Source organism: Streptomyces sp. CNH189, from assembly GCF_000527195.1.
This window is the reverse complement of the sequence record NZ_AZUS01000002.1, coordinates 280,314-495,067: the sequence shown is the minus strand read 5'-3', so window position 1 is coordinate 495,067 and position 214,754 is coordinate 280,314. Positions and strand designations below refer to the sequence as shown.

At 72.7% G+C, this 214,754-nt stretch carries 195 protein-coding genes, 4 pseudogenes and 2 riboswitches; of the genes and pseudogenes, 65 read left to right on the top strand and 134 right to left on the bottom strand.

What is annotated here, in order from left to right; all coding sequences use genetic code 11:
- Positions 1-116 precede the first annotated feature (116 nt).
- Genes deoC through B100_RS0105190 form a run of 3 tightly spaced genes read left to right on the top strand, consistent with a single transcriptional unit; the run spans position 117 to position 3,437 of the window.
- Complete coding sequence (deoC, locus tag B100_RS0105200; RefSeq protein WP_024883381.1) at positions 117-1,070, top strand: deoxyribose-phosphate aldolase; 954 nt, start codon at positions 117-119, stop codon at positions 1,068-1,070.
- A gap of 5 nt (positions 1,071-1,075) precedes the next feature.
- Positions 1,076-2,512, top strand: coding sequence for an aldehyde dehydrogenase family protein (locus tag B100_RS0105195; protein WP_024883380.1), 1,437 nt, complete (start codon positions 1,076-1,078; stop codon positions 2,510-2,512).
- On the top strand, positions 2,505-3,437 hold the full coding sequence (locus B100_RS0105190) for an aldehyde dehydrogenase family protein (protein WP_024883379.1): 933 nt from the start codon (positions 2,505-2,507) through the stop codon (positions 3,435-3,437). Before B100_RS0105195 ends, B100_RS0105190 begins: the two co-directional genes overlap by 8 nt.
- A gap of 296 nt (positions 3,438-3,733) precedes the next feature.
- Here the strand turns inward: B100_RS0105190 and B100_RS0105185 are convergent, their stop codons facing one another.
- Together B100_RS0105185 and B100_RS0105180 are read right to left on the bottom strand one after the other, a co-directional pair.
- Positions 3,734-5,323 carry a hypothetical protein gene (locus B100_RS0105185; RefSeq protein WP_024883378.1) on the bottom strand — a complete coding sequence of 530 codons (1,590 nt, stop codon included), beginning with the start codon at positions 5,321-5,323 and terminating at the stop codon, positions 3,734-3,736.
- A gap of 93 nt (positions 5,324-5,416) precedes the next feature.
- On the bottom strand, positions 5,417-5,755 hold the full coding sequence (locus B100_RS0105180) for a hypothetical protein (protein ID WP_024883377.1): 339 nt from the start codon (positions 5,753-5,755) through the stop codon (positions 5,417-5,419).
- A gap of 59 nt (positions 5,756-5,814) precedes the next feature.
- Here B100_RS0105180 and B100_RS0105175 point away from each other — a divergent pair, with 59 nt between their 5' ends.
- Positions 5,815-6,519, top strand: a complete 705-nt coding sequence (locus B100_RS0105175) for a uridine kinase (protein WP_078540727.1) — start codon at positions 5,815-5,817, stop codon at positions 6,517-6,519.
- Between the two features lie 231 nt (positions 6,520-6,750).
- On the opposite strand, the gene B100_RS0105170 is transcribed toward B100_RS0105175, so the two are convergent.
- The gene (locus B100_RS0105170; RefSeq protein ID WP_024883375.1) at positions 6,751-7,488 is read right to left on the bottom strand and encodes a SigE family RNA polymerase sigma factor; all 738 of its coding nucleotides are present in this window, start codon (positions 7,486-7,488) and stop codon (positions 6,751-6,753) included.
- 242 nt (positions 7,489-7,730) lie between these two features.
- Here B100_RS0105170 and afsQ1 point away from each other — a divergent pair, with 242 nt between their 5' ends.
- The 5 genes from afsQ1 (at position 7,731) to B100_RS0105145 (ending at position 11,588) form a co-directional block, all read left to right on the top strand.
- A complete protein-coding gene (gene afsQ1 / locus B100_RS0105165; RefSeq protein ID WP_024883374.1) occupies positions 7,731-8,408 on the top strand; it encodes a two-component system response regulator AfsQ1 in 678 nt (225 codons plus the stop codon).
- Complete coding sequence (locus B100_RS0105160) at positions 8,405-10,024, top strand: sensor histidine kinase (protein WP_024883373.1); 1,620 nt, start codon at positions 8,405-8,407, stop codon at positions 10,022-10,024. The genes afsQ1 and B100_RS0105160 overlap by 4 nt, the downstream gene beginning before the upstream one ends.
- Positions 10,024-10,641, top strand: a complete 618-nt coding sequence (locus B100_RS0105155) for a hypothetical protein (protein ID WP_024883372.1) — start codon at positions 10,024-10,026, stop codon at positions 10,639-10,641. The genes B100_RS0105160 and B100_RS0105155 overlap by 1 nt, the downstream gene beginning before the upstream one ends.
- Positions 10,642-10,747: 106 nt before the next feature.
- Positions 10,748-11,329, top strand: a complete 582-nt coding sequence (locus B100_RS0105150; protein ID WP_024883371.1) for a VanZ family protein — start codon at positions 10,748-10,750, stop codon at positions 11,327-11,329.
- Between the two features lie 58 nt (positions 11,330-11,387).
- Positions 11,388-11,588, top strand: coding sequence for a PspC domain-containing protein (locus B100_RS0105145; RefSeq protein WP_006133381.1), 201 nt, complete (start codon positions 11,388-11,390; stop codon positions 11,586-11,588).
- A gap of 172 nt (positions 11,589-11,760) precedes the next feature.
- Here the strand turns inward: B100_RS0105145 and B100_RS0105140 are convergent, their stop codons facing one another.
- Both B100_RS0105140 and B100_RS0105135 read right to left on the bottom strand, forming a co-directional pair.
- Entirely contained in the window at positions 11,761-12,108 is a 348-nt protein-coding gene (locus B100_RS0105140) for a hypothetical protein (protein WP_024883370.1), read from the bottom strand.
- 137 nt (positions 12,109-12,245) lie between these two features.
- Positions 12,246-13,403, bottom strand: a complete 1,158-nt coding sequence (locus B100_RS0105135; RefSeq protein ID WP_024883369.1) for an adenosine deaminase — start codon at positions 13,401-13,403, stop codon at positions 12,246-12,248.
- A gap of 113 nt (positions 13,404-13,516) precedes the next feature.
- On the opposite strand from B100_RS0105135, the gene B100_RS0105130 reads away from it, so the two are divergent.
- The gene (locus tag B100_RS0105130; protein ID WP_024883368.1) at positions 13,517-14,278 is read left to right on the top strand and encodes an alpha/beta hydrolase; all 762 of its coding nucleotides are present in this window, start codon (positions 13,517-13,519) and stop codon (positions 14,276-14,278) included.
- A gap of 81 nt (positions 14,279-14,359) precedes the next feature.
- Here B100_RS0105130 and B100_RS0105125 read toward each other — a convergent pair whose 3' ends face one another.
- On the bottom strand, positions 14,360-15,322 hold the full coding sequence (locus B100_RS0105125; protein WP_037722426.1) for a LysR family transcriptional regulator: 963 nt from the start codon (positions 15,320-15,322) through the stop codon (positions 14,360-14,362).
- 63 nt (positions 15,323-15,385) lie between these two features.
- Here B100_RS0105125 and B100_RS0105120 point away from each other — a divergent pair, with 63 nt between their 5' ends.
- Together B100_RS0105120 and B100_RS0105115 are read left to right on the top strand one after the other, a co-directional pair.
- On the top strand, positions 15,386-16,669 hold the full coding sequence (locus tag B100_RS0105120; protein WP_024883366.1) for an MFS transporter: 1,284 nt from the start codon (positions 15,386-15,388) through the stop codon (positions 16,667-16,669).
- A gap of 152 nt (positions 16,670-16,821) precedes the next feature.
- Positions 16,822-17,835, top strand: a complete 1,014-nt coding sequence (locus B100_RS0105115) for a sigma-70 family RNA polymerase sigma factor (protein ID WP_024883365.1) — start codon at positions 16,822-16,824, stop codon at positions 17,833-17,835.
- Here B100_RS0105115 and B100_RS35285 read toward each other — a convergent pair.
- The gene (locus tag B100_RS35285) at positions 17,719-18,066 is read right to left on the bottom strand and encodes an STAS domain-containing protein (RefSeq protein ID WP_486585586.1); all 348 of its coding nucleotides are present in this window, start codon (positions 18,064-18,066) and stop codon (positions 17,719-17,721) included. The two genes, B100_RS0105115 and B100_RS35285, sit on opposite strands and share 117 nt — an antisense overlap.
- Positions 18,067-18,228: 162 nt before the next feature.
- Here B100_RS35285 and B100_RS0105105 point away from each other — a divergent pair, with 162 nt between their 5' ends.
- The gene (locus B100_RS0105105; RefSeq protein ID WP_024883363.1) at positions 18,229-19,149 is read left to right on the top strand and encodes an AEC family transporter; all 921 of its coding nucleotides are present in this window, start codon (positions 18,229-18,231) and stop codon (positions 19,147-19,149) included.
- Here B100_RS0105105 and B100_RS33675 read toward each other — a convergent pair.
- The 13 genes and pseudogenes from B100_RS33675 to B100_RS0105035 form a co-directional block, all read right to left on the bottom strand.
- Positions 19,150-19,732 (bottom strand): annotated as a pseudogene (locus B100_RS33675) (Uma2 family endonuclease).
- A 95-nt stretch (positions 19,733-19,827) separates the two neighbouring features.
- Positions 19,828-21,102, bottom strand: coding sequence for a thymidine phosphorylase (locus B100_RS0105090; RefSeq protein WP_024883362.1), 1,275 nt, complete (start codon positions 21,100-21,102; stop codon positions 19,828-19,830).
- 98 nt (positions 21,103-21,200) lie between these two features.
- Complete coding sequence (locus tag B100_RS0105085; protein ID WP_024883361.1) at positions 21,201-21,599, bottom strand: cytidine deaminase; 399 nt, start codon at positions 21,597-21,599, stop codon at positions 21,201-21,203.
- A complete protein-coding gene (locus B100_RS0105080) occupies positions 21,596-22,870 on the bottom strand; it encodes an ABC transporter permease (RefSeq protein ID WP_024883360.1) in 1,275 nt (424 codons plus the stop codon). The genes B100_RS0105085 and B100_RS0105080 overlap by 4 nt, the downstream gene beginning before the upstream one ends.
- Positions 22,867-23,991, bottom strand: a complete 1,125-nt coding sequence (locus tag B100_RS0105075) for an ABC transporter permease (RefSeq protein ID WP_024883359.1) — start codon at positions 23,989-23,991, stop codon at positions 22,867-22,869. Before B100_RS0105075 ends, B100_RS0105080 begins: the two co-directional genes overlap by 4 nt.
- Positions 23,991-25,568, bottom strand: coding sequence for an ABC transporter ATP-binding protein (locus tag B100_RS0105070; protein WP_024883358.1), 1,578 nt, complete (start codon positions 25,566-25,568; stop codon positions 23,991-23,993). The genes B100_RS0105075 and B100_RS0105070 overlap by 1 nt, the downstream gene beginning before the upstream one ends.
- Before the next feature lie 197 nt (positions 25,569-25,765).
- Positions 25,766-26,815, bottom strand: a complete 1,050-nt coding sequence (locus tag B100_RS0105065; RefSeq protein WP_024883357.1) for a BMP family ABC transporter substrate-binding protein — start codon at positions 26,813-26,815, stop codon at positions 25,766-25,768.
- A gap of 314 nt (positions 26,816-27,129) precedes the next feature.
- A complete protein-coding gene (locus B100_RS0105060; RefSeq protein ID WP_024883356.1) occupies positions 27,130-28,182 on the bottom strand; it encodes a BMP family ABC transporter substrate-binding protein in 1,053 nt (350 codons plus the stop codon).
- Between the two features lie 296 nt (positions 28,183-28,478).
- Entirely contained in the window at positions 28,479-29,708 is a 1,230-nt protein-coding gene (locus B100_RS0105055) for a M20 family metallopeptidase (protein ID WP_024883355.1), read from the bottom strand.
- Between the two features lie 304 nt (positions 29,709-30,012).
- Entirely contained in the window at positions 30,013-31,116 is a 1,104-nt protein-coding gene (locus tag B100_RS0105050) for a hypothetical protein (RefSeq protein WP_024883354.1), read from the bottom strand.
- A gap of 41 nt (positions 31,117-31,157) precedes the next feature.
- Complete coding sequence (locus tag B100_RS0105045) at positions 31,158-32,096, bottom strand: N-acetylneuraminate synthase family protein (protein ID WP_024883353.1); 939 nt, start codon at positions 32,094-32,096, stop codon at positions 31,158-31,160.
- A gap of 14 nt (positions 32,097-32,110) precedes the next feature.
- Positions 32,111-33,331 carry an N-acylneuraminate cytidylyltransferase gene (locus tag B100_RS0105040; RefSeq protein WP_024883352.1) on the bottom strand — a complete coding sequence of 407 codons (1,221 nt, stop codon included), beginning with the start codon at positions 33,329-33,331 and terminating at the stop codon, positions 32,111-32,113.
- A 32-nt stretch (positions 33,332-33,363) separates the two neighbouring features.
- Positions 33,364-34,671, bottom strand: coding sequence for a DUF6716 putative glycosyltransferase (locus B100_RS0105035; RefSeq protein WP_024883351.1), 1,308 nt, complete (start codon positions 34,669-34,671; stop codon positions 33,364-33,366).
- A 198-nt stretch (positions 34,672-34,869) separates the two neighbouring features.
- On the opposite strand from B100_RS0105035, the gene B100_RS0105030 reads away from it, so the two are divergent.
- The 4 genes from B100_RS0105030 (at position 34,870) to B100_RS0105015 (ending at position 39,867) form a co-directional block, all read left to right on the top strand.
- Complete coding sequence (locus B100_RS0105030; protein WP_024883350.1) at positions 34,870-35,859, top strand: glycosyltransferase family 2 protein; 990 nt, start codon at positions 34,870-34,872, stop codon at positions 35,857-35,859.
- Positions 35,859-37,298, top strand: a complete 1,440-nt coding sequence (locus tag B100_RS0105025; protein ID WP_037722424.1) for a polysialyltransferase family glycosyltransferase — start codon at positions 35,859-35,861, stop codon at positions 37,296-37,298. Before B100_RS0105030 ends, B100_RS0105025 begins: the two co-directional genes overlap by 1 nt.
- A gap of 253 nt (positions 37,299-37,551) precedes the next feature.
- Entirely contained in the window at positions 37,552-38,517 is a 966-nt protein-coding gene (locus B100_RS0105020; protein ID WP_024883348.1) for a glycosyltransferase family 2 protein, read from the top strand.
- A gap of 3 nt (positions 38,518-38,520) precedes the next feature.
- Positions 38,521-39,867: a polysialyltransferase family glycosyltransferase gene (locus B100_RS0105015; protein WP_024883347.1), complete on the top strand. Its 1,347-nt coding sequence runs from the start codon at positions 38,521-38,523 to the stop codon at positions 39,865-39,867.
- Positions 39,868-40,124: 257 nt separating this feature from the next.
- Here the strand turns inward: B100_RS0105015 and B100_RS0105010 are convergent, their stop codons facing one another.
- Complete coding sequence (locus B100_RS0105010) at positions 40,125-40,775, bottom strand: TetR/AcrR family transcriptional regulator C-terminal domain-containing protein (protein ID WP_024883346.1); 651 nt, start codon at positions 40,773-40,775, stop codon at positions 40,125-40,127.
- A gap of 71 nt (positions 40,776-40,846) precedes the next feature.
- On the opposite strand from B100_RS0105010, the gene B100_RS0105005 reads away from it, so the two are divergent.
- Complete coding sequence (locus B100_RS0105005; RefSeq protein WP_024883345.1) at positions 40,847-42,247, top strand: FAD-dependent oxidoreductase; 1,401 nt, start codon at positions 40,847-40,849, stop codon at positions 42,245-42,247.
- Between the two features lie 280 nt (positions 42,248-42,527).
- Here B100_RS0105005 and leuE read toward each other — a convergent pair whose 3' ends face one another.
- Together leuE and B100_RS0104995 are read right to left on the bottom strand one after the other, a co-directional pair.
- On the bottom strand, positions 42,528-43,178 hold the full coding sequence (gene leuE / locus B100_RS0105000) for a leucine efflux protein LeuE (protein WP_024883344.1): 651 nt from the start codon (positions 43,176-43,178) through the stop codon (positions 42,528-42,530).
- A gap of 64 nt (positions 43,179-43,242) precedes the next feature.
- Positions 43,243-44,823: a methylmalonyl-CoA mutase family protein gene (locus B100_RS0104995; protein ID WP_024883343.1), complete on the bottom strand. Its 1,581-nt coding sequence runs from the start codon at positions 44,821-44,823 to the stop codon at positions 43,243-43,245.
- A gap of 296 nt (positions 44,824-45,119) precedes the next feature.
- Between B100_RS0104995 and B100_RS0104990 the strand changes: the two genes are divergently transcribed.
- Positions 45,120-45,995: a L,D-transpeptidase family protein gene (locus B100_RS0104990; protein ID WP_486585585.1), complete on the top strand. Its 876-nt coding sequence runs from the start codon at positions 45,120-45,122 to the stop codon at positions 45,993-45,995.
- A gap of 187 nt (positions 45,996-46,182) precedes the next feature.
- Here B100_RS0104990 and B100_RS36320 read toward each other — a convergent pair whose 3' ends face one another.
- The 8 genes from B100_RS36320 to B100_RS0104950 all read right to left on the bottom strand — a co-directional run bounded on the left by B100_RS36320 (position 46,183) and on the right by B100_RS0104950 (position 53,796).
- Positions 46,183-47,397 carry a hypothetical protein gene (locus tag B100_RS36320; protein WP_024883341.1) on the bottom strand — a complete coding sequence of 405 codons (1,215 nt, stop codon included), beginning with the start codon at positions 47,395-47,397 and terminating at the stop codon, positions 46,183-46,185.
- A complete protein-coding gene (locus B100_RS0104980) occupies positions 47,397-48,068 on the bottom strand; it encodes an RNA polymerase sigma factor (RefSeq protein WP_024883340.1) in 672 nt (223 codons plus the stop codon). Before B100_RS0104980 ends, B100_RS36320 begins: the two co-directional genes overlap by 1 nt.
- Before the next feature lie 507 nt (positions 48,069-48,575).
- On the bottom strand, positions 48,576-49,415 hold the full coding sequence (locus tag B100_RS0104975; RefSeq protein ID WP_024883339.1) for a hypothetical protein: 840 nt from the start codon (positions 49,413-49,415) through the stop codon (positions 48,576-48,578).
- A 211-nt stretch (positions 49,416-49,626) separates the two neighbouring features.
- Complete coding sequence (locus B100_RS0104970) at positions 49,627-50,244, bottom strand: RNA polymerase sigma factor (RefSeq protein ID WP_024883338.1); 618 nt, start codon at positions 50,242-50,244, stop codon at positions 49,627-49,629.
- A 170-nt stretch (positions 50,245-50,414) separates the two neighbouring features.
- Complete coding sequence (locus tag B100_RS0104965) at positions 50,415-50,810, bottom strand: hypothetical protein (RefSeq protein ID WP_024883337.1); 396 nt, start codon at positions 50,808-50,810, stop codon at positions 50,415-50,417.
- A gap of 142 nt (positions 50,811-50,952) precedes the next feature.
- On the bottom strand, positions 50,953-51,516 hold the full coding sequence (locus tag B100_RS0104960; protein ID WP_024883336.1) for a hypothetical protein: 564 nt from the start codon (positions 51,514-51,516) through the stop codon (positions 50,953-50,955).
- 108 nt (positions 51,517-51,624) lie between these two features.
- A complete protein-coding gene (locus B100_RS0104955; RefSeq protein WP_024883335.1) occupies positions 51,625-52,131 on the bottom strand; it encodes a hypothetical protein in 507 nt (168 codons plus the stop codon).
- 111 nt (positions 52,132-52,242) lie between these two features.
- Positions 52,243-53,796, bottom strand: a complete 1,554-nt coding sequence (locus B100_RS0104950) for a beta-N-acetylhexosaminidase (RefSeq protein ID WP_024883334.1) — start codon at positions 53,794-53,796, stop codon at positions 52,243-52,245.
- Between the two features lie 197 nt (positions 53,797-53,993).
- Between B100_RS0104950 and B100_RS0104945 the strand changes: the two genes are divergently transcribed.
- The 7 genes from B100_RS0104945 (at position 53,994) to B100_RS0104915 (ending at position 60,571) form a co-directional block, all read left to right on the top strand.
- Positions 53,994-54,599 (top strand): 2-oxo-4-hydroxy-4-carboxy-5-ureidoimidazoline decarboxylase, encoded by a 606-nt coding sequence (locus B100_RS0104945; RefSeq protein ID WP_024883333.1) that lies wholly within the window; start codon positions 53,994-53,996, stop codon positions 54,597-54,599.
- 263 nt (positions 54,600-54,862) lie between these two features.
- Positions 54,863-55,243 carry a succinate dehydrogenase, cytochrome b556 subunit gene (gene sdhC, locus B100_RS0104940; RefSeq protein ID WP_078540725.1) on the top strand — a complete coding sequence of 127 codons (381 nt, stop codon included), beginning with the start codon at positions 54,863-54,865 and terminating at the stop codon, positions 55,241-55,243.
- 5 nt (positions 55,244-55,248) lie between these two features.
- Positions 55,249-55,731 (top strand): succinate dehydrogenase hydrophobic membrane anchor subunit, encoded by a 483-nt coding sequence (locus B100_RS0104935; protein ID WP_024883331.1) that lies wholly within the window; start codon positions 55,249-55,251, stop codon positions 55,729-55,731.
- Between the two features lie 19 nt (positions 55,732-55,750).
- Positions 55,751-57,505, top strand: a complete 1,755-nt coding sequence (gene sdhA, locus B100_RS0104930; protein WP_024883330.1) for a succinate dehydrogenase flavoprotein subunit — start codon at positions 55,751-55,753, stop codon at positions 57,503-57,505.
- The gene (locus tag B100_RS0104925) at positions 57,505-58,284 is read left to right on the top strand and encodes a succinate dehydrogenase iron-sulfur subunit (protein WP_019527838.1); all 780 of its coding nucleotides are present in this window, start codon (positions 57,505-57,507) and stop codon (positions 58,282-58,284) included. The genes sdhA and B100_RS0104925 overlap by 1 nt, the downstream gene beginning before the upstream one ends.
- A gap of 356 nt (positions 58,285-58,640) precedes the next feature.
- On the top strand, positions 58,641-59,882 hold the full coding sequence (locus B100_RS0104920) for a histidine kinase (protein ID WP_024883329.1): 1,242 nt from the start codon (positions 58,641-58,643) through the stop codon (positions 59,880-59,882).
- Positions 59,879-60,571 carry a response regulator transcription factor gene (locus B100_RS0104915; RefSeq protein WP_024883328.1) on the top strand — a complete coding sequence of 231 codons (693 nt, stop codon included), beginning with the start codon at positions 59,879-59,881 and terminating at the stop codon, positions 60,569-60,571. Before B100_RS0104920 ends, B100_RS0104915 begins: the two co-directional genes overlap by 4 nt.
- Here B100_RS0104915 and B100_RS0104910 read toward each other — a convergent pair.
- A complete protein-coding gene (locus B100_RS0104910; protein WP_024883327.1) occupies positions 60,514-61,737 on the bottom strand; it encodes an FAD-dependent monooxygenase in 1,224 nt (407 codons plus the stop codon). The two genes, B100_RS0104915 and B100_RS0104910, sit on opposite strands and share 58 nt — an antisense overlap.
- Positions 61,734-63,176, bottom strand: coding sequence for an MFS transporter (locus B100_RS0104905; protein ID WP_024883326.1), 1,443 nt, complete (start codon positions 63,174-63,176; stop codon positions 61,734-61,736). The genes B100_RS0104910 and B100_RS0104905 overlap by 4 nt, the downstream gene beginning before the upstream one ends.
- Before the next feature lie 234 nt (positions 63,177-63,410).
- On the opposite strand from B100_RS0104905, the gene B100_RS0104900 reads away from it, so the two are divergent.
- From B100_RS0104900 to B100_RS0104890, 3 genes and pseudogenes are all read left to right on the top strand, one after another.
- Complete coding sequence (locus B100_RS0104900; protein WP_024883325.1) at positions 63,411-63,818, top strand: hypothetical protein; 408 nt, start codon at positions 63,411-63,413, stop codon at positions 63,816-63,818.
- 185 nt (positions 63,819-64,003) lie between these two features.
- A pseudogene (locus B100_RS33665) lies at positions 64,004-64,440 on the top strand (thiol-disulfide oxidoreductase DCC family protein).
- Positions 64,441-64,472: 32 nt separating this feature from the next.
- Positions 64,473-65,312 (top strand): TetR family transcriptional regulator, encoded by an 840-nt coding sequence (locus tag B100_RS0104890; RefSeq protein WP_024883324.1) that lies wholly within the window; start codon positions 64,473-64,475, stop codon positions 65,310-65,312.
- Here B100_RS0104890 and B100_RS0104885 read toward each other — a convergent pair.
- Positions 65,305-67,725: an MMPL family transporter gene (locus tag B100_RS0104885; RefSeq protein ID WP_024883323.1), complete on the bottom strand. Its 2,421-nt coding sequence runs from the start codon at positions 67,723-67,725 to the stop codon at positions 65,305-65,307. The genes B100_RS0104890 and B100_RS0104885 overlap by 8 nt on opposite strands.
- Positions 67,726-67,888: 163 nt before the next feature.
- On the opposite strand from B100_RS0104885, the gene B100_RS0104880 reads away from it, so the two are divergent.
- Together B100_RS0104880 and B100_RS0104875 are read left to right on the top strand one after the other, a co-directional pair.
- Positions 67,889-68,578, top strand: a complete 690-nt coding sequence (locus B100_RS0104880; protein ID WP_037722421.1) for a response regulator transcription factor — start codon at positions 67,889-67,891, stop codon at positions 68,576-68,578.
- Positions 68,575-70,074 carry a sensor histidine kinase gene (locus B100_RS0104875; RefSeq protein ID WP_024883321.1) on the top strand — a complete coding sequence of 500 codons (1,500 nt, stop codon included), beginning with the start codon at positions 68,575-68,577 and terminating at the stop codon, positions 70,072-70,074. The genes B100_RS0104880 and B100_RS0104875 overlap by 4 nt, the downstream gene beginning before the upstream one ends.
- A gap of 136 nt (positions 70,075-70,210) precedes the next feature.
- Here the strand turns inward: B100_RS0104875 and B100_RS0104870 are convergent, their stop codons facing one another.
- Positions 70,211-71,593 (bottom strand): metallophosphoesterase, encoded by a 1,383-nt coding sequence (locus B100_RS0104870; protein ID WP_024883320.1) that lies wholly within the window; start codon positions 71,591-71,593, stop codon positions 70,211-70,213.
- 32 nt (positions 71,594-71,625) lie between these two features.
- On the bottom strand, positions 71,626-71,874 hold the full coding sequence (locus tag B100_RS0104865) for an SCO4848 family membrane protein (RefSeq protein WP_024883319.1): 249 nt from the start codon (positions 71,872-71,874) through the stop codon (positions 71,626-71,628).
- A 91-nt stretch (positions 71,875-71,965) separates the two neighbouring features.
- Between B100_RS0104865 and B100_RS0104860 the strand changes: the two genes are divergently transcribed.
- Complete coding sequence (locus B100_RS0104860; protein ID WP_024883318.1) at positions 71,966-73,240, top strand: D-alanyl-D-alanine carboxypeptidase family protein; 1,275 nt, start codon at positions 71,966-71,968, stop codon at positions 73,238-73,240.
- On the opposite strand, the gene B100_RS0104855 is transcribed toward B100_RS0104860, so the two are convergent.
- The 4 genes from B100_RS0104855 to B100_RS0104840 are packed head-to-tail and all read right to left on the bottom strand — an operon-like array spanning position 73,188 to position 75,992.
- Positions 73,188-74,105, bottom strand: coding sequence for a YihY/virulence factor BrkB family protein (locus B100_RS0104855; protein ID WP_024883317.1), 918 nt, complete (start codon positions 74,103-74,105; stop codon positions 73,188-73,190). The genes B100_RS0104860 and B100_RS0104855 overlap by 53 nt on opposite strands.
- On the bottom strand, positions 74,093-74,530 hold the full coding sequence (locus B100_RS0104850; RefSeq protein WP_024883316.1) for a GtrA family protein: 438 nt from the start codon (positions 74,528-74,530) through the stop codon (positions 74,093-74,095). Before B100_RS0104850 ends, B100_RS0104855 begins: the two co-directional genes overlap by 13 nt.
- Positions 74,527-75,462 (bottom strand): decaprenyl-phosphate phosphoribosyltransferase, encoded by a 936-nt coding sequence (locus B100_RS0104845; protein WP_024883315.1) that lies wholly within the window; start codon positions 75,460-75,462, stop codon positions 74,527-74,529. Before B100_RS0104845 ends, B100_RS0104850 begins: the two co-directional genes overlap by 4 nt.
- Positions 75,459-75,992: a phosphatase PAP2 family protein gene (locus B100_RS0104840; protein WP_024883314.1), complete on the bottom strand. Its 534-nt coding sequence runs from the start codon at positions 75,990-75,992 to the stop codon at positions 75,459-75,461. The genes B100_RS0104845 and B100_RS0104840 overlap by 4 nt, the downstream gene beginning before the upstream one ends.
- A gap of 132 nt (positions 75,993-76,124) precedes the next feature.
- On the opposite strand from B100_RS0104840, the gene dprE1 reads away from it, so the two are divergent.
- Both dprE1 and dprE2 read left to right on the top strand, forming a co-directional pair.
- On the top strand, positions 76,125-77,480 hold the full coding sequence (gene dprE1, locus B100_RS0104835; protein WP_024883313.1) for a decaprenylphosphoryl-beta-D-ribose oxidase: 1,356 nt from the start codon (positions 76,125-76,127) through the stop codon (positions 77,478-77,480).
- A 35-nt stretch (positions 77,481-77,515) separates the two neighbouring features.
- Positions 77,516-78,271 carry a decaprenylphospho-beta-D-erythro-pentofuranosid-2-ulose 2-reductase gene (gene dprE2 / locus B100_RS0104830; protein ID WP_024883312.1) on the top strand — a complete coding sequence of 252 codons (756 nt, stop codon included), beginning with the start codon at positions 77,516-77,518 and terminating at the stop codon, positions 78,269-78,271.
- Positions 78,272-78,311: 40 nt separating this feature from the next.
- Here dprE2 and B100_RS0104825 read toward each other — a convergent pair whose 3' ends face one another.
- Positions 78,312-78,890, bottom strand: coding sequence for a 2'-5' RNA ligase family protein (locus B100_RS0104825; protein ID WP_024883311.1), 579 nt, complete (start codon positions 78,888-78,890; stop codon positions 78,312-78,314).
- 189 nt (positions 78,891-79,079) lie between these two features.
- The gene (gene trpS, locus B100_RS0104820; protein WP_024883310.1) at positions 79,080-80,093 is read right to left on the bottom strand and encodes a tryptophan--tRNA ligase; all 1,014 of its coding nucleotides are present in this window, start codon (positions 80,091-80,093) and stop codon (positions 79,080-79,082) included.
- A 131-nt stretch (positions 80,094-80,224) separates the two neighbouring features.
- Between trpS and B100_RS0104815 the strand changes: the two genes are divergently transcribed.
- Positions 80,225-80,791 carry an RNA polymerase sigma factor gene (locus B100_RS0104815; RefSeq protein ID WP_024883309.1) on the top strand — a complete coding sequence of 189 codons (567 nt, stop codon included), beginning with the start codon at positions 80,225-80,227 and terminating at the stop codon, positions 80,789-80,791.
- Positions 80,788-81,606 (top strand): hypothetical protein, encoded by an 819-nt coding sequence (locus tag B100_RS0104810; RefSeq protein ID WP_024883308.1) that lies wholly within the window; start codon positions 80,788-80,790, stop codon positions 81,604-81,606. The genes B100_RS0104815 and B100_RS0104810 overlap by 4 nt, the downstream gene beginning before the upstream one ends.
- An 82-nt stretch (positions 81,607-81,688) precedes the next feature.
- Here B100_RS0104810 and B100_RS37485 read toward each other — a convergent pair.
- Positions 81,689-81,856 (bottom strand): annotated as a pseudogene (locus B100_RS37485) (cobyrinate a,c-diamide synthase); the annotation flags it as partial.
- Between the two features lie 35 nt (positions 81,857-81,891).
- Between B100_RS37485 and B100_RS0104805 the strand changes: the two are divergent.
- A complete protein-coding gene (locus B100_RS0104805) occupies positions 81,892-82,620 on the top strand; it encodes a hypothetical protein (RefSeq protein WP_024883307.1) in 729 nt (242 codons plus the stop codon).
- Positions 82,621-82,691: 71 nt separating this feature from the next.
- Here the strand turns inward: B100_RS0104805 and B100_RS0104800 are convergent, their stop codons facing one another.
- The 4 genes from B100_RS0104800 to pdxR form a co-directional block, all read right to left on the bottom strand.
- Positions 82,692-84,143, bottom strand: a complete 1,452-nt coding sequence (locus B100_RS0104800; RefSeq protein WP_024883306.1) for a glycine hydroxymethyltransferase — start codon at positions 84,141-84,143, stop codon at positions 82,692-82,694.
- 35 nt (positions 84,144-84,178) lie between these two features.
- Positions 84,179-84,265: riboswitch (ZMP/ZTP riboswitch) on the bottom strand.
- 86 nt (positions 84,266-84,351) lie between these two features.
- The gene (locus B100_RS0104795) at positions 84,352-85,536 is read right to left on the bottom strand and encodes a glutathionylspermidine synthase family protein (protein WP_024883305.1); all 1,185 of its coding nucleotides are present in this window, start codon (positions 85,534-85,536) and stop codon (positions 84,352-84,354) included.
- A 6-nt stretch (positions 85,537-85,542) separates the two neighbouring features.
- A complete protein-coding gene (locus B100_RS0104790) occupies positions 85,543-85,875 on the bottom strand; it encodes a hypothetical protein (RefSeq protein WP_024883304.1) in 333 nt (110 codons plus the stop codon).
- A 188-nt stretch (positions 85,876-86,063) separates the two neighbouring features.
- Positions 86,064-87,449, bottom strand: a complete 1,386-nt coding sequence (pdxR, locus tag B100_RS0104785) for a MocR-like pyridoxine biosynthesis transcription factor PdxR (protein WP_024883303.1) — start codon at positions 87,447-87,449, stop codon at positions 86,064-86,066.
- Between the two features lie 47 nt (positions 87,450-87,496).
- On the opposite strand from pdxR, the gene B100_RS0104780 reads away from it, so the two are divergent.
- Positions 87,497-88,003, top strand: a complete 507-nt coding sequence (locus tag B100_RS0104780; protein WP_024883302.1) for a carboxymuconolactone decarboxylase family protein — start codon at positions 87,497-87,499, stop codon at positions 88,001-88,003.
- 7 nt (positions 88,004-88,010) lie between these two features.
- On the opposite strand, the gene B100_RS0104775 is transcribed toward B100_RS0104780, so the two are convergent.
- The 12 genes from B100_RS0104775 to B100_RS0104715 form a co-directional block, all read right to left on the bottom strand.
- The gene (locus B100_RS0104775; RefSeq protein ID WP_024883301.1) at positions 88,011-88,967 is read right to left on the bottom strand and encodes an ABC transporter substrate-binding protein; all 957 of its coding nucleotides are present in this window, start codon (positions 88,965-88,967) and stop codon (positions 88,011-88,013) included.
- 1 nt (position 88,968) lies between these two features.
- Positions 88,969-90,918, bottom strand: a complete 1,950-nt coding sequence (locus B100_RS0104770) for an ABC transporter permease subunit (RefSeq protein ID WP_024883300.1) — start codon at positions 90,916-90,918, stop codon at positions 88,969-88,971.
- Positions 90,918-92,162, bottom strand: coding sequence for a glycine betaine/L-proline ABC transporter ATP-binding protein (locus B100_RS0104765; protein ID WP_024883299.1), 1,245 nt, complete (start codon positions 92,160-92,162; stop codon positions 90,918-90,920). Before B100_RS0104765 ends, B100_RS0104770 begins: the two co-directional genes overlap by 1 nt.
- Complete coding sequence (locus tag B100_RS0104760; RefSeq protein WP_024883298.1) at positions 92,159-93,691, bottom strand: GMC oxidoreductase; 1,533 nt, start codon at positions 93,689-93,691, stop codon at positions 92,159-92,161. Before B100_RS0104760 ends, B100_RS0104765 begins: the two co-directional genes overlap by 4 nt.
- Before the next feature lie 160 nt (positions 93,692-93,851).
- Positions 93,852-95,372 carry an aldehyde dehydrogenase family protein gene (locus B100_RS0104755; protein WP_024883297.1) on the bottom strand — a complete coding sequence of 507 codons (1,521 nt, stop codon included), beginning with the start codon at positions 95,370-95,372 and terminating at the stop codon, positions 93,852-93,854.
- Positions 95,373-95,595: 223 nt separating this feature from the next.
- Positions 95,596-96,567: a hypothetical protein gene (locus B100_RS0104745; protein ID WP_024883295.1), complete on the bottom strand. Its 972-nt coding sequence runs from the start codon at positions 96,565-96,567 to the stop codon at positions 95,596-95,598.
- Positions 96,568-96,577: 10 nt separating this feature from the next.
- Entirely contained in the window at positions 96,578-96,931 is a 354-nt protein-coding gene (locus tag B100_RS0104740) for a hypothetical protein (protein WP_024883294.1), read from the bottom strand.
- Complete coding sequence (locus B100_RS0104735; RefSeq protein ID WP_024883293.1) at positions 96,931-98,616, bottom strand: hypothetical protein; 1,686 nt, start codon at positions 98,614-98,616, stop codon at positions 96,931-96,933. Before B100_RS0104735 ends, B100_RS0104740 begins: the two co-directional genes overlap by 1 nt.
- Before the next feature lie 181 nt (positions 98,617-98,797).
- Entirely contained in the window at positions 98,798-99,787 is a 990-nt protein-coding gene (locus B100_RS0104730; protein WP_024883292.1) for a malate dehydrogenase, read from the bottom strand.
- A 458-nt stretch (positions 99,788-100,245) separates the two neighbouring features.
- On the bottom strand, positions 100,246-101,358 hold the full coding sequence (locus B100_RS0104725) for a helix-turn-helix domain-containing protein (RefSeq protein ID WP_078540717.1): 1,113 nt from the start codon (positions 101,356-101,358) through the stop codon (positions 100,246-100,248).
- A gap of 395 nt (positions 101,359-101,753) precedes the next feature.
- Complete coding sequence (locus B100_RS0104720) at positions 101,754-102,260, bottom strand: DUF3017 domain-containing protein (protein ID WP_024883290.1); 507 nt, start codon at positions 102,258-102,260, stop codon at positions 101,754-101,756.
- On the bottom strand, positions 102,250-103,104 hold the full coding sequence (locus tag B100_RS0104715) for a bifunctional methylenetetrahydrofolate dehydrogenase/methenyltetrahydrofolate cyclohydrolase (RefSeq protein ID WP_024883289.1): 855 nt from the start codon (positions 103,102-103,104) through the stop codon (positions 102,250-102,252). The genes B100_RS0104720 and B100_RS0104715 overlap by 11 nt, the downstream gene beginning before the upstream one ends.
- 293 nt (positions 103,105-103,397) lie before the next feature.
- Here B100_RS0104715 and B100_RS0104710 point away from each other — a divergent pair, with 293 nt between their 5' ends.
- The gene (locus B100_RS0104710; protein WP_024883288.1) at positions 103,398-103,982 is read left to right on the top strand and encodes a hypothetical protein; all 585 of its coding nucleotides are present in this window, start codon (positions 103,398-103,400) and stop codon (positions 103,980-103,982) included.
- A 230-nt stretch (positions 103,983-104,212) separates the two neighbouring features.
- Positions 104,213-104,807 (top strand): annotated as a pseudogene (locus B100_RS33660) (FHA domain-containing protein); the annotation flags it as partial.
- A 141-nt stretch (positions 104,808-104,948) separates the two neighbouring features.
- Here the strand turns inward: B100_RS33660 and purH are convergent.
- Together purH and purN are read right to left on the bottom strand one after the other, a co-directional pair.
- Positions 104,949-106,511, bottom strand: a complete 1,563-nt coding sequence (purH, locus tag B100_RS0104700; protein WP_024883287.1) for a bifunctional phosphoribosylaminoimidazolecarboxamide formyltransferase/IMP cyclohydrolase — start codon at positions 106,509-106,511, stop codon at positions 104,949-104,951.
- Positions 106,508-107,146, bottom strand: coding sequence for a phosphoribosylglycinamide formyltransferase (gene purN, locus B100_RS0104695; protein WP_024883286.1), 639 nt, complete (start codon positions 107,144-107,146; stop codon positions 106,508-106,510). Before purN ends, purH begins: the two co-directional genes overlap by 4 nt.
- 387 nt (positions 107,147-107,533) lie before the next feature.
- Here purN and B100_RS0104690 point away from each other — a divergent pair, with 387 nt between their 5' ends.
- Positions 107,534-108,328: a hypothetical protein gene (locus B100_RS0104690; protein WP_024883285.1), complete on the top strand. Its 795-nt coding sequence runs from the start codon at positions 107,534-107,536 to the stop codon at positions 108,326-108,328.
- 42 nt (positions 108,329-108,370) lie between these two features.
- Here B100_RS0104690 and B100_RS33655 read toward each other — a convergent pair whose 3' ends face one another.
- On the bottom strand, positions 108,371-110,074 hold the full coding sequence (locus B100_RS33655) for a cell division protein PerM (protein ID WP_024883284.1): 1,704 nt from the start codon (positions 110,072-110,074) through the stop codon (positions 108,371-108,373).
- A 104-nt stretch (positions 110,075-110,178) separates the two neighbouring features.
- On the opposite strand from B100_RS33655, the gene B100_RS0104680 reads away from it, so the two are divergent.
- Positions 110,179-111,429 carry a helix-turn-helix domain-containing protein gene (locus B100_RS0104680; protein WP_024883283.1) on the top strand — a complete coding sequence of 417 codons (1,251 nt, stop codon included), beginning with the start codon at positions 110,179-110,181 and terminating at the stop codon, positions 111,427-111,429.
- Positions 111,430-111,519: 90 nt separating this feature from the next.
- Here B100_RS0104680 and sucD read toward each other — a convergent pair whose 3' ends face one another.
- The 3 genes from sucD to B100_RS36905 all read right to left on the bottom strand — a co-directional run bounded on the left by sucD (position 111,520) and on the right by B100_RS36905 (position 114,785).
- Positions 111,520-112,404 carry a succinate--CoA ligase subunit alpha gene (gene sucD, locus B100_RS0104675; RefSeq protein WP_024883282.1) on the bottom strand — a complete coding sequence of 295 codons (885 nt, stop codon included), beginning with the start codon at positions 112,402-112,404 and terminating at the stop codon, positions 111,520-111,522.
- Positions 112,405-112,431: 27 nt separating this feature from the next.
- On the bottom strand, positions 112,432-113,613 hold the full coding sequence (gene sucC, locus B100_RS0104670; protein WP_024883281.1) for an ADP-forming succinate--CoA ligase subunit beta: 1,182 nt from the start codon (positions 113,611-113,613) through the stop codon (positions 112,432-112,434).
- 563 nt (positions 113,614-114,176) lie between these two features.
- Positions 114,177-114,785: a hypothetical protein gene (locus B100_RS36905; protein WP_158686703.1), complete on the bottom strand. Its 609-nt coding sequence runs from the start codon at positions 114,783-114,785 to the stop codon at positions 114,177-114,179.
- A 597-nt stretch (positions 114,786-115,382) separates the two neighbouring features.
- Here B100_RS36905 and B100_RS36900 point away from each other — a divergent pair.
- A complete protein-coding gene (locus B100_RS36900) occupies positions 115,383-115,535 on the top strand; it encodes a hypothetical protein (RefSeq protein WP_158686702.1) in 153 nt (50 codons plus the stop codon).
- 141 nt (positions 115,536-115,676) lie between these two features.
- On the opposite strand, the gene B100_RS0104650 is transcribed toward B100_RS36900, so the two are convergent.
- The 3 genes from B100_RS0104650 to B100_RS0104640 are packed head-to-tail and all read right to left on the bottom strand — an operon-like array spanning position 115,677 to position 120,417.
- On the bottom strand, positions 115,677-116,891 hold the full coding sequence (locus B100_RS0104650) for a VWA domain-containing protein (protein WP_199785211.1): 1,215 nt from the start codon (positions 116,889-116,891) through the stop codon (positions 115,677-115,679).
- Positions 116,888-119,269: a DUF5682 family protein gene (locus tag B100_RS0104645; protein WP_024883278.1), complete on the bottom strand. Its 2,382-nt coding sequence runs from the start codon at positions 119,267-119,269 to the stop codon at positions 116,888-116,890. Before B100_RS0104645 ends, B100_RS0104650 begins: the two co-directional genes overlap by 4 nt.
- Entirely contained in the window at positions 119,266-120,417 is a 1,152-nt protein-coding gene (locus tag B100_RS0104640; protein ID WP_024883277.1) for an AAA family ATPase, read from the bottom strand. Before B100_RS0104640 ends, B100_RS0104645 begins: the two co-directional genes overlap by 4 nt.
- Positions 120,418-120,549: 132 nt before the next feature.
- Here B100_RS0104640 and B100_RS0104635 point away from each other — a divergent pair, with 132 nt between their 5' ends.
- Both B100_RS0104635 and B100_RS0104630 read left to right on the top strand, forming a co-directional pair.
- Positions 120,550-121,641: a hypothetical protein gene (locus B100_RS0104635; protein WP_486585584.1), complete on the top strand. Its 1,092-nt coding sequence runs from the start codon at positions 120,550-120,552 to the stop codon at positions 121,639-121,641.
- Positions 121,642-121,765: 124 nt separating this feature from the next.
- Complete coding sequence (locus tag B100_RS0104630; protein ID WP_024883275.1) at positions 121,766-123,403, top strand: DUF5691 domain-containing protein; 1,638 nt, start codon at positions 121,766-121,768, stop codon at positions 123,401-123,403.
- A 314-nt stretch (positions 123,404-123,717) separates the two neighbouring features.
- Here the strand turns inward: B100_RS0104630 and icmB are convergent, their stop codons facing one another.
- A complete protein-coding gene (icmB, locus tag B100_RS0104625; RefSeq protein WP_024883274.1) occupies positions 123,718-124,134 on the bottom strand; it encodes a coenzyme B12-dependent isobutyryl CoA mutase small subunit in 417 nt (138 codons plus the stop codon).
- Positions 124,135-124,526: 392 nt separating this feature from the next.
- On the opposite strand from icmB, the gene B100_RS0104620 reads away from it, so the two are divergent.
- Entirely contained in the window at positions 124,527-125,396 is an 870-nt protein-coding gene (locus B100_RS0104620) for an alpha/beta fold hydrolase (RefSeq protein ID WP_024883273.1), read from the top strand.
- A gap of 321 nt (positions 125,397-125,717) precedes the next feature.
- Entirely contained in the window at positions 125,718-127,265 is a 1,548-nt protein-coding gene (locus tag B100_RS0104615) for a M23 family metallopeptidase (protein WP_037722419.1), read from the top strand.
- Positions 127,266-127,319: 54 nt separating this feature from the next.
- Here the strand turns inward: B100_RS0104615 and pcrA are convergent, their stop codons facing one another.
- Positions 127,320-129,803, bottom strand: a complete 2,484-nt coding sequence (gene pcrA / locus B100_RS0104610; protein WP_024883271.1) for a DNA helicase PcrA — start codon at positions 129,801-129,803, stop codon at positions 127,320-127,322.
- A gap of 259 nt (positions 129,804-130,062) precedes the next feature.
- Positions 130,063-130,207, top strand: a riboswitch (cyclic di-AMP (ydaO/yuaA leader).
- A gap of 8 nt (positions 130,208-130,215) precedes the next feature.
- Here pcrA and B100_RS0104605 point away from each other — a divergent pair.
- Positions 130,216-131,400 (top strand): C40 family peptidase, encoded by a 1,185-nt coding sequence (locus tag B100_RS0104605; protein WP_024883270.1) that lies wholly within the window; start codon positions 130,216-130,218, stop codon positions 131,398-131,400.
- A gap of 149 nt (positions 131,401-131,549) precedes the next feature.
- On the opposite strand, the gene B100_RS0104600 is transcribed toward B100_RS0104605, so the two are convergent.
- Positions 131,550-131,903, bottom strand: a complete 354-nt coding sequence (locus B100_RS0104600; RefSeq protein ID WP_024883269.1) for a hypothetical protein — start codon at positions 131,901-131,903, stop codon at positions 131,550-131,552.
- A 363-nt stretch (positions 131,904-132,266) separates the two neighbouring features.
- Between B100_RS0104600 and B100_RS0104595 the strand changes: the two genes are divergently transcribed.
- Entirely contained in the window at positions 132,267-133,304 is a 1,038-nt protein-coding gene (locus B100_RS0104595) for a C40 family peptidase (RefSeq protein WP_024883268.1), read from the top strand.
- Between the two features lie 37 nt (positions 133,305-133,341).
- Here the strand turns inward: B100_RS0104595 and B100_RS0104590 are convergent, their stop codons facing one another.
- Together B100_RS0104590 and B100_RS0104585 are read right to left on the bottom strand one after the other, a co-directional pair.
- The gene (locus B100_RS0104590) at positions 133,342-134,085 is read right to left on the bottom strand and encodes a LuxR C-terminal-related transcriptional regulator (protein ID WP_024883267.1); all 744 of its coding nucleotides are present in this window, start codon (positions 134,083-134,085) and stop codon (positions 133,342-133,344) included.
- On the bottom strand, positions 134,082-135,374 hold the full coding sequence (locus tag B100_RS0104585) for an ATP-binding protein (protein ID WP_024883266.1): 1,293 nt from the start codon (positions 135,372-135,374) through the stop codon (positions 134,082-134,084). Before B100_RS0104585 ends, B100_RS0104590 begins: the two co-directional genes overlap by 4 nt.
- A 179-nt stretch (positions 135,375-135,553) precedes the next feature.
- On the opposite strand from B100_RS0104585, the gene B100_RS0104580 reads away from it, so the two are divergent.
- Both B100_RS0104580 and B100_RS0104575 read left to right on the top strand, forming a co-directional pair.
- Positions 135,554-137,008 (top strand): PspC domain-containing protein, encoded by a 1,455-nt coding sequence (locus B100_RS0104580; RefSeq protein WP_024883265.1) that lies wholly within the window; start codon positions 135,554-135,556, stop codon positions 137,006-137,008.
- Complete coding sequence (locus B100_RS0104575; protein ID WP_024883264.1) at positions 136,995-137,231, top strand: hypothetical protein; 237 nt, start codon at positions 136,995-136,997, stop codon at positions 137,229-137,231. Before B100_RS0104580 ends, B100_RS0104575 begins: the two co-directional genes overlap by 14 nt.
- 70 nt (positions 137,232-137,301) lie before the next feature.
- On the opposite strand, the gene B100_RS0104570 is transcribed toward B100_RS0104575, so the two are convergent.
- The 3 genes from B100_RS0104570 to B100_RS0104560 form a co-directional block, all read right to left on the bottom strand.
- Positions 137,302-137,823, bottom strand: a complete 522-nt coding sequence (locus B100_RS0104570) for a DoxX family protein (RefSeq protein WP_024883263.1) — start codon at positions 137,821-137,823, stop codon at positions 137,302-137,304.
- A gap of 248 nt (positions 137,824-138,071) precedes the next feature.
- On the bottom strand, positions 138,072-139,352 hold the full coding sequence (locus B100_RS0104565; protein WP_024883262.1) for a hypothetical protein: 1,281 nt from the start codon (positions 139,350-139,352) through the stop codon (positions 138,072-138,074).
- Positions 139,353-139,563: 211 nt separating this feature from the next.
- A complete protein-coding gene (locus B100_RS0104560) occupies positions 139,564-140,358 on the bottom strand; it encodes a class II aldolase/adducin family protein (RefSeq protein WP_024883261.1) in 795 nt (264 codons plus the stop codon).
- 136 nt (positions 140,359-140,494) lie between these two features.
- On the opposite strand from B100_RS0104560, the gene B100_RS0104555 reads away from it, so the two are divergent.
- Complete coding sequence (locus B100_RS0104555) at positions 140,495-141,088, top strand: pyridoxamine 5'-phosphate oxidase family protein (protein WP_078540715.1); 594 nt, start codon at positions 140,495-140,497, stop codon at positions 141,086-141,088.
- 9 nt (positions 141,089-141,097) lie between these two features.
- On the opposite strand, the gene guaA is transcribed toward B100_RS0104555, so the two are convergent.
- Positions 141,098-142,678 (bottom strand): glutamine-hydrolyzing GMP synthase, encoded by a 1,581-nt coding sequence (gene guaA, locus B100_RS0104550; RefSeq protein WP_024883259.1) that lies wholly within the window; start codon positions 142,676-142,678, stop codon positions 141,098-141,100.
- 349 nt (positions 142,679-143,027) lie between these two features.
- Here guaA and B100_RS0104545 point away from each other — a divergent pair, with 349 nt between their 5' ends.
- Together B100_RS0104545 and B100_RS0104540 are read left to right on the top strand one after the other, a co-directional pair.
- Positions 143,028-143,324: a chorismate mutase gene (locus B100_RS0104545; protein ID WP_024883258.1), complete on the top strand. Its 297-nt coding sequence runs from the start codon at positions 143,028-143,030 to the stop codon at positions 143,322-143,324.
- Positions 143,325-143,902: 578 nt separating this feature from the next.
- Complete coding sequence (locus B100_RS0104540) at positions 143,903-144,943, top strand: LAETG motif-containing sortase-dependent surface protein (RefSeq protein ID WP_024883257.1); 1,041 nt, start codon at positions 143,903-143,905, stop codon at positions 144,941-144,943.
- A gap of 122 nt (positions 144,944-145,065) precedes the next feature.
- On the opposite strand, the gene B100_RS0104535 is transcribed toward B100_RS0104540, so the two are convergent.
- From B100_RS0104535 to B100_RS0104500, 8 genes are all read right to left on the bottom strand, one after another.
- On the bottom strand, positions 145,066-146,883 hold the full coding sequence (locus B100_RS0104535) for a GMC family oxidoreductase (protein WP_024883256.1): 1,818 nt from the start codon (positions 146,881-146,883) through the stop codon (positions 145,066-145,068).
- A gap of 86 nt (positions 146,884-146,969) precedes the next feature.
- Positions 146,970-148,583: a succinic semialdehyde dehydrogenase gene (locus B100_RS0104530; RefSeq protein WP_024883255.1), complete on the bottom strand. Its 1,614-nt coding sequence runs from the start codon at positions 148,581-148,583 to the stop codon at positions 146,970-146,972.
- Between the two features lie 603 nt (positions 148,584-149,186).
- Positions 149,187-150,989 carry a serine/threonine-protein kinase gene (locus B100_RS0104525; RefSeq protein ID WP_024883254.1) on the bottom strand — a complete coding sequence of 601 codons (1,803 nt, stop codon included), beginning with the start codon at positions 150,987-150,989 and terminating at the stop codon, positions 149,187-149,189.
- A 100-nt stretch (positions 150,990-151,089) separates the two neighbouring features.
- Complete coding sequence (locus tag B100_RS0104520) at positions 151,090-152,382, bottom strand: serine/threonine-protein kinase (protein WP_024883253.1); 1,293 nt, start codon at positions 152,380-152,382, stop codon at positions 151,090-151,092.
- Positions 152,383-152,464: 82 nt separating this feature from the next.
- Positions 152,465-154,120: a serine/threonine protein kinase gene (locus B100_RS0104515; protein WP_024883252.1), complete on the bottom strand. Its 1,656-nt coding sequence runs from the start codon at positions 154,118-154,120 to the stop codon at positions 152,465-152,467.
- A 198-nt stretch (positions 154,121-154,318) separates the two neighbouring features.
- Positions 154,319-156,769 carry a protein kinase domain-containing protein gene (locus B100_RS0104510; RefSeq protein ID WP_024883251.1) on the bottom strand — a complete coding sequence of 817 codons (2,451 nt, stop codon included), beginning with the start codon at positions 156,767-156,769 and terminating at the stop codon, positions 154,319-154,321.
- A gap of 153 nt (positions 156,770-156,922) precedes the next feature.
- A complete protein-coding gene (locus B100_RS0104505) occupies positions 156,923-158,944 on the bottom strand; it encodes a serine/threonine-protein kinase (protein WP_024883250.1) in 2,022 nt (673 codons plus the stop codon).
- A 374-nt stretch (positions 158,945-159,318) separates the two neighbouring features.
- Positions 159,319-161,025, bottom strand: coding sequence for a glycerol-3-phosphate dehydrogenase/oxidase (locus B100_RS0104500; RefSeq protein ID WP_024883249.1), 1,707 nt, complete (start codon positions 161,023-161,025; stop codon positions 159,319-159,321).
- A gap of 297 nt (positions 161,026-161,322) precedes the next feature.
- Between B100_RS0104500 and B100_RS0104495 the strand changes: the two genes are divergently transcribed.
- Positions 161,323-162,531, top strand: coding sequence for a nucleotide sugar dehydrogenase (locus B100_RS0104495; protein WP_024883248.1), 1,209 nt, complete (start codon positions 161,323-161,325; stop codon positions 162,529-162,531).
- Positions 162,532-162,702: 171 nt separating this feature from the next.
- Here the strand turns inward: B100_RS0104495 and B100_RS0104490 are convergent, their stop codons facing one another.
- The 4 genes from B100_RS0104490 to B100_RS0104475 form a co-directional block, all read right to left on the bottom strand.
- Complete coding sequence (locus tag B100_RS0104490; RefSeq protein ID WP_024883247.1) at positions 162,703-163,827, bottom strand: GuaB3 family IMP dehydrogenase-related protein; 1,125 nt, start codon at positions 163,825-163,827, stop codon at positions 162,703-162,705.
- Between the two features lie 126 nt (positions 163,828-163,953).
- Positions 163,954-165,456 carry an IMP dehydrogenase gene (guaB, locus tag B100_RS0104485; RefSeq protein WP_024883246.1) on the bottom strand — a complete coding sequence of 501 codons (1,503 nt, stop codon included), beginning with the start codon at positions 165,454-165,456 and terminating at the stop codon, positions 163,954-163,956.
- Between the two features lie 174 nt (positions 165,457-165,630).
- On the bottom strand, positions 165,631-166,218 hold the full coding sequence (locus B100_RS0104480; protein WP_024883245.1) for a sigma-70 family RNA polymerase sigma factor: 588 nt from the start codon (positions 166,216-166,218) through the stop codon (positions 165,631-165,633).
- A gap of 948 nt (positions 166,219-167,166) precedes the next feature.
- On the bottom strand, positions 167,167-167,778 hold the full coding sequence (locus B100_RS0104475; protein ID WP_003948568.1) for a response regulator transcription factor: 612 nt from the start codon (positions 167,776-167,778) through the stop codon (positions 167,167-167,169).
- 381 nt (positions 167,779-168,159) lie between these two features.
- Here B100_RS0104475 and B100_RS0104470 point away from each other — a divergent pair, with 381 nt between their 5' ends.
- Positions 168,160-168,492: a WhiB family transcriptional regulator gene (locus B100_RS0104470; protein ID WP_024883244.1), complete on the top strand. Its 333-nt coding sequence runs from the start codon at positions 168,160-168,162 to the stop codon at positions 168,490-168,492.
- Between the two features lie 65 nt (positions 168,493-168,557).
- Here B100_RS0104470 and B100_RS0104465 read toward each other — a convergent pair whose 3' ends face one another.
- Positions 168,558-169,454, bottom strand: a complete 897-nt coding sequence (locus B100_RS0104465) for a LysR family transcriptional regulator (protein ID WP_024883243.1) — start codon at positions 169,452-169,454, stop codon at positions 168,558-168,560.
- Between the two features lie 92 nt (positions 169,455-169,546).
- Between B100_RS0104465 and B100_RS0104460 the strand changes: the two genes are divergently transcribed.
- The 5 genes from B100_RS0104460 to B100_RS0104440 all read left to right on the top strand — a co-directional run bounded on the left by B100_RS0104460 (position 169,547) and on the right by B100_RS0104440 (position 173,554).
- Entirely contained in the window at positions 169,547-170,227 is a 681-nt protein-coding gene (locus tag B100_RS0104460; protein ID WP_024883242.1) for an MOSC domain-containing protein, read from the top strand.
- A 152-nt stretch (positions 170,228-170,379) separates the two neighbouring features.
- Positions 170,380-171,153 carry an SDR family NAD(P)-dependent oxidoreductase gene (locus B100_RS0104455; RefSeq protein WP_024883241.1) on the top strand — a complete coding sequence of 258 codons (774 nt, stop codon included), beginning with the start codon at positions 170,380-170,382 and terminating at the stop codon, positions 171,151-171,153.
- Positions 171,154-171,241: 88 nt separating this feature from the next.
- A complete protein-coding gene (locus B100_RS0104450; RefSeq protein WP_024883240.1) occupies positions 171,242-171,949 on the top strand; it encodes an ester cyclase in 708 nt (235 codons plus the stop codon).
- A 120-nt stretch (positions 171,950-172,069) separates the two neighbouring features.
- Positions 172,070-172,606 (top strand): DUF3293 domain-containing protein, encoded by a 537-nt coding sequence (locus B100_RS0104445; protein ID WP_024883239.1) that lies wholly within the window; start codon positions 172,070-172,072, stop codon positions 172,604-172,606.
- A 60-nt stretch (positions 172,607-172,666) separates the two neighbouring features.
- Positions 172,667-173,554: a septum formation family protein gene (locus tag B100_RS0104440; protein ID WP_024883238.1), complete on the top strand. Its 888-nt coding sequence runs from the start codon at positions 172,667-172,669 to the stop codon at positions 173,552-173,554.
- A gap of 299 nt (positions 173,555-173,853) precedes the next feature.
- On the opposite strand, the gene groL is transcribed toward B100_RS0104440, so the two are convergent.
- From groL to B100_RS0104420, 4 genes are all read right to left on the bottom strand, one after another.
- Complete coding sequence (groL, locus tag B100_RS0104435; protein WP_024883237.1) at positions 173,854-175,479, bottom strand: chaperonin GroEL; 1,626 nt, start codon at positions 175,477-175,479, stop codon at positions 173,854-173,856.
- A 150-nt stretch (positions 175,480-175,629) separates the two neighbouring features.
- Positions 175,630-175,938, bottom strand: a complete 309-nt coding sequence (groES, locus tag B100_RS0104430; protein WP_024883236.1) for a co-chaperone GroES — start codon at positions 175,936-175,938, stop codon at positions 175,630-175,632.
- Positions 175,939-176,236: 298 nt separating this feature from the next.
- On the bottom strand, positions 176,237-177,016 hold the full coding sequence (locus B100_RS33650) for a polysaccharide deacetylase family protein (RefSeq protein ID WP_037722417.1): 780 nt from the start codon (positions 177,014-177,016) through the stop codon (positions 176,237-176,239).
- Positions 177,013-177,933 (bottom strand): polysaccharide deacetylase family protein, encoded by a 921-nt coding sequence (locus tag B100_RS0104420; protein ID WP_024883235.1) that lies wholly within the window; start codon positions 177,931-177,933, stop codon positions 177,013-177,015. The genes B100_RS33650 and B100_RS0104420 overlap by 4 nt, the downstream gene beginning before the upstream one ends.
- A gap of 90 nt (positions 177,934-178,023) precedes the next feature.
- Between B100_RS0104420 and B100_RS0104415 the strand changes: the two genes are divergently transcribed.
- Positions 178,024-179,211, top strand: a complete 1,188-nt coding sequence (locus tag B100_RS0104415; RefSeq protein WP_024883234.1) for a THUMP-like domain-containing protein — start codon at positions 178,024-178,026, stop codon at positions 179,209-179,211.
- A gap of 338 nt (positions 179,212-179,549) precedes the next feature.
- On the opposite strand, the gene B100_RS0104410 is transcribed toward B100_RS0104415, so the two are convergent.
- The 7 genes from B100_RS0104410 to tsaB form a co-directional block, all read right to left on the bottom strand.
- Positions 179,550-180,860 (bottom strand): sigma-70 family RNA polymerase sigma factor, encoded by a 1,311-nt coding sequence (locus B100_RS0104410; RefSeq protein ID WP_024883233.1) that lies wholly within the window; start codon positions 180,858-180,860, stop codon positions 179,550-179,552.
- Positions 180,861-180,919: 59 nt separating this feature from the next.
- The gene (locus B100_RS0104405) at positions 180,920-181,276 is read right to left on the bottom strand and encodes a YciI family protein (protein ID WP_024883232.1); all 357 of its coding nucleotides are present in this window, start codon (positions 181,274-181,276) and stop codon (positions 180,920-180,922) included.
- A 431-nt stretch (positions 181,277-181,707) separates the two neighbouring features.
- Positions 181,708-182,760, bottom strand: coding sequence for a LacI family DNA-binding transcriptional regulator (locus B100_RS0104400; protein ID WP_024883231.1), 1,053 nt, complete (start codon positions 182,758-182,760; stop codon positions 181,708-181,710).
- 140 nt (positions 182,761-182,900) lie between these two features.
- Complete coding sequence (locus tag B100_RS0104395; protein ID WP_024883230.1) at positions 182,901-183,164, bottom strand: hypothetical protein; 264 nt, start codon at positions 183,162-183,164, stop codon at positions 182,901-182,903.
- Positions 183,161-184,258 carry a tRNA (adenosine(37)-N6)-threonylcarbamoyltransferase complex transferase subunit TsaD gene (gene tsaD / locus B100_RS0104390; RefSeq protein ID WP_024883229.1) on the bottom strand — a complete coding sequence of 366 codons (1,098 nt, stop codon included), beginning with the start codon at positions 184,256-184,258 and terminating at the stop codon, positions 183,161-183,163. Before tsaD ends, B100_RS0104395 begins: the two co-directional genes overlap by 4 nt.
- Positions 184,251-184,808, bottom strand: coding sequence for a ribosomal protein S18-alanine N-acetyltransferase (rimI, locus tag B100_RS0104385; protein WP_024883228.1), 558 nt, complete (start codon positions 184,806-184,808; stop codon positions 184,251-184,253). The genes tsaD and rimI overlap by 8 nt, the downstream gene beginning before the upstream one ends.
- Positions 184,805-185,458 carry a tRNA (adenosine(37)-N6)-threonylcarbamoyltransferase complex dimerization subunit type 1 TsaB gene (gene tsaB, locus B100_RS0104380; protein ID WP_024883227.1) on the bottom strand — a complete coding sequence of 218 codons (654 nt, stop codon included), beginning with the start codon at positions 185,456-185,458 and terminating at the stop codon, positions 184,805-184,807. Before tsaB ends, rimI begins: the two co-directional genes overlap by 4 nt.
- A gap of 128 nt (positions 185,459-185,586) precedes the next feature.
- Between tsaB and B100_RS0104375 the strand changes: the two genes are divergently transcribed.
- On the top strand, positions 185,587-186,135 hold the full coding sequence (locus B100_RS0104375) for a hypothetical protein (protein WP_024883226.1): 549 nt from the start codon (positions 185,587-185,589) through the stop codon (positions 186,133-186,135).
- 4 nt (positions 186,136-186,139) lie between these two features.
- On the opposite strand, the gene B100_RS37190 is transcribed toward B100_RS0104375, so the two are convergent.
- The 9 genes from B100_RS37190 to B100_RS0104330 all read right to left on the bottom strand — a co-directional run bounded on the left by B100_RS37190 (position 186,140) and on the right by B100_RS0104330 (position 195,749).
- A complete protein-coding gene (locus tag B100_RS37190) occupies positions 186,140-186,313 on the bottom strand; it encodes a hypothetical protein (RefSeq protein ID WP_199785209.1) in 174 nt (57 codons plus the stop codon).
- Between the two features lie 155 nt (positions 186,314-186,468).
- Positions 186,469-186,972 (bottom strand): tRNA (adenosine(37)-N6)-threonylcarbamoyltransferase complex ATPase subunit type 1 TsaE, encoded by a 504-nt coding sequence (gene tsaE, locus B100_RS0104365; RefSeq protein WP_024883225.1) that lies wholly within the window; start codon positions 186,970-186,972, stop codon positions 186,469-186,471.
- On the bottom strand, positions 186,941-188,155 hold the full coding sequence (locus B100_RS0104360) for an alpha/beta fold hydrolase (RefSeq protein WP_024883224.1): 1,215 nt from the start codon (positions 188,153-188,155) through the stop codon (positions 186,941-186,943). The genes tsaE and B100_RS0104360 overlap by 32 nt, the downstream gene beginning before the upstream one ends.
- Positions 188,156-188,191: 36 nt before the next feature.
- Positions 188,192-189,370, bottom strand: a complete 1,179-nt coding sequence (gene alr / locus B100_RS0104355) for an alanine racemase (RefSeq protein WP_024883223.1) — start codon at positions 189,368-189,370, stop codon at positions 188,192-188,194.
- A gap of 623 nt (positions 189,371-189,993) precedes the next feature.
- Positions 189,994-191,484 (bottom strand): bifunctional ADP-dependent NAD(P)H-hydrate dehydratase/NAD(P)H-hydrate epimerase, encoded by a 1,491-nt coding sequence (locus B100_RS0104350; protein WP_024883222.1) that lies wholly within the window; start codon positions 191,482-191,484, stop codon positions 189,994-189,996.
- A gap of 164 nt (positions 191,485-191,648) precedes the next feature.
- Entirely contained in the window at positions 191,649-192,485 is an 837-nt protein-coding gene (locus tag B100_RS0104345; protein WP_037722414.1) for an RNA polymerase sigma factor SigF, read from the bottom strand.
- 106 nt (positions 192,486-192,591) lie between these two features.
- Positions 192,592-192,963: a holo-ACP synthase gene (locus tag B100_RS0104340; protein WP_024883220.1), complete on the bottom strand. Its 372-nt coding sequence runs from the start codon at positions 192,961-192,963 to the stop codon at positions 192,592-192,594.
- 47 nt (positions 192,964-193,010) lie between these two features.
- Entirely contained in the window at positions 193,011-194,858 is a 1,848-nt protein-coding gene (gene glmS / locus B100_RS0104335; RefSeq protein WP_024883219.1) for a glutamine--fructose-6-phosphate transaminase (isomerizing), read from the bottom strand.
- 102 nt (positions 194,859-194,960) lie between these two features.
- A complete protein-coding gene (locus B100_RS0104330; RefSeq protein ID WP_024883218.1) occupies positions 194,961-195,749 on the bottom strand; it encodes a hypothetical protein in 789 nt (262 codons plus the stop codon).
- A 177-nt stretch (positions 195,750-195,926) separates the two neighbouring features.
- Here B100_RS0104330 and coaA point away from each other — a divergent pair, with 177 nt between their 5' ends.
- Complete coding sequence (coaA, locus tag B100_RS0104325; RefSeq protein ID WP_037722413.1) at positions 195,927-196,895, top strand: type I pantothenate kinase; 969 nt, start codon at positions 195,927-195,929, stop codon at positions 196,893-196,895.
- Between the two features lie 570 nt (positions 196,896-197,465).
- Here coaA and glmM read toward each other — a convergent pair.
- From glmM to B100_RS0104305, 4 genes are all read right to left on the bottom strand, one after another.
- Positions 197,466-198,824, bottom strand: coding sequence for a phosphoglucosamine mutase (gene glmM / locus B100_RS0104320; RefSeq protein WP_024883216.1), 1,359 nt, complete (start codon positions 198,822-198,824; stop codon positions 197,466-197,468).
- A gap of 358 nt (positions 198,825-199,182) precedes the next feature.
- Positions 199,183-199,695 carry a 30S ribosomal protein S9 gene (gene rpsI, locus B100_RS0104315; RefSeq protein WP_024883215.1) on the bottom strand — a complete coding sequence of 171 codons (513 nt, stop codon included), beginning with the start codon at positions 199,693-199,695 and terminating at the stop codon, positions 199,183-199,185.
- Positions 199,696-199,737: 42 nt separating this feature from the next.
- Positions 199,738-200,181 carry a 50S ribosomal protein L13 gene (rplM, locus tag B100_RS0104310; RefSeq protein WP_019526965.1) on the bottom strand — a complete coding sequence of 148 codons (444 nt, stop codon included), beginning with the start codon at positions 200,179-200,181 and terminating at the stop codon, positions 199,738-199,740.
- A gap of 244 nt (positions 200,182-200,425) precedes the next feature.
- Positions 200,426-201,631: a glycosyltransferase family 87 protein gene (locus B100_RS0104305; RefSeq protein WP_051489923.1), complete on the bottom strand. Its 1,206-nt coding sequence runs from the start codon at positions 201,629-201,631 to the stop codon at positions 200,426-200,428.
- Positions 201,632-201,705: 74 nt separating this feature from the next.
- On the opposite strand from B100_RS0104305, the gene B100_RS0104300 reads away from it, so the two are divergent.
- A complete protein-coding gene (locus B100_RS0104300; RefSeq protein ID WP_024883213.1) occupies positions 201,706-202,587 on the top strand; it encodes a hypothetical protein in 882 nt (293 codons plus the stop codon).
- 16 nt (positions 202,588-202,603) lie between these two features.
- On the opposite strand, the gene truA is transcribed toward B100_RS0104300, so the two are convergent.
- From truA to rplN, 20 genes are all read right to left on the bottom strand, one after another.
- Positions 202,604-203,443, bottom strand: coding sequence for a tRNA pseudouridine(38-40) synthase TruA (gene truA, locus B100_RS0104295; RefSeq protein WP_037722412.1), 840 nt, complete (start codon positions 203,441-203,443; stop codon positions 202,604-202,606).
- Positions 203,444-203,590: 147 nt separating this feature from the next.
- Positions 203,591-204,094 carry a 50S ribosomal protein L17 gene (gene rplQ, locus B100_RS0104290; RefSeq protein WP_024883211.1) on the bottom strand — a complete coding sequence of 168 codons (504 nt, stop codon included), beginning with the start codon at positions 204,092-204,094 and terminating at the stop codon, positions 203,591-203,593.
- A gap of 191 nt (positions 204,095-204,285) precedes the next feature.
- Complete coding sequence (locus tag B100_RS0104285) at positions 204,286-205,308, bottom strand: DNA-directed RNA polymerase subunit alpha (protein ID WP_003966937.1); 1,023 nt, start codon at positions 205,306-205,308, stop codon at positions 204,286-204,288.
- A 145-nt stretch (positions 205,309-205,453) separates the two neighbouring features.
- On the bottom strand, positions 205,454-205,858 hold the full coding sequence (rpsK, locus tag B100_RS0104280; protein WP_003956432.1) for a 30S ribosomal protein S11: 405 nt from the start codon (positions 205,856-205,858) through the stop codon (positions 205,454-205,456).
- Positions 205,859-205,922: 64 nt separating this feature from the next.
- Positions 205,923-206,303, bottom strand: coding sequence for a 30S ribosomal protein S13 (rpsM, locus tag B100_RS0104275; protein ID WP_024883210.1), 381 nt, complete (start codon positions 206,301-206,303; stop codon positions 205,923-205,925).
- A 192-nt stretch (positions 206,304-206,495) separates the two neighbouring features.
- Positions 206,496-206,609, bottom strand: a complete 114-nt coding sequence (rpmJ, locus tag B100_RS0104270; protein ID WP_003974245.1) for a 50S ribosomal protein L36 — start codon at positions 206,607-206,609, stop codon at positions 206,496-206,498.
- 59 nt (positions 206,610-206,668) lie between these two features.
- Positions 206,669-206,890 (bottom strand): translation initiation factor IF-1, encoded by a 222-nt coding sequence (infA, locus tag B100_RS0104265; protein ID WP_004927214.1) that lies wholly within the window; start codon positions 206,888-206,890, stop codon positions 206,669-206,671.
- 337 nt (positions 206,891-207,227) lie between these two features.
- The gene (gene map, locus B100_RS0104260; protein ID WP_024883209.1) at positions 207,228-208,064 is read right to left on the bottom strand and encodes a type I methionyl aminopeptidase; all 837 of its coding nucleotides are present in this window, start codon (positions 208,062-208,064) and stop codon (positions 207,228-207,230) included.
- A 162-nt stretch (positions 208,065-208,226) separates the two neighbouring features.
- The gene (locus tag B100_RS0104255; RefSeq protein ID WP_024883208.1) at positions 208,227-208,880 is read right to left on the bottom strand and encodes an adenylate kinase; all 654 of its coding nucleotides are present in this window, start codon (positions 208,878-208,880) and stop codon (positions 208,227-208,229) included.
- Positions 208,880-210,193 (bottom strand): preprotein translocase subunit SecY, encoded by a 1,314-nt coding sequence (gene secY / locus B100_RS0104250; protein ID WP_024883207.1) that lies wholly within the window; start codon positions 210,191-210,193, stop codon positions 208,880-208,882. The genes B100_RS0104255 and secY overlap by 1 nt, the downstream gene beginning before the upstream one ends.
- 242 nt (positions 210,194-210,435) lie before the next feature.
- Positions 210,436-210,891 (bottom strand): 50S ribosomal protein L15, encoded by a 456-nt coding sequence (gene rplO / locus B100_RS0104245; protein ID WP_024883206.1) that lies wholly within the window; start codon positions 210,889-210,891, stop codon positions 210,436-210,438.
- 2 nt (positions 210,892-210,893) lie between these two features.
- Complete coding sequence (gene rpmD, locus B100_RS0104240; protein WP_003974250.1) at positions 210,894-211,076, bottom strand: 50S ribosomal protein L30; 183 nt, start codon at positions 211,074-211,076, stop codon at positions 210,894-210,896.
- Positions 211,077-211,078: 2 nt separating this feature from the next.
- A complete protein-coding gene (rpsE, locus tag B100_RS0104235; RefSeq protein WP_004927232.1) occupies positions 211,079-211,684 on the bottom strand; it encodes a 30S ribosomal protein S5 in 606 nt (201 codons plus the stop codon).
- 41 nt (positions 211,685-211,725) lie between these two features.
- A complete protein-coding gene (rplR, locus tag B100_RS0104230; RefSeq protein ID WP_004927235.1) occupies positions 211,726-212,109 on the bottom strand; it encodes a 50S ribosomal protein L18 in 384 nt (127 codons plus the stop codon).
- A gap of 3 nt (positions 212,110-212,112) precedes the next feature.
- Positions 212,113-212,652, bottom strand: coding sequence for a 50S ribosomal protein L6 (gene rplF, locus B100_RS0104225; RefSeq protein WP_024883205.1), 540 nt, complete (start codon positions 212,650-212,652; stop codon positions 212,113-212,115).
- 24 nt (positions 212,653-212,676) lie between these two features.
- Positions 212,677-213,075 carry a 30S ribosomal protein S8 gene (gene rpsH / locus B100_RS0104220; RefSeq protein ID WP_024883204.1) on the bottom strand — a complete coding sequence of 133 codons (399 nt, stop codon included), beginning with the start codon at positions 213,073-213,075 and terminating at the stop codon, positions 212,677-212,679.
- A 211-nt stretch (positions 213,076-213,286) separates the two neighbouring features.
- On the bottom strand, positions 213,287-213,472 hold the full coding sequence (locus B100_RS0104215) for a type Z 30S ribosomal protein S14 (protein WP_003948630.1): 186 nt from the start codon (positions 213,470-213,472) through the stop codon (positions 213,287-213,289).
- 5 nt (positions 213,473-213,477) lie between these two features.
- Positions 213,478-214,035 (bottom strand): 50S ribosomal protein L5, encoded by a 558-nt coding sequence (rplE, locus tag B100_RS0104210; RefSeq protein WP_024883203.1) that lies wholly within the window; start codon positions 214,033-214,035, stop codon positions 213,478-213,480.
- Positions 214,035-214,358 carry a 50S ribosomal protein L24 gene (gene rplX / locus B100_RS0104205; protein WP_024883202.1) on the bottom strand — a complete coding sequence of 108 codons (324 nt, stop codon included), beginning with the start codon at positions 214,356-214,358 and terminating at the stop codon, positions 214,035-214,037. The genes rplE and rplX overlap by 1 nt, the downstream gene beginning before the upstream one ends.
- Before the next feature lie 2 nt (positions 214,359-214,360).
- On the bottom strand, positions 214,361-214,729 hold the full coding sequence (rplN, locus tag B100_RS0104200) for a 50S ribosomal protein L14 (protein WP_003998823.1): 369 nt from the start codon (positions 214,727-214,729) through the stop codon (positions 214,361-214,363).
- Between the last annotated feature and the right edge of the window lie 25 nt (positions 214,730-214,754).

The following is a 214,754-nucleotide window of genomic DNA, read 5'->3' as shown; positions in this document are numbered from 1 at the left end:
CCCCCGCCTCGCCACACCCCAGCCGACCACCCGCCCTCCCTGAACCCCCCGCGGCCCCGGATCCCACTCCGGGGCTGTACAGCCGCTACGCGCGTAGATATGCTCGTCTGGTGACCATGCCCACCACTGCACCCCACGCTCTGAGCGACGTCACCGCGTCCGACAGCACGCTGCGCCGGTTCCTCCACGGGCTGCCCGGCGTCGACGCGGTCGGTCTGGAGGCGCGTGCCGCCTCCCTCGGCACCCGCTCGATCAAGACGACCGCGAAGGCGTACGCCATCGACCTCGCCATCTCGATGGTCGACCTGACGACGCTGGAAGGCGCGGACACCCCGGGCAAGGTCCGGGCGCTCGGCGCGAAGGCGGTCCACCCCGACCCGACCGACCGCACCACGCCCGCCACGGCCGCGGTCTGCGTCTATCCCGACATGGTGGCCACGGCGAAGAAGGCCGTCGCCGGCTCCACCGTCAAGGTCGCCTCGGTCGCCACCGCGTTCCCGGCCGGCCGCGCCCCGATCGCCGTCAAGCTGGCGGACGTCCGCGAGGCCGTCGCGGCCGGCGCGGACGAGATCGACATGGTCATCGACCGCGGCGCGTTCCTCGCGGGCAACTACATGAAGGTGTACGACGAGATCATCGCCGTGAAGGAGGCCTGCGGGACGAGCGCCCGCCTGAAGGTCATCTTCGAGACCGGCGAGCTGTCGACGTACGACAACATCCGCCGCGCGAGCTGGCTCGGCATGCTGGCCGGGGCGGACTTCATCAAGACCTCGACCGGCAAGGTCGCGGTCAACGCGACCCCCGCGAACACCCTCCTGATGCTGGAGGCGGTCCGCGACTTCCGCGCCCAGACCGGCGTCCAGGTCGGTGTGAAGCCGGCCGGCGGCATCCGCACCAGCAAGGACGCGATCAAGTTCCTGGTCCTGGTCAACGAGACCGCGGGCGAGGACTGGCTGGACAACCACTGGTTCCGCTTCGGCGCCTCCTCGCTGCTGAACGACCTGCTGCTGCAGCGGCAGAAGCTGGCCACCGGCCGCTACTCCGGCCCCGACTACGTGACGGTGGACTGATCACCATGGCACCTGTATTCGACTACGCCCCGGCGCCCGAGTCCCGCTCGGTCGTCGACATCGCCCCGTCCTACGGCCTGTTCATCGACGGCGAGTTCACCGAGGCGGCCGACGGCAAGGTCTTCAAAACCGTCTCCCCCTCCTCCGAGGAGGTGCTCTCCGAGGTCGCCGAGGCCGGTGAGGCCGACGTGGACCGCGCGGTGCGCGCGGCCCGCAAGGCGTTCGAGAAGTGGTCCGCGCTGCCCGGCTCGGAGCGCGCGAAGTACCTCTTCCGCATCGCCCGCATCATCCAGGAGCGCAGCCGCGAGCTGGCCGTCCTGGAGACCATGGACAACGGCAAGCCGATCAAGGAGACCCGCGACGCGGACCTCCCCCTGGTCGCCGCGCACTTCTTCTACTACGCGGGCTGGGCCGACAAGCTGGAGCACGCCGGCTACGGCGCGAACCCGAAGCCGCTGGGCGTCGCGGGCCAGGTCATCCCCTGGAACTTCCCGCTCCTGATGCTGGCGTGGAAGATCGCCCCGGCGCTCGCGACCGGCAACACGGTCGTCCTGAAGCCCGCCGAGACCACGCCCCTCTCCGCCCTCTTCTTCGCGGACATCTGCCGCCAGGCGGGCCTGCCCAAGGGCGTCGTCAACATCATCACCGGTGACGGCCGCGCCGGAGCCGCGCTGATCGCCCACCCCGACGTGAACAAGGTCGCCTTCACCGGCTCGACCGCCGTCGGCAAGGAGATCGCGCGCACGGTCGCGGGCACCCGCAAGAAGCTCACCCTCGAACTGGGCGGCAAGGGCGCGAACATCGTCTTCGACGACGCCCCGATCGACCAGGCCGTCGAGGGCATCGTCAACGGCATCTTCTTCAACCAGGGCCAGGTCTGCTGCGCGGGCTCGCGCCTGCTGGTCCAGGAGTCGATCCACGACGAGCTCCTTGACTCCCTCAAGCGCCGGCTGTCCACGCTGCGCCTCGGCGACCCGCTGGACAAGAACACCGACATCGGCGCGATCAACTCCGCGGAGCAGCTGGCCCGGATCACCGCGCTGGCCGAGCAGGGCGAGGCGGAGGGCGCCGAGCGCTGGTCCCCGGCCTGCGAACTCCCGGAGAACGGCTACTGGTTCGCCCCGACGCTGTTCACCGGCGTCACCCAGGCGCACACCATCGCCCGGGACGAGATCTTCGGCCCGGTGCTGTCGGTGCTGACCTTCCGCACGCCCGACGAGGCGGTCGCCAAGGCCAACAACACGCCGTACGGCCTGTCGGCGGGCATCTGGACCGAGAAGGGCTCGCGGATCCTGGCGGTGGCGAACAAGCTGCGCGCGGGCGTGATCTGGTCCAACACGTTCAACAAGTTCGACCCGACCTCGCCGTTCGGCGGTTACAAGGAGTCGGGCTTCGGCCGCGAGGGCGGCCGCCACGGCCTGGAGGCGTACCTCGATGTCTGACAAGCCCGAGAAGACCGAGAAGATCGACAAGTCCGGGAGGACCGAGCGCCTCTCCGTCTTCAAGACCTACAAGCTGTACGTCGGCGGGAAGTTCCCGCGTTCCGAGAGCGGCCGGGTGTACGAGGTGACTGACGCCAAGGGCAAGTGGCTGGCCAACGCACCGCAGTCGTCCCGCAAGGACGCCCGTGACGCGGTGGTCGCGGCCCGCAAGGCGTTCGGTGCCTGGTCCGGCGCGACGGCGTACAACCGCGGCCAGATCCTCTACCGGATCGCCGAGATGCTGGAGGGCCGCCGCGACCAGTACGTCGCGGAGGTCGCCGACGCCGAGGGTCTGTCGAGGTCCAGGGCGGCGGCGCAGGTGGACGCGGCGATCGACCGCTGGGTCTGGTACGCGGGCTGGACCGACAAGATCGCCCAGGTGGTCGGCGGCGGCAACCCGGTCGCGGGCCCGTTCTTCAACCTCTCCTCCCCGGAGCCGACCGGGGTCGTGACCGTCCTGGCCCCGCAGGAGTCGTCGTTCCTCGGCCTGGTCTCGGTCGTGGCACCCGTCATCGCCACCGGCAACACGGCCGTGGTGATCGCGAGCGAGCGGTCTCCGCTCCCCGCCCTCTCCCTCGGTGAGGTGCTGGCCACGTCCGACCTGCCGGGCGGTGTGGTCAACATCCTCTCCGGCCGTACGGCGGAGATCGCCGCGCCGCTCGCCGCGCACCAGGACGTCAACGCGATCGACCTCGCGGGCGCCGACGAGGTGCTGGCGAAGGAGCTGGAGATCGCGGCGGCGGACAACCTGAAGCGCGTTCTCCGTCCACAGCCTGTGGACGACTGGTCGGCGACGCCCGGCACGGACCGTATGACGGCCTTCCTGGAGACCAAGACGGTCTGGCACCCGACGGGCTCCCTGGGCGCGTCGGGCTCCGCCTACTGACCGGCCACCCCGCGCTGCCGGTCCTTGGCCCCCTTGAAGACGGCCGCGGCTCATCCGTCCGGAGGAGCCGCGGCCGTCTTCGAGCACCGCCGACCGGGTGCGGCACGGCGTCCGTCACGGCGATCAACCGGTGCGGCACGGCGTCCGTCACCGGCGATCAACCCGTTCGAAAGGCCCGCGTCACGGCGCTCGGCGTCCCGTGGGGCCGTAGCCGAGCTCGGTGGCCTCGGTGATCGGGCCGGCCTCGGTGACACACGACAGCCACCCGCGCGGGGGACCCGCTTCCTGCCTCCCCGTCACCCCGAGGCCAGCTGCTCCGCTATCTCACTGATCCAGCCCGCGGTCTTCGCCGGGTCGTCCAGGGTCTGCGCCCACGCCTCAGGATCCAGCTTGTGGTCGGTGGGGCCCGCCTTGAGAGCGATGAGGAGGGCCCTCGCGGATTCCCGCATTTCGAGCGTCGTGTCGCCGCTGCCGGGGATGCCGGGGCCCGCCGCCAGAGCATAGATCTCGCGCGCCATGGCTTGGCGTTCGCCCTTCGACACCTTCTTCCAGAACGTCAGGGCGTGTTTCAGCGAGTCACCGCGGGATGCGGCCTTCTCCGGGGTCTCGCCCTCCGGCGCCCAGCGTTCGGGGTGGCGTTTCTCCTCGTAGCGCTTCGTGGCCGCGCGGAGCGCCTTGTACAGGGTGACGCCGAGAACGAGGCCGGCGCCGGCCCCGGCGAGGCCCCACCCGACCGGGTTGCTCGCCAGCCCGGCCGTTCCCGCCGCGACCGCCGTCACGACGCCGGCCGCGGCCTTGGTGGATTCGCCCACCGCGCCGCCGACCGTCTCCTTGCCGATCTTGGTGAGCTGCTTCCTCTTCGCGTACTCCTGCGCCCTGCTCAGCCTCTCCGCTTCCCTGTCTCTCTTCCGCTCCGCGTGCTGGATGCTCTCGGCGGCGTCACGGACCTCACTCATTGCCTCCCAGGCGGCGTCGATGGCCTCGGCAACGAGCTCCAGCCGTTCCTCACCCTCGTGGTCCCAGTAGGCGTCCAGCGCGACGTACGCCTCCGCCGCGGCCCACTCGGCCTGTTCCCGCGACTCGTTCAGCCGGGCCAATGACGCCACCTGGACGAGGCGGGGGTCTCCGAGCTCCTTCACCTGCTTGTACTTGCGGGCCGCTCCCCCGACACGGAAGGCCGCCCGTACGCCCTTGACCGCGCCGACGGAAGCGCTGGCGATACCGCTCGCTTCGGACGACATCGCGGCGTCCGCCGCTTTCCGGACCTTGGTCACCTCTTTGGCGATGGCGGCGCTGTAGCTTCCCGAACCGGCGGCGCCGATGACCGCGTCGGTCCCCTTGGTCCTGGCCTTCTTCCGCGCCGTGTGGTGCGCGGCCCCGGTCCGGTGCGTCTTGGCGGCCTTCAGGTTCTTGTACGCGTCCATGCCGCTGACCAGGGTGCCGGTGGCCTCCGTGAGGAGGTTCCCCGACGCGGCGGAGACCCCCGAGGCGGCGGCGGAGTGCTTCAGGCCCTCGTTGGCCGTGGCCGCGGCCTGCTGGGTGAAGCCCGCGTTGACGGGGGTCTGGGCTCCCTTGACGAAGGTGTCGATGGGCTCGAGATTCTTCTTGAACCTGTCCAGGAGGGCGGCGATCCGGTCGCGATAGTTCTTCTTCGCCCCGGCGGACGCGTCACCGTTGCCCGGCGCCTTCCCCTTGTCCGCGTTCCTGGCGCGCTGCACCGCCGCTGTCGTGGCCCGGTTGCCGGCGCTGGACTGCAGCCGGAGGAGGGCGTGCCCCACCGGGTCCCGGGGCGGGCTCCCGGCCCGGAACCCGTCCTGACGCTGCCGAACCGGTGTCAGGACGGCCGCGGACTGCCGTGCCGAAGTGCGGTGGGCCGGGGTGCTCATGGACGTACCTTTCCTGCGGCCGGGCGGGGCGAGGCAAAGCTAGCCGGGCGCGGCCAACGGAACGGGTACCGCGGGAGAACTCCAGGGGGATGCTCAGCCCCTCAGCGCGTCCGTCACCCGCCCCGCCGCCGGGATGCTGCCGACCGACTCCGCCTGGGCGACCGGGCCGGTCAGCTCGCGCGAGTCCAGCCCGCGGAAGTCGGCGACCTGCGTGGCGACGCCGTTGTCGAGCGGGTCCACGCCCGTGCCGGCGAGCGGGTTGGGCTTGAGGTCCGCGACCGTCCCCACGACCTGCCCGGGGTCGTCGGGCAGCACGTTCGCCTCCGCGGCGGACGCGGCCGCCGCCCCGACGCCGAGCGCCACGCCCGCCGTCGCGAGAACGGCCATGCCGCGCCGGACGGCCGGCGTCCTCGGTGCCTTGTGTCGGGCCATCGCTGTGCCACCTCATGACTTCGCAGGGTCAACGGTCCGACGCGCAGCGTAGTTGAGATGTGAGCCGTGCTTCAAAGTGGCCCCCACGGGTCGTACGCCACCCGAACGATGCGTCACACTGGTGTCCCGTGAGTTCCCAGTCGCCCATATCCGCGCGAGTCGTGCTGCTCTGCGGCCCCTCCGGCTCCGGCAAGTCCCTCGTCTCGGCCCGCTCCGGCCTTCCGGTGCTGCGCCTGGACGACTTCTACAAGGAGGGCGACGACCCGACGCTGCCGCTGGTGGCGGGCACCTCCGACATCGACTGGGACGACCCGGCCTCCTGGGACGCGGACACCGCCGTCGCCGCGATCGAACGGCTGTGCAGGACCCGGAGCACCGAGGTGCCGGTCTACGACATCTCCCTGAGCGCCCGTACGGGTGAGACGACCGTCGACATCGGCGGGACGCCCCTGTTCATCGCCGAGGGCATCTTCGCCGCGGAGATCGTCGACCGCTGCCGTGAGCGGGGGCTGCTGGCCGACGCGCTGTGCCTGAGCCGCGGTCCGGTGCGCACGTTCCGGCGCCGGTTCCTGCGGGATCTGAAGGAGGGCCGTAAGTCGGTGCCGTTCCTGCTGCGCCGCGGCTGGCGGCTGATGCGGCTGGAGCGGTCGATCATCGCCCGTCAGACGGCGCTGGGCGCGTACGCCTGCGACCGCGAGGAAGCGCTGACCCGCATGGCCGCGGCGGCGGTGGCCGGACGACCGGCGCCCACGCGCACGCCGTGACGGCACGAAAAAGCGGGACCGCTTGACGGGCCCCCCGGCCCCGCAGTCCCGCTGTTTCCGCACCCCCCGTGGTGCTCCCCCTCCTGTCCCCCCGCGGATCCCCCGATCCCCGTTTCCCGCGGTGACGCCCCCCGGCGTCCTCGCGGTTCCCCCGTGCCGTACTCCCGGGCCCCCCGGCCCGGGAGTCCCCCGATCCCCCGATCCCCCGGTTCCCCGTTGTTCCCCCGAACCTCAGGCGACGAGCTCGCCGAAGGCGTTCTCCTCGTCACGGCCGAAGCTGAGGACCTCGTCCTCGCGCAGCCGGCGGAGCGACCGCCAGATGCTCGACTTCACCGTGCCGACACTGATGTTGAGGATGTCCGCGATCTCCGGGTCCGTGCGGCCCTCGTAGTAGCGCAGGACCAGCATGGTGCGCTGGAGCTCGGGCAGCCGGGCCAGCGCCTGCCACAGCACGGCACGCAGCTCGGTGCCGCGCATCGCGTCCGTGTCACCGGCCGTCTCCGGCAGTTCCTCGGTCGGGTACTCGTTCAGCTTGCGGCGGCGCCACGCGCTGATGTGCAGGTTGGTCATGGTGCGGCGGAGGTACCCGCCGACCGCCGCCTTGTCGCTGATCCGGTCCCACGCCCGGTAGGTCGAGAACAGCGCACTCTGCAGCAGGTCCTCGGCCTCGAAACGGTCACCGGTCAGGTGGTAGGCGGTGGCGTACAGGGAGGCGCGGCGCTCCTGGACGTAGGCGGTGAACTCCACCTCGCTCAGCGAACGGCGCTCCCCCGAGCCCTCCCCGTACGCGGTTCCCCCGTTGTCGTCCCCCGTGGACGCGTCAACCACCGTCATGATCGCGGTGTGCTGACGCCCGGTGCCGCGAGCGCACCCCCGCATGCCCGCGGCACCGGACTTCTCGGAACCCCGGTGCACGTCGTGCAGACGCGTGACCACTGCGCTGGTGCTGGTGCCGTGCAGCGTGTTCATCTCGCGCCCCCCGTCGTGGAGTTCCGGTGTTCTGCCGTGCGTTGTGCTGTGCCGAAAAGCTTGCCGCGCCACTTTCATGGCCGTGTCCGCCGACTGTCACAGACGTGTCACAGGGGTCGGTCACCGTGACGGCACGGTTCCTTCACACCTCTCCGCGTACGAAAGCGGCACGTATCCGGCCCCAAGGGGCACGAGCCGCCCACGGGTCGTACTGGGAGCCCTCCATGGGCCAGAATGAGCCCGTGCCTTCCCTGTTGCTGATCGAGGACGACGACGCCATCCGCACGGCCCTGGAGCTCTCACTGACGCGCCAGGGTCATCGCGTGGCGACCGCTGCCAGTGGTGAGGACGGTCTGAAGCTGTTGCGTGAGCAGCGGCCCGATCTGATCGTGCTGGACGTGATGCTGCCGGGCATCGACGGCTTCGAGGTGTGCCGTCGCATCCGGCGCACCGACCAGCTGCCGATCATCCTGCTGACCGCGCGCAACGACGACATCGACGTCGTGGTCGGCCTGGAGTCCGGCGCCGACGACTACGTCGTCAAGCCCGTGCAGGGCCGGGTGCTCGACGCCCGGATCCGCGCGGTGCTGCGGCGCGGGGAGCGGGAGTCCAGCGACTCGGCGACCTTCGGCAGCCTCGTCATCGACCGTTCGGCGATGACGGTGACGAAGAACGGCGAGGACCTCCAGCTGACGCCGACCGAACTGCGGCTGCTCCTCGAGCTGAGCCGGCGGCCCGGACAGGCGCTGTCCCGCCAGCAGTTGCTGCGGCTGGTGTGGGAGCACGACTACCTGGGCGACTCGCGTCTGGTGGACGCCTGCGTCCAGCGGCTGCGGGCCAAGGTCGAGGACGTGCCGTCGTCCCCGACGCTCATCCGTACCGTCCGTGGTGTCGGCTACCGGCTGGACCCGCCTCAGTGACACGGGAGCACCAAGGGGACAGCCGCGGTTGGTTCGCGGCACGCAAGGGAGTCTGGTCACGGCTGCGCTTCACCAGCCTGCGGCTGCGTCTGGTCGTGGTGTTCGGCCTGGTCGCGCTGACGGCGGCGGTGTCCGCGTCGGGAATCGCGTACTGGCTGAACCGTGAGTCGGTGCTGACCCGCACGCAGGACGCGGTGCTGCGCGACTTCGAGAAGGAGATGCAGAACCGCGCGGGCGCGCTGCCCGAGCACCCCGCGCACGACGAACTGCAGCGCACGGCCGGGCAGATGGCGAACAGCAGCCAGCGCTTCACGGTGCTGCTGGTCGCCGAGAACCCCGAGGGCCAGACCGTGTACGGCAGTTCGGGCGGGCTGAACGGCTTCTCGCTGGGGGACGTGCCGGAGGCGCTGCGTGAGGCGGTGACCGAGCAGCAGCAGATCACCGACGGCAACAAGTACCCGCACCACCTGTACTGGCAGCGGATCGTGGAGGACGACACCCCGTACCTGGTGGCGGGGACCCGGCTGATCGGCGGCGGCACCACCGGCTACATGCTGAAGTCCCTCGCGCCGGAGGCCAAGGACCTCGGCTCGCTGGCCTGGTCGCTGGGGATCGCCACCGGGCTGGCGCTGATAGGCAGCGCGCTGCTCGCGCACGCCGCCGCGACCACCGTGCTCAAGCCGGTACAGCGGCTGGGGACGGCCGCCCGCCGACTCGGCGAGGGCAAGCTGGACACCCGCCTGAGGGTGTCCGGCACCGACGAACTGGCCGATCTGTCCCGGACGTTCAACAAGGCCGCCGAGGCGCTGGAGAAACGGGTGGCCGACATGGCGGCGCGGGACGAGGCGTCCCGCAGGTTCGTCGCGGACATGAGCCACGAGCTGCGCACACCGCTGACCGCGATCACCGCGGTGACGGAGGTCCTGGAGGAGGAGCTGGAGTTCGAGGGCGGCGGTATCGACCCGATGATCCAGCCCGCGGTCCGGCTGGTGGTGAGCGAGACCCGGCGGCTGAACGACCTGGTGGAGAACCTGATGGAGGTCACCCGCTTCGACGCGGGCACCGCCCGGCTGGTCCTCGACGACGTCGACGTCGCCGACCAGATCACCGCCTGCATCGACGCGCGCGCCTGGCTGGACGCGGTGGACCTGGACGCCGAGCGCGGCATCCACGCCCGGATCGACCCGCGCCGCCTCGACGTCATCCTCGCCAACCTCATCGGCAACGCCCTCAAGCACGGCGGTTCGCCGGTGCGGGTGTCGGTGCGGGAGGTCCCCGCGACGGGCACGGCGGACGCGGACGGCACGGACCATGTGAGCGGCACCGTGGTGATCGAGGTGCGGGACCACGGTCCCGGTATCCCCGAGGAGGTCCTGCCGCACGTCTTCGACCGTTTCTACAAGGCCAGCGCCTCCCGGCCGCGGTCCGAGGGCAGCGGTCTGGGGCTGTCCATCGCGCTGGAGAACGCCCACATCCACGGCGGTGGGATCACGGCGGCGAACTCGCCCGAGGGCGGTGCCGTCTTCACCCTGCGGCTGCCCCGGGACGTGTCCGCGACGGACTCCGAGGGGGAGGCCGGCGACGCCGGTGACGAGGGCGCCGAGGGGGACGCCTGATGAACGGACGACGGAGGACGGCCCTGCGGGCCGCCGTGGGGCTCGCGGCGCTGGGCGCGCTGCTGTCCGGCTGCGGCATCCGGGCCACCGAGGTGCCGACCGACTTCGGCCCGGCGCCGTCACGGGTGGGCTGCTCGCTGGGCGAGCCGGAGGGGGCGGGACGGGCCGCGCGGGGACTGCCGGTGCAGGTGTTCCTGGTGTGCGGGTCGTCGCTGGTGGCCGTGGACCGCGAGGTGCGGGTGACGGACGGGGCGGCGGACGCGCGCCGCGTGCTGGTCGCCCAGGGGCTGCTGGACGAGCTGACGCGGGAGCCGACGGCCGCCGAGCGGGAGGCCGGGTACACCACACGGGTGCGGGCGGGGACGACCGTGACCGGACCGCGCGCCGGTGACCCGGAGGACACGCTGCGGCTGAGCCTGCCGCCGGCCGCCCTGTCGTCCACCGCGCTGGCACAGGTCGTGTGCACCTTCTCCGACTCGGCGGCGGCCGAGGGCAACGGCTCGGTGATCCTGGGCGGCCCCGACGACAGCCGGCCGCGCCGCTACCGGTGCACGGACGAGGTGCGGTCCCGTCCTGCGGCCGGACGGCCACCCTCGGCCGAGGCCACCGGAAGCTGACCGGCGCGCGCCGGGCGGGGGCGGCGCCGCAGTGTGGCGCATGCCTCAGCGGTTGAACGGGTGACTTCCCGGAACCGCTCGCGGCGCACGTCGCGTCTTGGGTGGCGTGCAGCGTCAAGGCGTCATCGGCGGCACCGCCGCGTCCCGTATCCGTGCGACCGGAGGCTTTCTCCTGGCCGCACACCTCGCGTTCGTCGCCTGGTACACGCTGCGCCCCCTGGACGTTCCCTGGGTGATGCCCGCCAATCTGACGCCGTTCGACGGGATCCGCGCCGACTTCGCGCTGGGCTGGACCACGGGACTGCGCCGCACCGGCGAGGCGATGGCGCTGCTGGCGCCGCTGGGCGTGCTGCTGCCGATGGCCGGGGGCCGGCCGGCCGTGTCCCGGCTGGGCTCGCTGATCCGCACCATGGCGGCGACGGCCCTGGTGTCGCTGGCCGTGGAGCTCGCGCAGACGGCGGTGCCTGGCCAGGTGGTGGATGTCGATTCGCTGCTGCTGAACACGGCGGGCGCGGCGCTCGCCCACGCCGCCGTGGTGCCCGCGGGACGTGCCTGGCTACGCCGCGGGGCGGACCGGACTCCGGGGGCGGCCGTCCTCCGGGAGGAGCCCCCTCAGGGGAGGACCCCGACGATTCCCAGGGTCGGGATCGCCCCATGGAGCGACGCTTTGCCCCCTTCGTCTCCGTAGTGTGGAGGTACGGAGGCAGCCGGACGGGATGCCTCGCACCGTTCACGAAGGAGTCGCGATGAGCAGCCTCGCCCGCCCCACCGACGACCGCATGATCGGCGGTGTCTGCGCCGGGCTGGCCCGGCGGTTCGGCACCTCCGCGAAGACGATGCGTGTCGTGTTCCTGGTCTCGTGCCTGCTCCCGGGCCCGCAGTTCCTGCTGTACCTGGCGCTGTGGATCCTGTTGCCCTCGGAGGACAAGGCCCGCGCGGCCTGGTAGGGCGGCCCGCGCGGCGCCCTCACCCCCGAGGCGCCGTACGACGCCGGCCTCCCCGTCCCTGCGCGGCATCATCTCCCTGAGGCCTCGCGCGGGGCCGTGCACCTCCGAGCACGCCGATGGGGCGCGACCCGTTACCGGGTGCGCCCCATCGGCCCGTCGCCGGCCGGGAAGGTCAGCGGCTGCCCAGCGGGATGCCGTTGACGTTGACGCCCTGGCCCGGCACCGCCTCCAGCGGCAGACCGCCGAGGAGACCGGCGCCCGGCACCTTGGAGCCCAGCTCGTCGACGACCGGCTTGGCGGTCCCGAGGCCCTTGCCGGCCGCGTCCTGGCCCACCGACAGCGCCTGGGCCGGACCCGCCAGCGGGGCGGACGCCTGATCGGCCGGCAGGGCCTGGGTGACGGTGTCCAGGGCCGGGGCGTCCGGCAGCGCCGGGGCCGCCTGGGCGGCACCCGCGCCGACGGCGGCGAAGGCGGCACCGAGAGCGGCGACACCGAGGGTCTTGACAGCAGACTGCTTCATGAAAGGCGTCCTCGAAATGGGATACGGGGATGTGAGCGGTGCTGTGACCGTAATCAGGCGTCCCCTCCGCCGCAAACATCGAAATGCGGACGGTTGGTGAAAGCGTTGCGCGTTCACCTTTCCCAGCGACGCCCTATTCAGCCCTCCGTCAGGGAAGAACCGCTGGTGGAAGCGGTCTGACGGAACAGCCATTCGGATTTCAGCTCGGCGTATCCGGGCTTGATGACGTCATTGATCATGGCCAGGCGTTCATCGAAAGGAATGAAAGCCGACTTCATCGCATTGACGGTGAACCACTGCATGTCGTCGAGCGTGTATCCGAATGCGTCGACCAGGTGCTCGAACTCCCGGCTCATGCTGGTGTGGGACATCAAGCGGTTGTCCGTGTTGACGGTGGCCCGGAAGTGCAGCCGCCGCAGCAGCCCGATGGGGTGCTCGGCGTACGAGGCGGCGGCGCCGGTCTGCAGGTTGGAACTGGGGCACAGCTCCAGCGGGACGCGCTTGTCCCGGACGTAGGCGGCGAGCCGGCCGAGCTCCACGGTGCCGTCGTCGCGGACCTGGACGTCGTCGATGATCCGCACCCCGTGCCCGAGCCGGTCGGCGCCGCACCACTGCAGCGCCTGCCAGATGGACGGCAGCCCGAACGCCTCCCCGGCGTGGATCGTGAAGTGGTTGTTCTCCCGCTTCAGGTACTCGAAGGCGTCGAGGTGCCGGGTGGGCGGGTAGCCGGCCTCGGCGCCCGCGATGTCGAAGCCGACGACGCCGAGGTCCCGGTGGCGGTTGGCGAGTTCGGCGATCTCCAGCGCGCGGGCGGCGTGCCGCATGGCGGTGAGCAGGGCGCCGACGCGGATGCGGTGGCCGTTCTCCCTGGCCCGCCGTTCGCCCTGGCGGAAGCCCTCGTTGACGGCCTCGACGACCTCCTCCAGGGTGAGCCCGCGGTCGAGATGCTGTTCGGGCGCGTACCGCACCTCGGCGTAGACGACGCCGTCCTCGGCGAGGTCCTCGGCACACTCGGCGGCCACCCGGACCAGGGCGTCACGGGTCTGCATGACCCCCACGGTGTGCGAGAACGTCTCCAAATACCGCTCCAGGGAACCGGAGTCGGCGGCCTGGTGGAACCACAGGGCGAGCTTGTCGGGATCGGTGTGCGGAAGGTCGGTGTAGCCCGTCTCCCGGGCCAGGTCGACGACGGTGCCGGGGCGCAGTCCGCCGTCGAGGTGGTCGTGCAGCAGAACCTTGGGCGCCCGGCGGATCTGGTCCGTGGTCGGGGCGTTCGCGATGGTCTGGCTCGTCATTTCCGCACCATAACTCCTACGCGCGTAGATCACCCGGTGCGCGCGGGCGCCGATACGGAACGGTGACCGCACGGAGGGGTCGCGTTCGCCGCCCCTTCTGAGAATGTTCTGTCATGGCACAGCAAGCGACGCCGGTCCGCACGGCCCGGCTGGGGAGGGCGCTCGGCGCGGAGCCGACGACGGTGAGCGGAGTGCTGCTGCTGCTCCCGAACGGCGAGGAGGCATCCGCCCGCAGACCGTCGCCGATGAGGGCGGCCGTCTCGGTACGCGGCCTGGGGCGCCGGCTGGCCCGCGCGGGACGGGAGCAGCACCTGGCCACCCATGTCGTCCACTACCGCTACCGCGGCTGGAACGGCGACGAGGCGCATCTCGCGCACGACGCCGCCTGGGCCGCCGACGAGGCCGTACGGCGCTACGGGGACGTCCCCGTCTGTCTGGCCGGCCTCGGCATGGGCGGCAGGGCGGCCCTGCGCGCGGCCGGCCACGAGGCCGTCAACTCCGTGGTGGCGCTGGCCCCCTGGCTGCCCGAGGAGGACGGGACGGCACCACCCGAACCGGTGAAACAACTGGCCGGGCGGCGCGTGCTGATCGTGCACGGCACGAACGACGCGCGCACCGACCCCGAGCTGTCGTTCCGGCTGGCGGCGCGGGCGAAGAAGGCGAACCGGGAGGTGTGCCGGTTCGAGGTGCACGCCGACGGCCACGGGTTGAGCCAGTACCGGGAGGAAGTGCTGGCGCTGGCCGAGGACTTCGTCATGGGTGTGCTGTTCGGGCGGGCGTTCTCCCGTCCCGTGCAGGACGCCCTGGCGGCGCCGCCTCCGCTGGGCCTGCGGATGCCGCTGGCGGCCGGCTTCGGCAAGTCGCTGCGGCGGTAGGGGCGGACGCGCACGGCTCCGCTCCCTCACGGGGCCCGCGGTCATGTGCGCGGGTCCGCGGCCGCGTGCACGGGGCCGTACTCATCCCGGCAGCAGACTGCCCCGCCTCGACAGCAGGAACCTCTTGAACGCCGCCACCGGGGGCGTGTCCGGGCGGCCCGCCGGCCAGGCCACGCCGATCTCGCGGGCGGCCCGGGGGGCCGTCACCGTCAGCTCCACCACTCCGGGGCGGGGGAACGGGGGCGGGGGCAGCAGGGCGACGCCCAGGCCGGCCGCGACCAGGCCGCGCAGGGTCTCGGCCTCCTCGCCCTCGAAGGCGATGCGCGGGGCGAAACCCGCCCGCGCGCACAGGTCGTCGGTGATGCGGCGCAGCCCGTAACCGGGTTCCAGGGTCACGAACGTCTCGTCGGCGGCCTCCGCGAGACGGACCCGGCGGCGGCCCGCGAGGCGGTGGTCGGCGGGGACGACCAGGCGCAGCTTCTGCTCGTCGAGGCGGCGGGCGACGAGGTCGGGGGCGTCCGGCACCGGCGAGGTCAGGCACAGGTCCAGCTCGCCCGCGCGCAGGCCCTCCAGCATGGCCTCGCCGTGGTTCTGGACCAGGCTGAAGCGGATGCGCGGATGGTCGGCGCGGAAGGCGTGCAGCAGCCCCGGCACGGTCTCGGCGCCCATGGTGTGCAGGAAGCCGAAGGCGACCTTGCCGGTGGCCGGGTCGGCGTCGGCGCGGACCTCCTCGGCGGCGCGTCCGATCTCGTCCAGGGCGCGGTCGACGGAGGCGAAGAAGGTACGGCCCGCGGGGGTGAGGGAGACGGTGCGGCCGTGCCGGGCGAACAGGTCGACACCCAGGTCCTCCTCCAGGCGGACCAGCGCGCGGGAGAGGGTGGACTGCGGCACCTGCATCTCCTGGGCGGCCCGGGTGACGTGCTCGGTGCGGGCCACCCCGGCGAAGTGGGCGAGGCGGGGCGCGAGCAGCCGGGCCATCTCTTCTCTGTCTCGTATGTCACCGGACTGTGACAGGCGACCGTGCGACCTCTGCTGATGCTCCATGGGAACGATTATGGCGATTCCATGCATTGGACGGATGATCGGAGACCTCCGTACGTTCGAGGCATGACTCCCGCCAGTACCGGGGCGTCCACCCGTGTGGACGCCGTCGCTCCCGTTCCCGCCGCCCAGCCGTCCGCCGAGGACACCCGGATGTCCCCGGGCGGTCCCGGTTACCGCCGGATGAGTCTCGCCCTGTTCCTCGCGGGCGTCGCGACCTTCGCGCTCCTCTACTCCACCCAGGCCCTGCTGCCGCTGGTCTCCGGCGACTTCGCGGTCAGCGCGAGCGACGCGAGCTGGACGGTGTCGGCGGCGACCGGCGGTCTGGCGCTGTTCGTGCTGCCGATGAGCGCCCTGTCCGAGCGGTTCGGGCGGCGCACGGTCATGACGGCGTCGCTGGCCGTCGCGGTGACCCTCGGGCTGCTGGTGCCGTTCGCCCCGTCGCTCGGGGCGCTGGTGGCGCTGCGGGCGCTGCAGGGCGCGGCGCTGGCCGGGCTGCCCGCCTCGGCGACGGCGTACCTCGCGGAGGAGGTCACGCCGAAGGCGCTGGTGACGGCGATCGGGCTGTTCGTGGCCGGCAACAGCGTCGGCGGGATGAGCGGCCGGGTGATCACCGGCTGGGTGGCGCAGGAGTGGGGCTGGCGCGTCGCCGTGGCGGTGATCGGGCTGGTCGCGGTGGCCTGCGCGGTGGCCTTCCGGCTGCTGCTGCCGGTGCCGCGGCACTTCACGCCGGGGTCGCTCGCGCCGCGTGTGCTGGCCGGCACGGTCCGCCGCCACCTGGCGAACCCGCTGCTGCGGCGGCTGTTCGCGATCGGCGCACTGTTCATGACGGTGTTCGGCGGCGTGTACACGGTCATCGGGTACCGGCTGACCGAGGCGCCGTTCTCGCTGCCGCAGGGCGTCGCCGGGTCGGTGTTCCTGGTGTACCTCGTGGGCACGGTGTCGGCCTCCGCGGCCGGACGGCTGGTGGGCCGGCTGGGCCGCCGGGGCGCCCTCTACGCGGGCGGCGGGACCACCGCGGCCGGGCTGCTGCTGTCGCTGGCCGGGTCGCTGCCGCTGGTGCTGCTGGGTCTGGTGCTGATCACGGCCGGCTTCTTCGCGGGGCACGCGGTGGCGTCGTCGGCGGTGGGCAGGACCGCGACGGAGGGCCGGGCGCAGGCGGCCGCGCTGTACCAGTCCGCGTACTACATCGGGTCGAGCGCCGGCAGCACGGTGGGGGCGCTGGCCTTCCACGCGGGCGGCTGGGCCGGGACGGTGGCGGTCGGGCTGGTCGCGGTGGCGGGCGTCGCGGCGATCACCCTGGCCGGGACCCGGGCGGCGGCGCGGGCCGGGGAGGCCGCTCCCGCCTGACGGCCGGGCCGGGGCGCGCGCCCGGCCGGTCCGCACCACCCTTCACCTGCGGATTCGTCCACTCGGGGGGCCGTTGTCAGTGGGCTGCGGTAGCTTCCGAGGTGGTGGGCGCGACGGCGCGCCGCCATGAGGCCGCTTGGGGTGGGTGGACGATGACGAACGGCACGGCGACGACGGACCTGGACGCCACGCTGGAGCAGTACCGGGTCGAGCTGACCGGGTACTGCTACCGGATGCTCGGCTCGTCCTTCGAGGCCGAGGACGCGGTGCAGGACACGATGATCCGTGCCTGGCGCAGCCTCGACAAGTTCGAGGGCCGTTCCAGCCTCCGCTCCTGGCTCTACCGCATCGCGACGAACGTCTGCCTGGACATGCTGTCCGCGGGCAACAAGCGCGCCCGCCCGATGGACCTCACGGAGTCGACGCCGCTCGCGCGGGCCGCCCTCTCGCCCCGCCCCGACCACACCTGGCTGGAGCCGATGCCGGACGACCGGGTGCTGCCCACGCCCGCCGACCCCGCGGAGGCCGCGGTCGCCAAGGAGTCCGTGCGGCTCGCGTTCATGGCGGCACTCCAGCAACTGCCCGCCAAGCAGCGGGCGGTGCTGATCCTGCGCGAGGTGCTGGCCTGGAAGGCGAGCGAGGTCGCCGAGCTGCTCGGCACGTCGGTCGCGTCGGTCAACAGCGCCCTGCAGCGCGCCCGGGCCACGCTGGCCGAGCGCAGGCAGCCGGGCGAGGACGCGGCGGTCTCCGACCCGCTGGACGAGGACCAGAAGAAACTGCTCGACCGCTATGTCGCCGCCTTCGAGGGGTACGACATGTCGGCGCTGACCGAGCTGCTGCACGAGGACGCCATCATGACGATGCCGCCGTTCGACCTGTGGCTGACCGGCGCCGACGACATCACGGGCTTCATCACGACGCTGGGCGCCCCGTGCGCCGGCTCCCGGCTGGTGCCGGTGCGGGTCAACGGCCTGCCCGGGTTCGCGCAGTACAAGCCCGACCCGGAGAACGGCGGTTTCGTCCCGTGGGCGATCCAGGCGCTGGAGATCTCAGACGGCCGGATCACCGGGTTCCACTGCTTCCTGGACACCCAGCGGTGGTTCCCGCTGTTCGGGCTGCCCCTCCGTCTCGAAGCGGAGACCGACGAGGTCGAGCAGGGCGCATAGCGCGGGGGAAGGGTCCCGCAGCCGTATCCGCCCGCCGGCCCGGCGGGCGGTGAGCTGCAGCCGGGCCAGCAGGTTCACGGCGGCCAGGCCCGGCGGCCCCAGCCCGGCCACGTCGCACACCACCACGGCGCCGCGTCCCCCGCCGTCCAGCAGGGTGCGCAGCGCCTCGCACGGCCCGCTCACCTCGTCCGTGGTGAGAGGGCCGCTGAGCACGAGCACGGGCGGTGTCATGGCGTCCACGAGCGGTAGACCGGCGGGGCGCCGGTAACTCATCGCGTGGCGCCGAGGATCACATTGACCTGGGCACGGCCCTCCCCGGAGGGTTGGCTGTATGCGCCACAGATCATCGCCGCCCCTGGTGTCCGGTGCCCTTCACCACCAGGGGGAGGCGCCGTGCAGGGGGTGCTGAGCGGGTTCCTGGTGATCGCCGTCGTCATCGGCGTCGGCTACCTCATCGGCCGCCGGGGGGATCTGGGCGCCCAGGGACGTGAGGTCCTGACCAGGCTGGCGTTCCATGTGGCGTCCCCGGCGCTGCTGTTCACCACGCTCGCCCGCGCCGACCTGTCCGTGGTGTTCTCCGGCCGCCTGCTGGTCACCGCGCTGAGCACGGCGGCCGTGGCGGGCGTCTTCGTCGCGGTGGGCGTGGCGCGCGGCTGGGGCGTGGGCCGCACCACCATCGGTGCCCTGTGCTCCAGCTACGTCAACTCCGGCAACCTGGGCATCCCCATCGCGGTGTACGTGCTGGGGGACGCCTCGCTGGTGGCGCCGGTGCTGCTGTTCCAGCTGGTCGGGGTCACGCCGATCGCGCTGACGATCCTGGACCTGTCGACGGCGGGCGGGAAGCTGCCCCTGTGGCGCCGGCTGCTGACCCCACTGCGCAATCCGATCGCGCTGGGGTCGCTGGCGGGGGTGGCGGTGTCGGCGGCTGGGGTGGAGATACCCGGGCCGGTCTGGGACCCGGTGCAGCTGATCGGCAACATGGCCGTGCCCGCCGTGCTCCTCGCCTTCGGCATCTCGCTGCGGGGCAGCACCCTGCCGCTGCGCGGCGGCGACCGGGGGGCCGTGCTGCTGGCCGTGGGGCTGAAGGCGGTGGGCCAGCCGCTGGCCGCCTGGGCGCTGGCGGTGGGCGTGTTCGGCCTGCGCGGGGCGCATCTGCTGGACGTGGTGGTGACCTCGGCCCTCCCGGCCGCCCAGAACCTCTACACGTACGCGAGCAGCTACAACGTCGGCGAGCGCCTGGCCCGCGAGACGATCCTCGTCTCGACGGCGCTCTCGGTCCCGGTCCTGGTGGCGGTGGCGGCGGTGCTGGGGTGATCAGGCCCTGGGGAACTCTGCGGTGTCGATGACGAGGTCGAAGGGGGCCGGGAGCTCGATCGGCTCGCCGAACTTCACACTCTTCAGCGGCCGGTAGACGTCGTCCTTCGGTTCCCCGCAGAACGTCACGGTCGGGCGTCGGGGGCCCAGGCGTCGACCAGCAGGTAGAGGGAATCCCGGCGGCCGCGTAAGCGGCAGGCTTGCTGACGCGGTCGTGGCGGGCGTTCGACTTCGAGGTGACCTCAACGACCAGCTCGGCCAAGGCGGCGGGGATGTGGGTCTCGGACTCGGTGTGGTCCCGCCTGGGAGCGACTACAAGATCCGGGATGAGCATGCCCATGCGTGACGGTACGGCGAACGCCAGCGTCTGAAAGATCCCCCAGTCCGGCGGGATCACTGAGTAAAGGCGCCGCTGAATACTTTCAGCGATCAGGTTGTGGCGATACGCGGGAGCGGGTGACACGGTGACGATCCCCTCGATGATCTCCACCTTGCTGCCCTCGGGCCACTCCATCTCCTCCCAGAACCGGACGAGGTCGTCCCAGCTCTGCTCGGGGGCCTGGCTCACGGTGAGTGCGCTCACGGCGGTCGCCTATCGGTACGTCGCCGAGTACAGCATGACGAACGGGACCGGCAGGGGTCCACCGGTCCCGTTCACCCGAAAGGAGAAAGCGCAGGTCAGGCGATACGCTCCAGGACCACCGGCGTGGCGGTGAAGTCCGCGCCGGAGCCGATGTCGAAGGAACCCTCCAGGGACTGGAGCGCGTAGTCGAAGCGGTCCGGGGTGTCGGTGTGGAGGGTGAGGAGGGGCTGGCCCTCCGTCACGCGGTCGCCGGGCTTGGCGTGCATCTCCACGCCCGCGCCCGCCTGCACCGGGTCCTCCTTGCGGGCGCGGCCCGCGCCGAGGCGCCAGGCGGCGACGCCGACGTCGTAGGCGTCCAGGCGGGTCAGGACGCCGGAGGACGGGGCCTTGACGACGTGCTGCTCGCGGGCCACCGGGAGCTCCGCGTCCGGGTCGCCGCCCTGGGCGCTGATCATGCGGCGCCAGACGTCCATCGCGGAGCCGTCGGCGAGGGCCTTCACCGGGTCGGCGTCACGGATGCCGGCCGCCTCCAGCATCTCGCGGGCCAGCGCAATGGTCAGCTCGACGACGTCCGCCGGGCCGCCGCCCGCGAGGACCTCGACGGACTCGCGGACCTCCAGCGCGTTGCCGGCGGTCAGGCCGAGCGGGGTGGACATGTCGGTGAGCAGGGCGACCGTCCGCACGCCGGAGTCGGTGCCGAGGCCCACCATGGTCGAGGCCAGCTCGCGGGCGTCCTCGACCGTCTTCATGAAGGCGCCGGAGCCGACCTTGACGTCCAGGACCAGGGAGCCGGTGCCCTCGGCGATCTTCTTCGACATGATCGAGGAGGCGATCAGCGGGATCGCCTCGACGGTGCCGGTGACGTCGCGCAGGGCGTAGAGCTTCTTGTCGGCGGGGGCGAGACCGTCACCGGCCGCGCAGATCACCGCGCCGACGCCGTCCAGCACGGACAGCATCTCCTCGTTGGAGAGCAGGGCACGCCAGCCGGGGATCGACTCCAGCTTGTCGAGGGTGCCGCCGGTGTGGCCGAGGCCGCGGCCGGAGAGCTGCGGGACGGCGGCGCCGCAGGCGGCGACGAGGGGCGCCAGCGGGAGGGTGATCTTGTCGCCGACGCCGCCGGTGGAGTGCTTGTCCGCGGTGGGGCGGGACAGGGACGAGAAGTCCATGCGCTCGCCGGAGGCGATCATCGCGGCGGTCCAGCGGGCGATCTCGCGCCGGTCCATGCCGTTGAGCAGGATCGCCATGGCGAGGGCCGACATCTGCTCGTCGGCCACCTCCCCGCGGGTGTACGCGTCGATGACCCAGTCGATCTGCTCGTCGGTGAGTTCGCCGCGGTCCCGCTTGGTGCGGATGACGGAGATGGCGTCCATGGCCATGGCTGGCGTTCCTTCCGGGGTGCGAAGAGCACGGCCCCTCCGTTCGACGCCGCCCGGTGTGCCGGGCGCCGCCCGGAGGGGCCGCACGGGAGTTACTTGGTGAGGTGCTGGGGGCCGAAGGCCTGGGGCAGCATCTCCGACAGGGGCAGGATGCCCGCGGGCGTCTCCAGCAGCAGTCCGGGTCCGCCGAACTCGTACAGCAGCTGCCGGCAGCGGCCGCACGGGACGAGGACCTCGCCGCCGCCGTCCACGCACGTGAAGTGCGTGAGCCGGCCGCCCCCGGTGCGCTGCAGCTCCGAGACCAGCCCGCACTCGGCGCACAGTCCGATGCCGTACGAGGCGTTCTCGACGTTGCAGCCGGAGACCGTGCGTCCGTCGTCGACCAGGGCCGCCACGCCGACCGGGTAGCCCGAGTAGGGGGCGTAGGCGTGGGACATGGCGTCCCGTGCCACGGCTCGCAACGCGTCCCAGTCGACGTCCGCCCCGGTCACTTGCCCTGTCCCTTCCGGTACGGCATGCCGTCCGCCTTCGGCATGCGCAGCCGCTGGGCGGAGAGGGCGAGGACGACCAGGGTGATGACGTACGGCGTGGCGGCGACGACCTGGCTCGGGACCTCGTTGGTGCCGGCGTACCAGGCGAAGACGAGGGCGCCGACGATCAGGGTGATCACCGCGCTGACGTACTTCTTGCGGACGGCCAGCCAGATGGCGCCGATCACCAGGAGCAGCGCGCCGAGCAGCAGCAGGGCGTGCACGTTGGTGGAGCCGCCGCGCAGGTTGAGGCTGTCGGTGTAGCCGAACAGGCCGGCGCCGATGGCGAGACCGCCCGGCATCCAGTTGCCGAAGATCATCGCGGCGAGGCCGATGTAGCCGCGTCCGCTGGTCTGGCCCTCCAGGTAGAAGGGGTTGGCCACGATGGACAGGAAGACACCGCCGAGGCCGGCCAGTCCACCGGAGATGATCACGGCGAGGTACTTGTACTTGTAGACGTTGACGCCGAGGGACTCGGCGGCCACCGGGTTCTCGCCGCAGGAGCGCAGCCGCAGGCCGAACGCGGTGCGCCAGAGGATCCACCAGGTGGCGGGGATGAGCGCGACGGCGATCAGGGTCAGCCAGGAGACGTTGGTGACCAGGCCACCCAGCAGGCCGGCGATGTCGGAGAGGAAGAACCAGCCCTTGGCGTTGAGGTCGGTCAGCCAGTCGGACAGTCCCGGCACGGTGAAGTGGCCGAGGGACTCGACCGCCGGGGACTGCTTGGCGGAGCCGCCCTGGTGGCCCTCGAAGGCGAGCGGGGCCAGGTAGCGGGTGGCGCCGAGGGCGAGGATGTTGATCGCCACACCGGAGACGATGTGGTTGACGTTGAAGGTGACGGTCACGATGGCGTGCAGCAGGCCGCCGAGGCAGCCGCCGATGATGCCGACGAGGACGCCGGTCCACGGACCCCACTGGAATCCGGCCCAGGCGCCGAACCAGGTGCCCAGGATCAGCATGCCTTCGAGGCCGATGTTCACCACGCCCGCGCGTTCGGCCCACAGGCCGCCGAGGCCGGCGAGGCCGATGGGCACGGCGAGCTGGAGCGCGGTGGACATCTGGCTGACGTTGGTGATGCCGTCGGCGCCGGTGATCAGGCGCACGATCGAGGTCAGGGCCAGGGCTCCGGCGATGACCAGCATCAGGACGGGCAGCGACATGCGGCGGCCGGTCTGCGGTGCGTGCTCCAGCGACGGCTGGTTGACGTCGGTCGCTGTGGTCGGAGCGGTCATCGGCCGGCCACCTCCTTCGTGGTGTTGTTGTCGGCGCCCAGGACGTGTCCCGCGGCGAGTTCGGCGCCGACCCGGCGCTGCTGGCGGCGCAGGCCCCATTCACGGACGGCCTCGTAGGAGACGACCACCGACAGGACGATCAGGCCCTGCATGATGACCGCGATCTCCTTGTCGTAGCCGTGGAAGTCCAGCTCGGGCGAGGCCTTGTCGAGCCAGGCCCACAGCAGGGCGGCGAAGACGATGCCGACCGGGCTGTTGCGGCCGAGCAGGGCGATGCCGATGCCGAGGAAGCCGATGCCGGTGGGGAAGTTGAGGTTGTAGGTGTGCGAGTCGCCGAGCAGGATCGGCAGGCCCGCGAGGCCGGCGATGGCGCCGGAGAGCAGCATGGCGGTGAGGACCATGCGCTTGGGGTCGACGCCGCTGGCGGCCGCGGCGGAGGTGGAGGAGCCGGAGGCGCGCAGGTCGAAGCCGAAGCGGGTGCGGTTGAGGACGACCCAGTAGCCGATGCCGAGGAGGACGGCCAGGATCACCAGGCCGTAGATCTCGCCGGAGTCGCCGAGGTCGATGCCCGGGATCCAGCCGGACTCGTGCATCTCGCCGGTGGTGCTGTTGTTGCCGATCTTGACGCCGAAGACGTCCGGCTTCCACATGTAGACGATCAGCGAGGTGGCGATCGCGTTGAGCATGATCGTGGCGACGACCTCGCTGACGCCGCGGGTGACCTTGAGGACACCGGCGATGCCGGCCCAGAAGGCGCCGGTGCACACGGCGGTCAGCAGCAGCAGCGGGACCTGGAGGAACGCCGGCAGGTTGGCGTGCGCGCCGACGATGGCGGCCATCATCGCGCCGAGCTGGTACTGGCCGTCGACGCCGATGTTGAACAGGTTCATGCGGAAGCCGATGGCCACCGCGAGGGCCGCGATGTAGTACATCGAGGCCTGGTTGATGATCAGGACCTGGACGTCCGAGAACCCGGCCTGTTCGAACATGAGGGCGAACGGCTCGACGGGGTTCTTGCCGGAGGCGATCAGCACGATCGCGCTCAGCACGAAGGCCACGGCGAGCGCGATGACCGGTCCGGCCACCGCGAGGAGCACGCGCTCCTTGTCGAACTTCTTCATCAGCGGGCCTCGTCTTCCGGAGACTCGGGCGACTTGGACAGGTCGGCCTGGGTCTCGGGGGTCTCTTCGTGTTCGAGGTGGCCCTCGGCGGCGCCCGTCATGGCGGTACCGAGTTCCTCCGGGGTGATGGTGGCCGGGTCGGCGTCGGCGACCAGCTTGCCGTCGTAGATCACGCGGAGGGTGTCGGACAGGCCGATCAGCTCGTCGAGGTCGGCGGAGATCAGCAGCACGGCCAGGCCCTCGCGGCGGGCCTCGCGGATGTGGTCCCAGATGGCGGCCTGCGCGCCGACGTCCACACCGCGGGTGGGGTGCGCGGCGATCAGGAAGCGGGGCTTGTGGCTCATCTCGCGGCCGACGATCAGCTTCTGCTGGTTGCCGCCGGACAGGGAGGCCGCGGTGACGTCGATGCCGGGCGTGCGGACGTCGTACTCCGTCACGATCCGGCGGGTGTCCTCCTGGGCCGCCTTCGGGTCCAGCCACACGCCCTTGGCGTTGGGCTTCTCGGTGACGTGGCCGAGGATGCGGTTCTCCCAGAGGGGGGCCTCCAGGAGCAGGCCGTGGCGGTGGCGGTCCTCGGGGATGTAGCCGATGCCCTGCTCGCGGCGCTTGCGGGTGGGCCAGGCGGTGATCTCCTCGTCGGCCAGCCGGATGACGCCGGAGTCGCCCTGACGCAGACCGATCAGGGCGTCGACCAGTTCGGTCTGGCCGTTGCCCTCCACTCCGGCGATGCCCAGGACCTCGCCCTCGTGGATGGTGAAGGTGATGTCGTCCAGCAGCGGCTTGCCGCCGGGGGCGACCATGCGCAGCTTGTCGACGACGATCACGGGCCGGTCGGTGACCGTGGACTCGGCCGTCTCCGGCGTCGGCAGTTCGCTGCCGACCATCAGCTCGGCGAGCTGGCGCGGCGTGGTCTCGGAGGGGACGGCGGTGCCGACCGTGGTGCCGCGGCGGATGACGGTGATGTCGTCGGCGACGGAGAGGACCTCGCCCAGCTTGTGGGAGATGAAGATGACCGACAGGCCCTCGGCCTTGAGCTCGCGCAGGTTGTCGAAGAGCGCGTCGACCTCCTGCGGGACGAGGACCGCGGTGGGCTCGTCGAGGATCAGGGTGGTGGCGCCGCGGTAGAGGACCTTGAGGATCTCCACGCGCTGGCGGGCGGCGACGCCGAGCTCCTCGACCAGGACGTCGGGGCGGACCTCCAGGCCGTAGCGCTCGCCGAGCTCCTTGATGCGGCGGCGGGCCTTGCCGCCGATGCCGTGGAGCTTCTCGCTGCCGAGGACGACGTTCTCGAGGACGGTGAGGTTGTCGGCCAGCATGAAGTGCTGGTGCACCATGCCGATGCCGCGGGCGATGGCGTCGGCGGGCGAGGAGAAGCTGACCTGTTCGCCGTGGATCGTGATGGTGCCCTCGTCCGGCTTCTGCATGCCGTAGAGGATCTTCATCAGGGTCGACTTGCCGGCGCCGTTCTCGCCGACGAGGGCGTGGACGGTGCCCTTGCGGACGGTCAGGTGGATGTCGTGGTTGGCGACGACACCGGGGAAGCGCTTGGTGATCCCGGCGAGCTCCACGGCGGTCACCGTTTTGTTGACCGCCGCTCCGGCCGGAGGGCTGCTGGACGCGTTGATGACGCACTCTCCTGGGGACGGGGGCCGTCTACGCGCGTAGCGCCCCTACGGCATACAAAGGGGTGGCACACCTGACCGACGGGGTGCGAGGAGCCCGGCTCCTCGCACCCCGTCGAGCGGTCGCGACCCCGCGTGGTTCAGGGTGTGACTCAGCTCGACTTGACCTTGATCTCGCCGCTGATGATCTTCTCCTTGGCCGTCTCGATGGCTTTCTGGAGCTCGGCGTCGTCCGCGAACTTCGGGTTTGAGTTCGACAGGCTCACCTCACCCGTCTTGAGATCGCCCTTGACGATACCGGTCGCGGGCTTGCCGTCCTCGACCGACTTCGCCAGGTTGTACACCGCCTTGGCGACGTCCTTCATCGCCGAGGTGAGGATCGAGTCCTTGTACTTGGCGAGGGCTTCCTGCTTGTACTGGTCGGAGTCGACACCGATCGCCCACACCTTGTTGGCGGCGGCGGCCTCGATGACACCCTGACCGGACAGACCGGCGGCCGCGTAGACGACGTCGGCCTTCTTCTCGATCTGGCCCTCCGCGGCGCTCTTGCCCTTGTCGGGGCTGGAGAAGCCGCCCTCCTCCGCGGTCTGCGTGAGGAACTGGGAGATGACCTTGACCTTGGGGTCGGTGTCCTTGACGCCCTGCTCGTAGCCGGCGCGGAACTTGTGGATCAGCGGGATGTCCACACCGCCCACGAAGCCGACGACGTCGGTCTTGGTGGTCTTGGCGGCGGCGACACCGGCCAGGTAGGAGGCCTGCTCCTCGGAGAACACCAGGTCGGCGACGTTCTTCGACTCGACGGTGGCGTCGTCGACGATGCCGAAGGTGGTGTCGGGGAACTTCTCCGCGGCGGCCTTCACGGCGGACGCGTAGGCGTAGCCGACGCCGACGATCGGGTTGTAGCCCTGCTTCGCCAGGGAGACCAGGCGCTGCTCCTTGTCGGCGTCCGTCTCACCGTCGGTGGGCTCGACGTCGGCCGTCTCGTAGCCGAACTCCGACTTGGCCTTCTCCAGGCCGGCGAAGGCGGCGTCGTTGAAGGACTGGTCGCCCTTGCCGCCGACGTCGTACGCGATGGCGAGGCCCTTGTCACCCTTCGACTCCGAGGAGCCCGAGGAGGTCGAGGTGCCGCCGCAGGCGGAGAGGGCGAGGGCCAGGGAGGCGGTCGCTGCGCCTGCGACCGTGATCCGGGAAATCCGGCGCATGTGGGGTGCTCCTAGTCTTACAAGCGCCGGGAACGGTACGGGGTACGGCGCTGGCTTCGCCGCAGATTAACGCGCGTAGACCTGCCTGAAAACCCCTTCTGTCCACCTTGTTATGCGCCCGTGAGCAACCCGGTTCCGCTTACCGGGACGGCGCGTCGCTGTGCGCAGACGCGGGGTGGCTTTGGGTGAGCGGCGGGCCCCTTCAGGTGTGTCCCGGGACACCCTGCGGGCGGTACGACGGAGCGGGCGGGCACCCGGGGCGCCCGCCCGCTCCGTACGGGAGGTCCGTGCCGGGCGGGACCCGGCACGGGGGATCACTCGGTGTTGACCTTGATGGTGCCGTCGGTGATGCCCTTCTTGGCCTCGTCCACGGCCTCCTTCAGGCCCGGGATCTCGGCCATCTTGGGGTTGCTGTCGGACAGGCCGACGCCGTTCACCTTGAGGTCGAAGACCTGGGTGCCGGTGAGCGGCTTGCCGTCGTGCACGGACTTGGTCAGCGTGTAGACCGCGCCGCCGACGTCCTTCAGGGCGGAGGTGAGGATGAAGTCCTTGTAGCCGGCGAGGGCTTCCTGGTTGTACTGGTCGGAGTCGACACCGATCGCCCAGACCTTCGCCCTGGCCGCGGCCTCGATGACGCCCTGCCCGGACAGGCCCGCGGCCTGGTAGATGACGTCGGCGCCCTTCTCGATCTGACCCTCGGCGGCGGCCTTGCCCTTGTCGGGGCTGGAGAAGCCGCCCTCCTCCGCGGTCTGCGTCAGGTACTGCGAGACGACCTTGACCTTGGCGTTGGTCGCCTTCACGCCCTGCTCGTAACCGGCCTGGAACTTGTGGATCAGAGGGATGTCCACACCGCCCACGAAGCCCACGGTGTTGCTCTTGGTGGCCTTGGCGGCGGCCACACCGGCGAGGTAGGAGGCCTGCTCCTCGGCGAAGACCAGGGAGGCGACGTTGTCGCCCTCGACGACGGAGTCGACGATGCCGAAGGTGGTGTCGGGGTACTTGGCGGCGACGGCCTCCATGGCGGGGCCGTAGGCGAAACCGACGCCGATGACCGGGTTGTAGCCCTGGCGGGCCAGCGAGGCCAGGCGCTGCTCCTTGTCCGCGTCGGTCTCGCCCTCGGTGGGCTCGACGTCGGCGGTCTTGAAGCCGAATTCCTTCTTGGCCTTCTCCAGGCCCGCGAAGGCGGCGTCGTTGAAGGACTGGTCGCCCTTGCCGCCGATGTCGTAGGCGATGGCGAGACCGAGGTCGTCCTTGGAGGAGCCCCCGCTGTCACCGTTGTCACTGCTGGTTCCACCGCAGGCGGTGGCGGCGAGCGCGAGCGAAGCGACCCCCACCGCTACGCGGGTCAGTTTGGATATCCGACGCATCTGAAGTTCCCCATTCTCCAAAGCCCCGCAGTGGGTGCTCGGTTCGGCGCACATTAACGCGCGTAGACACTCCTGGGAACGGGATCGTGCGGGGCCGTTACCCATTCGTGCCGATGGCCGGTTACGCCCTTGTGAACCAGGGGGTCGCAGGGGAGCGAAACGGGCATGCGCGTGTGCACGGGGCCCACGCTGCACCCCGCCGGACCGCGCCGCAACCGGGGTGCGCGGGGCAGGTGACACAGGTGAGGGCGGCCGCGTCCACCGGGGACTCGGCCGCCCTCACCACGCGTACGCCTTTACCGCAGGGCGTCCAGGAAGGCCGCGGCGGTGAAGAGCTCCACGCCCACCGTGATCGCGTGCTCGTCCACGTCGAAGTCGCCCTGGTGCAGGTCGCGCACGGTGCGCTCGCCGGGGGTGCGGACGCCGAGGCGGGCCATGGCGCCGGGGACGCGCTCCAGGTACCAGGAGAAGTCCTCGCCGCCCAGGCTCTGTTCGGTGCCCTCGACGGACTCCACCCCGCGCCGCGCGATCATCGCGTCGCGCAGCAGCTCGGTGGCCCCGGACTCGTTGACGACGGGCGGGACGCCGCGCACGTAGGTGATCTCCGACTTGGCGCGGTGCAGGTTGGCCACCTCGTCGATGGCCGCGACCACCAGGTCGGGCGCCTGCCGCCAGGTCTCCAGGTCCAGGCAGCGCACGGTGCCGGAGAGTTCGGCGTGCTGCGGGATGACGTTGGGCGCGTGGCCGGACTCGACCCGGCCCCAGGTGACGGCGAGCCCGCTGCGGCTGTCGACCCGGCGGTTGACCAGCGCGGGCACGTCGGTGACGACCCGGGCGGCGGCGGTGACCAGGTCGGTGGTCAGGTGCGGGCGGGCGGTGTGCCCGCCGGGGCCGTCGAGGGCGATCTCCAGCCGGTCGCACGCGGAGGTGATGGGCCCCTGGCGCAGCCCGATCTTCCCCGCGTCGACCCGTGGGTCGCAGTGCACGGCGAGGATCCGGCCGACGCCCTCCAGCGCGCCGTCGGCGATGACGTCGGCGGCGCCGCCGGGCAGCACCTCCTCGGCGGGCTGGAAGATCAGCCGGACCGGGCGGGGCAGCAGGCCCTGGCGGTGCAGTTCGGCCAGCACCAGGCCGGTGCCGAGGACCACGGTGGTGTGCACGTCGTGACCGCAGGCGTGGGCGCGGTCGGGCACGGTGGACCGGTAGGCGCAGCCGGTCTTCATGTCGGGGATGGGCAGGGCGTCGATGTCGGCGCGCAGGGCGAGCGCCGCCGAGTCGGTGCCGGCCTCGTCGTCGGTACCGATGTCACAGACCAGGCCGGTCCCGCCGGAGAGCACCCGGGGGCGCAGTCCCGCTCGCTGGAGGCGTTCCTTGATCGCGGCGGTGGTACGGAACTCCTGGTTGCCCAGCTCCGGGTGCATGTGGAGGTCTCGCCGGAACGCCACGAGTTCGGCGCGCAGGGCCTCGGGCAGCGCGCCGGGGAGCACCGCTCCCCCGGGGAGATCGATCTCGGACTCCAGTGACATCAGTGGCTTCACCCTTTGAAGAGTAGGGCGCCGGAGCCGTCCACTGACCCCTGATCAAGAAAAATCAGCCCGTTGGAGGGAGAAAATCCGGCTGCCCTACGCATAGCCGTTCGGCGATATGGGTACACTCACCGCCCTTTTGGGAGGGTAGGAGCTCTCGGCCTGCCGGGCCATGAGGTCGGTCACAGCCGCGGCGCCGGCGTCGGCACCTTTCGTTCTTCCACGGTTACCACGCTCGGCCCAACCCACGCCGAGCGGTTCATCTGGCGGACACCGGGGCGCCGTCCGGGTGTGTCCGCGCGGTTCAGCTCGTGCGGAGGCGGGCCGCCGTCGGGCCGGCGGGGCGGGGCGCCGGGACGGAGCGCAGCCGGTGGACGTCCTTCGCGGTGCTCGTGACGTCGGCGAGGAAGCCGCGGGCGCGCGGGGAGGCGTGCGCGGTGAGCCAGGCGGGGTCGATGTCGCACACCGCCACCTGCACGCCGGTCCCGGCCAGCGCGAGGGGCAGGGTGTGGACGACGGTGGAGGGGAAGCTGACGACCGTGCGGCCCACGGGACCTCGCCGGGCGACCAGTTCCAGGGGCAGCTCGGGGCGGACGATCTCCAGGCCGGTCTCCACCGCCAGCCGGTGGAGCTTCGCGGTGGTCTCGCGGCGGTGCGCGAAGTAGCGCCGGGCGCCGTGCGTCCGGGCCAGGGAGCGGACGGCGGCCACGTAGGCGTCGGCGTCCACCACGCCGGTCTCCACCAGGGAGGTGCCCACCAGGTCGGCGCCCCGGGTGACGCGTGGCGGTCCGAAGCGGTCCCGGGTCCAGCCGAAGGTGTGGGTGCGCACGGTGACGCCGGGCGGGACGTCCGCCATCGGCATGGAGGTGAAGACCTCCACCGTGCGCCCCGAGCCCGGGGTGAGCCGGCGCCGGGCGGCGGCGGACACGGGGGCGAGGAGCAGGTCGCGGGGGCCGGGGCGGCCCCCCTTGCGGTGCCAGCGCACCAGGCGCTCGCCCCGGGCCAGCTGGCCGGCGAACTCCATGGTGGCCGTGCCGTCGTCGACGACCACCGTCTCGGGGGCGCGGGTGATGGTCAGCAGCAGCTGCACGTACCGGGAGAACGGGTCGCCGAGGACGACCCGCTCCGCCCGGCGCAGCGGCACGGCCAGTCCGCCGATGGTGCGCAGCGGGGCGCCCGCTCCCCCGCGCGCCTCCTCCCAGCGGATCTCGTGGCCCTCCTCGCGGGCCAGCTCCGCCATCCGGCGCAGCTGGCCGCGGGTCATCGGGTCGACCGGGGACAGCACCACGAGGTCGAGTCCCGCGCCGGGCGCGTGCGCGTGCGCCCACTCCAGCACGTTGAGCAGCTGCACCGGGCTCTCCACGAAGGCGAGGGTGCGGGGGCCGGTGCGGCCGGCACGGGGGCTCATCGACGTACGACCGTCCCGTCGTAGGGGTGGGTGGGGGCGGGTCAGACGGACACGGGCTCGCCGGCGGCCGTGGCGATCTCCGCCTCGGCGACGGCACCGGCCACGCGGCGCAGCTTCTTCATCGGGCCGAGCTCGGAGTCGTAGACCTTCTTCACGCCGTCGCCGAGGGACGCCTCGATGGTGCGGATGTCGCGCACCAGGCGGGCCAGGCCCTGCGGTTCGACGGAGGCGGCCTGGTCGGAGCCCCACATGGCGCGGTCGAGGGTGATGTGCCGCTCGACGAAGACGGCGCCGAGGGCGACGGCCGCGAGGGTGGTCTGCAGGCCCGTCTCGTGGCCGGAGTAGCCGATCGGGACGTTCGGGTACTCCTGCTGGAGGGTGTTGATGACGCGGAGGTTGAGCTCCTCGGCCTGCGCCGGGTACGTCGACGTGGCGTGGCACATGAGGATGTTGTCGCTGCCCAGGACCTCGACCGCGTGGCGGATCTGCTTCGGGGTGGACATGCCGGTGGAGAGGATGACCGTGCGGCCGGTGGCGCGCAGTTCGCGCAGCAGCTCGTCGTCGGTGAGGGAGGCGGAGGCCACCTTGTGGGCGGGGACGTCGAACTTCTCCAGGAAGGCGACGGCCTCGGTGTCCCACGGGGAGGCGAACCAGTCGATGCCCCTCTTCTTGCAGTAGGCGTCGATCTGGCGGTACTCCTCCTCGCCGAACTCCACGCGGTGGCGGTAGTCGATGTACGTCATCCGGCCCCAGGGGGTGTCCCGTTCGATGTCCCACTGGTCGCGCGGGGTGCAGATCTCCGGGGTGCGCTTCTGGAACTTGACGGCGTCGCAGCCGGCGTCGGCGGCGGCGTCGATCAGCTTGAACGCGTTCTCGATGTCGCCGTTGTGGTTGATGCCGATCTCGCCGGTGACGTAGACGGGACGGCCGGGTCCGGCTTCGCGGGAACCGAGGACGCGGATACGGGAGTTGACGCTCATGACCTGGGGTTTCCTTACTGGGGGAGGGAATCGAGGGAGGGGCCGAGGAGCCAGCCGGCGATCTCCCGGACAGCGCCGTCACCACCGGGGAGGGTGGTGACCGCGCGGGCGGCGCCGCGTACGGCGTCGTGGGCGCTCGCGACCGCCACGGGCCAGCCGACGAGGGCGAAGCACGGGAGGTCGTTGACGTCGTTGCCGACGTAGAGCACGCGCTCGGGCGCGATGCCCTGTTCCTCGCACCACTGCTTGAGGGCGAGGTCCTTGCGGTCGATGCCGTGCAGCACGGGGAGCTTCAGCTTCCGTGCGCGGGCGGCGACGACCGGGTTCTGCTCGGTGGACAGGATCAGCAGCTTCAGGCCGCTGCGGCGCAGGGCGGCGATGCCGAGGCCGTCGCCGCGGTGCACGGAGACGAACTCCCGTCCGTCCGCGTCGATCAGCACCCGGTCGTCGGTCTGGGTGCCGTCGAAGTCGAGGACGACCGCGTCGATGTCGCCGGCGGCCGGCAGGCCGGTCCGGCCCGTGTCGAGGAGGGGCGCGAGGGCGCGGGCCCGGGCGAGGTCGTGCGGGTCGTCGATCTCCAGGACGCGTGCCGGGTCGGTGCGGACCAGTTCGGTGCGGCCGAAGAAGCGGTGGTTGTGCGTGCGGAAACCCGCGGCGTCCATGGCGTAGGCGGCGCCGGTCTCCAGGAAGTCCTGGGGGCGGTCCTGGCGGCGGGGGCGGACGGCCTTGTCGTGGTTGACGCCGTGACCGTGGCCTTCCCCGGCCGTCCCGGCACCGGTGTCGCGCCAGACGAAGCCGTGGAACGGGGCGACCGTCACCGCCGTGTCGGCGCCGCCGTGCGCGACCGCGGCGGCCACCCCGTCGACGTCCTCGCGGGTGAGGAAGGGGCTGGTGCACTGCACGAGCAGGACGACGTCGGTCCGGGCGCCGTGCAGGGCCTCGTGGGCGTCCAGGGCGTGCAGCACGGCCGCCTCGGAGGTGGCGGTGTCCCCGGCGAGGTCGGCGGGCCGCAGCACCACCTCGGCGCCCGCCTGCCGCGCGGCCTGCGCGACGGCCGGGTCGTCGGTGGAGACGACCACGTCCGTGACGTGGCACGCGGCGCGGCACTCGCGCACGGCGCGGGCCACCAGGGGCACGCCGCCGACGGGGGCGAGGTTCTTCGCGGGCACTCCCTTGGAGCCGCCGCGGGCGGGTATCACGGCGAGCACCCGGCGTACGGCCGGAGAGTCGGACATGGGGTCAGCTCCTCGATGAAGGGCGGGCGCGGTCACAGCTCGCCCATGCGGCGGATCACGGGGGCCACGCGCTGCACGCCGTGGCGGTAGGCACCGCGTGCCGTGCGGCGCACGATCCGGCGGACCGGACCGGGCTCCCGGCCGGCGGCGGGCGCGCCGGGCAGCGGCGTCCCGTCGGGCGCCAGGTGGTGGCGGGCGAGGACGCCGGGCAGATAGCCGGGCGCGGTGACGGGTGTGTAGTACGGGGCGAGCGGCGGAAGTCCGCCGGGCGCGTCGAGCAGGCCGGCGATGCGGGTGCGGGCGGCGTCGAAGGCGGTCGCGTACGAACCGTCGGCCGCGACGCCCTGCCGGGTCAGCCAGCGCGGGTCGGGCACCGGGCGGTGTCCGGCGTCGAGCTGGTCCCACGAGGCGAGGCAGCCGGAGCCCGTGAAGTGGTGGTTGCCCAGCGCCTCGCGGACACCGAGGTCGGTGAGGACGGCGGTCGGGACGCGCCGGTGCAGCGCCTCCAGGGCGGCCGTCGAGCTCACGGTGACGAGAAGGTCGGTGCGGTCCAGGACCTCGCCCATGTGCCCGTACACCAGGCGGAGGTTGGCGGGCAGGTCGAGGCCGCGGGCCAGCTTCTGGTAGGGCAGCTCCTCGATGTGCGTGGTGTGTTCGCCGGGGCGGGAGCGCAGCTTCAGCAGCACCTCGCGCTCCGGGTGCCGACGGGCGTGCTGGACCAGGCGGTTCAGCAGGTACGTACGGTCCGTGCGGGTCTGCGGCACGGAGGGCTGGGCGGCGAAGACGACCGTGCGAGGCTCGTGCTCGCCGGTGTGGGGCTCGCCCCCGAGGAACGGCAGCGCGACCTCCGTGACCGCGCCCGCGTCGGCGCCCACCCCCTCGTACACGGCGCGGAAACGCTCCGCGTCCTGGCGGGAGTTGGCCAGCACCAGGTCGGCGCCGTGCCGCAGCAGCAGGCCGTCGGTGAGCTTCTCGTAGACGACGCCGACGTAACCGGTGACCACCACGGGCCGGTGGGGCCGGTCCTCCCACACGCGTCCCAGCCCGTGCAGCATCGCCTGCACCCCGCCGCCGACCAGCGCGAGCACGAGCACGTCGTACGGCTCCTCGCGCATCGCACGCAGGAAACCGGCCGCGGTGACCTCCCGCAGGGAGTCCGCGTGGACGCCGACCTCGCCGAGCTGGCGGGGGGTGGGGGTCGCGCGGCCCCGCAGCAGATATCCGTCCAGGCGGATGTCGCGCGGCGCGACGCGTTTCGCGGTGAGCGTGCCCCATTTCCACCGGGTGTCGGAATCCGCGAGGACCGCCACCCTGAGGGGCTTCTTTGCACTTGCTGGCACACCGAAGACGTTAGGAAGCGAATTCCGCCAACGGCCCAACCGTGCCTCAACGAAAAGTTAACAGCACCCCACGGTGAACCGAACCGGCCCGCGGGAACTCCCGAGGCAGGCGCGATCCACCGGACCGACACACGGAGTTCACGCTCCGTACGGCCGGCGGAAAGAAGGCCCGCCGGGCGGTCTCCTAATGTTTTACGGGTGCCGAAGCTTTCCGTGATCGTCCCCTTTCACAATGTCCAGCAATACGCGCCGGACGCGCTCAGAAGTCTGCGCGAGAATGCCCGGAGCGATTTCGAGTTCGTCCTGGTCGACGACGGCTCGCGGGACGACACCCCGGTGATCGTCGAACGGGCGGCCGGGGAGCTGGCCCGTGTGGCGCGGGTGCGTCACATCCGCCGTGACCGCAACGGCGGGATCGCCTCCGCCCGCAACACCGGCCTGAACGCGGCGCGGGGCCAGTACCTGGCCTTCCTGGACGGCGACGACTGGTTCGCCCCGGGGTATCTGCCCCGACTGGTCGCGGCGGCCGAGGAGTCGGGGTGCGACTTCCTGCGCACCGACCACGTACGGGTCACCGGCCGCGCCCGGACCGTGCACCGGGTGCCCGTGGGGCTGCGGGACGAGGTGCTGGACCCGCGCGAGGCGATCCTGCCCGCCGACCGGACGACCGCGGTGGACTACCCGCAGGCGTGGGCGGGCGTGTACCACCGGCGGCTGCTGGAGCGGGGGCTGCTGCACTTCCCTGAGGGGCTGCGCACCGCCGAGGACCGACCGTGGATCTGGCGGCTGCACCGGGAGGCGGAGTCGTTCGCCGTGGTGGGGCTGCTCGGGGTGTTCTACCGCAAGGGCGTCGCCTCCTCCCTCACCCGGATCGGGGACGAACGGCAACTGGACTTCGTGCGCGCCTTCGACCGGGTGGTCGCGGAGACGGCGGCGGACCGGGACGCGGCCCGGTTGCTGCCCAAGGCGGTGCGGACGTACTGCGCGGTGATCGCCCACCACCTGGCCGAGCAGGACAAGTTCGAGCCGGCCGTGGCCGCACGGCTGCGGACGACGTGCGCGGCGGCGCTGCGGCGGCTGCCGCGGGACGTGCTGGACGGGGTGCTGGACTCGATGGACCCGCGACGGGCGGCGCGGCTGCGGAGGCTGCGGCGGGCGCCGCTCCGCGTGGGGAAGGAGGCCGCGTGATGGCGGCGAGGACGCAGATCTTCTGTGCCTCCGGTCCGTCGGCGGTGGTCACCATGGTGGCCGCGGTCGAGGCCGGACGGCTCCCGGACGCGGAACGCCGGGTGCTGCTGGTGTGCGACGACTCCCCGGTGCCGGAGGCGGCACCGGCGTGGGACGAGATCCCCGGCTTCGGCCGGCTGCGCGCCCGCTTCGACGCGGTGGAGTCCTGGAACGCGACCGTCCGGCCGTTCCACCCGGCGGCCTGGACACCTCGCGCGGAGGACGTGCCGCTCCTGGAACGGCACGTCCGGCGGCTGTGGGGGCTCGGCGACGACCGGGTGGAGCTGGTGCTCGGTCCCCCGGACGTCCCGCCCGCCCTGGCGGTGGCGCGGGTGTTCACCGGGGCGCCGCTGCACGTCTGCGCGGGCGGCCCCGCGGACTACGGGCCCACCCGGGGCAAGCTCGACCCGCTGATCGGCACGCGCGTACGGCAGGTGCTGCACCTGGACCTGGTGCCGGGGCTGGCGCCCCTGCTGCTGGGCGAGTTCGGGGTGCCGGCGCGTGTGGTGCCGGCGGACGCCTACCGGGTGGTGGCCGATGAGGTGGCCTCGGCGGTGGCGGGGGTGCCGGAGGGGGCGGCGCTGGTCGTCGGGGAGAGCATGGCCGCGCTCGGGGTCGGCGCGGAGGGCGGGGAGGACGGGGAGGACGTCCTGCACGGGGAAATGCTGCGGGCGGCGGCCGGGCGCGGTCACCGCCGGGTGGTGTTCGTGCCGCATCCGGCGGCCGGGGCGGGACCCGGCGGCGCGCCGCGGGCGGAGGCGGAGCGGCTGGGGGTGGACCTCATCGTCCTGGACTCCCCCGTCCCCGCCGAGCTGCTGCTTCAGGCGTCCCGCCCGGCCCTGGTCGTGGGCTGCTCGTCGGCCGCGCTGTTCACTGCGTCGGCGCTGTACGGCCTTCCGGTGGCCCGGGTCGGCACGGACCGCCTGTCGGCCCGGCTCACGCCGTACGACCACCCGCACCGCGTGGCGCTGGTGCTGGCGGAGGCGGTACTGCCGGGGGCGGGGCCCGAGGACCGCACGACGGTGCCCGGGGCCGGCGCGGGGGACACGTCGGCCGGCGGGAAGGCGCCGACGGGCGTGGAGCGGAACGCTGGGGGCGCGCCGTCCGCCACGGAAAGGGTGGGCGGCGACGGGCACGTACCGGTGAGTGACGAGTTGGGTGATCTGCTGGCCGCGCTCTCCTTCACCATGCGGCCGCGGGTGCACCCCGCGCTGAGGGGCGTCGCCGAGCGGTATCTCGGGGCGCGGGCGCGGGACCGGCGGTGGTTCCCCCGCGGACGGCTCACGGCGCTGGGACTGCCCGGGGGTGTGCCGAAGGGGCTGGCTTTCCTGCCGCGCACCCGGACCGCGCGGCGGGTGGTGCGCAGAGTGCGGGCGGTGCGGAAGGCCGTACGGGGCTGACGCGCACTGCGCGGCGGAGTCCGTGAAGGGCTCGCCGCCCGGCCGGCGGGCGAGGACCACAGGGTGGCCCGTTGGCAGGGGACTGTTCACCGGGTGTCCATCCGGGCGCCACCGGCGGACCGCCATGCTGGGGCACATTCGGCCTCCGGGGCCGCGTGCGCCCGCCGCGTCCCGGCCGTCGGACCGGCCCGACGGCCCCGCCGTGCCGGACAGCAGAGGCGCCGCGCCCCCTACCCGCGAGAAAGAGGTCCACGTGCCCAAGCTGTCCGTCGTCGTCGCCCTGCACAACGTGGAGGCGTTCGCGGAGACCACGCTGCGCAGTCTCGCCCGCAACGCGGGCCCGGACGTCGAGTTCCTGCTCGTCGACGACTGCTCCACGGACGCGACCGCCGAGATGGTCGACCGGTGGGCGGAGCGGCTCCCGGGCGCGCGGGTGATCCGGCACGACACCAACCGGGGGATAGCGCAGGCCCGCAACTCCGGCATCGACGCGGCCGGCGGCGAGTACGTCACGTTCCTCGACGGGGACGACTGGTACGGGCCGGACCATCTCGCCGGGCTGACGCGGGCCATGGACGAGCTGGGCTGCGACTTCGCCCGCACCGACCATGTGCAGGCCACCGGCACCGAGCGGGTGGTGAAGCGGCCCCCGGCCCGGGTGCGCCACGCGGTGATGGACCCGCGCGACGGGATCGCCCCCGCCGACACCGAGACGATGGTGGACTACCCGTTCGTCTGGGCGGGGGTCTACCGCCGGCACCTGTTCGAGGACGGCGGCCTGCGCTTCGCGACAGAACTGCGCACCGCCGAGGACCGGTTGTGGATCTGGCGGCTGCACCTGCGGGCCCGGACGTACGCCTCGCTGGGTCTGCACGGCGTGTTCTACCGGCGCGGGGTGGCCACCTCCCTCACCCAGGTCAGGGACGAGCGGCAGCTGGACTTCATCCCGGCCTACGACGCCCTGCTGCGGGAGGTCCGTGACGACCCGGAGGCGGACCGCTTCCTGCTCAAGGCGGTCCGCACCTACTGCGCCATGATCGCGTTCCACGTCGGCAAGGCGCACGACTACGAGCCCGCGGCGGCCCGGCGGCTGCGGCAGGAGGCGCGGGCCGCGCTGCACCGCATGCCCGAGCGGGAGCTCGACCGGACCCTCGCCACCATCGACAGCACCCGGGGCAGGCTGCTCGGCCGCCTGCGCGACGGGCGGAAGGCTGCCTGACCCATGCACACCCAGATCTTCCAGGTCTCCACGCTGTACGGAGCGGCCACGCTGGCCGCCGCGCTGGACGCGGGCCTGTTCGGACCGCGCGCGGAGTCCCGGCGCCTGCTGCTGGTCTCGCAGAACGCCGCCGTGCCGGAGACGGCGCTGCGCCTGGACGAGATGCGCGGCCACGACCCGCTCGCCGGGCGGTTCGACGAGGTGGTGAGCTGGAACGAGGCGATCAGCCCGTACCACCCGAGCGCCTGGGGGCCGCGCGGGAACGACACGGTGCTGTGGCAGCGGGCGTTCCGGCTGCTGTGGGGCATCGGGGAGCGGGAGACGGTCGAACTGGCCGTCGAGTCGGTCCAGGCCAACCCGGCGCGCGCGCTGACGGCGATCTTCTCCGAGAGCGCCGTCGACGTGTACGCGGACGGCCTGATGAGCTACGGCCCGACCCGGGAGAGGCTGCCGCTGACCGTCGCGAGCCGGGTACGGCGGCTGCTCCACCTGGACCTGGTCCCCGGCCTGCGGCCGCTGCTGCTGTCCGAGTACGGCGTGGAGCCGGTGATCGTGCCGGACGAGGCATTCCGCGCGGTGCTGGACGAGGTCGCCCGGGACGCGGCGGACGACCCGCTCCTCGCACCCGTGCGGGCGGACGCGCCGACGGCCGTGCTGCTCGGCCAGTACCTCGCGGCGCTCGGCATCCTGACCCCCGCCGAGGAGGAGGACCTGCACGTCCGCATGCTCACCGGGGCGGTGCGCGCCGGGCACCGGTCGGTGCTGTTCAAGCCCCATCCGACGGCTCCGGCCGGCTACTCGGCGGCGCTGGCGAAGGCGGCGGCGGACGCGGGGGTGCGGTTCGCGGTGCTGGACGCGCCGCTGCTCGCGGAGACGCTGTACCACCACGCCCGCCCCGAGCTCGTCGTCGGCTGCTTCTCCACGGCGATGGTCACCGCGTCCGCCTACTACGGCGTGCCCGTGGCGCGGGTGGGGACGGGGCTGGTGCTGGACCGGCTGCGGCCGTACCAGAACAGCAACCGGATCCCGCTGGTGCTGGTCGACCATCTGGTGCCCGACCTGGAGCGGGACGAGGCGCCTGCCGTGCTGGGCGCGGCGCCGGAGACCCTGGCGCCGCTGGTGCGGACGACGGGCTTCTGCATGCAGCCCCGCACGTATCCGGCGCTGCGCGAACCGGCCGAGGAATGGCTGCGCGAACGTCTCGCCGACAGCCCCGCCGCCTACTTCCCCGCCCTGCGCCTGGCCGAGCTGGGCCTGCCCGGCAGCAGCCCCGGCACCCGGGCCCGGGTCCGCGCGGGGCGCGCGAAGCGGAAAGTGGGGCGCGCGGTCCGCCGGGGCGGGAGGCGGTAGGCACGCGGCCGAGGCTCGGGGAGCGACTTCGGCCACCGGCCGGTGGGGGTTGTCGCGCAGTTCCCCGCGCCCCTTGAGGATGCCGGTCCAGCGGCCCTCCGGGAGGCGCGGTCGGTGGCCGCTCGGCCAAGCCTCAGCGAGCGACTTCGGCCACCGGCCGGTGGGGGCTTGGCGCGCAGTTCCCCGTAGCCCACCCAGGGGGCGCGGGGAACTGCGCGAACGGCCCCCACCAGCCGGCACCGGCGCTGAGGCCCCGCTCAGTTCATCCCGTAGCGGGCCTCGATCCCCGCGACGATCAGGGCAAGGCCCTCCTCGAAGTGCTCCTCGAAGTCGCCGAAGAGGGCCGCTCCGGCCTCGGCGGCGAGGGGGTGGTCGGCCATCAGCCGGGCGCGGGCCTCGACGTCGAACCCCTCGCGGCGCTCCCCCGGGCGCGGTTCCACGCCCTGCTCCTCGGCCACGAAGCCGAGCGTGTAGAGGAACGTCGTCTGGAGCGCCCGTGCCGCCTGGGTGAGAGTGAGGCCGGCGGCCGTGAGCAGGCGCAGGTTGGCCTCCTGCTGCTCGGCGTGCTCGAGCCCCGTGAAGCGGGTGCCGCTGAACACCTTGGCACCGTCGCGGTAGGCGAGCAGTGTCCGGCGCAGCGCCCGGTTGCTCCTGAGCAGCCGCTCCTGCCAGCTGTCGTCCGGGTCGAGTTCGATCCCGTCGGTCATGCGGCGGAACATCTCGGTCGCCATCTCGTCGAGCAGCGCCTGCTTGTCCTTGAAGTGCCAGTACAGGGCGGGTGCCTTGACGTCCAGTTCCCTGGCGATGGCGCGCAGCGTCAGGCCGTCGAGACCGGCCTCGTTCAGCAGGGTCAGTGCCGTGTCGGCGACCCGCCGGCGGTCCAGCGGGGCGCGTCGTTCCGTACTCACGCTTGACAACTTAACACCGTTAGGGAGACGCTCGGGCGGCAGGTTACTTAACGGCGTTAAGGAGAGAGCCCATGAGCGACACCCATGTCCTGATCGCGGGCGCGGGGCCGACAGGCCTGGCGCTCGGCATCGACCTGGCCCGGCGCGGTGTGCCGGCGCTGATCGTGGAGCGGGCGGACGACCTGTTCCCCGGCTCGCGCGGCAAGGGGCTCCAGCCGCGCACCATGGAGGTCTTCGACGACCTCGGCGTGCTGGACCGGATCCGGGCGGGCGGCGGCCGCTACCCGCGCCAGATGGCCTGGCGCGACGGCAGGCAGCTGGGTGAGCACCGCCTGATGGAGCCGGTGGAGCCCACCGAGGAGGCGCCGTACGAGGGCTGGATGGTGCCGCAATGGCGCACCCAGCGGATCCTGCGCGACCGGCTGGAGGAGCTCGGCGGCAAGATCGCCTTCGGCCGCGAGGTCACCGGCGTCACCCAGGACGAGGACGGCGTGACCGCCCACTTCGCCGCCGGTCCGCCGCTGCGCGCCCGCTACCTGGTCGCCGCGGACGGGGGACGGTCGGCGGTGCGCCGGACGGTCGGCACCACCATGACCGGCGAGGCGGTCGACCCGCTGCCGATGCTGGTGGCGGACGTGCGGATCAGCGGCCTGGACCGGGACTGGTGGCACCTGTTCCCGCCGCGCGAGGGCGACGACGAGTTCCTCACCCTCTGCCCGCTCGCCGGGACGGACGACTTCCAGCTGGTCGCCCGGTTCACCGAGGGCACCCGGGTGGACCTCTCCCACGACGCCGTACGGCGGGTCGTGGCCGCCCGCACGCACCTCGCCGCCGAGGACGTGACCGAGGTGCTGTGGGCCTCCGACTTCCGGCCGCGTGCCGCGCTCGCCGACCGGTTCCGCGTGGGCCGGGTGTTCCTCGCGGGCGACGCGGCGCACGTGCACTCCCCGGCCGGCGGCCAGGGCCTCAACACCAGCGTCCAGGACGCCTACAACCTGGGCTGGAAGCTCGACGCGGTGCTGTCCGGCGGGGCCGACGCCTCCCTGCTCGACAGCTACGAGGAGGAGCGGCGGGCGGTCGCCGCGGCGATGCTCGGCCTGTCCACCCGCATCCACCGGGGCGAGGCGAAGCGCGGCGGCGCCACCCTGCAACTGGACCTGGAGTACCGGGGGTCCTCGCTCAGCGCGGAGACCCGCGTGGAGCCCGGGCCGGTACGCGCGGGCGACCGGGCGCCGGACGGCAGGGTGGACGGCGTGCGGCTCTTCGACGCCTTCCGGGGGCCGCACTGGACCCTGCTGGCGCTGGGCACGGACGCCCCGGAACCGCCCACGGGCGTCCGGCTGGTGCGCGGTCCGTCCCACCGCACGTACGGCACGGGCCTGTTCCTGGTCCGCCCGGACGGCTACGTGGGCTGGGCCGGGGACACCCCGGACGGGCTCGGCGCCTACCTCGCCCGGCTCGGGCGGCGCTGACGGACCGCCCACGGGTGTGCCCGGGACGTCCCAGGCCCGTCCGGCGGATCAAGCCGGAAGAACCCGACAGCGCTTCGCGCGCCGGTGAGCAGGGTTCGGGGCGTCCGGCCGCGAGGGCGCGGAGGGAGCCGACACGTCGGGGGTTACCCGCCCGAGCGCGGCCGGGAGTGGGCGTCGGCGACCGACGGCGACGCCGTTGGGGGTGTTCCCCCGCCCGTTCAGGGCAGTCGGGGAGGGCGTGCCCCACCCCGCGTCGCCGGCATGATCCGCCGGACGGGCCTTACGCGCTCGCCGTCGACAGCTTCGCCGCGAAGCCCAGGAACAGGGCACCCGCCGCCGAGGTGGCGCCCGCCGAAAGCCGGCGCCGGCGGCGGAAGACGGCGGCCAGCCGGGTACCGCTGAAGATCAGCGCGCTGAGGTAGAGCACGCTGGCGATCTGGGCGAACGCGCCCAGGACCACGAACGACAACGCCGGGTAGGCGTAGGCGGGGTCGACGAACTGCACGAAGAAGGCGATGAAGAACAGGATCGCCTTCGGGTTGAGCAGGCTGACGACCAGCGCCCGGCGGAACGGACGTTCACCGGCCGCCTCGGCGGCGGGAGCCTCCTGCGCGCTCTCCTCCCCGCGGGTGCGCCACATGCCCCACGCGGCCCGCAGCATCCCGACGGCCAGCCAGGCCAGATAGCCGGCGCCGGCGTATTTCACGATGCCGAACAGCACGGCGTTGGCCTGGAGCAGGGAGGCGACCCCGGCGGCCGACAGCGTCATCAGGACGGCGTCCCCGCACCAGACGCCGGCGGCGGCCGTGTAGCCGGAGCGCACCCCGCGGCGGGCGGCGACGGACAGGACGTACAGCGAGTTGGGTCCCGGCAGCAGGATGATCAGGGCCAGGCCCGCCAGGTAGGTGGGAAGGTCGACGACACCGAACATGGCAAGGAGTGTCGCACGGGGGTGCGACACTCCTCGGCCCTGTCTCGGCCTGCGAGAACGACGGTCAGAAGGCGTCGCTCGGCACGTACGTGCCCCATACCTCGCGCAGGGCGTTGCAGACTTCGCCGACGGTGGCGCGGGCCTTGAGGGCGTCCTTCATGGGGTAGAGGACGTTGTCCTCGCCTTCTGCGGCCTTCTTCAGCGCGTTGAGTGCGGTGTCGACGGCCTGCTGGTCGCGCTCCGCACGCAGCTTGGCGAGGCGTTCGGCCTGCTGGGCCTCGATGGCGGGGTCGACGCGGAGCGGCTCGTAGGGTTCTTCCTCGTCGAGCTGGAAGCGGTTGACTCCGACCACGACCCGCTCGGCGGAGTCGGTCTCCTGGGCGATGCGGTAGGCGGAGCGTTCGATCTCGTTCTTCTGGAAGCCGTGCTCGATGGCGTTGACGGCGCCGCCGAGGTCCTCGACCTTGCGCATCAGTTCCAGGGCGGCGGTCTCGACGTCGTCGGTCATCTTCTCGATGACGTAGGAGCCGGCGAAGGGGTCGACGGTGGCGGTGACGTCGGTCTCGTAGGCGAGGACCTGCTGGGTGCGCAGCGCCAGGCGGGCGGACTTGTCGGTGGGAAGGGCGATGGCCTCGTCGAAGGAGTTGGTGTGCAGGGACTGGGTGCCGCCGAGCACGGCGGCGAGGCCCTGCACGGCGACGCGGACCAGGTTCACCTCGGGCTGCTGGGCGGTCAGCTGCACCCCGGCCGTCTGCGTGTGGAAACGCAGCATGAGCGACTTGGGGTTCTTCGCGCCGAACTCCTCGCGCATCACCCGCGCCCAGATCCGGCGCGCGGCGCGGAACTTGGCGACCTCTTCCAGGATCGTGGTGCGGGCCACGAAGAAGAACGACAGGCGGGGGGCGAAGTCGTCGACGTCCATGCCGGCCGCGACCGCGGTGCGCACGTACTCGATGCCGTCGGCGAGGGTGAACGCGATCTCCTGCGCGGGCGAGGCGCCGGCCTCGGCCATGTGGTAGCCGGAGATGGAGATGGTGTTCCACTTCGGGATCTCGGCCCGGCAGTACTTGAAGATGTCCGCGATCAGGCGAAGGGACGGCTTGGGCGGGAAGATGTAGGTGCCGCGGGCGATGTACTCCTTCAGCACGTCGTTCTGGATCGTGCCGGTGAGCTTGTCCGCGGACACGCCCTGCTCCTCGGCGACCAGTTGGTACAGGAGCAGCAGCAGGGAGGCGGGCGCGTTGATCGTCATCGACGTGGACACCTTGTCCAGCGGGATCCCGCCGAACAGCACCCGCATGTCGTCGATCGAGTCGATCGCGACACCGACCTTGCCGACCTCGCCCGAGGCGATCGGCGCGTCGGAGTCGTGGCCCATCTGGGTGGGCAGGTCGAAGGCGACCGACAGACCCATCGTGCCGTTGGCGATCAGCTGCTTGTAGCGGGCGTTGGACTCCGTCGCCGTACCGAAACCGGCGTACTGGCGCATCGTCCACGGACGCCCCGTGTACATCGTCGGGTACACGCCCCGGGTGAACGGGTACACGCCCGGCTCACCCAGCTTCTCGGCCGGGTCCCAGCCCTCGAGGGACTCCGGCCCGTAGACCGGTTCGATGGGCAGTCCGGACTCCGACTCGCGCGCCATGATGTGCATGCCTCCCGCTGAGCAGCGTTGCTCGATCCGATCGCCGGTCACTCGCCAGTTACTCACCAGTACAGGCCGACCCTTCGACGGACTGTAGCGGTGCGCGTGCGGCCCGGTGGAGGGGCACACGCTGGGACCTTCCTCACAGCCTCGGTGGGACCCCGCTCACAGGCCGCCGTCGGGACGCCGTCCGGTCACTTCCCACCATGCCTCCTTGTTCCGCCCCGGTCACGTCCGGGGTAGAACTCAGGTGACGACCGGGCGGGTCCGGTGGGGCGGGACGAACGGGGGCAGGGGTGCGCGGGAAGAGCACGAGCAGGCGGGGGATCGCCGTCCTGGCGGCGCTGGCGGCCGGTGCCGTGGGTGCGGCCGGGTGCACGGTGCAGCCGGCCGGTACGGACGGGCAGGGCAGGTCGCCGGTGCGGATCGAGGTGCCGGACGGGACGCCGGACGCGACGCGGTCCGCGCCGCCGGCACGGTCGCCGGACGCCCCGGCCAAGCCGTCGCCGTCGGACCCGCCGTCGGCCCGGCCGGCACCCGCGCGGGTGCTGTGGTCGCCCGGGGACAAGGGGCGGGACATACGTGAGCTCCAGGCGCGGCTGCGGCAGATCGCCTGGGTCTTCCACGGGCCCACCGGGACCTACGACGACCTGACGGCGGAAGCGGTCCGGGGCTTCCAGGGCAAGCGCGGACTGCCGAGGACGGGCGTGACCGACACGGTCACCTGGCAGCGGCTGCGCGCGATGACGCGTGAACCGGGCCGCTGGGAGCTGTATCTGATGGGCGGCCAGCCCGCCGACGCACCGGATCCGCGCTGCATGACCGGCCGGGTGATGTGCATCAGCAAGTCGAGCCGCACCCTGCGCTGGATGATCGACGGCCGCACGGTGTCGACGATGCCGGTCCGCTTCGGCTCGGAGTACACCCCGACCCGCGAGGGCGTCTTCCAGGTCTTCTGGAAGTCCCGGCACCACGTGTCCACGCTCTACGACTCCCCGATGCCGTACGCGATGTTCTTCAGCGGCGGCCAGGCGGTGCACTTCTCGTCGGACTTCGCCGCCCGGGGCTACGCGGGGGCCTCGCACGGCTGCGTCAACGTGCGCGACGAGGCGGCGATCGCGGAGCTGTACGAGCAGGTGCGCGACGGCGACAAGGTCGTCGTCCACTGGTGAAAGGGGCGCGGGCGGGACCGGGGGAACGTGTCCCGCCCGCGCCAGGTGCACGAGCCGCGGGTACGGGGGGAACCCAGGCTCCGTGCGACGGCCGATGACCAGTCGGCTCACTCAGTACTGCGTCACGAGCGCCGGAAGTGTCACACCTGGCGGTACGCGATCACGTCACGGAGAGCGTCACCGCAGGTCAGGAGGGTTTTCCGGGCTCTTTGTCGCCCGCCTTCCCCTTGTTGCCCTTGCCCTTGCCCGGGCTCTGATTGCCGTCCGGGCCCTGGTCCTGACCCGTGCCGTTGCCGTTGCCCTTGCCCTTGCCGGGCTGGTTTTTCTCCTCGGCCGCCGAGCCACCGCGTCCGCCGTTGCCCCGGCCGGCGCCCTTGCCGTTGCCGCCGTCGTTGCCCTTACCGTTGCCGCCGCCGTTGCCCTTGCCCTTGTCCTGGCCCGTGCCCTCGCCGTCGTTCCCGCCGTTCCCGGCGCCGTCGCCCGGGTCCTGGTTGCCCTTGCCCTGGCCCGGGTTCGCGGCGTGGTCCCCGGCGTCGCCCGGGTCGAGCCGGGTCTCCGCGTCGTGCGTGTCGCCCCGGCCCTCGGAGTCCCGGTCGCCGGTCTTCTCGCCGGCCGTGACACCGCGGCAGTACCCGGGCACGCGGGAGGCGCCACCCGCCGCCTCGTGCAGCACCCGGCGGCGTTCGCCGTTCACCGGCCGGCCCTCGTGCCACGCGCGGCACGCCGACACGACCAGCTGCCGGCGGGCGGCGAGGGACGCCGGACCGTCGTCGGGGTCGGCCGGCGCGCTGGTGCGGCCGGTGTCCCCGTCGGCCCCGGCGCCCGCCCGGCCCCCGTCGGCGTCCCCGTCCGCCTTCCGGTCGTCGGGGGAGACGGAACCGCCCGTCGACGGAGGGGAGACCAGGGGGCGCTCGGGGTGGGTGGCCGTGGCGGAGCCCGCGGGGCCGGACCGGGAGTCGTCGGAGGGCGTGCGCAGCAGTCCGGTCCCGGCCAGCACCGCGGCGCCGCCGACCATGCCCACGACCAGCGCGGCGGCCAGCAGCTGCCGCGCGGGACGCGGCCGGCGGGGTCCGTCCGGGGTTCCGTTACGTTCGGCGCGCGGGGCGCCGAGGCGGATCAGGCCGACGTCGGCGCCCGCCGGTCCGGTGCCCTGACCGGCGGGCGGGGCCGAGTCGGCCTGTCCCGCCCGCTCGTCCCTGGACTTGCGGAAGGCGGCCAGCACGGCCGCCTCACCTGGGAGTTCCTCGCCCGCCGAGGGCGGCGGCGCGGACAGCGCGCGGAGCGTGCCGGCGAGCCGTTCGGCCCGGTCACGGTCGGGTGGGCCGGCAGCCTCGGGGGGCTCACCGCTCAGCAGGCGCTCCGCCGCCTCGGGGTCCAGCCACCTGTACTGCTCATCGGCCATCACATGTCCTTCTGCGTCCGCGTTCGCAACTGCGTCACACTCGCGGACGTCACCGTACGACGGCGTGGTTCTCTCTGGGGCGGTAGGGCGTCGAGCACCCCGGCGGATTCCGGATGGCCTTCCGGATCGTCGAGCAGCTCGGCCAGCCGGCGCAGACCGCGGTGGGCCGCCGTCCGGACGGCGCCGGGCCGCTTGCCCAGGGTCTGCGCGGCCGTCTTGGCGTCCAGCCCGACGACGACGCGCAGGACGACGGCCTCGGCCTGGTCCTGCGGCAGCCGGGAGATGAGGGAGAACGCGCCGTCGGTGGCCAGCGCCTCCATCGCCTCGCCGGCCGTGTCGGACTCGGCGGGCCGGCCGGTCAGCTCGGTCTCGTCGCCGCCTATCGCCGGGCGGCGCCCGCGCATGCGTATGTGGTCCAGCGCGCGGTTGCGGGCGATACGGGCGGCCCAGCCGCGGAAGCGGTCCGCGTCGCCGCTGAAGCGGTCCAGGTCACGGGCGATCTGCAGCCACGCCTCGGACGTCACGTCCTCGGCGTCGGGCTCGCCGACGAGTGTCCTTACGTACCCGAGCAGCCGTGGGTGCACGGCGCGGTACACGGTCCGGAACGCGGTCTCGTCCCCGTCCTGTGCCGCACGCACCGCGGCAGTCAGCTCCGCGTCGTCCCCCAGCACGCGTGCGCCCTTCTGCGCCTAAGCCGGCGCCGCTCTCGCGGACCGGGTTGCTCGCCGTCGTCATTGCTCAGTCGGTCGTTGCGGTCTCAAGGCCGCGCACGGAGGTTGTGGTCGTTTGTCTCCCGCGGCCTGGCGCGAAAGGCACGTTACGACCTGAAACCACTCCCCGTCCATGACCGTACAAGATGCAACTAACCCGTGACACCGGACGTGTGACAGAAAACGCATGCCCGGCGCTGTAGAAGGTACGGGTCGCCGCGCGGCCCGTACCGCGCGACGGCCGGGGCCTCTCCTGTGGGGGGTGGCGGCCCCGGCCGTCTCCGCGCCCACCCCGCCGTCCAGTTGAGGGGCCATCAGGTCCCGCCCCGGCCGCGGGCAGTCGTGCCGCTGGGGCGATGGGGAGTCCCCCCGCTCGAGCGAAGCCGAGAGTGGGGGGGGTGGGCGCGGCGGCACCCCGTCCACGCCGGGCCGCGCGAACACCCCCCGTTCCGGTGAGGAACGCAACCCCTAAGGCTTCCCCGCAGGAGGCACGCGCCCCTCCCCCTGGCCACCGTTCCCCTTGCCGGCACCGTTCCCCTCGCCCCGTGGCTCGGTACCGACCGCCTCCCTCGCGGTGCGACCACCCTCAGGCGCCGCAGGCGTACTCGGCCGCACCGGCGCCGTAGCCCCGGAGCGTCCGGCGCAGTACGCCCCCACCCGCTCCTCACCCCCCGCCGCCGCGACCAACCGCTCCCAGCCCGGCGCGTCCAGTGCCCGGCCCCGCCCCGCGACCTCCTCGTAGGCCCGGCAGTGGGCCTCGATGTCCCGGGCGGTGTCCGGGCGTTCGCCGTCGGACCGCCCGCCGGCAGCCCCCGGAGCGGAGGCGGGGCCCGGTGTCTCCCCGGGGGCCGCCGCTGCCTCCGGAGCCGCCGGAGCGGACGTGGCGGACGGCGACCCCGTGGGCCGGGGCTCCTCGGACGGCCCGTCGGTCGAGGAGCCCGCGGCCCCGATCCCGGCCACCGCCACCCCGCTCAGTGCGCAGCCCGCGACCAGCGCGGTGAGGGCGGCCCGGAGCGAACGCCCGCCGAACCGCCGTCGAGGGGCCCGCCAGTCGTCCCGGCGGCGGGTGCGCGCGCCATGCGCCCCCGACTCCCGGGCGGCCACGAACGCGGCGACGGCCCGCTGTTCCGCCCCGGCGTCCACGCGGTCGTGGACCAGGACTGCGGCGAGCGCCGCCTCCAGGCGGGCCGTGTCACGGGCCGGCCCCTCGACGGAGACGGGAGCGGGACGGCCGAGCGCGGACGGTGTGCCCTCGGGGCGCGCACGCCGACGGCCGGCCCGCCCGCCGTCGCTCTGCCGTTCACCCATGTCCGTTCCGCCCCTGCTCGATCGTGTGTTCGGACGCGCCCGGTTCCGGTCCGCCGTGCGGCCGCCGGGCCCGTGCGTGTGCGGCTGTCGCACCCTGTCCCACCAGGCGGAAGACCAGTGACTCGGACAAACGGATACGGTCCGTCCGCCCCGGCCGTTCAGCCGCGGGCCCGGCCGTGCCGTGCGACACGACCGCCGTCCTGTCCCGCGGTCACGTCGTCTCACCCAGCGTCCGCGGTGCGTCATCCGTCACACCGTCGTCGCCGAGCTGCCGTGCCAGGCGCCGCAGGCCCCGGTGCGCGGCGGTCCGTACGGCGCCCGGGCGCTTGCCCAGCACCCGGGCGGCGGAGGGTCCGTCGAGGCCGACGACCACACGCAGCAGCACGGCCTCGGCCTGGTCCCGGGGCAGTCCGCCGACGAGGGCGAGGGCCTGCTCGGTGGACATGGCCTCCATGGCCTGGTCGTGGGTGCTGTGTGGCGCGGGCAGTTCCAGTACGTCCTGTTCCAGGGCGGACGGCCGGGGTCGTACCCGCTGCCGGCGCAGGTGGTCCAGCGCCCGGTGCCGGGCGATGGTCGCCGTCCAGCCGCGGAACCCGGCGCCGTCGCCCTCGAACCGGCCCAGGTCGCGGGCGATCTCCAGCCAGGCGTCCGACATCACGTCCTCGGCGTCGCCGCCGACCAGTCCGCGCACGTAGGCGAGCAGTCCGGGCTGCACGAGCCGGTAGGCCACGGCGAACGCGGCCTCGTCGCCTTCCTGGGCGCGCGCGACGGCCGCGCCCAGCTCCCCGTCGTACGCCTGTGTGCGGCGGGATTCCCCTCCGTGGCCCAAGAACCGTCCTCGTCCGTACCGAGCGCGTAGCGCCTCGCTCCCGCATGACGTGTGCACGTCGGCCGTGTCACGCCCCCAGGGTCCTCAGCGCGCGCCGCCGGCAAAGTGTCACAGGTCAACCCACGTCCCCGACGCCCCACCGGCCCCGCGCGGCCCGTGCCGGCCGCTCCTCACCCGCGGCGGGTGCCGCTCGTCGCGTCCCTGCACAGCAGGCGCAGGGAGCCGTCGTGGGTGTAGCAGCGACGGGCCTCGTCGACGGGGTCCCAGAGGCGGCCGTCGGGGGTGCGCACCCAGTGGTCGCCGCCGGAGGCCCACCACTCGCCCCCCGTCTGACGCACGATCACCTCGCCGGCGTAGGCCCCGAAGCCGCGCAGCACCAGCTCCACGGCGGCGTACGGGGCCGACTCCCGGCGGATGTCCTCGATCATGCGGTCGACGCTCCACAGACTGCGCGCCGAGTAGTCGAGGCGCAACCGTGCCCCCTCACGCATCGCCGCCACCGCGTCCGCCGCCCAGCGGACCGGCTTCGTCGCCGCCGAGGGCCTGGTCTCCTGCTGTGTCGTCACAGTCGTCGCAGTCGTCACACTCTGGAGAGCGCTGCGGCGAACCGTTTCGTCACCCCGATTCGGCGACTTCCCACAACGGGCGCACGACCGCCCCAGGACACGCACACGACCGTTGCCGCACGCCCCCGCCGGGCACGGGGCCTCATCCGTCCCGGCGGCTGCGGCGGGAGACCGCGGCGCGCAGCACCCGGCGCCCCTCCGTGGACGCCTTCAGCGCGCCGCGCAGCCCGGCCGTGCCGTGGGCGGCGACGAGCTCCAGGACGGCGGTCTGACGGCGCAGTTCCGCGGCGAGCAGCGGCGACAGACCGTCCGCGCGGTCCTCGCGGCGCGCGGCGGCCAGATCGGTGTCGCCGGCGCCGTCGAGCAGCAGGTGGATGCGCAGCGCGTCGACGGAGCAGCGGTCGGCCCACTCCCGCAGCGCCGGCGCGGACCGCGCGGCGGGGGCGGCGGCGAGCATTCCGCGCGCCAGTACCGCCGCCTCGTCCGTACCGCACGCCGGGCCGGCCGCCGCGTCCAGCTTCCCGCGCGTCTGCTCCAGCAGTTCGCCCCAGTCGCCGTCGGCGGGACCCTCCGCGAGGCTCCCCCACAGCGGCCGCAGCACCTCGTCGTCACCGCCCAGCAGCGGCGCGCACCGATCCAAACAAGCCAACCCGCTCACGGCAAGTCCGCGCTCGTCGGCCCGCGCGATCAGTTCCTCAAGGCTCATCCACGCCTCCCTCGGCGGCTCTCCGCAGGCCCCCTGAGGAGGCCTCGACGGGCCTCGTCCCTCACGGAGCCCGCATTTCCCCTTACTGCGTGCGACAAGCCGGGAGTGTCACTCGGGCACCACACACAACCGGTCGAGCAGCCGGAAGAAGAGGTTTTCGGCCAGCGGTCCGGGGTCCGCGGTCAGCACCTCCAGGACGTCCTCGACGGCCACCGTGCGCCCGGCCTCCTCGGCCCAGAAGACGGCCCGTTCGGCGGCGTCGGCGGGTTCCAGGAAGTAGTCGTCGACGGTGAGCCCCTCCTGCCGGCCGTCGAGGTACCCGGCCATCGCCTCCCGGGCGAGGCAGGCCGTCCACACCCCGCTCTCGGGGGACGCCGCCTCCACGGCCACGCAGTCGCTGTCCATCACGTACCCGAAGAGCGCGGGCGCCCCGGTCTCCCGGGCCAGGTCGGCCATGCCGCCCACCTCGCCCTCGCGTCCCGGGTACTCCCACATCTGCCACCCGTCCGGGGCCGAGGTGCGCAGGGTCAGTCCCCCGGCCGCGCCGGCCAGCGCGCCCAGTCCGGCGAGCGGCCGCTCCCCGCGGCCCACGACGAAATAGCCCCAATAACCCATGTGCCGGTGTCCCCCCGTATGTCGGTTCTCGGCCCGGCGCGCCGAGCCGTCGGCTCGCCGAGAACACCACCACAGCCGCCCGGGGGTTCGCAGGCGTTCGCGGCAATCCGCTCAGTCCAGCCGGTCCGCCAGCTCGCGGAACTCGTTCCAGGACAGCTCGGGCTCGCCCGGGTCCCACAGCTTCTGGACCAGCGCCCGCAGCGGCATCCGGATACCCGCCGCGACCTGCTCCTGGGTCTGGGAGCGCGGCAGGTCGCCCCAGACGGCGAAGGACCCGCCGAGGATCTGCCGGTCGTACTTCGCGGGGACGGCGGTGGTGCCGCGCAGCACCCGCGGCGTCCACTGCTCGTAGATCCGCTCGCCGGTCGGGTAGACGAAGGTGAGCGGCTCGCCGAGCACGTAGTAGAGGAACTCGTCGTTGTAGTTGATCACGTCGCGGCCCTCGGCGAGGTACTCGGCGGGCTTACGGGCGCCGATCTCCTTGCCGGTCCAGTAGGCGACCCGGATGTCCTCGTCGGCCTGGACGGACCCGCCGGAGAAGAAGCCGTCGTTCCATGCGCGGGGGACGCGGTCGTTCGCGCGGACGGTGGCGGCCCGGTCGTTGAGCCAGCCCGTGGTGAGGTCCTCGACGGTGGCACCGGAGCCGTACTTGTCGCGGGCCGCGGCGGCGAGGCCGGGGAAGGTCGCCTCGGGGTCGGAGACCACCAGGGCCTGGTACTCGTCGCCGCCGAGGTGCCACTGGTCGCCGGGGAAGAGCCCGGCGTACTCGTCCAGCAGGTCGTCGACGATCTCGGCGGACTTCGGGTTCGCGATGTCGACGGCGCCGCGCACCGCCTCGCCGTTCGCCTTGCGCAGCTGGAGGTCGGGGTGGGCGTCGATGACGGCGCCGAGGTGTCCGGGCGAGTCGATCTCGGGGACGACGGTGATGTGCCGGCTCTCCGCGAGCTCGACGATCTTCCGGACCTGCGCCTTGGTGAGGTGGTCCTTCGAGACGATCTCCGGGTGCGAGTCGGACTCGATACGGAAGCCCTGGTCGTCGGAGAAGTGCAGACCGATCTCGTTGTACTTGAGGTCGCCCAGTTCGCGTATGCGGTCCTCTATCCAGCCGGCGTCGTAGTGCTTGCGCGCGATGTCCAGCATCAGCCCGCGCCGCGGCTTGGCGGGCTCGTCGCGCACCACGCCCTCGGGGGCGGTGCCGGCGCCGCGTATCTCCTGCTTGAGCGTGCGGGTGCCGTGGAAGACGCCCGCCTCGCCCGGCCCGCTCACGGTCACCCGCCCGCCGCGCACCGTCAGGGTGTACGACTCCGGGTTCGCCCCCTCGTCCCGGTTCAGCTCCAGGCGCACGTCACCGGCCCGCTCGTCGTCCCGTTCGCCCGCGTACGTCAGCCCCAACTCGCGGGCGGTCAGCCGGCCCTCGTCGGCCAGCGCCGGGTCGGACACGACCACCCGGTGGCCGGGCACCGGGCGCCAGCCGGGACCGCGTTCGGCCGTGTGCTCGCGGACGGCGGGTATGGTCCGCGGCGCCTCGGACAGCGGATAGCTGCGGGTCGGGCTCGGCGTCGGGGAGGAGGGGGAGGAGGGGGAGGCGGCCGCCCCGCCGTCCCCGCCGGAGGCCCACAGACCGAGGCCCACACCGGAGGCGACCACCACCGCGCCCGCGGCCACGGCCGCCGCCGTCACCCGCCGCCGTCGCGTCGCCCCCTCGACGGGGCGACGCCTGCGCTGACCGTGCTGCCTGTGCCGACTCACTCTGCCAACGTACGACCCGTTCGGGTGAGAGGCGTCCACAAGCCGTCCCCAAACTCTGCCGTCCGGGTGAAATGGGGGTACCGATCGGACACGTCTCGGACTCACTCGATAACGTGACGTCACAACTCTCACAGCATCTGCCACCGACACACACGAGACGCCCACGAGGACCCACGCTGCCTGCGCACCGTCTCCCAGACCTCCCCGGCCGAGTCGCCATACCCGGACAGTCCCGCGGCGCGCCCGGCTCGCCGTCCCCGCTCGAGTGGTTCAACACCGCCCCCGAGCCGGACGCCGAGCGCGCCCTCCTGGCCTGTCTGCGCAGCCGTCGCTGGGCGCTGCTGCTCACCGGCCACCGCCCCTACCCCGACGTGGCGTCCCTCCTGGCCGCCTCGGACGAGGCGACGTACGACCTCTCGCCGGAGGAGATCGCCGAGGCGCTGGCCGCCGAGCCGCTCCCCTCCCTCCCCGAGGACACCTACACGGCCGCCCACACCGCCCTGAACGCCGCGCACGCGGCCTACGAGGCCAAGTTCGGCCATGTGTTCGTCATCTGCCTGGACGGCGTCCCCGGGAACGAGATCCTGGACCGCGTCCTGGAGAACATCCGGTCACGATTGGCGAACGATCCCGAGGAGGAGCACGCGGTCACCCGGGACCAGCTCCGCCTCCTGGCCAGGGAACGTCTGCACGACGCCCTGAGGGGCGCGGGACCGTGACGATGTGCGGCTCCGCCGCGTGAGCGCGACAAGCCCCCACGGCGCCGCACCCGGCAATTAGCCGCACACCCCCCTCTTCCGGCGGCCGCCCGCACCAACCGGGCCCCCCTTTTGGTGCAAGTTTGATCACACCGGCAGGCCCCCCGTAAGCGCCACAGGCAACCGTCGCTACCATGCTGGGGGCCGGTGGACCGTACCCGGCCGGGCCCGACCGACAAGGAAAGCCGGCGCGGCCCCAATCACCGCTCCCGGAGGAAATTTCCGTGCCGGCTGGAACGCTGTACCGCGGCCGGGAAGGAATGTGGTCCTGGGTGGCTCATCGAGTCACCGGCGTCCTCATCTTCTTCTTCCTGTTCGTTCACGTGCTGGACACCGCCCTCGTGCGCGTGTCCCCCGAGGCCTACGACAACGTCGTGGCCACGTACAAGACGCCGATCGTCGCGCTGCTGGAGTACGGCCTCGTCGCCGCCATCCTCTTCCACGCGCTCAACGGCCTGCGTGTCATCGCCGTCGACTTCTGGATCAAGGGCGCCCGGTACCAGAAGCAGATGCTCTGGACCGTCGTCGCCGTGTGGATCGTGCTGATGCTCGGGGCGATCTACCCCGTCCTCGGCCACGCCGCTCGTGAACTGTTCGGGAGCTGACGCAGATGTCCACGACTGAAACCTCCGCCGCGGGCATCGGCCCCGTCGAGGGCGGGTCCCTCTACTCCGTCGACAACCCCGCGCCGGTCATCGAGCCCCCGCGCAAGCGCACCCGGAAGACCCCGAAGTCCACCCGCGGCAACTTCGAGCTGGCCGCGTGGCTCTTCATGCGACTGTCGGGTGTCGTGCTGGTCGTCCTGGTCATCGGGCACCTGCTGATCCAGCTCGTGCTGGACGGCGGCGTCTCGAAGATCGGCTTCGCCTTCGTGGCGGGCCGCTGGGCGAGCCCCTTCTGGCAGGTCTGGGACCTGGCGATGCTGTGGCTGGCCATGCTGCACGGCGCCAACGGCCTGCGCACGGTCATCAACGACTACGCCGAGCGGCCGAACACCCGCCTGTGGCTGAAGGGCCTGCTCTACACGGCCACGGTGTTCACCATCCTGCTGGGCACGCTGGTGATCTTCACCTTCGACCCGAACATCCGCTAGGCACGGGGCTGCGAGAATCATGAAGATCCACAAGTACGACACCGTCATCGTCGGCGCCGGTGGCGCCGGTATGCGCGCCGCCATCGAGTCGACGAAGCGCAGCCGCACCGCCGTGCTGACCAAGCTGTATCCCACCCGCTCCCACACGGGCGCCGCGCAGGGCGGCATGGCCGCCGCGCTCGCCAACGTGGAGGAGGACAACTGGGAGTGGCACACCTTCGACACGGTCAAGGGCGGTGACTACCTGGTCGACCAGGACGCCGCCGAGATCCTGGCGAAGGAGGCCATCGACTCCGTCCTCGACCTGGAGAAGATGGGCCTGCCGTTCAACCGCACCCCGAACGGCACCATCGACCAGCGCCGCTTCGGCGGTCACTCCCGCAACCACGGCGAGGCCCCGGTCCGCCGGTCCTGCTACGCCGCGGACCGCACCGGCCACATGATCCTCCAGACGCTGTACCAGAACTGCGTCAAGGAGGGCGTGGAGTTCTTCAACGAGTTCTACGTCCTGGACCAGCTGATCACCGAGGTCGACGGCGTCAAGAAGTCGTCCGGCGTCGTGGCGTACGAGCTGGCGACCGGCGAGATCCACGTCTTCCAGGCGAAGTCCGTGATCTACGCGTCCGGCGGCACCGGCAAGTTCTTCAAGGTGACGTCCAACGCGCACACCCTGACCGGTGACGGCCAGGCCGCCGTGTACCGCCGGGGTCTGCCGCTGGAGGACATGGAGTTCTTCCAGTTCCACCCGACCGGCATCTGGCGCATGGGCATCCTGCTGACGGAGGGCGCCCGCGGTGAGGGCGGCATCCTGCGCAACAAGGACGGCGAGCGCTTCATGGAGAAGTACGCGCCGGTCATGAAGGACCTCGCCTCGCGTGACGTCGTCTCGCGCTCCATCTACACGGAGATCCGCGAGGGCCGCGGCTGCGGTCCCGAGGGCGACCACGTCTACCTGGACCTCACGCACCTCCCGCCGGAGCAGCTGGACGCCAAGCTGCCCGACATCACCGAGTTCGCGCGGACCTACCTCGGCATCGAGCCCTACACGGACCCGATTCCGATCCAGCCCACCGCGCACTACGCGATGGGCGGCATCCCGACCAACGTCCAGGGCGAGGTGCTGGCGGACAACACCACCGTCGTCCCCGGCCTGTACGCGGCCGGCGAGGTGGCCTGCGTGTCCGTGCACGGTGCCAACCGGCTGGGCACCAACTCGCTGCTGGACATCAACGTGTTCGGCAAGCGGGCCGGCATCGCCGCCGCGGAGTACGCGCAGACCGCGGACTTCGTCGAGCTGCCGGAGGACCCCGAGTCCCTGGTCGTCGGGCAGATCGAGCGGCTGCGTTCCTCCACCGGCAACGAGCGGGTGGCCGAGCTGCGCCGCGAGCTGCAGGAGACCATGGACGCCAACGTGATGGTGTTCCGCACCGAGCAGACGATCAAGACGGCGGTCGAGAAGATCGCCGAACTGCGCGAGCGTTACAAGAACGTCGCGATCCAGGACAAGGGCAAGCGGTTCAACACCGACCTGCTGGAGGCCATCGAGCTGGGCAACCTGCTCGACCTGGCCGAGGTCATGGCCGTCTCCGCGCTGGCCCGCAAGGAGTCCCGCGGCGGTCACTACCGCGAGGACTACCCGAACCGCGACGACGTCAACTTCATGCGCCACACGATGGCGTACCGCGAGGTCGGCGCCGACGGCACCGAGACCGTCCGTCTGGACTACAAGCCGGTCGTCCAGACCCGCTACCAGCCGATGGAGCGTAAGTACTGATGGCTACCCCCGTACTGGACAAGGCGGACGCGGCCGGCTCCCCCGAGCCCGGCTTCGCCGACTCCCCCTACATCACCGTCACCCTGCGGATCCGCCGGTTCAACCCGGAGGTCTCCGCGGACGCGACCTGGGAAGACTTCCAGCTGGAGATCGACCCCAAGGAGCGTGTCCTCGACGCGCTGCACAAGATCAAGTGGGACCTGGACGGCACCCTGACCTTCCGCCGTTCCTGCGCCCACGGCATCTGCGGCTCCGACGCCATGCGGATCAACGGCAAGAACCGCCTGGCGTGCAAGACGCTGATCAAGGACATCAACCCCGAGAAGCCGATCACGGTCGAGGCCATCAAGGGCCTGACGGTCCTGAAGGACCTGGTCGTCGACATGGAGCCGTTCTTCCAGGCGTACCGGGACGTGATGCCCTTCCTGATCACGAAGGACACCAACGAGCCGACGCGTGAGCGGCTGCAGTCCGCCGAGGACCGCGAGCGCTTCGACGACACGACCAAGTGCATCCTGTGCGCCGCGTGCACCTCGTCGTGCCCGGTGTTCTGGAACGACGGCCAGTACTTCGGCCCGGCCGCGATCGTCAACGCGCACCGCTTCATCTTCGACTCGCGTGACGAGGCCGGCGAGCAGCGCCTGGAGATCCTCAACGACAAGGACGGCGTGTGGCGTTGCCGCACGACGTTCAACTGCACGGACGCCTGCCCGCGCGGTATCGAGGTCACCAAGGCGATCGCCGAGGTGAAGCGTGCGCTGATCACGCGCCGCTACTGAGGCACCGCGCCGTACCAGCCCGAGGGCCCGCCTCCGATCCGGAGACGGGCCCTCGGGCGTTCGCGGGTGCCCCGCCGCGGTGCCTGCGTGTAGTGCGTCCGCACCAGGCCGTGTGCCCGGCCGGTGCGTGCGCACCAGTGGGGACGGCACCACGGGACGATGCCCGGCCGGCGGCGGAACCGGAGGGTGGGAGTCATGCGATCCCGTCCGTGCGTGACACGCTCCCCCGCCCCCGGCGCCTTCGCTCTCCGGTGGCCGCCCCCTATCCTGGGCCGCGTGCTGCCAGGTCCGGACGTCGCGGGTGAGGCACCGGTCCGCGTCCCGGCGCGGTTCCCGGCGGGCCCGCGGTGACCCCGGTGGTGACGCGTACCGGCACCCGCCGGTGGCGGGAAGGGGCGGTCGTCGCGGCCGCCTTCGTGATCTGTCTGCTCGGCGGCACCGTGCGGGTCGACAACACCCTGACCCCGCCGACCGCCGCCGCGTACCTGGTCGCCGTGGTGTCCTGCGCCGTGCTCCCGCCGCGGCACCGAAAGCCCCTGGCCGTGCTGGCGGTGACCACCGCGGCCGGTCTGGTGGCGCAGCCCCTCGGACTGGTGCTGACCCCGCCCGTGATCGCCCCCGCCCTGGTCGCCGCGTACGCCTGCGCGCTCGGCGTGCCCGGCGAACGGCGCGCGGTGGGCGCGGTGTCCCTCTCCGCCGTGGTGCTGGCGGCGTCCGTGCCGCTGTCCGGGGACCTCTCGTGGCGGGATGCGGGCCGGATGGGGACGGTGGCGGCGGCGCCGCTGGTGGCGTGGCTGGTCGGGCAGGCGGTGCGGACCCGGCGGGCGTATCTGGCGGCCGTGGAGGAGCGGGCGCGGCGGGCCGAGGAGAGCAGGGAGCTGGAGGCGCGGCGGCGGGTCGCGGAGGAGCGGGTGCGGATCGCCCGGGAGCTGCACGACCTGGTGGCGCACCAGATCACCCTGGCCAACGCGCAGGCCACGGTCGCCGCCCACTTCTTCGACTCGCGTCCGGAGCAGACCCGCGCGAGCCTGCGGGAGCTCGTCGAGACCACCGGTCACGCCCTCGACGAACTGCGCGCCACGGTCGGCCTGCTGCGCCAGACCGGGGACACGGCCGCGCCCGACGGGCCCGCGCCCGGGCTGGACCGGCTGCCAGACCTGCTGCAGTCCTTCCGGCGGGCCGGGCTGGAGGTGTCGGTGCGTGAGGAGGGAGCGGCGCGGACGGTGCCGCCGGGCGTGGACCTCACCGCGTACCGGATCGTGCAGGAGGCGCTGACCAACGTGACCAAGCACGCGGCGGGCCGTGGCGCCCGGGTGGGGCTGGACTGGGGCGGCGGGCGGCTGACCGTCACCGTGTCCGACGACGGGGGCGCCCCGGGCGGGCCGCCCGCCCTGTCGGACCGGCCGCCCGGGTACGGGCTGATCGGCATGCGGGAGCGCGCCGCCGCGGTGGGCGGGGAGCTGACGGCGGGCCCGCGCCCGGAAGGGGGCTTCCTGGTGACCGCCCGGCTGCCCCTGCCGTCCGTGCGTGAGGGCGCGGCCGACGGTGAGGGGACGGGGTGGATGCCCGAAGCCACGGACGAGGGACGGACCGCATGACGCTGAGGGTGCTGCTCGCCGACGACCAGGCGCTGCTGCGCGGCGCGTTCCGGCTGCTGCTGGAGAGCACCGACGACATCACCGTGGTGGGCGAGGCCGGCGACGGCCGGGAAGCGGTGCGGCTGACCCGCGAACTGCGCCCGGACGTCGTGGTGATGGACATCCGCATGCCGGAGGCGGACGGCCTCGCCGCCACCACGGAGATCTGCGCCGACCCTGACCTGCGGGCCACCCGGGTGCTGATCCTCACCACGTACGAGACGGACGAGAACGTGGCGCGGGCCCTGCGCGCGGGGGCCGCCGGTTTCGTCGGCAAGGGCATCGGCGCGGAGGACCTGGCGGACGCCGTGCGGACGGTCGCGGAGGGCGAGACGCTGCTGTCCCCGGCCGCGACCCGCTCGCTGGTCGCCCGGTTCCTCGCCGCGCCGGCCGGCGCCCCTCCGCAGGACGCCGGCCGGCTGGACGTGCTCACCCCGCGCGAACGCGAGATGGTGGCGCTGGTGGCGACCGGCCTGTCCAACCAGGAGATCGCCGAGCGGATGGTCCTCAGCCCGTTCACCGTCCGCGCCCATGTGCAGCGCGCGATGACGAAGCTGGAGGCCCGCGACCGCGCGCAGCTCGTCGTCATCGCCTACCGGACCGGTCTGGCCCGGGTCACCCCGGAGGACGGGGCCGGACGCTCGTCGTAGTCCGGCAGGGTCAGGGCGGTGTGGGCCGGGCGGGGCCGCGCGGAGGGCAGCGCGTCGAGGGTGCGCAGGTGTGCGTCGCGCTGTTCCAGGGCCTGGGCGGTGACGGGGAAGAGCGTGGCACCGCCCTCGTCGACGAGGGCCTGGTTGGCGGTCACGTACGGGCGCATACGGTCCTCGTAGGCGGCGAAGGCGGCCGTGTGGTCGCGGTGGGCCGCCAGGGCGTGGGCGAGGACGTAGGCGCCGGACAGCGCGAGGCTGGTGCCCTGCCCGGTGAGGAAGGACGGGGCGTACGCGGCGTCGCCGACGAGGGCGGCGCGGCCGCGCGTCCAGCGGGGCATGCGGATCTGTCCCGCCGTGTCGAAGAACAGGTCGTCGGTGTCGCGCACGGCCGCCACCATGCGCGGGATCTCCCAGCCCTCGCCCGCGAACACCTCGGCCACCAGATCCCGTTGGGCGTCCAGGTCGCGCAGGGCTTCGCGCGAGGGTTGCGGGCGGTGGAAGGTGAGGAAGCCGTGCACCTCGGGGCCGTCGCCGGTGGCGTAGAGGGCGGCGGCCTTCCCCGGGGTGTTCCACAGCACCAGTTCACGGTCGAGGTGCGCGGGGTTCGGCAGGGTGAACAGGGCGAAGCAGTAGGCGAGATAGCGGTGGTGGCGGTCCTCGGGGCCGAAGAGGGCGGCCCGGGTGGCCGAGTGCATGCCGTCCGCGCCGATCACCAGGTCGTACGTGCCCTGCCGCCCGCTGCGGAAGGTGACGTCCACACCGTGCGCGGCCGGGTCGAAGCGGGCGACCGAGTCGCCGAAGAGGAACTCCACGTCGTCGCGGACCGACCCGTACAGGGCGTCGGCGAGGTCGCCCCGCCGTATCTCCAGGTCGCGGGGCTCGCCCTCGTCGGCGGGGGCTCGCAGGGAGGCGACGGTACGGCCGGCGGCGTCGAGGAAGGTGGCGCGGCGAGGGCCGACGTGCGCCTCGCGCAGCCGCGGCCACAGGCCCATCCGCCGGACCACCTCGGTCGCCGTGCCGCGGATGTCGACCGGGTAGCCGCCGCCGCGCAGGGCGCCGGCCTTCTCCACCACGGTGACCGCGAACCCGGCCCGGTGCAGCCAGTAGGCGAGGGCGGGTCCGGAGACGCTGGCTCCGGAAATGAGGACGGTGCGCGGGGTGGTCATGAACGGGTGCCTTCCTTCACGGGGGTGTGAGCGGGCTCGACGGGACGCGGGGAACGGGAGGCGCGCGTGGCGCGGACGAGGAGCAGGCCGAGCGCCGCGGTGGCGCCGGTGACGGCGAAGCCGGTGGTGAAGGCCGCCTCGGCGGGCAGTCCGGTGCCGGAATCGGTTCCGGCGGCCAGCAGCGCGCCCGCGATCTGGGCGCCCACGACGACACCGATCACCCGCGTGACCACGAGCAGGCTGGTGGCGATGCCGGTGTCCCCGGCGTCGACGGCGGTGGCGGTGCCGGCCAGCAGCGCGGTGGTGGCGATGCCCGCGGCGAACGCGGTGAGCGTCTTGGCCAGGGCGAGCTGCCAGGCGGAGTCGTGCTGGGCCGCGAGGCCGAACATGACGGCCGCGGTGGCGAGCGCGGCCACGGCGACCACGGCACGGGCGCCGAACCGCCGGGCGGCGACCCCGCCCACCGCGTCGCTCATGGCGCCGGCGATCGCGCCGGGCAGGAGGTAGAGGCCGATGTCCGTGGTGTCGGCGTCGAAGCCGTAGCCGTCGCCCGAGACGGCGAGGAGCTGCGGCAGCAGCAGGGTGACCATGCCGAGGGTGACGGTGACGAGCAGGGTGAGCAGGCACGCCTGCCACATCGCGGGCCGGGCGAGCATGCGCAGGTCGACCATCGGGGAGACGGCCCGCCGCTCGACGCGCACCCAGGCGGTGGCGAGCACGGCCACCAGCACGAGCAACGCGGCCGCGGCGAGCGGCGGAAGACCGCCGCCGGTCAGCAGGACGAGGCCCAGCATGAAGGCGAGCAGGGTGGCGCTCAGCAGGACCACGCCGGGCCAGTCGATCCGCTCGTCCTGCCGGACCGGTGCGTCGGACGGCATCAGCCGCGCCACGAAGACGGCCGCCACGACGACCACGAGGGTGGGCAGCACGAACATCCAGTGCCAGGAGAGATGTTCGGCGATCAGACCGGCGCCCAGCATGCCGAGCATGCCGCCGCCGGTGAACAGGGCGACGACCACACCGATCGCCGCCTGGGTGCGCCCGGCCGGCAGATGGACGCGGACCAGGATGAAGGACAGCGGCAGCACGCCGACCATGGCGCCCTGAAGGACCTGGCCGAGCAGCAGCATCGGCAGTCCGGGGGCCAGCCCGGCGAGCAGTCCGCCGGCCGCGACGACGGCCATCAGCCGGAGCAGGACGCGTTTGCCGCCGTAGCGGTCGCCGAGTTTGCCGGCGACGGGGGTGAGGACCGCGCCGGTGACGAGCAAGGTGTTGGCGACCAGCGCGCCTTCGGACGGGCCGAGCCCCAGCTCGCGCTGGAGCAGGGGGAGCGCGGGCTCCACCACGGACTGCAGGGCGCCGAGGGCGAGCGCCAGCACCCCGAGGGCGGCGATCGCGGGGCGCCGTAAACGCGGCGGCGGGAGCAGGGTGTCGGACATGGACGTCCCGTTCTCGTAGGGGTCGGTGAGCACGTCCCACGGTTCCGCTCGGCGCCCCTTCCGGGCATCGTCGCCCTTCACCGTCTTCGCCTGGTGCGTACGCACCAGTTGGGGCGCGGCCCTGGTGCCGGGACACGACACGGGCCGCCTCCGCAGGTGAGTTGAACATGTTCAAAAGAAGGCGCTACAGTCACCCCTGTCAGCGTTTTGAACGCGTTCAAGAAGGGGTGGGGCATGGACCGTACCGTCATCGCCTACGTCATCTACCTGGTCGTCAGCATCGGGCTGACCGTCTGGGTGGCCCGTACGCTCAGCAGGAACGGGCGGGTCTTCCTCGCCGACGTTCTGCACGGCAACGAGAAGCTCGCGGACGCCGTCAACCACCTCCTGGTCGTGGGCTTCTACCTGGTGAACCTCGGCTTCGTCGCCCTCTACCTGAGCGACGACGACACCGTCACCGACACCCGCGGGATCTTCGAGGCGCTCTCCGCCAAGCTGGGCGTGGTGCTGCTCGTCCTGGGCGTGATGCACCTGGCCAACGTGTACGTGCTGAACAGGATCCGGCGGCGCGGTGTGATGGAGCGGGAGCAGAACCCGCCGGTGCCCCCGCAGGGCTGGACCACCCCGGCGGCCCAGGCATGAACACGGTCTCCGGCGGACCAACACCCCCAGGGGAGCGGGGCACCGCGCCATCGACCCCCGGCGGGCCAACACCCCCAGGGGCGCGGGGAACTGCGCGACCGACCCCCGACGGGCCGCACCCGGCGTACAACACTGCGAGGCACCCCCTCGGCCGTGGGTACGGTGTCCCGGTCCGCCGTCTGACCGTGCTGTACGACGCGGACTGCCCCCTGTGCACGTACGTCCGCGACTGGCTCGTCAAGCGGCCCCAGCTCGTCCCCTGGAGTCCATCCCGGCGGGGTCACCCGCCGCACGGAACCGCTTCCCCGGCCTCGACCACGGGTCCACCCTGTCCGAGATCACCGTGGTCGGGGACGGCGGGCAGGTGTACCGGGGCGCGGCCGCCTGGATCGTCACCCTGTGGGCGCTGCGCGACCACCGGCGGCTCGCACACCGGCTGAGCACGCCCTCCGGGATGCCGTTCGCGAAGGGCGCGGTGCTGGCCGCCGCCACGTGGCGCGGGGTGACGGCCTCGCGGGGCGGCCGCGTCCACCGGTCCGGCGACGGGTGGACGTACGACCCGCGCGACGGCCGGCACCACACCCCGCCGGGCTGCGGCTCCGACTCCTGCGCCGCCCCGTAGGCCGCGTGCCGCGGACGTTAGGCTCTGTTCCCGTGCCCGCGAAGAACGACGGCCCCGACCCCGGCGCCCCCCTCAGCAAGTCCGAGCAGACCCGCGCCCTGATCCTCGAGACGGCCATGCGGCTGTTCCAGGAGCGCGGGTACGACAAGACGACCATGCGGGCCATCGCCCAGGAGGCCGGGGTCTCCGTCGGGAACGCGTACTACTACTTCGAGGGCAAGGAACACCTGATCCAGGGGTTCTACGACCGGATCGCCGGCGAGCACCAGGCCGCGGTCCGGGACATCCTGGCCCGGGAGACCGACCTGGAGGCCCGCCTCGCCGGGGTGCTGAAGGCGTGGCTGGACATCGCCACGCCGTACCACGAGTTCGCGGTGCAGTTCTTCAAGAACGCCGCCGACCCGGACAGCCCGCTGAGCCCCTTCTCGCCGGAGTCGGAGCACGCGCGCCAGGAGGCGATCAGCGTGCACCGTGCGGTGCTGGCCGGCACGAAGACCAAGGTCCCCGAGGAACTGCGGGACATCCTGCCCGAGTTGATGTGGTTGTCCCAGATGGGGCTGTGCCTGTACTGGATCTTCGACCGTACCGAGGGCCGTGAGCGCAGCTACCGGCTCGCCGAGCGGGGCGCCCGGCTCACCGCGCGGGGCGTGGCCCTGGCCCGGTTCCGGGTGCTGCGGCCGCTGGTGCGGGACGTGCATGAGCTGTTCACGGAGTTCCTGCCCGGCATGACCAGGGCGCTCCCCGACCCCGCCGGCCGCGAGGACACCGGCCGACGGGGTGCGCGGGGCGGGCACGAGGAGGAGGGGGCGGAGGGGGTGGAGGGAACCGAAGGGGCGCCCGCCGCCGACGGGCGCCCCGACGACGTCAGTTGACGACGTCCACTCCTCCGGGCGTGAGCTCCACGTCGTGCACGTACGGCCCGTCCGCCACGGTCACGTGCGCCGCCCGCGAGCCGTACGGGGAGGCCGTGACCGCCAGCAGGTAGGTGCCCGGCGCCGGCACGGCCACGATGTACGCCCCGTCGGCCAGGGACACCACCCGGTCCAGCTGACGGCCGCCGGGGGTGAGCAGCGTGACGGCCGCGCCCCGTACCGGCTCGCCCTCGGGGGTGCGGACGAAGCCGTGGACCGCCGAGGCGGCCCCGTCCGGGCTGCCCTCCGCCGGCGCCACGGCGGGCGTGCCCTCGTCCTCCTTCGGCTCGACCGCCAGGTGCGGCAGCCGCTTCTCCAGTCCGGCCGGCAGCCACCAGTTGGCACGGCCCAGCAGGTGCATCACGGCCGGGACCAGCGCGGTGCGCAGCACGAACGCGTCCAGCGCGACCGCGGCGGCCAGACCCACGCCTGCCATGGCGGCGCCGTAGTCGCCGCTGAGCACGAAGGCGAGGAAGACGCAGACCATGATCAGGGCGGCGGAGTTGATGACCCGGCTGGTCTCCGCGAGGCCGACCCGCACCGCGCGGGCGTTGTCCCGGGTGTGCACCCACTCCTCATGCATCCGGCTCACCAGGAACACCTGGTAGTCCATGGACAGGCCGAACAGCAGCGACAGCATGATGATCGGCAGGAAGGCCGCGATCGGGCCCTCCTGGCCGAGACCCAGCACGTCGAGTCCGACGCCCCACTGGAACACCACCACCAGCACGCCGAAGGAGGCCGCCGCCGCGAGCAGGTTCATCACGGCGGCCGTCAGCGGCACCACCAGCGAGCGGAACGCCAGCAGCAGGAGCAGGAAGCCGAGGCCGATGATCGTGCCGACGAACAGCGGCAGCCGGTCGCCCGTCACCGCTGCGAAGTCCTTCGACACCGCCGTCACACCGCCGACGTGGGCCTCGACGCCCGCGGCGGGGATGACGTCCTCGCGCAGCGTGTCGATCAGCCGGTCGGTCTCCACGTCCTGCGGGGAGGTGTCGGGGACGACCTGGATGACGGTGACCCCGCCGGCGGGCGGGGCGGCCGCCACCTGGGCGACGCCCTCGGTGTCCTCGACGGCGCGCACCAGACCGGCCGGGGCATCGCCGTCCACGACCACCTGGAGCGGCCCGTTGAAGCCGGGCCCGAAGCCCTCGGCGAGCAGGTCGTAGGCCTGCCGGGTGGTCGTCGAGGCGTCGTCGTTGCCCTGGTCCACGGTGCCCAGGCGCAGCGACAGCAGCGGCACGGCCAGCGCCGCCATCAGGACCACCGCCACCGCGGCCACGGCCCGCGGCCGGCGCTGCACGGTGGCCGACCAGCGGGCGGCGAGTCCGCCCACCGCCTCACCGTGCGGGCCCGCGGCCTCCAGCCGGCGGCGCTGACGGCGGCTGAGCACCCGGTGCCCGAGCAGGCCGAGCAGCGCGGGCAGCAGCGTGACGGCGGCGAGCACGCTGAGCACGACCGTCAGCGAGGTGCCGATGACCACGCCGTCCAGGAAGCGCAGGTTCGTCACCAGCATCCCGGCGAGCGCGATGCACACCGTGCCGCCCGCGAACAGCACCGCCCGGCCGGAGGTGTTGAGCGCGGTGACCGCCGCCTCCTCCGCGTCCATGCCGCGCAGGATGCCGCGCCGGTGCCGGGTGACGATGAACAGGGCGTAGTCGATGCCGACGCCCAGACCGATCAACGTCGCCAGCAGGGACGCCAGTTCCGGGACGTCGGTGACATGGCTGATCAGCTGGGTGCCGAACATCCCGGTGCCGACGCCGAACACGGCGACGACCAGGGGCAGCAGCATCGCGAACAGCGAGCCGAACGCGACGAACAGCACCACGGCGGCCGCGAGGATACCGACCAGCTCGGCCGTGCCCGTCGGCGGTTCCTGGACCCGGGTGACGGCCTGGCCGCCCAGCTCCACCTGGAGCCCGTCACCGGCCGCGTCCTGGGCCGTGTCGACGACGTCCTGGACCAGAGCCTTCGGCACGGCGTCCGCCTGTTCGGCGAATGTCACCTGCGCGTAGGCGATCCGTCCGTCCTCGCTGATCTGCGCCGCGCCCTGCTCGCCGTAGGGTCCGGCGACCGCGCCGACGCCCTCCATGCGCCCGATCTCCGCGAGCGCCGCCTCCATCCGGGAGCGCACCGACTCGTCGCGCACGGTGCCCTCGTCCACCTTCCACACCACGGTGTCGGTGTCCCCGGCGCGCTCCGGGAACGCCTTGCGCATCAGGTCGTACGCCTGCTTGGAGTCCGTGTTCGGCAGCGAGAAGACCTCGGCGTAGTTCGTGCCCGCACCGCTCGCCGTCACCCCCAGTCCGAACAGCGCCCCCACCCACAGCAGAAGGACCACCAGCCGCTGCCGATAGCACCAGCGTGCCAATACCGCCACGTGTCCGCTCCTTCGTCGCTCGGTCGGTCCCCCGGGTCCTGGCAGCAGAATCGGCGGCGGCACCCGCCCGGGGACACGGCTCGCCCGGGACTCTCAAGGAACTCCAAAGCGACAACCGGTACTTCGGCGGACGGTCACGCCGATACTGGGGAACATGACGACAGCTCCCGGCACCGTGCTCGTCGTGGAGGACGAGGAGAGCATCGCGGACGTCCTCGCGATCGCCCTGCGCTACCACCGCTTCGAGGTCATGACCGCGGGGTCGGTCCGTGAGGCGCTCGCGCTGACCGAGCACACACGGCCCGACTGCGCGCTGCTCGACGTGATGCTGCCGGACGGCGACGGCCGCGCCCTGGGCCGCGAACTGCGCGGACGCCGGCCGGAGACGGCCCTGGTGTTCCTCACCGCGCGGGACGCGCCCGCCGAGGTCGTCGGGGCGCTGGGCTTCGGCGACGACTACATCACCAAACCGTTCAACATCGACGAGGTGGTCGCCCGGATCACGGCCGTGCTGCGCCGCACGCGCCCCGCCGACGTGCTGCCGCAGCGGGCTCCCCTGCGCCACGGCGACCTGGAGCTGGACGAGACGACGTACTCCGTGCGCCGCGCCGGCCGCAGCGTCGAGCTGACCCCCACCGAGTACGCCCTGCTGCGCTTCCTGGTGCGCAACGCGGGCCGTATCGTGCCCAAGGAACAGCTGCTGCGGCACGTCTGGCAGTACGAGCACGTCCCGCAGGACTCCACCGTCGTGGAGACCTACATCAGCTATCTGCGCCGCAAGCTGGACCCCCTCGGCCCTCCGGTCATCGCCACCCGGCGCGGTGTCGGGTACGGGCTGACGTGACACGCCGGACACGCCCGCCGCGCCCCGGCCGCCCCCGGGTGCGGTCGCTGCGCGCGCAGCTCACGCTGGCGAACGTGGTGCTGCTGGCGCTGGGCATCGTCGCCGCGACCGCGGTGAGCGTGCTCGGCATGCGCTACTACCTGCTCGACCAGATCGACACGGAGCTGGTCCGTACCCGCGACTCGCTCGGCGGCTCGGAGCTGACGCTGCGGCAGATCGACTCGCTGAGCGCGCTGAGCTTCTTCCGTGACCGGGTGGAGCCGGAGTGGAACCAGGACGTCAGCGACCCCGACTCGGTCTTCGCCGCGGTGGACCGCGAAGGCGAGCCGGTCCCCGTGTTCGGCTTCGCACCCTCCCGGGCGCAGCGCGACCTGGCGGACGCTGTGGGCGATCCGGACGCGCTGATCCGGGACCCGGAGCCGCGGGACGTCACCGTGCGGGGCAGCACCTACCGCGTCACCGCCACCCGTCTCGCCGACGGCACCGGCGTCCTCATCGCCGGCTCCACCGAGCCGCTGCACGAGGGCGTGGCCAAGGCGGTCAGGTTCGACCTGGCCATCGGGACGCTGCTGCTGCTGGTGCTGGCCTGTCTGACCATGTTCGGGGTGCGGCGCCGGATGCGGCCGCTGGAGGACATGGTGGAGACCTCGTCGGCGATCGCCGAGGGCGACCTGACCCGGCGGGTGCCGTCCAGCTGCGATCCGACCCTGGAGGTGGAGCAGCTGCGGCTGGCGCTCAACTCGATGCTCCAGCAGGTGGAGTCGGCGTACCGGACCCGGGAGCGCAGCGCGGCGCAGCTGCGGCGGTTCGTGGCCGACGCCTCGCACGAGCTGCGCACCCCGCTGGCCGCGATCCGCGGCTACCTCCAGCTGTACGAGCGGGGGATGCTGCGCGACCCCGCGGAGCGCGAGCGGGCCTGGGACCGGATGATGACCGAGTCCGACCGGATGGGGCGGCTGGTCGACGAGCTGCTGGTGCTGGCCCGCCTCGACCAGCGTCCCGAACTGCGGCTGCGGAACGTGGACGTGTGCCGGCTGGTGCGGGACGCGGCGCAGGACCTGCGGGTGCAGCAGCCGGACCGGCCGGTGCGGGTGGACGCGGACGGCACGGTGCTGGTGCACGCCGACGAGGCCGGGCTGCGCCAGGTGCTGGGCAATCTGGCGGGCAACGCGCGCACGCACACCCCGGCGGACGTGCCGGTGCGGCTGGGCGCGGCCCGCTCGGACGGCGCCGTGCGGCTGTGGGTGGCGGACGAGGGGCCCGGGCTCGCGCCGGACGACGCGGCGCGGGTCTTCGACCGGTTCTTCCGCGCGGGCGGGGGCGCGGGCAGCGGGCTGGGCATGGCGATCGTGCAGGGCGTCGTACGGGCGCACGGCGGCGAGGTCACCGTGGACACGGCGAGGGGGGAGGGCCTGACCGTCACGGTGACGTTGCCCGCTCCCGGCCCACACGCCGTCCCGGCGCCAGACAAGGAAGAGACCGCCCGCACCGGGTGAGCCCCGGGGGCAGCGGGCGGCGGCTCGGGGCCCCCGGGGGGCAGCGGGCGGGCCTGGGTCGTCGGCCCGGGCAGCAGACGAGGGCTCCGGCCGACCCCGGGTGCAGCAGCCGGGCGCGCCGCTCCGGAGCGCCGGGTCAGGCCTGGAGGGAGGCCAGCTCGATCACCGTGATGTCCGAGGGGGCGCCCACCCGGGTGGGCGGGCCCCAGGCTCCGGCGCCCCGGCTGACGTAGAGCTGGGTGTCGCCGTAGCGGTCGAGGCCGGCCACGGTCGGGTTCGCGCCGCGCGCGATCAGGTTGCCGGGCCAGAGCTGGCCGCCGTGCGTGTGCCCGGACAGCTGGAGGTCCACGCCGTGGTCCACGGCGTCGTGGATCTGCACCGGCTGGTGGGCCAGCAGCACGCACGCCCGCGCGCGGTCCCGGTCGCCGAGCGCCCGCGCGAAGTCGGGGCCCTGGCCCTCGTCCTCGCCGGCCACGTCGTTGACGCCCGCGAGGTCGAAGTGCGGCAGCTCGGTGCGCGCGTTCTCCAGCGGGTTCAGGCCGAGCCGCCGGACCTCCTCGACCCACTGCTCGGCGCCGGAGAAGTACTCGTGGTTGCCGGTGACGAAGTACGCCCCGTGACGTGCCGTCAGCTGGGCGAGCGGGGCCGCCGCCGGACCGAGGTCCTTCACGCTGCCGTCCACCAGGTCACCGACCACGGCGATCAGGTCGGGCTGGGTCGAGTTGATCGTGTCGACGACCCTTTGCGCGAAGCCCCGCCCGAGCACCGGGCCCAGGTGGATGTCGCTGACCACGGCGATGCGGTAACCGTGCGCCGCGCGGGGCAGCTTGGCCAGCGGCACGGTGACCCGCTTGACCTTCGGTCCGCGCAGCACGCCGTAGGTGCCGTACCCGACGGTGCCGACCGCCGCCGCGGCGGCGGCCCCGCCGACGACGCGGGAGACGAACAGTCGGCGAGAGGGGGCCGCGGGGGCCACGGAGGCGCCGCTTCCGGTCGTACCGGCGGCCGTCGAGCCGCCTTCCGCCGGGTCGGCCGCCACCGATCCGCCCGTCGTGGGGCCGGCCTCCGCCGCCCCGGCCGCCGCGCTCCTCGCCGCCGCGCTGTCCGCGATGACGCCCCGCGCCGGTGCGTCCGCCGCCGCGCCGCTCTCCGCCGGGTCCGGCGCCGCCGTGGCGTCCCGGGACGGGCCGCTCGCCGCCCTCCGCTCCAGGACCCCGCGCAGCACCGGGCGGACGAGCTCGCCGACGAGCAGGGCCAGCAGCAGGTACAGGCTGAGGGCGAGCCACAGGTAGCCCGGCCAGGCCAGCACCCGCTGGAGGGCGAACGGCGCGTCGGTGCGGGAGGCGACCATGCCGCCGATGAACAGCAGCCACCCGCCGGCGATCACCGCCGCGCCCACGCGGCGCACGGCGCCGGGGCCCGCGGTGGTGTCCCGGAACAGGCGGCGCCACACGTACCAGTTGCCCGTCACCAGGACGGCGACGACCAGCAGCGCGACGAGTACGAAGACGATGGCCACGAGGCGGACTTCCCCTGCTTCCCGTTACGGCGTCACGTGGTCCGTGACGTCCGGCTCAATGCGCGCACACCGCGCAACCCGATGCCCCCTACGACCGTCCCCAGTACGAAAGAGACGACGGCGAGCGTCAGGTGAACGAAGAAGTAGGCCGTGGGGTGCCCGTCGTCGAACGCGAGTCCACTGCTGTCCTTGACCAGGTTCTTGACGAAAGTGATCCAGATGACCCAGCTCCACACCCCGAAGGCGAGCAGGAACCAGGAGACGGGGCGGCTGAGCTTCATGCGTCCAGTATCGCCGCGCCGTGTCCGGTTCCCTTCGCGGGGTGGGGGCCGGGCCGGGACGTCGACCGGGATGGCATGTACCTTGCGGACCGTGCCCGCTTCCCAGAAGACCGCCCGGCGCTCCCTGCTGGTCGCCTCCGCCGTCCTGCTGTCCACCGCGCTGACCGCGCCGGCCGCCCTGGCCGCTCCCAAACCGTCCACGACACCGTCGGCCACTCCCCCGGCGAACATGTCGATCGTGGGCGGCGAACGGCTGGCGAAGCCGGGGACCCAGGTGAACCTGGCCGCCGGGGTGCCGGTGCTGCCCAAGGAGCTGTCCGCCCGGTCCTGGATCGTCGCGGACGCCGAGAGCGGCGACGTGCTCGCCGCCCACAACGCGCACTGGCGGCTGGCCCCCGCCAGCACCCTGAAGATGCTGTTCGCCGACACCCTGCTGCCGAAGTGGCCGGCGACGGCCACGCACCGCGTGCAGACCTCGGACATGGCCGGTGTCGGGCCGAACTCCAGCATGGTCGGGATCAAGGAGAACGAGACCTACACGGTCCACGACCTGTGGCTGGGCGTCTTCCTGCGCTCCGGCAACGACGCGGTGCACGTGCTGTCGGCGATGAACGGCGGCGTGAAGAAGACCGTCGCGGAGATGAACGCGCACGCCAAGGAGCTCCAGGCCCTCGACACCACCGCCGTCAGCCCGGACGGCTACGACGCCCCGGGCCAGGTGTCCTCCGCGTACGACCTGACCCTGATCGCCCGCTCCGGGCTGCAGAAGAAGGACTTCCGGGAGTACTGCTCGACGGTGCGGGCGCAGTTCCCCGGGGAGACGAAGAAGAACAAGAAGGGCAAGCGGGTCCGCGGGTCCTTCGAGATCCAGAACACCAACCGGCTGCTGAGCGGTGACTACGACGTGCCCGTCTACCAGGGCATAGCCGGGGTGAAGAACGGCAACACCACCAACGCCGGCGCGACCTTCACCGGTGTCGCCGAGCGCGACGGCAAGGTGCTGCTGGTCACCGTGATGAACCCGCAGAAGAAGGAGTCCAACGAGGTCTACAAGGAGACCGCGCGGCTCTTCGACTGGGGCTTCGCCGCCGCCGGCAAGGTCGAACCGGTGGGTGAGCTGGTGCCGCCGCGCGGCGCCGCGCAGGCCGGTGCCGCGCCCGGCCCGTCCGCGTCGCCCGGTGAGGCGGGCGGCACCGTGGCCGGGTCCAGGCCGGTGGCGAGCGCCGACACGGGCGGCGGCGCCGACGGCATGGGCGTGGCTCTGGGCATCGCCGGAGGGGTGCTGGTGCTGCTCGCGGGCGGCGCGTTCCTGGTCAACCGGCGCTGGCCGCTGCCGGACCTGGTGCGCCGTCGTCCCCGTCCGTGACCGGCGGGGACTCGTCCTCCTTGCCGGGCGTGGCCGTCCAGGCGGCGCAGAACAGGACCAGTTTCGTGGTGAGGTTGATCCACAGCAGCAGCGCCACCGGGACGCCGAACGCGCCGTACATGCTCTTCGCGGCCACACCCTGCAGATAGCCGCTGAGCAGCAGCTTCAGCAGTTCGAAGCCGACGGCGCCGGTGAGCGCGGCGACGATCAGCCGGCGCCGGGACGGCTCGACGCCGGGCAGCAGGGTGAGGACGTACAGCAGGAGCAGGAAGTCGGTGGCGACGGCCACGGCGAACGCCACGCCCTGCAGGACGACGCCGCCCCAGCCGCCCTTCTCCAGTCCGGCGGCGTCACCGATCCGGCCGACCAGCGCGGAGGCGACCGCGGAGGCGGCCAGGGTGACCAGGACCGCCCCGCCGAGCCCGACGAGGATGCCCGCGTCCTTGCCCTTGCGCAGGACCGGGTTCTCCTCGTCGTCCGGCAGCTCCCACACCGCGCGCAGGCACTCGCGCATGGCGCCCGCCCAGCTGATGCCGGTGAACACCAGCACGGCGCCGGCGATCAGCCCGACGGTGCCCGCGTTGTCCACCAGCTCCCCGACGTCCAACTGGTCGGAGATGCCGGGCACCTGGTCGGTGATGGTGTCCTGGAGGGTGTCCTGCCGCTCCGTGCCGAGCGTGGCCGCGCCGATCGCCGCGGCCACGGTGAGCAGCGGGAACAGCGCGACGAAACTCCGGAACGTCATCGCGGCGGCCAGCCGCGTCCAGTGCACCCGGTCCAGCCGCTCGAACGACCGCCAGGCGTGCGTGAGCGACAGCCGGGTCACCCACGGACCTACCACCGGAAGCTTTTTCAGCCAGTCCACGAACCGACTCTGCCCGCGTCACGGAAGACCAATGTCCTGGTGCCCCAGAAACGGACGACGGTGGCGAGGGCCATGCCGACCACCGCGCCGGACACGGTGTCCGCCCGCTGCGAGGTGAGGCCCAGCCCGTAGTGGCTGACGGCCAGGCACAGCAGTTGTACGGCGGCGCCGGCCAGGTTGACGGCGAAGAACAGCGCGAAGGGGCGGGCGCCGCGCACCCGGGTCCCCCGGTAGGTGCCGTGGGCGTTGCCGGCATAGGCCACCGCGCAGCCGGCGACGAAGGAGAGCGCCTTCGCGGTGAGCGGGCCGAGTCCGCCGGGGCCGCGCAGGTAGGTGAAGAGGGCGAGGTCGACGGCGTAGGCGAGCAGGCCGGCGGTCGCGAAGCCGAGGAGTTCCCGCCGGTACCGGCGCAGACGGTCCCTCACCAGTCGACCACCGCCGCGGCGTACATGGCCGCCCACACCACGCCGATGAGGGCGAGGGCGCGGTCGCCCAGCACCACGTCCTCCGGTTCGCCGGCCGTGCCCCGGTCGGCGAAGACGGCGTAGCGCAGGACGGCGAGGACGAAGGCCACCACGGACAGCTGGCGCCAGGGCAGCACGCTGGTGTGCGGCACCCCGCCCTCCTCCAGCGCCCACAGGCAGTAGCCGAGGACGGCGACGCCGGCGGCGAGCTGCCAGACGAAGCGGAGGTAGCCGGTGGTGTACTCGGTGAGGAGCGCGCGGGTGGCTCCCCCGTTGCCCGCCAGCTGCACGGCCTCGGAGTAGCGCTTGGCGGCGACCATGAACAGGGCGCCGAAGCCGGTGGTGATCAGGAACCAGCGGGACAGCGGGATGCCGAGGGCGAGCCCGCCGGCCACCGCGCGCATCACGAACCCGGCGGTGACGACGGCGAGATCGACGACCAGCACATGCTTCAGGGCGACGCAGTACGCCAGTTGCATGACGAGGTAGGCGGTCAGCAGCGCGGCCAGCTCCGGCGGGCACAGCAGCGCGGCGGCGGCCGGCGCGAGCACACCGAGGGCGATCCCGGCGGCGTAGGCGACGGGCACCGGGACCTGTCCGGCGGCGACCGGGCGGCGGCACTTCACGGGGTGGGCACGGTCGGCCTCGGCGTCGCGCGCGTCGTTGACGAGGTAGACGGCGGCGGCGCAGGCGGTGAACAGCACGAACACCAGGGCGAGCCGGGACAGGGCGTGGCGGGTGAAGAGGTCGCCCGCGGCGGCCGGGGCGGCCGCCACCAGGACGTTCTTGACCCACTGCTTGGGCCGCGCGGTGCGCAGCAGGCCGGTGAGGACCCCGCCCCGGAGGGACGGCTCGGCCTGCCCGCGCTCGGAGCGCTCACTCAGCAGCGTCACGCCGTGCCCCCCTTCATCCAGCGGGCGCCGAGCCGGGCCGTGAGCGCGCCGAGGGCGGCACCGGCCGCCACGTCCGACGGGTAGTGGACGCCGGCCACCAGACGGGACACGCACACCGCGGCGGCCAGCGGGGGCACCGCGCGGGCGCCCAGCGCGCCGAAGGCGACGGCGGCGGCCGCCGCGGAGGTGGCGTGCGAACTGGGGAAGGAGTGCCGGCCGACGGTGCCGACCAGCGGCTCGACGTGCGCGGGCCGGGGGCGGCGCACGACCCGCTTCACGAGCGAACTGGCCGCGTGCGCGCCCGCGGTGAGCGCGGTGCCGCGCAGCCAGGCACCACGCCGCGGACGGTCCACGACCGCGCCCGCGAGGCCCGCCGCGACCCATACGGCCCCGTGCTCCCCCGCCCAGGACAGGGCGCGCGCGGCACCGGCCACGCGGGGGTCCGCGCCGCACGCTCTGAGCGCGGAGACGATCCGGTGGTCCACCCCGTGGAGACCGCGGGGCCGGAGGAGGTCGTGGTGGTCGTCCATGTGGCTCACTGTTCACCCCCGGCGCACCGGATTTCCATCGCTTCGGGACGACATCCCATTAATCACCCGTTTCGGGGACGGGATTGACGTTTCAAAACCAACGGCTCACACAGGGGCGATACGGTCGCCGTCATGCCTGCCGACACCGTTTCCGTCACGGGGTGGGGCCGCACCGCTCCGTCCGCCGCCCGGCTGATCCGCCCGCGGACGTTCGAGGAGGCCGCCCTGGCCGTCCGGGGCTGCGGGGCGCGCGGGGGCATCGCCCGGGGCCTGGGGCGGGCGTACGGGGACGCCGCGCAGAACGCGGGCGGTGAGGTCTTCGACATGACCGGCCTGGACCGGATCCACGCGATCGACGCCGACGGCGGCACCGTGCTGTGCGACGCGGGTGTGTCCCTGCACCGGCTGATGGAGGTGCTGCTGCCGCTCGGCTGGTTCGTGCCGGTGACGCCCGGCACCCGGTACGTGACGGTCGGCGGGGCGATCGGCGCAGACATCCACGGCAAGAACCACCATGTCTCCGGGTCGTTCTCGCGCCACGTGGAGTCCTTCGAACTGCTGACCGCCGACGGGCGGGTCCGCACCGTCGTCCCGGGCACGCCGCTGTTCGAGGCGACCGCGGGCGGCATGGGGCTGACCGGGGTGATCCTCACCGCGACGGTCCGGCTGCAGCCCGTCGAGACCTCCTGGATGTCCGTCGACACCGAACGCGCCTCCGACCTGGACGACCTGATGGCCCGGCTGGCCGACACCGACCACCGCTACCGCTACTCGGTCGCCTGGATCGACCTGCTGGCGCGCGGCCGGGCCACCGGCCGGGCCGTGCTGACGCGCGGCGACCACGCCCCGCTGGACGCGCTGCCGCGCTCCGCGCGCGCCCGACGCGAACCGCTGTCCTTCCGCACCTCCCGCCTCCCGGCCGCCCCCTCGTTCGTGCCGGAGGGCCTGCTCAGCCGGACGACCGTGGGGCTGTTCAACGAGCTGTGGTACCGCAAGGCCCCCCGCGCGCGCACCGGGGAACTGCAGCGGATCCCCGCCTTCTTCCACCCCCTGGACGGCGTGCCGCACTGGAACCGGATCTACGGGCGGGGCGGCTTCGTGCAGTACCAGTTCGTCGTCGGGCACGGGCGGGAGGACACCCTGCGCCGGATGGTGCGCCGGATCTCCGAGCGTCGCTGCCCGTCGTTCCTCGCCGTCCTCAAGCGCTTCGGGGACGCCGACCCGGGCTGGCTGTCGTTCCCGGTGCCGGGCTGGACGCTGGCCCTGGACATCCCTGCGTCCCTGCCGGGCCTCGGCGGCTTCCTCGACGAGCTCGACGAGGAGGTCGCCGGTGCGGACGGCCGCGTCTACCTCGCCAAGGACTCCCGGCTGCGCCCCGAACTGCTCGCCGCCATGTACCCCCGGCTGGACGACTTCCGCTCCCTGCGCGCCGAGCTGGACCCACGCGGCGTGTTCACCTCGGACCTGTCCCGCCGCCTCCGCCTGTGACCCCTCCCCCTCTCCCGGCCCCCTGAGGAGCTGTCGTGAAGGACGCCTTCGGCCTCCCCCAGTCCCTGCTCGTGCTCGGCGGTACCTCCGAGATCGCGCTCGCCGTCGCCCGGCGGCTCATCGCCCGCCGCACCCGCACGGTGTGGCTGGCCGGCCGCCCCTCCCCCGGCCTGGACGCGGCGGCCGACCAGCTGCGCGGCCTCGGCGCCGAGGTCCACACGGTCGCCTTCGACGCGCTCGACCCCGCCACCCACGAGGAGGCGCTCGGCAAGGTGTTCGCCGAGGACGACGTCGACATGGTGCTGCTCGCCTTCGGCACCCTGGGCGACCAGGCGCGCGACGAGCGCGACCCGGGGGCCGCGGTGCGGGTCGCGCAGACCAACTACACCGGCGCGGTCTCCGCGGGTCTGGTGTGCGCGGGCGCCCTCCAGGCGCAGGGCCACGGCTCCCTGGTGGTGCTGTCGTCCGTCGCGGGCGAGCGGGCCCGCCGCGCCAACTTCATCTACGGCTCCAGCAAGGCCGGCCTGGACGCCTTCGCGCAGGGCCTGGGCGACGCGCTGTACGGCACGGGTGTGCATGTGATGGTGGTGCGGCCCGGGTTCGTGCGCACCCGGATGACGGCGGGGCTGCCCGAGGCGCCGCTGGCCACCACCCCGGAGGCGGTGGCGTCGGCCGTCGAGCTGGGGCTGCGGCGCCGCTCGGAGACGGTGTGGGTGCCGGGCGCGCTGCGGCTCGTGATGTCGGCGCTGCGGCATCTGCCACGCGGGGTGTTCCGCCGGCTGCCGGTGTGAGGCCCTGGGTCTTCCGACCGGAAGGCCCACGGCACCCGGCTCAGCAGGCGGAGACGGAGCCCCGGTCGACGTGGCCGGCCTGCGGGGGCACCACGACGGTCCCGAAGGGGAACTCGCGCAGCTTGCGCCACACCGCGTCGGCGCCCTGCTCGTAGAGGGCGAAGCCGGTGCAGGGCCACGCGGCCTCGTAGCCGGCGAGGTCCTCGTAGGCGCGGTCCATGGCCGCCTCGTCGATGCCGTGGGCCACGGTGACGTGCGGGTGGTAGGGGAACTGCAGGTCACGGGCGACGGGCCCGGACGGGTCCCGTACCTGCTGCTGGAGCGTGGCGCATGCCTCGGCGCCCTCGACGACCCGGACGTACACCACCGGCGACAGCGGCCGGAAGGTGCCTGTGCCCGACAGCCTCATCGGGAACGGCCGGCCCACCGCGGCGACGTCGGCCAGGTGGGCCTCGACGGCGGGCAGGGTGCCGGCCGCGACCTCCGTCGGCGGCAGCAGGGTGACGTGCGTGGGGATGCCGTAGGCGGCGGCGTCGCCGAAGCCCGCGCGCAGCTGCTGAAGCCGGCTGCCGTGAGGCTCCGGGACCGCGATCGACACACCGATCGTTACGGTCCCCACGTCGTCTCCTGTCGTTGTGGTGGTGAAGCGCGGTGGTGGAACTGCGGTGCGCGTCCGGTGACCGCCGGAGCGGTCACCCGCTTATCGACTGTACGACCACGACCCGCGTGCGGGCAGGCGCAGTCGGAGTGATGTGCAGCGCTGTGCGGTGGTACGGACGGGGCCCCTGGGCCCGTTCACTACGCCGGTTCAGTGCTTGGCGGGCAGGAAGCCGACCCGCTCGTACGCCCGGGAGAGGGTCTCCGCGGCCACGGCGCGCGCCTTCTCGGCCCCCTTGGCGAGGATCGAGTCGAGCGTCTCGGGGTCGTCCAGGTACTGCTGGGTGCGCTCCTTGAACGGCGTCACGAAGTCGACCATGACCTCGGCGAGGTCCGTCTTGAGCGCGCCGTAGCCCTTGCCGGCGTACTTCTCCTCCAGCTCGGGGATGCCCGTGCCGGTGAGGACGGAGTAGATGGTGAGCAGGTTGCTGACGCCTGGCTTCTCCACCACGTCGTAGCGGATCACCGTGTCGGTGTCGGTGACCGCGCTCTTCACCTTCTTGGCGGTGGCCTTCGGCTCGTCGAGCAGGTTGATCAGACCCTTCGGCGTGGACGCCGACTTGCTCATCTTGACCGCCGGGTCCTGCAGGTCGTAGATCTTCGCCGTCTCCTTGAGGATGTACGGCTTCGGCAGGGTGAAGGTGTCGCCGAACCGGCCGTTGAAGCGCGTGGCGAGGTCACGGGTGAGCTCGATGTGCTGGCGCTGGTCCTCGCCCACCGGCACCTCGTGCGCCTGGTAGAGCAGGATGTCCGCGACCTGGAGGATCGGGTACGTGAACAGCCCGACGGAGGCGCGCTCGGTGCCCTGCTTCGCGGACTTGTCCTTGAACTGCGTCATGCGGGAGGCCTCGCCGAAGCCGGTGAGGCAGTTCATCACCCACGCGAGCTGGGCGTGCTCCGGCACGTGGCTCTGCACGAAGAGGGTGCAGCGGTCCGGGTCGAGTCCGGCGGCCAGCAGCTGGGCCGTGGCCAGACGCGTGTTGGCCCGCAGCTCCTCCGGGTCCTGCGGGACCGTGATCGCGTGCAGGTCGACGACCATGTAGAAGGCGTCGTGCGACTCCTGGAGCGCCACCCACTGGCGGACGGCACCGAGGTAGTTGCCGAGGTGGAAAGAACCGGCGGTGGGCTGGATTCCGGAGAGCACGCGGGGTCGATCAGTCGCCATGCTCACCATTCTCTCAGGTTCCGGGGGGCGGTCCGGAACGGACCGGGAACAGGTGGGAACCGATCCGTTCCGCGTGGTGTAACAAGAGTGTGAGGACGCGGGAGGGGGGCCGCATCGTCGATGAGGCCGCGGTGATCGCTCGCGTGCGCGCCGGACAGCCGGAGGCGTACGCGGAGCTGGTGCGGGCGCATACGGCCATCGCGCTCAGGGCGGCCGCCGCGCTCGGGGCGGGGGCGGACGCGGAGGACGTGGTGCAGCAGGCCTTCGTCAAGGCCTACTGCGCGCTGGCGCGGTTCCGGGACGGCGCGGCGTTCCGGCCGTGGCTGTTGTCGATCGTGGCCAATGAGACGAGGAACACAGTGCGCGCGGCGGCACGCAGGACGACCCTGGCCGGCCGGGAGGCGGCCCTCGTCGGGGCGGACCCGGTGATACCGGAGTCGGCCGACCCCGCCGCGGCCACGCTGGAGACCGAGCGCCGCGCCGCGCTGCTGGCCGCGCTGGAGAAGCTGAGCGAGGAGCACCGGCTGGTCGTCACCTACCGCTACCTGCTGGAGATGGACGAGCGGGAGACCGCCGAGGCCCTGGGCTGGCCCCGGGGGACGGTGAAGTCGCGCCTGAACCGCGCCCTGCGCAGACTGCAGCGGCTGCTGCCGGACGTCCGGCCCGGGGAGACCCGGGAAGGGGGTGCGCCGGCGTGAGCGGACGGCAGGAGGAGGAGCTGCGGCGGCTGCGCGAGGAGCTGCGCGCCTACGGCCGCTCCCTGGACGGCCCGGAGGGGGCGGCGGGCGGCGGGACGATGGCCGAGCGGGTGCTCGCCCGGATACTCGCCGAGCAGGTGCCCGTCCCGGCGGCCGTCCCCCGGTCCCGTCTGGGGGCGGTGCGGCGCTGGACGCGGACGCGTTGGCGCTCCCTGCTGGCGACGCTGTGCGGTCTGCTGACGGTGCTGGTGCTGACCCCTCCGGTGCGGGCGGCGGTGACCGACTGGTTCGGCTTCCACGGGGTGGAGGTACGGCACGACCCGTCGGCGGTGCCCACCCCGGGCGGCCGGGTGCCGGGCTGCGCCGCTCCGGTGCGGCTGGAGGAGGCGTCGCGGCAGGCCGGCTTCACCCCCGTGGTCCCGGAGACGCTGGGCCCGCCGGACGCGGTCTCCGTGGGTGCGCTGCCGCACGGGCGGTCCCTGGTCAGCCTGTGCTGGAGGGACGACGACGGCCGGACGATCCGCCTGGACCAGTTCCCGGGCCGCCTGGACTACTCGTTCACGAAGACGGTGCGGGAACAGCCGGAGTGGCTGGACGTGGGGGGTCAGGCGTTGTGGTTCCCACGGCCTCACGTCCTGACGTTCTGGATGATAGACGCGGAGGGGCGCCGCTTCACGCGGGAGGAACGTACGGCGGGGCCGACTCTCCTGTGGAGCCCCACGGGCACGGTGACGCTCCGCCTGGAGGGCGCGCGGTCCCGCACCCGGGCCCACGAGATCGCGACGTCCGCTACTTCCAGCCCGTCCGGCGTTTGAGGACGAGGTCCGCCAGGGCCGAAAGGGGGTCTGGGGCGCAGCCCCAGGGAGGGACGACCTCGAACGCCGGAGGGGTCGAGATCAGCCCGTCCGGCGCTTGAGGACGAGGCCCGCCAGGGCCGAGAGAGGGGTCCGGGGGCGCAGCCCCCGGGGACGGGACGGGAAGGGGCGGCGGGGGCGAAGAACCCGATCGGGAACCCGCCCGGTCCGGCCGGTGTACCAGAAGTGACAGGCGGCCCGCGCGGCGAGCCGCACGGGGTCCGTCCGACCGAGTGGGGGTCCGGGATGCGCGACTGGAAGCAACGCCTTCGACGACTGGCAGCAGGAGCCGCCGCCGCACTGACGGCACCGGCCCTCCTGCTGTGGGGCGCCGCCCCGGCCTCCGCAGGAGGCCCGACGAGCGTGCTGGTCGTATCGGTGTCGAGCACCGAGACCGCCTCGCTGTACTACACCGACAAGCAGTACACCGAGCTGGAGCGCCTCCTCGGCCCGATGAACACGGGCACCCGCGAGCGCCCGCCGACGCTCTCCCTCGCCTCGGGACGCCAGATCAACGTGACCTGGATGGTGCACGACGTGACGCCGTGGCGGGTGGACCAGATCTTCCTGCCGGACGGGGCCCGGGCCGCGTGGATCCACACGGCGTCCCGCATCGCCGACGGCGGCGACGGTGTCTGGCACGCCGCCAAGGACCCTTACGACCTGCGCAAGTTCCTGTACGAACTGGGCGTGATGGGCCCTGCCACCGGCCACGAGGCGTTCGGGGTGGACCCGGTGCCGCTGGACGGCGGGCAGGCCGCCCCGGACGACGGCGGCAGCGCGGCACCGGTGGTTTCCGCGGCCACGCCGACAGCGGGTGACGGCACCGATTGGTGGTGGGCGATACCGGGCCTGGCGACAGGAGCGGCCCTGGCCCTGTTCCTGCGGCCGTACGCGCTGCGGGGGCTGGCCTCCGTCCGCGCCCGCCGGGACAAGGACGGCCCAGGACCCCGGCAGCAGCTGCTGGATCTCTGACACGGGGCCCGCGACGGCCGGCCAGGACGGCCGGACCGCCGCGGGCAGGGCGAGGAAACCCGCGGCCCGCGTCAGCCGAGGTCGATCTCCGGGTACAGCGGGAAGCCGGCCACGAGGTCGGTGGCCCGGCGCGAGATCTCGTCGGCGACCTTCTCGTCGAGGACGTGGGACGCCTTGGACGGCGCACCGGACTTCGTGGTGCCGGACTCGGTCGTGGTGAGGACGCGGTCGATGAGGCCGGCGACCTCGTCCATCTCCGCCGTGCCGAGACCGCGCGTGGTCAGCGCCGGGGTGCCGATCCGGATGCCGGAGGTGTACCAGGCGCCGTTGGGGTCGGCGGGGATGGCGTTGCGGTTGGTGACGATGCCCGAGTCGAGCAGGGCCGCCTCGGCCTGCCGGCCGGTGAGGCCGTAGGAGGTGGCGACGTCGATCAGGTTGAGGTGGTTGTCGGTGCCGCCGGTGACCAGGGTGGCGCCGCGGCGCATCAGGCCCTCGGCGAGCGCACGGGAGTTGTCCACGATGCGCTGGGCGTAGTCCTGGAAGGCAGGCCGGCGGGCCTCGGCGAGGGCGACGGCCTTCGCGGCCATGACGTGCGGCAGCGGACCGCCGAGGACCATCGGGCAGCCGCGGTCGACCTGGTCCTTGAGCGAGTCGTCGCACAGGACCATGCCGCCGCGCGGCCCGCGCAGCGACTTGTGGGTGGTGGTGGTGACGATCTGGGCGTGCGGCACCGGGTCGAAGTCGTCGGTGAGGACCTTGCCGGCGACCAGGCCCGCGAAGTGCGCCATGTCGACCATCAGCGTGGCGCCCACCTCGTCGGCGATCTCCCGCATGATCCGGAAGTTCACCAGGCGGGGGTAGGCGGAGTAGCCGGCGACGATGATCAGCGGCTTGAACTCGCGGGCGGAGGCGCGCAGCGCGTCGTAGTCGATCAGTCCGGTGGCCGGGTCGGTGCCGTAGGAGCGCTGGTCGAACATCTTTCCGGAGATGTTGGGCCGGAAGCCGTGGGTGAGGTGGCCGCCGGCGTCCAGGGACATGCCGAGCATGCGCTGGTTGCCGAAGGCGCGGCGCAGTTCGGCCCAGTCCTCCTCGGAGAGGTCGTTGACCTGGCGGACGCCGGCCTTCTCCAGGGCGGGCAGCTCGACGCGCTGGGCGAGGACGGACCAGAAGGCGACCAGGTTGGCGTCGATGCCGGAGTGCGGCTGGACGTAGGCGTGGCGGGCGCCGAACAGCTCCTTGGCGTGCTCGGCGGCGAGCGACTCCACGGTGTCCACGTTGCGGCAGCCGGCGTAGAAGCGGCGGCCGACGGTGCCCTCGGCGTACTTGTCGCTGAACCAGTTGCCCATCGCCAGGAGGGTGGCCGGGGAGGCGTAGTTCTCGGAGGCGATCAGCTTGAGCATCTCGCGCTGGTCGGCGACCTCCTGCCCGATCGCGTCGGCGACCCGCGGCTCGACGGCGCGAATCACGTCGAGGGCGGAGCGGAAGGCGGTGGACTCGGGGGTGAGCGGCTGCTCGGCAGACATGGGGACCTCCGGACGTTGCGTTCAGCGTTCACGGTACGGATGGCCCAGGCGCACGGCACGTCGCTCCCGGGCCGCTCCCCGATGGTTGGTCCCATCCCAGCGCGCCAGTCACGGCCCGCGGGCCAGGTTACCGGGTGGGTTCCGGCGGCGCGGCCGGTGTCCGCGATGCGGGAGCACCCGGCGAGCCGCCGTGCCGCCGTGCCGCCGTCTAAAGGATCACGTGCGGCAGGAAGCGGGCGTACTCGTCCGTCACCAGACCGGAGGACTCGCGGATGCCGAGGCCCGCAGCCTCGTGGTCCACCACCCAGGTGCCGAGGACGACGCGGTTGCCGTCGAAGTCGGGCAGCGGGGCCAGTTCCTGGTAGCAGCAGGGTTCGTCGCGGACCACGGGGGCCGTGCCGGGCTCGTGGATCGTCACGCCCGCGCCCTCGCGGCCGAGCAGCGGCTTCGCGACCCAGCCCGCGGTGTCCGCGAGCTCGCGCGGGCCGTCCAGGTAGGCGGGGAGGAGGTTCGGGTGGCCGGGGTTCAGCTCCCAGAGGATGGCCAGCAGCGCCTTGTTGCTGAGCAGCATCTTCCAGGCGGGCTCGATCCACAGGGTGGAACCGCTGCCGCCGCCGTTGTCGAGGGTGTCGATCACATGACCGGCGAAGCGGTCGGTGGTCAGCCACTCCCACGGGTACAGCTTGAAGATGCTGCGGATGAACCGCAGCCGCTTGTCGACGAAGCGTCCGGAGAGGCGGTCCCAGCCGATCTCCTCCACGGAGAGCCAGTCGGTCTCGAGACCGGCCTGCTCGGCCGTCTCCTTGAGGTAGGCGACGGTCATCAGGTCCTCGCCGCACTCGTCGCCCGCGGAGTGCGCGAAGTACAGCGGGCTGCCCGGCGGGAGGAGGGCGGCCTGCTTCTTCCAGGCGTCGACGAGCCGTTCGTGCAGGGAGTTCCACTGGTCGGCGCCCGGGAAGCGCTCCTCCATCCAGAACCACTGGGGGGAGGCGGCCTCCACCAGGGAGGTGGGGGTGTCGGCGTTGTACTCCAGCAGCTTCGCCGGGCCGATGCCGTCGTAGCGGAGGTCGAAGCGGCCGTAGAGGGAGGGCAGTTCGGACCGCCGGTGCCAGGACTCGGTGACCGCGTGCACGATGCGGGGATCGGTGATGCCGAGGTCGGCGAAGCGCCCCGCGGTGACGATGTGCCGGGCCGCCGCCAGGCTCAGCGCGTGCAGTTCCTCGACGACCTCCTCCAGGGCCTCGACCTCGTCCAGGCCGAAGACGTAGTAGGCGCTCTCGTCCCAGTAGGGGCGCAGGGAGTCGTCGGGGTAGCGGGTCAGGGGATAGATGAGCCCCTGCTCCTCCACGGTCTGCTGCCAGCCGGGGCGGGGCTCGGTGGTGCGCCGTTCCACCGCGGCTCAGCCCCCGCCGCTGCCGGAGCAGCCGAAGCCGCCTCGGTCGACGGCCTCGCTGCGGCTGAAGGTGCCACGGTCGGCATAGCCGTTGCTGACGTCGGCGTCGTAGTACCAGTCGGCGTTCGTGGCGCGGGACCGGCTCTTGCCCGCCGACCCGGAGGAGGACGAGCAGTTCTTGTCGGCGACGACCTTGTAGCCGTCGGCGAAGTCGTAGCTGTTGCGGTCCACGCACCGCCGGTCCGGGTCCGACCCGCAGGCCGACAGTGCCGCCGCGAGCACTCCCATGCCGCCCAGCACCACCGTGCTGGACCGCAGTCGTCGCCGTGTCTGCGCCATGCCTTCCGCTCCCCCTCGTGTCGCGCCGGCCCGTCCCCGTGTGGTCGCCGGTTCGCGGCGGACAGCCTAGAGACCCCGCGGGCCGCGCGCACGCGAGCCCCTCCCCTCGCCCACCTGCCCGCTGACTGTTTGTCACCTCTTGGTCAGGAATGACCTCGGCGGTCACGGAACCATCACACAGACGCGGGTCACGGCAGGGCGCGGAGCAGGGCCTCCAGGGTGCCCGTCCAGGCGTGGTCGGGCGGGGTCGCGTAGCCGACCACCAGGGCGTCCCCGGCGGGGTCGGCCGCACCGGGATGCCGGAAGCGCTCCAGGCCCTTGACGGCGAGCCCCTGCCAGGTGGCCGCCTGTTCGACCGACCGCTCGGTGCCGGGCGGCAGCCGCAGGACCGCGTGCAGGCCGGCCGCGACTCCGGTGACGCGGATGTGCGGTGCCCGTTCGGCGAGGGCCCGGACCAGGGAGTCGCGGCGCCGCCGGTAGCGCAGGCGGGCGGCGCGGACCTGCCGGTCGTAGGCGCCGGAGGTGAGGAACTCGGCGAGGGTGAGCTGGTCCACCACGCCGACGGAGCGGCCGCCGCCGTGGGTGAGGACGTCCGGCAGCAGCCAGGGCGGCACCACCATCCAGCCCAGCCGCAGGCCGGGGGCGAGGGACTTGCTGGCGGTGCCGAGATACACCACCCGGCCGGGGTCCAGGTCCTGGAGGGCGCCGACGGGCTGGCGGTCGTAGCGGAACTCGCCGTCGTAGTCGTCCTCCAGGATCAGGCCGCCGGTGCGGCGCGCCCACTCGACCACGGCGGCCCGGCGCTCGGGGCGCAGCGCACCGCCGAGCGGGAACTGGTGCGCCGGGCTGAGCAGCACCGCGTCCGCGTCGCCGGGATCCTGGGCGCGGGTGCCGAGGGCGTCCCGGGCGAGCGGGACGGTCTCCAGGCCGGCGCGGGCGGCGAGGTCCCAGTGGATGTCCAGGCCGTAGGACTCCACGGCGAGGGTGCGGGCGCCGCGGGACCGCAGCACCTCGCTCAGGAGCTGCAGGCCGTGCGCGAACCCGGAGCAGACCACCACGTGCTCCGGGTCGGCGCGCACGCCCCGGACCCGGGCGAGGTAGCCGGCGAGGGCCTCGCGCAGTTCCGGACGGCCGCGCGGGTCGCCGTACCCGAAGGCGTCGTGGGGTGCGGCGGCGAGGGCGCGGCGGGTGGCCCTGACCCATTCGGCGCGGGGGAAGGAGGCGAGGTCGGGGACGCCGGGGGTGAGGCTGTACGGAAGCCGGCCGGGGGTGCGGCGGGGCGCGGGGGCCGGGGCCTGCGGGCCGGCGACGGGGCGCGCGGCGACCCGGGTGCCGGAGCCCTGGCGGGCGGTGAGCCAGCCCTCGGCGACCAGGTCGGCGTAGGCGTCGGCGACGGTGTTCCGGGCGATGCCCAGGTCGGCGGCGAGGGAGCGGGAGGACGGCAGCCGGGTGTCCGGGGCGAGCCGGCCGCTGCGGACCGCTTCGCGCAGGGCGTCGGTCAGGCCGCGCCGCAGTCCGGGCCCGGCCGGGTCGAGGTGCAGGTCGATGCCGAAAGTGGCCCAGCGTTCCGCCATGGAACTGGACCATACTCCTGGGCTTCCTCGCTCCTAGCGTCGACGGCATGACGAACACCGACACGACCGGGACGGCTCCGTACGCGGCCGAGGAGCCCGCCCGTCTGGAGTGGGCGAAGCACGCCCCCGAGGTCTACAAGGCGATGGTCCGGCTGGACGTCGCGGCCCGCAAGGGACTGGACCCGAAGCTGGCCGAGCTGGTCAAGGTCCGCGCCTCGCAGCTCAACCACTGCGCCTTCTGCCTGGACATGCACACCAAGGACGCCCTCGCGGCGGGCGAGAGCGTCGAGCGGATCATTCAGCTCACCGCGTGGGAGGAGTCGCGGCACTTCTACACGGAGAAGGAGATCGCCGCGATCGAGCTGACCGAGGCGGTCACCGTGCTGACCAACGGCTTCGTGCCGGACGAGGTGTACGAGCGGGCCGCGAAGCAGTTCGACGAGGCGGAGCTGTCCCAGCTGATCGCCGCCATCGCGGTGATCAACGCCTGGAACCGGTTCGGCGTGACCTGCCGGATGACTCCGGGCCACTACCAGCCGGGGCAGCACCGCTAGCGGCGTCTCAGGGCAGCCATTTCTCCCAGACGGAGCGGTGGCTGTCCACCCACTTCTCCGCCGCCTCCTGCGGCGACAGCTTCTGCTCGGCGATCATCAGGGAGACCTCGTTCTGGTCCTCGGTCGTCCATGTGAAGTTCCTGAGCAGCTCGGCCGCCTTCCCGCCGCCGCGCGCGAAGTCCGCGTTGAGGTACTTCTGCAGCGGGGTGTGCGGGTAGGCGCAGGCGACCTCGTCCGGGTCCGCGTCGCAGCCCTCCTCGTACGGCGGCAGCTTCACCTCTGTCATCGGCACCTGCTCGGACAGCCACTGCGGGGTGTACCAGTAGGTGAGGAAGGGCTTCTTCTCCTTGGCGAACTGCTGGATCTGGGTGATCTGCGCGGCCTCGGAGCCGGCGAACACCACCCGGTAGTCCAGCTTCAGGTTCTTCACCAGCGCCTTGTCGTTGGTGACGTAGGAGGGGGAGCCGTCGAGGAGCTGGCCCTTGCCGCCGCTCTCCGGGGTGCGGAACTCACCGGCGTACTTGTTCAGGTTCTTCCAGTCGGTGACGTCCGGGTGCTCCTTCGCGAAGTAGGCCGGCACGAACCAGCCGATGTGGCCGGTGACGCCGAGGTCGCCGCCGGCCACGATGGTCTTCTTGTCCTCGACGTACCGCTGCTCCTGGTCGGGGTGGCCCCAGTCCTCCAGGATCGCGTCGACCCGGCCCTGGCTGAGGGCGTCCCAGGCGGGCACCTCGTCGACCTGGACGGTGTCGACGCGATAGCCGAGCTCGTGCTCCAGCAGGTACTGGGCGACGGCCACGTTGGCCTGGGCGCCGACCCAGGACTGCACCGACAGGGTGACCGTCCTCGCCCCCTGCGCGTTGGCGAACGGCGAGGCCTGCTTGGTCATGTCGGCGGCACCGCACCCGGTCAGCAGCAGGAGCGCGGAGCCCGCCGCCACCGCGGGAATCGTACGGAATCGCATGTCACGCTCCCTTCTTCGCGCGGCGTTCGGTGGGCTGGGTCACCCGGTCGAGCATCAGGCCGAGGCAGACGATCGCGGCGCCGGCCACCAGCCCGGTCGCCAGGTCGCCCTGGGCGAGACCGAAGACGACGTCGTAGCCGAGCGCGCCGCCGCCGACCAGGCCGCCGATGATGACCACGGCGAGGACCAGGACCACGCCCTGGTTGAGGGCGAGCAGCAGGGCCGGGCGGGCCAGCGGGAGCTGCACCTGGCGCAGTTGCTGGGCGCCGGTCGCGCCGAGCGAGCGCGCGGACTCCAGGGCGGCCGGGTCGACCTGGCGCAGGCCCTGGGCGGTGATGCGGACGACGGCGGGCAGCGCGTAGACGACCGCCGCGGCGACGGCCGGGGCGCGGCCCACCCCGAACAGGGCGACCACCGGGATCAGGTACACGAACTGTGGCATGGTCTGGAAGACGTCCAGCACCGGGCGCAGCAGCCGCTCGACGCGGTCGCTGCGGGCGGCGGCCACGCCCGCGGCGAAGCCGATGACGAGGGTCACGGCGACGGCGGCGAGGACCTGGGACAGCGTGTCCAGCGACGGCTGCCACACACCGAGCACCCCGATGGCGGCCATGGCGAGCACGGCGGTGAGCGTGGTGCGCCAGGTGCCGATCAGCCAGGCCAGGGCGGCCACGAGCAGCAGCACCCCCCACCAGGGCAGCCACTGCAGCCCGTCGCGGAGCGGGTCGAGCACCCAGGTGGTGAAGCGGCCGGCCCAGTCGGCGGTGCCGCCGACCACGGGCACGCCCGAGTACAGGTGCGCGGTCATCCAGCCGACGGCCCGGTTGACGGGTTCCGCGACGCCGACGACCCAGCTCTCCGGCCACTCCAGCCGGCCCGCGAGGCGTCCGGCGACCGCGACGACGACCGCGCCGGCCAGGGCGTACGCCCCGAGCACGCGGGCGTTCGGGGCGGGCGCGTCGCCCAGGCGGGCGCCGGCCGCGCCGGTGACCCGGTCGAGGACGACGGCCAGCAGCACGATCGGGATGCCGGCGGCGAGCGCGGCCCCCACGTCGACGGAGGCCAGCGCCTGGTAGACGCGGTCGCCGAGACCGCCTGCGCCGATCACCGAGGCGATCACGGCCATGGACAGCGCCATCATGATCGTCTGGTTGAGGCCGAGCAGCAGTTCCTTGCGGGCCAGCGGGACACGGGCGGTCAGCAGGCGCTGGCGGGCGGTCGTCCCGAGCGACTCGACCGCCTCCAGCACCTCCTTGTCCGCGCCGCGCAGCCCGAGCGCGGTGAGCCGGGCCATCGGCGGGGCGGCGTAGACGACCGTGGCCAGGACTGCCGCGGGGACGCCGATACCGAAGACCAGCACCACCGGGAGCAGGTAGGCGAAGGCCGGCAGGACCTGCATGGTGTCGAGGACCGGGCGCAGGCCCCGGTACATGCGGTCGGACAGCCCGGCGGCCAGCCCGAGCAGCGCCCCCACCAGGACGGATGCGGCGACCGCGACCACCATGAGGGCGAGGGTCTGCATGGTGGGCACCCACATGCCCAGCAGCCCGCAGGCGAGGAACGCGGCGGCGGTCCCGAGCGCCGACCGGATCCCCGCCACGCGCCAGGCGGTCAGCGCGGCCACGGCCGTCACTCCCGCCCAGCCGACGGCGAGGAGGGCGAGGTAGACGGCGCGAACGGCGATGACGACGACGTTGCTGACGTGTCCGAGGAAGTAGAGGAAGAGAGGGTGGGAGTCCCGGTTGTCGACGATCCAGTCGCTGGCACTGCCGAGCGGCCCGGAGAGGTCGACGGTGAGTGCGTCCGGCCAGGCCCCGCTCCCCCAGCGGCCCGCCGCGAGGGGGACCAGTACGGCCGCGACGACGGCGAGCGCGGCGAGCTTGCGGACGGCGGGGCGGCGGAGCACGCCCGGCGGTGCGGTGTTCGGCGTGGCCGCGGTGAGTGTCGCCATCACACGGGCTCCCCACCGGCGGCGGCAGCGGGCGGCGCGGCCGGCTCACCCCGCCGAGCGGGCACCTCACGGGAGTCCGGGGCCTCTGCGGCACCCGGCGCGTTCCCGGCATCCGGCTCTCCGGCACCCGGCGCGACGGAGGCGTGCGCCGCCTCGCGGGACGTGCGGCCGGGTCCGGCCACATCGCCGGCGACCACGTTCAGCAGGGCCTGCGCGTCGACCACGCCGACGCACCGGCCGGCGTCCAGGACGCGGGCGGAGGTGCCGGCCCGGGACACCGCTTCGATGGCCTCGGAGACCGTGGCGTCGGGGCGGACCGCCGGGCCGGTGTCCGCCTCCGTCGCCGAGGAGGCGGGGCGCATGGCCGTACGGACGGTCAGCACCTGCTCGCGCGGGACGTCCCGGACGAAGGCGCGCACGTAGTCGTCGGCGGGCGAGCCCACGATCTCCTCGGGCGTGCCCAGCTGGACCACGCGCCCGTCGCGCATCAGGGCGATGCGGTCACCCAGCTTCAGGGCCTCCTGGAGGTCGTGGGTGATGAAGACCATCGTGCGGCCCTCCTCGCGGTGCAGCCGCACCACCTCCTCCTGCATGTCGCGCCGGATCAGCGGGTCGAGCGCACTGAACGGCTCGTCGAACAGCAGGACCTCGGGGTCGACGGCGAGGGCGCGGGCCAGCCCCACCCGCTGGCGCTGGCCGCCGGAGAGCTGGGCGGGTCTGCGCTGCTCCATGCCCTCCAGGCCGACCTTGGCGACCACCTCGGCGGCCTTCGCGCGCCGCTCGGACCGGCCCATGCCCTGGATCTCCAGGCCGTAGGCGACGTTGTCGAGGACGGTGCGGTGCGGCAGCAGGCCGAAGTGCTGGAAGACCATGGCGGCACGGTGCCGGCGCAACGCGCGCAGCCTGGTCTTGTCCATGGCGCGGACGTCCTCGCCGTCGATGACGATGCGGCCCGCGGTCGGCTCGATCAGCCGGGTCAGGCAGCGGACCAGCGTGGACTTGCCGGACCCGGACAGGCCCATGACGACGAAGACCTCGCCCTTGCGGACGTCGAAGGAGACGTCGCGGACGGCGGCCGTGCAGCCGGTGCGGGCGCGCAGCCCGGCCGGGTCGAGGGCGGCGAGCTCCGGGTCGCCGGGGACCCGGTCGGCCTTGGGGCCGAACACCTTCCACAGCCCGTCGACGGAGAAGACGGGGGCGGCGGCGTCGGACGCGGGCGCGGCGGCGGGGGCTGTCGCGGTCATCGGGCGTCACCACCGATCAGCTCGACGGCGCGCTCGCCGACCATCAGCACACCGATCATCGGGTTGACTGCGGTCATGGTCGGGAAGACGGAGGCGTCCGCGATCCGGATGCCCTGCAGCCCCCTGATCCGCAGCTCGGGGTCGACCACGGCCAGGTCGTCGTCGGCGGCGCCCATCCTGCAGGTGCCGGCCGGGTGGTAGACGGTGTGCGCGACCTTGCGGGCGTACTCGCCGAGTTCCTCGTCGCCGGTGACGTCCGGGCCGGGGGCCACCTCGCGCTTGAGCCAGTGGGCGAGCGGCTCGGTCTTCGCGATCTCGCGGGCGATGCGGATGCCGTCCACCAGGGTGCCGCCGTCGTAGTCGTCCTCGTCGGTGAAGTAGCGGAAGTCCAGGGCCGGCTTGACCTCGGGGTCGGCGCTGGTGAGGTACAGCCGTCCGCGGCTCTTCGGCTTGGGGATGTTCGGGGTCATCGAGACGCCGAACTCCGGCCGCTCGTAGCCCAGTCGCTCCGGGTTGTCGGTGAACGGGATCTGGTAGAAGTGGAACATCAGGTCGGGGCCCGCGTGTTCGGGGTCGCGGCGCACGAACAGCCCGGCGTCGGAGTCCATCGCGGAGTTCTCCGGGATGGGTCCGTCCGTCTCCCAGACGATCACCGACTCGGGGTGGTCGAGCAGGTTCTCGCCGACACCGGGCAGAGGGTGCGCCACAGGTATGCCGAGCGCCTCCAGGTCGGCCCGGGGACCGATGCCGGAGTGCAGCAGCAGGCGCGGCGAGTCGACGGCGCCCGCGCACAGCACCACCTCGTTGCGGGCGCGCACCAGCACCTCCTCGCCGTCCTTGGTGCGCACGTGCACTCCCTCGGCGCGGGTGCCGTTCAGCTCCAGCCGGTACGCCCAGGTCTCCAGCCAGAGCGTCAGGTTGGGCCGCTCGTCCATCACCGGGTGCAGATACGCCACCGACGCCGAGGAGCGCTTGTTGTTCTCGGGGTGGTAGGCCAGGTCGAAGAAGCCGACGCCCTCGGTGAAGGGCTTCTTGTTGAAGCTCTCGATGCGGGGCACCTCGAGCGCCGTCCGCGCGGCGTCGACGAAGTCCCGGGCGATGGCGTTCCGGTCCTTCTCGTCGACCGGGACGATGTTGTTCTTCAGGCGCGCGTAGTACGCCTCCATCTGCACGGCGCCCCAGCCCTTGGCGCCGGCCCGCTCCCACTCGTCCCAGTCGGACGGCAGCGGCTTGAAGGCGATCAGGGTGTTGTGCGAGGAGCAGCCGCCGAGGACGCGGGCGCGGCTGTGCCGGATGTGCGAGTTGCCGCGTGGCTGCTCGGTGGTGGGGTAGTCGTAGTCGAGTTCGCCGCCGAGCAGGCCCATCCAGCGGCGCAGCGTCAGCACGTCGTCGCGGCCGACGTCGCTGGGGCCGCCCTCGATGACGGCGACGGTGACGTCCGGGTTCTCGGTGAGGCGGGAGGCGATGACGGAACCAGCGGTTCCGCCGCCTATGACCACGTAGTCGTAGACGGGTGGGCTCTGGGTCATGGAGCTGCTCCAAGGGCTCAGACGTGAGGGGCGCCCGGGAGGGCGCCCCTGAAGGGGCGCGGGGCTGTGCCGACATGCGGCTCCGCGTGGGAGCGATCAGCCCCCACGCGCCGCGGCCGCCACGCGACGTGCGACGTCACGGCACCGTCGAGTCGCGGCGTCAGCCGCGGAACCACCGAACCGGCGCCGGCGCCAGGTTCTGATACACGTGCTTCGTCTCGCGGTACTCGGCCAGCCCGGCCGGGCCGAGCTCGCGGCCCGTGCCGCTCTTGCCGAAGCCGCCCCACTCGGCCTGCGGGAGGTAGGGGTGGAAGTCGTTGATCCACACGGTGCCGTGGCGCAGCCGTCCGGCCACCCGGCAGGCGCGGCCCGGGTCGGCGGTCCACACGCCGCCGGCCAGCCCGTACTCGGTGTCGTTGGCGAGGGCGACAGCCTCGTCCTCGGTGCGGAAGGTCTCGACGGTGAGGACCGGCCCGAAGACCTCCTCGCGCACCACGCGCATCTCGCGGTGGCAGCGGTCGAGGACGGTCGGCTCGTAGAAGTACCCGGCGGCGGGGCGTTCGGGGGACGGCTCGGGACGCTTGCCGCCGCAGCGCAGCACCGCGCCCTCCTTGAGGGCGGACTCGACGTAGGCCTCGACCTTCTCGCGCTGCTGCGCGGAGACCAGCGGCCCGCACTCGACGCCGTCCTCGGTGCCCCGGCCGAGCCGGATCCGCTCGGCGCGGCGGGCGAGTTCGGCGACGAACCGGTCGCGCACGGACTCCTCGACGATGAGCCGCGCGCCGGCCGAGCACACCTGGCCGCTGTGGATGAAGGCCGCGTTGAGGGCCTGGTCGACGGCGGTGTCGAAGCCCTCCTCGGTGGCGCAGGCGTCGGCGAAGACCACGTTGGGGTTCTTGCCGCCGAGTTCCAGGGCCACCTTCTTCACGGAAGGGGCGGCGGCCTGGGCGACCTTGGTGCCGCTGACCAGGCCGCCGGTGAAGGAGACCAGGTCGACGTCCGGGTGCTCGGCCAGCCGGGCGCCGACGGTGTGGCCGGGACCGGTGACGATGTTGGCGACGCCCGCGGGCAGTCCCGCCTCGGCCAGCAGGCCGATGAGGGCGACGGTGGTCAGCGGGGTGATCTCGCTGGGCTTGACGACGAAGGTGTTGCCCGCCGCGAGGGCCGGGGCGATCTTCCAACTCGCCTGCAGAAGCGGGTAGTTCCACGGAGTGATCAGCGCGCAGACGCCGACCGGCTCGTGCACCACGACGCTGTGCACGTCGGGTGAACCGGCGTCGACCACCCGGCCGGGCGCCTCGGCGGCGACGAGGTCGGCGAAGTAACGGAAGGCGTCGGCCACGCAGTCGATGTCGACGCGCCCCTCCTCGACTGTCTTGCCCGCGTCCCGGCTCTCCAGCAGGCCCAGTTCCTCCCGGTCCCGAGCGAGGAGTCCGGCCACGCGGCGCAGCAGCGCGGCCCGGTCGGCGACGGGGGTGCGCGGCCACGGGCCCTCGTCGAAGGCGCGGCGCGCGGCGGCCACCGCGAGGTCGGTGTCCTTCTCGTCCCCCTCGGCGACCAGGGCGAACGGCCGGGCGTCCGCCGGGTCGAGGATCTCCCGGGTGGCCCCGGAGACGGCGGCCCGCCACTCGCCTCCCGCGTGGATGGTGTCGCGCGCTCGAAGTTCTGTGCTGTCCGCCATGATCGGTTACTGCCTTCCGTTCCTGTTCAGCACCCGGGGGGGTCACATGGGTGCTACCCGGGACCGGGTGCTCCTGCCCATGGGGCCCGGATGCATGCGGAATCCGTGGCCGGAAGTGCGCCTCGTCACGGGCGGGGCGGGTGGGGCGGAACGGGAGGAAGGGTGCAGGGAGGGCGATCACGGGCGCTGAGACGTACGCGGGACTGCCGGAGGGCGCGCCGGATCACTCCGGGGCGCAGGTCGTGGACGGCGGGCAGAAGTGCGCGAGGGCCGTCAGCACCAGATCCAGTTCGGGATCGATGCCGTCGGTGGCCGCCCCGTACGCGGCGATCGCGTACACCTTGCCGTCCCCGGGCGCCCGGAAACGCACGTCCTGGACGTGCCAGCTGCCCACCTCGGGTTCGCCGCGCAGGGAGTCGGCCCGGTACTCCAGCCGCATCCCGGACGTCTCCTCCGTCTCGACGGGCAGCAGGGCGACCTTCTCGAAGCCGTCCGCCTTCGGCGTGGCGTCCGACAGGAACACCTCGAAGGAGTCCTCCGGCGAGGGCTCCGCGACCTCGTACACCTGGAGCCGGCGGAACCCGTCGGGAGCGCGGTAGTTGACGACGTCCATGCCGTGCTGGGACGCCACGCCCTCCCGCTCCCAGCCCGTCGGGCGGGCGATGGTGAAGCCCTCGGGGTCCTCGTGGAGCTCGTAGCCCTCGGGAAGTTCCGGTGTTTCGCCGGACGGGGACGAGGGGGTGTCGGACGACAGTTCGGCGCCGTTGGTGCCCACGTCCGTCGGACCGGGCACCTCCTCGTCGGCCGACGGCGGTACCTGTGTGTCCACCGCGCCGCCGGCCCGGTCGTCCGGGCGGCCGTCCGTGCCGTCGTCCCCGAGGACCGACGTCAGGACCAGAGCCACGGCGACACCGGCCGCGGCGGCCCCGCCCAGCACGCCCCACACCAGCCGGCGGCCGGCGAGCGGCCGGGCGGCGGGTCGCGGCGGCTCCGGCAGGGACCAGTTTCCGACGGGAGGCGGGGGCAGTACGCCCGTCGGCGCGTCCGGGTCCGGCACATCACGCGGGCCCGCGTCGGAGGCCGCCGGGAGGAACTCCGGGCGGGGCGGGGGCGGCGGCGTGGCCGGGGCGGTGGCGCCGGCGCCGTCCTCCCAGCGCTGGGTGTCCTCGTTCCAGTACCGCGGTCCCCCGGTCATGGCGTCCCTCTCACATTCCCAGCAGCCCGGCGACGGTCCCGGCCGACGCGAACAGGGTGAGGATGCTCTGGGCGTCCGCGAGACCCTCCCGCAGCCGCCGCATACGGCCCTCGCCGGCCGTACCGGTGCGGGTGATCTCCTCCTCGGTCTCGGCGAGGGTCGCGTCCAGGCGCGCGGCCTGCTCGTTCTCCCTCAGCCGGGCGAGGTCGCCGCGCAGTTCACGCACGGCCGCCAGGAGTTGCTCGGCGGTCTCGTCGCGTGCCGGGGCGGTGGTGTTGCGGGTCTCCGCGCGGGCGTTCGCGCCGAACGCGAAAGCTGAGTTGTCGGCGCGGCCGATGCTGACGTTGGGCTCGTCGGATGCCATCACTGGTCGGATCCCCTCTGCGGCGCGGAGCCGCCCCTCGTCTCGGCGCGCGCGTGGTCTCCAAAGGCGAACGAGGAGTGGTCGGCCCGCCCGATGTGCACCGCGCCGTTGCTGATGTTGACGATCTTCTGGACGAACTCGCCGGTCTCGTAGCCCGCTTCGCCCAGGGCCAGCCGCACCCCGCGGCTGATGCGGTCCTGGACGCTGCGCAGATACCGGGCGACGTCCATCTGCTGGAAGGTGGAGCCTGCGCCGACTGCGGCGAGTTCCCGCACCGACAGGGCGGGCCCTTCGGGCAGCGCCTGCGCGTGGCCGCCGGTCAGCAGCCGCCACGCGTAGGGCACGCCCCGGCCGAGGGTGAGCAGCGCGTCGCCGACCGAGCGGAGCACCCGGACGGCCGCGCCGGCAATCCGGCCCGTCCGGTTCTCGTGGAACCCCTGCCAGGTGCGGTCGGCGTCCTTGAAGTCCATGCGGACCGGGGTGAGTACGTGCGGGGCGATCTCCAGCATCAGCATCCTGCCCTGTGTGTGGAGGCGGACGAAGACGGTGACGACCAGTTCCTCCTCCCAGCCGCCGACGCGGATGCGCAGGAAGTGCCGGCGCTTCTCACCGCCCTCCTCGACGGCCCGGGCCCGGTGCTGCTCGAACTCCGCCTCTCCGTACGGCGCCTCGTCGCGGCGGAGCAGTCCCTCGACGGGCAGGAACACGCACTCGTCGATCTCCAGGCGGCGCAGCCGGTCCCGGACACCGGGGCCCGCGTGCTCGGAGGGCACCCGCAGCTGCTCCAGCAGGGGGCGGATCCGGTCGAGGATCGCCCGGTTGCTGAGCGGCTGCTGCTCCTTCTCCTCGTCCGGCCGCAGTTCGACGGCGAGCACCCAGGTGTCGTACGCCTTGCCCGCCCCGCAGAACGGCCGCGCCTCCTGGTACATGACGAGCGGGGCGTGCTGTTCCACCCGGATGCGGTGCGTCAGCCGCCGGAACCGCTGCCCGGGGGCCTGCTCGGCGAGGTCGCCGGTGGCGTCGGGGAAGCGGGCCGGGGAGAGTTCCACCGAGAGGACGCGGGCCAGCTGGTCGCGCCGGGCCGCGACGCACAGGCCGATGAGGACGAGCACGCCGATCCCGCACCAGGCCTGCCACTGCCGGACGCCCGCCGTGATGCCGTCGGCGACCGGACCCAGCACATCGGTGCCGCCGGAGTCGTACGAGGACGAGTACCCCACGTCGCCGTCCTGCCCGCCGCCGAACGCGGCGGAGCCCAGGATGAACAGGAACCACACGGTCGCGACGCGGCCGCACCAGCGGAGCACCGACGCGGCGGTCCCGCGCGCCAGGGACGCGGAGGCGAGCAGCAGGCCGGGGATCAGAAGCCAGGCGAGCAGGCCCCCGCTGACCGGTGTGCCCACCACCCACAGGCCGAGGATCGCCGCCGCCCACTGTGTCTCCAGGCGCCGGGCACGCAGCGCGTGGGCGAGGACCCGGGCGGCGTCGAAGCCGAGCGAGGGCGCCACGACCCGCTGTTCGTTGAGGTGGAGCTCCTCGATGACACGGTTGCGGTAGACGGGGTCCAGGTAGGTCCCCACGCACAGCAGCCTCGACGCCTCGCTGGCGTACGGGGGCACGGGCGGCAGGCCGGCCAGCGTCCCGTCCGTGCGCTGTGGCTGCTGCGGCACGTAGGCAGTGCTCACGCGGATCCCCCGATACGCGAATGATCGACACCGCCACGGGGAGTGACGGGGCATCAGCATAGGGGAAGGGCGGGCCCCGGCGAACCGCTTTGCCAAGGGTTGCGGTTGAGGCCTCAGCGGCGCGGGGCCCCGTACCGGGCGAGCTGGTACGGGGCCCCGAGAAGGGTGGGGGAGGCGGAAATCAGATGAGGCCGAGGCCGCGGACCGCCTCGCGCTCCTCCTCGAGCTCCTTGACGGAGGCGTCGATGCGGGTGCGGGAGAACTCGTTGATCTCCAGGCCCTGGACGATCTCGTACGTGCCGTCCTTGACGGTGACCGGGAAGGACGAGATGAGGCCCTCGGGGACGCCGTAGGAGCCGTCGGACGGGATGCCCATGGAGACCCAGTCACCCTCCGGGGTGCCGTTGACCCAGGTGTGGACGTGGTCGATGGCGGCGTTGGCGGCGGAGGCGGCCGACGAGGCGCCACGGGCCTCGATGATGGCGGCGCCGCGCTTGGCGACGGTCGGGATGAAGTCCTCGGCCAGCCACTTCTCGTCGCCCACGACCTCGGCGGCGTTCTTGCCGCCGACCGTGGCGTGGAAGATGTCGGGGTACTGGGTGGCGGAGTGGTTGCCCCAGATGGTGAGCCGCTTGATGTCGGCGACCGTCGAGCCCGTCTTCTTCGCGAGCTGGGTCAGCGCGCGGTTGTGGTCCAGGCGGGTCATCGCGGTGAAGCGCTCGGCCGGGACGTCCGGGGCGGCGGCCTGGGCGATCAGGGCGTTGGTGTTGGCCGGGTTGCCGACGACCAGGACGCGGACGTCGTCCGCGGCGTGGTCGTTGATGGCCTTGCCCTGCGGCTTGAAGATGCCGCCGTTGGCCTCGAGAAGGTCACCGCGCTCCATGCCCTTGGTGCGGGGGCGGGCGCCGACGAGCAGGCCGACGTTGGCGCCGTCGAAGGCCACGTTCGGGTCGTCCGTGATGTCGATGCCCTGAAGGAGCGGGAACGCGCAGTCGTCGAGCTCCATGGCGGTGCCCTCGGCGGCCTTGAGCGCCGGGGTGATCTCCAGCAGGCGCAGCTTGACCGGCACGTCCGCGCCGAGCAGCTGGCCGGAGGCGATGCGGAAGAGCAGGGCGTAACCGATCTGGCCGGCCGCGCCGGTGACGGTGACGTTCACGGGAGTGCGGGTCATGGCGTTCTCCGTATGACAGCTGGCGGTGGGGCGGTCCCTGCCCCCTGGTGCGGGATCCCGCTCCGGCTCGTGACCGGCGTCCGCCACGATGATCGATCACCGGTTCGAATGATCGATCTCTTGGCGTCAAGAGAGATCCAGCGGTCAGGCTATCGCGCATCCGAGGACGCGCACGGCCGGGCTCCCTGTGGCCCGTCCCACAGAGTGACCGTCCGGGCACCGGGTAACCGGCAGCGGCGAAGAGATGGGGAGAGAGGGGGGGGCGGCCGCTCCGTCCGGGAGAGGTGAGGACGGAGCGGCCGCCGTCCGGGACCGACCGTGCCGGGATCCCGTGGGGGTACTTTTCGCGTGCCCGTCCTCCGGCGCACCATTCGCATCACCACGGATCCCTCACATGAAAGGACCCTTACGGCCCCTGCGGATGACGGATCCGGCCACCGCGCCGACGGCCGCCCCCGCTACTCGGTGCAGCCCTTCTCGCCGGTCGCGGCCAGCACCGCGCAGGCCTTGGCCTCGGTGGCGCTGCCGGCCGGCACCATCGGGGTGTACGTGACGGTGTCACCGGCCGCGTCGACGGAGTCGGTCTGCTGGAAGGCACCCGCCGTGATGTCGACCGTGTCGCCCTGCGTGGCCTGGGTGATGCGCCCCCACGCGGCACCGCAGACCTTGCTGTAGCGGACCTCGACGGTGGTGGCGCCGACGGTCGCCGTGCTCGCCGTGGTGACCAGGTCGCCGCTGCATCCCATGACCTCGGCGTCCTTGCCGTCACAGCTCTCGCCGCTGCACTTCACGCCCGGGGGCAGCTTGGCCTCCTTGGTGACGGTGGGCGACGGGGACGCCTGCGCCTTCTTCTTGTCGTCCTCGGTCCCGGTGACGTACAGCGCGGCGGCGACCACCACCAGCGCCCCCAGCGCGCCGACGAGGAACGTCGCCGTACGCCGACGGCCCGCGGGCCTGCCGGAACCGCCGTCGCGACCGGACGGGTCCACGGGCGGCGGGCCGTAACCGCCGGCCGCGGACACCCCGGGGCCGTACGCCCCCGGATACACGGCGTCCGGGGTGGCGACCCCCCAGGAGTTGCCGCCGGGCGCCCCGGTGCCGCCGGCCGCGTCGCGCACGTCGGTGGCCGTGGGCTGCGGCGGCACGCTCGGTGACACACCGGCCGGGCCGGCGACCCCCGGACGCGCCGCGCCCCCGCGCGAACGTCCGCCCCCGCCCGACGGCGGTCCGGCCAGCTCGCTGAGCGCGGCCCGCGCCTGCGAGATCCGGATCGCCTCCATGGTCATGTCGTGCCGCATCTCCGAGCGGCTCCAGGCGCGCTCGGCGAGCTCCCACATGGTGGTGAGGTGCACCGGGTTGGTCCCGGTGACCTCGGCCAGGGCCACGATCGCGCCCTTCGGCGCGAGCAGCCGCCCGTTCAGATAGCGCTCCCAGGACGTCTTGCTGTAGCCCGTGCGGTCGGCGACGGACGCGACGCTCAGACCGCTGCGGTCCACCAGCCGCCTGAGCTGGCTGGTGAATTCCCTGATCTGCGGATCGAGTTCCTCCGGCAAAGCCTTCCAACGAGGCATTGCTCTCCCCCTCTTCCCCCCGGTTCGTGCTGGTGTTTCCCTCGCGCATGGTGCCCATGGCCACGTCCCGACTGGCTACCCACAGGGATGCCACCGGGCCGGGTCTCAGTTCCCGGGGTGGGGGCGCACGGGAGCAACAGGGCGCGTGCCGCGTTGCCCGCCCGGTTGCTTGCGCTCCAGTGTCCCACCGGTCGGCCCCCCGCCCGAACGGAACCCCGGAACCCACGGATGACTCATCGCAAGGCTGTACGGGGATTCCGGGGCGCGTACCGGAACGGTCACTTCCGTGCCACAGCGGCCGGGCAGCCGTTGAACAGGCCGTTCACCGTGCAGGAGTGTGGTGCGCGGCGGCGGCCCGTCCTCTCACGGGGGTGTGGACGGGCCGCCGTCCCAGCTCAGCTGTCGACCGTGAAGTGCAGCATGTCCTGCAGGAAGGGGATCCGCAGCAGCGGATCCGGCTGCACCATCAGCGCCAGCACCACGATCACCAGCCCCAGTCCGCCGTACGTGACGATGTCGGTGAAGCGGGAGCGCACGGCGAGCATCCCGACGTCGGGGACCACCCACCGCAGGACGGCCCCGGCCAGCAGTGCCGCTCCGATCAGCAGCAGCCCGACCCGGAACACGTCCAGCGCGGTCAGCAGCAGACCGAGGCCCACGGTGAGCAGCACGGCCAGGATCGGCCACTGCCGGGCGGGCGCGGGCGCGTCACCGGGGGCCGCCCGGCCGCCGCCCTCGGGGCGTGCGGTGTCCCGGGTGAACAGGGGGAACCGGCGGGTGACCCGGCGCGGTCTGCCCTCGGCGTCGGGTGCGCTGACGGGGTCACGGACGGTGAGGTCCTCGGCCTCCTCCGGCGCCGCGGGGGCGTCGGAGGTGCCCGGTGCGTTCCGCTCAGCCGACACTGCGCTCCGCCGCCTCGACCACGTTGACCAGCAGCTGGGCGCGGGTCATCGGGCCGACGCCGCCGGGGTTCGGCGCGACCCAGCCGGCCACCTCGGCGACGCCCGGGTGGACGTCGCCCACGATCTTGCCCTCGGCGCTGCGGGAGACACCGACGTCGAGGACGGCGGCGCCCGGCTTGACGTCCTCCGGCCGGATCAGGTGGGCGCTGCCCGCGGCGGCCACGATGATGTCCGCGCGGCGCAGGTGCGCCGCGAGGTCACGGGTGCCGGTGTGGCACTGGGTCACGGTGGCGTTCTCGCTGCGCCGGGTCAGCAGCAGCGGCATCGGGCGGCCGATGGTGACGCCGCGCCCGACGACCACGACCTCGGCGCCCTTGATCTCCACGCCGTGGCGGCGCAGCAGGGTGATGATGCCGTTGGGGGTGCAGGGCAGCGGGGCCGGCTCGTTGAGGACGAGGCGGCCGAGGTTCATCGGGTGGAGGCCGTCGGCGTCCTTCTCCGGGTCCATCAGCTCGAGGATGCGGTTCTCGTCGATGCCCTTGGGGAGCGGCAGCTGGACGATGTACCCGGTGCAGGCCGGGTCCTCGTTCAGCTCGCGGACGACCGCCTCGATCTCCTCCTGCGTGGCGGTGCCGGGCAGTTCGCGCTGGATGGAGGCGATGCCCACCTGGGCGCAGTCCCGGTGCTTGCCGGCGACGTACTTCTGGCTGCCGGGGTCGTCCCCCACGAGGATCGTGCCGAGGCCGGGCGTGACGCCCTTCTCCTTCAGCGCCGCCACGCGGGCGGTCAGATCGGACTTGATCTCGGCTGCGGTGGCCTTGCCATCGAGAATCTGGGCGGTCATGGCCCCATCCTCGCGGATGACCGGCCCCCGGTTCCAATCCGCCCGCATTCCGGTCCGCCGTGCGGGGCCGTACCGGGCATTCGATCATCATCGGTCTCAATCCGAGCAAGATCGCGATGTTGCACTTGCACAACACATATGTCGTACGGCTGGACAAGGAAAGGAACGGTCAAGAACGATGAGCGCACAGTGCCGCGGGCAGAACCGGGGGGACGGACCGCATCTGTAGTACTTCCTCCGCGCCGTGCCTCGCGTCGTCCCCGCACCAGCAGCGCAACGGAGGAAGACCCGCCATGAGTTACGGCGACCCGAACAACCCCTACGGGGCTCCCCAGGGCCAGCCGCCCGGCTACGGCTACCCCCAGCAGCCCGGACAGCCCGGTCAGCCCGGCTACGGGTACCCCTCGGCCCCGCCGGCGGCCCAGCCCTACGGCGGCGGTTACGTCCCCACCCAGATGCCCGGCATCACGCGCGCCGCGCAGATACTGCTCGGCGTGATCGCCGTCGCGCACGTGATCATCGCGGCCGTGTACGGCGTGGGGCTGGCGCAGTGGGACGAGCAGATGCGCAAGGCCGGCATCACCGGCGACGCCGAGGCCGAGCGTCTCGCCGACCTGGGCAAGGGCGTCGTCGTCTTCTTCGCCGGCCTCGCCGCCGTCTTCGCGGTCCTCGGCCTCATCCTTCTGCTGCAGTACGCCAAGGGCGGCAGCTCGGTCCGCGTCTGCTCGATCGTGTACGCGTCGTTCGCGATCGTCAGCGGCCTCTTCGCACTCGCCATGTACCTGCTCGGCCTGGTCATATGGGTCGTGTCGATCCTGGTGATCGTGTTCTGCGCGAAGCGGGACAGCACCGACTGGTTCCGGCGACCGAGGTACTGAGTACGCGGGCGTCCGCCCGCCGCACACGTCACGAGGCCGTGTTCCCGTTCCCGGGGGACACGGCCTCGGCGCGTCCCGGGGACGCACCGGCACACCGCACCCCGGGCGCCGGACCGCGCCTTTCACGCCAAACCCGTCATACGCCCCTGTCGCACCCGTTCGGGGGAGGCCCGGCGGTGAGGTGCCGCCCTACCCTGGCCGAGTAGCTGTCAGGCATGGGGGGATGCACCGTGTACAGCCTCATCGTCGTACCTCCGGCGACCGCGCCGGGGGGGTCCCGGAGCCCGCGACCGCCTCCGTCCGGCCCCCGGCGAGCGCCTCTCCTTCGGTCGCGCCCCGCACGGCAACGGCCTGTGCATCGCGCACGACGGGGTCTCCCGCAGAGCCGGTGAGATCACCGCGCAGGGCGCCTACTGGCTGCTGAACAACCTCAGCCGGGAGCAGACGTACGTGGTGGAGAACCCGGAGGGCGCGGGCGAGCACATCAAGGTCGGCCCGGGGCGGCTGGACGCGCCGGTGCCGTTCGAGTTCTCGCGGATCGTGCTGCCGGCCTGCGGCGAGCTGCTGCCGCTGGAGGTGTGGGCGCCGTGCCACGAACACGTGCGGCCCGACGGCGACGACGACGGCACGGCCACCGCGCCCGCCTTCTCCCTGGACCGCTCCAAGCGCTACTTCGCGGTGCTGGCCGCGCTGTGCGAGCCCCGGCTGCGCGGTGTGCCGCACGCGCCTGTGCCCACGGTCGAGCAGGTGGTGGAGCGGCTGCGGCCGCTCCGGCCCGCCGCGTCCCGCGCCTCGGTGCAGTGGAACATCGACTACCGCCAGGTAGACAAGGACGGCAGCGTCCGCTGGACGTCCAGGGCCTACCAGGCGGGGACGGCCACCTGGGACCCGATCTGGTCCCTGCGCCCCTGCTGATCCGTCGTGCGGGCGGGCCGTGTCCCCGGGGACACGGCCCGCTCTCGCGCGTCAGTGGAAGAAGTGCCGCGTGCCCGTGAAGTACATGGTCACGCCCGCCTTCTTCGCGGCCTCGACGACCAGCTCGTCGCGGACCGAACCGCCGGGCTGGACGACGGCCTTCACGCCGGCCTCGGTGAGGATCTCCAGGCCGTCGGGGAACGGGAAGAACGCGTCCGAGGCGGCGAAGGAGCCCTGGGCCCGCTCGGCACCGGCCCGCTCGACGGCGAGCTTCGCGGAGTCGACGCGGTTGACCTGGCCCATGCCGACGCCGACGGAGGCGCCGTCCTTGGCGAGCAGGATCGCGTTGGACTTCACCGCACGGCAGGCCTTCCAGGCGAACGCCAGCTCGGCCAGCTCGGCCTCGCTCAGCGCCTCACCGGTGGCCAGCGTCCAGGTGGCCGGGTCGTCGCCCTCGGCCTGGAGGCGGTCGGTGACCTGGAGGAGCGCGCCGCCGTCGATCGGCTTGACCTCGACCGGGGCGGACGGCGCCTCGGGGGCGCGCAGCACGCGGATGTTCTTCTTCTTGGTGAGCGCCTCCAGGGCGCCCTCCTCGTAGTCCGGGGCCACGATGACCTCGGTGAAGATCTCCGCGACCTGCTCGGCCATCTCCTTGGACACCGGCCGGTTCACCGCGATCACACCGCCGAAGGCGGACAGCGGGTCACAGGCGTGCGCCTTGCGGTGCGCCTCGGCGACGTCCGCGCCGACCGCGATGCCGCACGGGTTGGCGTGCTTGATGATCGCGACGGCCGGGGCGTCGTGGTCGTACGCGGCACGGAGCGCGGCGTCCGTGTCCGTGTAGTTGTTGTACGACATCTCCTTGCCGTGCAGCTGCTCGGCCTCGGCGAGACCGCCCGTCCCGGAGACGTAGAGCGCGGCGGGCTGGTGCGGGTTCTCGCCGTAGCGGAGGGTGTTCTTGCGCTCCCAGGTGGAGCCGAGGAAGTCGGGGAACCGCGAGTCGTCGACCGGGGCGTACTCGGAGGCGAACCAGGAGGCGACGGCCACGTCGTAGGCGGCCGTGTGCTGGAAGGCCTCGGCGGCGAGCCGCTTGCGGGTGGTGAGGTCGAAGCCGCCGTCCTGGACCCGGGCGAGGACGTCGCCGTAGCGGGCGGGGCTGGTGACGACGGCGACCGACGGGTGGTTCTTGGCGGCTGCGCGGACCATCGAGGGGCCGCCGATGTCGATCTGCTCCACGCACTCGTCGGGCGTGGCACCGGAGGCGACGGTCTCGCGGAACGGGTAGAGGTTCACGACCACGAGGTCGAACGGCTCCACACCGAGGTCCTTGAGCTGCTGCTGGTGGTCGGCGAGGCGCAGGTCGGCGAGGATGCCGGCGTGGACCTTGGGGTGCAGCGTCTTGACGCGGCCGTCCAGGCACTCGGGGAAGCCGGTGAGCTCCTCGACCTTGGTCACGGGGACGCCCGCGGCGGCGATCTTCGCGGCGGTGGACCCGGTGGAGACGAGCTCCACCCCGGCCTCGTGCAGGCCGCGCGCGAGATCTTCGAGGCCGGTCTTGTCGTAGACGCTGACGAGCGCCCGTCGAATGGCCCGCTTGTTGCTCTCGGCGGTCACTGGATAACTACCTTTCGTCCCTCGATGCGATAGCCGTTGCGGGCGAGGCGCCCCACGACCTCGACGAGCAGCTTTCGCTCGACTTCCTTGATGCGCTCGTGCAGAGCGCTCTCGTCGTCCTCGTCCCGGATCTCCACCACGCCCTGCGCGATGATCGGCCCGGTGTCGACGCCGTCGTCGACGAAGTGGACGGTGCAGCCGGTGACCTTGGCGCCGTACGCGAGCGCGTCCCGTACGCCGTGGGCTCCCGGGAAACTGGGCAGCAGGGCGGGGTGGGTGTTGACGAACCGCCCGCCGAAGCGCGCGAGGAACTCCTTCCCCACGATCTTCATGAACCCGGCGGACACCACGAGGTCGGGCTCGTACGCGGCGACCGCCTCGGCGAGCGCCGCGTCCCACTCCTCGCGGGCCGGGTGGTCCTTGACCTTGCACACGAAGGTCGGCAGCCCGGCGCGCTCCGCCCGGGCCAGCCCCTCGATGCCCTCGCGGTCGGCGCCGACCGCGACGACCTGGGCCCCGTAGGCCTCGGTGCCGGTGGCGGCGATCTCGTCGAGGAGCGCCTGGAGGTTGGTGCCGGATCCGGAGACCAGCACGACGAGACGCCTGGCGCGCTCGGCCACGGGCTTGGCGGCCACGATGGGGCCCTTTCTCGGGGAGCGTCTGTACGGTCGGCGGCACAGCGCTTTGTACATTCCTACGAATGCTTCGCGCCCCCTGATACGGGGAAGCCTACGAAGCGGCCGACCGGCAGCAACGATACCGGCACTCCCGACGGGCCCCCACGGGACGGGGGCCTGGCCGGAAGGTAGCGTCTGGTGGGAGCCGGCCGGGGTACGCCGGTCCCTGGACGCCGGGGCGCACGGGAACGCCGACCGCGCACCGATCGTTCACAGGGCGACGGACCCGGGCCGCGCGGAGCTGACGGGAACGCACCAGCTCACAGCTCACTCGTAGTCGATACGTCGTGCGAGGCGGTCACGCCGTACCACGCCGTGCTTCACAAAGGGGAAGACGCTCACTTGATGCCGGACCGCACCCTGCGACTCCTCACGTTCCCCCAGCAGTCGGCCCAGGGAGGGGAGCGTGGCGCCGTGCTGCTGCGGGAGCGCCCCTCCTCGCCGCCCGACGCCCCCCGCGGCGACGGCGACGACCGCCGTGAGGGCCAGGGCCAGGACTCCCGAGGCGGCCAGGGGGCCGGCCAGGACGACAACCCGTTCGCGCCCCCGCCGGAGGGCACGCCCGACCGCCCCTGGCAGCCCCGGCACCCCTCGGGCGGCGAGGACGGGGGCAACCGCTCCCCGTGGGGCCGCAACTGGAGCGACCGCCAGCCCGGCCGCTCCTCCGGCGGCTTCGGCGAGCGCCCGCGCGGACCGGAGGGCCAGGGCGGCGGCGGCCAGCCGGGCCCGGGCATGCGCTGGGACCCCACGGACCCGGCCCAGCGCCGCGCGCGCTACGCCCTGCTGGGCGGCATGTGGGCCTTCTTCTTCGCCCTCTTCAGCTGGACGTACCTGGCGCTGCTGCTGGGTGCGCTGGCCCTGTACTGGAGCATCAGCGCCCTGCGCGCCAAGCCCCGAGGGCAGGACCCGGACACCCCGGCGCCCGAGCGGCAGAAGGGCCGGCCGCAGACCACGGCGGCGGTGAGCGGCCTGGTCACGGCGTCGCTGGCGCTGGTTCTGGTGGCCGGGTCCTTCACGGCCCGCCTGGTCTTCAGCGACTACTACGAGTGCACCAGCGACGCCCTCACGCAGCAGGCCCGCCAGTCCTGCGGCGAGCACCTGCCGGAGTTCTGGCGAGGACTGCTGGACGAGGAGAGCTGATCCGGAGGGCCGCCCGAAGGCAGCCGAACCCCGTCCGTCCGCTCACGCGGGAGGGCGGGGTTCTCCGTTCGCGGGGGCCGACCGCCACTGCCGTACGTCGAGGGCCGAGGGCGGGCCGTCGCCGTGGCCGGGGAGCGGGTAGGGGTCGTCGTCCGGATCGAGCCCGGGCAGGTCGGAGGACCCGCGCGGGGGCGTGGGGTCCGTCGCCGCCGGGACGGGGGACTGCCGGTCGTGGCCGGGCGCGGGTCGCGGACGGAGGTCGGCGGTGCCGTCGTGGTCGTGGTCGAGCAGCAGGTACGGCTCGTCCGGGGCGACCGCCGCGGCCGTGCGGGGGGTCCCCTTGCGGCGCCGGGTGAACCAGCGGCGGCGGGGGCGCCGCGTCCGGTCGACCGCGCGCGGGAGGACCGGACGGCGCGGCGCGGGGGCACGGCCCGGACGGCCGTCCCCCCGCCGGTACAGCCGCCGGCGGCGCCAGGCCCGTACGGTCAGGGCGCTGACGGCCGCCGTCAGCGCGATCCACACCACCGTCGCCGCGCCCACCTGCCACCACACCGGCCCGAACCGGGCGAGCGCCCCTGTACCCAACGGTCCGCCCGCCAGCCCGGCGAGCAGCGCCAGCAGCATTCCGCACAGCCCGGCCGCGAGGGCCGCCGCGCCCGCGGTCCGGCCCGGCGTCCAGGCGGCGGCGGGTGGTCCCCCGCCCCTCGCGGCCCCGCGGCCGACGTACCGGCCCACCACCGCACCGGCCGCCAGCGGCACCGCCCCGGCCGCCCAGTGCACCGCCGTGCCCGCGCCCGGGTCCGGCACCGCGGCCAGCAGCGGGAACGGCGGCAGGAGCGGCGCCGCCCCGGCGGCGAGCGGCGTCACCGGGGCTCCCGCTCCGAGCAGGAAGCCGGGGCCGAGGGCGTAGGCCGCGGCCCACACGGCGGCGTTCGGCAGCAGGGTGAGACAGAGCAGCCCCACCGCGAGCCACCCCGACCAGCCCTCGGTCAGCCGCCCGAAGGCCGAGCGGGTCTCCCCGGCGTGCGCGCCCAGCGACACCACCAGCAGCACCGCCCCGCCCGCGACGAGCACCACCGCCCCGGCCGCCGCCGCCCGTGCCGCGACACCGGGGCGGCCGTCAGGACCCAGCACCAGATGGCGTACGCCCCGGGGCAGGACCGCGCCCAGCAGCTGCTCCAGCGGCCCGCTCGGCCGGCCGTAGGCGGTCCACACCCCGGTCCCGGCCGCCACGACGGCGACCAGCGGCACGCATACCGCCGTCCACGCCGCGGGACGCAGCACGCCGCCGGCCGCGTAGAGGGCGGCGGGGGCGGAGACGGCGAGGTAGCCGAGGACGACGCCGGTCCACGCGGTACGGCCGGGGACCAGCCGGGCGTGGTCCCGGGCGCCCCCCTCTGCGGCGTCGCGGGCCGCGCGGTGCAGCAGCCACACCGGTACCACGAGGAGCAGCAGCGGGGGCACGCCCATCGGGGCGGGGCCGCCGGAGAGGGTGTCGACGCGGACCAGTTCGGTGCCGTGCGCGAGCAGCCACAGCGCCGTCGCGACATGCAGGGCGCCACCGGGCCCGCTGTCGGGGTAGGGCGAGCTGACCCACAGCAGCATCACGAGGACGGTGCACGCCGCGAGGCCCAGCCCTGCGGCAAGGGCACCCCCGACGAGCCCGGAGGCCAGCCCCGGCGAGCGGTGGCGCACCCGCAGGAGCAGGGAGGCCGGCAGCGAACGGCGGACGGTCGTCTGGATCACGCCGCCATGCTCCCAACGACACGCGCTTATCCGGCGTAACGAGCGAAGCCCCGCTGTGTCGTTCAATATACGTTTATGTACTTTTCTGTACTGAGGGACGCCCAGTGACGCGGAGCCCCGCCCATCCGCTCCCCCCGCCCAGGGAACGCCGACGCCTGCGTGAGGCGGGCTCGCTGACACGCTCTCAGCTCGCCGAACGGGTCGGCGTACGGCCCGACACGGTGCGCGCGTGGGAGTCCGGCCGCAGCACACCGCGCGGCCGGAACCGGAAGGCCTACGCGGAACTGCTGGCCGGCCTCAGGGCGACGGCGGACGGCGGGGCGGTGACGGACGCGGTGGCGGTGAGCGGGGCGTCCGCCGAGCCGGTGGGCCGTCAGGTGAGAGAGGTGACTGCCGTGATGACGGTCCGTCCGGAGAGGACGGGGGGCGGCGGCACGGACGGCGCCGTGGCACCGGACCCCGAGGCGTTCGTGCTGGAGCCACCCGGGACGGGGCCCGTGGGCGAACGCCGGGCTCCCACGTGGGCGCGGTCCGCCGCCGGCTGCGAGGCCTTCCCGTACCTGACGCCCGCTCAGGCCTTCGACGCGCTGTACGCGTACTGCGCACCCGCCCTCGTCCGGCAGGCGTATCTCCTCACCGGCCGCCGTGACCTCGCCCACGAGTCCGTGGAGCGGGCCTTCCAGCGGGCGTGGGACCACTGGCCCGAGATCGCCCGCGACCCGGACCCGGCCGGCTGGGTGCGGGCGGCGGCGCACGAGTGGGCCCTCTCGCCGTGGCACCGGCTGCGCCGCCGCTACCGGCACCCCGAGCCCCCGCCGCCGGAGGAGGACGACCGCACACTGCTGGACGGGTTGCTGAGCCTGCCGCCGCCGTACCGCCGCACGCTCGTGCTGTACGACGGCGTCGGCCTCGACCTGCCCGAGACGGCGGCGGAGACGGAGGCCAGTACGCGGGCGACGGCCGGGCGGCTGATGTACGCGCGGGAGACCCTCGCCGCGCGCGTGCCGGAGCTGGCAGACCCGCGGGAGCTGCACCACCGGCTGGCCGAACTGGCGTCCACCGGGCGGCTGCGGGCGGCGGAGCCGTCGGCGGTGCGCGGCGGCAGCGAGCGCCTGGCCCGCCTCTGGACCCGCGCCGCGACGGCCTTCACGGTCGTGCTGATCGGCGCCACCGCGCTGACCCTGCACACGGCTCCCACGCACTACGTGCCGCCCGTGCCGCCGGGCGAGACGGTCCAGGGCGTCCCGCCGCGGGTGGCGCCGGGACCGCTGTCGGACGACCGCCGCGAGCTGCGCGACCGTCTGCGTGAGGCCCTGCACCACGGCCCGGAGCGCCTGACGCCGCAGGCCCGCTGAACCCGGGCCGCGCCGGGCCGGAACGACGGGTGGGCCCGTCCCCCCTGCGGGGAACGGGCCCACCCGTTCGATGCGCTGTCGCGCCGGCGGTCAGCCGGCGAGGATGGCGCGCGCCAGCTTGGCGGTCTCGGTCGGCGTCTTGCCGACCTTGACGCCGGCGGCCTCGAGGGCCTCCTTCTTCGCCTGCGCGGTGCCGGAGGAGCCGGAGACGATGGCGCCGGCGTGGCCCATGGTCTTGCCCTCGGGCGCGGTGAAGCCCGCGACGTAGCCGACGACCGGCTTGGTCACGTTCTTCGAGATGTACTCCGCGGCACGCTCCTCGGCGTCGCCGCCGATCTCGCCGATCATGACGATCAGGTCGGTCTCGGGGTCGGCCTCGAACGCGGCGAGCGCGTCGATGTGCGTGGTGCCGATGATCGGGTCGCCACCGATGCCGACGGCGGTCGAGAAGCCGACGTCACGCAGCTCGTACATCATCTGGTACGTCAGCGTGCCGGACTTCGAGACCAGGCCGATGCGGCCCGGCTTGGTGATGTCGCCCGGGATGATGCCGACGTTGGACTGGCCCGGCGTGATGATGCCGGGGCAGTTCGGGCCGATGATCCGGGTCTTGTTGCCCTTCTTGCCGGCGTACGACCAGAAGGCGGCCGAGTCGTGCACGGCGATGCCCTCGGTGATCACGACGGCCAGCGGGATCTCGGCGTCGATGGCCTCGACGACCGCGTCCTTGGTGAACTTCTCCGGCACGAAGATGACGGAGACGTTGGCGCCGGTCTTCTCGATGGCCTCCTTGACGGTCCCGAAGACGGGTACCTCGGTGCCGTCGAAGTCCACGGTCTGACCCGCCTTGCGCGGGTTCACGCCGCCCACGACGTTCGTGCCGTCACCGAGCATGAGCTTCGTGTGCTTCATGCCCGTGGCGCCGGTCATGCCCTGGACGATGACCTTGCTGTCCTTGTTGAGCCAGATAGCCATGGTGTGTTCTGTCCTCGTCCTGAGTGCTTACTTGGCGGCGTGGGCCAGCTCGGCGGCCTTGTCGGCCGCGCCGTCCATGGTGTCGACGCGCTGCACCAGCGGGTGGTTGGCGTCGGTGAGGATCTGCCGGCCGAGCTCGGCGTTGTTGCCGTCGAGGCGGACGACGAGGGGCTTGGTGACCTCCTCGCCGCGGTCCTCCAGCAGCTTCAGGGCCTGGACGATGCCGTTGGCGACCTCGTCGCAGGCGGTGATGCCGCCGAAGACGTTGACGAAGACGGACTTGACGTCCGGGTCGCCGAGGATGATCTCGAGGCCGTTGGCCATGACCTGGGCGGAGGCGCCACCGCCGATGTCCAGGAAGTTGGCCGGCTTGACGTCGCCGTGCTTCTCACCGGCGTACGCGACGACGTCCAGGGTGCTCATGACGAGACCCGCGCCGTTGCCGATGATGCCGACCTCGCCGTCGAGCTTGACGTAGTTGAGGTTCTTCTCCTTGGCGGCGGCCTCGAGCGGGTTCGCCGCGGCCTTGTCGTGGAGCTCCTCGTACTCGGGGTGACGGAACTCGGCGTTGTCGTCGAGCGACACCTTGCCGTCCAGGGCGAGGACGTCACCGGAGGCGACCTTCGCGAGCGGGTTGACCTCGACGAGGAGGGCGTCCGACTTGATGAAGGTGTCCCACAGCTTGATCAGGACGTTCGCGACCTTGTCCGCGACCTCGGCCGGGAACTTGGCGGCCTCGACGATCTCGCGGGCCTTGGCCTCGTCCACGCCGTCGATGGCGTCGATCGCGATCTTGGCGACGGCGTCCGGACGGGTGGCCGCCACCTCCTCGATCTCCATGCCGCCCTCGACGGACGCGATGGAGAGGAAGGTGCGGTTGGCACGGTCGAGGAGGAAGGAGACGTAGTACTCCTCCAGGATCTCCGGGGCCGTCTCGGCGATCATCACCTTGTGGACCGTGTGGCCCTTGATGTCCATGCCGAGGATGTCGGTCGCACGGGCCACGGCCTCGTCCGCGCTCGCGGCCAGCTTCACGCCGCCGGCCTTGCCGCGGCCACCGACCTTCACCTGGGCCTTGACGACGGACTTGCCACCGAGACGCTCAGTGGCTGCGCGGGCCGCCTCAGGCGTGTCGATGACTTCACCGGCCAGCACCGGTACATCGTGCTTGGCGAAGAGGTCCCTCGCCTGGTACTCGAACAGGTCCACGCGCTTCCGTCCCTATCAGTGATCTCGCGGTTCGTTGGATGCGTGGGCGTGCCGCGAAGGGCAACGTGACGTCCGCTCTGTCACAAGGGAGGCGCACACGGTGTCCGAGCGCGCGGCATGTCCGTCTCGCAGGTTATCGCCGCATGGGTGACCTCTCTAAATCGCGAGTCACACGTGAGCGGTGATACCTGTCACATGATGTCGGCTTCTCCGGCACGGCGTGCCAGTCGTGAGGGGCCTCACCGGGCTGGGGTTGGCCCGGTGAGGCCCTGCCGAACAACCCGGACGGGCGGTGAGGCCCTGATCCGGGGTTGCGGGGCGGCCGGCCTCCATTCCCCAATGGGGGCCGGCCTCCCCTCCGCGAGGTCGCCGCCGGACGAGCCGACGGCTTTCGGCTGTCCGGGTCCTTCCCCGCGGAGTCCTTTGTTACCCGTGAGTCAGGAACGGGTGACAGGCGGGTGCGCGACCAGGGACATCGGGAGCGGCGGTCCACGGCGGTTTCGGCCGGGACAGGGCGAATGTCCGTACGGGTGCGCGCCCGCGCGGAGGGCGGGCCGTACGGCCTAGGCGGGCGGGACCGGGACGTCCCGCGTGTGGTCCCGCGTCCCGGGGGCGTCGGCGCGCACGGTGGCGCCGGGCACGAGCCGGGGCGTGGGGCGGTGGTGGGCGGGAACGGCACCGGGGTCGCCGTGCCGCGCGATGCCCTGATCGACGGCGGAACCGCTGCCGAGGGCCCCGTCGGGGGCGCCTCCGGCGGGGGTCCGGGGCACCTGCGGCGAGCTCGCCCGGGCCACAGGGGCGGTGTGCTGTCTGTCGGGGCGGGGGGTGGGGTGGGCGCCGGGGGGTGTGGCTGCGGGGCCGTGGGTGGCGAGGGTGTCCTGCGCCCGTCCGTCGGAGGTGGGCGCTGCGGTCGCCGCGGCGGGGGGTGCTTGGGGGTGGCCGACCGCGTCGGCCGCGGGGAGGAGACGCGCCGGGAGACCGGGGAGGCGCAGGACGGGTCCGGTCACCGCGCCCGCACCCAGTTCCTCCGTCACCCCACGCACGAGTTGCCCGACGGGCCGCAGCAACTGCCCCTCGACGGGCCGCAGAATCGGCTCGGTGACGGGCCGCAGAATCGGCTCCGCGACGGACCGGACGATGCGCTGCCCGACCGGCCGAACGACCTGATCCACGACGGGCCGCACGACTCGCTGCCCGACCGGCCGCACAACCTGATCCGCGACAGGCCGCAGGAGCCGCTCGGTGACGGGCGGGGCGAGCCCCTCCGTAACGGGCCGGACGCCGTGCTGCCCGACCGACCGCACGACCTGATGCACTACGGGGCGCGGGAGCCGGTCCGCGACGGGCGGGGTGAGACGTTCCGTACGCGGCCCGACGCCCCGACCCCCGGCCGGCCGCACGACCTCAGCCCCAGCGGGGCGCGGGAGCCGCTCCGTGACGGGCGAGGTGAGCTGATCCGTAGCAGGCCGGACGGCCGGTTTCGTGGCTGGCCGCGTGGCCTGTTCACGGGCGGGATTCGCCACCCGCGCGCCGGCCGTCGGCACCACCGGCGCTTCCACGGCCCGGTTGCCGGATCCGGTCCCGAGCCTCGCGCCCGGGTCGCGCGCAGCGCCCCGCACCGTCCCCTCGGCCCGTGGCCGGGCCTGCACGGCCCTGTCCGCCCCGTCCGACACGTCCGACACGTCCGTACGCGGCGCTGTCAGGGCGTCGACAACTGAACGGACGCCCTCCGCGTCGACCCGCACCGGTCCCCCGCCGGAGGGGAACCGTTGCTGCGGCGGACCGTCCGCCGCGGCGGCCCGCTCCCCGCACAGCAGGCCGAGCAGGAACACCGCGCCCGCCACCAGCGCCAGCCGGACGGCACGCCGCCGGGCCGCCGCGCGCACCACGCGCGCAGCGGCCCCGGGTACGGCTGCTGCTGACCAGGTCGACAGGGCGTTCCCTCTCCGGACTGCGGGACCACCGGCATCTTCACGGGTCCTCGATCGAACGACCTCGATCCTTGCACGCGACGCCCGAGGTCCCGCAAGCCCTCCGTCACCGATGGGCACTCATGTCCGTTTTCACGGGCGGGAGTCGGATCCGTCCCCCGCGTCCGGTGTCGGCAACGGCCGCTTCTCGATCGCCGCCGCCATCACCTCCGGGAACAGATCGGGGGTGCAGGCGAACGCCGGCGCGCCCAGCGCCGCGAGGGCCGCCGCGTGCTCCCTGTCGTACGCGGGCGCCCCCTCGTCGGACAGGGCGAGCAGTGACACGAACTGCGCGCCCGACGCCTTGATCGCCGCGACCCGCTTGAGCATCTCGTCGCGTATCCCCCCTTCGTAGAGGTCGCTGATCAGCACGACGACCGTCTCCGCGGGCCGGGTGATGCGCGACTGGCAGTACGCGAGCGCCCGGTTGATGTCGGTACCGCCGCCGAGCCGGGTGCCGAAGAGCACGTCGACGGGGTCGTCCAGCCGCTCGGTGAGGTCGACGACCTCGGTGTCGAAGACGACGAGGCGGGTGGAGACCGACCGCATGGACGCGAGGACCGCCCCGAACACCGAGGCGTACACGACGGATGCCGCCATCGACCCGGACTGGTCGACGCAGAGCACGACCTCCTTCTCGACCGACCGCGAGGCGCGCCCGTGGCCGACGAGCCGCTCGGGCACGACCGTGCCGTGTTCGGGGAGGTAGTGCCGGAGGTTGGCCGCGACGGTGCGGTTCCAGTCGATGTCCCGGTGGCGGGGCCGGCGGACGCGGGCGCCGCGGTCGAGGGCGCCGGTGAGGGCGGCCCGGGTGCGGGTGGCGAGCCGCCGCTCCAGGTCCTCGACGACCGTGCGCACGACCGCCCGTGCCGTCTCCCGTGTCGTCTCGGGCATCGCCTTGACCAGGGACAGCAGGGTTCCGACGAGGTGCACGTCGGGCTCGACCGCCTCCAGCATCTCGGGCTCCAGCAGCAGCGTCCCGAGGCCGAGCCGGTCGATGGCGTCGCGCTGCATGACCTCGACGACGGAGGAGGGGAAGTAGGTGCGGATGTCCCCGAGCCAGCGCGCCACCGAGGGCGCCGACGCCCCGAGTCCTCCCGTCCGCTCGCGGCCCGCACGCGCCGTGTCGTCCTTGCCGTAGAGCGCGGTGAGCGCCCCGTCCATCGCGGCGTCCTGCCCGGACAGGGCGTGCCCGGTCCCGTCGGCCGTGTCCCCGCCGAGCACCAGCCGCCAGCGGCGCAGCCGCTCCCCCGCCGGGTCCGCCGTCCCCGTCATGCGCGCCTCCCCCGTCACCGGCTCCCTCGTCATCGCGGCACCTCCGCCCGTTCCCCCCGGGCGTCCTCGTCGTCCCCGTCCGGTCCCAGCAGCAGCCGCAGCACCGGCAGTACGGCGTCCGCCCGCGCGCCGTCCAGGCCCGCCCCGAAGCCGGGAGCCCCGGCCGTCGCGTCCGTCGTGCGGCCGTGTCCGCCCGGTCCACGGCGCACCAGCTCCCCGAGCGTGCGCCGCACCCCTGGCTCGTACGCCGAGAACGTCCGCCGCAGCAGCGGCAGTACGTCCGTGAACGCCTCGGCCGGGACGGCCGTCAGCCACCGGTCGACCAGGCCGAACAGCCGCTCGTCGTGGACCAGGAGCAGCCCGCCGCCGGGGCCGCCGACGAACCCGTCGATCCACGCGGCCGCGTGCGCCGGGGGTGTGCCCGGCGACAGCACGAGCCCCATGAGCCGCGCCGCCTCGTCCTGCGCCAGCTGCCCCTCGTCCAGCAGCAGCCGCACGGCCCGGCCGCGCAGCACCCCCGGGACGGTGTCCCGCGCCGACAGCTTCCGCAGCACGGACCGCCACCGCTCGCGCAGTCTGCCGTCCCCCGCGGGGGTGTCGCCGAGCAGGCCCAGCGCGCCGTGCACCGCGTCGACATGGCCCCGCATCTCCTCGGCCGCCTCGGCGTCCAGGGAGACACAGGCGGGCGGCAGTCCGACGAAGACCCGCTCGGCGAGACCCGCGGCGACGTCGGTGAGCGCCGCGGTGTCGGTGCCGCGTACGTCGCCGTAGCGCAGCGAGCGGACCAGGGCGGGGAGGGCCTGGGCGAGGTGGGCGACGTCCGTGTCGAGGGCGGCGCGGTCGGCGAGGACACGCATCACCGTCGGCAGGGCCCCGGGCAGGGCGGCCAGCAGGCAGTCTTCCGCGAGGCCGGTGACGTCGGCGAGACCGCGCGCGGCGATCGCGTCGGCCTCCGCCCTGGCGGTCGCGGCGGCGAGCACGGTCGTCCCCCACACCCCCGCCTCGGCGGCCCGCACGGCCAGCTCCGGCTCCCAGCGCAGCCGCCAGGTCTCCCGGAAGGTGCCCGTGCCGCCGCGCGAGGCGGCCGGCCGGCCCCAGGGGATGCCGAGCAGCCGCAGCCGGTGCAGCAGCCGGCTGCGCCCGGCGTCGGTGTCCTTGCGCAGGTCGAGGTCCAGCTCCCGCTCGGCCGCCTCCGGTTTCAGCCGCAGCCGGCGCCGGGTGCGCTCCAGGTCCCGCTGCAACGGCACCGCGGGCACGGTGGGCGGCACCTCCCCCAGCACGTCGCCGACGACCAGCCGGTCGTGCACCAGCGCCAGGGGGACCTCGGAGCCCTCGCACATCACCGCCCGTACGGCGTCGGTGGCCTCGCCCAGGCCGGGCAGCGGACGTCCGCGCAACGCGGCGAGGGTGTCCGCGAGCCGCACGGCCTCGATGACGTGCCCGGGCGAGACGGTCCGGTCCTCGGCCCGCAGCAGCCGGGCGACCTTGGTCAGCCACCGCTCGACCGGCCGGTCCGGGGCGTCGAACAGGTGCGCGTACCACCCGGGGGAGGTGATGCCCGCGCCGTACCCGTCGGCCCGGGACAGCCTGCGGTGCGTCCACGGCACCCACGTCATGTCCGTCTTCACGCGGGGCAGGCCCTTCAGCAGGGCCCGGTCCTCCGTCACGGTCGTACGGTGCCGCAGCGCCGGCACATGCCAGGCTCCGCAGACCACGGCCACGCCGTCCTCGAACTCCCGCTGCGCGTCCCGGATCCGCAGCCGCATGTGGGCCTCGCGGATCAGGTCCCGGCCGTGTCCCCCGCTGCCGTACTCCTCCCGCAGCGCCGTCATGGCCTCCTCCAGGGCAGTGAACGGAGCGAGCACGTCGCCCTTGCCCGCGCCCCGGTGTTCGACGACGTCCTCCCACCAGCGCTCGGCGTCGTCGTACCCGGCGGTCTCGGCGAGCACCCCCAGCGGATCGATCCGCACGTCCTCGTCCGCGGCCCCGGACCCGGCGCCCTGCTCCGGACCGTCCTCCCCCTCCGCTCCTCCCTCCCCTACCTCTTCCTCTTCTTCTTCCTCCCGCTCCCAGGCCAGCGTGTGCGCGGCCGGCAGGTCGATGAAGCGGGCGGGCACTCCGTGCTCCAGCGCCCAGCGGAGCGCCACCCACTCCGGGGAGAACGCGGCCAGTGGCCAGAAGGCCGACCGGCCGGGCTCGTCCACGGCGTGGGCGAGCAGGGCGACGGGCGGGCGCATGTCCTCCTCCGCGGCCAGCGGGATCAGCGGGTCGGCCTCGGGTGGTCCCTCGATCAGCACGACACGTGGCCGGGCCCCGTCCAGCGCGGCCCGCACGGCCCGCGCCGACCCGGGGCCGTGGTGCCGCACTCCGAGCAGCAGCGGCCCCGCCTCCGGTGCCTCACGGCCGTTCACGCACCGACCTCCCGGCAGGCCCGGTAGAAGTCCGCCCAGCCCTCGCGCTCACGCACGACGGTCTCCAGGTACTCCTGCCAGACGACCCGGTCCGCCGCCGGATCGCGGACGACCGCGCCGAGGATGCCCGCGGCAACGTCACCGGCCCGCAGCACGCCGTCACCGAAGTGGGCGGCGAGGGCCAGTCCGCCCGTGACGACGGAGATCGCCTCGGCGGCCGACAGGGTGCCGCTGGGCGACTTCAGCTTGGTCCGGCCGTCGGCGGTCACGCCGTCGCGCAGCTCGCGGAAGACGGTGACGACCCGGCGGATCTCGTCGATCCCGTCGGGCACGGCGGGCAGGTCGAGCGAGCGGCCGATCTGCTCCACGCGGCGCGAGACGATGTCGACCTCCGCCTCGGGGGTCTCGGGCAGCGGCAGCACCACTGTGTTGAACCGGCGCCGCAGGGCGCTGGACAGCTCGTTGACCCCGCGGTCGCGGTCGTTGGCCGTGGCGATCACGTTGAATCCGCGGACGGCCTGCACCTCCTGCCCGAGCTCCGGTATGGGCAGGGTCTTCTCCGACAGGACGGTGATCAGGGAGTCCTGAACGTCGGCCGGGATGCGGGTCAGTTCCTCGACCCTGGCCGTCCTGCCCTCCGCCATGGCCCGCATCACCGGACTGGGGACGAGGGCCTCACGGCTGGGGCCCTGGGCGATCAGCCGGGCGTAGTTCCAGCCGTAGCGGATGGCTTCCTCGGGGGTGCCGGCCGTGCCCTGCACCAGCAGGGTCGAGTCGCCGCTCACGGCGGCGGCCAGGTGCTCCGACACCCATGTCTTGGCGGTGCCGGGCACGCCGAGCAGCAGCAGGGCGCGGTCGGTGGCGAGGGTGGTCACCGCGACCTCCACCACCCGGCGCGGTCCGACGTACTTCGGGGTGATGACGGTGCCGTCCGGCAGGGTGCCGCCGAGCAGGTAGGTGGCGACGGCCCAGGGCGACAGGCGCCAGCGGGCGGGGCGCGGGCGGTCGTCCTGGGCGGCCAGCGCGGCGAGTTCGTCCGCGAAGGCGTGCTCGGCGTGCGGGCGCAGGGTGTCCGCCGGCCGCGTGTCCGCGGGCGCGGAGCCGTTCCGCGTCGGGTCGACGGACGTCGGTTCTGCGGACACAGACATGGCTGGGTCCCCCTCCAGCTCGGCCGGTTCGGATCTGTCACCCACCGTGCACCACGCCACTGACAATTGCTCCGACCTGCACCAATACCCGCCCCAACTCGACTGTCAGTGGCGGGACCTACCGTCGGAGACATGACTGATCAGGGGGTGCGCCGGACCACGGACCAGGGGCCGGCACCGGCGTCGGGCGTGACGTCCGACGCGGCGTCGGACACGGTGTCCGACGGAGGGACGGGCGGGGCGGGGGCCCAGCCAGGCGAGCCCGCAGCGTCGGCGGCGGCGCTCGCGGCGCTGCGGCGGGCGGAGCGCCGGGCCGAGCGGATCACGGCGGGCGCGGCCGAGCTGGAGCAGCGCCTGGAGGATCTGCTGCGCGGCGGGCTGGCGTCGGCCGAACGGTCCGGCCCCGCCCTGTGGGAGGAGACCGCCGCCCGCATGGTCGACGCCCAGGCACAGGGACTGGCGAACCGCGTACGGGAGTTGGGGTCGCTCCCCGTCGCCGGTGCGGGCGCCCCGGTGCGGCTGCTGGAGGAGACCGCGCTGCTCCATCTCCTCGCCCGGGCCTGGCTCCGCCGCGAGCGGCTGCCGGAGGATCTGGCCGCGACGGTCCGCTCCCGCGTGGGCCTGACCGCACCGGCGGACGGCCCCGCGATACGGGACGACTGGCTGGTGCTGGCCCAGTACGACCGGTCCGACGGCCACCTGACCACCCGTCGCATCTGGCTGCACGGAGCGGGCTCGGGCCGTACGGCGCTGCTCCTCTCCTACGGCGCCGCGGGCCGCGCCCCCGACCTCGCGCTGCCGGCCGGGCTGGCCGTCGACGCGGAGCTGTCCGCGTATCCGGGTGCCGGGCAGCCGCGGATGGCACTGGTCGAGCGGTTCACGCCGCCCGCGCCGACGACGGTGCGCCCGCCGGGCACGACGACGGCCGGGGCACTCGCCCGTTACGGCGCGGCGCTGCGTGACGACCCGTGGTGCGAGTCGGTCCCGGTGACCCTGGACCGTGTCGTGCCGGTCCCGGACGGTGACGGCTGGCAGCTGGCGGACGCCGACGAGGACCACGCCCTGCCGATCGGGCCGGCGAGCCGGTCCCGCCCGGGGCTGTGGCGCCTGGTGGCCCTGTCGGGCGGGGCCCCGGTCCGGGTCTTCGGCGAGTGCGGCCCGCGCGGATTCACTCCTCTGGCGGCATGGCCGCAGGGCCCCGGGGAGGCGGTTCCCCTGTGCTGACACGCCCTGCGGGCCCCTCGGGGACCGCCCGCCCCGGCACCCCCATGCATCTTTCGGACATCACTGGACACTCGGTGCGCGTGAGTCTTCGACCGCGCCGGGACCCCCGTCGGAAAGGAAGCTCATGAGCAGGACGACCGCCGCCGTGGACGCGTCCCTCCCGGACCGCTGGGAGGAGCTGGTGACCACGGCTCTGCTGGGCACCGACCGGCGCACCCCGCCGGGTGTGGCGCCCGGCCCGCAGGCGCCGTCGGCCCTGCTGGACGCGGCGGCCGTCGCGACCGTACGGCGTCGGGCCGGGCTGCGCCCCGCACCGGCCGCGGAGCGCCTGCGCCCTGCCCCCGAGGACCCGCGCCCCGCGCTGCCGCCCGCGGCGGTGCGCCGGCTCGCGGTGCTGCTCTCCGACCGACCCGGTGCCTCCGGTGGCGGCCGCCGGGGCACGGCACCGGACCTCATGGAGCTGCTGCCCCAGTGGCTCCACGCGGCGAACGCCCGTGGCTTCGCGGCGCCCCCGCAGGCGCTGCCCGCCCTGCTGGACGCCGCGCGGGGCCGTACCGACCTGCGCCCGGCGACGCTGCGGTTCGCGGGCCCGCGCGCACTGTGGCTCGCCCGGCTCAACCCGGACTGGCGGTTCGCCCTGCGCGCCGCCCCCGGCGGCAGCGCGTCCGCGCCCGACCCGACGGACGCGGAAGGCATACGGAGGCTCTGGCAGGAGGGCCTCTTCGCCGAGCGGGTCACCCTGCTCACGGCGCTGCGTTCCCGTGACCCGGCCGCCGCGCGCGATCTCCTCGCGCAGACCTGGGCGGTGGAGCGGGCCGAGGACCGGCTGATGTTCCTGGACTCCCTGCGCGCCGGGCTCCACCCGGACGACGAGGCCTTCCTGGAGCGGGCGCTGGCCGACCGCAGCCGCAACGTGCGGGCGACGGCGGCCGAGTTGCTGTCGGCGCTGCCCGGATCGGCGCTGGCCGCGCGCATGGCGGTACGCGCCGCCGCCTGTGTGGCCGTGGACCGCACGCGTGACGTGCCGACGATCGTCGTAGAGGCGCCGCACGAGTGCGACGCGGCGATGGAACGCGACGGGGTGGTGGCCAAGGCCCCGGCCGGCCGGGGCGAACGGTCCTGGTGGCTCGGCCAGTTGGTGGAGGCGACGCCCCTGGACAGCTGGTCGCGGCGGCTCGGCGGGCGGACGCCCGAGGAGATCGTGGCGCTGCCGGTGGCGGACGGCTGGCAGGACGAGCTGCACGCGGCCTGGTGCCGGGCGGCGGTGCGGCAGCGGGACGCGGCGTGGTCCCGGGCGCTGCTCGGGGAGCCCTCCGCGCCGCAGGCCGGCGGCCCGGGGGCGGTGTCCCTGGCCGAACGCGCCCGGCTGCTCGCCACCCTGGACGCCGACGAACGGGCGGTGTGGGTGGCGGGGTTCATCGAGACGCACGGCCTGTCCGAGGCGTTCCAGCTGCTCGGGGTGTGTGCGGTTCCCTGGGCCGCGCCGCTCGGGCGGGCCGTGGTCGACGCGCTCAACATCGCGCGGGACGCAGGGAGCTATCCATGGAGTTTCAGCGGAGTCATGGGCCTGGCCGAACGCTGCCTCGACCCCTCGGAGGCGAGCCGCCTCGACGCGCTGCTGGCGGTACCGGACGAGCCGGAGGACGCGGCGCCCGGCGCCGGGGGCTACTGGTCCGAGGCGTTCCAGCGCCTGGTCACCACGCTGCGTCTGCGCGCCGCGATGCTGGCCGAGCTGACCCCGCCGCCGGCCCCGGCCCCCTGACGGGACCGGCCCGTCCCGCCACGCCGCCGCTCACCGCCCACGCCGGCCAGGGCGGCACCCCCGCCGCCGAGCGCCCGCACCACCGCAATCCCGGTACGGGGCCGCCCAGCGCCACGAGGGCACGAACCGGCACCGCGGCACGGGCGTCCGAGCCGCCCACCGAGCCGGCACCCGCCGGCCCGCCCACGACGAGCCTTCGACAGGCCCTCCCCGGTCACCGGGCCACGGGCCGCCCGCTCCGTCGGGACGACGCCCCGACGCCGTACGCCCCCGTACGGGCGGGTTCGGCGGCGCCCCGCCACCCGGGTGCCGGCCTACGCCTCCGCGGGCTGACGGGCGTTCGCCCGCACCCAGTCCACGATGGACGCCGTGGTGGCACCCGGCGTGAAGATCTCGGCGACACCCTTCTCCTTCAGCGGAGCGATGTCGGCCTCGGGGATGATCCCGCCGCCGAAGACGAGGATGTCCTCGGCGTCGCGCTGCTTCAGCAGGTCGATGACCGCGGCGAAGAGCGTGTTGTGCGCGCCCGAGAGGATGGACAGGCCGATCGCGTCGGCGTCCTCCTGGATCGCGGTGTCGACGATCTGCTCGGGGGTCTGGTGGAGCCCGGTGTAGATCACCTCCATACCGGCGTCGCGCAGAGCCCGCGCGATCACCTTGGCCCCGCGATCGTGGCCGTCGAGCCCCGGCTTGGCCACCACCACGCGGATCGGACCGGCTGCCACACCCATCACTGCCTCCATGAAGCGACTACATCCATCCGTATCGACCAGTACCGCACACATCGCACGGACACCCCGGCCCGAACCGGCCGTGGAAGTGAACGAACGTTATCTCCAGCATCCCGCAACCGGCAGTTTCACGGTGCACAGGGAGGGGGAAATCACACGGTGGGACACGTCCGTCGCGCAGCGTTCCCGGGCCCGGTACGCGAACCGAGTGCCCGTGCGACACAAGGACATCAGTGGGAACATGCGTCTAAGGGATGCGCCTCGAGGTCGACCCGCCACCGCGCACCGTCCACGCGTCACCGGCGCGCGCGGCCGACCGCTTTCGGAGCGGCATCCCACGAGGGCACACGGGGGACGAGGCTGTCCCTCCACGTGCCGACAGGAGGTCGGCCATGAAGGTCACCCAGGCAGCAATTCCGTTCCTGCCCCTCTGCCGGCGCCTCCTGCCGGCCCGGCTGGCGGATCTCTCCGTGACCCTGCTGAAGGCGACCGCCCTCGAGCTGGCGATCCTCGCGGGCCACGTCCTCCTCTATCCCGCCGGGATCATCCAGGAGCGCCGGGGCCCTGACCGCTCGGCGCTGCCCGCACCGGAGGGGACGGCGCAGCTGCCGACCCGGGCCAAGCCCCCGGTCGTGCTGCTGCACGGCTTCATCGACAACCGCTCGGTCTTCGTGCTGCTGCGCCGCAGCCTCTCCCAGCACGGCAGGCAGCAGATCGAGTCGCTCAACTACTCCCCGCTGACCTGCGACATCCGTACCGCGGCCGAACTGCTCGGCCGCCATATCGAGCAGGTGTGCGAGCGCACGGGCAGCACCCAGGTGGACGTGGTGGGGCACAGCCTCGGTGGCCTGATCGCCCGGTACTACGTGCAGCGGCTGGGCGGCGACCGCCGGGTGCGCACGCTGGTCACGCTCGGCACCCCGCACTCCGGCACCCGGGTCGCGCCTCTGGCCAACGCCCACCCCATCGTGCGGCAGATGCGCCCCGGCTCGCCGGTCCTGGAGGAGCTCGCCCAGCCCGCCCCCGGCTGCCGTACGCACTTCGTCGCGTTCTGGAGCGACCTCGACCACATCATGGATCCGCTGGAGACGGCGTGCGTCGAGCACCCGGACCTGACGGCGGTCAACGTGCGGGTGAGCGGCGTGGGCCACCTCGCGCTGCCGGTGCACCCGGCGGTGGCGACCGGCATACGGCAGGCGCTGGACACGGCCCACCCGGGTGAACCGTCCGACGGACGGGCGAACGGCCTGACGGTCGCCTGAGGCGGCGGGGCGCTCGACACGCCCGGCACGCTCCTTCCGGGGGCAGGCGATCCTTCCCGTCCACAAGCGAACAACATCGGTCGGACACGGCCGACTTGCCGACGCCGAGGCGTCACAGTTTCGAACAATCGTCGAACATAGAGCCAAGACCGCGCCCGCCGACCGCCAAAACCCGACCGAATGCCCGTTTCCTACGGCCGTGAAACCTGGGGAAGATTGTCGCGCCCGCATACCGCCGGGTACAGTCGCCGCACTGCTCTGGCAGCCCCTGTTGTCGAGGCGAAAGAGAAGTTGGTGAACGACCGTCACCCGTCGGGGACCATGACCCCGGCCCCGGCTTCCGATGCCGCCTCGGCGCCCTACGCGTCATACGGCACGCAGGAAGCCCAGTACGGCGACGTCACCTCCTACGGCGGCTACGACGCCACGTACTACGGCACCGGCGAGCACACCGCCGGCACCTTCGCCGCCGACCCCCTCTTCGGAAGCCTCCCGGGCGACGATCCCGCCGCGGCCGGCTACACCACCGGTCACTGGTCGGTGGACGGCCAGGACACCGGTCACTACGACGTGTACGCGGCGCAGCAGACCTCCCCGTACGACACCGGCGGCCACGACACCACCGCCTGGACCACCGGCCCGCAGCCGATGGCGGCCGTCCCGCAGCAGGGCGGCTCCCCCGAGACCGGCCAGTGGGACGCGAGCGCATGGCTCCGGCCCGACCAGGCCGAACAGCCGGCGGACCCCACGCAGCAGTGGGACTGGGGCACGCAGACCTTCGACAGCGGCGTGTACGACGCCACGCAGTGGAACTCCGACGGCGGCGAGACGGCCGCGAGCACGCGGGCCTCCGACACCTACGACCCGCAGACCGGCTCCTTCGAGCAGGAGACGTACGGCGCGGAGCCGTTCGAGCAGGGGAACTTCGCGCCGGAGTCGTACGGACAGGAGTCCTTCGGCCAGGACGCGCCCGACCAGCCGTACGCCGAGGACGCCTACCGCGGGGAGCCCGGACCGGACGAACCCGGGGCCGGTGAACCGGCCGACACCGGCGAACTGCCCGCGGTGTCCCTGCTCGACGAGCAGGAGGAGGTCCTCCCCGCTTCCGCACCGCCCGCCGCCTCCCGTTCCCGCTCCCGCCGCCGCCCCCCTCCCAAGCGTTCCGCGCTGCTGACGGTGGCCGTGCCCTCCGCCTGCGTGATGGGGGTCGCCGGCATCGCCGCGGCCTCGGTCGGCGACCTCACCGAGGACGGCGGCCAGGAGACCAGGACCACCGCCGCGGACGCGGCGCCGGTCAAGCCCTCCGCCGCCAACGTGAAGCTGGACACCCAGCTGGAGAGCCTCGCCGCCGGCGCCGACGACTTCGCCGACCGGGCCAGCCGCGCCCAGGGGCGCATCGACCTCAAGGCCCAGCAGGACGCCGAGCGCAAGCGGGCGGCCCAGGAGGCGGCCCGCAAGGAGCGGCTCCGCCCGAAGTTCGCGCTCCCGGTGGCGCAGCACGGCCTCAGCGCCTACTACGGCCAGTCCGGCATCAACTGGATGTCCGTCCACACCGGCATCGACTTCCCCGTCTCGTACGGCACGCCCGTGCTGGCCGCGACCGACGGCACGGTGCGCACCCAGTACAACTCCGCCTACGGCAACATGCTGATCGTGACGGCGATGGACGGCACGGAGACCTGGTACTGCCACCTCTCCACCTACCAGGTGCCCTCCGGGGCGACCGTCAAGGCCGGCGACCAGATCGCGTTCTCCGGGAACTCGGGCAACTCCACCGGCCCGCACCTGCACTTCGAGGTGCGCCCCGGCGGCGGCTCGTCGATCGACCCGCTCGCCTGGTTCCGCAGCCACGGCATCGAACCGACGTAGGGCCTGCCGGGCCGGAGCGGACTCCGGCCCCGCGACGGGCCACCGCCCGGTCGGCTAGAGCTTCTCCACCGGCGCGTACCGCAACAACAGGCGCTTGGGCTTGGTGTCACCGAAGTCGATCGTCGCCTCCGCGTTCGCCCCCGTGCCCTTCACCGCGACGACCGTGCCCAGACCGAACTGGTCGTGCGTGACCCGGTCCCCGACGGCCACCGACACCACCGGCTTCTCCGAGGCGCGCCGGGTGGCGAATCCTGAGGCGCCCGACGCGGACGAACGGGAACGGGACGACGACAGCGACGCCGCCACCCCGGACGCCGGACCGGACGACACCGGCGCGCTCGCGCCCGTCCGCTTCCACTCCAGGTGCGCGGCCGGGATCTCCTCCAGGAACCGCGAGGGCGGGTTGTACGACGGCTGACCCCAGGCGCTGCGCAGCGTCGACCTCGTCAGGTACAGCCGCTCACGGGCACGCGTGATGCCGACGTACGCCAGGCGCCGCTCCTCCTCCAGCTCCTTGGTCTGGCCGAGGGCGCGCATGTGCGGGAAGACGCCGTCCTCCATGCCGGTGAGGAAGACGACCGGGAACTCCAGGCCCTTGGCGGTGTGCAGGGTCATCAGCGTGATGACGCCGGAGCCGTCCTCCTCCTCGTCGGGGATCTGGTCGGAGTCGGCGACCAGGGCGACCTGCTCGAGGAAGTCGGCCAGTGTGCCGGTCTCGCCCTCGGCGCGCTCCTGCTCGAACTCCAGGGCGACGGCCGCGAGTTCCTGGAGGTTCTCGATGCGGGTCTCGTCCTGGGGGTCGGTGGATGCCTGCAACTCGGCGAGGTAGCCGGTTCGTTCGAGGATCGCCTCGAGGACCGTCGCCGGTCCCGCCCCCGACTCGACGACCGTACGGAGGTCCTCCATCAGGGTGTTGAACCGCTTCACCGCGTTCACCGACCGGGCGGCCATGCCGTACGCCTCGTCGACGCGGCGCAGCGCCTGCGGGAAGCTGATCTTCTCGCGCTGGGAGAGGGCGTCGATCATGGCCTCGGCGCGGTCGCCGATGCCCCGCTTGGGGACGTTGAGGATGCGGCGCAACGGCACCGAGTCCTCGGGGTTGGCGAGCACCCGCAGGTAGGCCAGGACGTCCCGGACCTCCTTGCGCTCGTAGAAGCGCACGCCGCCGACGACCTTGTAGGGCAGGCCGACGCGGATGAAGATTTCTTCGAACACACGGGACTGGGCGTTGGTGCGGTAGAAGACGGCGACGTCGCCGGCCTTGGCCTCGCCCGCGTCCGTGAGGCGGTCTATCTCGTCGGCGACGAACTGGGCCTCGTCGTGCTCGGTGTCGGCGACGTACCCGGCGATGAGCGCGCCCGAGCCGGCGTTGGTCCACAGGTTCTTCGGACGGCGGGACTCGTTGCGCTCGATGACCGCGTTGGCGGCGGAGAGGATGGTCTGCGTGGAGCGGTAGTTCTGCTCCAGCAGGATCGTCGTCGCGTCCGGGTAGTCCTCCTCGAACTGGAGGATGTTGCGGATCGTCGCGCCGCGGAAGGCGTAGATCGACTGGTCGGCGTCGCCCACGACGCACAGTTCGGCGGGCGGCACCTCGGCCTCCGGCGGCACGTCGACGGGGTGCTCGAAGGAGCCTCCGACGAGTTCGCGCACCAGGGCGTACTGGGCGTGGTTGGTGTCCTGGTACTCGTCGACCATGACATGCCGGAAGCGGCGGCGGTAGTGCTCGGCGACGTCGGGGAAGGCGCGGAGCAGGTTGACCGTCGTCATGATCAGGTCGTCGAAGTCCAGCGCGTTCGCCTCGCGCAGCCGGGACTGGTAGAGCGCGTAGGCCTGGGCGAGGGTCTTTTCGAAGCCGTCGGTCGCCTGGGCGGCGAAGTCCTCCTCGTCGATCAGCTCGTTCTTCAGGTTGCTGATCTTGGCGCTGAAGGACTTCGGCGGGAAGCGCTTGGGGTCGAGGTCCAGGTCGCGGCAGACCAGGGCCATCAGACGCTTGGAGTCGGCGGCGTCGTAGATCGAGAAGGACGACGTGAAGCCGAGCTTCTTGGACTCCCGGCGCAGGATGCGCACGCACGCGCTGTGGAAGGTCATGACCCACATGGCGTTGGCCCGCGGGCCGACGAGCTGCTCGACGCGCTCCTTCATCTCGCCCGCGGCCTTGTTGGTGAAGGTGATCGCGAGGATCTGGCCCGGGTGGACGCCCCGCTCGGCGAGCAGGTGCGCGATGCGGTGGGTGAGCACACGGGTCTTGCCGGACCCGGCTCCGGCCACGATGAGCAGGGGGGAGCCGGAGTGCACGACGGCGGCGCGCTGGTTGTCGTTCAGCCCTTCCAGCAGCGCGGCGGCGTCGATCACCGGGCGGGGGGCGCCGTCGCGGTAGTACGAGTCCCGCTCCGGGGGCGCGTCGAACTTCCCGCCGAACAGGTCGTCCGGAAGGGGCTCCGGGGCGTGCTCGTCCTCGGGTGGCGGCGGGGGCTCGTCCGCGGGGCCCCGCTGGGCCTGGAGGTCCGCCAGGAAGCTGTCGTCAAAGAGGCTGCTCATCGCTCTCCGAGTCTAGGGCGCCGCACCGACAACCCGGGGCCGCCCCGGAAACATCACACGCTTCCCTCGCGGTCCTGCGGCGGGCACCCTCCACGCCCGCCGTCTCACCGAGAGTGACACCACGAACAAGGTCACGAAAATGTATCGGGCATATCACCCATCAACCTTCACAGGGGCCACACCAGTTGGCTACGGTGCGGTTCGGGCCGCTCGTCCCCCGCCGGCGAACCTCGCCGGGCCGCGCGGCCCCCGCCGAGTCCGTCACTGTCCGCCGTGGCAGCCGGAGCCGGGGACCCACCGAGACATGGGGTGAATCGGACCACTCCCTCAGGGAGCGGCCGTAGGGCAACCCTTCCACCGCCCGAACCCGACAGCTAACCCGGTAGGCGGAGCACGGAAGGAGTCGCCTCCCTTGGCGTCGCACCGCAAGTCGCGCACCCCGGGCACGCGCGTGGCAGGCATACGCACCCCGGCCCTGGCCACGGCCGCGCTCACCTCCGTGGCCCTGCTCTCCCAGACCGCCCAGGCCGCTCCCACGGACGACGACCGGCCGAGCCTGGAGGAGGTCGAGAAGAAGGTCGGCGACCTCTACCGCCAGGCCGAGTCGGCGACCGAGAAGTACAACGCGGCCAAGGAGAAGACCACCAAGCAGCGCAAGCGCGTCGACACCCTGCTCGACGACGTGGCCAAGCGCACCCAGTCGCTGAACGAGGCGCGCGAGGAGCTGGGCTCCTACGCCGCCGCCCAGTACCGCACCGGCGCCGGCCTCCCCGACACGGCGACGTTCCTGCTCGCACGGACCCCGCAGGACCTCTTCGACCAGCGGCGGGTGCTGGACCGGATGACCGGTCGGCAGAAGGACGCGGTCGACGACTACGTCACCCAGCAGTCCGAGACGATGAAGAAGCGCATGGAGGCCACCGAGAGCCTCCAGACGCTCACCGAGACGCAGGGCGACCTGAAGACGGCCAAGGCCACCGTCCAGAAGAAGCTCGCCGACGCGCGTGAGCTGATGGCGCGGCTGACCGCCGAGGAGAAGGCGCGGCTCGCCGCGATCGAGAAGCGGAAGCAGGAGGAGGCCGCCCGCAAGGCGGCGGAGCTGGCCCGGCAGCAGGCGGAGCAGGAGCAGGCCCGCGAGGAGGCCGCGCAGCAGGGCGGCGGCACCTCGGACGGCTCCGGGTCCACCGGCTCCGGGTCCACCGGCTCGACCGACACCCCGCCGGCCGACTCCTCGTACGGCACCAAGGCCGAGAAGACCCTCGCGTTCGCCCGCGCGCAGATCGGCAAGCCGTACGTCTGGGGCGCGACCGGGCCGGGCTCCTACGACTGCTCCGGGCTCACCCAGGCCGCCTGGAAGGCCGCCGGCGTCTCCCTGCCGCGCACCACCTACGACCAGGTGAACGCCGGCACCACCGTCCCGGTGTCCCAGGCCCAGCCCGGCGACCTGGTCTTCTTCTACGACGACGTCACCCACGTGGGCATCTACATCGGCAACGGCATGATGATCCACGCCCCGAAGCCCGGCGCCTACGTACGCGAGGAGTCCATCTACTACGACGGCGACTCCGCGATCCACAGCATCGTCCGCCCGGCCTGAGGGGCCGGAATCAGGAGCGTGTGATCCCGGGCTCGCCGCGCGTCGGCTGCCCATGGGCGCGCTGACAAGCGTGGATACGAAACCGCCGACCGGGCCGGTGAGGGCGCGGTCGGCGGGGGAGGTGGGCCCGGCTTGCCGGGACCCGGGGCTCAGGTCCAGAGGACCGCGATGAAGATGTTCGCCACGGTCAGCAGGCCGACCAGGCCGAAGACGCCCTTGTCCACCTTCTCCTCGTCCCGCTTCACGTAGACCAGACCGAGGATCACGATCAGCACGGCCAGCTTCACGCCGATCTTGATGTTGTCGACGGAGTGGTCCTGGGCCTGGTTGAGGCCCACCAGCGCCACACCGGTGACCAGCATTGTCAGCGCGCCGTGCAGCATCGCCGGGACGAAGCGGGCGGTGCCCGCGCCCATCGCCTTCATCTGGGTGAGGAAACCGCCGAGCAGCGACGCGATGCCGATGATGTGCAGACCGACGAACAGGTGGATGAGTACGTCCATGAGGCCGGAGCCTAGCCAGGGGCGTCTCATAGCATTCCGCCGCCCTCACCCTTCCCGCCTTCACCACATCGGCCATCACCCAGAGTGAGAACGAAGCACCCGGAACAAGATTGGCGTCACTTACGGTCACCCAGTGCTCCGGGGATGTCAGTTCCGCACAACCCGTATCCGATCCCGCGCGCCCCGGCCTAGCGTCCTGCACCAGGTGACCGGCTCTTCATCGCCGCTCGGACCAGGAGCGGCGGCCGGACACCACCGCCGAAGAAAGGTCCGGCGGCGGACGGCTCCCCTGTCACCCCGCCGCCGGACCGCCGGACGAGAGCCCGGCCGCGGCGGGCGGTCATGGGAAGGACGGCAGCGAGGGTGGCAGCGCACCGCAGGGTCCGACAGCGTCCGGTGGGCGGCACCACGGCCCGTACGGCCGTCACCGTCGTCCTCGCCGGAGCGGCCACCGCGGCCGGTCTCGGCGGAGCGGGACACGCCGCGCCGCAGCCGGCACCGGCCGGGGCCGACGTGGACCGGCTCCACCGCGAGGCGGAGGTCGCCGCCGAGAAGTACAACGGCGCGAAGGAGAAGGCGGACTCGGCGCGGCAGCGGCTGCGCGACCTGCAGGACGAGACGGCCCGCGCCCAGGCCCGCCTCACCACCGCGCGGGAGTCCCTGGGGACGGTCGCGGCGGCCCAGCACCGGGCCGGCGGCCTGGACCCCGCCCTGCAACTGGTCCTGTCCGACGACCCGGACGCCTACCTCGACGGCGCGGCCCTCGCCGAGCGCGCGGGCAGCCGCCGGCACGCCGAACTGGGCCGGGTGCGCGCCCAGCTGCGGGAGGTCGAGAAGCTGCGCGGTGCCGCCCGCGTCGAGGTGAAGACGCTCACCTCCCGCCGGGCCGAACTGGAGCGGCGCAAGAAGACCGTCACCGAGAAGCTGTCGTCGGCCCGGCGGCTGCTGTCCCGGATGTCACCGGAGCAGCGCGCGGGGCTCACCGGCGGCACCGACCGCGCCACGCGCTCGGCGGGCGCCCGCGAGGACACCGCCCCGGCGCAGGCCCCGAACGCCCGCGCCGCACAGGCCGTCGCCTACGCCTACCAGAAGCTGGGCAGTCCCTACGTCTGGGGCGCGACCGGGCCGGACGCCTTCGACTGCTCGGGCCTGGTCCTGGCCGCGTACCGCTCAGCGGGCGTCTCCCTGCCGCGCACCACCTACGCGCAGATCAACGCGGGCCGCCGGGTCTCGCGCTCCGAACTACTCCCCGGCGACCTGGTGTTCTTCTACTCCGGCATCAGCCACGTCGGCCTCTACGTCGGCAACGGGCAGATGGTCCACGCCCCCAACCCCTCGGCCCAGGTCCGGGTGGCCCCGGTCGACCAGATGCCCTTCGCCGGGGCGACGCGGGTGGTGTGACGGGCCCGGCCTCCGTGCCGAGGGGCGTCGCGCCGGCTCACACCAGACGGCGTGCCGTCGCCCAGCGGGTCAGCTCGTGGCGGTTGGACAGCTGGAGCTTGCGCAGCACCGCGGAGACATGGGACTCCACCGTCTTCACCGAGATGAACAGCTGCTTGGCGATCTCCTTGTACGCGTAGCCGCGGGCGATCAGCCGCAGCACCTCCCGCTCCCGCTGGGTGAGGCGGTCGAGGTCCTCGTCGACCGGCGGGGCGTCGGTCGAGGCGAAGGCGTCCAGCACGAAACCGGCCAGCCGCGGCGAGAAGACCGCGTCACCCTCCTGCACCCGGAAGATCGAGTCGATCAGGTCGGTGCCGGTGATCGTCTTGGTGACGTAGCCGCGGGCGCCGCCCCGGATGACCCCGATGACGTCCTCCGCCGCGTCCGACACGGACAGCGCGAGGAAACGCACGGGCTGCTCGGTGTCGCCCATCAACGGCGCGCAACGGCGCAGCACTTCGACGCCACCGCCGCCGGGCAGATGCACGTCGAGCAGGACCACCTCGGGGCGGGTCGCGGTGATGACCGTGACCGCCTGGTCGACGTCGGCGGCCTCGCCGACCACCTCGACGCCCGTCTGTTCGGTCTGCCCGATCTCCGCCTGGACCCCCGTACGGAACATGCGGTGGTCGTCGACGAGGACCACGCGCACGTGGCGCCCTCCGGTGCCGCCGGCCGGCTCCGCGGGCCCGGCCCCCGGTGCGGCTCCCGCAGTCCCGTTCGCTTCGGTCGGCTCGCTCATGACGTCTTCTCCGCCCTCTCCATCTCCAGCTCGACCTCCGTGCCGCCGTCCGGCACCGCGCGCAGCCGCGCCGTACCGCCGTTGCGCTCCATGCGGCCGATGATCGATTCTCTGACGCCCATGCGGTCGGCGGGTATCGAGTCGAGGTCGAACCCGGGACCGCGGTCACGGACGGACACGAACACCGTCTTCCCCTCGACCTCCGCGTAGACCTGGACCGCGCCCCCCTCGCCACCGTACTTGGCGGCGTTGACCATTGCTTCCCTCGCGGCCTGCATCTGTGCGCCGATCTTCTCGTCCAGGGGGCAGTCGCCCACGACGACGACCTCCAGGGGGACCCCGTGCTTGTCCTCGACCTCGGCGGCGTTGCGCTTCACGGCCTCGGCGAGCGTGGCGGGCTCCTCGTCCTCGTCCTTGCCGTTGCCCTCGGGCTTGTAGAGCCAGGCACGCAGGTCGCGCTCCTGGGCCCGGGCCAGCCGGCGCACCTCGCCCGCGTTGTCCGCGTTGCGCTGGATCAGCGTGAGGGTGTGCAGCACCGAGTCGTGGACGTGGGCGGCGACCTCGGCCCGCTCCTGCGCCCGGATGCGCATCAGACGCTCCTCGGAGAGGTCCTGCGTCATGCGCACCAGGTAGGGGCCCGCGAGCAGGGTGATGCCGACGAGCACCGCGAGCGCGGCCTGCAGCACCGCGCCGAGGTGGCTGCCGGAGCCCCGCAGGACGAAGATTCCGGACGCGCCCGCCGTCACCAGCAGCACACCGGCGACGGCCCGCAGCAGCGTCATCGTGCGCCGGCGGCGGCCGACCTCCATCCAGCGGGCCCGGCGCGCGTTGTCCGCCTGCCGCCACACCAGGGCCACGCCCGCGCCGACCAGGACGGTCGGCCAGAGGTAGGCCCGGGCGCCGTTGGTCAGGTCGACGCTGCCCACGAAGATCATGGCCACCACGACCATGAGGAGCAGGGCGACGATCTGTCCCTTGTCCGGTTTCCGCGTGACGAGTCTGCGCCGGCCGTCCTGGGAGGTCTCGGTGCCTGTCGGCGAGGGCGGCTTCTGCGCGTCGACGCCACCGACGCCGAGCGGGACGAAGAACCAGAACGCGGCGTACAGCAGGGCCCCGAGACCGTCGGCCATGAACAGGGCGACGAACGCGAGGCGCACCCAGATCACGGGCAGGCCGAGGTGTCCGGCGAGCCCCCGTGCCACTCCACCGAGCCAGCGTCCGTCACTGCTGCGGTAGAGCTTGCGCGGCGGCCGCGGCTCGGCGAGGGGCGCTGCTGCGGCTTCCGACATGGCAACGATGGTCACATGGCGTGGGAGTGAGGGCATCAGGGTCGGACCCTGGAACTCCCCTGATCCCGATCTCGGGGGCGGTCGGACGCTCCCCGGGCCGTCGCTCAGGGACGGATATCAGGGTCCGGCCAGGGTCGTTCCCACTGCCGCCGGGGCGGCTCGCCCGTCACCATGGACCCATGACGGATCACCAGCATGCCGCGGCGGGTCCGGGAGCGGGGCCGGACCCGCGTCCCGGGCCCCGGTCCGGCGCGACCGCCGCGGACGCTCCGCGTGCGGGCGGACGCGCGGGCCCGGGGAAGGAGGGGACGGCCGCGACGGCGGCCGGGGCCCCGGGCGGCGCGGAGCCGTCGGGCCCGGAGCGGCACTTCCGGCGCGACCGGCGGCACCAGATGTTCGGCGGGGTCTGCTCCGGGCTCGGCCGGCAGTACGACATGGACCCGGTGATCTTCCGGATCACGCTGGCGGTGCTGTCGGCCACCGGCGGCATCGGCCTGATCTTCTACGGCTTCGCCTGGCTGTTCGTCCCGTACGACGACGAGGAGGAGAACCAGGTCCGCCGGCTGCTCACCGGCCGGGTCGACGGCCACACCCTGGCGGCCGTGCTGTTCGCGCTGGTCGGCTGCGGCGTCTTCCTCTCCATGCTGAGCAACGACGGCGTGCTGAGCTTCGCCGTCATACTGTCCCTGCTGCTCGGCGGTGCCGCCTACTGGTCGCGGAGGCGCGGCACCGAGCGCCCGGACCCCATAGCCGCACAGGCCGCCGCCGACGCCCCGCCGGAGCCCCAGGCCCCGCCGGTCCCGGCCGCCTATCCGTCGTGGTGGCGCGAGCCCATCGTCAAGGACGGCACCTATGTCGGGGGGACGGGCTATCTGTGGGGCCCCGAGGACTCCCGCGACCTGGACATCGCCACCGCCGTGGGCGTCGGCGTCCGCTCCGGTACCCGTGGGGGCGTCCGGGACGGCGTGCGTCCGCCGCAGGCGCGCCCGCCGAAGCAGCGCGGGCCACGCGGGATCGGCGGCTGGGTGTTCCTGTTCGCCCTGCTCGCGGCCGGCCTGGGCATCGGCCTGACCTGGGACACGCAGCCCCTCGGCACCAGCCTGCAGACCGGTCTGGCCGCCGCCCTCGGTGTCACCGGCCTCGGTGTGGCCGTCAGCGCCTTCCTCGGCCGCACGGGAGCCGGATCGATCGTCCTCGCGATCCTCACGGCGGGTCTGCTCGCGGGTTCCACCGCCGTGCCCGAGGACATCGGCACCGACTGGACCCGCACCGGCTGGCAGCCCGCCTCGGTCGCCCAGATACGCCCGCTGTACGACCTGGGCGCGGGCGAGGGCGAGCTGGACCTGTCGGCGGTCCGTGTCCCGCCGGGCGACACCGTCTCCACCCAGGTCGAGGTGGGACTGGGCCGGATCCATGTGATCGTCCCCCGGGACGTGACCGTCCGGTTGAACGTCGAGGTGGGAGTGGGTGACATCCAGTTGCCGGGCGACGGACGGAAGGACGTGGACGTGGCACCGGGCAAGCACCAGCGGATGACCCTGGAGCCGCCCGCCGGCGCCGCGAAGTCCGGCACGCTCCGCCTCGACCTCAGGGTCGGCGCGGGACAGGCGGAGGTGACCCGTGCTGCGTCATGAGTTCCAGCCCGGCAGGCTGGTCGCCGGTACCGCTCTGATCGCCGCCGCCGTCGTCTACGGCGGTGACGCGGGCGGCGTCTGGGACATCCCCTGGTTCGTGGTGATCCCGGTCGTCGTGGGTGGCCTGTGTCTGGCCGGTGCGGTGGGTCTGGTGACCGGACAGGCGCGCCGCCGCCGCGCCCGTCGGATCCCCGAGAAGCCGACGCCGACAACCGACGGCTGACAGCCGACAGCCGACAGCCGACAGCCGACAGCCGACAGCCGACAGCCGACAGCCGACAGCCGACAGGAGGTTATGCGACGCCGCGTCGCCGTCGGGCGCGCAGGACGGCGTCCACGGAGAGCAGCGGTGCCCCCGCCAGGATCAGCGGGATCCAGCCCATGAGGTAGGGCAGGTCGTTGCCGTAGTAGTACGGGTCGGCGGCCCAGCTCACGGTCAGCCACAGGCTGAGCGAGATCAGCGCGCCGCCGAGGGCGGCGATCCGGGTGAGCAGGCCGAGCAGGGCGCCGATCCCGACGGCCAGCTCGCCGAAGGCGATGGCGTACCCGAAGCCGACGGGGCTCTCCAGCGCCATGTCGACCAGCCCGGGGATGGCGGAGGAGTCCCGGACGGCGCGCATCATGTCGCCGATCGATCCGGCCCCCGAGTCCTTCAGGAAGGCGCTGTCGGTGAGCTTGTCGAGACCGGCGTAGACGAAGGTGACGCCGAGGAAGATCCGCAAGGGCAGCAGGGCGTAGCGGGCGGCGCGGTCCCGCAGGTCGCCGTCGCCGTCGGGACGGGGGGAGTACGTGTCTGCGCGCATGCCGTGCGTCATCTCGTCCGCTGCCTCTCACTGCCGGGCCCACCTGGACAGACCGAACGTACGGCACCCGGCGCCGGTTGAACCCGGCCGACAGCGTTTTCTCAGGAAGCGGATCGCCCCCCGGCGCCCGTCCGCCCTGTCCGCCCTCCGTCCGCCCCGGTCCGGCCCCTCCGTCCGCCCCGGTCCAGCCCCTCCGTCCGCCCCGGTCCAGCCCCTCCGTCCGCCCCGGTCCAGCCCCTCCGTCCGCTCCGCTCCGGCCGCTACTCGGTGACGTCGATGGCGTACCGGTGGGTCTCCACGCCGGCCGCCGTGACGACCTGCACCTCGACCCGGCCGGGCTCCACCTCCGCGGGCACGGGCACCGTCAGCAGGTCGTCGGCGGGATTGTCGAAGCCGCCCACCACCGGCACCAGCGGCACATGGACGTTCACCGCGCCGACGCGTACCACCATGCGCGCCAGCCGGTCCGCGCCCTGCGCCCCGGCCGGCACGAAGCCGGTGCCCCGGATCTCGATGTCGTCGCCGGTCCGGATCGGGCCGTCCAGGTCGCCGGCCTCCCGGGCCCGCACCACCGACAGGATCACCGGACGTCCGCCCTCGGCGTACTTGCCCGCGAGGTAGGTGCCCGCCGACACCAGAACCACCACGGCCAGCCCCCACGGCAGGTCCGGCAGCTGGTCCGGCCGGCGCGCCAGCCGCACCGCCGCGAACGCCAGGGCGACGGCGTTGATCACGACGTACTGGATGTCGGCGAAGGAGCCCCGCCCGGAGTCGTCGGTGAGCAGGTCCGCCGCCCTCGGCCGGTGGGCGCGCACCTTCTGCAGCCGCTGCCCCTGCACCCGCAGCCCGACCACCCGGCGCACCAGCACCGCGATCCCGCTCACCACCGCCAGCACGGTCACCACACCGGCGCCGCGGGCGAGGTCGAGGCCGTCGATCAGCGTGTCCCGCTCCCGGGGCCCGGAGGCCGCAGCGAGCCGGCCCGCCAGCACGAGCACGGCGAAGGCGAGGAACAGCACCCAGGATGCGGCGACCGCGCGGGACGTGGAGAGGCGGTTGTCCTCCCCGACGACCGGGGCCAGCGCACCACCGCGCGCCCGGTGGAACCAGGAGGCCGCGGTGAGCGCCCCCGCGACCAGCACCGCGGCCAGCAGCCCGGCCGTGCGCGCGCTGGTCCACCCGGCGCCGATCGCCGTGAGCGCCTGCCCGAGCAACAGCAGGACGACGCCCGCCCAGACCACCACGGCGGTCCGCCGCCACAGCCGGGCCAGCCAGGCCGCGCCCTCGGCCCGGCCGCGTTCGGCGACGGCCTCGGCGGCCTGGGCGAGTTCCTCGGAGACCCACTGCCGGGAGGCGGACGCGGAGTGGGCCACCGCGGCCGGAAGGCCCTGTCCGGTGGCGTACTCGTCCCGCTTCAGCAGGAACGCGGCGACCGCGCGCCGATGCCCCTCACGTGCCCCGTGCGGACAGTCCCCGCAGGTGCAGCCACCCTCGTGGGCGGCCCCGTCCGCGCCGCCCTGTCTCGCCTCCTGCACCGCCACGCCCGCAGCCGCCTTCCCCACACCCGACATCTCGACACACCACCACGACCGGCGTCGGTGACCGCGTCGGCGACCACCGGACAACTCCCCCGTGACGAGAGCGAATTGTGCCCTACGACACGGCCCGTCCGTCCCTCGGCCCCGGTCGCCACGGGTGAACCCGCGGACGCCGGGTTGACGCACCGCGACCGGCGGCGGACACCGCACGCGTTCAGTCCAGCAGATCGGGCTCGCTGCGGGTGATGTCCCGCCACATGGGCTGGTAGTTGATCCACGCCACCAGGTCCCCGCCCAGCTGCTCCCGGGTGGCGACCGCCTGCCGGTGGTCGATCAGCACGGGCCGGCCCGCCGCCCGCGCGGTGAGCTGCACCTGGCAGGAGCGTTCCATGGTCACGAACCACCAGGCGGCCGCGTCCACCGAGTCGCCCACGGTGAGCAGCCCGTGGTTGCGCAGCACCAGCGCCTTGCGGGAGCCGAGCGCGGCGGCGATGCGCCGGCCCTCCTCGGGGTCGACGGTGACCGAGGTGTAGGCGTCGTAGAGGGCGTGGTCCTCGTAGAAGGCGCAGCTCTCCTGGGTGATCGGGTCGAGCAGTTCGCCCAGGGCGGCGAGGGCGCGGCCGTGCACCGAGTGGCAGTGGGCGACGGCGACGACGTCGGGCCGGGCCGCGTGCACCTGGACGTGCACGGCGAAGGCGGCCTGGTTGACGTGGTAGCCGCCCTCGACGACCTGGCCGTCGTGGTTGGCGAGCACCAGGTCGCTCACCGTGACGTGCCGGAACGGCATGCCGAACGGGTTGACCCAGAAGCAGTCGCTGAACTCGGGGTCGCGTGCGGTGATGTGCCCGGAGACACCGTCCTCGTAGCCGAGCCGCCCGAACAGCCGCAACGCTCCCGCCAGCCGCTCCTTACGGTGCTTCCGCTCGTCCTCGACGGACTCGTGCATGGGCGGCATGGCGAACTGCAGCTTGTCGGTGGGCAGCGGCAGGGGCGGAGTGGGCCCGTGCATGAGTCCTCCCGCAGGGGGTTCGCGTACGGGGCGGAAGTTACCCGTGGGCCGCGCCGTACGACAGCTCTGTTCCGTAACACCGGGTACCCGCGGATAACCGACAGAAGATGTCGGGTATCCGCGCCACACTCGTCCCATGAGCACGAACACGGACAGTACGGACACAGGCAGTACGGACACAGGCAGTACGGACAAGGGCAGTACGGACAAGGGCAGTGGGGACACGGACGGCACGGACACGAAGTCCGGCGCCGGCGTGAGCTGGCGGTCCTTCGCCACGGCCGAACCCGGACTGGCGAGAACCGTCGAGGAGCGTTTCGCCGCCCACACCCACCACGTCCTCGCGACCCTGCGCAGGGACGGCTCACCGCGCACGACGGGCCTGGAGGTCCGTTTCGTGGACGGGGAGCTGTGGTTCGGCATGATGCCGGACTCCCTGAAGGCGCTGGACGTGCGGCGCGACCCCCGTTTCGCACTCCAGGCCAATCCGGGCGAGGGCACGGCCATGGGCGGCGGGGACGTGCGGATCGCCGGCCGGGCGGTCGAGGTCCCGGAGGAGGACACGGGGACCCGGTCCAGGTACGCCGAAGAGGTGGAACCGCCGGAGCCGTTCCACCTCTTCCGCACCGAGATCACGGAGGTCGTACGGACCTCCGTGGAGGACGAGAAGTTCCTCGTCGTCCAGGTCTGGAAGCCCGGAGAGCCGGTGCGCACCCTCAAACGGACGTGACCGCGGGGACTACTCCCACTCGATGGTGCCTGGTGGCTTGGACGTGACGTCCAGGACGACGCGGTTGACGTCCCGCACCTCGTTGGTGATCCGGGTGGAGATCTTCCCGAGGACGTCGTACGGCAGCCGCGACCAGTCGGCGGTCATGGCGTCCTCGCTGGAGACCGGGCGCAGCACGATCGGGTGACCGTAGGTGCGGCCGTCGCCCTGGACGCCGACGCTGCGGACGTCCGCGAGCAGCACCACCGGGCACTGCCAGATGTCCCGGTCCAGGCCGGCCGCGGTGAGCTCCTCGCGGGCGATGGCGTCGGCGTCGCGGAGCAGGTCGAGCCGCTCCTTGGTGACCTCGCCGACGATGCGGATGCCGAGGCCGGGGCCCGGGAAGGGCTGGCGGTGGACGATCTCCTCGGGCAGGCCGAGCTCCTGGCCGACCATCCGGACCTCGTCCTTGAACAGCTGGCGCAGCGGCTCGATCAGCTTGAACTCGAGGTCCTCGGGCAGGCCGCCCACGTTGTGGTGGGACTTGATGTTGGCGGTGCCGGTGCCGCCGCCGGACTCGACGACGTCCGGGTAGAGGGTGCCCTGCACCAGGAACTCCACCGCGGGGCCCTCATCGGCGATGATCTCGGCCTGGGCCTGCTCGAAGACCCGGATGAACTCCCGGCCGATGATCTTCCGCTTCTCCTCGGGGTCGGAGACGCCCTTCAGGGCGGTGAGGAAGCGGTCCTCGGCGTCGACGACCTTCAGCTGGACGCCGGTCGCGGCGACGAAGTCCTTCTCGACCTGCTCGGTCTCGCCCTTGCGCATCAGGCCGTGGTCGACGTAGACGCAGGTCAGCTGCGAACCGATGGCCTTCTGCACCAGGGCGGCGGCGACGGCGGAGTCCACACCGCCGGACAGGCCGCAGATGGCGCGCCTGTCGCCGACCAGCTCGCGGATGGCGGCCACCTGCTCGTCGATGACGTTGCCGGTGGTCCAGTTCGGCTCGATGCCCGCGCCCCGGTACAGGAAGTGCTCCAGCACCTGCTGCCCGTGCGTGGAGTGCATCACCTCGGGGTGGTACTGGACGCCGTAGAGCTTCTTCTCGTCGTTCTCGAAGGCTGCGACCGGCACGACGTCGGTGGACGCGGTGACGGTGAAGCCCTCGGGGGCGGCGGAGCAGGCGTCGCCGTGCGACATCCAGACCGCCTGCTCCTCGGGGGTGCCCTCGAAGAGGGTGGAGGAGTTCCTGGCGACGCGCAGGTCGGTGCGGCCGTACTCACGGGCGCCGGTGTTGTCCACCTGGCCGCCCAGGGTCTGCGCCATGAGCTGGAAGCCGTAGCACATGCCGAAGACGGGGACGCCGGCCTCGAACAGCTCGCGGTCGAGGCGGGGGGCACCCTCCTCGTACACGGACGAGGGGCCGCCGGAGAGGATGATCGCCGCAGGGTTCTTGGCGAGGATGTCCGCGACCGGCATGGTGCTCGGCACGATCTCGCTGTAGACCCGCGCCTCGCGGACGCGACGGGCGATGAGCTGGGCGTACTGCGCGCCGAAGTCGACGACCAGGACGGTGTCGGGCGCGTTGGCAGCGGGAGTCGCTGATGACACGAGGTGCCTTCCGGCGGTGGGGAGGGGGTCTTGTGCCTCCCGATTCTACCGAGGTGGCGGCGGTGTCGGTCCCGGCCCGGGGACCGCCCGGCTCCGCGGACCCCCGTCTCAGCATCCGGCCGCGCTTTGGACGGACCCGCCCCGCGGGGCATACTGGCCGCATGCTCACGCACCCGACCTTCCTCTTTACCTATGGCACCCGGCCCGCCGGCTGCCATGGTCGTGCTGCTTGAGCAACTGACAAGCGACTTCCCAGGCGCCCCGGGCCGACAAGGTCCGGGGCGCCTGTCGTTCTCCCGGACCGTGTCGCTCCGGAGGCTCCGCACCACCACCCAGCGAGGAGCCCGAGATGACCGCCACCACCACGGAACCCACCGAGAAGACCGGCGCCCGCACCGCCGAGGCCGCCGATCTGATCAGCGACGCCCGCGAGCGGATCGACGCGCTCGACGACCGGATCATCGGTCTGGTGCAGGAACGGATGGCCGTGTCGGCCGTGATCCAGAAGGAACGGATCGCCTCCGGGGGCCGCCGGGTGAACCTCTCCCGCGAGATGGAGATTCTCGCCACCTACCGGAACGCCCTCGGCAAGCCGGGCACCGCGCTCGCCATGACTCTGCTGGAGCTGTGCCGGGGCAAGATCTGACTCCGCGAGCTGGATCCTCGGCCCGAATCCGCGATCCGAATCCGCGATCCGACTCCGCGATCCAACTCCGCGAGCTGAATCCGCGTCCCCGGTACTGAAGACGCGTTCCCGGTACTGACGTACGCATCTCCTCTCACCCGTCCGGCGCGTGACCGGCGGCCCGGGCGGGTCGTTGGTACCGGTGTCCGCGCCAGCCAGGGGCGGGCCGGAGCAGCACCACGTGTGGCTCGCCGGAGCGATGAGACGTACGGGTCATGCCGTACGTCGTGGGACCTCGCTCGGGAAAAGGTGGCCGGGCGGCAGGGGACAGCCGTCCCGGTCACGCGAGAAAACGGCCGGCTCCGGGGACGCCCGGAGCCGGCCGACGCATGTTCCGGCACCCGTCCGGCCGTGAGCCTCCCTCCGAGCACGCCCATGTGATCCACGTCACGTAAAGATTTCGTGAGAGTCAGGACAACCATCCGCGGGGCTCGGTGATCGAACTCACCGACATCTCAGGGATCACACCTGTGCGCCCCACACGGAGGCGCTTCCCCCGTGCCGCGACCGCGCGGCACACCGGACTCACCGAGGTCTTCATGAAGCTTCGCCGCGCCCTGGCCGCAGCGGCCGCGACGGCAGCGACAGTCCCCGCCGCGCTGCTCGCGGCCCCGGCCGCCCACGCGACCAACCCCGCGCCCGCCACCTCCGTGAGCCGGTCCGCGGAGGACGGCACCACCGAGACCTCCGCCTCGGCCTCCCCGTCCACGACGGAGTCCGAGCCGGCCGGCGCGCCGGAGACCGAGGAGACGCAGCCCGGCTCCGGCACCGACGAGACCTCGTCCGCGCCGGCCACCCCGTCCGCGACCGTCTCCACCACCACCTCGCCGTCGGCCGGCACCCCCACGCCGAGCCCGAGCGCGAGCACCCCGGTCGAGGAGGACCCCGAGCTCTGCGTCGACGAGGACGGCGAGAGCACCGCCGGGCTCAGCGCGGACCTCCGCAGCGGTCTGTCGAGCCTGCCGGAGACGGTCGTCGCGGGCAGCGGCTGGACCACCTTCTCCTTCGACGTCTCCAACCGGGGCGACGAGGAGATCAAGAACATCAAGCCGCTGATCGGCGTGGCGGCCATCGGCTGGGAGGACGCCCGGGACTACTCCGGCAAGATCACGGTCCAGGCGTACGACAAGGGCACCGGCAAGTGGAACACGCTCGCGGAGGCCGCGGGCGAGGGCGCCACGTTCGCCGCGTTCCCGCTCGGCGCGGGCCAGTCCGTCTCGTACCCGCTGCGGCTCTCCGTGAGCGGCCAGGTGCCGGACGCGCTCGGCCTCACCGGCGGTTTCGCCGAGTACGCGGACACCGAGGGCTGCTGGGTCGCCGACGACCCGAACGGCTGGCTGTACTTCTTCGACATCCTGGCGGCCGGCTCCGACGCCGGTGAGCCGGACGACGCCAAGCCGCAGACCGGCGGCGTCAAGGAGCTCGACAAGGTCAGCGAGGTGAAGGTCACCGGCAGCCTCGCCGAGACCGGCTCGAACTCCGCCCTGCCGGTGATCGGCCTGGTCGGCGGCGCCGTCGTCGTGGCCGGTGCCGGTGCGCTGGTCGTGGTCCGCCGGCGCGGGGCCGGTGCCGAGGCGTAACACCACCCGCCCGCGCCTCGCGCGGCAGCACTCAGGACAAGGGGAAAGGACCTGAGCTCGGAGGGGGGCACAGGTCCTTTCCTCTTCGACGTGTGCCGGCCGTTCCCACGGCCGGCACCGCGCTACTTCTTCGGCGGCATCGCCGGCATCCCCAGGAACGGCAGCTTCAGCGCACCGAACGCGTCCGCCGGGACGGCCGGGGCCTTCGGCTCGACCGCCGACAGCCGCCGGTACTCCTCCCCCTGTGCCGGACGCGGGTCGGCCTCGCCCTTGTTGGGCCAGAACGACATCGCCCGCTCCGCCTGCGCCGTGATCGTCAGCGAGGGGTTGACGCCGAGGTTCGCGGAGACGGCCGCCCCGTCCACCACCGAGATGCCCGGGTGGCCGTACAGCCGGTGGTACGGGTCGATCACGCCGGTCTCACGGGAGTCGCCTATCGCGCAGCCGCCGAGGAAGTGGGCGGTCAGCGGCATGCCCGTCAGCTCACCGACGTTGGAGCCGGCGAATCCGTTGATCTCGGCGGCCAGCGTGGACGCGCCGTCGCTCGCCGCCTTGATCTGCTTGGGGTTCGGCGCGCCATGGCCCTGGCGCGCGGTGAGCAGCCCGCGGCCGACCCCGGACGGCTTGAGGTACGTCGTCAGGGAGTTGTCCAGCGACTGCATCACCAGGCCGATGATGGTCCGCTCCGACCAGCGCCGGTTGGACAGCGACCGCAACAGCAGCCAGGGGTGCCGGGCCGCGTTGCCCAGCCAGCCCAGCACCCGGACCGCGCCCGAGGCGTTGTCGGCGTAGGGCACCTGGAGGATGGACAGCGAGCCCATCGAGTTGGAGCCCTTGCCGTAGCGGACCGGCTCTATGTGGGTGTTCTCGTCGGGGTGGATCGAGGACGTGATGGCCACGCCGCGGGTGAAGTCGGCCTTGGGCTCGCCGGTGACCTTGCGGTAGCGGCGGTCGTCGGTCTGCGCGCCCACCAGGGCCTCGGAGTTGGTGCGGGTCATCTCGCCCAGCCGCTCCGAGAGGTGCGGGAGCTGTCCGCCCGTCCGCATCCGGTGCAGCAGCGTCTGGGTGCCGTAGGTGCCGGCCGCCAGCACGATCCGGCGGGCGGTGAAGGTACGGCCCCTGTCCTTGCGGCGGTCGTGCGTCGGGAGGGTGGCGACGGCGAACCCGCCGCGCGAGTCCTCCGTCACCGACACCACCGTCGTCATCGGGTGCACGACCGCGCCCGCCTTCTCGGCGAGGTACAGGTAGTTCTCGTTGAGGGTGTTCTTCGCGCCGTGCCGGCAGCCGGTCATGCACTCGCCGCACTCGGCGCAGGCCCGCCGCGAGGGTCCCGCGCCGCCGAAGTAGGGGTCGGGCACCTCCTGTCCCGGCTTCGCCTTCGCCGTCCCGTCGGCGTCCTCGCCGTCGCCGAAGAACACCCCGACGGGTGCCATGTGGAAGGTGTCGCCCACGCCCATCCGCTGGGCCGCCGCCTTCAGGTGCACGTCCGAGGGGGTCATCGTCGGGTTGAGCCGCACCCCGAGCATGCGCCGCGCCTGGTCGTAGTACGGCGCCAGCTCGTCCTGCCAGTCGGTGATGCCGCCCCACTGGGGGTCCTCGAAGAACGGCTTCGGCGGGACGTAGAGGGTGTTGGCGTAGTTCAGCGAACCGCCGCCGACACCCGCGCCCGCCAGCACCATCACGTTGCCCAGCAGGTGGATGCGCTGGATGCCGTACATGCCGAGCTTGGGGGCCCAGAGGTAGTTCTTCAGGTCCCAGGAGTTCTTCGGCAGCGACTCCCGGGTCCAGCGGCGGCCGGCCTCCAGCACGCCGACGCGGTAGCCCTTCTCGGTCAGCCGGAGCGCCGAGACGGAACCGCCGAAGCCCGATCCGACGACGAGGACGTCGTAGTCGTATCCGGCGTCGTCGTCCGGGGCGGGGGCGGGGTTCTCCTGTGACACGTGCTCTCCTCGTCGAAAGCTCTTTCGGAAGCGGGGTGCCGGGGGGCGGACCTGGCGGGGGTGACTCGGCGGAGGCGCCGGAGGGCCTAGCGGAACCGGAACGCCTTCATCAGGCGCAGGCTGCGGCTCATGAAGGCCGCGTACTTCTCGTCGTCCATGCCGAGCGACGGCGCCATCGGCAGCACCCGCTGCTGGGCGACGGTCTGGGCCTCGGTGTACTTGAGGATCCCCTCGGAGCCGTGCCGGCGGCCGAGACCGGAGTCCTTCATGCCGCCCATCGGGGACTGGACGCTGCCGTACGCGGGCGCGTAGCCCTCGTTGACGTTCACCGTGCCGGTGCGCAGGCGGGCGGCGACCGCGCGGCCGCGCCGGGCGTCCTTCGTCCACACCGAGGAGTTCAGCCCGTACGGCGTGCCGTTGGCGCGCTCGACCGCCTCGTCCTCGGAGGAGAAGCGGTAGACCGAGACGACCGGGCCGAAGGTCTCCTCCGTGCACACGCTCATCGGGCTCTCGACGCCGTCGAGGATGGTCGGCTCGTAGAAGTAGGGGCCGATGTCCGGGCGCGCGGTGCCGCCGGCGAGCACCTGGGCGCCCTTGGCGACGGCGTCCTCGACGTGCCGGGTCACCGCGTCCAGCTGGCGCTGCCCGACCAGGGAGCCCATGTCGGCGCCGTAGGCGAGGGAGGTGCCCAGGCGCAGCGCCTTGGTGCGGGCGGAGAAGCGCTCCAGGAAGGCGTCGGCGACGGCCTCGTGGACGTAGAGCCGCTCGATGGAGATGCAGAGCTGGCCGGCGGAGGAGAAGCAGGCCCGGACCGCGCCGGCGGCGGCCTTGTCCAGGTCGGCGTCCTCCAGCACCAGCATGGCGTTCTTGCCGCCGAGTTCGAGGGAGACGCCGACCAGGCGGGCGGCGGCGCTCTGGGCGACCTCGCGGCCGGTGCGGGTGGAGCCGGTGAAGGAGACGTAGTCGGCGTGCCGGACCACCTCGGGGCCGACGACCGGGCCCTCGCCGAGGACCACCTGGAACACGTCGGCGGGCAGGCCCGCCTCGATCAGCAGGTCACGGGCCCACAGCGCGGTCAGGCAGGTCTCCGTGTCGGGCTTCATCACGACGGCGTTGCCCGCGACGAGCGCCGGCAGCGCGTCGCCGACGGAGAGTTCGAGGGGGTAGTTCCACGGCGCGATCTGGCCGATCACACCGCGCGGGTGGCGCAGCTCCGTGACCTTCGTCAGCACCGGCATGGCGCCCGCGTGCCGCTTGGGCCGCAGGTAGGCGGCGGCCCGGCGGCCGTAGTGGCGGGCGGCGACGACGACCGCCTGGACCTCCTCGTGGGCGTGCAGGCGGGCCTTGCCCGTCTCCAGCTGGATCAGGTCCAGCACCTCGGCCTGGCGGCTCAGCACCAGGTCGTGGAAGCGCAGCAGCACGGCGGCGCGGTCCCGGACGGGGACCTTCGCCCACACGGCCTGGGCGGCGCGGGCCGCCTCGTACGCCTTCGCCACGTCCTCGGGCGTCGACTCGGGGAGGTCGGCGAGCTTCTCGCCGGTGAAGGGCGTGTGGCTGGCGGTGCGGCCGGAGCCCACCACGCCCTTGGTCAGCTGGGCGATCAGCTCCGGCGTGACCACGTCGGCAGCGGTGCGTGCGCCCTGGGGGGCGGGGGCCAGGGGGTTGGTGCCGGTCGTTGCCCGGGTCTGCGCGTCCGTCATGAGGCGCAGGGTATGCCCGGGCGCACACTTTGTGTACCCGTCGGTAACAGATTCCCTCAGGCCTCACACAATGCCAGTGAACGCTGGCAACGCAGCCGCTGATCAGCACGTTGCCCTCACGCCCGCCCGGAACCCCGTGTGACACCGGTCCGCCCCCGACCGCGCCACCGCCCCACCGGCCCACCGGCCCACCGGAAGCCCGGTCCGCAGCACCGGCCCACCGACTCGCGGGGGGCCTGACCGCACCACTCGCCCACCGCCCACCGGGACCCCGGCCGCACGCCGACCTGGCCACCGGTCCTGGGTCCGGACCGGCAGGGCGGCTCCGGCCGGACTCGGACCGCCACGGGACGCCGGCCGGGCCTGGCCCCCGACTCCCCGGGACATGGGGCGGGGGCGCCACGGGGAGCGGCGCCTACGGCCACGACGGGCACCGCCGCTTCGCAGCCGCGCGGTGTGCACGAACCGCCGCCCGCCGGCCGGGCAGCCGTTCCATCGCGGGGGCGCCCAGGGTCGCCCCCGCGGCCGGTGGGCGGGGCGCCGGGTGTCGGGCGGTGGGCGGCTGCCGCGTGGCCCGGCCCCGGCCGGCCCACGCCGGCCGGGTCACCGCTTGTGGACGTCCCACGTGTCGAAGACCGTGCGGGCGATCTCGCGGCCGTCCTCGGCGAAGTAGCCCTTCGCCGGGTAGACGACCCACAGGCGGTACATGTCGCCGTCCGTGTTCCGGTAGTACAGGACCTGCGCCTCACGCTCCAGCGGCGGCGTGGTCGTCGTCGTGAAGACGATCGTGTTCGTCGCCGCGTCCCGGTCCTCGTACGTCGTCTCCCGCGGCCGCCCCTGCGGCGCGGGCTGGCCGGCGATGCCCCAGGAGAACTCGCCGTCCTTCAGCTCGTTCCAGTGGGCGAACGCCTCCTCGGACGCGGACGCCGGGAGCTGGTTGTCCTTGTCGTCGGCCTTGAGGTCGCGGTCGGTCTCGATCCGCACCATCCCGCTCGGGTCGGTGAAGCCGACCACGGTGCCGTCCCAGTCGTCGGCGGGCTTGTCCTTCACGAAGCCGTCCGGCACCGCGAGGGCGACGCCCACCCGGTCCCCCAGGTCGTGCCGCTTCCAGCCGTCGGGCAGCGGGCCCGCGAAGGGATCCACCACCACCAGGGTCACCGCGACGGCCGCCGCGACCACCGCCGCGCCCAGGCCCAGCAGCGTCTTGCGGCCGATCCGGATGCCGCCCTGCCGCCCCGGCACGGGCAGCGCGGCCATCTGCGTGGGCTGCGGGGCGGGCGGGTTGGCGGCCGCCTCCAGCGCGGCACGCACCTGGGCTGCGTTCGGCCGGCGCGCCGGGTCCTTCTGCAGCAGCCCGGTGATGACCTCGGCCAGCGGCCCCTGCGCGGAGGCCGGCGGCGCCGGCACGGCGTTGAGGACGGACTGCAGCGTCGCGGGGGTGTTGCTGCGGCGGAACGGCGAGACGCCCTCCGCCGCCGCGTACAGCACCACGCCGAGCGACCACAGGTCGGAGGCGGGTCCGGGCCGCTGGCCCAGCACCCGCTCCGGGGCGATGTACTCGGGCGAGCCGACGAAGCCGCCGGTGTCCGTCAGGTTGGTCTCGCCCTCGATCTGGGCGATGCCGAAGTCGGTGAGGACGACCCGGTCGTGCCGGCCGAGCAGCACGTTGTCCGGCTTGACGTCCCGGTGCAGGATTCCCGCCGCGTGCGCCGCCTCCAGCGCGCCGAGGACCTCCAGGCCCACCCGGGCGGCCTCCCGCACGGAGAGGGTGCCCTCCTCCTGGAGCACCGCGCCCAGCGAGCGGCCCTGGACGAGTTCCATGACGATCCACGGCCGGCCGTCGACCACCGCGACGTCGTGGACGTTGACCACCGCGGGGTGGTCGAGGCGGGCGGCGGCGCGGGCCTCGCGCCGCATCCGCTCGGAGGCGTTGGCCCGTTCCCGTTCGGGAAGGTGCTCCGGGACGCGGGGCTCCTTCACGGCGACCTCACGGTCCACCGTCTCGTCCTTGGCGCGCCACACCGTGCCCATGCCGCCGTGCCCGAGCTTGGCGAGCAGCCGGTAGCGGCCGGCGATGAGCCGCCCGGCCCCGGGATCGGCCGCCGCCGGGCCGGAGGGGTCCTGCCCGCGTGCCGGGCCGGGTCCGGAGTGCCGCTGCGGGTCCTGCCCGCGCCCGCCGTCCTGTCCCGGCGCCCCGTCCGGTTCCCGCACGCCGTCCGGCGCCGGATGCCGCGGCCGGTCGTGCGCGTGCGGCTCGTCACCGCCCTGCGGCGGGACGACGACGGTCGGCGCCGCGTACGGATTGCCGGGATGCGGCACGGCCGCCGGCGGGTTCGGGTTGGGCGGTCGCAGACCGAAGCTGGTCGGCTCGTCGGCCCCGTTGCGGGCTCCCCCGTCACTGCTCATGGGTCCATCCATATCGTGCCGGACCGTCACGCTTCCACAGCGGGCCGCCACCGGTCACAGACCCGTGACCCGCACTGGGTCCTATGCCGTCTTTATGGCGCTATGCGGCGGAGGGTGAGGCCTCGTCAGGTGTCCCGGAGGTGTCCGGTGACGCCGAACCGCCGGACTCCGTCGGCGTGGGCGAGGTGCCGGCCCCGGTCGGCCCCGTCGACGAGGGCACCGGCCGCTGCGGGGTGGTGGTGGAGGGCGGCCGGGGCCCGGGGGCCGGCTCGGTCACGGGTGTGTCCGGGACCGTGGTCGTCGGGGTGCCGCCCCCGTCACCGTCGCGGTCCTGGAGCAGCAGCGCCCCCGCCGACACCCCCGCGCCGGCCATCGCGGCCACCACCAGCGCCGCGACCAGCGCGCCCCGGGTGGGCTGACGCCGTACGGTACGCCCCTCGGGCCGGCCGGCGACCGGCACCTCCCGCCACATCGGCAGCCGCCTGCGGGGCCGGTCGCGGTCCGGAAGCAGGTCGAGCGGCGCGGTGTCGGGCGTGCGGCCGGTCGCGAGGAACGCCCGTAACATCCGTTCGGCCCGGTCGGCGTCCAGCCGGCGGTCCGGGTCGCGTTCCAGCAGGCCGAGGACCACCGGGAGGATCGGCCCGGCCTGCGCGGGCGGGCGGATCTCGTCGACCACCACCGCGTGCAGCACACCGCTCAGGGAGTCCCGTCGGAACGGCGACTCGCCGCTGAGCGCCTCGCAGAGCAGCGCTCCCAGCGACCACAGGTCCGACTCCGGCCCGGTCCGCGCGCCCGACATCCGCTCGGGGGCGGTGTACTCGGGCGAGCCGACGAACGTGCCGCTCTCGGTGAGCGTGGTCGAGCCGGGCATCTGCGCGATGCCGAAGTCGGTGAGCAGCACCCGGTCGGTGCCGTTCTCCAGCAGTACGTTGGCGGGCTTGAGGTCGCGGTGCAGCACACCGGCGGTGTGGGCGGCACGCAGCGCGCCCAGCAGGTCGACGCCGATCCGCGCGGCCTCCGCCGCACCCAGCGGCCCGTCGGCGGCGATACGGTCCGCGAGGGACGGCCCGTCAATCAACTCCAGTACGATGTACGGCCGTTCGTCGTCCTCCACGACGTCGTGCACGACGATGATGTTCGGGTGGCTGAGCTGGGCGAGCGCGCGTGCCTCGCGGAGGGTGCGGTCCCGCTGCCGCCGTGCGTCGGCCGCGGTGAGCGTCTCGTCGAAGGGCAGCTCCTTCACCGCGACGCCCCGGCCCAGCAGTTGGTCGGTGGCCCGCCAGACCACGCCCATGCCGCCGCGCCCGAGCTGTCCCTGAAGACGGTAACGACCCGCGATGACGCGGGCGTTGTCCCCGTCGTTTCCGTTGTCCGGCTCCCCCTCGGTCACCATGCGCCCATCATGCCCCACCGGATGTGTTCGCTCCGGTACGGCGATTCGGCCAACGGGCGCACGTCCGCGCACGCCGGGGGCGTCAGGGCTCGCGCCAGCCCTTCAGGATGGTCTCGAACTGCTGCCGGGTGGTCTCCCAGTCCTCGGCGGGAGCGGCCATGTAGAAGGCGTACTCGACACCGTCGCGCGTGATGTACATCTGGTCGATCGCCCGGTAGGGACCGGGGAACTCGGTGTCCTTGGGCAGCGCGGTCCAGCTGTACTCCAGGCGCGCGGCCTCACGGTCGCGGTACGTGAGCCGCTGCAGGTCCACGCGCCGGTAGTCGACGAGCCGCCCGCCGATCTGCTGGTCGAGGTCGCCCAGGTGCTCGTACGGGTCGTCGAAGTCGGGGGCGTCGTCGGCGGCGATGCGCAGGAAGTGCTTGCCGCCGTCGGGCGTGTAGTCGACCTGCCGGGTCTCCTCGTCGAACACCACCCGTTCCCAGTCCTCGCCGGGCAGCACGACGCTGAAACCGAACGGGTCGGTCCGGCGCACCCAGCCGTCGGGCAGACTGCCCGCGGCGGTCGCGCCCGGGTCCGACGCGTCCGGCGACGGCGTCGGGCGGACGTCGGCGGTCCCGGTCGGGCCGGCCGTGGCGCGGTCCCGCTCCCCCTGCTGCTGGAGCACGACCGCGGTGCCCCCGCCGATGATGGCGGCCAGCGCGACGACCAGGGCGACCGTCCGCGCGCGCGTACGCCGGCGCGACACGGCCGGCGGCCCGTACGACGCCTGCACGGACGTCGGCCCGCCACCCCGCGGGTGGGGCCGGGTCCCGGCGCCACCCGGGTACGCCGGTGCGACGGCGCCGGTGTGCTGCCCCGGCGGGCGCGGGACGCGCGCGTCGACGGCCTCGGTGGGCACGTACTCCTGCGCCGCGCGCGGTCTGCGTCCCTCGGCGGCCTCGGCGAGCATCTGCTCGGTCTGCGCCGCGTCGGGACGGGTGGCCGGATCCTTCCGCAGCAGTGCGCCGATGACGGGCGCGAGCGGACCGGCGTGCTGCGGCGGCTCGGCCTCCTCCTCCACGACGGCCTGCATGGTGGTGATCGGCGAGGTCCGGCGGAACGGCGACAGTCCCTCCACCGCCGTGTACAGCGTCGCGCCGAGCGCCCACAGGTCGGACGCGGGGCCGGGGTCGTGGCCGCGGACCCGCTCGGGCGCCAGGTAGTCCACGGAACCGACGACCTCGCCGGTGCGGGTGATCGCCGTGTCGCCGTCTATCTGCGCGATGCCGAAGTCGGTGAGCAGCACCCGGCCGTCCCGGGCGAGCAGCACGTTGCCGGGCTTGACGTCGCGGTGCAGGACGCCGGCGGCGTGGGCGGCGCGCAGGGCGCGCAGCACCCACAGGCCGATGCGGGCGGCCTCGCGGGGCTCGACGCGCTCCCGCTCCTTCACCGCGTCGGCCAGCGAGTGGCCCTCGACCAGCTCCATGACGATCCACGGCCGGCCGTCGTGCTCCAGCACGTCGTGCACGGTGACGACGGCGGAGTGGTTGATCCGCGCGGCGGCGCGCGCCTCCGCTCGGGTGCGCGCCAGCAGGGTGGCCTGTTCGCTGTCGGAGACGTAGAGCGCCGCGGTCAGTTCCTTGATGGCGACGGATCGGTGCAGCACCTCGTCGTGCGCACGCCACACCCGGCCCATGCCACCGTTCCCGATGGATTCGCCGAGTCGGTAGCGGCCCGCGACGAGCGAGCCCTGCATCTGATTCACGTTGCCCCGCAATGGTCTTGACAGGGTCAGGGTAGGTACCCGGAACCCTTCCTGGGAACGGAGGGGGTGCCAAGGAGACCGCACTGTGATGGTTTGTGGTGCCCTCTCCGCGGTGCCGCGCCCCGAGCCGGCCCGCCCGGCCGTCTCCCCCTCTGCCCGCGCCTTCTCCTCCGCTTCGGCCCCGGCGATTCAGCCGGTGAACCGGTACGTCGCGGCCGCCTGTTCGTAGAGCCGTGTCACCTCGTCCCGCTCGCTCTCCGGTCCGCGCACCTGCACCACGTGGTAGCGGCCGTCGATCAGCGTGGCGAGGTTGCGCACGTACAGCTCGCCCGCGTCGCCGGTCCAGGTGAACTGGCCCTCGGCCATGGTCCGTCCGCCGACCTCGATGGTCTTCAGACCGGTGGAGGTGGCCCAGCTGGAGTCGCGGTACGGCTGGAGCTCACGCTCGGTGTCCCGCTGGTAGGCCATGGGGTCGCCGCCGAACTGCTGGGCGCTGTCCCGGCCCGGCACCACGATGAGCTCGAAGCCGCCCTTGGAGTACACGACCTGCCCGCTGCCGTTCTTCGCTGTGCGCTGCCAGCCCTCGGCGACGGCGACGCTGAAGCCCTCCGGGTCCTTGCGCAGCGTGAAACCGTCGGCGGCCTCGGGGCCGGTGGTCTGGGTCTCCGCGGTGCCCGCCGACTCCTCCGGGCTGCTCTTCGGGCTGTCCCCGGCGCTCGGCGAACCGGCGTCGCCCGACGGGCTCGGCGCGCCACCGCCGGCGGCAGCCGTGCGGGCGGACGACGGCGACCCGGAGGTCTTCTCGCCGGTCTTCGGCATGAACAGCATCGCGTACGCGACCGCCGCCGCCAGCGCGAGCAGCACCAGCAGGAGGAGGGTGCGGCCGAGACGGCGTGGTGAACCGCCGCTCGACGCGGCCCGCTTGTGGCGGCCGTGCTGGGCGGGGAGCCCGGCGCGCCGTCTGCGCACCAGCTCACCCCGGCGCCGTATGACCGGCAGACGGCGGGCGTCGACCGGCGGGGCCGTGACGACGTTCAGGCCCGCCTCCGGCTCGGGCGCCGAGCGCACCAGCGACCGCAGCCAGCCGCGCAGCTCCTCGAAGTCCGGTCGCTCGGTGGGGTCCTGGCGCAGCAGGGACTCCACGACCGGCCGCAGCGGGCCGCACTCCTCGGCGAAGGCGGGCGGCTCGGCGCAGACCATCTGCACCAGCTCGGTCGTCGACTCCTCCGGGTAGGGCGCGTGTCCCTGCACGGCCCGGAACAGCAGGGCGCCCAGCGCCCACAGGTCGGTGGCGGGTCCGATGGGCGCGGCGAGCTGCCAGTTCTCGTGCACGGGCCCGGCCTGTTCCGGTGCCCAGCGTTCGGTGACGGCGCCGATGACGGCCATCCGGGCCTGCCGGGCGCGCTCGGCGGCCAGTGCGGTGGCCGGGCCCCGGCGCGCGGGGGCGGCCGGCGCCGCCGGGTCGTCCCAGCGGGTTCCCGGGGCGGCGGTGGCACCGGTCGCCTCGGCAGGAGCGGCGGGCGCGGGGAGGGCGGGGGTGGGGCCCGTGTCCGTGCCGATGCGGGGCGTGGCACCGTGCCAGCCGGAGGCGGCCACCCCGTAGGGGTCGGCTATCTGTCCCGGGGGCGTCTGCCCGGTGCCTTCGTCCGAGGCGGGGCGGGCGCCGGGCAGGGCGGCGCGGGTGCCCTGCTGGGCCTCCTGGACCCGGGCGGCGGCGCGGGCGCCCGCCCGGTAGGCGGCGATGGCCCCGGCACGTGCCGCGCGTACGTCGCCGGCGCTGTCCAGGGCGCGGGGCGCGACCACGGGCGACAGGTCACCCGGTGCGCCGGACCGGTCGCCGTCCGGCAGCCGGCCGGACCGGGCCTCGATGGCCGCGCGGCGCGCCACGTCCGGGTCGGGATCGGCGGTGAACCCGGGCGGCCAGGCCGGTCCGCGTCCGCCGTCCGTCCCGGGGCCGCCCGCCGGGCCCAGCGCCTCGAGCGCGGTGCTCGGCTCCGGCTCGTCGTCGGGCGGCGGCACCGGGTCGTAGCCGCACAGCGCCTCCTCGGCGGCGCCGACCGCCAGCCCGGTGAGCATCACCCGGCCGTCGTCGCAGACCAGCACCGTGCGCGCGGTGATGTTGCGGTGCACCCAGCCGTGCGAGTGCAGCACCCTGAGGGCCGTCAGCACGTCGGAGGCGACCTCGGCGGCCCGGTACGGCGACAGCGGCTTCTCGGCGAGCAGCGCGGCCAGCGGGCGCGCGGCGACGTACTCGCTGACGATCCACAGGGAACCGCCCTCCGCGAACACGTCGAAGACCTGGTCGAGGCGGGGATGGTCGGGCAGGGCGGCCGCGGCCTGTGCGGCCTCCACGGCGCGCCGCACCACCGGGTCGGCGGGCCGCCGCGCGGCCCCCCGGGCGCCGCCGGGCAGGGATCCGCCGCGGCGCGCGCTTGCGTCCCGGGCGGTGAAACCGTCGGGCAGCCCCTCGGCGTCCAGCACCTCGGCCTCGACGACCTCCGGCAACGGCACCTGCCGGACCAGGACCTCGGAACCGCTGTAGGTGTCGAAGGCGCGGGTCTCGGTCAGTTCGTACTCGTCGGAAGGGGGCAGGGGCAGGCGGTAGCGGTCGGCGAGAACCCGTCCCGCATAGTCGTCCACGATGCCTCCCCCGGCACTACGGTCGGTCAGTTCCGCTCTCCGGACGGGCCGTTCCGGTTCCGTACGGTCCGCAACCACTCACGATACGTGCCGGAGGCAACCCGCAGAGAGGGGATGCCACATCTGGTTCCCCGATCCGCGGGCCGCTCGCGCTCAGGACTTCGGCCGGAACGTCTCCGTCAGCGTCCGCCAGGTGTTCCGGCGCTGCGCGCCGTCCCACGCGTCGGCCCTGGCCGTGTACATCAGGCCGTACCCCAGGTTGTCGTTGACGACGGTGCCCCGGTCGACGGAGCGGAACGTGGTCCCGCCGTCGACGTAGGTGAACTCCCAGTCGGCCGTCTTCCAGCCGCGGTACTCCACCGCCACGATCCGTATGCGCTTGTACTGGGGACGCACCATGCCGCGCTCCTGGTTCGTCCAGTCGGCGACCGGGTCGTCCTTGGGCGTGGTGGTCCAGCCGATCAGCAGCCTCTGTCCGTTCGGCCCGGTGAAGCGGTCCCCGGCGCCGTCCGACGACTTGTACTTCCAGCCCGCGGGCAGGCCGATCGAGTAGCCCTGCTTCCCCTTGTGCGTCGTGTACGGCTCGGGCTTCGTCGCGCCGCCGTCGCCGCCGGCCGAACCGCCGGCGCCGGCGCCCGCGCCCGGGGCTGTCCCGGTGGTGTCCGGGGTGGCTCCCCCGGTCGCGCCCGCGCCGGACGACGCGGTGGCCGAACCGTCGGTGCCGGTGCCGTCCTTGTCGTCGTTCCTGGTGTCGGCGCTCGGAGTGCTCCCGGCCGTGGTGCGGTCGCCGGTGCCGCCCTGTGCCCCCTTGCCGTCCTCGTCGTCGCCGCCGAGCGTCAGGGCGAGCACGGTACCGATCACGGCGAGGACCACGACCAGGGCGATGACGATCAGCGTGCGGCGCGGCACCACATCGGTGATCGGGGCGCGCGGCGCGGGCCGGGCGGGCAGATCCGGCGGGGTCATCACGGGCCAGCCGGAACTGCGGCCGCCGGAATCGGCGTTGCGGTTGGCGCCCGCCCGGGATCCGGTTCCCGTGGCGGGAGCGGTGGCGGTGGACGGCGCGGGGGCGGCAGCACCGGCACCGGACGCGTGCGTCGCCGCGCCGGACGCCGAAGCGGCTGTGCTGCCGCCGGACTTGGTGCGGGCGGCGCCGGCCGCGCCGGCCCCCACGGCGGCCTTGCGTACGGAGCGCAGGGCGCCGCGCAGCTTCTCCGCGGCCTCCTCGCCCCGCTTGGGGCCGGTGTCGCGCTCGCCGGGCTGCTCGGGCAGCGGCACCACACGGGTGGCGTCCGACGGCTGCCCGTCGGCGCCCTTGGCGTCGGGTGCCGCGACGACGGCGCTCAGCATGGCCCGCGCGGCGCGGTCGTCGAGCCGCCGGGCGGGGTCCTTGTCGAGCAGGCCGTGGATGACGTCCCTGAGCGGTCCGGCGTTCTTCGGCTCCTCGAGCGGCTCGGTCATGACCGCCGTGAGCGTCGCGATCGCGGAGCCCTTGTCGTACGGCGGGTTCCCCTCGACCGCCGCGTACAGCAGTCCGCCGAGGGACCACAGGTCGGCGGCGGGGCCGGGCTTGTGGCCGCGTGCCCGCTCGGGGGAGATGTAGGAGGGGGCGCCGACGAGCATGCCCGTCGAGGTGATGGAGGGGTCGCCCTCGACCTGGGCGATGCCGAAGTCGGTGAGCACGACCCGGCCGTCCTCCGCGATCAGCACGTTCGACGGCTTCACGTCACGGTGCAGGATGCCCTCGCGGTGCGCCGACCGCAGCACGTCGAGCACGGCGAGCCCGACCTCGGCCGCGCGGCGCGGCTCCAGCAGCCCGTCCTCGCGGATGACCTCGGCGAGCGACTTGCCCTCAACGAGCTCCATGACGATCCAGGGCCGGTCGTCCTCCTGGACCACGTCGAAGACGGTCACGGCGCTGGTGTTCCGGATCCGCGCGATCGCCTTGGCCTCGCGCAGCGTCCGGGTGATCAGCCGCCGCTTCTCCTCGTCGTCGATGCTCCCCGGGAAGCGGAGCTCCTTGACGGCGACCGTGCGGCCCAGGGTTTCGTCCTCGGCCCGCCACACCGTCCCCATGCCGCCGCGGCCGAGCACGTCTCCCAGCCGGTACCGCCCGGCGAGGAGACGTGCGCTCTTGTCCTGACGGGATGTCCCCGCCCGCTCCGCCTCCGACATGCGTCCCCTCATGCAACCCGCCCTGACAGAGCCTTCATTGTCCCTCACCCGACAAGTGCTCGACGCCCAGGGTGCCCCTGTCCGCACACCGGACACGGCGGGCGGAGGGGCCGGGGGAACGAAGTGTTCCCCACCCTGCCGGACGGGTCCCGACAAAGGGGGCTCTGAACCGCGCGGTTTCGGACACGAATGGGCCGCCCCGCGCCGGACGGCGGGCCCGCCCGGCCGGCCGTCACCCCTGCTCCGGCCTCGTGTCCGCCCCGGACGGCCGTCCGGCGCGGCCCCCGAAGCGTCCTCGGCCGTGGCCGACTTGTGCCCCCGTCACACCGGCGGCGACCACCGCTGTGACGGGGAACAGCGAAAACAGCCGGTTCCTACAGCGGCACGATGTCGGGCGCCCCCAGGCGGGCCGCGTCCGCCGTCAGGTCGTCCGGTTGCCGCTGCGACTCCCGCTCGGCCTCCACCCGCTTCTCGTAGTGCCGCACCTCGCGGTCGATCTGGCCGCTGTCCCAGCCCAGCACCGACGCCATCAGCTCGGCGGCCTCGCGCGCGCTGCGCGTGCCCCGGTCGAAGGTCTCGATGGATATACGGGTCCGCCGGGTCAGGACGTCCTCCAGGTGCCGCGCGCCCTCGTGCGAGGCGGCGTAGACGACCTCGGCTCGCAGGTAGTCGTCGGCGGCCTGCAGCGGCTCGCCCAGCGAGGGGTCGGCGGTGACGAGGTCCAGCAGCTCCTCGGCGAGTGACCCGTACCGCTGGAGCAGATGCTCCACCCGGACCGGGTGCAGGCCGGTGCGGGCCGCCGTGCGGGCGCGGGAGTTCCACAGCGCGTGATAGCCCTCGGCGCCCACCAGCGGCGTGTCCTCGGTGACGCAGTCCGCCACGCGCAGGTCGAGTCCGTGCACCGCGGCGTCCACCGCGTCCTTGGCCATCACCCGGTACGTCGTGTACTTGCCGCCCGCCACCACGACCAGGCCGGGCACGGGGTGGGCGACGGTGTGCTCACGGGACAGCTTGCTCGTGGCGTCCGACTCGCCCGCGAGCAGCGGCCGCAGTCCCGCGTACACCCCTTCGACGTCGTCGCGCGTGAGGGGCACCGCGAGAACCGAGTTCACGTGCTCCAGGACGTAGTCGATGTCCGCGCTGGAGGCGGCCGGGTGGGCCTTGTCGAGGTCCCAGTCGGTGTCCGTGGTGCCGACGATCCAGTGCCGGCCCCAGGGGATGACGAACAGCACGGACTTCTCGGTGCGCAGGATGAGTCCGGTGGTGGAGTGGATGCGGTCCTTGGGCACGACCAGGTGGACCCCCTTGGAGGCCCGTACGTGGAACTGGCCGCGCTCGCCGACCATCGCCTGGGTGTCGTCGGTCCACACCCCGGTGGCGTTGACCACCTGCTTGGCGCGGATCTCGTACTCGCCGCCGCCCTCCACGTCCTGCACCCGGGCGCCGACGACCCGCTCGCCCTCGCGCAGGAAGCCGGTCACCCGGGCTCCGTTGGCCGTCTTCGCGCCGTAGGCCGCGGCGGTGCGCACGAGATTCAGCACGAAGCGGGCGTCGTCCATCTGGGCGTCGTAGTACTGCAGGGCGCCGACCAGCGCGTCCTTCTTCAAGCAGGGGGCGACGCGGAGGGACTGACGTCGGCTCAGGTGACGGTGCACGGGCAGGCCGCGGCCGTGGCCGTGGGTCATCGCCATGGTGTCGTAGAGCGCCACGCCCGCTCCGGCGTAGAGCCGCTCCCACGCCCGGTGCTGCAGCGGATAGAGGAACGGCACCGGGCGCACGAGGTGCGGGGCAAGCTTCTCCAGCAGCAGGCCGCGCTCCTTCAACGCCTCGCGCACGAGGGCGAAGTCGAGCATCTCCAGATAGCGCAGGCCGCCGTGGATCAGCTTGCTGGACCGGCTTGACGTGCCCGACGCCCAGTCACGGGCCTCGACCAGTCCGGTGGACAGGCCGCGCGTCACCGCGTCGAGCGCCGTGCCCGCACCGACTACGCCGCCGCCCACCACCAGCACGTCCAGCTCGCGCTCCGCCATGGACGCCAGTGATTCGGCGCGCTGCGCCGGACCCAGTGTCGCTGTCCTCACCGCTGCCTCCCGCTCATCGGTCGCATCGGCCGCACCCGTGGGGCGAAGCCCGGTCCCACACCCTCATGCCCAAATTCTGACCGGCTTGCCCGGCTTCAGCCACACGCCGCCGCAGCCTGTGGACAACCACGCGGCCACAGCCTGTGGACAACCCTGCGGGACGACTCACCGAAAACGAGCCGATCAATCCCACATATCGGTCATATTTACTCCTAGTCTGACATTGCGCTCGCCTGTCCAGTCCACGGCGCTTGCGCACGTGTCGCACTCCGGCTATCGGGAAGGACGGCCCACGCCATGCCCGCAGATCTCGCCGTCATCGGACTCGGCCCCTACGGACTGCCCCTGGCCCAGGCCGCCGTCGCCGCCGGCATCCCCACCATCGGGTTCCGCACCGGTCCCGAGCCCGGCTCCCTCAGCCCCGCCGAGCAGCGCCGCATGCTCGCGCAGGGCTTCCGGGTCACCACCAGCGCGGCCGAGCTCGGCCGGGTGCGCACCGCCGTGATCTGCGCCCCCACCCCGCCCGCCGCGGACGGCGGACTGGACCTCTCCCAGGTCGAGACGGCCGCCCGCACCCTCGCCGCGCAACTGCGCCCGCACACCACCGTGATCCTGGAGTCCCCCGTGCCGCCCGGCACGACGGAGGGGCCGCTGCTGCGCCTGCTGGAGTCCGGCTCGGGCCTGCGCGCGGGACGCGACTTCCACCTCGCCCACTCCCCCAGCCGGGTGGACCCGGGCAACCGCGACTTCACCCCCGCCCACACCCCGAAGGTCATCGGCGGCCTCACCTCCGCCTGCACCGAGTCGGCGGCGGCCTTCTACGGCCGGATCACCGACAAGGTGGTCCGCGCCCGCGGCCCGCGCGAGGCGGAGACGGTGCAACTGCTCGAGACCAACTTCCGGCACGTCAACATCGCCCTGGTCAACGAGATGGCCGCGCTCTGCCACGACCTCGGCATCGACCTGTGGGACGTGCTGCGCTGCGCGGAGACCAAGCCCTTCGGCTACCTCGCCTTCCGTCCCGGCCCCGGCGTCGGCGGCCACACCGTCCCCCAGGACCTCACCGCGCACGCCGGCCGCACCCTGCGGATGGCGGAGCTGGCGCAGGAGGTCAACGGCCGCATGCCCCGCTACGTCGTGCAGCGCGCCGCCGCACTGCTCAACGAGCACGGCAAGTCCGCCCGCGGCGCGCGCGTGCTGCTCCTCGGGGTCACCTACAAGGCCGACCTCGCCGACCTCCAGGGCAGCCCGGCGCAGGAGATCGCGGTCCGCCTGATGGAGCTGGGCGCCTCCATCAGCTACCACGACCCGCACGTGCCGTCCTGGAACGTCCTGGACCGCCCCGTCCCCCGCGCGGACTCCCTCTACGAGGCCGCGGCCGACGCCGACCTCACGATCCTGCTCCAGCAACACCGCACCTACGACCTCCAGGGCCTCTCGGTCAAGGCCCAGCTCCTCCTGGACACCCGAGGCGCGACCCCGACGGGGGCGGCGCACCGGTTGTGAGAGGGGGCGCGCAAGCCTCCCTGTCACGGAGGCTGCTCTGACGCCACCGCACGCCCCCCGAGCACCGCGCGCGCCCATCGGGTACGCGAAGGGGCCGGTCACCCGTTCAGGTGGCCGGCCCCTTCGTGTGCCGTACGAGATGCGTGTGCGATACGAGATGCCTCGCCGCGGTCAGCGGCGGTGCTGGGAGTCCGCCACCGTCACCTCGACGCGCTGGAACTCCTTCAGCTCGCTGTAACCCGTGGTGGCCATGGCGCGGCGCAGGGCGCCGAACAGGTTCATAGAGCCGTCGGGGGTGTGGGACGGGCCGGTGAGGATCTCCTCCAGCGTGCCCACCGTGCCGAGGTCGACCTTCTTGCCGCGCGGCAGCTCCTCGTTGACGGCCTCCATGCCCCAGTGGTGGCCCCGGCCCGGCGCGTCGGTGGCGCGGGCCAGCGGGGAGCCCATCATCACGGAGTCCGCACCGCAGGCGATCGCCTTGGCCAGGTCGCCGGACCAGCCGACGCCGCCGTCCGCGATGACGTGCACGTACCGGCCGCCGGACTCGTCCATGTAGTCCCGGCGGGCCGCGGCCACGTCGGCGACGGCGGTGGCCATCGGGACCTGGATGCCCAGCACGTTGCGCGTGGTGTGCGCGGCGCCGCCGCCGAAGCCGACGAGGACGCCCGCCGCACCGGTGCGCATCAGGTGCAGGGCGGCGGTGTAGGTGGCGCAGCCGCCGACGATCACCGGGACGTCGAGCTCGTAGATGAACTGCTTCAGGTTGAGCGGTTCGTGCGAGCCGGAGACGTGCTCGGCGGAGACCGTGGTGCCGCGGATGACGAAGATGTCCACGCCCGCGTCGACGACGGCCTTGGAGAACTGGGCGGTGCGCTGCGGGGAGAGCGCGGCGGCGGTGACCACGCCGGAGTCGCGCACCTCCTTGATGCGCTGCCCGATCAGCTCCTCCTTGATGGGAGCGGCGTAGATCTCCTGGAGGCGGCGGGTGGCCGCCTCGTCGGGCAGGCCGACGACCTCGTCCAGCAGCGGCTGCGGGTCCTCGTGGCGGGTCCACAGGCCCTCGAGGTTCAGCACACCGAGGCCGCCGAGCTCGCCGATGCGGATCGCGGTGGCCGGTGAGACGACCGAGTCCATGGGAGCGGCCAGGAACGGCAGCTCGAAGCGGTAGGCGTCGATCTGCCAGGCGATCGAGACCTCCTTCGGGTCCCGCGTACGGCGGCTGGGGACGACGGCGATGTCGTCGAAGGCGTACGCCCGGCGGCCGCGCTTGCCGCGCCCGATCTCGATCTCAGTCACGTCTGTGGCCTTTCCCTGATGCGTTGCAGCGCCTTCCAGTATCCCCGACGGCCACGGCGCCCACCGCCCCGGACGTCACGCGAGGGCGGCCCCGGTGGTCCGGAACCGCCCTCGGGAAGCCCGCCGCTACTGACGGCTGTAGTTCGGAGCCTCGACCGTCATCTGGATGTCGTGCGGGTGGCTCTCCTTGAGACCGGCCGACGTGATGCGGACGAAGCGACCCTTGGACTCCATCTCGTCGATGGTCGCGGCGCCCACGTAGCCCATCGTCTGACGCAGACCGCCGACGAGCTGGTGCAGCACGTTGGCCAGCGGGCCGCGGTAGGGCACCTGGCCCTCGATGCCCTCGGGCACGAGCTTGTCGTCGGAGGCGACCTCGGCCTGGAAGTAGCGGTCCTTCGAGTACGACCGGCCCTGGCCCCGGGACTGCATGGCGCCCAGCGAGCCCATCCCCCGGTACGACTTGAACTGCTTGCCGTTGATGAACTGCAGCTCGCCGGGGGACTCCTCGCAGCCCGCGAGGAGGCTGCCCAGCATCACGGTGTCGGCGCCGGCGGCGAGCGCCTTGCCGATGTCACCGGAGTACTGCAGGCCACCGTCCCCGATCAGCGGGACGCCCGCCGCGCGGGCCGCGAGGGACGCCTCGTAGATGGCCGTGACCTGCGGAACGCCGATGCCGGCGACGACCCGGGTGGTGCAGATCGAACCGGGGCCGACGCCGACCTTGATGCCGTCGACGCCGGCGTCGATCAGTGCCTGGGCGCCGTCGCGCGTGGCCACGTTGCCGCCGATCACGTCGACGCCGACGCTCGACTTGATCTTCGACATCCAGCTGAGGGCGTTGCTGTTGTGACCGTGCGAGGTGTCGACGACCAGGAAGTCCACACCGGCCTCGGCGAGCGCCTGGGCCCGCTCGAGGGCCTCGGGGCTGGCGCCCACGGCGGCGCCCACGATGAGGCGGCCCTCCGCGTCCTTGGCGGCGTTGGGGTACTGCTCGGCCTTCACGAAGTCCTTGACCGTGATGAGGCCCTTGAGGATGCCCGCGTCGTCGACCAGGGGAAGTTTCTCGATCTTGTGGCGGCGCAGTAGCTCCATCGCCTCGACGCCGGAGATGCCGACGTGCCCGGTGACCAGCGGCATCGGGGTCATGACCTCGCGTACCTGACGGGAGCGGTCCGTCTCGAAGGCCATGTCGCGGTTGGTGACGATGCCGAGCAGCTTCTTGTTGCCGTCGGTGACCGGGACGCCGCTGATGCGGAACTTCGCGCACAGGGCGTCGGCCTCGCCGAGAGTGGCTTCCGGGTGGATGGTGATGGGGTCGGTCACCATGCCGGACTCGGAGCGCTTCACCAGGTCGACCTGGTTGGCCTGGTCCTCGACGGAGAGGTTGCGGTGGAGCACGCCGACGCCGCCCTGACGGGCCATGGCGATCGCCATACGGGACTCGGTGACCTTGTCCATCGCGGCCGAGAGCAGGGGGATGTTCACCCGGACGTTGCGGGAGATGCGGGACGAGGTGTCAACCGCGTTGGGGAGCACCTCGGATGCGCCCGGCAGCAGCAGCACGTCGTCGTAGGTCAGCCCGAGTGTCGCGAATTTTCCGGGCACTCCGTCGACGTTGGCAGTCATGACACCTTCCCCAAATGGCCTTGATCGGTGCGGATGTCCATGCTAACGGGAAGCGTGGGTGTCTCATTCCACGGTTCCCGTCGACTCCCGGCTTCGTATGTTCGTACGGGAACGGATGATCGTCCGTTCATGTGCGTCACGCGCCGACGCGAAGAGACGGCGCCCGGGCGGGTGTTACTGCTCCGCCAGGGCTCGCAGCCGACTCAGCGCGCGGTGCTGGGCCACCCGGACCGCGCCGGGTGACATTCCCAACATCTGGCCTGTCTCCTCCGCGGTGAGTCCCACGGCGATGCGCAGCAGGATCAGCTCACGCTGGTTCTCGGGGAGGCTGGCCAGCAGTTTCTTGGCCCACTCGGCGTCGCTGCTGAGCAGGGCGCGCTCTTCCGGTCCGAGGGAGTCGTCGGGCCGTTCCGGCATCTCGTCGGACGGCACGGCGGTCGATCCGGGGTGCCGCATCGCGGCGCGCTGGAGGTCGGCGACCTTGTGGGAGGCGATGGCGAAGATGAACGCCTCGAAGGGCCGGCCGGTGTCCTTGTAGCGGGGCAGCGCGAGCAGCACCGCCACGCAGACCTCCTGTGCGAGGTCCTCGACGAAGTGGCGGGCGTCGCCCGGCAGCCGGGACAGACGGGTCCGGCAGTAGCGCAGCGCGAGCGGGTGGACGTGGGCGAGCAGGTCGTGCGTGGCCTGCTCGTCACCGTCGACCGCGCGATGGACGAGCGCACCGATGGCGCCTGGGGCCGTGCCCGCCTCGTCGTCGCGCATCGGTCCATGGTGCCTTGCGGACGTCTGGTCCGCGGCACCGTGTCCTTGGTTGTGCACCGAAGCGTTATGAGCAGGTGCGCCGGAAGTCATCCCTTGCGCCCTCCCCTTCCGCTCGACCGACTCGTCCCCGAGGAACTCCACACCTCAAGGATGCGGCATCCGCCGCGAAACGAGCAGCGGGTCCCTCCCGGCCGCGGCGAACACCACGTCCGGGCAGTGCGCGGGCCCACATGACGAGGCGGCCGCGAGAGTCTTCCGGCCCAGGTCCGCAGGGGTGCCCGGCCTCGGGTGGCCCTCCCGCGCCGCGCGGAAGAAAGAATCCGTCACACCAGCAGGGGCGTCCGGTGCACCGGCGTCCGGAACATCCCGGTGGGTCGGCACACCGGCACCGCCCACCGTCCGTACGACGCGCAGGACCCAAAGCCCCGCCGTCCGTACAACGCGGGAGACCGGTGACGCGGCCGTCCGTACGACACGGGAGACCACGGGCGTCGACGCACGCGCGACGCGGGAAACCCCGGACGGCGACGTACACATGACGCGAAAACCCCGGGGCACCGCCACACGCACGGCGAGGGAGACCTCGAACGCCATCCGCCCGGCGGGAAACCCGAACACCGCCATCCGCACAGCGAGGGAAACACCCAACGCCACCACACGCACGGCGCGGCAAACCCCGGGCACCACCCTCCGCACCGCGGGGGAAACCGGAGCCCGCGTCCGCCGTGTCGGACACAGGCGTCCGCGCGCCGGCCGTACCCACGGCCGTCGCACCGCCCCGTGCCGCGCACGGATCACCCGCCCGCGCCGTCGCACCCGCGGACCGCCCGCGGCACCGCGCCGACGGACCGCGTGCGTGCACCTCGGCCGGGCTGCCGCTGGGCCGCCGTTCGCCGGACCCGGGCTGGGTGCCGTACCGCGCGCCCGTCCGGGTCCGAGGGACGGGGCCTAGCGCACCAGACCCCACCGGAACCCGAGCGCCACGGCGTGCGCCCGGTCCGAGGCACCGAGCTTCTTGAAGAGACGACGCGCGTGCGTCTTCACCGTGTCCTCGGAGAGGAACAGCTCACGGCCGATCTCCGCGTTGGAGCGGCCGTGGCTCATGCCTTCGAGGACCTGGATCTCACGCGCGGTGAGCGTGGGCGCCGCGCCCATCTCGGCCGAGCGCAGCCGGCGCGGGGCGAGCCGCCATGTCGGGTCGGCGAGCGCCTGCGTGACCGTGGCGCGCAGCTCGGCACGGGAGGCGTCCTTGTGCAGATAGCCGCGGGCCCCGGCGGCGACCGCGAGGGCCACGCCGTCCAGGTCCTCGGCGACCGTGAGCATGATGATGCGTGCTCCGGGATCGGCGGAGAGCAGCCGCCGCACTGTCTCGACGCCGCCCAGACCGGGCATGCGTACGTCCATCAGAATCAGATCCGAGCGGTCGGCACCCCAGCGGCGGAGGACTTCCTCGCCGTTGGCCGCCGTCGTCACGCGCTCGACACCGGGCACGGTCGCGACCGCGCGGCGGAGCGCCTCTCGGGCAAGCGGGGAGTCGTCGCAGACGAGGACGGAAGTCATGGCCGCCCTCCGCAGCTGATGCGCGTCACCTTGAGCCTCCAGGCTGGTACGAAATCGTCACCTGTGCGGTCGACCGTCTCGGACGCCCGCCCGAGCGCTTGTTCCTTCAACCGCCTCGCACTCTCAACGACGGTCACTCGAAAGAGTTACGGGGCCGTCTGCCATCTTCGGCACTCTACGTGAGGAGGCGTTCACGGTGGAGACATGCGCGACGTACCCCCGAACTTTCATCACAACCCATGCCCCATTCAGACCCTTTTCTTCCCTTTCGTCAGTGTCCAGGGCTAGATTCGCAATGAGTCATATTTTCATCTCCTTTGATCGCAGTTGTACGGTTGTGGACACCGGATCCGCCCAGTAACGGCTACAAGGGGTCACGCAATGGCAGATTTCTCCCGCCTTCCCGGACCGAACGCGGACCTGTGGGACTGGCAGCTCCTCGCTGCCTGCCGCGGGGTGGACAGCTCGCTCTTCTTCCACCCGGAGGGCGAACGCGGCGCCGCGCGCAGCGCACGCGAGAACTCGGCCAAAGAGGTCTGCATGAGGTGCCCGGTGCGCGCCGAGTGCGCCGCCCACGCGCTGGCCGTGCGCGAACCGTACGGCGTGTGGGGCGGCCTGACCGAGGACGAGCGCGAAGAGCTGATGGGGCGGGCCCGCAACCGGCTGGTCTCCGCGTCGGGTGCCGCCGGGCACGCCACCGCCTCGAACACCTGAAGGAACGTTTCTTCGGAAGGAACCGTCGCAAGGACGCGCGGGCACGCGCGCGTGCCCTTGAACCCTTACCTGGCGGCCGTCGCCGCCAGCTTCTCCAGCGTCGCGGTGACCGCGGGCACCTGGGCCAGATCCGGGAGGGTGAGCGCGACGATCTCCCGCCGCACGGCGGGCTCCAGGGCCACGGTGCGCACACCGCGGGGCCGCACCGACTCGAGCGCGAGCTGGGGCAGGACCGCCACGCCCAGACCCGCGCCGACCAGGCCGGCCACCGCCGGGTAGTCGTCGGTGGCGAAGTCGATGCGCGGAGTGAAGCCGGCCGTCTCGCACACCTCGACCAGCTGGCCCCGGCAGCGCGGACAGCCCGCGATCCACGGCTCGTCCGCGAGCTCGCCGATCGCGACGGACTCCGCGCGCGCCAGCCTGTGGCGTTCCGGCACCAGTGCCACCAGGCGGTCCGACAGCAGCGGCCGCACCACCAGGTCGTCCCACTCCTCCGCGCCCGGCGCCCCCTCGTACCGGAAGGCGAGGGCCACGTCGCAGTCGCCCTCGCGCAGCAGCTCGACGGAGCGCGGCGGTTCGGCCTCCTCCAGCGAGACCCGGGTGCCGGGGTGCGCGTCGCGCAGGGCGGCGAGCGCGGTGGGCACGAGCGTGGAGCTGCCGCTGGGGAACGACACCAGGCGGACCCGTCCGGCGCGCAGCCCGGCGATGGCCGCGACCTCCTCCTCGGCGGCGGTGAGCCCGGAGAGGATGCCCGCCGCGTGCCGCACCAGCGCCTCCCCGGCCTGGGTCAGCCGCATCTCGCGGCCGGAGCGGATGAGCAGCGGCGTGCCGACGGATGCCTCCAGGGCCTTCATCTGCTGGCTGACGGCGGGCTGGGTGCATCCCAGCTCGCGGGCGGCGGCGGAGAAGGAGCCGGTGGAGGCCACGGCGCGCAGCACACGGAGGTGGCGGGCTTCGATCACCCTGCCAGGGTACCCGTAGGGATAAGCCACCCTTTGACCTACAGGGAACTATTGCGTCGACGCTTTGATGCGCATGGCTTACCGTGCAGCGCATGAAGCTTCTCTCTGTGAACCTGGGCCGTCCCAAGGCCGTGCCGTACACGGGCCAGCGCGACGGTCTGACCGGCATCGACAAGCGTCCGGTGGCCGGGCCGGTGCGGGTGGCGGCGCCGGGACCGAAGAGCGTCGGCGGGAGCGGCCTGGCCGGTGACGCGGTCTGCGAGACGCGGCACCACGGCGGGGACGACCAGGCGGTGTACGCGGTGGCCCGCGAGGACCTCGACGAGTGGCAGAGCGCACTGGGACGCACACTGTCCAACGGTTCGTTCGGCGAGAACCTCACGACCGAGGGCATCGACGTGTCCGGCTCCCTGATCGGCGAGCGCTGGGCGGTGGGTCCGGAGGTCGTCCTGGAGGTCACCTCGGGACGCATCCCCTGCCGTACGTTCCAGGGCCACCTGGAGGAGAAGGGCTGGATCAAGCGGTTCACGGAGCGGGGCGCGCCGGGGGCGTACTTCCGGGTGATCACCCCTGGCGAGGTGCGCGCGGGCGACGCCGTGCGGATCGTCCACCGCCCGGACCACGAGGTGACGGTGGCCCTGCAGTTCCGTGCCGTGACCACGGAGCGCGACCTGCTCCCCCGGCTGCTGGCGGCCCACGAGGCGCTGCACCCGGAGGCGCTGGCGAAGGCGCGGGCGCACGTGGAGAAGTACGGGGCGGCCGCCGAGGTGTGACGGGGCGTCGGACTCCGCCGGGAGCGGCCGGCGGAGCCGCCGCACCCGGAACCGAGCGTGACCCGACGCGGAGCGGGGGGCGAACGGATACGGAGCGGACGCGGGGTGGCCGCAGAGCGGACGCTGCCGCTCCGGGTAACTAGTCTTGCGCCATGACAACGGCTCTGATTACGGGATCGACGGCTGGGATCGGTGCCGCGTTCGCGCGGCGGCTGGCGGCCGACGGGCATGACCTGGTGCTGGTGGCCAGGAACACCGGCCGGCTGCGGGAACAGGCCACCGAGCTGCACGACCGCCACGGCATCGAGGCGGAGGTGCTGACCGCCGACCTGGCGGAGGACAAGGGCATCGAAGCGGTCGCCCGACGGCTCGGTGACCCCAAGAACCCCGTCGACCTGCTGATCAACAACGCCGGTTTCGGGCACAAGGGCCGCTACCTCGAGGTCCCCGTGTCCGACGAGCTGATGATGCTCAAGGTGCACTGCGAGGCCGTGCTCCGGCTCACCTCTGCGGCGGTGGAGGCGATGCGGGAGCGCGGGCGGGGCGGTGTCGTGAACGTCGCTTCGACGGCCGCGTTCCTGCCGCGCGGGACGTACGGCGCCTCGAAGGCGTGGGTCGTGCAGTTCACCCAGGGCGCGGCGCAGGACCTGGGCGGTCAGGGGGTGCGTCTGATGGCGCTGTGTCCCGGCTTCGTACGGACCGAGTTCCACCAGCGGGCCGGGATGGGCACGGACAACATCCCCGGGTGGATGTGGCTGGACGCGGACAAGGTCGTCGCGGCGGCGCTGGCGGACCTGACCCGGGGCAAGTCGCTCTCCGTCCCGGACCCGCGCTACAAGGTGCTGCTCGGGGCGTCCAAGCTGGTCCCGCGCGGAATGATGGGCGGGATCTCCTCGCGGACGGGCCGCAAGTACGGGCCCCGCTGACGACGGCGGGACGCGGACCTCCCCCCGGAGGAAAATGGGGCACGACAGGCCCAGCCAGCCCCGACCGAGGGGGCCCGGAGGTGACGTCATGACCTTTGTACAGCTCATCGACTGCAGGACGAACCGGTTCGAGGAGATGGACCGGCTCCTGGACCAGTGGGTGGAGCAGACCAGGGGGAGGCGGACGGCGACGCACGCGGTGGTCGGCAAGGACCGCACGGACACGTCGCACCTGGTGGAGATCGTGGAGTTCCCGTCGTACGAGGAGGCGGTGCGGAACTCGCGGCTGCCGGAGACGGAGCGGATCTTCCGCGAGATGAGCGCCCTGTGCCAGGGCACACCGACCGTCACCGACCTGGACGTGGTGCGCGACGCGCGGCTGAACGGGGACACGGCACGGCGGTTCTTCGAGGTCGCGACCGCCTCGGACGACCTCTCCCCGCTGGCCGGCCTGGTGGAGGAGGACTACCACGACCACGACCCGGCCAACGAGCGGGACCTCCTCGGCCTGGACCAGCTCCGCCGCGAGCTGGACATGTGGCGCGCCGGCTTCGACTTCACGTTCCGCGTCGAGGACCGCATCGCCCAGGCCGACCGCGTGTGCACCCGCTGGAGCTGGGACGGCGTCCACAAGGGCGACTTCCTCGGCCTCCCGGCCACGGGCAACAGGGCCACCATGACCGGCACGACGATCCTCCGCTTCAGCACGCAGGGCAGGATCGCCGAGGGCTGGTGGCAGTACGACCGCCTGGGCCTGATGGCGCAGCTGGGGGCGGTGGAACCGGCGCGGCTGTGACCGGGAGGTGCGCGCCCGCACGGTGTCCTATTCTTACGGCCGGTCCCCACGGCCCCGTGGGGACGAGCACCGATCTCCCTGCCCGACGGTGTAAGGGGGTCTTCGTCAGAGGAGGCCCATGTGCACGCCGTCGGCGCATCCGGCACGCCCCGCAACTGGCTTCTGTACCGCGGGGCAGTGGTCCGCATCCGGTTCCAGGGCCGGTCCGTCCTCGTCGAGCCCCGTCCCCAGGGCACGACCGAGGGAGCCTTCCCCGCGGCCTTCGGTGACGCCGCCGTCCATGTGATCACCGCCTGCGACCCCCTCGGCCGGATCACCCCGGACGACGTCAACGCCCGTGCCCGGCGACGCCTGCTGGACGAGATCCGCCGCCTCGCCCCCCCCTCGTGGCCCGCGGTGGGCGGCGACCCGCACGGCACGCACCAGGAGGAGAGCGTCGCCGTCCTCGGCCTGACGGACGCGACGGCGCGCGCGTTGGGGCGCCGCTTCGAGCAGGACGCGGTGTTCGCCTGGACGCCTGACACCTGGCGCGTTCTGGCCTGCGACAGCGACGCGGTGACGGTTCAGGGGTGGGCGGCGTCCACGCGCCTGCCGTCGCGGGACAGGGTTACAACCTTCCCCGATCGTCGCGCGTCACAGACGCGGAAGCGGAGGTGAGGTCCCCGACCAGGGTGGACGGGCTCCCTCCTGAACATCGCACCGAAGGACGTGGACGCCATGGCCGTCCGTACCCCCTACCGCTCGCCTCGCGGGCTCACCGCCGTCGTCGCGCTGGTCGCGCTCGGGGCCGTCGGCTGTTCGGACGTGTCCGAGGCTGTCGGCAGCGCCAAGGACGGGGCGAAGAAGGCCGCGCGTCAGCGGTCCGTGTTCTCGCTGGACGTCGGGGACTGCTACAACCCGAACGGCAAGGCGGAGGGCGAGGCGTACCTCGTCGAGATCGTGCCCTGCGACGAGGCGCACCAGGGCCAGGTCGTCGGTGAGTTCGCGATCCAGCAGGGCCGGAAGTACCCCGGCGAGGACGCCGTCACGACGATCGCGGACACCCGCTGCCCGGTCGAGGCACAGAAGTACGCCCCGGACACCTGGGCCCTGCCCCAGGGCGTCGGCCTGTCCTACTACACCCCGACCGCCGAAAGCTGGGCGACGGACGACCGCCTCGTCAGCTGCACGTACAGCCTCGACAAGGGCACGTTCAAGGGCTCCCTGGACACCGCGAAGACGTTCAAGCCCGAGCAGCTCACGTACCTCAAGGGCTCCAACGCGGTGTACGAGGCCCTGTGGGCCAACCAGCCGGAGACGGACGACATCGAGGGTGACCTGGACGCCTACCAGGCGCAGGCCAAGGCCGTCGCCGCCGCCCTCGACACCCACGTCAAGGGGCTGAAGGGCGTCCCGGGCGCCCAGGTCGGCAAGCTCCGCGGGACGCTGGTCAAGGCGGCCGGCGAGTGGCGGAAGGCCGCGAACGCCGGCGACCTCGACACGTTCTACGTCGCCTACGACGCCGGGTTCACCCTCATCGACCCGAACAAGTCGGTCGCCGCCCGCAAGGAACTGGGCCTGGCCACCACCGTCCCGGCCGACGAGGCCGAGGTCTGGGCTCCCTGACCGCAGGTGACCGGGCGGCGGCCGGGCCTGTCCTGGTCGCCGCCGCCCCCTTGTCGTCGCGGCGGCGTTCAGGTCTGGCGCATCGCCGTCCCCCTGGCTCGTTCCGGCCGCCGTGTGCACGGACTCCGGACGGGCGTGATCGGTTCCGGGACGGGCGGGAGGGTCAGCCGGGCCGGCGGCGGGTACGGCGAAGGCCCGGCTCCGCGTCCGGGTGGACGGGGAGCCGGGCCCTCACTCGGTGTCCGGCGACCTCAGGCCGTCAGTGCGACCGCGGGGTCGTCGGCGCGACCTGGGGGTCGTCAGTGGGAGTGGCCGTGGCCGTGGCCACCGGCGGCCGGCTCTTCCTCTTCCTTCTTCTCGACGACCAGGGTCTCGGTCGTCAGGAGGAGGGAGGCGATGGAGGCGGCGTTCTCCAGGGCGGAGCGGGTCACCTTGACCGGGTCGATGACGCCGGCCTTGACCAGGTCGCCGTACTCGCCGGTGGCGGCGTTGTAACCGCTGCCCTTCTCCAGCTCGGCGACCTTGGAGACGATGACGTAGCCCTCGAGGCCGGCGTTCTCGGCGATCCAGCGCAGCGGCTCGACGGCGGCCTTGCGGACCACGGAGACACCGGTGGCCTCGTCGCCGGTCTTGCCGAGGTTGCCCTCGAGGACCTTGACGGCGTGGACCAGCGCGGAGCCACCACCGGAGACGATGCCCTCCTCGACCGCGGCGCGGGTCGCGGAGATGGCGTCCTCCAGACGGTGCTTCTTCTCCTTCAGCTCCACCTCGGTGGCGGCGCCGACCTTGATCACGCACACGCCGCCGGCCAGCTTCGCGAGGCGCTCCTGGAGCTTCTCGCGGTCCCAGTCGGAGTCCGTGGCCTCGATCTCGGCCTTGATCTGGCCGACGCGGCCCTGCACGTCGTCCTTCTTGCCGGCACCGTCGACGATGGTGGTGTCGTCCTTGGTGACGGTGACGCGGCGGGCGGAGCCGAGCACGTCCGGGCCGACCTGGTCGAGCTTGAGGCCGACCTCCTCGGAGACGACCGTGGCGCCGGTGAGGACGGCCATGTCCTGCAGCATCGCCTTGCGGCGGTCACCGAAGCCGGGCGCCTTGACGGCGACGGCGTTGAAGGTGCCGCGGATCTTGTTGACGACGAGGGTGGACAGGGCCTCGCCCTCGACGTCCTCGGCGATGATCAGCAGCGGCTTGGAGGCGTTGGCCTGGATGACCTTCTCCAGCAGCGGCAGCAGGTCCGCGATGGCGGAGATCTTGCCCTGCGTGATCAGGATCTGCGGCTCGTCGAGGACGGCCTCCATGCGCTCCTGGTCCGTCACGAAGTACGGCGACAGGTAGCCCTTGTCGAAGGCCATGCCCTCGGTGAAGTCCAGCTCCAGACCGAAGGTGTTGGACTCCTCGACGGTGATGACACCGTCCTTGCCGACCTTGTCCATCGCCTCGGCGATGAGCTCGCCGACCTGCTGGTCCTGGGCGGACAGCGCGGCGACCGCGGCGATGTCGGACTTCTCGTCGATCGGGCGCGCGGTCGCGAGGAGGTCCTCGGACACGGCGGCGACGGCGGCGTCGATGCCCTTCTTCAGGGCGGCCGGGGAAGCACCGGCGGCGACGTTCTTCAGGCCCTCGCGGACCAGCGCCTGGGCCAGCACGGTGGCGGTGGTGGTGCCGTCACCCGCGATGTCGTTGGTCTTGGTCGCCACCTCCTTCACCAGCTGCGCGCCGAGGTTCTCGTACGGGTCCTCGATCTCCACCTCGCGGGCGATCGTGACACCGTCATTGGTGATGGTCGGGGCGCCGAACTTCTTGTCGATGACGACGTTGCGGCCCTTGGGGCCGATCGTCACCTTCACCGTGTCGGCAAGCTTGTTGACGCCGCGCTCGAGGGCGCGACGGGCGTCCTCGTCGAACTTCAGGATCTTCGCCATGGCAGCGGGAGCCCTCTCGGAAATCTAGATGAAATCACTGCGCCCCTGGGCCACCCGGCTCCTTGTCGGATGCTGGGGCCAGGGGCGCAGTGTTCGAGCAGAAGTACTTGCTACGAGGTCGAGTTCTCCGGGGCGGGCCCCGGAGAACTCTTACTTCTCGACGATCGCGAGGACGTCGCGGGCCGAGAGGACGAGGTACTCCTCGCCGTTGTACTTGACCTCGGTGCCGCCGTACTTGCTGTACAGAACGACGTCGCCGACCTTTACGTCGAGCTCGACGCGCTTGCCGTCCTCGACGCGGCCCGGACCGATGGCCAGGACGACGCCCTCCTGGGGCTTCTCCTTGGCAGTGTCCGGAATGACCAGGCCCGAAGCCGTGGTCTGCTCGGCGTCGAGCGGCTGGACCACGATGCGGTCCTCGAGCGGCTTGATGGCAACCTTGGAGCTGGCGGTCGTCACGATCCGACCTCCCCCTTCGGAGATCTCACGGGGTTAACTGTCTGAGGTGGCGACCAGGTCGATCCGTCGTCGCGGGTGCCGGACCTGCCCGTCGCGTGTTGGCACTCTCCAGGGGGGAGTGCCAGACCTGAGACTATGACCGCGATTAGCACTCGGTCAAGCGGAGTGCCAATTGCCGTGCGGCGCGTCGGGGGGTGGGGGGCGTTCTTCGGCGCGGGGTGGTGTGGTGCCGGTGCTGGTGTGGCCGCCCCGGGGGCTGCGCCCCCGGCCCCCCTGCCCGGCCCTTCGGGCCTCGTCCTCAAGCGCCGGACGGCCTGGGAGTGGCGTCGGACGGGCCGGGAGCGGCCGGGCCGGGATGCCGGCCTACGTGGTCCTCGAGTCTGCCCACCTTCAAGTTCCGCTCGTCCAGTTCCGTCAGGAGCCGTGTCGTGCGTTCCGCGAGGGACAGGGGCGGGGCCTCGCCCGACGGTACGGAGACGATGTCGCCGGGGCGCAGCCGGTGCGGGCCGTGGGCGTACGTGAGGTGGCCGTCCGGTTCGAGGGTCACGCGCCACAGCACCACCGCCGCGATGCCGCAGTCGGCGGCGGCGCGCAGCGTGGTGGTGTCGTACGTGCCGTACGGCGGGCGGAAGAGGCGGGGGCGGATGCCGAAGCGGGACGCCAGCTTGCGCTGCTGGCCGCAGATCTGGGCGCGTTGCCCCGCGTAGGGCAGGCCGGGCAGGGCGGGGTGGTCCAGGGTGTGGTTCTGCAGGTTCGCGCCGACCGCGCGCAGGCGGGCGAAGTGGCCGTAGCCGGGGCCCATCACGCTGTCGGTGAGGAACATGCTGACGGGCAGCCTGCGCTCGCGTACCAGGTCGATGAAGCGGGGGTCGCGTTCGGCGCCGTCGTCGTAGGTGAGGAAGACGGTGCCGTCGTCGGTCGTGACGTGGTCGACGACCGGCGGGAGCGGGGCGGTGGCGGGGGCCGTCGGCGCGGCCCGGGAGGACACGTGTCCCACGCCGGCCGGCGCCGCGCACCCGGCGGCGGCGAGCAGGGCGAGGGCCGCGGGGAGGAGCCACGGAGCCCCGCGCCACCTCACAGGTAGTCCTCCAGCCTGCCCACGGCGTACCCCTCTGCCGTGACCTTGTCGAGGAAGCGGCGGATCATGTCCGGCATGGTGCCCTTCCAGTCGTCACGGCCGCGGAAGTGGGAGAGCACGATGTCACCGGGGTGGATCTTCCGGTCCCATTCGCGGTACTCCCAGTGGTCGACGAAGACCTCCTCGTTCCACAGCGGGACGTGGGTGATCCCGCAGCTCTTGGCGGCGCGCAGGGTGTTCTTGTCGTAGTTGCCGTAGGGCGGGCGGAAGAGGACCGGGCGGGTGCCGTAGTGCTCCTCGACGACGTCCTGCATGCCGCAGATCTCCCGCTTCTGCTTGGCGCGGGAGAGCGCCGGCAGGTAGGGGTGGTGGAGCGTGTGGTTGTGCAGGCTCACGCCCCGCTTCTGCATGTCCTTGAAGTAGCCGTAGTCGTCGTTGACGACGTAGTCGCTGAGGAAGGCGCTGTACGGCACCTTCAGCTCGCTCATCATCCGCAGGAACTCGGGGTCCTTCTCGGCGCCGTCGTCGATGGTGAGGAAGACGACCTTCTCCTCGACGGGGACGGTGGTGAACACCGGCGGGAGCTCCAGCCGTTCGTGACCGTCGACCTCGAACCCCTCGCGGGTGGTGATCCTCGGCTTCTTCGCCGGGGGCGGCGGCGCGGCCAGCGGGACCTTCTTCAGGCCCCAGCGCTTTGCGGCGGCGGCCCGCGCGGCCTGTGCGGCGCTCAGCTTGCCCGCGTAGGAGTCGAGTGCGCGGGCCGGGGGCGCCTGGAGGGGCTGCTGGCCGCCGGCCGGTTCGACCGGCTCGCGGTCCTGACCGCAGCCCGAGGCGAGGGCGGCGAGAGCGAGGACCGCGAGGCCGGTCCGTACACCCACCCGCGTCCACTTCTTATCGTTTTGTCCTACTACTCGCATGGGCCCGGATCCTCGCAGCCGACCGGGCCGCGCCCGGCCCGACACCGCGGCCGGAGGCACACGGTCCACCGACTGGCCCACAATGACCCGGTGAACGACCTCGCCCCGCTCTTCACCCCCGAAGGCCGCACCCTCCTCGACGAGGTGCGCGACACCGACCCCGCCCGCGAACTCGCCGTCGCGACCCGGCTGCGCCGCGAGCATCCCGCCGAGCTGGTGTCGGCGGCGCTCGGCCAGGCGCGGCTGCGGCAGCGGGCGGCGGTGAAGTTCGGGGCGGAGGACGCGGCGCGGATGTTCTTCACGCCGAACGGGGTCGAGCAGTCGACCCGCCGCAGCGTCGCCGAGTACCGGGCGCAGTGCCTGTGGGCGGCCGGGGTGCGGTCGGTCGCCGACCTGTGCTGCGGGATCGGCGGGGACGCGATCGCCGTCGCCCGTGCCGGCATCCGGGTGCTGGCCGTCGACCGGGACCCGCTGACCTGCCAGGCCGCCCGCGCCAACGCCGACGCGCTCGGGCTGGCCGGCCTGATCGAGGTGCGCGAGGCGGACGTGACGCAGGTGGACACGGCCGGATACGACGCCGTGTTCGTCGACCCGGCCCGGCGCTCCTCCAAGCGCGGCCGGATCTTCGACCCGGAGGCCTACTCCCCGCCCCTGTCCTGGGCGGTGTCCGCCGCGCTGAAGGCCCCGCGGGGTCTGCTGAAGATCGCACCCGGCATCCCGCACGAGGCGATCCCCGCCGAGGCGACGGCGGAGTGGGTCTCGGACGGCGGGGACGTGAAGGAGGCCATGCTGTGGTTCGGCTCCGGGGTGACGCCGGGGGCGCGGCGGGCGACCCTGCTGCCCGCCGTGGCCGGGATCCACGCCACCCCCGCCACCCTGCTCCCGGACCCCGGGGTCCGGCCGGTCGGGCGGTACCTGTACGAGCCCGACGGCGCCGTCATCCGCGCCCATCTGGTCGCCCAGGTGGCCGAGGAGGTCGAGGGCGGGCTGATCGACCCGACCATCGCCTACGTCACCGCCGACGACCTGCACCGCACCCCGTACGCCACCGCCTACGAGATCACCGATCACCTCCCCTTCAACGTCAAGAAGCTGAAGGCGCTGCTGCGGGAGCGCGAGGTGGGCGTCCTCACCGTCAAGAAGCGCGGCTCGGCCGTCGAGCCGGAGGAACTGCGCCGCAAGGCCCTGCCGAAGCCGCACGGCTCCGCGTCGGTCACGGTCTTCCTGACCCGTGTCGCCGGCGCACCGACGATGCTGCTGGGCCACCCGGCCCGCTGACCGGCCGGCGCGCGGCAGCTTCCGCACCCGTGCGCCGAGTCCGTCGCCGGCCGCCGCCCCACGGCACGGACACCCCCCGGCACCGCAGGGCCACCCCGACCGCCCGCCGCCCCGGACGCCCCGCACGGGAGGCGGACGCCCCGCACGCCGGACCAGTCGCCGCCCGCCGCCTCACGGCTCAGCCCCCCGCACACCGGACCGGCCCCCGAGCCCGCCCCGCGGCTCACCGCGCCGCACTGATGGCCCGCCGCCCGCCACCTCGGCCCGCGCCCCGCTGCACGCGCCGATCCCGCACGCCGGGTGCCGCCCGACAGCTCGGGCGGCACCCGGCACACCGGTCACCCCCCGAGACCCTGCGCGCGCCGTAGCAAGAGCTCCCGTTCCCGTGTGTTGCCCGCCAGCTGGGCCGCCCGCAGGAACTCCTCGCGGGCCTCGTCCGTGCGGCCGAGGCGGGCCAGGAGGTCGCCGCGGACGCTCGGCAGCAGGTGGTAGTCGCGCAGCGCCGGCACCTCGGTGAGCGCGTCCACCAGCGGAAGCGCCGCCTCCGGCCCCTCCGCCATGGAGACGGCGACCGCACGGTTGAGCTCGACCACCGGGGAGGGCGTGCGGGCGGCGAGCAGGCCGTAGAGGGCGGCGATGCGCGGCCAGTCGGTCTCCTCGTAGCGGTAGGCGTGCGCGTGACAGGCGGCGATGGCCGCCTGGAGGACGAACGGGCCCGGGGGGCCGGAGGCCACGGCGTCGGCGCGGGCCAACGCGGCCGCCCCTCGTCCGATGAGCAGGCGGTTCCAACGGGCGCGGTTCTGGTCCTTCAGCAGCACCGGTGCGCCGTCGGGGCCGGTGCGGGCGGCGGTCCGGGACGCCTGGAACTCCAGCAGCGCGGTCAGCCCGTGCACCTCGGGTTCCTTCGGCATCAGTCCGGACAGCACGCGGGCCAGCCGCAGCGCGTCCTCGCAGAGGGCGGGACGCAGCCAGTCGTCGCCGGCCGTGGCGGCGTACCCCTCGTTGAAGATCAGGTAGATGACGTCGAGGACCGAGCCGAGCCGGGCCTCGCGGTCGGGCCCGTACGGCACCTCGAAGGCGACGTTCCTGCGGGCCAGGGTGCGCTTGGCGCGCACGATGCGCTGCGCCACCGTCGGCTCGGGCACGAGGAAGGCGCGGGCGATCTCGGCCGTGGTCAGGCCGCCGAGCAACCGCAGGGTGAGGGCGGTACGGGCCTCGGCGGAGAGCGCCGGGTGGCAGGCCGTGAACACGAGCCGCAGCAGGTCGTCGTCGATGTCGTCCGGGTCGGCCGGCACCTCCGGCGGCGCCGTCACCGTGGCCGCGTCCCGGCCGATCTCGGCCAGCTTGCGGGCGTAGGTCTCGCGGCGGCGGACCAGGTCGACGGCGCGGTTGCGGGCGGTGGTCATGAGCCAGGCGCCCGGGTTGTCGGGGACCCCGTCCCGCGGCCACTGCTCCAGGGCCGCGACCAGGGCGTCCTGGGCGAGTTCCTCGGCGATGCCGACGTCCCTGACGATCCGGGTGACCCCGGCGATCACCCGGGGGAACTCCATGCGGAACACGGTCTCGACGGTCCCGGCCGCTTCCTCCGGCCGGCCCGTCCCCTCCGGTCCGCCCGTCCCGTCCGGTCCGGCGGTGGGCTGTGGTGTCACAGCCCACCATCAGACACCCGTACGGCGGTGAGGCCAAGCGGGCCCGGCGGGCCGGGACGTCAGCCCTCCTCGATCTCCCGGACCTCGCAGGTCACCGTCCAGTGCGGCTCGTGCACCTTCAGGAACCGCTTGGTCCACTCGATCGCCTCGGCACGGTCCTTGGCCTGGAGGAGGGCGTACCCGCCGATGACCTCCTTGGTCTCGGTGAACGGACCGTCGGTCACGGACAGCCGGCCGCCCTCGTAGTGCACCCGGGTGCCCTGGGCGGTCGGGGTCAGCCCGGCGGTGTCGAGCAGGACTCCGTTCTTGGTCATCTCCTCGATCAGCTCGCCCATGCGCTGCATCAGCTCGGGGCTGGGGCCGCCCTCGGGGGAGTTGTTCTCGTCGATCCGGATGAGGGAGAGATAGCGGGGCATGGTGGCTCCTCGTGGTGGGCGGGCCGGGTCTTCCCGGCCTCTCACCCCTGCGTCGAACGGCGGGGACGGGAATCGACACCGGCACGGAGATCTTTTCTCCGGTGCGCAGCCCGCGCACGTCGCCTCACTTCGGCGAGGCCCAGAGCCTGCCCACCTCCGGCTCGTCGGAGCCGACCCGATCGGGGTCCGACGGGGCAGGCAGCAGCGGCAGGGTCACCGTGGTGACGCGGTCGGCGGTCAGGCCCCGCAGACCGCGCGAAGCGGGTGCGCGCCCAGCGAGTCCAGGCCGGTGTCGGTGGTGAGGCCGGCGGTGGCGGCGTCGGCGACCTCGCCACACGACCGGACCGGACTCCTGGCCGGACCGGGCTCCCTGCCGGACCGGACTCCCCGCCGGAACGGGCCCCCGGGCCGGAACGGGCCCCCGCGCCGGGTCAGGCCCTCGCGGGCGGGGCCGTGCTGCTGCGCACCACCAGGCTGGTCGCCAGCTCCACCCGGGTCGCCGTGGAGCTGTCCTCGCCCTTGCCGAGGTCGAGGACCAGCTTGGCCGCCGCCTCCGCCATCTCCGTCAGCGGCTGCCGCACGGTCGTCAGCGGCGGCCCCACCCAGCGGGCCACCGGCAGGTCGTCGAACCCGACCACGCTCAGGTCCTCCGGAATCCGCAGCCCCAGCTCGCGCGCCGCCTCGTACAGCCCGAGCGCCTGGAGGTCGTTGCCGGCGAAGACCGCGGTGGGCCGGTCCGCGCGGCGCAGCAGGGCGAGACCCTGCTGGTAGCCGGCGTCGTGGTGGAAGTCGCCGGAGACGATCAGCTCCGGATCGACCGGCAGCCCGGCGGTGTCCAGGGCGGCCCGGTACCCGTCGACGCGGGCCCGGCTGCACATCATCCGTGAGGGACCGCTGATCGCCCCGATGCGGGTGTGGCCGAGCTCGACCAGATGCCGGGTGGCGGCGAGGCCGCCCTGCCAGTTGGTCGCGCCGATGGAGGGCACGTCGGTGCCCGGGTCACCGGCCGGGTCCATGACCACGAACGGGATGGAACGGCTGGTCAGCAGCGCCCGGCCGGACTCGTCGAGGCCGGACAGCACGAGGATCACGCCGTGCGGACGACGGGCGGCCACCTGGTCGGCCCAGGTGCGGCCGGGCGTAAGACGTCCGGCGCTCTCGGAGAGCACGACGCTCAGCCCGGCGTCCCGGGCGACGTTCTCCACGCCCCGGATGACCTCCATCGCCCAGGCGCTCTCCAGCTCGTGGAAGACCAGGTCGATCAGGGGCGACCGGGTCGCCTCGGCGCGACGGCGCCGGTAGCCGTGGGTGCGCAGCAGCTCCTCGACCCGGGAGCGGGTGCCGGGGGCGACGTCGGCACGGCCGTTGAGCACCTTCGAAACAGTCGGCGCGGAGACACCCGCCTCGCGGGCGATCTCGGCGAGCGTCGCGGTCTGCGAGCTGCGCCCGTTGGTCCGGGTCTCAGCGGGCTGCGGAGAAGTCATGGCGGCGATCGTATCTCCGCGAGGCCCGACGGCGAAGACCTGTGACCGTCCGGAACATTCGAAACGTATGACGAAAGATTCGCCTCCTCGCGGGCGCACACGCCTCGCCGCCCCGCCCGTCGGCCCGCCCGCCGCTCCGGTCACACGCTCCCGAGCGACTCGAACCGCCACCGGTGGACCGCCCGCGCGACCAGCGTGCTCTCCGGCTCCGGGAGCTCGGGGAGTTCCGCGTCGTACGGGGCCTTCCACCAGGTGATGACGAGGACGCGGTCCTGCGGGGCGCGGAAGGTCTCGCGGCGCACCGGGCGCCGGGGCAGTTCCCGGGCCCGCTCCTCGGCCCAGGCGAGCAGGTCCGCGCCCCGGCCCGGCACCGCGCGGGCCTCCCACATCAGCGCGACCGTCATGAGTACAGGTTCTCCCCCGAGGTCTCGTGGACGTGGTCGTGGGAGGGGGCGGTGCCCGGCACGTGCGGGTCGGTCACCGGGAGGGAGGAGTCCGCCGAGAGGTCCCAGTCGGAGGGCCGGCGGTTACGCGCGACCATCTCCGCGCCGAGGGCCGCCACCATCGCGCCGTTGTCCGTGCACAGCTTGGGGCGCGGCACCCGCAGCCGGATGCCGGCCGCCTCGCAGCGCTCCTGGGCCAGCGCCCGCAGCCGGGAGTTGGCGGCCACGCCGCCGCCGATCATCAGGTGGTCGACACCCTCGTCCTTGCAGGCCCGCACGGCCTTGCGGGTGAGCACGTCCACGACCGCCTCCTGGAAGGACGCCGACACGTCACGCACCGGCACCTCCTCGCCCGCCGCACGCTTCGCCTCGATCCAGCGGGCCACGGCCGTCTTCAGACCGGAGAAGGAGAAGTCGTACGCCGGGTCGCGCGGGCCGGTGAGGCCGCGCGGGAACGCGATCGCGGCCGGGTCGCCCTCACGGGCGTACCGGTCGATGACGGGGCCGCCGGGGAATCCGAGGTTCAGCACACGGGCGATCTTGTCGAAGGCCTCGCCCGCCGCGTCGTCGATGGTCGCGCCGAGCGGCCGCACGTCCGAGGTGATGTCCTCGGACAGCAGCAGCGAGGAGTGGCCGCCGGACACCAGCAGGGCCATCGTCGGCTCGGGCAGCGGCCCGTGCTCCAGCTGGTCGACGCAGATGTGCGAGGCGAGGTGATTGACCCCGTAGAGCGGCTTGCCGAGGGCGTAGGCGTAGGCCTTGGCGGCGGAGACGCCGACCAGCAGCGCGCCGGCCAGGCCCGGTCCCGCGGTGACGGCGATGCCGTCGAGGTCGCGGGCGCCGACCCCCGCCTCCTTCAGCGCGCGGTCGATGGTGGGGACCATCGCCTCCAGGTGGGCGCGGCTCGCCACCTCCGGGACGACGCCGCCGAAGCGTGCGTGCTCGTCGACGCTGGAGGCGACGGCGTCCGCCAGCAGGGTGGTCCCGCGGACGACACCGACGCCGGTCTCGTCGCAGGAGGTCTCGATCCCCAGTACCAGGGGTTCGTCAGCCATGGATCTCGGTTCCTTGTACGCCGTTCACGGAATGGTCCGGGGTCACGGAGGCGGACGGGTCGGTCAAGCGCATGACCAGCGCGTCCACGTTGCCCGGCTGGTAGTAGCCGCGCCGGACTCCGATGGCCTCGAAGCCGAAGCGTTCGTAGAGCTTCTGGGCGCGGACGTTGTCGACGCGGCACTCGAGCATCACCTCGGCGCACTCGAACTCCGTCGCCGCGCGCAGCAGCTCGGTCAGCAGCCGCGAGCCGAGCCCGGTGCCCCAGTAATCGCGGGTGACCGCGATGGTCTGGACGTCGGCGGCCGGGGAGTCACCGGCGTCGCCCTCCGCGCCGGAGGTGGTGAGGCCGGCGTAGCCGACGATCCGGTCGCCCTCCTCGGCGACGACGTAACGCCGGGTCGCCCCGGGCCCGCGGGCGTGGGCCAGCTCGGACCAGAACATCCCGCGCGACCAGGCGTCCTCGGGGAAGAGGTCCCGTTCCAGCTCCAGCACGGAGTCGATGTCCCACCAGCGCATCTCGCGCAGTACGACCGTCTCGGTTCCCGTCACTTGGGGGTGACCACCTTGTAGTTCTTGGGGACCTGGGCATCGGGCCGCCGCAGGTACAGCGGCCGGGGCGCGGGCAGCTCCTCGCCCGCCGCCAGCCGCTCCGCGGCCAGCCGGGCCAGGGCGGCGGCGCTGACGTGCTCCGGCTCGTGCGCCTTGGGGAAGGTGTCCGGGTACAGCAGCGCGCCGGCGCCCACCGCGGGCAGCCCCGCGACCTGGCCGGCGATGTCGGCGGGCCGGTCCACGGCCGGGTCGGTGAGGCGGGTGCGGGAGTCGGCGTACCGCGCCCAGTAGACCTCCTTGCGCCGGGCGTCGGTCGCCACGACGAAGGGGCCCTCCAGGTCGGCCGCGTAGGCCAGGCCGTCCAGCGTGCACACACCGTGCACGGGCACGCCGAGGGCGAGTCCGAAGGTGTCGGCGGTCATCAGGCCGACCCGCAGGCCGGTGTAGGGGCCGGGACCGATGCCGGCCACGATCCCGGTGACGGCGTCGAGCCGCAGACCGGCCTCGGCGAGCAACCGGTCGACGGCCGGGAGCAGCAGTTCACCGTGGCGGCGGGCGTCCACCTGGCTCGACGAGGCGATGACGTCGTCGCCGTCGTGCAGAGCGACGGTGACGGCGGGGGTGGCGGTATCCAGAGCGAGCAAGAGCACGCAAACAGCCTACGGCTCCCGCGCCCCGGCCACGGCCGCACCGGCCGGACGGTCACGGACTGCTACGGTCGCGTCACGTCCATGCAGGACGGGACAGAGCGGGACACACCGGGACAGGGGTGACGGCGATGGCGGGGACCAGCTCGATGATCGTGGCGGGGCTGACCGCGGCGGCCCTCGCGACGGTCGGCTACCTCGGCCACCGCGCGGCGGACACCGTCCCGCCGGACCTGCGTCACCGGTCGGCGGGCTCCCCGGCCCCCGCGCCCACGGCGCCCCGGGGCGACACCCGCGCGACCGCGCTGCCCCCGCGCTCGGGGCTGGGCCAGCGCGTCGTCTACTCGCTCCGGCACGACCGGGTGTGGCTGGTGGACAGGGGCGACAAGGTGCGGCGCACCTTCGGGGTCAGCCCCAGCACGGTCGACCCGGCGCCGGGCACCTACCGGGTCACGTCCCGGTCGGGGTCGGTCACCGGCTCGGACGGCGTGCCGGTGGAGCACGTGGTGCGTTTCGCCGCCGTCGACGGCACGGTGATCGGGTTCAGCGCGGCGGTCGACGGCTCGGCGCCCGTCCTGGACCCGCGGGAACGCACAGGCGGGATCCGGGAGACACGGGCGGACGGCGCGGCGATGTGGAAGTTCGCGACGATCGGCCGGGCGGTCGTCGTCGTGCCCTGAGCGCTCAGGCGGCCTCGCGGTGCCGGCGCACCGGTTCCTGCCGCCGCGGCTCGGGGGCGGGCGGCGGGGTGGAGACCGCCGCGGCCGCCGCGCAGGCGGCGAGCAGGTCCCGCATGGGCACCCCGGGGACCGTCTGCGGCCGCGGTGCGGATTCACGCGCGCTGTGGGTGGCCGGCATGGACGCCTCCTGAGAGTCGGGGGCGGACGTGGTTAGGCATGCCTAACCACGAGCTGGATACCATGTGACCACGCCGGACACGCCGGGCGCAACACTGTGCCGACACCTTGTCGGAAACCGGGACGCGGGCCCGTCCGCTCAGGTGGACAGCACGCTCAGGCGGACAGCACGCTCAGCTCGGCTCCGGCCCAGCGCTCGCCCAGACCGCGCACGGTCACGTGCCGCACCTCGTCCGTGGTGTCGCCGACCGCCCGGTGGATGACGACGTGCAGCCGGTCCTCGGTCAGCTCCTCGACCTTGCCCTCGCCCCACTCCACGACGACCACCGACTCCGGCAGCGAGACGTCGAGGTCCAGGTCCTCCATCTCGTCGAGGCCCCCGGACAGCCGGTAGGCGTCGACGTGCACCAGCGGCGGGCCGTCGCCCAGCGAGGGGTGCACCCGGGCGATGACGAACGTCGGCGAGGTCACCGCGCCCCGCACGCCCAGCCCTTCGCCGAGCCCGCGGGTCAGCGTCGTCTTGCCGGCCCCGAGCTCACCGGAGAGCAGCACGAGGTCACCCGCGCGCAGCAGCTTGGCGAGCCTGCGCCCGAGGTCGCGCATCTGCTCGGGGGAGGTGACGGTCAGTTCAGCCGGGGTCTGCGGTACTGCTGCTTCCATAGCCACCCACGGTAGCCCCTGAGGGCACCGCGCCCGCGCGCACGAGCAGGTCGGCGAGGCGGTCGGTCACCTGCTCGGGGTGCTCCAGCATCACCAAGTGTCCGGCGTCGGGCACCATCACCAGCTCCGCGTCCGGGAGCAGGTCGGCGATGGCCTCGCTGTGCTCACTGGGAGTGACCAGGTCCCCCACCCCGGCGAGCACCAGCACCGGCAGTCCGACGAAGTGAGCCAGTGCCTCCGCCTTGTCGTGGCCGTCGAACGCCGGGTAGTACTCGGCCACCACGTCGATCGGCGTCGACTCGATCATCCGCTCGGCGAACCGCGCGACGGCGGGATCGACATCCCTCGAAGCGAACGAGTACCGCTTGACGACCCCGGCGAACAGGTCGGCCGTCGCCCGCCGCCCCTTCTCCACCAGCTCGGCCCGCTGCCCCAGCGCCTTCAGCACCCCGGGCAACACCCGCCGCACCGCGTTGACCCCCGCCACCGGCAGCCCGAAGTTGACCTCCCCCAGCCGCCCCGACGACGTGCCGACCAGGGCGACACCCACACACCGCTCCCGGATCAGCTCCGGGAACCGGTCGGCGAGCGCCATCACCGTCATCCCGCCCATGGAATGCCCGACCAGCACCAGCGGGCCGTCAGGAGCGGCGGTGTCGATGACGGCCTTCAGATCACGCCCGAGCTGCTCGATGGTCACCGGCTCCCCGCGCTCCACCTGCGCGGCGCCCCGCGCGGACCGCCCGTGGCTGCGCTGGTCCCAGTGCACGGTCCGCACCACACCCCGCAGCGCGGCCCGCTGGAAGTGCCACGAATCCTGGTTGAGGCAGTAGCCATGGCTGAACACCACCGTCACCGGCGCCGGCGCCCGCCGCCCGAACAACCGCCGCTTACGCCCGTCCTGGCCCTCGGGCTCGACCTCGTCGACCTCGAAGTACAACTCGGTGCCGTCGTCCGCGTACGCCTTGCCGGGCGTACCCCGCAGGGACCCGTACGGCCCCGCCGAGTCGAGGACCAGCCGGGCCTTGCGGCGCATGCCCCGGCCGACCGTCATCCGCTCGATGGCCACCCCGGCGGCGGCCCCGGTGGCCAGCACGCCTATCGCGAGGCCCGCGACACCGGTGGCCCGGCGCCACCCCCCGGCGGACGCGGCCGTCACGGCCTGCGTACTGCTCTCGCTCACGTACCGCTCCTCTTCCCCTATCCCCACGCAGGGCGCTTACCCGCTCTGTTGCCCGTTCACATGAACACGCGGGACGCGGGTTCCGATCCGGGTGACGATCTCGTACGCGATGGTCCCGGACGCCTGCGCCCAGTCCTCCGCGGTGGGCTCACCCCGGTCACCGGGACCGAACAGGATCGCCTCGGCACCCGGCCCGGGCTCGTCCCCGCCCAGGTCCACGACGAACTGGTCCATCGCGACCCGCCCGGCGACGGTCCGCCACTTGCCCTCGACGAGCACGGGCCCGGCGGACGAGGCGTGCCGCGGAATGCCGTCCGCGTACCCGAGGGGCACCAGCCCCAGGGTGGTCTCACCGGGGGTCACGTAGTGGTGGCCGTAACTGACCCCGTGGCCACCCGGCACGTGCTTCACCAGCGACAACGACGCCGACAGGGTCATCGCCGGCCGGAGCCCCAGCTCCTGCGGCGTGCCGATCCCGGGGCTGGGCGAGACGCCGTACAGCGCGATGCCGGGCCGCACCAGATCGAAGTGGCTCTCCGGCAACGTCAACGTGGCGGGCGAATTGGCGATGTGCCGCACCTCGGGCTCGACACCCTGCGCCTCGGCGTACGCCACCATCTCCCGGAACTGCGACAGCTGAGGGCCGATGGACGGATGCCCCGGCTCGTCGGCACACGCGAAGTGCGACCACAGTCCGGTCACCCGCAGCAGCCCCTCGGCCTGGGCACGCACCGCGGCCGCGACCAGCTCGGGCCAGTCGCGGGGCTGGCAGCCGGCCCGCCCGAGCCCGGTGTCCGCCTTGAGCTGCACCCTTGCGGGCCGTCCGGCGAGACGGGCGGCCCGGGTGACCTCGTCCAGCGCCCACAGCCCGCTCACGGAGACGTCGACGTCCGCCTCGATCGCCTCACGCCAGGGCCCGCCTGGCGTCCAGAGCCAGCACATGACGCGGACGTCGTCCGGCACACCGGCGCCGGGCGCGCGCAGCGCGAGCGCCTCCTGCGGTGTGGCGGTGCCCAGCCAGGTCGCCCCGGCGGCGACGGCCGCGCGGGCGCAGGGGGCGGCGCCGTGCCCGTACCCGTCGGCCTTGACGACGGCCATCAGGGCGGCGTGGGGGGCGCGGTCGCGGAGGGTGCGGACGTTGGCCCGCACGGCGGCCAGGTCGATCACGGCACGGGCCCGCAGTTCCGCGCCGGGCGGGGCAACTGTCTCTTTCATCCCGCACAGTGTCTCAGAGCGCCCGCGCTCCCCTCTTGCACCGGGGGTACGGCACTTGTCATCACGTGCCCCATCAGCACCCGCCCGCACGGGTGCCGCCGGGCCCTCTCCCGCGGACGTCCCCCCAGCTCACCGGGCGCGGCTGCGGACGGTCACCTGACCGTGCCCCCCACAACCACCCGGCGCGGACGGTCACCTGATTGTGCCCCCACACACAACCACCCGGCGCGGCTGCGGGCCGGGTGGAGCCTGCGCACCCCGGCGCTTACGGGGCGCCGCCGCGCCCACCCGTGCCGCCCCAGGCGGCACGACTGCCCGCAGTGGGCGGGGGGGCCTGCCGACCAGGCCCCCGCACCGCCCGCCGGGCCGCGGAGCCGTGGGGAGCCGTGAGGCGCCTGAAGGGCGAAGGCCCGCCACGACGTCGGTGGGGGCCGCGTACGGCGGGGNGGGGACGGGGTGGGGGTGGGCGCCCGCAGCGGCTGGCGCGTCAACACCCCACACCCCACAAGCACGCTTCATCGCGCCAGACCGAGGACGACCACCCCCACCCCGGCCACGCACCACCACCCCACCCTGGGCGCTACGCCCGCCCCCACCGGACAGAACCCTGCGCCGCAGGCGTCCTACCCCAGCACCACACTCCGCCAGGCCTCCGCGATCCGCCCCGCCACGTCCTCAGCGGTCACCGGCGCCCCCTCCGCCGCGAACCGCCCCGCCAACCCGTGCAGATACGCCGCCACACTCCCCGCGTCCACCGCCGACAACCCCGCCGCCAGCAACGACCCCCCGAGCCCCGACAGCACGTCCCCGCTCCCCGCCGTGGCCAGCCACGGCGTCCCCGTCGGATTCACCCGCACCACACCAGCACCGTCACCAGCACCGTCACCCCCCGCAGAAGCGACCAACGTCGTCGACCCCTTCAACAGCACCGTCGCCCCGTACCGCCCCGCCAACTCCCGCACCGCGGCCAGCCTCCCCGCCTCCACCTCCTCCCGCTCGACACCGAGCAGCGCCGCCGCCTCCCCCGCGTGCGGCGTCATCAGCGTCGGCGCCCGGCGCCCCCGCACCGCCCCCACCTCCGCCAGCCTCAACCCGTCCGCGTCGATCAGCACCGGCACGTCCGCCGCCAGCACCTCCCCCACCGTCGCCGCGTCGTCACCCGCCCCCGGCCCGACCACCCACGCCTGCACCCGCCCCGCGTGCTTCGGCCCCCGGTCCGACACCAGCGTCTCGGGATGACGGGCGATCACGGCCTCCCCCGCCGGCCCGACGTACCGCACCGCCCCGGCCCCTCCCCGCAACGCCCCCGCCACCGCCAGCACCGCGGCCCCCGGATAGCGCGCGGACCCGGCCGCGACCCCCACCACCCCGCGCCGGTACTTGTCGCTCTCGGCCGCCGGCACCGGCAGCAACCGCGCCACGTCCGCATGCTGCAACGCCTCGACCCGCGCCTCGACCCGCCCCTCTCCCTGGCCCCGCTCACCCACCTCCAGCCCGATGTCGACGAGCCGCACCGCCCCCGCGTACTCCCGGGCCGGATCGATCAGCAGCCCCGGCTTGTACGCACCGAAGGTCACCGTCAGATCCGCCCGCAGCGCCCTCCCCCGCACCTCCCCGGTGTCCGCGTCCACCCCGCTCGGCAGATCGACGGCAACGACGACCCCCCGCCCCCGCTCGGCGGCCTCCGCGAGCGGCACCGCGTCCGGCCGCAGCCCACCCTTCCCCCCGATCCCGACGATCCCGTCGACGACAAGATCGGCTTGCTCGACAGCGCCGATCCCACCCCCGGCGTCCACCACACGCCCGCCCGCCCGCAGCAGAGCCGCGAGGCCACTCGAGTGGGCCCGCCCAGGTGCCAGCAGCACCGCCCGCACCCCGGCCCCCCGCCGGGCGAGCCGCGCCCCGGCGTACAGGGCGTCACCCCCGTTGTCGCCGCTCCCCACCAGCAGCACCACCCGGCTGCCGTAGACCCGCCCGGACACCCGCCCCAGCACGTCCGCGCACACCACGGCGAGCCCCGCCGCGGCGCGCTGCATCAGTGCGCCCTCCGGCAGCCGCGCCATCAGTTCCCGCTCCGCCGCCCTGACCGTCTCCACACCGTAAGCAGTCCGCATACAACCGAGTTTCCCCCGGGACCTGCTCCCGTCACGGACCCACCGCACCAGACGCACAACACGTAGCGGGGTGCGGCACCCGAAGGCACCGCACCCCGCTACGAAAACCCACTACGAAACCCGCTACGAGAGCCCGCGGCGAAAAGCCGCCCCCGCACCGCGCCTCAGTTGGTGGCGAGCATCCCCGCCCGCAGCCGCTTCAGCGTCCGCGACAGCAGCCGCGACACGTGCATCTGCGAGCAGCCCAGCCGCTCACCGATCTCCGCCTGCGTCAGCTCCTCCACGAACCGCCAGTGCACGATCTTCCGCTCGCGCTCGTCCAGCTCGGCGATCATCGGGGCGAGGGCGTGGAAGTCCTCGACCAGCCCCAGCGCCGCGTCCTCGGCGCCGATGAAGTCCGCGAGGACGCTCTCGCCGTCGGGCTCGCTGCCGATGGCGGCGTCCAGCGACGCCGAGTTGTAGCCGTTGGCAGCCAGCCGGGCCTCGTTGACCTCGGCCTCGGTCAGGCTCATCAGCTGCGCGAGCTCGGCGGTGGTGGGCGTACGACCCAGGCGGCTGCGCAGTTCCTCGGTGGCACGGGCGAGCTGCACCCGGGCCTCCTGGAGCCGGCGCGGGACGTGCACGGACCACGACGTGTCGCGGAAGAAACGCTTGATCTCGCCGACGATGTAGGGAATCGCGAAGGAGGTGAACTCGACCTCGCGGGACAGCTCGAACCGGTCGATGGCCTTGATCAGTCCGATCATGCCGACCTGGACGATGTCCTCCATCTCCTCCGGTCCGCGGCTGCGGAACCGGCCGGCCGCGTAGCGGACCAGGGACATGTTCATCTCGATCAGCGTGTTGCGCGCGTACTGGTACTCGTGCGTACCTTCTTCCAGCTCCGTGAGCCGCCGGAAGAACTGCCGGGACAGTTCACGCGCGTCCTGCGGCGCCACCTGGCCGGGATCCGCGACCTCCGGCAGCTCGGTCACGCTCTGCGCCTGGTCCGTCCGCGCCATTGTCGACGTCACAGTGAAACCCTCCCTATGTGTGCCCCCGCTCCATCCGGCTCCCCGCATGTACCCCCGTCCGGGCTAAGCACGCACCTCATTCTCAGAAAATCTCTCAGCCTTCCGCGATCACGACGGCGGAGGCCACCCCGGCGTCGTGGCTCAGCGACACGTGCCAGGAGCGCACACCGAGCTGTTCCGCCCGGGCGGCGACGGTGCCCTTGACCCTCAGCCGGGGCTGCCCGCTGTCCTCGCACCACACCTCGGCGTCGGTCCAGTACAGCCCGGCGGGCGCGCCGAGCGCCTTGGCCAGCGCCTCCTTGGCGGCGAACCGGGCCGCCAGGGAGGCGACGCCGCGCCGCTCCCCGCCGGGCAGCAGCAGCTCGCTCTCCACGAAGAGCCGCCTGGCCAGCCCTGGCGTGCGTTCCAGCGACGCGGCGAACCGCTCGATCTCGGCGACGTCGATCCCGACTCCGATGATGCTCATGCGGGCACCCTAATTCCGCGGGCCCCGCGGCCTGCCGCCCCCATCCGCTACTCGACGGTCACGGACTTGGCGAGGTTCCGCGGCTGGTCGACCTCGTTGCCGCGGGCGGTCGCCAGCTCACAGGCGAACACCTGCAACGGCACCGTGGCCACCAGCGGCTGCAGCAGCGTCGGTGTGACCGGGATGCGGATCAGATGGTCGGCGTACGGGACGACCGCCTCGTCCCCTTCCTCCGCGACCACGATGGTGCGGGCGCCGCGCGCCCGGATCTCCTGGATGTTGGAGACGATCTTGTCGTGCAGCACGGACCGTCCGCGCGGCGACGGCACCACGACCACCACCGGCAGGTCGTCCTCGATCAGGGCGATCGGCCCGTGCTTCAGCTCACCCGCCGCGAAGCCCTCGGCGTGCATATAGGCGAGTTCCTTGAGCTTCAGCGCGCCCTCCAGCGCCACCGGGTAGCCGACGTGCCGGCCCAGGAACAGCACCGTGTTCTTCTCCGCCAGGGACCGCGCGAGCCGGCGCACCGGCTCCATGGTCTCCAGGACCCGGTCGACGGAGTCGGCGATCGAGGCGAGGTCCCGCACCACCGCGCGGATCTCGTCGGCGTACTTGGTCCCGCGCACCTGCCCCAAGTACAACGCGACCAGATAGCACGCGACCAGCTGCGTCAGAAAAGCCTTCGTCGACGCGACCGCGACCTCCGGACCGGCGTGCGTGTAGAGGACGGCGTCCGACTCCCGCGGGATGGTCGACCCGTTGGTGTTGCAGATGGCCAGCACCTTGGCACCCTGCTCCCGGGCGTGCCGCAGCGCCATCAGCGTGTCCATGGTCTCGCCGGACTGGGAGATGGCGACGACCAGGGTCTGCTGGTCCATGATCGGGTCGCGGTAGCGGAACTCGCTCGCCAGTTCCACCTCGCACGGCACCCGCGTCCAGTGCTCGATGGCGTACTTGGCGATGAGCCCGGCGTGGAAGGCGGTGCCGCAGGCGACGATGACGACCTTGTCCACCTCGCGCAGCACGTTCGCCGGGATGCGGACCTCGTCCAGGGTGAGCGAACCGGACCCGTCGATGCGGCCGAGCAGGGTGTCGGCGACCGCCTTCGGCTGTTCGGCGATCTCCTTGAGCATGAAGTAGTCGTAGCCGCCCTTCTCGGCGGCGGAGGCGTCCCAGTCGACGTGGTACTCACGGACGTCGGCCGGGGCCCCGGCGAAGTCCGTCACCGTCACCGCGTCCCGGCGCAGTTCGACGACCTGGTCCTGTCCCAGCTCGATCGCCTCGCGGGTGTGCGCGATGAACGCGGCGACGTCGGAGGCGAGGAACGTCTCCCCTTCCCCGACCCCCACGACCAGCGGCGAGTTGCGGCGCGCGCCGACGACCACGTCGGGCTCGTCGGCGTGCACGGCGACGAGGGTGAAGGCGCCCTCCAGCCGCCGGCACACCAGCCGCATGGCCTCCGCGAGGTCGGCGCAGGCGGAGTACTCCTCGGCGAGCAGATGGGCGACGACCTCGGTGTCGGTCTCGGAGCTCAGTTCGTGCCCGCGCTCGGTCAACTCCTCGCGCAGGGCGGCGAAGTTCTCGATGATGCCGTTGTGGACGACGGCGACCCGGCCCGCGTTGTCCAGGTGCGGGTGGGCGTTGGCGTCGGTCGGCCCGCCGTGGGTGGCCCACCGGGTGTGCCCGATCCCGGTCGTCCCGGCCGGCAGGGGCCGCTCGCTCAGCTCCTTCGCCAGGTTGACCAGCTTCCCGGCCCGCTTCGCCGTGGCCAGTCCGCCGTCGGCCTGCACGGCGACGCCCGCCGAGTCGTAGCCCCGGTACTCGAGTCGCTTCAGTCCGGCCGTCACGACGTCGAGCGCCGACTGCGGCCCCACATAACCCACGATTCCGCACATGAGCGGCAGCCTACGGTCCGTCAGTCGCCGGAAACGGCCTCCGCGTGCCCGAAATCGGAAATTCCCACCGGTGCACGAGGCACCGGTGCGAGAAGTTCCGCGTCAGCCGAGCTTGCCGGCCTGGGCGGCGACGACATCGGCCGGGACCTCGAAGTCCTTGCCGGTAACCATGGACGCGAGGTTCACGGCGCTGAAGGTGACCACGGTCGAGCCCTTGCGCACGACGACGATCTTGGCGGGAGCCTTGACGCCCTCCTCGGCGGCGACGGTCAGCGTGACGGCGGCACCCTCGTCGCCGCCCTCGGGCGCGTCGCCGGTGGCGACCTTCGCGACGTCCAGCGGCTCGCCGACGACGGTGGCCTTGAACCCGCCCGCGCACTTCTCGGCCGCCGTGACGACGCCCTTCACGGCCTGCTCGGCGCCGTCGCCGTCGTAGGAGGCGAGGTTGATGAGCATCTTCTCGGTGTCCAGCGCGGCCAGCAGCGCGTCCTCGGGCTTGGTGTCCGCGGACGGCTTCACCGGGTCGCCGGTCCAGGACCGCTTCACGGACGCGGCCGGCTCACCCTGGGCCACGCCGGCCTGGGCGTGCGCCAGCGGCAGGCAGGCGGCGTCCTTCGTCTCCACCTTCTCGGCGGCGATGTCGTCCGTCGCGGGGAGCTTGGTGGCGACCTTGCCGCTCTTGACGTCCGCCTGCGTGAGGGCGGCCTTCTCCAGCTCGGCGGCGGTGAGCGCCTTGGCCGGGGCGGCGGAGGAGGCGGTGGGCGCCGCCTTGCCCTTGCCCTCGTCGGCCTTGTCCTGGTCGTCGCCGGAACCGCCGCAGGCGGTGACGAGCAGGGCCAGCGCGGCGGCGGAGGCGGCGAGCGCGGTGCGACGGACGGAACTGGTTCTCACGGAGGAACTCTTTCTCGAAGGTGCGGAGTGATGATCCGCATCACGTGCGCGCACTCTAAACACAGCTGCTTCACAGTTGATCATCGGGCCCCCCACGGAATCCCGGCGTGACACAGCCCACCTGTCGCCGCGGTCGAACTCCGTTAACAATGGACTGTGATCTCTCCGGTCTCCTCGATGCCCCGGAGCGCCCACCGGCAGCGGCCGGAGGCGACTCCCTACCTCGACCTCACGCGTTCCGAGTGGAGCGCGTTGCGGGACAAGACGCCGCTGCCGCTGACGGCGGCGGAGGTCGAACAGCTGCGTGGTCTCGGCGACGTCATCGACCTCGACGAGGTGCGGGACATCTATCTGCCGTTGTCCCGGCTGCTCAACCTCTACGTCCGTGCCACCGACGGCCTGCGGGGGGCGCTCAACACGTTCCTCGGCGAGAAGGGCTCCCAGTCGGGCACGCCCTTCGTCATAGGGGTCGCCGGTTCCGTCGCCGTCGGCAAGTCCACGGTGGCCCGGCTGCTGCAGGCGCTGCTGTCCCGCTGGCCGGAGCACCCACGGGTGGAACTGGTCACCACGGACGGCTTCCTGCTGCCCACGAAGGAACTCCAGGCGCGCGGCCTGATGTCGCGGAAGGGGTTCCCCGAGTCCTACGACCGCCGCGCGCTGACGCGGTTCGTCGCCGACATCAAGGCGGGCAAGGCCGAAGTCACCGCCCCCGTTTACTCCCACCTCATCTACGACATCGTCCCGGACGAGAAGCTCACGGTGCGGCGGCCGGACATCCTGATCGTCGAGGGCCTCAACGTCCTGCAGCCGGCCCTTCCCGGCAAGGACGGCCGCACCCGCGTCGGTCTCGCCGACTACTTCGACTTCAGCGTGTACGTCGACGCCCGGACCGAGGACATCGAGCAGTGGTACCTGAACCGGTTCCGCAAGCTGCGGGGCACGGCGTTCCAGGACCCGTCCTCGTACTTCCGGAAGTACACGCAGGTGTCCGAGGAGGAGGCGCTGGACTACGCCGGCACGATGTGGCGGACCATCAACAAGCCGAACCTCGTCGAGAACATCGCCCCTACGCGGGGCCGGGCGACGCTGGTGCTGCGCAAGGGCCCGGACCACAAGGTCCAACGCCTGAGCCTCCGCAAGCTGTAGGTGTCGCCGGGGGGCGCTGCACACCTGGCGCCCCCACGAGCACCCGGCGCGGGTGCGGGCCCCTCGGGGGGCTGCGCACCCCGGCGCGTAGGCGCGTACCCGGCGTCGGTGCGGGTCGCCGGGTAAGTCCGCGCACCCCGGCGCCAGACGCATACCCGGCGCGGGAGCGGGCCGGGGGGAGTCCGCGCACCCCGGCGCCGACGGGGTGCCGCCGCGCCCACCCGTGCCGCCCAGGCGGCACGACTGCCCGCAGTTGGCGGCAGCTTGCTGCCGCCGTCCGCCCGCGCGCCCGTGGCGAAGGGTGATGGCCCGCCACGGCGTTGGAGTGGTCGCCGACGGCGGGGAGGGGACGGGGTGGGGGTGGGCGGCGCCCGCAGCGGCTGGCGCGTCCGCACCCTGCACTTCTCCAGGCGACCCAGTCGCGCCAGACCGAGGACGACCACCCCCGCCCCGGCCCCGCACCACCCACCGCCCGTAGGCGCTACGCCCGCCCCCACCGGACCGCAACCCTGCGCCGCAGGCGTCAAACCTCAACCCCCACCGGGCAGGAACCGCGCCGCAGGCCGGACCTCAGCCCAGTGCCGACTTCACCGCATCAGCCAGCCGCCCCGCCACCGACCGCGCCTGGTCGATGTCAGCGGCTTCCACCATGACTCGGACGAGGGGCTCCGTACCCGACGGGCGCAACAGCACACGACCCGTCTCGCCGAGCTCCCGCTCCGCCTCCGACACCGCCGTGGCCAGTTCGGCCGACGTCTTCACACGGGACTTGTCAACGTCCGGAACGTTGATCAGCACCTGCGGCAACCGCTCCATCACAGAAGCCAGCTCCCGCAACGACCGCCCGCTCTCCGCGACCCGCGCCGCCAGCAGCAGCCCCGTCAGCGTCCCGTCCCCGGTCGTCGCGTGGTCGAGGATGATGACGTGCCCGGACTGCTCGCCGCCCAAGGCGAACCCGTGCTCCTTCATCTCCTCCAGCACGTACCGGTCCCCCACCGCCGTCTGGACGAGCCGGATCCCCTCCCGCTCCATGGCGAGCTTGAACCCGAGGTTCGACATCACGGTCGCGACCACCGTGTCGGACCGCAGCGCGGACCGCTCCCGCATGGCCAGCGCGAGCACCGCGAGGATCTGGTCCCCGTCGACCTCCTCGCCCGTGTGGTCCACGGCCAGGCACCGGTCCGCGTCACCGTCGTGCGCGATCCCCAGCGCGGCCCCGTGCTCCACCACGGCGGCCTTCAGCTGCGCGAGATGCGTGGACCCGCAGCCGTCGTTGATGTTCAGCCCGTCCGGCTCGGCCCCGATGGTGACGACCTCGGCCCCGGCCTGCCGGAACGCCTCGGGGGACGCCAGGGACGCCGCCCCGTGCGCCTCGTCCAGCACGATCTTCAGCCCGTCGAGCCGGTTCGGCAGCACGCCCACGAGGTGGGCGACATACGTGTCCAGCCCCTTCTCGTGGTCCCGCACACGCCCGACGCCGCTCCCGGTCGGCCGCTCCCAGGGAGCGCCGGTGCGGTGCTCCGCGTAGACGGCCTCGATCCGGTCCTCCAGCTCGTCGGCGAGCTTGTGCCCTCCGCGCGCGAAGAACTTGATGCCGTTGTCCGGCATGGCGTTGTGGCTCGCGGAGAGCATCACGCCGAGGTCCGCGCCGAGCGAGCCGGTGAGGTGGGCGACGGCCGGCGTCGGCAGCACGCCGACCCGCAGGACGTCCACACCCGCGCTGGCGAGGCCGGCGACCACGGCGGCCTCCAGGAACTCACCGGAGGCGCGCGGGTCCCGCCCGACGACGGCGGTGGGCCGGTGCCCTTCGAACGTGCCCGCCTCGGCCAGTACGTGCGCCGCGGCCACGGAGAGGCCGAGCGCCAGCTCCGCCGTGAGATCCGCGTTGGCGACACCGCGCACGCCGTCCGTGCCGAAGAGTCGTCCCACTTGTCCTCCTGAGGATGCGTCAGTATCGACAGCCGTCCAGGGCCCCGCCACCGAGGTCCCGCCGAGGCGAGGGACCGGCCCGTACGGCCGACGGCTGTGCCACTGACAAAGCTGAGCTTGTGCTGTGCTCGACCGTCGGGTGTTCGACGGTCGCGGACCGTCCACGGCTCCCGAGTGAGGGGAACGCGCACCACGGTCTCACCGGGCGTACACCACGGCGTCACCGCCCGACCATCCGATCACATTAGCGTTTGAGCGCCTTGTGCCGTTATACGCCCACGGCAGTGAATAAACGAACGCCCCGGCAGCACGTTGGCGTGCCGCCGGGGCGTTCGGAGTACGCGCGAGCGCCCTGTGATTAGCGCTTGCTGTACTGCGGGGCCTTGCGGGCCTTCTTCAGACCGGCCTTCTTCCGCTCGACCGCACGGTCGTCGCGGCGCAGGAAGCCGGCCTTCTTCAGCGCGCCACGGTTGTTGTCGACATCCGCCTCGTTCAGCGCACGGGCGACACCGAGACGGAGCGCACCGGCCTGACCGGAGACACCGCCACCCGCGATGCGGGCGATGACGTCGTAGCGGCCTTCGAGCTCGAGCACCTTGAAGGGCTCGTTGACTTCCTGCTGGTGCACCTTGTTCGGGAAGTAGTCCTCGAGGGTGCGACCGTTGATCTTCCACTTGCCGGTGCCCGGGACGATCCGGACACGGGCGATGGCGTTCTTGCGGCGGCCCAGGCCGGCGGCCGGCTGGGGCTCACCGAAGCGGGACGCCATGGACTCCGAGGTGTACTCGCCCTCGACGGGCGCGTCCGACTCGGTGGTGTAGCTGTCGATGTCAAGCTCTTCGAGCGGCTGCTCGGCAGTGGTCTCGGCCACGATGCTCCTCAGATTCTCTTCAGTCTTAGGGGGTGGCCGGACTTACTGCGCGACCTGGGTGATCTCGAACGGCACCGGCTGCTGGGCAGCGTGCGGGTGCTGGTCGCCCGAGTAGACCTTCAGCTTCGAGAGCATCTGACGGCCCAGGGTGTTCTTGGGGAGCATGCCCTTGACGGCCTTCTCGATGGCCTTCTCGGGGTTCTTGGCAAGCAGCTCGTCGTAGCGGACGGAGCGCAGACCACCCGGGTAGCCCGAGTGGCGGTACGCCATCTTCTGGGTCCGCTTGTTGCCGGAGAGGTGCACCTTGTCGGCGTTGATGATGATGACGAAGTCACCGGTGTCGACGTGAGGGGCGTAGATCGGCTTGTGCTTGCCACGCAGGATGGAGGCGGCAGTGGAGGCCAGACGGCCCAGGACGACGTCCTGAGCGTCGATGACGTGCCACTGGCGCGTCACATCGCCGGGCTTGGGGCTGTACGTACGCACGGTTCGTAGCCTTCGCTTCTTCAGTGAATGGTCCTGACAAGGTCACCGAAGACGATCACGACAGCCCTGACCGCACAGCGGTGACGCAAACCGCGTGCTGGTCGCTGGTCATCGGCCCGGTGGACCGGTGTAAGGGCCCCTCACGTGAGAATGAGTAAGCCACTACACACAACAGAGATGCAGAATACCCGCGCTCGGCCGGACGGGTCAAAACGAGCCCGCCGACCGTGGGGCACCCCCGAGTCTAAGGCCGCACCCCGCCCTCCACGGGCGTACGCCACTCGTTCGGCTCCTCCCCCGGATCCGCCGCCCCAGGCGCCCCCCGCACACCGTGGTACGCCACCGTCCCCGCCAGCACACACAGCGTGACCGCGTCCCGGAAGGCCCGCCGCTTGTCCGACTCCAGCCACGGCCAGGTCACCCCCGGCAGCTGCGGCACCAGAGCGAGCCAGAACCACGGCCGCCGGGCCACCGCCCCCGCGTACGGCAGGCCGGCGACCAGCAGCGGCAGCACGACCAGCAGGTAGTGGTTGTAGGACGGCCGGGACACCAGGAACGCGGACAGCATCAGCCCGGCGGACGTCTCGGACAGGCGCAGCGCCTCGGGCCCCGGCCCCCGCCACCTCCGGTAGGCGCAGACCACGCCCACCGCGGCGGCGGCCACCGCCAGCGCCGTGGCCAGGGCCTGGGGCACCCCGAGCCGGGGCAGCACGGCCGCGGGACCGGCCTCGTAGAGCCGCAGGAAGGCGTCGTCGGCGGTGAACAGGAAGGGCAAGGTCTGTGTGAGGAAGCCCGTGGGATCGGGGAGGAACAGCGCGGCCACCACCGAGGACACCGCCGGCACCAGCACCACCAGGGCCAGCGCGCCCCACCGGCGCGCGAAGAGGAACAGCAGCGCCATCGGCGCGAGCAGCGGTTTCAGCGCCACCGCCACCCCGATCACCGCGCCCGCCGCGATCCACCGGCCCCGGCTCGCCAGCAGCAGGCACAGGGGCAGCGCCAGCACCGCCGTCACCGTCCAGTTGCCCAGCCGCACCAGCTGCGCGAACGGCGCGAACCCGACCACCAGGCCGACCAGCCCGAGGACGGCGAGCCTGCTGTGCAGCGCGACCCGGTGCAGCAGCAGCGCGCACACCCAGCCCAGGACGAGCGCGACGGTCACCAGCACCGGCATCAGGACGTCCAGCACGGACCGCGGCAGCAGCGCCTGCGGGGCGGCGGCGACGACCGCGCTGGGAAAATAGAGGAAGTGCGCGTCGTCGTACGGCGATCCGCCGTCCAGCCAGGTGCGCGCCGCGTCCACGACGATGCTGTTGTCCATGCCTCCGTCCGAGGTCACCAGCACCGTATGGGTCGTCAGCGCGCCCAGCACCGCCAGCAGTCCGACCCACCAGAGCACACCCGCAGGTCGCACCAACCACCCGGAGATGTCGCCTTTGTCCGTCGCCATGGACGCAACGCTAGGGCCTCGCGGGCTCGTTGAGGCGGACCAGCACACCCCTTGCCCCGTCTAAGATGCGCCCCATGAGCTTTGGGCAGGGGGGACCTCCGCAGCAGTGGGATCCCTGGAAACCGAATTCCCAGCAGCCGTGGAACGGCGGCAGCGCCGGCGGGTCACCCGACTGGGCCGCGCTCGCCGACGCGTCCGAGGCGCGCGCCAAGCGGCGCCGGCTGCTGTTCATAGGCGGCGGCGCACTCGCCACCGTCGCGATAGGCACGGCCGTGGCGGTCGCCGTCGTGTCCGCGAACGGCAGCAACCAGGCCTCCCCGGGCACCTCCTCCCAGTTGCCGGGGACCTCCGACCTGCCGAGCCCCACCGGCACGGTCCCGTCGTTCGCGCCGACGAGCGCGCCGCCCCCGCTGGACCCGAAGGAGTTCGTCGCCAGCGCGCAGAAGGACAAGGCGCCGCTGAGCCCCGACATCCTCTTCCCGGGCACGCAGCTGACCATGGGCGACACGGTCTACAAGAAGGGCCCCACGGCGGACACCACCAACTGCGGCTCCGCGGCCAAGGCGACGCTCCCCAAGGTCCTCACCGACAACAAGTGCACGCGGATGATCCGGGTCACCTACACCCGGGAGGGCGTGGCGGTGACGGTGGGCGTGGCGGTGTTCGCGACCGAGGCGCAGGCGACGAAGGCCAAGCAGCAGGCGGACAAGAAAAGCATCGTCAAGTCGCTGTCGGGCGGCGGCGTGAAGGACTTCTGCGTCGGCGCGGTGTGCCGCTCGACGACCAACGCCTACGGCCGCTACGCCTACTTCACCCTGGCCGGCTTCACCAACGGCAAGGACGTGGCGGAGAAGGACAAGGCCGTCTTCAAGACCGGCGACGACCTCCAGGAGTTCACGTACCGTCAGATCCGCCGCAGGGGCGAGGCACAGGCGTCGGCGGCGGCGGTCGGATAGCGCCGCCCGCGCGACGTCAGCAGCAGCCGGCCGGCGGCAGGGTCCGCTTGTTGCGCGCTTCCACGCTGCGCGCCGCGAGCAGCTCGTCGGCCGGGTAGCCGACCTCCTCAAGGGTCAGGCCGTGCGGGCGTACGACATGGACCGCCGAGTCCCGTACGCCCGCCGCCAGCACCTTCGCGGGCCAGTCCGGCGGGCGGTGGCCGTCGCCCACGAACAGCAGCGCGCCGATCAGCGAGCGCACCATGTTGTGGCAGAAGGCGTCGGCCCGCACGGTGGCCGTGATGATCCCGTCGTCCCCGCGCACCAGGCTCAGCTGCTGCAGCGTCCGGATGGTCGTCGCACCCTCGCGCCGCTTGCAGTAGGCGGCGAAGTCGTGCTCGCCCAGCAGTCCGCGCGCGGCCTCGTTCATGGCGTCCACGTCCAGCGGCCAGTCGTGCCACAGCACGTGGCCGCGCAGCAGCGGGTCGACCCCGCCGGGGTTGTCGGTGACGCGGTAGGCGTAGCGCCGCCAGATCGCGGAGAACCGCGCGTCGAAGCCGCTCGGCGCCTCCCGCAGCGCCCACACCCGCACGTCCCGCGGCAGCCGCCCGGCGAGCCGCTTCAGCAGCTTGGTGTGGTGCTCGGCCCACACCTCGCGCGGCAGGTCCACGTGCGCGACCTGGCCACGGGCGTGCACACCGGCGTCGGTCCGCCCCGCCACGGTCAGCTCGTACGTCGTCGTGGACCGCGTCACGGTCCGCAGCGCGTCCTCGATCTCCCCCTGCACAGTCCGCCGCCCACCGGCCTGCTTGGCCCACCCGGAGAACTCGGTCCCGTCGTAGGAAAGATCCAGCCGAACCCGCACCACACCACTCACCCGGACAACTCCCTTCCCAAACGAAGCGGGCCCGCTCCTCGAAAGAAGCGGGCCCACCGGTACGCCCCGAAGGGGCGCGGGGAACTGCGCGACCAGCCACGACGAGAGCCGCAGCCAAGGCGACCACCCAGTCCCCGCCAAAAACGCTTACGCGTCCTTCGACTCCTCGGCCGCGGCCTCGTCGTCGGCCTTGGTCGTGTCGACCTTGGCCTCGGTGGCCTCGCCGGCCTCGGCGTCCTTGGCGGACCGCTTGGTCGCCGCCTCGGCCTCGCCGACCGCGGCCTGCTGCACCGTCAGCGCCTCGACCAGCTCGATGACGGCCATGGGCGCGTTGTCGCCACGGCGGTTACCGATCTTGGTGATGCGGGTGTAGCCACCGGGACGGTTCTCGTACCGCGGGCCGATCTCGGTGAAGAGCGTGTGGACGATGCTCTTGTCCGTGATCACCTGGAGCACCTGACGGCGGTTGTGAAGGTCGCCCTTCTTCGCCTTGGTGACCAGACGCTCGGCGTACGGACGCAGCTTGCGCGCCTTCGCCTCGGTGGTGGTGATGCGGCCGTGCTCGAACAGCGCCTTGGCGAGGTTCGCGAGAAGCAGCTTCTCGTGCGCGGCACTGCCGCCCATACGGGCACCCTTGGTGGGCCTCGGCATGATGACTCTCCTGTGTGTCTGCCCCGGCCGTATCAGGTACCGGAGTCAGTATCCGAGCAGGCGGTCGCCTGTCGGAGATCCAGGACGCCTTCACCGACGTCCTGGAGGACCCGCGCCCCCGAAGGGGCGCGGGGGACCGCGCGACCAGCCGAAACCGGCCGGCAGTCAGCAACGGACCGCAGGTCCCGAGCTCAGTACTGCTCGGTCTCCACGAAACCCGCGTCCGCGTCGTCGTCCGCGCCGAACGCGTCCGCCGCGGCGGTCGGGTCGAACCCGGGAGGCGAGTCCTTGAGCGCCAGGCCCATGCCGGCCAGCTTGGCCTTGACCTCGTCGATGGACTTCGCACCGAAGTTGCGGATGTCGAGCAGGTCCGCCTCGGACCGCGCGACGAGCTCACCCACGGAGTGGATGCCCTCACGCTTGAGGCAGTTGTACGACCGGACCGTGAGCTCCAGCTCCTCGATCGGCAGCGCCAGATCGGCGGCGAGGGCGGCGTCCGTCGGGGACGGACCCATGTCGATGCCCTCGGCGTCGATGTTCAGCTCGCGGGCGAGACCGAACAGCTCGACCAGGGTCTTGCCGGCCGACGCCATGGCGTCACGCGGGCGCATGGCCTGCTTGGTCTCGACGTCGACGATCAGCTTGTCGAAGTCGGTCCGCTGCTCGACTCGGGTCGCCTCGACCTTGTAGGTGACCTTGAGGACCGGCGAGTAGATCGAGTCGACCGGGATCCGGCCGATCTCCTGGCCGACCTGCTTGTTCTGCACGGCGGAGACGTAGCCGCGACCGCGCTCGACGGTCAGCTCCATCTCCAGCTTGCCCTTGCCGTTGAGCGTGGCGAGGACGAGGTCCGGGTTGTGCACCTCGACACCGGCCGGGGGCGCGATGTCGGCGGCGGTGACCAGACCCGGGCCCTGCTTGCGCAGGTACATCACGACCGGCTCGTCGTGCTCCGAGGAGACGACCAGCTGCTTGATGTTGAGGATCAGGTCGGTGACGTCCTCCTTGACGCCCGGCACGGTGGTGAACTCGTGCAGGACGCCGTCGATGCGGATGCTGGTGACAGCGGCACCGGGGATCGACGACAGGAGGGTACGGCGCAGGGAGTTGCCGAGGGTGTAACCGAAGCCCGGCTCCAGCGGCTCGATCACGAACCGGGAGCGGAATTCGTCGACGACCTCTTCGGTCAACGAGGGACGCTGAGCGATCAGCATGTGTGGATCAGATCCTTCTTTCGTGGACGCCCGCTATTTGACGCCCGACGGAAACCGCACCCGGTGACAAGTGCGGGTACTGCAAGGGTACGGGCGATACGGCCCTTGCGAGCCGTACCGCCCGGAACCTCAGGAAACCGGTGCCTCAGACGCGGCGGCGCTTGGGCGGACGGCAGCCGTTGTGCGGGGTCGGGGTGACGTCCTGGATGGAGCCGACCTCGAGGCCCGTGGCCTGCAGGGAGCGGATGGCGGTCTCACGACCGGAACCCGGGCCCTTGACGAACACGTCGACCTTGCGCATGCCGTGCTCCTGGGCGCGGCGGGCGGCCGACTCGGCGGCCATCTGCGCGGCGAACGGCGTGGACTTCCGGGAGCCCTTGAAGCCGACGTGGCCGGCGGAGGCCCAGGAGATCACGTTGCCGGACGGGTCCGTGATCGAGACGATCGTGTTGTTGAACGTGCTCTTGATGTGCGCGTGGCCGTGAGCGACGTTCTTCTTTTCCTTGCGGCGCACCTTCTTGGCAGCGCCCTGACGACCCTTGGGGGGCATCTATAACTCCTACGGGAGGTGGTCGGTCCTGCAGCAAGACCGCTGGATGAGCGTCCGCTGAGGACTACTTCTTGCCCGGCTTCTTCTTGCCGGCGATGGCGCGACGCGGGCCCTTGCGGGTACGCGCGTTGGTGCTGGTGCGCTGACCGCGGACGGGCAGACCGCGACGGTGACGCAGACCCTGGTAGGTACCGATCTCGACCTTGCGGCGGATGTCGGCCTGGATCTCGCGACGGAGGTCACCCTCGGTCTTGATGTTGCTGTCGACGTACTCGCGGATCGCGACGAGCTGCTCCTCGGAGAGGTCGCGAACGCGGGTGTTCGGGTCGACGCCGGTGGCGGCCAGCGTCTGCTGCGAAAGGGTCCGGCCGATGCCGAACACGTAGGTGAGGGCGATCTCCACGCGCTTTTCGCGCGGGATGTCAACACCGGAAACGCGTGCCATTCAATGGCTCCAGTTGATTGTCGGAGGTCTTCCACAGGACCGGATCCCCGCCCGCCGTACCAGGTACGGGCCGGGTCCCCGGCCTCCGAGCCGGGGGTGTCGAGCCGTGCGGCTCGGGACCTGCGTATGAACGTGTGTTGCTCGCGTCGCGCGAAGTCTGCGGAAGTCGCAGAGGGTGGATCAGTGCTGCGGTCAGCCCTGGCGCTGCTTGTGGCGCGGGTTGTCGCAGATGACCATGACCCGGCCGTGACGGCGGATCACCCTGCACTTGTCGCAGATCTTCTTGACGCTCGGCTTGACCTTCATGGGTGTGAGGTTCTCCGGGTCAGTGCCATCACCCCGGCGGGCCGGGGAGCGGGCAAGATCTACTTGTACCGGTAGACGATCCGGCCACGCGTCAGGTCGTACGGAGACAGCTCCACCACGACCCGGTCGTCAGGGAGGATGCGGATGTAGTGCATACGCATCTTGCCGCTGATGTGTGCCAGGACCTGGTGGCCGTTCTGGAGCTCGACCCTGAACATGGCGTTCGGAAGAGACTCGACGACAGTGCCCTCGATCTCGATGGCACCTTGCTTCTTGGCCACGCTTCGCCCTTCGAATCGACTACCTTGATCGACTCTCGCGTGCACCATGACCACATGCAGACATGCGGGTGCACAAGAGCCGACGAGTCAGTCTACGTCAGCGCACCCGGAAAAACGAATCGTGAGATTCTGCCCCGTCCGGGAGATCCTTAACCGAACGCCGGCCGTCGTCAGGCGGGCGGGGCCCCGGGCCGTCGTCAGGCCGGCGGGTTCGGTGCCGCCGTGACGCCCGGAACCGATCCTTGACGACGCCCTCGCGGGCTCGGCTCCGGGGCGCCTCGCAAGCTCCGCGCGGCCGCGCCGGCCTCCGACCGGCCGGCGGGGCCCCGGGCCGTCGTCAGGCGAGCGGGTCCGGCGCCGCCGTGACGCCCATCTCGGCGAGCTTCGCCTTGCCGCCGTCGGGGGCGGTGAGGACCAGCGGGCCCTGCTCGGTCAGGGCGACCGAGTGCTCCCAGTGCGAGGACCAGGTGCCGTCGGTGGTGATCACGGTCCAGTCGTCGGAGAGGACCTCGGTCCGGGGGGTCCCGAGGGAGACCATCGGCTCGATCGCCAGGCAGAAGCCGGGGACCAGCTTGGGGCCCTTGCCGCGCTTGCGGTCCACGTAGTTCAGCAGGTGCGGGTCCATGTGCATCTCGGTGCCGATGCCGTGGCCGCCGTAGTCCTCGATGATCCCGTACTTGCCGCCGCCGGGCTTGGGCTGGCGGCGGATGTACGTCTCGACGGCCCGGGAGATGTCGACCAGCCGGTTGCCCTGCTTCATGGCCGCGATGCCGGCCCACATCGACTCCTCGGTCACCCGGGACAGCTCGATCAGCTCCGGGGAGTGCCCCGAGCCGACGAACGCGGTGTACGCGGCGTCGCCGTGCCAGCCGTCGATGATCGCGCCGCAGTCGATGGAGATGATGTCCCCGTCCTTGAGGACCACGTCGTCGGACGGGATGCCGTGCACCACGACCTCGTTCACCGAGGTGCAGATGGTGGCGGGGAAGCCGCCGTAACCGAGGAAGTTCGGCTTGGCGTCGTGCTCGGCGAGCACCTTGCGGGCGACCTGGTCCAGATCCTTCGTGGAGGCCCCGGGCACCGCGGCCTCCCGGGTGGCCGCGTGAATGGCGGCGACGACCAGCCCCGCCTCGCGCATCTTGGCGATCTGCTCAGGGCTCTTGATCTGCACCATGGGGACGACGGCCTTTCTGGACCAGAGGGAAAGACGAACGCTTCCAACGATACGGGCGTCCGCCGCCCCGGTTCCCGCCGAGGGGCGGCGCAGCGGGTCCCGCCCACGCCACAGCCGCGGCCCCTCGGAGGGGAACCGCGGCTGTGAACGGCGGGAGCAGGGCTACTGGGAGCTCTTCAGCGCCTCCAGCGCCCGGCCGGTGACCTCGTCGACGGGACCCATCGCGGAGATGGTCACCACCAGGCCCTGGGCCCGGTAGTAGTCGATGATCGGCTCGGTCTGCGTGTGGTAGACCTCCAGCCGCGTGCGGACGGTCTCCTCGGAGTCGTCGTCGCGCTGGTACAGCTCGCCACCGCAGAGGTCGCAGACGCCCTCCTGCTTCGGGGGGCTGTAGGTCACGTGGAACACGTGCGCGGAGTCCTTGCGGCAGACGCGCCGGCCGGCGATCCGCTTCACGACCTCGTCCTCGGGAGCCTCGAGGTCGAGCACCGCGTCCAGCTTGATGCCCTCGGTCTTCAGCAGCTCGTCCAGCGCCTCGGCCTGCGACACGTTGCGCGGGAAGCCGTCCAGCAGGAAGCCGCCCTCGGCGTCGGGCTGCTCCATGCGGTCCTTGGCCATGGCGATGGTGACCTCGTCGGGGACGAGGTTACCGGCGTCCATGTAGGACTTCGCGAGCTTCCCGAGCTCGGTCTGCCGGCTGATGTTGGCGCGGAACAGGTCGCCCGTGGAGATGTGCGGGATGCGCAGTTTCTCGGCAAGGCGGGTTGCCTGTGTGCCCTTCCCAGCACCCGGCGGCCCGACGAGGACGATTCGCATCAGCGGAGGAACCCTTCGTAATTGCGCTGCTGGAGCTGGCTCTCGATCTGCTTCACGGTCTCGAGACCGACACCCACGATGATCAGGATGCTGGTCCCGCCGAACGGGAAGTTCTGGTTCGCCCCGAAACCAACCAACGCCATCGTCGGTACGAGAGCGATCAACCCCAAGTACAGCGAACCCGGCCAGGTGATCCGGTTGAGTACGTAACTCAGATACTCAGCGGTCGGTCGGCCAGCCCGGATGCCCGGGATGAAGCCACCATACTTCTTCATGTTGTCCGCGACTTCCTCGGGGTTGAACGAGATCGCCACGTAGAAGAACGCGAAGAACACGATGAGCAAGAAGTACAGCGTCACGTAGATCGGGTGGTCACCGCGGACGAGGTGCGACTCGATCCAGGTCTTCCAGCCCGAGGTGCCGCTGGAGAACTGCGCGATCAGCGCCGGGATGTACAGCAGCGACGAGGCGAAGATGACCGGGATCACACCGGCCTGGTTCACCTTGAGCGGGATGTAGGTGGACGTGCCGCCGTAGGAGCGGCGCCCGATCATGCGCTTCGCGTACTGGACGGGGATCCTGCGCTGTGCCTGCTCGACGAAGACGACCAGGCCGACCATGACCAGGCCCACGGCGATGACGGTGCCGAACTCGATCCAGCCGCCCGCCAGGCTGCCCTGCTCCTTGATGGCCCACAGGGCGGAGGGGAAGGTCGCGGCGATCGAGATGAACATCAGGATCGACATGCCGTTGCCGACGCCGCGGTCGGTGATGAGCTCACCGAGCCACATGACCATGGCCGTACCGGCGGTCATGGTGATGACCATGGTGATGGTCACGAAGATCGACTGGTCCGGGACGATCTGGCCCGCGACCGGGCAGCCCTGGAAGAGGGCGCCGCTGCGGGCGGTGGCCACCAGGCCGGTGCCCTGCAGGATGGCGAGCGCGACCGTCAGGTAACGGGTGTACTGCGTGATCTTCGCCGTGCCGGCCTGTCCCTCCTTCTTGAGGGCTTCCAGGCGCGGGATCACCACGGTCAGCAGCTGCAGAATGATGCTCGCCGTGATGTACGGCATGATGCCGAGCGCGAAGACCGTGATCTGGAGCAGCGCACCGCCGCTGAACATGTTCACCAGACCGAACAGGCCCTGGTTCGCCTGGGCGGCGTCGATACAGGTCTGGACGTTCCGGTAGTCGACACCCGGGATGGGAATGTGCGTACCGACCCGGTACACCACGATGATGCCGAGCGTGAAGAGCAGCTTCTTGCGCAGGTCGGGCGTCTTGAACGCCCGGGCGAACGCGGTGAGCACGGTGCCTCCTGCGACCCCCCGCGCGACTGCGTCAAGGGTGATGGTCTGAGATTCCGACTGAGGACGAATACGTAACGGTCAACTGCCGCCCTGAGTGCCCCGCGTGGGGCGCCCGAGGTCAACGGGCAGCGCAGGCCACCTTACCGGCGAGACTGCCGCCCTAGGAACGACCAACCGGGGATACCCCATTTGTGGGGTATCCCCGGTCGGGATCGCTCTACGTCATCAAGACACCTGACGGGTCAGACGAGCTCGGTGACGGTACCGCCGGCGGCGGTGATCTTCTCCTTGGCGGAGCCGGAGACGGCGTCGACCGTCACCTGCAGCGCCACGGAGATCTCGCCCTGGCCCAGGACCTTGACGAGGCTGTTCTTGCGCACGGCGCCCTTGGCGACCAGGTCCTCGACCGTGACCTCTCCGCCCTCGGGGTAGAGGGAGGCGAGCTTGTCCAGGTTCACGACCTGGAACTCGGTCTTGAACGGGTTCTTGAAGCCCTTGAGCTTCGGGAGACGCATGTGGAGGGGCATCTGGCCACCCTCGAAGCGCTCCGGAACCTGGTAACGGGCCTTGGTGCCCTTGGTACCACGACCGGCCGTCTTACCCTTCGACGCCTCACCACGACCGACACGGGTCTTCGCGGTCTTGGCGCCGGGGGCGGGACGGAGGTTGTGGATCTTGAGCGGGTTGTTCTCCGCCATGATCAGTCGACCTCCTCGACCGTCACGAGGTGGCGGACGGTGTGCACCATGCCGCGGAACTCGGGACGATCCTCCTTGACGACCTGCGTGTTGATGCCCTTGAGACCAAGGGAGCGCAGGGTGTCACGGTGGTTCTGCTTGCTGCCGATGTAGGACTTGACCTGCGTAATCTTGAGCTGCGCCATGATTACGCACCCGCCCCGGCACGCGCACGGAGAAGAGCCGCGGGAGCGACGTCCTCGAGGGGCAGACCACGGCGGGCCGCGATCTCCTCGGGACGCTGCAGGCCCTTGAGGGCCTCCACGGTCGCGTGCACGATGTTGATCTGGTTGTCGGAGCCGAGCGACTTCGACAGCACGTCGTGGATACCGGCGCACTCGAGCACGGCGCGCACCGGACCACCGGCGATCACACCGGTACCGGGCGACGCGGGCTTGAGCAGCACGACGCCGGCAGCCTTCTCACCCTGGATGGGGTGCGGGATGGTGCCCTGGATGCGGGGGACCTTGAAGAAGTGCTTCTTGGCCTCCTCAACACCCTTGGCGATGGCGGCCGGCACCTCCTTGGCCTTGCCGTATCCGACACCCACGGTGCCGTCACCGTCGCCCACCACGACCAGCGCGGTGAAGCTGAAGCGACGACCACCCTTCACAACCTTGGCGACACGGTTGATCGCGACAACGCGCTCAACGTATGCGGTCTTCTCGGCGGCGGCTGCGCCACCGTCACGGCCCTTCCGGTCCCGCCGCTCGCCGCCACCGGCACCGCCACCGCGGCGCTGGGGTCCAGCCATTGGAATTACCTCTCTCTGTTTCCGCTAGCTACGGAACCGGCTCAGAACTTCAGTCCGGCTTCGCGGGCGGCGTCCGCCAGAGCGGCGATGCGCCCGGCGTACTGGTTGCCACCACGGTCGAACACGACGGCCTCGACACCGGCGGCCTTGGCGCGCTCGGCGACCAGGGCGCCGACCTGCTTGGCCTGCGCGGACTTGTCGCCCTCGCCACCGCGGACGGACGCGTCCAGGGTGGACGCCGACGCCAGGGTGTGACCCTTCAGGTCGTCGATCACCTGCGCCACGATGTGGCGGTTGGAACGAGTCACGACCAGGCGAGGACGCTCGGCGGTGCCGGCGACCTTCTTGCGGATCCGGATGTGACGACGCTTGATAGCAGCACGCTTGTAGGCGTCGCCCTTGAGGATCTTCTGCCCGTATGCCATGGCTTACTTACCCGCCTTTCCGACCTTGCGGCGGATGACTTCGCCCTCGTACTTGACGCCCTTGGCCTTGTACGGGTCGGGCTTGCGCAGCTTGCGGATGTTGGCCGCAACCTCGCCGACCTTCTGCTTGTCGATGCCCTCGACCGAGAAACGGGTGGGGGCCTCCACCTTGAAGGTGATGCCCTCGGGGGCCTCGACCGTGATCGGGTGGCTGTAGCCGAGGGAGAACTCCAGGTTCGAACCCTTGGCGACAACGCGGTAACCGACACCGCTGATCTCGAGCTTCTTCACGTAACCCTGGGTCACGCCGGTGATCATGTTCGCCACCAGCGTGCGGGACAGGCCGTGCAGGGCCTTGTTCTGACGCTCGTCGTTGGGGCGGGTGACGTTCAGAACGCCGTCCTCACCCTTGGCGATCTCGATCGGCGCCACGACGGTGTGAGTCAGCGAGCCCTTCGGGCCCTTGACCGAAACCGTACGGCCGTCGATGGTGACGTCCACGCCGGCGGGAACCGCGATGGGGAGCTTGCCGATGCGCGACATAGCTGTTTCCTCCGTTCCCTTCCGCTACCAGACGTAGGCGAGGACTTCCCCACCCACGCCCTTCTTGCCGGCCTGCTTGTCGGTGAGGAGCCCGTGCGACGTGGAGATGATCGCCACGCCGAGGCCGCCCAGCACCTTCGGCAGGTTGGTGGACTTCGCGTACACCCGGAGACCGGGCTTGGAGATCCGCTTGATGCCCGCGATGGAGCGCTCACGGTTGGGACCGAACTTGAGGTCCAGGACGAGGCTCTTGCCGACCTCGGCGTCCTCGACCTTCCAGCCCGTGATGAAGCCCTCCTGCTGGAGGATCTCCGCGATGTGCGACTTGATCTTCGAGTGCGGCATCGCCACGGTGTCGTGGTACGCCGAGTTCGCGTTCCGCAGACGCGTAAGCATGTCTGCGATCGGATCAGTCATGGTCATGAATTGGCCTTCGGCCTCTCTCGCCGGGGTTTCCTGGTGCGCCATCCCTCTCCCCGATCCGAGACGGGACGGGTGCGGCGCGGTGGACCTACGGCGTAGTAAGTCGTATGGGCACGGCAGGCGCCCAACCCCACAAGCCTAAGCCATGGGGAGTGGGCGTCCTGCCGCCCCAGTTGCTTACCGAGAGTCCTGGGAGTGGGGAAGTACCCGACTACCAGGAGCTCTTGGTCACGCCCGGCAGCTCGCCACGGTGAGCCATCTCACGAAGGCAGACGCGGCACAGGCCGAACTTGCGGTACACGGAGTGCGGACGGCCGCAGCGCTGGCAGCGGGTGTAGCCGCGCACTCCGAACTTGGGCTTGCGAGCAGCCTTCGCGATGAGAGCCTTCTTCGCCATCTCGCTCACGCCTCCTTGAACGGGAAGCCGAGGTGACGGAGAAGGGCACGGCCCTCTTCGTCGTTGGTCGCCGTGGTCACCACGGTGATGTCCATACCCCGGACACGGTCGATCTTGTCCTGGTCGATCTCGTGGAACATGACCTGCTCCGTGAGACCGAAGGTGTAGTTGCCCCGGCCGTCGAACTGCTTGGGGGACAGACCACGGAAGTCGCGGATGCGCGGGAGCGCGAGCGACAGGGTGCGGTCCAGGAACTCCCACATGCGGTCGCCACGGAGGGTGACGTGGGCACCGATCGGCTGACCCTCACGCAGCTTGAACTGCGCGATGGACTTGCGGGCCTTGGTGACGGCCGGCTTCTGACCGGTGATCGTGGTGAGGTCGCGGATGGCGCCATCGATCAGCTTGGAGTCGCGGGCGGCGTCGCCCACACCCATGTTGACCACGATCTTGACGAGGCCGGGAACCTGCATGACGTTCTCGTAGGAGAACTGCTCACGCAGCTTGCCCGCGATCTCCTCGCGGTACTTCGTCTTCAGACGCGGAGTGGTGGTGGTCGTCATCAGATGTCCTCACCCGTCCGCTTGGCAACGCGGATCTTGTTGCCCTCGTCGTCGAAGCGGTAACCGACGCGCGTGACGACCTTGTTGCCGTCCTTCTCCACGACCAGCTGGACGTTGGAGACGTGGATCGGGGCCTCGGTGGTCACGATGCCGCCGGCCTGCGAACCGCCTGCGGTCGGACCGGCCTTGGTGTGCTTCTTGACCCGGTTGACACCCTCGACCAGGACGCGGTCCTCGCGGGGGAAGGCCGCGATGACCTTGCCCTGCTTGCCCTTGTCCTTACCGGTGATGACCTGGACCAGGTCGCCCTTCTTGATCTTCATGCTCACAGCACCTCCGGCGCGAGGGAGATGATCTTCATGAACTTCTTCTCGCGCAGCTCACGGCCCACGGGGCCGAAGATACGGGTGCCGCGAGGGTCGCCGTCGTTCTTCAGAATGACGGCGGCGTTCTCGTCGAAGCGGATGTACGAGCCGTCCGGACGGCGGCGCTCCTTGACGGTGCGAACGATGACCGCCTTGACGACGTCACCCTTCTTCACGTTGCCACCGGGGATCGCGTCCTTGACGGTGGCGACGATGACGTCACCGATGCCCGCGTAGCGGCGACCGGAGCCACCGAGCACACGGATGCAAAGGATTTCCTTCGCCCCCGTGTTGTCGGCGACACGCAGTCGCGACTCCTGCTGGATCACGTCTATCTCCTGTTTGTCTGCCGGT

Bases quoted from the DNA above. Each gene is read 5' to 3' on its own strand.
- deoC (WP_024883381.1), top strand. From the start codon at position 117: ATGCCCACCACTGCACCCCACGCTCTGAGCGACGTCACCGCGTCCGAC.
- B100_RS0105195 (WP_024883380.1), top strand. From the start codon at position 1,076: ATGGCACCTGTATTCGACTACGCCCCGGCGCCCGAGTCCCGCTCGGTC.
- B100_RS0105190 (WP_024883379.1), top strand. From the start codon at position 2,505: ATGTCTGACAAGCCCGAGAAGACCGAGAAGATCGACAAGTCCGGGAGG.
- B100_RS0105185 (WP_024883378.1), bottom strand. From the start codon at position 5,323: ATGAGCACCCCGGCCCACCGCACTTCGGCACGGCAGTCCGCGGCCGTC.
- B100_RS0105180 (WP_024883377.1), bottom strand. From the start codon at position 5,755: ATGGCCCGACACAAGGCACCGAGGACGCCGGCCGTCCGGCGCGGCATG.
- B100_RS0105170 (WP_024883375.1), bottom strand. From the start codon at position 7,488: ATGAACACGCTGCACGGCACCAGCACCAGCGCAGTGGTCACGCGTCTG.
- B100_RS0105155 (WP_024883372.1), top strand. From the start codon at position 10,024: ATGAACGGACGACGGAGGACGGCCCTGCGGGCCGCCGTGGGGCTCGCG.
- B100_RS0105145 (WP_006133381.1), top strand. From the start codon at position 11,388: ATGAGCAGCCTCGCCCGCCCCACCGACGACCGCATGATCGGCGGTGTC.
- B100_RS0105140 (WP_024883370.1), bottom strand. From the start codon at position 12,108: ATGAAGCAGTCTGCTGTCAAGACCCTCGGTGTCGCCGCTCTCGGTGCC.
- B100_RS0105135 (WP_024883369.1), bottom strand. From the start codon at position 13,403: ATGACGAGCCAGACCATCGCGAACGCCCCGACCACGGACCAGATCCGC.
- B100_RS0105130 (WP_024883368.1), top strand. From the start codon at position 13,517: ATGGCACAGCAAGCGACGCCGGTCCGCACGGCCCGGCTGGGGAGGGCG.
- B100_RS0105125 (WP_037722426.1), bottom strand. From the start codon at position 15,322: ATGGAGCATCAGCAGAGGTCGCACGGTCGCCTGTCACAGTCCGGTGAC.
- B100_RS0105120 (WP_024883366.1), top strand. From the start codon at position 15,386: ATGACTCCCGCCAGTACCGGGGCGTCCACCCGTGTGGACGCCGTCGCT.
- B100_RS0105115 (WP_024883365.1), top strand. From the start codon at position 16,822: ATGACGAACGGCACGGCGACGACGGACCTGGACGCCACGCTGGAGCAG.
- B100_RS35285 (WP_486585586.1), bottom strand. From the start codon at position 18,066: ATGACACCGCCCGTGCTCGTGCTCAGCGGCCCTCTCACCACGGACGAG.
- B100_RS0105090 (WP_024883362.1), bottom strand. From the start codon at position 21,102: ATGGACGCCATCTCCGTCATCCGCACCAAGCGGGACCGCGGCGAACTC.
- B100_RS0105080 (WP_024883360.1), bottom strand. From the start codon at position 22,870: ATGACCGCTCCGACCACAGCGACCGACGTCAACCAGCCGTCGCTGGAG.
- B100_RS0105075 (WP_024883359.1), bottom strand. From the start codon at position 23,991: ATGAAGAAGTTCGACAAGGAGCGCGTGCTCCTCGCGGTGGCCGGACCG.
- B100_RS0105065 (WP_024883357.1), bottom strand. From the start codon at position 26,815: ATGCGCCGGATTTCCCGGATCACGGTCGCAGGCGCAGCGACCGCCTCC.
- B100_RS0105060 (WP_024883356.1), bottom strand. From the start codon at position 28,182: ATGCGTCGGATATCCAAACTGACCCGCGTAGCGGTGGGGGTCGCTTCG.
- B100_RS0105055 (WP_024883355.1), bottom strand. From the start codon at position 29,708: ATGTCACTGGAGTCCGAGATCGATCTCCCCGGGGGAGCGGTGCTCCCC.
- B100_RS0105050 (WP_024883354.1), bottom strand. From the start codon at position 31,116: ATGAGCCCCCGTGCCGGCCGCACCGGCCCCCGCACCCTCGCCTTCGTG.
- B100_RS0105045 (WP_024883353.1), bottom strand. From the start codon at position 32,096: ATGAGCGTCAACTCCCGTATCCGCGTCCTCGGTTCCCGCGAAGCCGGA.
- B100_RS0105040 (WP_024883352.1), bottom strand. From the start codon at position 33,331: ATGTCCGACTCTCCGGCCGTACGCCGGGTGCTCGCCGTGATACCCGCC.
- B100_RS0105025 (WP_037722424.1), top strand. From the start codon at position 35,859: ATGGCGGCGAGGACGCAGATCTTCTGTGCCTCCGGTCCGTCGGCGGTG.
- B100_RS0105015 (WP_024883347.1), top strand. From the start codon at position 38,521: ATGCACACCCAGATCTTCCAGGTCTCCACGCTGTACGGAGCGGCCACG.
- B100_RS0105005 (WP_024883345.1), top strand. From the start codon at position 40,847: ATGAGCGACACCCATGTCCTGATCGCGGGCGCGGGGCCGACAGGCCTG.
- leuE (WP_024883344.1), bottom strand. From the start codon at position 43,178: ATGTTCGGTGTCGTCGACCTTCCCACCTACCTGGCGGGCCTGGCCCTG.
- B100_RS0104995 (WP_024883343.1), bottom strand. From the start codon at position 44,823: ATGGCGCGCGAGTCGGAGTCCGGACTGCCCATCGAACCGGTCTACGGG.
- B100_RS36320 (WP_024883341.1), bottom strand. From the start codon at position 47,397: ATGGCCGATGAGCAGTACAGGTGGCTGGACCCCGAGGCGGCGGAGCGC.
- B100_RS0104975 (WP_024883339.1), bottom strand. From the start codon at position 49,415: ATGGGTGAACGGCAGAGCGACGGCGGGCGGGCCGGCCGTCGGCGTGCG.
- B100_RS0104960 (WP_024883336.1), bottom strand. From the start codon at position 51,516: ATGAGCCTTGAGGAACTGATCGCGCGGGCCGACGAGCGCGGACTTGCC.
- B100_RS0104955 (WP_024883335.1), bottom strand. From the start codon at position 52,131: ATGGGTTATTGGGGCTATTTCGTCGTGGGCCGCGGGGAGCGGCCGCTC.
- B100_RS0104935 (WP_024883331.1), top strand. From the start codon at position 55,249: ATGTCCACGACTGAAACCTCCGCCGCGGGCATCGGCCCCGTCGAGGGC.
- sdhA (WP_024883330.1), top strand. From the start codon at position 55,751: ATGAAGATCCACAAGTACGACACCGTCATCGTCGGCGCCGGTGGCGCC.
- B100_RS0104925 (WP_019527838.1), top strand. From the start codon at position 57,505: ATGGCTACCCCCGTACTGGACAAGGCGGACGCGGCCGGCTCCCCCGAG.
- B100_RS0104915 (WP_024883328.1), top strand. From the start codon at position 59,879: ATGACGCTGAGGGTGCTGCTCGCCGACGACCAGGCGCTGCTGCGCGGC.
- B100_RS0104910 (WP_024883327.1), bottom strand. From the start codon at position 61,737: ATGACCACCCCGCGCACCGTCCTCATTTCCGGAGCCAGCGTCTCCGGA.
- B100_RS0104905 (WP_024883326.1), bottom strand. From the start codon at position 63,176: ATGTCCGACACCCTGCTCCCGCCGCCGCGTTTACGGCGCCCCGCGATC.
- B100_RS0104900 (WP_024883325.1), top strand. From the start codon at position 63,411: ATGGACCGTACCGTCATCGCCTACGTCATCTACCTGGTCGTCAGCATC.
- B100_RS0104880 (WP_037722421.1), top strand. From the start codon at position 67,889: ATGACGACAGCTCCCGGCACCGTGCTCGTCGTGGAGGACGAGGAGAGC.
- B100_RS0104865 (WP_024883319.1), bottom strand. From the start codon at position 71,874: ATGAAGCTCAGCCGCCCCGTCTCCTGGTTCCTGCTCGCCTTCGGGGTG.
- B100_RS0104840 (WP_024883314.1), bottom strand. From the start codon at position 75,992: ATGGACGACCACCACGACCTCCTCCGGCCCCGCGGTCTCCACGGGGTG.
- dprE1 (WP_024883313.1), top strand. From the start codon at position 76,125: ATGCCTGCCGACACCGTTTCCGTCACGGGGTGGGGCCGCACCGCTCCG.
- trpS (WP_024883310.1), bottom strand. From the start codon at position 80,093: ATGGCGACTGATCGACCCCGCGTGCTCTCCGGAATCCAGCCCACCGCC.
- B100_RS0104805 (WP_024883307.1), top strand. From the start codon at position 81,892: ATGCGCGACTGGAAGCAACGCCTTCGACGACTGGCAGCAGGAGCCGCC.
- B100_RS0104800 (WP_024883306.1), bottom strand. From the start codon at position 84,143: ATGTCTGCCGAGCAGCCGCTCACCCCCGAGTCCACCGCCTTCCGCTCC.
- B100_RS0104790 (WP_024883304.1), bottom strand. From the start codon at position 85,875: ATGGCGCAGACACGGCGACGACTGCGGTCCAGCACGGTGGTGCTGGGC.
- pdxR (WP_024883303.1), bottom strand. From the start codon at position 87,449: ATGGCGGAACGCTGGGCCACTTTCGGCATCGACCTGCACCTCGACCCG.
- B100_RS0104780 (WP_024883302.1), top strand. From the start codon at position 87,497: ATGACGAACACCGACACGACCGGGACGGCTCCGTACGCGGCCGAGGAG.
- B100_RS0104775 (WP_024883301.1), bottom strand. From the start codon at position 88,967: ATGCGATTCCGTACGATTCCCGCGGTGGCGGCGGGCTCCGCGCTCCTG.
- B100_RS0104770 (WP_024883300.1), bottom strand. From the start codon at position 90,918: ATGGCGACACTCACCGCGGCCACGCCGAACACCGCACCGCCGGGCGTG.
- B100_RS0104765 (WP_024883299.1), bottom strand. From the start codon at position 92,162: ATGACCGCGACAGCCCCCGCCGCCGCGCCCGCGTCCGACGCCGCCGCC.
- B100_RS0104760 (WP_024883298.1), bottom strand. From the start codon at position 93,691: ATGACCCAGAGCCCACCCGTCTACGACTACGTGGTCATAGGCGGCGGA.
- B100_RS0104755 (WP_024883297.1), bottom strand. From the start codon at position 95,372: ATGGCGGACAGCACAGAACTTCGAGCGCGCGACACCATCCACGCGGGA.
- B100_RS0104745 (WP_024883295.1), bottom strand. From the start codon at position 96,567: ATGACCGGGGGACCGCGGTACTGGAACGAGGACACCCAGCGCTGGGAG.
- B100_RS0104740 (WP_024883294.1), bottom strand. From the start codon at position 96,931: ATGGCATCCGACGAGCCCAACGTCAGCATCGGCCGCGCCGACAACTCA.
- B100_RS0104730 (WP_024883292.1), bottom strand. From the start codon at position 99,787: ATGACCCGCACTCCCGTGAACGTCACCGTCACCGGCGCGGCCGGCCAG.
- B100_RS0104725 (WP_078540717.1), bottom strand. From the start codon at position 101,358: ATGCCTCGTTGGAAGGCTTTGCCGGAGGAACTCGATCCGCAGATCAGG.
- B100_RS0104715 (WP_024883289.1), bottom strand. From the start codon at position 103,104: ATGACCGCCCAGATTCTCGATGGCAAGGCCACCGCAGCCGAGATCAAG.
- B100_RS0104710 (WP_024883288.1), top strand. From the start codon at position 103,398: ATGAGTTACGGCGACCCGAACAACCCCTACGGGGCTCCCCAGGGCCAG.
- B100_RS0104690 (WP_024883285.1), top strand. From the start codon at position 107,534: ATGCCGGACCGCACCCTGCGACTCCTCACGTTCCCCCAGCAGTCGGCC.
- sucD (WP_024883282.1), bottom strand. From the start codon at position 112,404: ATGGCTATCTGGCTCAACAAGGACAGCAAGGTCATCGTCCAGGGCATG.
- B100_RS0104650 (WP_199785211.1), bottom strand. From the start codon at position 116,891: ATGACGAGGGAGCCGGTGACGGGGGAGGCGCGCATGACGGGGACGGCG.
- B100_RS0104640 (WP_024883277.1), bottom strand. From the start codon at position 120,417: ATGTCTGTGTCCGCAGAACCGACGTCCGTCGACCCGACGCGGAACGGC.
- B100_RS0104635 (WP_486585584.1), top strand. From the start codon at position 120,550: ATGACTGATCAGGGGGTGCGCCGGACCACGGACCAGGGGCCGGCACCG.
- B100_RS0104630 (WP_024883275.1), top strand. From the start codon at position 121,766: ATGAGCAGGACGACCGCCGCCGTGGACGCGTCCCTCCCGGACCGCTGG.
- icmB (WP_024883274.1), bottom strand. From the start codon at position 124,134: ATGGGTGTGGCAGCCGGTCCGATCCGCGTGGTGGTGGCCAAGCCGGGG.
- B100_RS0104620 (WP_024883273.1), top strand. From the start codon at position 124,527: ATGAAGGTCACCCAGGCAGCAATTCCGTTCCTGCCCCTCTGCCGGCGC.
- B100_RS0104615 (WP_037722419.1), top strand. From the start codon at position 125,718: ATGACCCCGGCCCCGGCTTCCGATGCCGCCTCGGCGCCCTACGCGTCA.
- pcrA (WP_024883271.1), bottom strand. From the start codon at position 129,803: ATGAGCAGCCTCTTTGACGACAGCTTCCTGGCGGACCTCCAGGCCCAG.
- B100_RS0104600 (WP_024883269.1), bottom strand. From the start codon at position 131,903: ATGGACGTACTCATCCACCTGTTCGTCGGTCTGCACATCATCGGCATC.
- B100_RS0104590 (WP_024883267.1), bottom strand. From the start codon at position 134,085: ATGAGCGAGCCGACCGAAGCGAACGGGACTGCGGGAGCCGCACCGGGG.
- B100_RS0104585 (WP_024883266.1), bottom strand. From the start codon at position 135,374: ATGTCGGAAGCCGCAGCAGCGCCCCTCGCCGAGCCGCGGCCGCCGCGC.
- B100_RS0104580 (WP_024883265.1), top strand. From the start codon at position 135,554: ATGACGGATCACCAGCATGCCGCGGCGGGTCCGGGAGCGGGGCCGGAC.
- B100_RS0104570 (WP_024883263.1), bottom strand. From the start codon at position 137,823: ATGACGCACGGCATGCGCGCAGACACGTACTCCCCCCGTCCCGACGGC.
- B100_RS0104560 (WP_024883261.1), bottom strand. From the start codon at position 140,358: ATGCACGGGCCCACTCCGCCCCTGCCGCTGCCCACCGACAAGCTGCAG.
- B100_RS0104555 (WP_078540715.1), top strand. From the start codon at position 140,495: ATGAGCACGAACACGGACAGTACGGACACAGGCAGTACGGACACAGGC.
- B100_RS0104545 (WP_024883258.1), top strand. From the start codon at position 143,028: ATGACCGCCACCACCACGGAACCCACCGAGAAGACCGGCGCCCGCACC.
- B100_RS0104540 (WP_024883257.1), top strand. From the start codon at position 143,903: ATGAAGCTTCGCCGCGCCCTGGCCGCAGCGGCCGCGACGGCAGCGACA.
- B100_RS0104530 (WP_024883255.1), bottom strand. From the start codon at position 148,583: ATGACGGACGCGCAGACCCGGGCAACGACCGGCACCAACCCCCTGGCC.
- B100_RS0104525 (WP_024883254.1), bottom strand. From the start codon at position 150,989: ATGAGCAGTGACGGGGGAGCCCGCAACGGGGCCGACGAGCCGACCAGC.
- B100_RS0104520 (WP_024883253.1), bottom strand. From the start codon at position 152,382: ATGGTGACCGAGGGGGAGCCGGACAACGGAAACGACGGGGACAACGCC.
- B100_RS0104515 (WP_024883252.1), bottom strand. From the start codon at position 154,120: ATGCAGGGCTCGCTCGTCGCGGGCCGCTACCGACTCGGCGAATCCATC.
- B100_RS0104505 (WP_024883250.1), bottom strand. From the start codon at position 158,944: ATGTCGGAGGCGGAGCGGGCGGGGACATCCCGTCAGGACAAGAGCGCA.
- B100_RS0104495 (WP_024883248.1), top strand. From the start codon at position 161,323: ATGCCCGCAGATCTCGCCGTCATCGGACTCGGCCCCTACGGACTGCCC.
- guaB (WP_024883246.1), bottom strand. From the start codon at position 165,456: ATGACTGCCAACGTCGACGGAGTGCCCGGAAAATTCGCGACACTCGGG.
- B100_RS0104480 (WP_024883245.1), bottom strand. From the start codon at position 166,218: ATGCGCGACGACGAGGCGGGCACGGCCCCAGGCGCCATCGGTGCGCTC.
- B100_RS0104475 (WP_003948568.1), bottom strand. From the start codon at position 167,778: ATGACTTCCGTCCTCGTCTGCGACGACTCCCCGCTTGCCCGAGAGGCG.
- B100_RS0104470 (WP_024883244.1), top strand. From the start codon at position 168,160: ATGGCAGATTTCTCCCGCCTTCCCGGACCGAACGCGGACCTGTGGGAC.
- B100_RS0104460 (WP_024883242.1), top strand. From the start codon at position 169,547: ATGAAGCTTCTCTCTGTGAACCTGGGCCGTCCCAAGGCCGTGCCGTAC.
- B100_RS0104455 (WP_024883241.1), top strand. From the start codon at position 170,380: ATGACAACGGCTCTGATTACGGGATCGACGGCTGGGATCGGTGCCGCG.
- B100_RS0104450 (WP_024883240.1), top strand. From the start codon at position 171,242: ATGACCTTTGTACAGCTCATCGACTGCAGGACGAACCGGTTCGAGGAG.
- B100_RS0104440 (WP_024883238.1), top strand. From the start codon at position 172,667: ATGGCCGTCCGTACCCCCTACCGCTCGCCTCGCGGGCTCACCGCCGTC.
- groL (WP_024883237.1), bottom strand. From the start codon at position 175,479: ATGGCGAAGATCCTGAAGTTCGACGAGGACGCCCGTCGCGCCCTCGAG.
- B100_RS0104420 (WP_024883235.1), bottom strand. From the start codon at position 177,933: ATGCGAGTAGTAGGACAAAACGATAAGAAGTGGACGCGGGTGGGTGTA.
- B100_RS0104405 (WP_024883232.1), bottom strand. From the start codon at position 181,276: ATGCCCCGCTATCTCTCCCTCATCCGGATCGACGAGAACAACTCCCCC.
- B100_RS0104400 (WP_024883231.1), bottom strand. From the start codon at position 182,760: ATGACTTCTCCGCAGCCCGCTGAGACCCGGACCAACGGGCGCAGCTCG.
- B100_RS0104395 (WP_024883230.1), bottom strand. From the start codon at position 183,164: ATGACGGTCGCGCTGATGTGGGAGGCCCGCGCGGTGCCGGGCCGGGGC.
- tsaD (WP_024883229.1), bottom strand. From the start codon at position 184,258: ATGGCTGACGAACCCCTGGTACTGGGGATCGAGACCTCCTGCGACGAG.
- B100_RS0104375 (WP_024883226.1), top strand. From the start codon at position 185,587: ATGGCGGGGACCAGCTCGATGATCGTGGCGGGGCTGACCGCGGCGGCC.
- B100_RS37190 (WP_199785209.1), bottom strand. From the start codon at position 186,313: ATGCCGGCCACCCACAGCGCGCGTGAATCCGCACCGCGGCCGCAGACG.
- tsaE (WP_024883225.1), bottom strand. From the start codon at position 186,972: ATGGAAGCAGCAGTACCGCAGACCCCGGCTGAACTGACCGTCACCTCC.
- alr (WP_024883223.1), bottom strand. From the start codon at position 189,370: ATGAAAGAGACAGTTGCCCCGCCCGGCGCGGAACTGCGGGCCCGTGCC.
- B100_RS0104350 (WP_024883222.1), bottom strand. From the start codon at position 191,484: ATGCGGACTGCTTACGGTGTGGAGACGGTCAGGGCGGCGGAGCGGGAA.
- B100_RS0104345 (WP_037722414.1), bottom strand. From the start codon at position 192,485: ATGGCGCGGACGGACCAGGCGCAGAGCGTGACCGAGCTGCCGGAGGTC.
- B100_RS0104340 (WP_024883220.1), bottom strand. From the start codon at position 192,963: ATGAGCATCATCGGAGTCGGGATCGACGTCGCCGAGATCGAGCGGTTC.
- glmS (WP_024883219.1), bottom strand. From the start codon at position 194,858: ATGTGCGGAATCGTGGGTTATGTGGGGCCGCAGTCGGCGCTCGACGTC.
- coaA (WP_037722413.1), top strand. From the start codon at position 195,927: ATGCCCCGGAGCGCCCACCGGCAGCGGCCGGAGGCGACTCCCTACCTC.
- B100_RS0104305 (WP_051489923.1), bottom strand. From the start codon at position 201,631: ATGGCGACGGACAAAGGCGACATCTCCGGGTGGTTGGTGCGACCTGCG.
- B100_RS0104300 (WP_024883213.1), top strand. From the start codon at position 201,706: ATGAGCTTTGGGCAGGGGGGACCTCCGCAGCAGTGGGATCCCTGGAAA.
- rplQ (WP_024883211.1), bottom strand. From the start codon at position 204,094: ATGCCGAGGCCCACCAAGGGTGCCCGTATGGGCGGCAGTGCCGCGCAC.
- B100_RS0104285 (WP_003966937.1), bottom strand. From the start codon at position 205,308: ATGCTGATCGCTCAGCGTCCCTCGTTGACCGAAGAGGTCGTCGACGAA.
- rpsK (WP_003956432.1), bottom strand. From the start codon at position 205,858: ATGCCCCCCAAGGGTCGTCAGGGCGCTGCCAAGAAGGTGCGCCGCAAG.
- rpsM (WP_024883210.1), bottom strand. From the start codon at position 206,303: ATGGCACGCGTTTCCGGTGTTGACATCCCGCGCGAAAAGCGCGTGGAG.
- rpmJ (WP_003974245.1), bottom strand. From the start codon at position 206,609: ATGAAGGTCAAGCCGAGCGTCAAGAAGATCTGCGACAAGTGCAGGGTG.
- map (WP_024883209.1), bottom strand. From the start codon at position 208,064: ATGGTGCAGATCAAGAGCCCTGAGCAGATCGCCAAGATGCGCGAGGCG.
- B100_RS0104255 (WP_024883208.1), bottom strand. From the start codon at position 208,880: ATGCGAATCGTCCTCGTCGGGCCGCCGGGTGCTGGGAAGGGCACACAG.
- rplO (WP_024883206.1), bottom strand. From the start codon at position 210,891: ATGGCGGAGAACAACCCGCTCAAGATCCACAACCTCCGTCCCGCCCCC.
- rpmD (WP_003974250.1), bottom strand. From the start codon at position 211,076: ATGGCGCAGCTCAAGATTACGCAGGTCAAGTCCTACATCGGCAGCAAG.
- rpsE (WP_004927232.1), bottom strand. From the start codon at position 211,684: ATGGCTGGACCCCAGCGCCGCGGTGGCGGTGCCGGTGGCGGCGAGCGG.
- rplR (WP_004927235.1), bottom strand. From the start codon at position 212,109: ATGGCATACGGGCAGAAGATCCTCAAGGGCGACGCCTACAAGCGTGCT.
- rplF (WP_024883205.1), bottom strand. From the start codon at position 212,652: ATGTCGCGCATCGGCAAGCTCCCCATCGCGGTTCCCGCCGGCGTGGAC.
- rpsH (WP_024883204.1), bottom strand. From the start codon at position 213,075: ATGACCATGACTGATCCGATCGCAGACATGCTTACGCGTCTGCGGAAC.
- B100_RS0104215 (WP_003948630.1), bottom strand. From the start codon at position 213,472: ATGGCGAAGAAGGCTCTCATCGCGAAGGCTGCTCGCAAGCCCAAGTTC.
- rplE (WP_024883203.1), bottom strand. From the start codon at position 214,035: ATGACGACCACCACCACTCCGCGTCTGAAGACGAAGTACCGCGAGGAG.
- rplX (WP_024883202.1), bottom strand. From the start codon at position 214,358: ATGAAGATCAAGAAGGGCGACCTGGTCCAGGTCATCACCGGTAAGGAC.